Genomic DNA, 228,260 nt, shown 5'->3' with positions numbered 1-228,260 from the left:
CTGAAGGGGTGGCTGGGGCGGGTAAGTCATATTTCCAGCCGAAAGCTCTTCTGGGCAAAATCATTTGTTAACTTCCTGTAGTTCAATTTCGACCTATGCACTTGGGATGTTGCGCTCTGGCCAATAGGTCAAACCTCATCGCGGGCAAGCGCGCTCGTAAAGGTTTGTCGCCGGCCTTTAGGGGCGGGCTTGCCCGCGATGAGGCCAGTAATGGCGACCCCCATCGTGGATCGTCTGATCTCCTTCGCATGCGACCGCTGTGCCCTTGATCAGATAACCCGCCGAACCATCGGTGATTACCTCACCACTACTGATCCGGCCGCCCACTCGGGCAACGGCCTTGCCATTGAAGGCGTAGTCGGCGCTACCTGTTTTCACTACGCCAATGCGATGTTTTGGACAGTCATGGCGGTGATCTACCAGGACGACGGGATTCATGGATGTTCTCCTTGGGCGGGGGCGGTGCGGGATTCCAGGTCCATTTCGGGGGGCCATTGGACTTTGGGGGCTAGGCGGTCGAACGGGTTGGAAAAGTCTTTTGTGTTCCAGTCAACGGAGCTATGCACGAACGCTGGAATAGCTTGGATACCGTCCTGCATGAAAAGCTTTGCAAGCTCCCAGTACTGCTTCCCTTGTTCGAGATCACAGGAAAAAAATACCCGGTCGATTACCTCATCAGTTTCCGGGTTGCGAACTGATAACAGGATGTTTTCAATAAGTCCGCCGGCCCCCATGGGTCTGTAGATACGATAGACCTCTGCCGTAAGATCATCCCAGTTGTAGGCGACAGGCTTAACTCCCCAATTTCTTCTGCCTAAAGGGAGAAGTCGATCGAATCGGTATTGGTAGAAGTAGACCTTTCGACGAGCCCTGTTGAAGCGAATAGGTTCGTTGCACGGTGTTTCTATTTCCATTCTTATGTATGGGATCATGGCCCAATAACAAAACAAGTGTGTGGAAATGCCGATTCCAATAGTGTCCAATCTAATTTCTGATGGTGAGATCAATAATTCCAGTATCGGCGGAAGTGTCACGAATAAGCTCAGTAGCGTTATTATGATTCCTGTTACAATCCAATAGCCTCTGATTCTTATCGTCCTTCTGGTGAGCTCCATGTAGATACTATTCACATGGTTGGGTGGTATGTCCAGTTGAGCGGTGATGCCATCCGTTTTGGCTGGAGTGTTTGGGCCGGGTAAGTTGTAAATCCTACCCCGTGGGCGATAGACGTCTGGCATTAGATATAATCCTGGATTGTGATCTCGGCGTAACCGTCCGGGCTGTCGTAACTGCTGCAGGGTAAACACATTACGACCGCGTTATTGGACGACTACCTGCACTTCAAGGTCAGCGGCAGAGGGGGCAATGTGGTCTCGACTATAGAGGTCAGCAGCGTGGCGGGAGCTGTGCCGGTACTCGCGCAACGGCCTTGCCATTGAAGGTGTAGTCGGCGCTGTCTGTTTTCACTACGCAAATGCCATGTTTTGGGCTGTTATGGCGGTGATCTACCAGGACGACGGGATTCATGGTTGTTCTCCTTGGCCGGGGGCGGTGCGGGATTCAAGATCCATTTCGGGGGGCCATTGGACTTTTGGGGCTAGGCGTTCGAACGGGTTGGAAGAGTCTTTTGTATTCCAGTCAACGGAGCTATGCACGAACGCTGGAATAGCTTCGATACCCTCCTGCATGAAAAGCTTCGCAAGCTCCCAGTACTGCTTCCCTTGTTCGAGATCACAGGAAAAAAATACCCGGTCGATTACCTCATCAGTTTCCGGGTTGCGAACTGATAACAGGATGTTTTCAATAAGTCCGCCGCCCCCCATGGGTCTGTAGATACGATAGACCTCTGCTGTAAGATCATCCCAGTTGTGAGCGATAGGTTTAACTCCCCAATTTCTTTTGCCTAAAGGGTTAAGTCGATCGAATCGGTACTGGTAGAAGTAGACCTTTCGACGAGCCCTGTTGAAGCGAATAGGTTCGTTGCACGGTGTTTCTATTTCCATTCTTATGTATGGGATCATGATCCAATAACCAAAAAGGTATGTGGAAATGCTGATTGCAATTATGTCCAATCTAAGTTCTGATGGTGAGATCAATGCTTCCAGTATCGGTGCTACTATCAAGAAGAAGCTCAGTAGCGTCATTATGACTCCTGTTACAATCCAGTAGCCTCTGATTCTTATCGTCCTTCTGGTGAGCTCCATGTAGATACTATTGACATGGTTGGGTGGTATGTCCAGTTGAGCTGTGATGTCATCCGTTTTGGCTGGGGTGTTGGGGCCGGGTAAATTGTAAATCCTGCCTCGTGGGCGATAGACGTCTATCATTAGATATAATCCTGAATAGTGATCTCGGCGTAACTGTTCGGGCTGTGGCGATCTGGCCAGTAACTGACGAAAAGACTGGCGGCCTGGATGTTGTGTTGGGCGATCTCTGGAATGAGCTCAAGATACCCTTTGAGTTCAAGAGTGTGCGTCAGGTGAGTGGTAGGGTTTTTTATCGGGCGTTCGTTTTTATTGATAATTAAACTTTCTGGTCGGTAGTCAGTGAAATTATGTCGCTTTGAAGGAGCTATCGCATATTGTTTTGAGGTCCGTGTTGGCAAAGGGGGAGTGAAAAAGCTTTCCTCGGCTATAACTTCCCCTCCATTATAATTGGGAGAGCGGCCGTCTCCGTGTCGATGAAGTACGATAACCCACTGATAGCTCGACGTTTTCTCGGTGAACGCTGGGAGCGAGAGGTGAAACTCTATCCACTGCTTTTTTTTCGAGCCCGCTGGACCACCGACTTTAGATGTTATGGTAGAGCTCTTGAATGTGAGCGAGCTTGAGATGTTTAGCGTAGCGGCATTCAGTTCTGCGAAAGCAATATCAGCAAGTTCTGGAGTTTTCCAATGAATCTTTGGGGTCTCTTCCGCTTTGCCGAAGTAGCAGCGCATCATCCAGCGCTCGATGGTGTTTGATTCTGCGGATGCTGCATATTTGATTAAGCTGTATGTGATAATGCTAAATGCAATAGCAGCTCCGAGAGGGCCGTAAAGCAGCGGGTTGAATACTGCTGCGATTGAGGCTGCGGTTCCTAGCAGCGCTGAGAAGGCTGCGGCCTTATAATTAGTATTTGCCCAGGTGTCACCAGCCTGCTTGGACCGATAAACCGCGAGAATTGCTTGAACACCATCGAACACCCCAGAAGTAGCACTGACTAACGCTCCGATTCTGAATATTGATTGGCCCAGTGGCACGCTAGTTTGCCCTGATTTGCTCAGTATCAACCCTAGCGCCTCAATACCTCCACCGAGCACTCCAACACTTGAGCCATAAAACGCGGTCATGGCTTCAGCAGACTTCGCCCCAGTTTCCTCTTCCACTTTTTTCAGGTTCTTGCCCAGGCTGTCACTCAGCAAATACAACCCGCCCAGCGTGAGCAGCAACTCCCCACTTCCCGCCACCCCCTTCAGCCCAGAAAAACTGCGTCGCACCATCTGCGACGCCTGCAGCGCGCTGATCCGTATCCCCTCGAGCATTTTCCGCGCACCGGGCTCCAGCGTGCCCGCTGCAACCCTTATGTCTACCAGGCTCATCTGCGCCGCGTGACTGAGCTGGTTCACATTCTGGCTGACCTCCTGGAGCAGCTGCTCTCGCAGCATCTCAGCCTTGCCCTCGACCCAGACGCTGACGTCGATCAGCGTATGCGCCACCTTGGGATCGAGGACCGCTAGGCTCAACAAACCGCTCTGGATAATCGGTTGTACCTTGCGGGCGTTCATCTGGGCGCCGGCTTTCAGTTCTTCGAGGCTAGGCATCATCCGGTCTCGCGCTTTGGCCAGCGTGGCGCTTGCCTTGTTTTGCAATTCCCGAAGGTGCGCATTCTGCAGGGCGTAGTACTCGCCCAGTTTCATCTTTACCTGCAGCTCGACCAGGTGTACGCCGTTATAGAGGTACTGACTGGCGCTGTTCAGATGTCGCACGGCTTGCTGGATACCTGGGCCGAGCAGGGCCTGCAGGCGTTGACTGGCTGCATTCAACGCGCCTTGAGTTTGCGCCACCGCCTGATTGAGCTGATGACGCAGGTGAAGACGACCCTCTTCGCTGGTGATCATCTTGCTCAACGCCGCGTAGAGCTTTTCGCTGTCGTTCCAGTTGATGGGGGCGCTGGCGGAAAAACTGGGCAGCAGTGCCGCCAGTAGAAATTCATTGCGTAGCAATACGGCGCGGTAGGGTGGGCTGTTTGGGTCCTGCAGCCATTTGAGCCACAGCGCTTCGCTGGTGCCGGAGGACGGCTGGCCATGCGCTGCGCTGGTTGCAGCCGCCTCGGTGACGCCGCCAGCCAGGCAACCGGCCATGGTCTTGCTGTAGGCCACGCCTGACTCACGATCATGGCCGTCATAGTCGTATTGCTCGATCAGCGTGAACATCTGGCTTTGGCAGCGTTCGGCATAGGCGTTGGCGTTCTGGTCGATATAGGCCTGGAACTGGCGTTCCTGCCGATCGTATTCGTCCTGGAAGGCGGCACGCTGGGGCTCGTGGTAGCGCTCCTCAAGGCGTTTATCGCTTTGTTGCTCCTGCACCGCGACGAGCCGTTGCCTCTCCACCTCGGGCGCAGCAAAGGCCGGTGCCCCATCACCTGTAGTCGGGGCTCCGAACGGCGCGACTTGCTGCGCCGCCCACTGTCTGTGCGTAGCCCGAATGATCTGCAGAATTTGCGATGTCTGGAATTGGTAGGCGCGCAGCGGGTCCTCGCGCCATGCCTGGCGTTTGACGAGCCAGCTCAGGCGCTGATGGTTGTACTCCTGCACCAGCCCGACCGTGTCATCCAGCACCACGGCTAGCACGCCCTGTTCCAGTTGGTGCCTGTTCATGGCATTGACCACGAAGCCACGCAGGGCGGTTCGGCGCAACAGCCGGCTGTGAAAGCCATGTGCACTGTCGAAGGGTGCGCAAAGCTGCTGGGCGTATTCAAAGACCTGCTTGTCTACCTGCAGGTTGTCCGGGGTCATCGCCAAGCCCAGCAGTTGCGGGTGCTCACGCGCCTGAGCCAGGTCCAGGCCCTCGAAACGCTGCGCAGGTGCATGGCCGCGCTTGTACGCATCCAGCACGCTGCGCGGCCAGGCGTCACTGGAGAAGGCGAGCCAGGCCGAGCCGTAGGCTTCGCTGTCGAGGGTGAGAAAAGACGAGGGGATATCGTGGTTTTCGTTCAGGCACCGGGCGGGCAGCGAAGGCGGCGGGCCGGGCGGTGGCTCGTAGGGGTTGAAGCGGCGCAGGTGGCCTTGGTCGGTGACCTCGTAGGCCTGCCAGATGCGCTGGTCGAGCAGCACGTACAGGTAACCGGAGCGCAAGGTGCGCAGCCCCATTCGGGTTTCGACATGGGGCTCACCGGCCACGGTGCCGGCGTAGCCCGGGCGCGTGTCGGGCACCAGGGCGCGGCGCAGTGGCAGGATCGGCAGGCCTTGCCGCTCACAGGCCCTGCACGGGTCGACCGAGACTGCGGCTTCGGCGAGGGCGGTGGCGACGCGTTGGCTGATGCTCATGGGCGAACCTCTGAAGGGCCAAGGGAGGCGATCATTTGCCGCCAGTGCGCATCGTCGTGGCGGGCGAGCAGTGGCGCGAGGGGACGTTGCTGTTGCACAGCGGCGTCGATGATCTGGCGCACGTAGGGCGCGGCGTGCAGGCGAGGGTGCAGGTACAGGTGGTACAGGGCGAAAACCAGGATGTCATCGGTTGCGCTCAAGCCCAGCCTGCGAGCGTCATCTATGTGGTTGGAGGCTTTTACCGCAGCGAACGCCGGTAGCGGCCTTGGCTTCGGATCAGCAGGGCCTGATGGCAGGGCTCGCCAGGCCGCGAGGAGCATTTCGATCAACGCTACGTCGTCCTGAATGCGCAAGGCGGACGCAGGCAAGCCGCTGCGAGGACGGGCTTCACCGCTGAAACCCGCCAGCTGCGCGCCGCTGCTCACGAACAGCCAGTGCTTGATCGGCCACCAAGGCCCGCGCTCCACGTGTTCGAAGCTCGCAGCCAGCAGTTCGAGGCGCACGGGTTCGTAGAGGGGGTAGAAACGGGGCTCGCTTGCGGAACCGGGAAGCCGGCACAGCGCCGCCAGGTGCGCAGCGATTACCGGTGCCGGTGCTTCGCTCAGCAACCAGCCACACACGTGGCGCTTTCGGCGCTGGTTATCACGTTGTGCTGCATGGGCAGTCATCTTCAGCAGTGGCGGGCTCGGTTTCGCGCCGGGTGATGACAGGCAGGCCAGCACGGGGTGCAGCTGCGGGGCATGGGGCAAGTCGGCTCGAACCACCCGACTCATCGCACCTTCCCCCAACGCTTTGTTCAAGTGTGAAAGCACGGATTGGTCGCTGTTCTCGGGTATTGCCAACGGGTCGATCAGTACATGGCAGTACAGCTCTGGGGTGTGGTAGTCGGCGATGAGTTGGAGCAAGGCTTCGGTGCTCATCGGCGTCGTTCCTCGCACTGGCTGCCGGTAACGGCGGCGAGGTCCAGTGCCAGGGCGTTTCCAGCGCCTTTTGCCCCGGCTTTGGTCGGCCCAAGCAGGGTGAGTGACAGGCCATTGAGGGTGATGCCTTCGGCGTCCAGCACGATGCTGCCCCCCGGGCTTCTGAACTCGATACGTTCGCTGGCGCGGAGCTGGTAGACGGTCGTTTGCTGATCCACGCCATCGCCGACGCTGATCTTCTGGCCGCCTTTGACGAGTAGTGCGCTTTGACCACCGATGGTGACAGAGTGATTGACCCCCGTGGATTCGCAGCGGTCATTGCCGACGTGCTCGATCAGGTCGTGGCCAACCTTCACCTTGCACGTTCGCCCCGTCCGTTCGGTGCGGTCCTGGCCTATGTCCTGGCAAAGATTGTTGCCGACACTCAGCTGTTCATCATTGCCCACTTGCTCTACACGGTTGCGCCCGATGCAGGTCGACTCATCGTTGCCGACTTCTATGTTCTGGTCCCGTTGCGCATGGATATACAGTTCCTCGCGCCCCAGCTCATCCTCGAAGCGCAGCTCATTGAAGCCTGTGCCCTTGTGAGTCTGGCTCTTGATGGTCATGCGCGTCTTGTGCTGTGGCAAGTCGTAAGGGGGCAGCTGATTACCGCAGTAGGTGCGCCCGGTGATCATCGGTTGGTCCGGGTCGGCGTTGACGTAGTGGATGATCACGTCCTGGCCAATGCGCGGGATGGCCATCGAGCCCCAGCTCCCACCGGCCCAACCTTGCGAAACACGCACCCAGCAGGAACTGAATTCGTTGTTCTTGCTTTCCCGGTCCCAGGGGAAGCTGACCTTGACCCGGCCCCACTCATCGCAATAGATCTCTTCGCCGGCCGGACCGACCACGGTGGCCATGTGTGGGCCATCGATGCGCGGTTTGGGCAGCGGCTGTGGGCGCCACTCGAAGCGGCCGGGTACCAGCACTGCAGTCTGCTGGTAACGGGTACCCTGCTCGGCACCAGCGGCTTCGTCCTCCAGGCTGGAGTACTGGATGCCTTCGTGAGCCACGCTTTTCACGCGCCAGTGCACGTTGAGGTCGTCACGCTCGTGGTTGACGAGGTTGAAACTCAGGCCGGGTTGCAAGCGCTCGTCATCGCCTTCGACCTCGGCAACGCGTGCGTCATGGCGCAAACCGGTGATGCGGGTTTCGGTGAAGGGTTTGCCCACCGCGTCGCGCTTGTAGCGGCCGGGGTAATCGAAGCGTTCGTACGCCTTGGACTGGTGCTCGAGGTGAGCACCGGTGGCGCGATGCTCCTGGCGGTACTCGGGGTTGGTGAAGGTATGGTCGCGTTGCACCTGGCGTGCTGTGCGTACTTGTTCGCTGTAGTGGAAACGACGCAGGCAGGGTTCGGCCTGATAGCCGCCGCTGTTTGGGTTGTACAGCACGGTGTAGCCAGCTGCGGTTTCATCGCGCTCGACGGGGGCCAGCGCTCTATCCTTGATCACGCTGATCGTGCCCAGCGAAAGCACCCGGTCAGTGATGACCAGTTCGTGCCGTTCAGCGGTGTGCTTGAAGCGATAGACGAACCCTGCCTCGCCTGCCAGGCGGGCGAAGAAGTCGAGGTCGGTTTCGCCAGCCTGAACACAAAACTCGCGGGGTGGGTCGTCGTTTCTGATAATGAACTGGGACCGGGTAATGCCTTGGCGTTCGAGCATCAGCTCAAGAATCTGTCGTGTGGTTTTGTGCTGGAAGATGCGCCAGTTCGAGCGCAGGCTGGCCCGGGCCAGTTGCGGTTCGACCAGCGCTTTGTAGCGCGTACGATGAAAGCCGGTCTCCCCTTGAGTGAAGCTGCTGACCAGGCCGTGCACATAACGCACCGGGCGCTCGTCACGCCAGATCGTGAACAGCACAGGTTTGTCGAGCAGGTGACCGAAGTCGACAGCGTGCTCAAAACTGACCAGTTCCAGCGTCAGTGTGAACGGCTGGCTCAGTTCCTCTTTGAGGGTGAACGACACCACATCGAATTCGCCATCGCCCACGAGCGGCTCAAAGGTGTAACGCAGATCGGATTGGCTAGACACGGTTCCTCCTGGAAGCACTTTTCCAGCTACTGCTGCAAAATGAGGTCGAGCGATTCGAGTACTTCTGCGGTGAGCAGGCCCAGGCGGTAGCTGTAATAGCTGTACGCAGCTACCATGGCCAAAGCCGATATCACCAATGGACTCCACCAAGGCAGCCAATCGCGTGGCTTTTTGTACGGGCGCATGACGACATTGGTGTAAGGGTCGCAAACGTCTTCAGGCACGGGCCCGCGAAGTTGGCGGATGATGCCGTGAAGTTCCGTTATCAGTGCGTCCAGCAGTTCATCACCTTTGGGCTCTAGGGCGTATTTGCCTTTCAGGCCAAAGCACAGGCACAAGTAGAGAAATTCCAGAACATCCTGGAAACGCTCAGGCTCTTGCATCATGCGCGAAAGCACCGCGAATATTTTTTCGCCACCCTGAGTGTCCTGATGAAAATCGCTGAGCAATGTTCGGCCACTCCAGACGGAGTTGCTGCCCCACGGTGTGGCCATGACGATTTCGTCGAGGTGCAGGCACAAGGCATAGGAGTAGGCCTGCATCTGGATAGCGTCGTAGCCGCGCTGGCCCACCTCTTCGAGAATGGCGCAAATCTGCGTGTGCACCTGCTGGCGTAGCGCCGCGATATGGGGGAGTGCGTCCAGGGTGCGAAGGCGCATGGCCAGGCCGAACAGCGGCATGGCTGCATCGACCATCAGGTTGCTGTGGCCGCCCCTCAGCTGGAATTGCGGGTCGGCTGGATAGCCGCAAACGTTGATTTCAGGGCCCGCTGAAGAGCCTTGAGCCGATGAGGGGGGATCGCCCCACACCGCCTGTTTGAGCAGCAGATTTGCTCGGCGCTCGGTTACGTCGTAAGGAGGAGTGTTCGAATCGTCCGTTTCAGTGCAACGCCTCGTTTTATCTGGCATTGGTAATCCTCGCGCACTGTTAGTGTCCATGTTTTAGCTGTGGACCTAACACTAACGGGGAACTGAATCTTAGTGCAGATTTTAGCGTCCTAAAATGATGTAGGAATTGTCGCCAATATATGTTTGTAATTGTTGCAGTGAAAATAAACGGCAACAATTAATCAACAGGAAGTACCCGTTGGCAACAGGGCCAATTCAGTCAGGTTTGCGCAACGTCTTCTGCTTCAGAATATACAGGCTGACCAGCACCGCACTGGTCAGCATGAATGCCCGCGCCCAAAACAGGGGTACCAGGAAGCACGACAGGCCGATGCTCGCCCACATCAGGCCGATGGCGTATACCTTGCCCTTCAAGGGGATACCTTCACCGCTCAGGTAGTCACGGATCCACGGCCCCAGGGTGGGGTGGTTGACCAGCCAGTGATGAAAGCGTGGCGAGCTGCGGGCGAAGCAGGCCGCCGCCAGCAGCAGAAAAGGGGTGGTGGGCAACACCGGCAGGAAGATCCCCAGCACCCCCAGCGCAACGCTGAGCCAGCCGATGGCCAGCAGCAGGTAGCGCACAGCCGACTCAGTGGTGGCGGGGCTTGAGCAGCGCAGGCTTCTCGTCAGGCGCGTGCAGCAGCAGGAACAACGCGCTCAGCGCCTCTGGGATCTGCACGATCATGTCGTCCTGCAGGTTGGCGTTGCTGGCGATGTCGGCGAACTCCGGCTGCTCGTCGAACAGGCCCGAACCGACCATGATCGGCAGCAGCATCTCGCTGACTTCTTCTTCGGCGTTCTCGAACCAGGCCTCTTCACGCAGGAAAACGCCTTCCATGAAGCCGATGCACCAGCCGCGCAGGTCGGAGTCGTCCGGCTCGTCGGTCAGGTCCAGGTCGCACGGCAGGTCGAATTCTTCGTCGCTGGCCAGCTGACGGGCGATGTGGCCCTTCAGTGCCACCAAGGTAGCTTCGATCTCGGTGCGCTGGGCATCGCTGGCGTAATGAGGCTCTTCGGCGAACAGTGCGTCGATCCATTCACGCTCGGGGACGTCTTCCGAGCAGATCGACAGCGCGGTCAGGTAGCCGTGGGCGGCGACGTAGTCCAGCGCTTCTTCGTGCAGCTCGTCGGCGTCGAGGAAGGCTTGCAGGCGGGTCAGTTGCTCGGCGAAGGACATTACAGGGCTACCTTGGGGAATAAACGATAGTGAATTCTAGCACCTTGCGGCGATGGCGGGGCAAAGGGAACGTCTGTCACCGGGCATCCTGTACAGGCTGGCACTGGGGTATACTTCGCGGTTTTTCACCCAGGGGCGGGTTTCCCCGGCTTCTGGCAAAAGCCGCTTACGCATTTGGCGTGTGCGGAGCGGGTTTTTCGTCCAGCCTGTGTCCAGGATGGTACGGCGATTTGTGGAGTTGCACATGCTCGAACAGGCTCAGCGCGTTCTCAAGGATATCTTCGGCTACGACAGTTTCCGTGGGCGCCAGGCAGCAATCATCGAATGCGTGGCCAATGGTGGCGATGCCCTGGTGCTGATGCCCACCGGCGGCGGCAAGTCGCTGTGTTTCCAGGTGCCGGGGTTATTGCGCCCGGGTTTGACCGTAGTGGTGTCGCCGCTGATCGCGCTGATGGACGATCAGGTCGCCACGCTCGATGAACTCGGGGTCGCGGCGGCGGCCCTGAACTCCACCCTCAGTGCCGAGCAGCAGCGTGATCTGGCCGGGCGGCTGCGCCGCGGTGAAGTGAAGATGCTGTACCTGGCGCCTGAGCGCCTGGTGCAGCCGCGGATGCTGGATTTCCTGCGCGGCCTGGACGTTTCCCTGTTCGCCATCGACGAGGCCCACTGCGTTTCGCAATGGGGCCACGACTTCCGCCCCGAGTACCTGCAACTGGGCCAGCTGGCCGAGCTTTTCCCGCATGTGCCACGCATCGCCCTTACCGCCACCGCCGACATGCGCACCCGTGAGGAAATCGTCCAGCGCCTGCACCTGCAGGGCGCCGAGCGGTTCCTGTCGAGCTTCGACCGGCCCAATATCTTCTACCGCATCGTGCCCAAGGAGTCGCCGCGCAAGCAGTTGATGGCCTTCCTCGGCGAGCGCCGCGGCAATGCCGGCATCGTCTACTGCCTGTCACGCAAGAAGGTCGATGAGACCGCCGCCTACCTGTGCGCCCAAGGCTTCCCGGCGCTGCCGTACCACGCCGGCCTGGCTGCTGAAACCCGTTCGGCCAACCAGCATCGCTTCCTCAACGAGGAAGGGCTGATCATGGTCGCCACCATTGCGTTCGGCATGGGCATCGACAAGCCCAACGTGCGCTTCGTCGCCCACCTCGACCTGCCCAAGTCGCTCGAGGCTTACTACCAGGAGACGGGGCGTGCCGGCCGGGATGGCCTGCCGTCCGATGCCTGGATGGCCTACGGCCTGCAGGACATGGTGATGCTCAAGCAGATGCTGCAGAACTCCGACGGGGACGAGCGCCACAAGCGCGTCGAGCAACACAAGCTCGATGCCATGTTGGCGCTGTGCGAGGAAACCCGTTGTCGCCGCCAGGCGTTGCTGGCCTATTTCGATGAAGTCCTCGAACAGCCGTGCGGGCATTGCGACAACTGCGTCGACCAGGTCCAGACCTGGGACGCCACTGAGCCTGCGCGCCAGGCGCTGTCGGCGGTGTTCCGTACCGGCCAGCGGTATGGTGTCGGCCACCTGATCGATGTGCTGCTTGGCAAGGATACCGAAAAGGTACGCAATTTCGGCCACGAGAAACTGTCGGTGTTCGGTGTTGGCAAGGCGATGGCCGAGGTCGAATGGCGCTCGCTGTTCCGCCAGTTGGTGGCGCGCGGCCTGGTCGACATCGACCTGGAAGGCTACGGTGGCCTGCGCCTGTCCGACAGCTGCCGGCCGCTGCTGCGCGGCGAAGTGACCTTGCAGTTGCGTCGCGACCTCAAGCCCCAGACCGTGGCGAAAACGTCCTCGGGCGGCGGCAGCCCGGCCAGCCAGTTGGTGCGCGCCGAGGAGCGCGAACTGTGGGACGCGCTGCGCACGTTGCGCCGCAAGCTGGCCGAAGAGCACAGCGTGCCGCCTTATGTCATCTTCCCGGACTCCACGCTGCTGGAGATGCTGCGTAGCCAGCCTACCAGCCTCAGCGACATGGCCCAGGTCAGCGGCGTGGGTGCGCGCAAGCTGGAGCGCTACGGGCAGGCCTTCCTCGAAGTGCTCAATGACGCCGGTGGCACCACGGAGGCGCCCAAGGTGGTACTCGATCTGCGCCACGAACTGGTCAGCCTGGCCCGTGCCGGCATGACCCCGGCGCAGATCGCCGGCCAGCTCAATTGCAGCGAAAAGAACGTCTACGGCTTGCTGGCCGAAGCCATCGGCCGTCAGGAGCTGAGCCTGGACCAGGCGCTGGACTTGCCAGAAGACTTGCTGATGGAGGTGCAGGATGCCTTCCTCGATGGCGAAGGCGAGCTGCCGCCGGTCTCGGCCATTGCCCCGCTGTTCGGCGCGCGCCTGCCCGAAGGTGTGCTGTACTGCGTGCGTGCTGCGCTGGCGGCTGAGTTCGAGCTCTGATGATGGAAGACATTTCGGACATCCACTGATCAATGTCATCCTTTTTGACGACTTTCAGACATTTCCGGGCGGGGCAGCCTTGCCTGATGGCCCGGGGCATGGTTAGCTGACTAATAATTAGTTCTAGTCAATGAGTTGTTTATGCCCCTGACCGACAACCAACACCGTTTCGGCATGCAGCTGGCCCAGATGTCCCGTGGCTGGCGCGCCGAACTGGATCGCCGCCTGGCCGGGCTCAACTTGTCCCAGGCGCGCTGGCTGGTGTTGCTGCACCTGGCTCGTTTCGAAGAAGCGCCTACCCAGCGCGAGCTGGCCAAAAGCGTCGGCGTTGAAGGCCCGACCCTGGCGCGTCTGCTGGACAGCCTGGAAAGCCAGGGCCTGGTTCGACGCCAGGCGGTGCTTGAGGACCGGCGGGCGAAGAAGATCCAGCTGTGTCCTCCGGCAAAGCCGCTGATCGAGCAGATCGAAACCATCGCCAATGCCTTGCGCCTGGAATTGTTCACCGGGGTTGATGAGGCTGACCTGGACGTGTGCATGCGCGTGCATGCAAAGATTCTGGCCAACCTGGAAAAGTCCTGAGGCCCGATTCGGGCTTCAAGCTTAGAACGTGTTCCCCAGGTTCAAGTAGATTGCCTGCTCATCCGCCGTGTTGGCGCCGTAGCTGAGGCTCAGTGGCCCCAGGGGCGTGTCCAGCCCCAGGAAGATACTGGCGGCATTGATGTAGCCACTGTCGAACTCATTGTCATTGTTCCACGCCCGTCCGCGCTCCAGGGACCCGCCGATGTAGAGTGGAAAGTCCAGCGGCAGATAGGAACGCGGCGTGAGGCGGCGGTAATAGACCATGCGCAGCAGGCTCACGTTCTGCCCGGATACCGAGTCCTGGCGGAACCCGGACAGTTGCCGTGCCCCGCCAAGCACAAAGCTCGACGTCACCACCTCGGTGTCGTCGAGCGTGCGACCATACCCCCCACCGAGCACCAGCGTGTTCGGCCCGCTGCTCAATGCCTTGTCCAGATTGAACATCCATTGGCGGTAGTCCGCGTCCGAGTCCAGCGATTTGTCGTATTTGCGCAGGGTCAGGCCTATGTTCTCGCCACTGTGGGGGAAGTACACATTGTCGAGCGTGTCGAACGAGTATTTCAGCTCGTAGAAGCCTTCGTTGAAACTGACCTTGGGCAGGTCCTGTTCGCCGATGCGCACCTCGGCCTCGCCCCAGGCCTTGCCCGCACCCAGGCGCACTTCGCCATAGGTGCCGATCTGGCGGCCGATGTTGAGGCCAAAGCCATAGCGTTCGAGGCGGTATTCGGCTATCGGATCGCTGTCCAGGGTGGCTTCGATATTCTGCGAGCCGAAGTCCAGATAAGGGGCGATGAAGTAGCGTGAACCCACGTCAAGTGGCTGGTAGAACTCGCTGTAAAGCTCTTGCTTGTCCCCGATCTGCGCGCGCGTCAGCCACTCGGCGCCCAGTTGGTTGATACCGTTGACCCGATAGCTGGCGCCCAGGTTGAAGGCACTGTCCCCGCGCAGGTCATCCGACAGGTTCAGGCCCAGGCGCAGGTAATCGGTGCCGCCGCGCTTGCCGCGGGCGTTGATCACCAAGGTGTTGTCGTTGCCTTTGTGGACCACGCGGTATTGCACGCGGTCGAAGTAGTCCAGGCCATACAAGGTGCCCATGTCGGTTTGCAGGCGGTCGAGCTCCAGCGGCTCGCCGATCGGCTGGCGGATGTAATAGCGAATCACGTCATCGCTGACCTTGGAGTCGTTCTCCACCTTGATGGCGGTGATCACCGGGGTGCGTTGGCGCGGTGAGCGTGCCATGGCCAGTTCGGCATCCCCTTCAGGCTGGCGCAGGGCAGCCAGGCGAGGGTCGAGCAGGCGGGTTGCGCGGTAGCCGGCTTCGATCATGTCGCGCGCGCGGCCGAAGTCGGTGACGCCGAACGCCGCCAGCTGTGGCTGGATGAGGATGTCATCTCTGTGCAAACTGGCCAGCTGCTCTTCGGAATTGCGCCGGGTCATCAGCGTGATGGACTGGTTGAGTACGTCCACCACCGTGGCCAGTTGTTTGCGGTCACGCAGCGGGGTGCCGATATCGACCACGATGGCCAGGTCAACGCCCATGTCCCGGGCTACATCCACGGGTATGTTGTCGACCATGCCGCCATCGACCAGCAGGCGCCCATCAAGCTCGACCGGGGCGAATACCGCCGGGATCGACATGCTGGCGCGGATCACTTGGGGCAGGTGGCCGCGGCGGAATACCACCTTCTCGCCGCTGGCGATGTCGGTTGCCACGGCGCGGAACGGTATCGGCAATTTGTCGAAATCGCGGGTATCGGCGGTGTGGGCCAGCTTGCTTTCCAGCAGCAGTGCGAGGTTCTGGCCTTGAATCACGCCCAGTGGCAGGCCGAGGCTACCGTCGTCTCTAAAACTCAGCTTCTGCTTGACCAGAAAGTCGCGGTCGTCCTGCTTGCGCCGGAAGGGCACGTCCTTGCGCGGCGGGGCATCGGACAAGGCTTCCTGCCAGTCCAGCGTGGTGGCGAGCTTTTCCAGCTCCTCGACGCTGTAGCCGGACGCATACAGGCCGCCAACCACGGCGCCCATGCTGGTGCCGGCGATGGCGTCGATGCGCACGCCCTGTTCCTCCAGGGCCTTGAGCACGCCGATGTGGGCCAGGCCACGGGCGGCGCCCCCGGAGAGTACCAAACCGACCTTGGGGCGTGCCGCCTCGGCGAGCACGGTGAAGGAGCTGAGCGTCAGCAGGAGGCAGAACAGCAGGCGGCGCATCGTGAGTCTCAAACAGGGGGCTAAAGACCGCTAGTATAAGCGGCCATCACCTGGAGAAAGCGCACCATGGCCGACAACAAGCCGGAAATCATCATCACCTATTGCACGCAGTGCCAATGGCTGTTGCGCGCCGCCTGGCTCGCCCAGGAACTGCTCAGCACCTTCGCCGATGACCTGGCCAGGGTGGCGCTGGAGCCCGCTACCGGCGGTACTTTCCGCATCACTTGCAATGGCGTGCAGATCTGGGAGCGCAAGGCTGACGGTGGCTTCCCTGAGGCCAAGGTGCTCAAGCAGCGTGTGCGTGACCAGATCGACCCGCAGCGCGACCTTGGGCACAACGACCGCTGATCAGGCGCCCTCGGCCACGGTGCGTGGCCTGGGCGGCTGCTCGGCGGCAAGGCGGCTGGAGAGCACGATGGCGAAGATGATCAGTGCACCGCCCAGCAGCATGCGCAGGGTTGGGGTTTCGGCGAACACCATCCAGGCAACAGCGATGCCGTAGATCGGTTCCATGCCGAAAACCAACGCGGCAGTACGTGCCTTGATCACCGCCAGGCTGGCGACGAACAGGCTATGGGCGACGCCCGTGCAGAAAACCCCCAGCAGGGCGATCCACAGCCAATCCATGGGCTTTACCGTACCCAGGCCATGCGCAGCGAACGGCAGCAGGCACAGGCCGACCACGAGGTTTTGCCACAGCGCTGCCTGAACGGCAGGCAAGCGCCCGGAGCCTGCCCGGTTGGTCAGCGACAGTAGCGAAAACAGCAGGCCGGAAAGCAGGGCCCATAGCAGCCCGCCCGTGGCGTCGCTGGCCAGGTCGAAAGAGGGCGTCACCAGCACCAGGCCGATACTCACCAGCAACACCAGCAGCGCTTCGTTGCGGCGGATGCGTTCACGGAACAGCAGCCCTTCGAGCATCACGGTGAATGCCGGGAAACTGGCGAAGCCGAGGGTGGCGATAGCCACGCCACCGACTTTGACGGCGATGAAGAAGCTGACCCAGTGGCCGGCCAGTAGCACACCGCCCAGCAAGAGGCGCTGGACGTCCTGGCGGCGCAGGCGCTGCCAGCCTGGGCCGGCGATGCTGGCGAACAGCGCAAGGGCAAGCACGGCAAAGGCGGCACGGCCGAAGACGATGATGGCTGGGCTCGCGCTGGCGGCCAGTTTGCCAAAGACGCCGGTCAGGCCGAAGAACAGTGCGCCGATGTGCAGGGCGCCCAGGGCGGTACGGTGGTTCATGGTGGTCCTTTGAAATCCGTCTGGTCAGGCCCGGCCTTGTCGTGCGGTTACCCCAACTGGCCGGGGCAGGCACAGTGTAAAGCCGCTGCCAAGCCCGGTCTGTCGCCACCCTAGCGTGGTTTGTCGCCAGATTCTCGTCGCAATGCACTCGGCACGCATCCGAACATGCGCAGCATCGCCGCCGAAAACGCACTTTGTGAGCTGTACCCCACCTGCGCGGCGATCTCTCCCATCGGCAGCAATGTCTGGGTAACCAGTTCGCGCGCCTTGAGCAAGCGCCGCTGGCGGATGTAATCCATGGGCGTCATGCCGCACTCGGCCGTAAATCGCGCATGCAGCCGCGCACTGGACAATCCGGCGATGCGCGCCAGGTCGGCGACCTGCAGCGGGTAGGCTGCATGCTGCTCGATGTGGCTGTCGAAAGCGGCGTAAGGCAGGCGATGGCTGGGTGTGACATTGGCCGACGCCGCAGGGTTGAGGCAGGCCAGCAACAGCGCTGCGCCTTGGCGGGCGATCAGCGGGTCGTCCACCGGGCTTGCCGCCAGCCAGTCCACCAGTTGCTGTTGGCGAGGGTCCAGGCCCAGCGCGCCAGAACGGTCCAGCAGCCGGCGGCTGGCGTCGGCATGCTCGCCGAGTTGCTCGTCCAGCCAATGGTCGCTCGGTACATCGAGCACCAGGCAGTGGCTGCCAGTATCGCTGCCACAGGTATGGTGAGCACCGGCGGGCACCACGATCAGGCCTTGACGGTCGATCCGTGCCCCGTGCCCTTGTACCTCGAAATCCAGCCGGCCGCGCAGGCCGAATACCAACTGTGGGTGGTCGTGGCTGTGAGCGATCACGTCATCGCGGTAGTGGCGAAGGGAAAGAATCGGGCCGGCGGCCATGGTGGGTCCTCGCAGGGCAGAGCGCCATTGTGCATCAATCCTGGCTGGTCAGCACCGGTCACATCGCTGCCACCAGCCTGTCATGTACCGATGCCAGTCTCCAGCAAACAGCGCCGGAGCCCGCCCCATGACCCATGCCGAACTCTCTCGCCCGTCGCGCAAGCAGCGCGTACGCACCCTGTGGATCTCTGACGTGCACCTGGGCACCCGCGACTGTCAGGCCGAACACCTGTCGCGCTTCCTCAAGGGCTACCAGGCCGACCGTATCTACCTGGTCGGCGACATCATCGATGGCTGGAAGCTGCGTGGCGGCATCTACTGGCCCCAGGCCCACACCAATGTGATCCGCCGCTTGTTGACCCTGAGCAAGCGCGGCACCGAGGTGATCTACGTGACGGGCAATCATGATGAGTTCCTGCGGCGCTACTCCAGGCTGGTTCTGGGCAACATCCACCTGGTGGACGAGGCTGAGCACCTCACGGCCGATGGCCGTCGGTTGCTGGTGATCCATGGTGACCAGTTCGATGTGATTACCCGCTACCACCGCTGGCTAGCGTTCCTTGGCGATCGTGCCTATGAATGCACCTTGGTGCTCAACCGCTGGCTCAACCATTGGCGGGCCCGCTACGGGTATGGTTATTGGTCACTTTCGGCCTACCTCAAGCACAAGGTCAAAGGTGCGGTGAACTTCATCAGCGATTTCGAGGATGCCATAGCCCATGAGTGCACCCGTCGTGGCTTTCACGGGGTGGTGTGCGGGCATATCCACCATGCCGAAATCCGCAAGGTCGGGAACGTGGATTACCTTAACTGTGGCGATTGGGTGGAGTCCTGCACTGCGCTGATCGAGCATTGGGATGGCAGCATCGAGCTGTACCGGTTGGCCGACGCCCAGCTACGGCAGGCAGAGGGCGTGGCGGCGTCGCGCGAACCTGCGTGACCGCCGCCCGGGCAACTAGAGGCTGATCCTGCCCAGCAGAATGTCGCGGAACATGGCGAAATCGCCAATCAGGCTGTACAGCGGATGCTTGAAGGTCGCTGGCCGGTTTTTCTCGAAAAAGAAGTGCCCGACCCAGGCAAACCCATAGCCGAACACCGGCACCGCCAATAGCAGCAGCCATTTGCCGCTGGCGATGGTGTACGCCAGCAGGGCGATCACCAGGCTGGTGCCGACGAAGTGCAGGCGCCGACAGGTGGGGTTGCTGTGCTCCCCCAGGTAATAGGGGTAGAACTCGGCAAAACTGCGAAACTGCGCTGAGCTGTTCATGGGCAGTGCTCCAGGATTGACACTTTTTGACAGGATACACGGCGTGGAGCCTGAATCGAGTCTAGAGTCATTGGCGGAGCCTACCAGTGACAATAGGCGCCAAATGAGTATCCTTGGGGTTAACCGCATGAAGCGGTCAGCATAAGAAGCCTGTCATGAGCGAGAGAACCACGTCAGCCAGCTGGGCATCAGGGATTGTGAAGGCGCTCGAGCTGGAAGGGCTCGATTGCCCGGCCATGTTCGAGCAGCTCGGCCTGGATTTCGCTGCCCTCGACGACCCCGATGCGCGCTTCCCGCAGGATGCCATGACCCGCCTTTGGCAACTGGCTGTAGAGCTGTCGGGCAATGAAGCGATTGGCCTGAACATGGCACGGGTGGTCAGGCCGGCTTCTTTCCATGTGGTGGGCTACGCGTTGATGTCCAGCCGCACCTTGGCCGAAGGTTTCGAGCGCCTGGTGCGCTACCAGCGCATCATCGCCGAAAGCTCCGATCTGAGCTTCCGCCTGGGGCCTGAGGGGTATTCGCTGATCCTCACCGTGCACGGTGATCACCTGCCGCCGACGCGGCACAGTGCGGAGGCTTCGCTGGCCTGTGCGCTGGCGCTGTGCAAGTGGCTCAGCGGGCGACCCATCCAGCCGCGGCGGGTACTGATCCAGGGGCCTCAACCCAAGGACGTCGAGCCCTACAAGGTGGCTTTCCATTCCCCGCTGGTGTTCGGTGCGCCCCACGATGCGCTGGTGTTCGAACGCGCCGACATGGAAGCTGCGCTCCCTACCGCCAATGAGGCCATGGCCATTCTGCACGACCGGTTTGCCGGGGAATACCTGGCACGCTTCTCTGAAAGCCGGGTGACCCACCGGGTGCGCCAGGTGCTTTGCCGCATCCTGCCTCAGGGCGAACCGAAGCGGGAAACCCTGGCCCAGGCGTTGCACCTGTCCCAGCGCACGCTGCAGCGCCGCCTGCAGGAGGAGGGCACCAGCTTTCAGGCATTGCTGGACGACACCCGTCGTGAGCTGGCCGAGCAGTACCTCGCCCAGCCCGGCATGACCTTGCTGGAAACCGCCTACCTGTTGGGGTTCGCTGACCCGAGCAACTTCTACCGGGCCTTCCGCCGCTGGTTCGACGTTACCCCCAGCGAGTACCGCGCCCGTCTGGGCGCGGACCCCGAGGCGGTCAGTGACGCCAAAACGCCGGCATGCACAGCACCAGCACCGTGATGATCTCCAGGCGGCCGAGCAGCATCCCGCCGGCAAGAATCCACTTGGCAGCGTCCGGCAGCATGGCGTAGTTGCCTGCCGGGCCGATCACTTCACCCAGGCCCGGGCCGACGCCTGAAACGGTTGCCGCGGCGCCGGTCAGTGCGGTCATCCAGTCCACGCCCAGCAGCGACAATAGCAACGCCATCACGCAGATGGTGATCGCGAAGAAGAACGAGAAGGTCAGGATCGAGCGCACGATCTCTTCGTCCAGGCGATGGCCGTTGTATTTCTGCTTGATCACCGCACGTGGATGGATCAACTGGTTGAGGCTGGCCTTGAGCAGGATGTAGGCCACTTGGAAGCGGAAGATCTTGATACCGCCGGCGGTCGAACCAGAGCAGCCACCGACGAAGCCCAGGTAGAAGAACAGCATCAGCGAAAAATTGCCCCACAGGCTGTAATCGCCCAGGGCGAAACCGGTAGTGGTGACCACGGAGGTCACGTTGAACGCAACGTGGCGCAGGGCATCGAGCCAAGGCAGGTTGGTGGTGACCCAGTACCAGGTGCCCAGCACCAGCCAGGTGACCACCAGCAAGCCAAGCAGCCCCTGGACCTGCTGGTCGCGAATCAGTGCCCTGCGGTTGCCGCGAAGGGTGGCCACGTACAAGGCGAAGGGCAGGCTGCCCAGAATCATCACGACCACCGCGACCCAGTGCACGGCAGGGATGTCCCACTTGGCCAGGGACTGGTCAGAGGTGGAGAACCCCCCGGTGGAAATGGCTGACATGGCGTGGTTGATGGCGTCGAACGGCTTCATGCCGGCCCACCAGAAGGCCAGGGCGCCAAGCACCGAGAAGCAGACGTACACCCCGACGATCGACTTGGCGACCATGTGTGAGCGCGGCATGACCTTTTCCGAGCGGTCGGACGATTCGGTCTGGAACAGGCGCATGCCACCGATGCGCAGCAGCGGCAGGATCGCCACCGCCATGGCGATGAAGCCGATACCGCCGAGCCAGTGCAGCATCGAGCGCCACATCAGGATGCCCGGCGACATGGTATCCAGCCCGCTGAGCACGGTGGCACCCGTGGCAGTGATGCCGGACATGCTTTCGAAGAAGGCGTCGGTGTAGCTGATGTGCTGGGTCAGCAGGAAGGGCAGGGCGGCGAATACGCCTACCACCAGCCAGCTGCTGACGGTCAGCAGGTACATGTCGCGCGGACGCAGGTGCACATGCTCCGGACGGCCCTGGACGATCAGGAGCAAGCCTGCAACGAAGGTGATCAGGCTTGACCAGAGGAACGACGGCATGTCGCCGGTACGTTCGAAGATCACCAGCGTCGCCATGGGTACGACCATGCTGACCGCCAGGGTGATCAGGAAGATGCCGATGATGAAACCAATGATCCTTAAGGTCGGCAACGCCATGTGATCTGCTCTGACTTTGAACGAAGGGGCGCCATTCTACCTATGGGCCTGCCAGCTGCAAGCCGAGAGCTACCCGCAGGCAGAAATGGCAGTGTGCACCGGGTGGCTTCTGCGTGGCGCTTGCAGCTTGTGGCTTGCAGCTTGAGAATGGCCGCACATTCAACTGCCAGGAGGGTAGCCGATGGAGGCTCTCGACGCATTGCTCAACCGTGTATCCGTGCCACGCCTGACTGAACCTGCGCCTAATGCCGCCCAGCGCGAGGCGCTGTTCCAGGCTGCGCTGCGCGCGCCCGATCACGGCCAGCTGCGGCCATGGCGCTTTCTGACCATCGAAGGCCAGGGCCGCGACAAGCTCGGCGAGCTGTTTGCCGAAGCGGTGCAGAACAAGGGCGATGCCACCCAGGCTGCGCTGGACAAGGCCCGCGCCATGCCGTTGCGTGCGCCGCTGCTGATCGTGGTGATCGCCAAGCTGCAGGAGCACTACAAGGTGCCGATGTCAGAACAGCGCCTGGCCGCTGGCTGTGCCGCGCATGGCATTCTGATTGCCGCGCATGCCCAAGGCATCGGTGCCGTGTGGCGTACCGGCGACATGGCCTTCGATGTCCATGTGCACAAGGGCTTGGGGCTGGGCGAGAACGAAGAGTTGATCGGCTACCTGTATGTCGGCACGCCGCTGGCCGAGCCGCGTACGGCGCCAGTGCTGCAAACCGCCGAGTTCGTCAGCGCCTGGGGCCAGTAACGCCAGGGCCGCTGTGGCTTGATCGCCGGCAAGCAGGCCCCCGCAAGGTGGTTTGCGTCAACGTTTTTGACATTGGGTAAGGCAGCTGCTCCCACTGGTGCGGGAGCGCTGAATTCAGCTGCCAACCTCCACTTCCAGCGGCAACTCCAGGCGCGCGACAAAACCACCCTGTGGGTGGTTCGCAAGTACCAGGCTCCCGCCATGGCGCTCCGCCGCCTTGCGCGCGATCGCCAGCCCCAGGCCATGCCCCGCTGCTTCCTGCCCGGGGGCACGGAAGAAGGGCTCACCCAGCTGCGCCAGGTGCTCGGCAGACACCCCAGGCCCATGGTCACGCACACTCACGACGATGCGCCCCTGCTCGCGACCGGCGCGCACTTCGATCGGCTGCCCCTGTGGGTTGAAACGCAAGGCATTGCGCAGCAGGTTGTCAACGGCACGTTCAATCAGCGTTGGCCAGCCTTGCAAGGTCAAGCCCGGTTGCGCCTCCAGCCGAACGTCCTGCTCTGGCGCGCTGAGCTGTGCGTCCTTGCGCACGCTGCCCAGCAGGGCGTTGAGGTCGACCGTTTCGGCGTGAGACTGTTCGGCATCGACCCGGGCCAGCGTGAGGATCTCGCTGATCAGGTCCTCCAGGCGGTCACATTCGCGGGTCAGGCGCGGCCACAAGGCTTGGCGTTGCTCGGCTTCAGCCCGTTCGGCGAGCGCCAGGGCGATGCGCAGGCGTGCCAGCGGTGAGCGCAGTTCGTGGGAAACGTCGCGCAGCAACTGGCGCTGGCTGCCGATCAGGCTCTGCAGGCGGGCGCCCATCTTGTTGAAGTCCTTGGCCAGCACGCCGAACTCATCGCGCCGTGCAGCCAGGCGCGCCAGGCTGTTCTGCTGGTAGCTGGCCTGTCCAAGGTCGTGCACGGCACTGCGCAAGCGGCTCAGAGGGCGGGTGATGGACAGGGTCACCAGCAGGCTGAACAGGGTCAGCACCACCAGGGCTATACCCAAGGCACTCAACGGCCAGAGCAGGCTCTCGCGGTGCCAGGCATCCAGTTCCGGGTGTGGGATTCGGTAGATCAGCAGGTACGTCTCGCCGCTCTCGGGGCTGGTGTACTCCTCGGTCAGGCGACGCCACGGCAGGTGCCGCTCGTCATTGTGCTGGCGCGCCTCGAAGGCTGCGGCACGGCGCGGGAAGGTACCGGGCACCACCGCCTGGCCACTGTCGTCGAGTACCTGTACATCGATCTTGAAGCGCTGCTTGCGACGTTCGAGGAAATGCTGGGCCGACGCCAGGCCTTGGTGTTCATAGTGCTTGACCCAACGGCTGGCGAGGTTGCTGAGGCCGGGGTGGCGGCTGAGTATCCAGGCATCCTGGTTGAGCATGTGGCCCAGCAGGATCGACAGGCCTGCGACCAGGGTGATAGCCAGCCAGAAACTGGCCAGGATGCGCCAGAACAGAGAACGCAAGAGCACCTCCTAAACGGGAAAAGCCCGGCCCGCTTGGGGGCGGGCCGGGCATGGGTGGGACAGCTTACTGGGCCTTGGCGGCTTTTTCAGCTTTCCAGGCCTGGAATTCCTTCCATTCAGCCTTGCGTGCTTCGCGGGCTTTCTGCAGTTCGTCGAACTTCTTTTGCTGCTCTGGCTTGAGCAGGGCGCGGACCTGGCTGTCGGTCTTGTCGCGGCTGGCCTTGAGTTCGTCTTTCATGGCTTTCTGGTCTGCTGCTGGCAGTTTGGCCAGGTAGCGTTCGGTGATGTCGTGGCGGTTTTTCATCTGCTCGCCCATCAGCTTGCCAATCTGCTGGCGCTGGTCGCGGCTCAGGTCCAGTTGGGCGAAAGGCGCGTCACCGCGATGATGCGGGCCGTCGTGACGCGGGCCGCCGTCGGGCATGGCCATGGCCACGGTCGGCAGGGCAGCGGCGAACATCAGGGCGATCAAGGTCTTGCGCATGGTGTCTCTCCTGTCATGGGCCGGTGGTTACCGGATGAGCTCAGTTTAGGGAGATCAAGGTCAGGCGCGGTCAGCGAACGGTAAAGGCTGGGTAAAGAAGGGGCTTTGAGCTGCAAGCTGCAAGCTGCAAGCTTCAAGCTTCAAGCTTCAAGCTTCAAGCTTCAAGCTTCAAGCAAGAGCAAGAGCAAGAGCTTCAAGCAAGAGCAAGAGCAAGAGCAAGAGCAAGAGCGAGCGCGCACGCTGGGCTTTTTCTTGCAGCTTGCAGCTTGCAGCTCAGAGACTGTAGTAGTAGCCGCGGCTACGCAGTGCGACGATGCGCGGGCGGCCGTCGGCGTGGGGGCCGATCTTCTTGCGCAGGTTGCTGACATGCATGTCCAGGCTGCGATCGTAAAGGGTCAGCTTGCGGCCAAGGCCGATTTGCGCAAGCTCCTGCTTGTCCAGCGGCTCGCCAGGCTGGCGCAGCAAGGCTTCGAGGATGCGGCTTTCAGACAGGGTAAGGGTCATCTCGCGGCCATCGATGCTGACCACCCCGCGCACAGGGCTGAAGGCCAGATCGCCGATCTCCACCTGCGTCGTGGTGGCGGTCGGGTGGCTACGGCGCAGCACTGCGCGCAGGCGGGCGGTCAGCTCGCGCGGGTCGCAGGGCTTGGCCAGGTAATCATCAGCGCCCAGTTCCAGGCCAAGAATGCGGTCCAGAGGCTCGCCGCGGGCCGACAACATCAGTACCGGCAGTTCTGCGTGGTCGCTACGCAACTGCTTGAGCAGCTCAAGGCCGCTACCGTCAGGCAGCATCACGTCAAGCACCACAGCTGCCGGCGCATGTTCGGCCAATGCCTGGCGCGCGCTCTGGCCATCATGGCAGGCGCGGACGGCAAAACCTTCCTGGGTCAGCCAGCTGCCGAGCAGCTCGCAGAGTTCCTGGTCATCATCAATCAGTAACAGCTCGCTCATGACTCACTCAATTCAAATCGACGGCGTCTGACGCGCTCGCCAGTGGCAAAGATACCGCAGACGCCGACAATTTATCGATCAGGGCAAGACTTGCTTGAAGGGTTTGACGATGACCTGGTCGTAAACACCCGCAGCGATGTACGGGTCGGCATCGGCCCAGGCCTGGGCAGCGCTCAGGGAATCGAACTCGGCGACGATCAGGCTGCCGCTGAAGCCGGCTTCGCCCGGGTCGTTGCTGTCGATGGCCGGGTGCGGGCCGGCCAGCACCACGCGGCCTTCGCTTTGCAGCTGCTTCAGGCGCTCGATGTGCGCCGGGCGCGCGGCCAGGCGTTTTTCCAGGGAATTTGCGACGTCGCTGGCAATGATGGCGTAAAGCATGTCAATCCTTGGGTTTGGAGGTAGAAGGGTCGTCGTGCAGGTGGCGCGACAGGTACAAGCCTTGCGCTACCAGGAATATCACGGTCATGCCCAGGCTGCCGAACACTTTGAAGTCGACCCAGAAATCCTGGAAGGTGAAAGCGACAAACAGGTTGGCCGCGCCACAGAACAGGAAAAACGCGATCCACGCCACGTTCAGGCGGGTCCAGATGGCATCGGGCAAGCTCAGGGCGTGGCCCATGATGCGCTTGATCAGCACCCGGTCGCCGATGAAGTGGCTGCCGGCAAAGCCCAAGGCGAACAGCCAGTTGACCACCGGCGCCTTCCACTTGAGGAAGGTTTCGCTATGGAAGGTCAGGGTCAGGCCGCCGAATACCAGGCAGGCCACCAGCGTCAGCCACTGGCCTTTCTCCAGCTTGCGCTGGCGCAGGAACAGCGCGCCATACACCACCAGCGAGCTGATGATCAGCATTGCCGTGGCGCTGTAGATGCCGCCGAATTCGAAGCTGTGCCCGGCAACTTCCATGGGGCGTGGGTCAAGCTTGTAGACGATGAAGAACAGTAGCAGCGGGATGAAATCGATGAATTGTTTCACAATGGCAGCCAGAATCGGGATGTGGCGGCATAATAACAAACATCGAATCCAGCGGTAGCGCTCCTCCATGAATGTTGATCTGCACTGTCACAGCACGGCCTCCGACGGCGCCCTGTCGCCTACGGTCCTGGTCGCCCGGGCCCATGAGCACGGGGTGCAGACCTTGGCACTGACCGACCACGACACCCTTGAAGGCCTGCCCGAGGCCCGCAAGGCCTGCGTCGATCGGGGTATGCGCTGGGTCAGCGGCGTGGAGCTTTCGTGCACGTGGGGGGGCGCGACCATCCATGTACTGGGGTATGACTTCCCGCTTGATGCCCCACCGTTGCTCGAAGCGATCGAAGCCCTGCACCGTGGCCGCTGGCTGCGAGCCGAGGAAATCGACAAGCGGCTGGCGGCCAAGGGCATGCCAGGTGCCCTCGAGGGTGCCCGCGCCGTGCAGCAGGCGTTGGGGGACAGCGGTAATGCACCGGCGCGGCCGCATTTTGCCGAGCACCTGGTGCGCGCGGGCCACGTCAAGGACCGTGGTGAAGCGTTTCGCAAGTGGTTGGGGGCCGGCAAGCTGGGTGACGTCAAACTGCATTGGCCGACGCTCGAGGAAACCGTTGCCACCTTGCGCCGGTCCAAAGCCTGGGTGAGCCTGGCCCACCCGATGCACTACGATCTGACCCGCAGCAAGCGCAGGCGCCTGATTGCCGACTATATTCAGGCAGGCGGGCAGGCGCTTGAAGTGGTCAATGGGATGATGCCTGCCGAGCAGGTGGGCACGATGTCCATCCTCACTCGTGAGTTCGGTCTGCTGGCAAGCGCTGGCAGCGATTTCCACGGCCCCGGCACCTGGGGCGAGATCGGTGCCTACCGGCCATTGCCTGAGGATCTGCCACCTCTGTGGCGCCGATTCAGCCATGAACAACCTATGGCGATATGAACAGGAAGACTTCGTGAGCCAATTTTTCCAGATTCATCCGGAAAACCCCCAGCCGCGGCTGATCCGTCAGGCGGTGGAAATCATCCGCAAGGGCGGTGTGGTCGTCTACCCGACCGATTCGGCCTACGCACTGGGATGCCAGATCGGTGACAAGGCAGCGATCGAACGGGTTCGGCGTCTGCGTGGGTTGGACAAGACCCACAATTTCACCCTGATGTGCTGCGACATGTCGCAGCTGGGCCTTTACGCCAAGGTCGACACCGGTACCTTCCGCCTGCTCAAGGCCCACGTACCCGGCCCCTACACGTTCATCCTCAATGGCACCCGTGAGGTGCCGCGGCTGTTGCTGCACGAGAAGCGTCGCACCATCGGCCTGCGGGTGCCGGACCACGGCATCACCCTGGCATTGTTGGCTGAGCTGGGTGAGCCGCTGATGAGCGTGAGCCTGATCCTGCCCGGTGATACCGAGCCGATGACCGACCCCTATGAAATCCGCGAGCGCCTGGAACACCATGTGGACTTGGTGATTGACGGCGGTTTCGGCGACCTCAAGGCCTCGACCATCATCGACCTGTCCGGCGAAGAGCCTGAACTGATCCGCGAAGGTTGCGGCGACCCCACGCCATTTCTGGTCAACGCGTGAGCCAGATGGAGCTACCCGAGGCTTCGGCCATCGAAGCCGAACTGCCTCGGCAATTGCAGTTGGCCCTGGTCTACGGCGAAGCCCTGACCGAGATGCCGGTGGACCTTTACATTCCGCCGGACGCGCTGGAGGTCATCCTCGAGGCCTTCGAAGGCCCGCTCGACCTGCTGCTTTACCTGATCCGCAAGCAGAACATCGACATTCTCGACATCCCCGTGGCGGAGATCACCCGCCAGTACATGGGTTATGTCGAGTTGATGAAAAGCGTGCGCCTGGAGTTGGCCGCCGAATACCTGGTGATGGCTGCCATGCTTGCCGAGATCAAGTCGCGCATGTTGCTGCCACGCTCCGCCGAGGTCGAGGAGGAGGAAGGCGACCCGCGTGCCGAGCTGATTCGCCGCTTGCAGGAGTACGAGCGTTTCAAGGCTGCAGCCGAAGGCATCGACGAGCTGCCGCGTGTTGGCCGTGACGTCGTGGTGCCGCGCCTGGAGGCGCCCCAGGCCAAGGTGCGCAAGCTGTTGCCCCAGGTCAGCCTGGAAGAATTGTTGGTCAGCATGGCCGAAGTCATGCGCCGCAACGATCTGTTCGAAAGCCACCAGATCACCCGTGAAACGCTCTCTACCCGCGAGCGCATGAGCGAAGTGCTGGCGCGCCTGAAGGGCGGCGGCTTCGTGCCTTTCGTCGAACTGTTCACGGCTGAGGAAGGCAAGCTGGGTGTGGTGGTCACCTTCATGGCGATTCTTGAGTTGGTGAAGGAATCGCTGATCGAACTGGTGCAGAATGAGCCTTTCGCCGCTATCCATGTCCGGGTGCGTGCCGAGTCTGTCGAAGAACCTGATGAATCTGAATGAACCCCGCGACCTGGCGTCGCTGATCGAGGCGTTTCTCCTCGCCTCAGGCAAGCCGCAATCTCTCGAACGGCTGTACGAGCTGTTCGAGGAGGCCGAGCGCCCTGAGCCGAAGGTATTCAAGAAAGCGTTGGAAGTGCTCGGCAAATCCTGCAGTGGTCGGGCCTTCGAGCTCAAGGAAGTGGCCAGCGGCTATCGCTTGCAGATTCGCGAGAATTTCGCGCCGTGGGTGGGCCGCCTGTGGGAAGAGCGCCCGCAGCGCTATTCCCGTGCGCTGCTCGAAACCATGGCCTTGATCGCTTACCGCCAGCCCATCACCCGCGGCGAGATCGAGGACGTGCGGGGTGTTGCGGTCAACAGCAACATCATCAAGACCCTGATGGAGCGTGAATGGATCCGGGTGGTTGGCCATCGCGAGGTACCTGGGCGGCCGGCGATGTTCGCCACCACCAAGGCGTTTCTCGATCATTTCAACCTCAAGAGCCTGGACGAGTTACCGGCCTTGGCCGAGCTGCGTGAAATGGAGCCGGCGCCCTCGATCGACCCGGATGATGCACCGGTGCCGGCGCATTTGCAGGCGTTGGCCGATGCCAGCCTGGCCGACGAGCAGGCAGTTGCCGAACCCGAGGAGAAGACGAGCTTCCGTAGCCTGCTGGTGGAACTGGATGCGATGGAGGAGGGGCTCAAGACCGATTTCGATGATTTGCCAGAGCAGGATGCGCCAGAGCCAGAGCCAGAGGCCTCGGTCGAGGATCAAGGCAAGCTGCAGCCCTGAGTCTTGTGCGCCAAGATCACAGGTGCTGCGCCGTCGGGTGGGGGTGGGCTTGCCGGCCATGAGGCCGGGGCTTTCAATACGAAACCGCTGGGCAGAAAACCACTTCACCCCCTGAAAACCCTCTAAGCTCCAGTGCGTTCCCCGTTAGAAGCGCGTATGATGCGCGACCTTTTGGCGCGTTCGTCGCCAGAATCTCTGTTTTCATTCCTACACCGGGAGGTGCCCAGATGAGTGAGCAAGACCTGCAAAACACCGAAATCACCCCGCCAGCCGGCGAAAAGCTGCAGAAAGTGCTGGCGCGCATTGGCGTGGGTTCGCGCCGTGACGTCGAGGCCTGGATCAGCCAGGGCCGTATCAAGGTCAATGGCGTCGAGGCCACCCTCGGCCAGCGCGTCGACCTGCACGATGCCATCGCTGTCGACGGCAAGCTGATCAAGCGCGAAGAAGCCGCCGAGGCCACGCGCCGGGTGATCATGTACAACAAGCCCGATGGCGAGATCTGCACCCGTGACGACCCGGAAGGCCGCCCGACGGTGTTCGACCGCCTGCCGCGGCCGAAGGAAGGCCGCTGGATCAACATTGGCCGCCTCGACATCAACACCACCGGCCTGCTGCTGTTCACCACCGACGGTGAACTGGCCAACCGCCTGATGCACCCGTCCTACGAGATGGACCGCGAATACGCGGTGCGTGTGCGTGGCGAGGTCGATGACGAGATGATCGAACGCCTGAAGGCGGGCGTGATGCTTGAAGACGGCCCGGCCAAGTTCACCGACATCCAGAAGGCTCCGGGTGGTGAAGGTTTCAACCACTGGTACCACTGTGTGGTGATGGAAGGGCGCAACCGTGAGGTACGCCGCCTGTGGGAATCGCAGGGCATGGTGGTCAGCCGCCTCAAGCGCGTGCGTTTCGGCCCGGTGTTCCTCAACTCCGATCTGCCGATGGGCCGCTGGCGTGAAATGACCCAGGGCGAAATCGACATCCTGGCCGCTGAAGTGGGCCTGCAGCCGGTGGCGCTGCCTGCCATGAACCTGAAGGCCAAGGACAAGATGGAGCGCCTGCAGCGCAAGTCGACGCGGCCGATGGGGCGTAGCGAGCGTGTGCGCAGCCTGCGGCCGGCGCAGGATGCCGCGGCTGCCGAGCGTCCGGCTCGCCAGCCGCGTGAAGAGGCGCCACGCAAGGGCAGCCGCGGCAGCGCCGTTGCTGAGCGTCCGAGCGAGATGCGCAAGCGCCCGGCCAAGCCTGACGGTGACAAGCCGGCAGGGCGTGGTCGCGGCAAGCCGCGTGGCTGATCCGCTAAGGCCCGTCAGTTAAGCGACTTGGGGCCGCTGTGCGGCCCATCGCCAGCAAGCCGGCTCCCACCCGGACCGCGCCGTCTGCAGATTTGCGCGGTGACCTGTGGGCCGGCTTGCCGGCGATGGGCTGCGTAGCAGCCCCACGAACCCTGGCGGGCAATACACCATATTTCAGGCCGGCCTTCTGAAGCCCAACGCGGCCCAGGTGGGGGCCGGCTTGCCGGCGATGGGCTGCAAAGCAGCCCCAACAACGCTGACAGGCAATACATCAACCTGCATCCTGGCCTATTGCGCCCGCAGCAGCTCCGCACCCGCCTCACCGCGCGCCAAGATATTGAAGAAAAAGATTTTTTCGGACGACTGGCAAGTTTTCGAACCGCGCTGTAAAGAAAACTATACGGATTCACCCGATTTCTCTACCCGGCCCCCCTCCCTGTAAACAGATCTTGCCGCGCCCCACCGCCCAAGACCCCACCTGCGCCCGTCAACCCTATTGCTCAAAGCCCCGTCCCACGCTGATATAGCGACCATTGCCGTGCGCAAAAGCCCGTCCACAGAGCCGGGCACACAGAACAACAAATGGAGGCGCCATGTACGCCGATCACTCCGCCTTTCAAGGCTTCCTACCACAGGATCGCTGCGTTTTTTCCGAGGAAACGACGCAACGCGTTGACGCCTGCGCGCTTGCAGGGGTATACAGTGCGCCGCGTTTTACCTGTGACCCTCTTGCGTACCGCGCACTCTTGCTCACACCCGGCTGATCCGCTCCGGCAGCGGCTGTGTTCAAGAAACCAAGGTAACCACCTTGCCCATTCCGCTGCGCCACGAGCGCGGTGGGTCCGATTCCGTCACAGATAAAAACAATGCAGGTGACTTCGTTCATGAGTGAACACAACATGCATTCAGGCGAGCTCAAGCGGGGCCTGAAGAACCGCCACATCCAGTTGATCGCCCTTGGCGGCGCGATTGGTACCGGCCTGTTCCTTGGCTCGGCAGGCGTGATGAAATACGCCGGCCCGTCGATGATCCTGGGCTACGCCATCTGCGGTTTCATCGCCTTCATGATCATGCGCCAGCTTGGGGAGATGATCGTCGAAGAGCCGGTGGCCGGTTCGTTCAGCCACTTTGCCCATAAGTACTGGGGCGGTTTTGCCGGTTTCATGTCAGGCTGGAATTGCTGGGTGCTGTACATCCTGGTGGGCATGTCGGAGCTGACGGCGGTCGGCAAGTACATTCACTACTGGTGGCCGGAGATCCCGACGTGGGTCACGGCAGCAGGCTTCTTCCTGCTGATCAACGTCATCAACCTCATGAACGTGAAGGTGTTCGGCGAAGCCGAGTTCTGGTTCGCCATCATCAAGGTCGCCGCCATCGTCGGCATGATCGGCCTGGGTGCCTATCTGCTGACCAGCGGCAGCGGCGGCCCCGAAGCTTCGGTGACCAACCTGTGGGCGCATGATGGCTTCTTCCCGAACGGTGTCAGCGGCCTGGTCATGGCACTGGCGTTCATCATGTTCTCCTTCGGTGGCCTGGAAATGCTCGGCTTCACTGCAGCGGAGGCAGACAAGCCGAAAACCGTGATCCCCAAGGCCATCAACCAGGTCATCTACCGCATCCTGATCTTCTACATCGGTGCACTGGTCGTCCTGCTGTCGCTGACCCCGTGGGATACCCTGGTCGCCAGCATCGATGCTTCTGGCGGCAGCTACGGCAGCAGCCCGTTCGTGCAGGTGTTCTCGCTGCTGGGCAGTGACGTGGCCGCCCACCTGTTGAACTTCGTGGTCCTGACGGCGGCACTCTCGGTGTACAACAGTGGTACCTACTGCAATGCCCGCATGCTGCTGGGCATGGCCGAGCAAGGCGATGCCCCCGCAGCCCTGGCCAAGGTCGACAAACGTGGTGTGCCGGTGCGTTCGATCCTGGTGTCGGCAGCCGTTACTTTGATCGCCGTGCTGCTCAACTACTTCATGCCGCATGATGCGCTGGAGCTGCTGATGTCGCTGGTCGTGGCGACCCTGGTGATCAACTGGGCAATGATCAGTTTCTCGCACCTGAAATTCCGCCAGCATTTGAACCGCACCGGCCAGAAGCCGCTGTTCAAGGCGCTGTGGTACCCCTATGGCAACTACATCTGCCTGGCGTTCGTGGTGCTGATTCTGGGCATCATGCTGCAAATCCCGGGCATCCAGGTTTCGGTATATGCCATTCCAGTGTGGGTGCTGATGATGTTCCTGTTCTACATCATCAAGCCCAAACGCCGTGAGCTGGGCAACGGCGCAGCAGCGGGTACTGTTGCCAAGTAAGCGCAGCGGGCGGTGAACGAAACCCGATGTCAGGTAGCTGGCATCGGGTTTTTCATTGCCTGCCCCCAGCGTTTTCGCGGGCATTGCTGGAGGCTGTCTGCGTCGCCTTGCCAGCGACAGGGCCTGTGACGGGAGAAAGCACTCAGATCTGCTCGAGCAGCCAGCCACGAAATGCCCGCAGCGAGGGCAGCGCTTCGTTCCGTGGGGGGTAGATCAGGTAATAGCTGCGCTGGCTGGCGAACGCCGTGCCCGGGCTGAACAGTTCGCCCTTGGCCAGCTCCTCGTCCACCAGTATCCGCGGCACCAGGCCGATGCCGATCCCAGCGCGCACCGCCTGAATCAGGTGTGAAGTCAGCTCGAAGCTCGGCCCCAGGCGCATCGCCCGGTGCGCCAGGCCATGGTGCGAAAACCATTCGCCCCAGGCATGAGGATTGTTGGCGACGTTGAGCAGTACCTCGGCACTGATGCGTGCCGGGTCCCAGGCCTGGGAATCGCTGCCGGCTTGTGGCGGGAGGATCACCACCAGCTCCTCGGCATGCAGCCGATGGCAGATCAGCCCCGGCAGGTCATGGCTGGCCACGCCGATGGCGGCATCGATCTCGCTGGTATCGAAGTTGATCGCTTCGATCCGCGAATGAATGTGCACCAGCATGCCCGGGTGGGCGCTGTAGAAGGCATGCAGGCGCGGCAGCAGCCACTTGGAGCCGAAGGTGGGCAGGGTAGCCAAGCGCAGCGTGCCGACCCCGGACTGGTAAGCCAGGGCTTGCAAGGTGGCGCTGCGGATGCGGCCCAGCGCTTCGCTGAGTTCGCGCTGGTACAGCCGGCCCACGTCGGTGAGTTGTACCTGGCGGCCTTCGCGGCGGAACAGGGTCAGCCCGAGTTGCTGTTCCAGCGCCTGCACTTGCCGGCTGACCGCGCTCTGGGTCAGGGACAGTTCGGCAGCGGCGCGGGTGTAGCTTTCATGCCGGGCGGCAGCCTCGAAAGCCAGCAGCAATGACATGGAGGGTGTCAGGTGACGGTAATTCATTCATTAAAGTCATTGATAGCGGCAGGATTATCCGTTTGCCCCTGGGGCGAAACTACAGGAACATTGGCCCATTCGTCATCCTTGCGTGGCTCAATCCATGCCAAGGCGACAGGAATCCCGTGAATTAGCCCATTTCAAGAGGCCATCCTTCGATGATCGCCCAACTGCCGACCACTGCGCCAACCGCCGGTTACCCAGAATTCCTCGAAGCCCTGCGCAACAGCGGCTTCCGTGGCCAGATCAGTGCCGATTACGCCACCCGCACCGTGCTGGCTACTGACAACTCCATCTATCAGCGCCTGCCCCAGGCGGCGGTATTCCCGCTGGACGCCGACGATGTCGCGCGGGTGGCCGCGCTGATGGCCGAAGAACGCTTCCAGCAGGTCAAACTGACCCCGCGCGGTGGCGGTACCGGCACCAATGGCCAATCGCTGACCGACGGTATCGTCGTCGACCTCTCGCGGCACATGAACAGCATCCTCGAAATCAATGCCCAGGAGCGTTGGGTGCGGGTGCAGGCTGGCGTGGTCAAGGACCAGCTCAATGCCGCGCTCAAGCCTCACGGGCTGTTCTTTGCGCCTGAACTGTCCACCTCCAATCGCGCTACCGTCGGCGGCATGATCAACACCGACGCCAGCGGCCAGGGCAGTTGCACCTACGGCAAGACCCGCGACCACGTGCTGGAACTGCACAGCGTGCTGCTCGGTGGTGAGCGCCTGCACAGCCTGCCGATCGACGATGCAGCGCTGGAGCAGGCTTGTGCGGCCCCCGGTCGGGTGGGTGAGGTGTACCGCACTGCCCGCGACATCCAGCAAACCCAGGCCGAGCTGATCGCAGCCACCTTTCCCAAGCTCAACCGCTGCCTGACCGGCTACGACCTGGCGCACCTGCGCGACGAGCAGGGCCGTTTCAACCTCAACAGCGTGCTGTGTGGTGCCGAAGGGTCGTTGGGTTATGTGGTCGAAGCCAAGCTCAACGTGCTGCCGATTCCCAAGTATGCGGTGCTGGTCAACGTCCGCTACACCAGCTTCATGGACGCGCTGCGCGATGCCAATGCGCTGATGGCGCACAAGCCCCTGTCGATCGAGACAGTGGATTCCAAGGTGCTGATGCTGGCGATGAAGGACATCGTCTGGCATAGCGTTGCCGAGTACTTCCCGGCCGACCCAGAGCGCCCGACGCTGGGTATCAACCTGGTGGAGTTCTGTGGCGATGAGCCTGCCGAGGTCAATGCTCGGGTTGAAGCCTTCATCGATCACCTGCAGCGCGACACCAGTGTCGAGCGCCTGGGCCATACCCTGGCCGAAGGGGCTGAGGCCGTGACTCGCGTCTACACCATGCGCAAGCGTTCGGTGGGGCTGTTGGGCAACGTCGAGGGCGAGGTGCGCCCGCAACCTTTCGTTGAAGACACTGCGGTGCCGCCCGAGCAACTGGCCGACTACATTGCCGATTTCCGCGCGCTGCTCGACGGCTATGGCCTGGCCTACGGCATGTTTGGCCACGTCGACGCCGGCGTGCTGCACGTACGCCCGGCTCTGGACATGAAAGACCCCGCCCAGGCGGCGCTGGTCAAGCCGATTTCCGATGCAGTGGCAGCGTTGACCAAACGCTACGGCGGCCTGCTGTGGGGCGAGCACGGCAAGGGGTTGCGTTCGGAATATGTGCCGGAGTACTTCGGCGAACTGTATCCGGCTCTGCAGCGCCTCAAGGGTGCCTTCGACCCGCGCAACCAACTCAACCCTGGCAAGATCTGCACCCCGCCGGACAGCGCCGAAGGGTTGACCAAGGTAGATGGCGTGACCTTGCGGGGCGACCTCGACCGTACCATCGACGAGCGTGTATGGCAGGACTTCGACAGCGCCGTGCACTGCAACGGCAATGGCGCCTGCTACAACTACGACCCCAACGACGCCATGTGCCCTTCGTGGAAGGCCACCCGTGAGCGCCAGCATTCGCCCAAGGGGCGCGCCTCGTTGATGCGTGAATGGCTGCGCCTGCAGGGTGCAGCGAACATCGATGTGCTGGCTGCGGCGCGCAACAAGGCATCCTGGCTCAAAGGGCTGCCGGCGCGGCTGCTCAACAACCGGGCACGCAACCAGGGCCAGGAGGACTTTTCCCATGAGGTCTACGACGCCATGGCCGGCTGCCTGGCGTGCAAGTCATGTGCAGGCCAGTGCCCGATCAAGGTCAACGTGCCAGACTTCCGCTCGCGCTTCCTCGAGCTGTACCACGGCCGCTACCAGCGCCCGGTGCGTGACTATTTGATAGGCTCGCTGGAGTTCACCATCCCCTACCTGGCCCATGCACCTGGGCTGTACAACGCGGTGATGGGGTCGAAGTGGGTCAGCAGGTTGCTGGCGGACAAGGTCGGCATGGTCGACAGCCCGCTGATCAGTCGCTTCAACTTCCAGTCCACCCTCACGCGCTGCCGGGTTGGTGTGGCCAGCGTTCCGGCGCTGCGCGAGCTGACCCCGGCCCAGCGCGAGCGCAGCATCGTGCTGGTGCAGGATGCCTTCACCCGTTACTTCGAGACACCGCTGCTGGCGGCGTTCATCGAGCTGGCCAATCGCCTTGGCCACCGTGTATTCCTGGCGCCTTACAGTGCCAATGGCAAGCCGCTGCACGTGCAGGGCTTTTTGGGGGCATTCGCCAAAGCGGCAATCCGCAATGCCACCCAGCTCAAGGCCCTGGCTGACTGCGGTGTGCCGCTGGTGGGCCTGGACCCTGCCATGACCCTGGTCTACCGCCAGGAGTACCAGAAGGTGCCGGGCCTGGAGGGCTGCCCCAAGGTGCTGTTGCCGCAGGAGTGGTTGATGGAGGTGCTGCCCGAGCAGGGGCAGGCCGAGCCTGCGAGCTTCCGGCTGATGGCCCACTGCACCGAAAAAACCAACGTGCCGGCCAGCACCCGCCAGTGGGAGCAGGTATTCGCGCGCTTGGGCCTGAAGCTGGTGACCGAGGCCACGGGGTGCTGCGGTATGTCCGGTACCTACGGGCACGAGGCACGTAACCAGCAGACGTCGCGGACCATCTTCGAGCAATCCTGGGCGACCAAGCTGGACAAGCAAGGGGAGGCGCTGGCAACCGGCTATTCGTGCCGTAGCCAGGTCAAGCGCATGACCGAGCGGCAGATGCGTCATCCGCTGGAAGTGGTGTTGCAGTACGTCCGCTGAAGCAAGGCGTGGGGGCGCTTCGCCCCCACTCAACTCTGCCTGAAACGCCGTGCCTGACGGTACAGGTACAGGCTCAATAGCAGCCCGCTGCAGGCTGCCGCTGCCGCGAACAAAAACATCGAAGCGAAGCCGAACCCCGAGGCCACCGCGCCCACCAGTGGCCCGGTAATCCCCAGCGACAGGTCGATGAACAGCGAGTACGCCCCCACCGCCGCCCCGCGGTTGGCTGCCGAAACCTGGTTCACCGCTTCCACGCCCAGTGCCGGGAATACCAGCGAGAAGCCGAAGCCACTTAGCGCCGCGCCGGCCAAGGCGAGCTCTGCACTGGGTGCCAGCCACAGCATCAACAGCCCCAGTGTCTCGACCGACAGGCACGCGATCGCCACCTTGAACCCGCCAATCCGGTTGATGAGGTTGCCGAACAGCAGCCGCGCACAGATGAAACTGGCACCGAACAGGCTCAGGGTCAGTGCTGCGTTCGCCCAGCCACGGCTGGCGTAGTACAGGGTGATGAAGGTGGCGATGGTGCCAAAGCCGATCGAGCCCAAGGCCAGGCCCGAACCGTGTGGGAACACCTTGCCCAGTACCCGCAGAAACGGCAGGCGCACGCCGCTGACGATCGGCGCAGCGCGTTTTGGCCATGCCAGCAGCAAGCCTGCCGCGCACAGCGCGATGATGCTCGCCCCCATGCTCCACAGCCCCAGGTGCTTGACCATCAGCACGCCCAGTGGGGCGCCGATGGCCAGTGCACCGTAGCTGGCGATCCCGTTCCAGGAGATGACTTTAGCGGTGTTTTCGGCGCCGACCCGGCCAATCCCCCAGCCTATCGAGCCCGAGCCCACCAGGCTCTCTGCACTTCCCAGTACCAGGCGGCCGACCAGCAGGCAGGCCAGGCTCAGCCAGGGCAGATGGGTGAGAAAGGCACAGGCGAGCATGAACACGCCACTCAGGCCGCAACCGGCGAGGCCATACATGACGGCCTTCTTGCTGCCCAGGTTGTCGATGATGCGGCTGGCTGTGGGGCGGCTGAGCAGGGTGGCGAGGTATTGCACGCTGATCACCAGGCCGGCGACGACGGTGCTGAAACCCAGATCGGTGTGCACATAGCCAGGCAGTACGGCGAGGGGGATGCCGATGTTCAGGTAGCCGATGAAGGTGAACAGGACGATGGAGACGACTTGCAGGGTGACCGCAAGGGGGTGCGGTGAGTCGGGCATGGGGGCCTACGTGGCAGAGGTTCTGGACGGTGTGAAAACGTGATGACAGCGGTAATCCGAAAGTCAGCCGTTTTCACACAGTCGGGGTTGCGCGGTTAGTCCTGGTCAGCGCTGGATTGATCGTCGCCATCCTCGACGGCAGGCGTCGGTTCGGAATGAGCGGCAACGGTTTGCTCTTCGGGGTTCAGGCTTGGGAAGGGAAGATTCGGGATTTCGTGCATCTCGTCGTTCCTCGCAAGTGTGAGTCAAAAGGCTGCGCCAGGCGCGTTTGGAGCTTCGCAAAGCTGACGCAGGATACACAAGTCTGGATGACAGTTTGTAATTTTTCCCGGTCGCTTGTCGGTTTTGCGGGCGGATACCGGACATTGCCCGGGCACGAAAAAGCCGCTGCGCCCCCCGTGAACAGGGCGCGCAGCGGCCTTGGCCAGCGCGTTTACTTGCGCCCTTCAGCGGTTTCGGCAACCTTGTCGGTGCGCGCGCACATGATGAAGTCGTTGCGGTGCAGGCCTTTGATGGAGTGGCTCCACCAGGTGACAGTCACTTTGCCCCACTCGGTCAGCAGGCCTGGGTGATGGCCTTCAGCTTCGGCGATTTCGCCTACGGCATTGGTGAAGGCCAGGGCATGCTTGAAGTTCTTGAACAGGAACACGCGCTCCAGCTCCATGTGACCGTCACGTACTTCGATGTTCCAGTCCGGGATCTCGCGGATGAGTTCGGCCAGTTCCTCGTCGGTGACTTTTGGCGCATCGGCGCGGCAGGCTTCGCAGTGGGCTTGGTTCAAGGCATTCATAAGGTATTTTCCGATTCGAGTTGTTGTCGGCGAGGTCGCTCAGGCGGCGACCTTGGGTGGAAATTTCGGTGCATGCAGCCCCAGCTGCATGGCTTGCTGGACCATGCCCATGATGTCTTCGTGGGCCAGGTCGAACAGGCGCTTGAGGTTCGGTAGCACGAAGTACAGCGGCTGCAGAATGTCGATACGGTAGGGGGTGCGCATGGCTTCGATCGGGTCGAAGGCCTGGTGCTCCGGCTCACCGGACAGACTGTAGACGGTTTCCTTGGGCGACGAGAGGATGCCGCCGCCATAGATCTTGCAGCCCTGCGCGGTTTCCATCAGGCCGAACTCAATGGTCATCCAGTACAGCCGCGCCAGGTAGACGCGCTGTTCCTTGGTCGCGGCTAGGCCCAACTTGCCATAGGTGTGGGTGAATTCGGCGAACCAGGGGTTGGTCAGCAATGGGCAGTGGCCGAAGATCTCGTGGAAGATGTCGGGCTCCTGCAGGTAATCCAGCTCTTGCGGGGTGCGAATAAACGTAGCGACCGGGAAGCGCTTGCTGGCCAGCAGCTCGAAGAAGGTCTGGAAAGGGATCAGCGCCGGCACACGGGCAACTTGCCAGCCGGTGGTGGCGCCCAGCACCTTGTTGATCTCGCCCAGCTGCGGGATGCGGTCATGGGGCAGTTTGAGCTGATCGATGCCATCGAGGTACTCCTGGCATGCCCGGCCTTCGATGACCTTCAGCTGTCGGGTGATCAGGGTATTCCACACCGCATGCTCTTGCTGCGGGTAGTCGATGAAGCCTTGTGCATCGGGCTCGCGTGCCACGTATTGCGTCTGTTTCATGTGGCTCTCCTGGTGAGGGCTTTTATTGTTATGTCCACGACATACCCAAGAAATATCCCTTCATCCGACCGATTGCACGGGGTGCCCGAACCCTTGGGCGGCAGCTCACAAGTGATTTTCGTAACGATAATTTTACAAATGCTGCAGGGTCGCGGAAAATTTGGTGTGTCGGGCTGACCATTGCTGTGTTTTTGTCAGCTTTTCTTTACGGATTTTATGCGGCCGGTTGAAAAACTTCGCCGCTTCGAGAGCTTTCATGCGTATCAAAGTGCATTGCCAGAACCGCATCGGCATCCTGCGCGACATTCTCAACCTGTTGGTGGAGTACGGTATCAACGTGCTCCGTGGTGAAGTCGGTGGCGACCATGGCAACGCCATCTACCTGCACTGCCCGAACCTGATCAACCTGCAGTTTCAGGCTCTGCGCCCGAAGTTCGAGTCGATCGCCGGGGTGTTCGGGGTCAAGCGCGTCGGCCTGATGCCCAGTGAGCGACGGCACATGGAGCTCAACGCGTTGCTGGGTGCCCTGGACTTCCCGGTGCTGTCGGTCGACATGGGTGGCAGCATCGTCGCCGCCAACCGCGCCGCGGCGCAGTTGCTGGGCGTGAGGGTCGACGAGGTGCCGGGCATCCCGTTGGCGCGTTACGCCGAAGACTTCGATTTGCCGGAACTGGTGCGGGCTAATAAATCGCGAATTAATGGCCTGCGGGTCAAGGTCAAAGGCGACATTTTCCTGGCCGACATCGCACCGTTGCAGTCCGAGCATGACGACAGCGAGGCATTGGCTGGCGCGGTATTGACCCTGCACCGTGCCGACCGCATCGGCGAGCGGATCTACAGCGTGCGCAAGCAGGAGCTGCGCGGTTTCGACAGCATATTCCAGAGCTCGCGTGTGATGGCGGCGGTGGTGCGTGAGGCGCGGCGTATGGCGCCACTGGACGCGCCGTTGCTGATCGAGGGCGAGACAGGCACCGGCAAGGAGCTGCTGGCGCGTGCCTGTCATCTGGCCAGCCCGCGCGGCCAGGCGCCCTTGATGGCACTCAATTGTGCCGGCCTGCCAGAGTCCATGGCGGAAACCGAGCTGTTCGGTTATGGCCCCGGTGCGTTCGAGGGCGCGCGCGCCGAAGGCAAGCTGGGCCTTCTGGAGTTGACCGCGGGTGGCACACTGTTCCTCGACGGGGTGGGGGAGATGAGCCCGCGCCTGCAGGTGAAGTTGCTGCGCTTTCTGCAGGATGGCTGCTTCCGCCGGGTAGGCAGTGATGAAGAGGTGTACCTGGATGTACGGGTGATCTGCGCCACCCAGGTGGACCTGTCCGAGCTGTGCGCCCGGGGTGAATTTCGCCAGGACCTGTACCATCGCCTCAATGTGTTGTCGTTGCACATACCGCCGTTGCGCGAGTGCATGGACGGCCTGGAAGGGTTGGTGCAGCACTTTCTCGATCAGGCCAGCCGGCAGATTGGGTGTGCCATGCCGCGCCTGGCGCCTGCGGCGATGGACAAGCTGGCGCACTACCATTGGCCGGGCAATGTCCGGCAACTGGAAAACGTATTGTTCCAGGCGGTCTCGTTGTGCGAAGGCGCAATGGTGAAGAGCGAACATATTCGCTTGCCGGATTACGGCGTACGGCAACCCTTGGGTGAGTTTACCCTTGAAGGTGATCTTTCGCAGATTGTCGGGCGCTTCGAAAAGGCTGTACTGGAAAGTCTGATCGGTGAATACCCAAGTAGCCGGGCGCTGGGCAAACGGCTGGGTGTTTCACATACGACCATTGCCAATAAGTTGCGGGATTATTCGTTGGGCAAGTCGAACGAATAGTGCTGGATTGAACTCAAGCGGTTCATTATACGTTAATGAATGGGCCCCGCAGGGCCCAGATCATTCATCAGCCGTTGGAGCAGCCGTTACCCATCACGCGGTATTCGAGAATATGCTTCTGGCCCTTGGAGTCCTCATAGGTCATGCGGGCCGGCACGACTTCGCACACGTTTGGCACTTCGCTCATGGAGATGACGCGGGCGATGTCCAGGTGCTGCGAATAACTGTACTGCTCAACCGGAATCTGCTCGACATCCTTTGCTTCACCGGCGATTGCCGCACTGCAAAGACCGCCAAGTACCAATACCAGTAACGCTTTCATTTTCAATTTACCTGTCTAAGGTCGTAAGAGGGCATGCGGCGCTTGTGGCGCCGCAAGTAAAGCCAAGTGTTCAACTGTCGGATTAGAGTGGGATTAACGTATTGCCTTCGTGGGGGCTGTTACTGTTACCAGTTGTTAATCGCCTTGCCGTTGCTGGCGAGGTGAATGTTATGCCTGGGTAATTACCGGAAACAGTAGGGGTTTTGATAAAGTTTTTTCGCCTTTTGACAAAAACTGTAACAATCCCCCGGCCAAATCTTGTGCATTTCCCTCTCGCCACGCTGCCAGCTGCGGCCTAGAGCCTTTCCGGCGGGTCACGAGGTGCGCAGCCCGTCGCGTTACTACCATCGTCGTATGGCTTTTGCCGCTCTGGTACAGTTACAAACGGTTCCATACAAAAACAACTATTACACCGAGGTAACACAGATGAGTGCGGCTCCACTGTATCCCGTTCGTCCCGAGGTTGCGGCCACTACCCTGACCGACGAGGCCACCTACAAGGCCATGTACCAGCAATCGGTGATCAATCCGGACGGCTTCTGGCGTGAGCAGGCCCAGCGCATTGACTGGATCAAGCCTTTCACCAAGGTCAAGCAGACTTCCTTCGACGATCACCATGTCGATATCAAGTGGTTTGCCGATGGCACTCTGAACGTTTCCTCCAACTGCCTGGACCGCCACCTCGAAGAGCGCGGCGACCAACTGGCGATCATCTGGGAAGGCGACGACCCTTCCGAACACCGCAACATCACCTACCGCGAACTCCACGAGCAGGTCTGCAAGTTCGCCAACGCCCTGCGCGGGCAGGACGTGCACCGTGGCGATGTAGTCACCATCTACATGCCGATGATCCCCGAGGCCGTGGTGGCGATGCTGGCCTGTGCGCGCATCGGTGCGATTCACTCGGTCGTGTTTGGCGGTTTCTCGCCTGAAGCGCTGGCCGGGCGCATCATCGATTGCAAGTCCAAGGTGGTGATCACTGCCGACGAAGGTTTGCGCGGCGGCCGCCGTACTCCACTCAAGGCCAACGTCGACCTGGCGCTGACCAACCCTGAAACCAGCAGCGTGCAGAAAATCATCGTGTGCAAGCGCACCGGTGGTGACATCGCCTGGCACCAGCACCGCGACATCTGGTACGAAGACCTGATGAAGGTGGCTTCCAGCCATTGTGCGCCAAAGGAAATGGGCGCCGAAGAGGCGTTGTTCATTCTTTACACCTCCGGCTCCACCGGCAAACCCAAGGGGGTGCTGCACACAACGGGTGGTTACCTGGTGTACGCCGCGCTGACCCACGAGCGCGTCTTCGACTACCGCCCCGGCGAGGTCTACTGGTGCACCGCGGACGTCGGTTGGGTCACCGGCCACAGCTACATCGTCTACGGCCCGCTGGCCAATGGTGCTACCACGCTGCTGTTCGAGGGCGTACCGAACTACCCGGACATTACCCGGGTGTCGAAGATCGTCGACAAGCACAAGGTCAACATCCTCTACACCGCTCCTACCGCGATCCGCGCCATGATGGCCGAAGGGCAGGCGGCCGTTGAGGGGGCCGATGGCTCGAGCCTGCGCCTGCTGGGTTCGGTCGGTGAGCCGATCAACCCTGAGGCGTGGAACTGGTACTACAAGACCGTCGGCAAGGAGCGCTGCCCGATCGTCGACACCTGGTGGCAGACCGAGACCGGCGGCATCCTGATCAGCCCGCTGCCAGGCGCCACGGGCCTGAAGCCGGGTTCGGCGACCCGTCCGTTCTTCGGTGTGGTGCCGGCGCTGGTGGACAACCTGGGCAACCTGATCGATGGCGCGGCCGAGGGCAACCTGGTCATCCTCGATTCCTGGCCGGGCCAGTCCCGCTCGCTGTATGGCGATCATGACCGCTTCGTCGATACCTACTTCAAGACCTTCCGTGGCATGTATTTCACCGGCGACGGTGCGCGCCGTGACGAGGATGGTTACTACTGGATCACGGGCCGCGTGGATGACGTGCTCAACGTTTCCGGCCACCGTATGGGTACCGCAGAGATCGAAAGTGCCATGGTTGCCCATGCCAAAGTGGCCGAGGCTGCAGTGGTGGGTGTGCCGCACGACATCAAAGGGCAGGGCATCTATGTGTACGTGACCCTCAACGCCGGCGTGGAGCCCAGCGAGCAGTTGCGCATGGAGCTGAAGAACTGGGTGCGCAAGGAAATCGGCCCGATTGCCTCCCCGGATGTCATTCAGTGGGCGCCTGGGCTGCCGAAGACGCGCTCGGGCAAGATCATGCGGCGGATCCTTCGCAAGATCGCCACGGCGGAATACGGCTCGCTGGGGGATATCTCCACCTTGGCCGACCCGGGCGTGGTGCAGCACTTGATCGATACGCACAAAGCGATGAGCCTGGCATCGGCTTGATGAGCTGAGCAGGGCTGCAGCGCAGTTCTGCTTCAAACGAAAACCCCGTACGGGCGACCGGCGGGGTTTTTGCTTTACTGTTACCCGACATTCATCGGTAACTCTGTTTGTCACCGATTACGCACAGTCACGGGGCGAGCGGGAACACTCATGACTCGTTTCGGTGCGTTCAGGGCACCATTTTTCCCATGGCGGCACGCTGCACTTGCCGTCGTACAAGGCTTTGCCAATAATAGGCCCAGTAATTGCTAGGTCTGTAGGTTGTTTTCCTTGAGCTCTTGCATATCTTGCAGGGGCTGTCAACCTCGCCCGCTGCCGTTTCAAGCGCTTCTGTAAGTAGTTGTCGCTTTGAAGAAATATCGACTACCGGGCTGTCGTTAAAATGCCACTCACTCGCTCGTGGTCTGCGACCTTGGTCGAACCCTGCGCGGCTCGCGTTGTACCCATTCGCATATCGGGCAGTTGTTACTCCTGCCTTGTATTGCCCCGTACCGATGGAGTTACCTGATGAAGAAGCTCGCACTGCTTGGCGCCCTGGCGCTTTCCGTGTTTTCCCTGGTGTCGCAGGCTGATGAAAAACCGTTGAAAATCGGTATCGAAGCCGCTTACCCACCCTTCGCCTTCAAGCAGCCCGACGGCAGCCTCGCTGGTTTCGACTACGATATCGGCAACGCCCTGTGTGAAGAGATGAAAGCCAAGTGCACCTGGGTAGAACAGGAGTTCGATGGTCTGATCCCGGCACTGAAAGTGCGCAAGATCGACGCAATCCTGTCGTCCATGTCGATCACCGAAGACCGTAAGAAGTCGGTCGACTTCACCAAGCGCTACTACCTGACCCCGGCTCGCCTCGTGATGAAGGAAGGGACTACCGTGAGTGACAGCCTGGCTGAGCTCAAGGGCAAGAAGATCGGCGTGCAGCGTGGTTCGATCCACGACCGCTTCGCCAAGGAAGTGCTGGCCCCGCAAGGCGCTACCGTGGTGCCGTACGGTACCCAGAACGAAATCTACCTGGACGTCGCCGCTGGCCGCCTGGACGGCACCGTGGCCGATGCCACCCTGCTCGAAGACAGCTTCCTGAAAACCGACGCTGGCAAGGGCTTCGCCTTCGTGGGCCCGTCGTTCACCGACGTGAAGTACTTCGGTGACGGTGTCGGCATCGCCGTGCGCAAGGGTGACAAGGCCAACGCCGAGCGCATCAATGCCGCGATCGACGCCATCCGTGCCAACGGCAAGTACAAGGCGATCCAGGACAAGTACTTCAATTTTGACATCTACGGTCCAGACTCGAAGTAAGACGTCGGGTTTCACCTGTGCAATGGTGCAAACAGCAGAGGCTCTGAGGTTTGCACCATTTTTCATTCTCTAGGTCGAGGACCTCATCATGTTGAAAGGCTACGGGGCAGTCATCCTCGACGGGGCGTGGCTGACGCTGCAGCTCGCCCTGTCGTCGATGGCCCTGGCCATCGTACTCGGCCTGATTGGCGTGGCGCTGCGCTTGTCGCCGGTGCGCTGGCTGGCCTGGTTGGGCGATATGTATGCCACGGTGATCCGTGGTATTCCGGACCTGGTGCTGATCCTGCTGATCTTCTACGGCGGGCAGGACATCATCAACCGTGTGGCGCCGCTGGTCGGCTATGACGATTACATCGACCTGAATCCGCTGGTGGCAGGGATCGGTACCTTGGGCTTCATCTTTGGCGCCTATCTGTCGGAAACCTTCCGTGGTGCCTTCCTCGGTATCCCCAAGGGGCAGGCGGAGGCCGGCGCGGCCTACGGCATGAGCGGGCGGCAGGTGTTCTTCCGCATCATGGTGCCGCAGATGATCCGCCTGGCGATTCCGGGTTTCACCAACAACTGGCTGGTGCTGACCAAGGCTACGGCGCTCATTTCGGTAGTGGGCCTGCAGGACATGATGTTCAAGGCCAAGCAGGCGGCAGATGCCACCCGCGAACCTTTCACCTTCTTCCTGGCGGTGGCTGCGCTGTACCTGGTGCTCACCAGTGTCTCGCTGCTGGCGCTCAAGTATCTCGAGAAGCGCTACTCGGTGGGCGTCAAGGTGGCTGAGCTATGATCTTCGACTACAACGTCATCTGGGAAGCCATGCCGCTTTATATCGGCGGGCTGCTGACCACGCTCAAGCTGCTGGCGCTGTCACTGTTGTTCGGTTTACTGGCGGCGGTGCCGCTGGGCCTGATGCGGGTGTCCAAACAGCCGCTGGTGAACATGACGGCCTGGCTGTACACCTACGTCATCCGCGGTACGCCGATGCTGGTGCAGTTGTTCCTGATCTATTACGGCCTGGCCCAGTTCGAGGCGGTGCGCCAGAGCATCTTCTGGCCGTGGCTTTCCAGTGCGACCTTCTGTGCCTGCCTGGCGTTCGCCGTCAACACCAGCGCCTATACCGCCGAAATCATCGCTGGCAGCCTCAAGGCCACGCCGCATGGCGAGATCGAAGCAGCCAAGGCCATGGGCATGTCACGCATGAAGATGTACCGCCGCATCCTGCTGCCTTCGGCCTTGCGCCGGGCGCTGCCGCAGTACAGCAACGAAGTGATCATGATGCTGCAGACCACCAGCCTGGCGTCGATCGTCACCCTGATCGACATCACCGGTGCCGCACGTACGGTCAATGCCCAGTATTACCTGCCTTTCGAGGCCTACATCACGGCGGGCGTGTTCTATCTGTGCCTGACCTTCATCCTGGTGCGCCTGTTCAAGATGGCCGAACGCCGCTGGCTCGGCTACCTGGCGCCGCGCAAGCACTGAACGCTCTGTGAGAACCGACAGCATGTACAAATTAGAAGTCCAAGACCTGCACAAGCGCTACGGCAGCCATGAAGTGCTCAAGGGTGTGTCCCTGGCGGCCAAGGCAGGCGATGTGATCAGCATCATCGGCTCCAGCGGTTCGGGCAAGTCGACCTTCCTGCGCTGCATCAACCTGCTCGAGCAGCCGCACGCCGGCAAGATCCTGCTCAACAACGAAGAGCTGAAGATGGTCGCCGGCAAGGACGGCGCCCTCAAGGCTGCCGACCCGCGCCAACTGCAGCGCATGCGCTCGCGGCTGTCGATGGTGTTCCAGCACTTCAATCTGTGGTCGCACATGACCGCGCTGGAAAACGTCATCGAGGCGCCGGTGCATGTGCTTGGCGTGAACAAGAAGGAAGCCCTGGAAAAAGCCGAGCACTACCTGGCCAAGGTGGGCGTGGCCCATCGCAAGGATGCTTTCCCGGGGCATATGTCCGGCGGTGAGCAGCAGCGTGTGGCGATTGCCCGGGCGCTGGCCGTGGAGCCGGAGGTGATGTTGTTCGACGAACCGACGTCGGCGCTGGACCCGGAGCTGGTCGGCGATGTGCTGAAGGTCATGCAGGCCCTGGCCCAGGAAGGCCGGACCATGGTGGTGGTGACCCACGAGATGGGCTTTGCCCGCGAAGTGTCCAACCAGCTGGTGTTCCTGCACAAAGGCCTGGTCGAAGAGACGGGCTGCCCGCGCGAAGTGCTGGTCAACCCGCAATCGGAGCGGCTCAAGCAGTTTCTCTCTGGCAGCCTGAAGTAAAGGCTGCACCTTTGCACCAGAATAGGGCATGCTGCGCAGCAGTGCGCAGTCTGCCCTGGCGCCACAGACTCGAACGACTTCAGGTTTCGGACCTTACCCTATGACCACCCAGCGAATCGGTTTTCTCATCTGGCCAAGCACCAAGCCCTTGACGTTGGCGCTGGCGGAGGAAGTATTGCTGGTGGCCCAGCGGGTACATCCTGACGTGGTATACGAGCTGGCCTTTCTCCAGGCCGAGCCTGCGCAGGAAGACGCCTGGCGCCTGCCGGGCGAGCCTTGGAGCGGGCGCCTGGAGGGGTGTCACAAACTGTTCCTGCTCGCTGATGAACTGCCCCAGGCACTGGGGTCGGCGCTGTCCACGGCGCTCAAGCAACTGGCCCGCAGCGGCTGCATCATCGGTGGGCTGTCTGCAGGTGTGTATCCGTTGGCCATGCTCGGCCTGCTCGATGGTTACCGCGCTGCGGTGCATTGGCGCTGGCAAGACGATTTCGCCGAGCGTTTCCCCAAGGTCATCGCCACCAGCCATCTGTTCGATTGGGACCGTGATCGCCTGACCGCCTGCGGCGGTATGGCGGTGACCGATCTGCTGTTGGCGGTGCTGGCACGTGATCACGGGGCCGAGCTGGCGGGTGCGGTTTCCGAGGAGCTGGTGGTCGAGCGCATCCGTGAGGGTGGGGAGCGTCAGCGCATTCCGCTGCAGAACCGCCTCGGCTCCAGCCATCCGAAGCTGACCCAGGCGGTGCTGTTGATGGAAGCCAATATCGAAGAGCCGCTGACCACCGACGAAATCGCTCAGCATGTGTGCGTATCGCGCAGGCAGCTGGAGCGCATCTTCAAGCAGTACCTCAACCGTGTGCCTAGCCAGTACTACCTGGAGCTGCGGCTGAACAAGGCACGGCAGATGCTGATGCAGACCAGCAAATCGATCATCCAGATCGGCCTTTCCTGTGGCTTCTCCTCCGGCCCGCATTTCTCCAGTGCCTACCGCAATTTCTTTGGCGCCACGCCCCGCGAAGACCGTAACCAGCGGCGTAACAGCAGCCCCTTCGAGTTGAGTTCGGCGCCTGCCGAAAAGGGCTGAACGCTGCCCGGTGCACTGCGCCTCTGTCGCCTGCAAGCCAGCGTCCAGGCTGATCGGGTTGCCGCCGGTCCGGTGGCGGCCGGCTTGCCGGTGAGGGCGGCGGTGCAGCCGGCGTATCTTCTTATGTGAACACCCGTTCACCCAGTCCCGCTCTGCCGTTACACTGCGCGATTGCGACAGTGTTTGTCGCATTGCCGAAAGCCTGGGTAAAACTGGGTTTTGCGCTGTAACAAGTTGTCGCTTGGCCGCAAGGACAGGCGCAGATCAGTCCTTACAATCCCCCCATCGCTCGCCACTTCCAGGCCAGCGTTCCTCTTCAGGAGACTCAGATGTCCGTTGAGCAAGCCCCGGTGCAGCGTGCCGATTTCGACCAGGTCATGGTCCCCAACTATTCTCCGGCGGCCTTCATTCCTGTGCGAGGCGAGGGTTCCCGCGTGTGGGACCAGTCGGGCCGCGAGCTCATCGACTTTGCCGGCGGCATCGCGGTGAATGCCTTGGGCCACTGCCATCCGGCACTGGTCAAGGCCCTGACCGAGCAGGCCAATACCCTCTGGCACGTTTCCAACGTCTTCACCAACGAGCCGGCACTGCGCCTGGCGCACAAACTGGTCGACGCCACCTTTGCCGACCGGGCTTTTTTCTGCAACTCAGGCGCCGAATCCAACGAGGCCGCCTTCAAGCTGGCCCGTCGTGTCGCCCATGACCGCTTCGGTCCTGACAAGCACGAAATCATCTCCGCCGTGAACAGCTTCCACGGTCGCACCCTGTTCACCGTCAGCGTCGGCGGTCAGCCGAAGTACTCGGATGGTTTCGGCCCGAAGATCACTGGCATCAGCCATGTGCCCTACAACGATCTGGAAGCGCTGAAGGCTCAGATTTCCGACAAGACCTGCGCCGTGGTGATCGAGCCGATCCAGGGCGAGAGTGGTGTGGTCCCGGCCGACAAGGCGTACCTGGAAGGCGCCCGCAAGCTGTGTGACGAGCACAACGCCCTGCTGATTTTCGATGAAGTGCAGACGGGTGTGGGCCGTACCGGCTCGCTGTACGCCTATCAGCATTACGGTGTGACGCCAGACATCCTGACCAGCGCCAAGAGCCTGGGCGGTGGCTTCCCGATCGGGGCCATGCTCACCACCACGGAGCTTGCCAAGCATCTGGCGGTCGGTACTCACGGCACCACCTATGGCGGTAACCCGTTGGGCTGCGCCGTTGCCTGCGCGGTACTGGACGTGATCAATACCCCAGAAACCCTGGCCGGTATCAAAGCCAAGCACGAGCGCTTCAAGGCGCGTCTGGAGCAGATCGGCCAGAAGGCTGGCCTGTTCTCTCAGGTGCGTGGTGTCGGCCTGTTGATCGGCTGCGTGCTGACCGAAGCCTGGCAGGGCAAGGCCAAGGACATCCTCAATGCCGCCGAGAAAGAAGGCGTGATGGTGCTGCAGGCCGGCCCGGACGTGGTGCGCTTCGCGCCGAGCCTGGTGATCGAAGATGCCGATATCGATGAAGGTCTGGACCGCTTCGAGCGGGCTGTGGCCAAACTGACCCAGGCCTGATTCGCCGGCGGTCCCTTCGCCGGCCCCGTCGGGCCGGCGATAGCAGAATCCCAGTGCGGGCGCGTGCTTGCAGACTCAACACGCGCCCGCCGTTTTTCCGTGCCGCCAGAGCGGCCAGTTTTTCCAAAGGAGTGACACCATGCTGGTGATGCGCCCCGCGCAAATGGCTGATCTGAACGAAGTGCAGCGCATGGCTGCAGACAGCCCCGTTGGTGTCACTTCGCTGCCAGATGACGCTGCCCGTCTGGGCGACAAGATAGCCGCCTCGGAAACGTCGTTCGCTGCCGAAGTCAGTTTCAATGGCGAAGAAAGCTACTTCTTCGTGCTCGAGGACAGTGTCACCGGCAAGCTGGCCGGTTGCTCGGCAATCGTCGCCTCGGCAGGCTACTCCGAGCCTTTCTACAGCTTTCGCAACGAAACCTTCGTGCACGCCTCCCGCGAGCTGAAGATCCACAACAAGATCCACGTGCTGTCGCTGTGCCATGACCTCACCGGCAACAGCCTGCTGACCAGCTTCTATGTCCTGCCTGAACTGGTGAACAGTGGCTGGGCCGAGCTGAATTCGCGTGGTCGCTTGCTGTTCATGGCTTCGCACCCTGAGCGCTTTGCCGACTCGGTGGTCACCGAGATCGTCGGTTACAGCGATGAGCAAGGCGAGTCGCCGTTCTGGGATGCCATAGGGCGCAACTTCTTCGACCTCAACTACGCCCACGCCGAGCGCCTGTGCGGCCTGAAGAGCCGTACTTTCCTCGCCGAACTGATGCCGCACTACCCGATCTACGTACCCCTGCTGCCGGACGCTGCGCAGGAGGCCATGGGGCAGGTGCATCCGCGCGCGCAAATCACGTTCGACATCCTCATGCGTGAGGGCTTCGAGACCGAGCACTACATCGACATCTTCGATGGCGGCCCCACCTTGCATGCGCGTGCCTCGGGCATCCGCTCGATCGCCCAGAGCAGGGTGGTGCCGGTCAAGCTCGAGGAGCTGCCGGCCAAGGGCGGGCGCCCGTACCTGGTGTGCAACGGCCAACTGCAGGATTACCGTGCGGTGCTGGTCGAGCTGGACTGGGTGCCGGGCAAGCCTGTGAGCCTCAGTGCCGAGGCTGCCGAGGCGCTGGGTGTGGGCGAGGGCGCCAGCGTGCGCCTGGTCGCGGTCTGAGGCCTGGGAACAGAGAGTTTTGCGGTAGCCACAGCTGCCGCACAAGGAGATAGCATGATCGTTCGTCCTGTACGCAGCAGCGATTTACCTGCGCTGATCGAGTTGGCACGCAGCACCGGTACCACCGGGCTGACCACCTTGCCGGCCAACGAGGAGCGCCTCGGGCACCGTGTCGGCTGGGCCGAGAAGAGCTTCCGGGGTGAAGCCGAGCGCGGAGACACCGACTACCTGTTCGTGCTGGAGAACGACGAAGGCCTGGTGGTCGGCATCAGTGCCATCGCCGGCGCCGTCGGCCTGCGCGAGCCCTGGTACAACTACCGGGTGGGCCTGACCGTCAGCGCCTCGCAGGAGCTGAACATCTATCGCGAGATCCCCACCCTGTTCCTGGCCAATGACCTGACCGGCAACTCCGAACTGTGCTCGCTGTTTTTGCGCAGTGACCACCGCTCTGGGCTCAATGGCCGCTTGCTGTCGCGGGCGCGCATGCTGTTCATCGCCGAGTTCCCGGAACTGTTCGGCAACAAGATCATTGCCGAAATGCGCGGCATGTCCGACGAGCAGGGCCGTTCGCCGTTCTGGGAGAGCCTTGGCCGGCACTTTTTCAAGATGGAGTTCAGCCAGGCCGACTACCTCACTGGCGTAGGCAACAAGTCGTTCATTGCCGAACTGATGCCCAAGTTCCCGTTGTACACCTGCTTCCTGTCGGAAGCCGCACGCAGCGTGATCGGCCGTGTGCACACCCACACCGAGCCTGCGCTGGCCATGCTCAAGCAGGAAGGCTTCAGCTACCAAGGGTATGTGGACATCTTCGACGCAGGCCCCGCCATCGAGTGCGAAACCTCGAAGATTCGTGCCGTACGCGAGAGCCAGACCTTGGTGCTGGCCGTGGGTACGCCTGGCGATGACGCAACCCCTTACATCATCCATAACCGCAAGCGCGATGACTGCCGTATCACTGCCGCGCCCGCACGCCTGGCGGCGGGCACCCTGGTGGTCGACCCGCTGACCGCCAAGCGCCTGCGCATGGGCGCGGGTGACAACGTGCGCGCCGTGCCGCTGTCGGCAAGCCGGGAGGCCCAGTAAATGACCACGCATTACATCGCCGGCAGCTGGCAGGCCGGCCAGGGTGAAACCCTGCAGTCGCTCAACCCGGTCACGCAAGCCGTTGTCTGGCAAGGGCAGGGCGCCGATGCCGGCCAGGTCGAGGCTGCCGTACAGGCTGCGCGTCAGGCTTTTCCAGCCTGGGCGCAACTGAGCCTGGAGGCGCGCATCGACGTACTGGAAAAGTTCGCCGAACAGCTGAAGCAGCATTCCCAGGCGCTGGCTCACTGCATTGGCGAGGAAACCGGCAAGCCGCTGTGGGAGTCGGCTACCGAAGTGAGCAGCATGGTCAACAAGGTCGCGATCTCGATACAGAGCTACCGCGAGCGCACGGGCGAGAAAAGCGGCCCGCTGGCAGAGGCTACCGCGGTACTGCGGCACAAGCCCCACGGAGTGGTGGCAGTATTCGGCCCCTACAATTTCCCCGGCCATTTGCCCAATGGGCACATCGTTCCGGCACTGCTGGCGGGTAACTGTGTAGTGTTCAAGCCCAGCGAGCTGACCCCCAAGGTCGCTGAGCTGACCGTCAATTGCTGGATCGCCGCGGGCCTGCCTGCCGGCGTGCTGAACCTGGTGCAGGGCGCGCGCGATACGGGGGTGGCGCTGGCTGCCAACCCGGGTATCGATGGCTTGTTCTTCACAGGCTCCAGCCGCACCGGCAACTTGCTTCATCAGCAGTTTGCCGGCCGTCCGGACAAGATCCTTGCCCTGGAAATGGGCGGCAACAACCCATTGCTGGTGGATGAGGTCAAGGACCTCGATGCGGCGGTGTACACGATCATCCAGTCGGCGTTCATCTCCGCTGGCCAGCGCTGCACCTGCGCTCGACGCCTGCTGGTGCCGCAGGGCGCCTGGGGCGATGCGCTGCTCGCGCGGTTGGTCGAGGTGTGCAAAGGCATCACGGTCGGCGCTTTCGATCAGCAGCCGGCACCTTTCATGGGTTCGGTCATTTCGCTGCAGGCTGCGCAGGTGCTGATCGCGGCCCAGGCTGAGCTGCTCGCCAAAGGCGCCACCCCGTTGCTGGAGATGACCCAGCCCCAAGCCGATGCCGCATTGCTGACCCCGGGCATCATTGATGTCACTGCCGTGACCGACCGGCCCGACGAAGAATTTTTCGGCCCGCTGCTGCAGGTGATTCGTTACGCGGACTTCGATGCCGCCATCGATGAGGCCAACAACACCCAGTACGGCCTGGCGGCTGGCCTGCTGTCCGACTCCCGTGCCCGCTACCAGTACTTCTGGCTGCGCAGCCGCGCCGGCATCGTCAACTGGAACAAGCAACTGACCGGTGCCGCCAGCAGCGCGCCATTCGGGGGGGTAGGCGCCAGTGGCAACCATCGCGCCAGCGCCTATTACGCCGCCGACTACTGCGCTTACCCCGTGGCTTCGCTGGAGACTGCCAGCCTTGCCCTGCCGGCGACCCTGACGCCGGGCGTCACCCTATAACAACAGGTCACGGAGCCTAGCCGATGAAATCCTATGAAGTGAATTTTGATGGCCTGGTGGGGCCTACCCACAATTACGGCGGCCTGTCCTACGGTAACGTGGCTTCGCAGAGCAACAGCCAGCAGGCCTCGAACCCGCGTGAAGCGGCGCGCCAAGGCCTGGCCAAGATGAAAGCGCTGGCCGATATGGGCTTCAAGCAGGGCGTGCTGGCGCCGCAGGAGCGCCCGGACGTGGCCGCTCTGCGTCGTCTGGGCTTCAGCGGTAGCGATGCCGAAGTGATCCGGCGCGCCGCCAAAGAGGCCATGCCGCTGTTGGTCGCCAGCTGTTCGGCATCGAGCATGTGGGTGGCCAACGCGGCCACCGTCAGCCCCAGCGCCGACACCGCGGATGGCCGCGTGCATTTCACCGCTGCCAACCTCAACTGCAAGTACCACCGCAGCATCGAGCATCCGACCACCAGCCGTGTGCTGGCTGCCATGTTCAGCAATGAGCAGCACTTTGCCCATCACCCGGCGCTGCCTGCCGTGGCGCAGTTCGGCGACGAGGGCGCGGCCAACCATACGCGCTTCTGCCGCAGCTACGGCGAGGCGGGCGTCGAGTTTTTCGTCTATGGTCGCAGCGCGTTCGACGGCCGTTATCCCGCGCCGCAGAAGTATCCGGCACGCCAGACCCTGGAAGCCTCACAGGCCGTGGCACGGCTTCATGGTCTGAGCGATGACGGTGTGGTCTACGCTCAACAGAACCCATCGGTGATCGATCAGGGTGTATTCCACAACGATGTGATTTCGGTGGGCAATGGCGAGGTGCTGTTCTACCACGAAGATGCTTTCCTCGAGACTGACGCGGTGCTTGGCCAGCTGCAAGCTAAACTGGCCAGCAAGGGTGGCAACTTCCAGGCCATCCGTGTACCACGGGCAGCGGTGGCGGTAGAGGATGCGGTGCGTTCCTACCTGTTCAACAGCCAACTGCTCAGCCGCGACGACGGCTCGATGCTGCTGGTGGTGCCGGAGGAGTGCCGCAACAATGAGCGGGTCTGGGCGTACTTGCAGCAACTGACCCGCCAGGGTGGCGCGGTGAAGGAGGTCAAGGTGTTCGACCTCAAGCAAAGCATGCAGAACGGCGGCGGCCCGGCATGCCTGCGCTTGCGCGTGGCTTTGAAGGAATCGGAACTAGCGGCGGTCAATCCAGGCGTTATCATGACCGCCCCGCTGTACGACACACTGCTGCAGTGGGTCGACAAGCACTACCGCGACCGCCTGGGCGAAGCGGACCTTGCCGACCCGCAGTTGCTGGTCGAATGCCGTACGGCGCTGGATGAGTTGACCCAGATTCTGAAGTTGGGCTCGGTGTATCCGTTCCAACGCCAACCTTGAAGAGAGACTTTTGTAATGACCGACGCCCTGCGCCTGATCCTTGAAGATGTAGACGGCACCCAGCTGGAAACTTCCTGCACCCGCTTTGCCGTTGTCTGGCAGGGCAAGGAAGTGTGGATTCAGCAAGACGGCCGTGGCCAATTGCTGATCGGTGTCGACGTCGATGAGAACGACACCGAGTACGCCAACCTGCTCCTGCGCCCGATGGCTACCAACCTGGTCAGCCTGCAACTGGAGATGGAGCCGGCAGAAGTCGGTGAAGACGATGACCACGTCCATGGCCCCGACTGCGGCCACGACCACTAAGGAAGCGCCTATGCTCGCCCTTGGCAAATTGCTTGAGCTGACCCTGACCGATCACGAGCCGGCCGAGAAGACCCAAGTTACACCTAAGGGCGTGCGTTTACGCTGGCTGGGGGAGGGCGCACTCGAGGTGCGTCCGCCCGAAGGCGACGATTGCGGGCTGGACCTGCTGTTGTCGGCCGGTATTCATGGCAATGAAACAGCGCCGATCGAATTGCTCGAACGGCTGCTGCACGGCGTGGCCAATGGCAAGATCAAGCCGCGTTCGCGAGTGATGTTCCTGTTCGGCAACCCAGCGGCGATTCGCAAGGGCGAGCGCTTCATCGAGCAGGACATCAACCGCCTGTTCAATGGTCGTCACGAGCTTTCCAGTGGTTTCGAGGCACTGCGTGCCGCGGAGCTTGAGCAGTTCGCCCGGGTGTTCTTCAGCAAGCCTGAGCGTACCCGTCTGCACTACGACCTGCACACCGCCATTCGTGGCTCCAAGATAGAGCAGTTTGCCCTTTACCCCTATAAAGAGGGGCGCAAGCATTCCCGCCGTGAGCTGGCTCGGCTGGCTGCTGCAGGCATGGAGGCGGTGCTGCTGCAGAGCAAGTCATCGATCACCTTCAGTGCGTTCACCTATGAGCAGCTGGATGCCGAAGCATTTACCTTGGAGCTGGGCAAGGCGCGGCCGTTCGGGCAGAACGAGCAGGTCAACCTCGACAAGCTGGAGCAGCGCCTGATCCAGATCATCGAAGGCGATGAGCCTGAGGCCGGGGAGTCGCTCGATGGTCTTAAACTGTTCAGTGTGGCTCGCGAGATCATCAAGCACAGTGAGGGCTTTCGCCTGCATCTGCCGGCGGATATCGAGAACTTCTCCGAGCTGAGCAAAGGTTATCTGCTGGCCGAGGACCTGGCTGAAATGCGCTGGGTGGTGGAGGAGGAGGGTGCGCGGATCATCTTCCCCAACCCCAAGGTCAAGAACGGGCTGCGCGCCGGGATTCTCATCGTCCCGGATTCAGGACAGCGTCTGGGCTGAGTTTGCGCAGTGCCTGGCAGGAGCGGCCTTGTTGTCGCCAAAGGGCGCTTCTGCCAAGGCCGGTCGTCGCTGAACCTTGCCCATGACAATCATTTAATTCACCGCCTGTTCCATTTTCCCTTCCCTTGAGCGGTAATAGGCTTGCCAGCGGCAAAAGCCTGCATTTAGCATCCGGTCATGTCATTTTCGTTTGCACGCGCTTCAAAAGCCGTCCAATCGACGTTTTGCATCGCATAAACACACTGCACCGAGATTGCAGGACCGATATAATGCGGCCCTTTGCCGTCGTTTCGTCGACGCGTTTGCCCCCAGGGGCCGTCGTTTCCGTGGAAGAACCTATGAAAAGCGCAGAAATCCGTGAAGCCTTCCTTCGCTTCTTCGAAGAGCAGGGCCATACCCGAGTCGCCTCCAGTTCGCTGATTCCGAACAACGACCCGACCCTGCTGTTCACCAACGCAGGCATGAACCAGTTCAAGGACTGCTTCCTCGGTGCCGAGAAGCGCGCCTACACCCGTGCGGTCAGCAGCCAGAAGTGCGTGCGCGCCGGTGGCAAGCATAACGACCTGGAAAACGTCGGTTACACCGCGCGTCACCACACCTTCTTCGAGATGCTGGGCAACTTCAGCTTCGGCGACTATTTCAAGCGCGATGCGATCACTTTCGCCTGGACCTTCCTGACCTCCGACAAGTGGCTGAACCTGCCCAAGGAGAAGCTCTGGGTCACCGTCTACGCCAGCGACGACGAAGCCTACGACATCTGGACCAAGGAAGTCGGCGTGCCGGCCGAGCGCATGGTGCGTATTGGTGACAACAAAGGCGCCCCGTACGCCTCCGACAACTTCTGGACCATGGGCGATACCGGCCCGTGCGGCCCTTGCACCGAGATCTTCTACGACCACGGTGCCGATATCTGGGGCGGCCCACCCGGTTCCCCGGAAGAAGACGGCGACCGCTACATCGAGATCTGGAACAACGTCTTCATGCAGTTCAACCGTACGGCCGATGGCGTGCTGCACCCGCTGCCAGCGCCGTCGGTGGACACCGGCATGGGCCTGGAGCGCATCAGTGCGGTCATGCAGCACGTGCACTCGAACTACGAGATCGACCTGTTCCAGAACCTGCTGAGCGCTGCGGCCAAGGCCATCGGCTGCAGCAACGACGGCCAGGCTTCGCTGAAAGTCGTGGCAGACCACATCCGCTCTTGCGGCTTCCTGATCGCAGACGGCGTGCTGCCGTCCAACGAAGGCCGTGGCTACGTGCTGCGCCGCATCATTCGTCGCGCCTGCCGTCACGGTAACAAGCTGGGTGCCAAGGGCAGCTTCTTCTACCAGATCGTCGCAGCCCTGGCTGCCGAGATGGGCGAGGCGTTCCCCGAGCTCAAGAGCCAGCAGGCCCACATCGAGCGCGTGCTCAAGGCCGAAGAAGAACAGTTCGCCAAGACCCTCGAACAGGGCCTGCGCATCCTCGAGCAGGACCTTGCCCAGCTCAAGGGCGACGTCGTGCCGGGTGACGTGGTGTTCAAGCTCTACGACACCTACGGCTTCCCGATGGACCTGACCGCCGACATCGCCCGTGAGCGCGAGCTGACCATCGATGAAGCGGGCTTCGAGCGCGAGATGGATGCCCAGCGTGAGCGTGCCCGTTCGGCCAGTGCCTTCGGCATGGATTACAACAGCCTGGTCAAGGTCGACACCGCCACCGATTTCGTCGGGTACAACGCCACCGAAGGTCAGGGCAAGGTCATTGCCCTGTACAAGGACGGCCAGTCAGTCGACCAATTGGGCGAGGGCGAGCAGGGCGTCGTGGTGCTGGACCGCACCCCGTTCTATGCCGAGTCCGGTGGCCAGGTCGGCGATACCGGCTACCTGCAGTCCGGCGCCGTGCGCTTTGACGTGCAAGACACCACCAAGACCGGCGGCGCTTTCCTGCACCATGGTGTGGTGGCCAGCGGCGCGCTGCTGATCGGTTCTCCGGTCGAAGCCAAGGTCGATGCCGAAGTACAGCACGCCACCTCGCTGAACCACTCGGCCACGCACCTGCTGCACGAAGCGTTGCGCCAGGTGTTGGGCGAGCATGTGCAGCAGAAGGGCTCGCTGGTCGACAGCCAGCGTCTGCGTTTCGACTTCAGCCATTTCGAGGCGGTGACGCCTGCGCAGATCAAGGCGCTGGAAGATATCGTCAACCGCGAAGTGCGCAAGAACACTCCGGTGGAAACTGAAGTTACCGATATCGAAACCGCCAAGCGCAAGGGCGCGATGGCGCTGTTCGGCGAGAAGTACGGCGATACCGTGCGCGTGCTGAGCATGGGTGGCGATTTCTCCGTCGAGCTGTGCGGCGGTATCCACGCCAAGCGCACCGGCGATATCAGCCTGTTCAAGATCATCAGCGAAGGCGGCGTGGCCTCTGGCGTGCGCCGTATCGAAGCGGTGACCGGCGCTGCTGCACTGGCCTACCTGAACGCTGCCGAAGAGCAGGTCAAGGAAGCCGCGCAGCTGGTCAAGGGCAACCGTGACAACCTGATCGACAAGCTGTCGGCTGTGCTCGAGCGCAATCGTCAGCTTGAGAAGCAGCTGGAACAGCTGCAGGCCAAGGCCGCCAGCGCCGCAGGGGACGATCTCTCCAATGCGGCTGTTGAGGTCAAGGGTGCCAAGGTCCTCGCCGCCCGCCTGGATGGGCAGGATGGCAAGGCCCTGTTGGCCCTGGTCGATCAGTTGAAGAACAAGCTCGGCCACGCAGTGATCCTGCTGGGCAGCGAGCATGAGGGCAAGGTCGTGCTGGTGGCCGGCGTGACCAAAGACCTCTCCAGCCAACTCAAGGCTGGTGACCTGATGAAACAAGCCGCTGCGGCAGTGGGTGGCAAGGGCGGTGGCCGTCCGGACATGGCTCAGGGCGGTGGCGTCGACGTCGCTGCGCTGGACCAGGCCCTGGCGCTGGCCGTGCCGTTCGCAGAGCAGGGACTTTGAGATGGAGGGGCCGATGGTCTAGTCATCGGCCCCTCCATGTTGGATGGTTTTTTTGAGGCCCGGTATGGGCTGAGGCACCATTGAAATGGCGTTGATCGTACAGAAATTTGGCGGTACCTCTGTCGGTTCCATCGAGCGGATCGAGCAGGTTGCCGACAAGGTCAAGAAACACCGTGAAGCGGGCGACGACCTGGTGGTTGTGCTGTCGGCCATGAGTGGCGAAACCAATCGCCTGATCGACCTGGCCAAGCAGATCACCGATCAGCCGGTTCCGCGTGAGCTGGACGTGATCGTGTCCACCGGTGAGCAGGTCACCATTGCCCTGCTGGCCATGGCCTTGATCAAGCGTGGTGTGCCGGCGGTGTCCTACACCGGCAACCAGGTGCGCATCCTCACCGACAGCGCGCACAATAAAGCACGCATCCTGCAGATCGACGACCAGAAGATTCGCGCCGACCTCAAGGCCGGGCGCGTGGTGGTTGTAGCCGGTTTCCAGGGCGTTGACGAGCACGGCAGCATCACCACCCTGGGCCGCGGCGGCTCCGATACCACGGGCGTGGCCCTGGCGGCCGCGCTCAAGGCTGACGAGTGCCAGATCTACACCGACGTCGATGGCGTGTACACCACCGACCCGCGCGTCGTGCCACAGGCGCGCCGCCTGGAGAAGATCACCTTCGAAGAGATGCTGGAAATGGCCAGCCTCGGCTCCAAGGTGCTGCAGATCCGCTCGGTGGAGTTCGCCGGCAAGTACAACGTTCCGCTGCGCGTGCTGCACAGCTTCAAGGAGGGTCCAGGTACCCTCATTACCATTGATGAAGAGGAATCCATGGAACAGCCGATCATTTCCGGTATCGCCTTCAACCGTGATGAAGCCAAGCTGACCATTCGCGGCGTGCCGGACACCCCGGGCGTCGCTTTCAAGATCCTCGGCCCGATCAGCGCTTCGAACATCGAAGTGGACATGATCGTGCAGAACGTTTCGCACGATAACACCACCGACTTCACCTTCACCGTGCACCGCAACGAGTACGAGAAGGCTCACAGCGTGCTGGAAAACACCGCACGTGAAATCGGTGCCCGCGAAGTGATCGGTGATACCAAGATCGCCAAGGTGTCGATCGTCGGTGTTGGCATGCGTTCCCACGCGGGTGTTGCCAGCCGCATGTTCGAAGCCCTGGCCAAGGAGAGCATCAACATCCAGATGATCTCCACGTCCGAGATCAAGGTGTCGGTCGTCATCGAAGAGAAGTACCTGGAGCTGGCCGTTCGCGCGCTGCATACCGCGTTCGAGCTTGACGCTCCGGCCCGACAGGGCGAGTAAGGCGTTGCCTTGAGGGGCGCGGCTTGCCGCGCCCTTCGCGTTTCTGCGCGTCACGCAGGCCCTGTCCTGCCAGCGTGACGTGCTACGGAGCCCTGTGTCGTCGTCCACGGCCAGGCCCTGTTGTTCCCAGACTGTTATCCCTGAATGTCTTGCGTAAGGAGAAAGCTATGTTGATTCTGACTCGTCGGTGCGCCGAGAGCCTGATCATTGGAGATGGCGAGATCACCGTGACGGTGCTCGGCGTCAAAGGAAACCAGGTGCGTATCGGCGTCAGCGCGCCCAAGGAAGTGGCCGTTCACCGCGAGGAAATCTACCTGCGGATCAAGAAAGAGAAGGATGAGGAGCCAAGCCTTTAATTTTTTTGAAGTTTTTTTCAAAAAAAGGGTTGCAAACGAGGAAGAGCCTGTTTAATATTCGCCTCGTGTTGCGGTGAGGTGGCCGAGTGGCCGAAGGCGCTCCCCTGCTAAGGGAGTATACCTCATAAGGGTATCGGGGGTTCGAATCCCCCCTTCACCGCCATTATTCGCTTAGGGCGCTGTAATCGGTAAGAACGCTAAGTCGTTGAATTTAAACGAAAAAATTCTTGCAAAAATGTTTCAGCGACCTATAATGCGCGGCAAGACACGGACTCATAGCTCAGCTGGATAGAGTACTCGGCTACGAACCGAGCGGTCGGAGGTTCGAATCCTCCTGAGTCCGCCACTTTTGAAGTGGCTTTGCTTACAAAGCTGCTTCAAGCAACCAGTGGTAATCTGGTCTAAAACTACCAATTACGGACTCATAGCTCAGCTGGATAGAGTACTCGGCTACGAACCGAGCGGTCGGAGGTTCGAATCCTCCTGAGTCCGCCACTTTTGAAGTGGCTCTGCTTGCAAAGCGGCTTCAGTCAGCCAGTGGTAATCTGGCCTAAAACTACCAACCACGGACTCATAGCTCAGCTGGATAGAGTACTCGGCTACGAACCGAGCGGTCGGAGGTTCGAATCCTCCTGAGTCCGCCACATATCAAGAAGCCCGCTCAATTGAGCGGGCTTTTTGTTGTGCGCCGTTCACTGATTTATCAGTGATGCCCGCTAGACTGAAAATCAACCCGCCCGACACTCCTTTGCGCCGCATGTGTTTTTTCGCTGGCTCGTGCCGTCGCACACATGGCTTCGAGCGTTGTCATAGCTTTATCGCGCAAACGATTGTTCTGGCCAAAAATTTAAGCGATCTGACAGCTTAGGCAGTGTATGATTGCGCCCGTCAGCCCCGCCGGGGCTTGTGGAATACCACCATGGACTTACCCAGTAGTTACTCGTTAACAAGATTCTCACAGCCTGATCTGACCGATTGATTCCCCCGGCGTGCTCCGCTGCTGGGAGTGGAGTTCGCCTATGACTGAAGTAGAAGTAAAGAAAGCGCAAGAGAGCCTGCAGGATCGCCTGGCCCAGGTGGTCGAACTGTTGCAGCGTCAGCGCGTCGTTGAAGACCTGACCCATCGTCAGGAAGGTCATCACCACGACCTGGTGGAAAACCTCGTCCACCGTCAAAACCTCGTCGAGTTGCAGCGTAAGCTCGACGACCTGCACCCCGCAGATATCGCCTATATCCTCGAAGCTTTGCCCCTGGAAGCCCGCCTGACGGTCTGGCAGCTGGTGCGCTCGGATCGTGACGGCGACATCTTGCTTGAGGTTTCCGACTCGGTTCGTCAATCGCTGATCGCCGACATGGACGATCACGAGATCCTCGCTGCGGCCAAGGAAATGGACGCCGACGAGCTGGCGGACCTGGCGCCGGAATTGCCGCGTGATGTCGTCCACGAGCTGATGGAAAGCCTCGATGCCCAACAGCGTGAGCGTGTGCGCTCGGCGTTGAGCTACGACGAGGAGCAGGTCGGTGCGCTGATGGACTTCGAGATGGTGACCATCCGTGAAGACGTCAGCCTGGAAGTGGTTCTGCGTTACCTGCGCCGCCTTAAAGAGCTGCCCAACCACACTGACAAACTGTTCGTGGTCGACTACGACGGCATCCTCAAAGGTGTGTTGCCGATCAAGCGCCTGTTGGTCAACGACCCGGACAAGAAGGTCGCGGAGGTCATGGCGGTTGATCCGGTGTCCTTCCACCCCGACGAAGATGCCTACGACGCTGCGCAGGCTTTCGAGCGTTACGACCTGGTTTCGGCGCCAGTTGTGGACAAGAGCGACCGCCTGATCGGCCGTTTGACCATCGATGAGATGGTCGACCTGATTCGTGAAGAGAGCGAGAGCGAAGTGCTCAACATGGCGGGTCTGCGCGAGGAGGAAGACATCTTCGCCTCGGTCTGGCGTTCATTGCGCAACCGTTGGGCCTGGCTGGCGATCAACCTGATAACTGCGTTTCTGGCCTCGCGGGTGATCGGCTTGTTCGAGGGCTCGATCGAGAAGCTCGTGGCCCTGGCGGCGCTGATGCCGATCGTGGCGGGTATTGGCGGCAACTCCGGCAACCAGACCATTACCATGATCGTTCGCGCCATGGCGTTGGACCAAGTGTCGCCAGGCAATACCAGCCGCCTTATGCGCAAAGAGCTGGCGGTATCGCTGCTCAATGGCCTGATCTGGGGTGGGGTGATCGGTGCTGTGGCGTTCTGGCTGTATGACAGTTGGTCACTGGGGTTGGTCATGACTGCGGCCATGACGTTGAACCTGTTGCTGGCAGCGCTCATGGGGGTATTGATCCCGATGACCCTGACGCGCCTGGGGCGCGACCCTGCCATGGGGTCCAGCGTGATGATCACTGCCGTGACCGACAGTGGTGGCTTCTTCATCTTCCTGGGGCTGGCTACGCTGTTCCTGCTGTGATGGTGCAGGTGTGTGCGCCGCCCGTGCGGCGCTGGATACCCAGGCCGCCAGGGCGATCAAGGCATGTGCCCGGCCGGATCACCACCGACCAGTGAACAACCCAAAAAAAAGCCAGCTTACGCTGGCTTTTTTATTTTTGCTGCGCGCCTCAGGAGGCGTCGGCTGCCATTTCCACATCGTGAGCGATGAGGGCGACCAGCGCGTTCTGCTGTCGGTGGGACAACTGGCGGAAGCGTTGCAGCAACTCGCGCTCATGCAGGGACAGTTCGGGGCTGTCCAGGCGCATGCTCAGCTCGTCGCCCAGCGCACCTTCCTGGATAAGACTCTGCTCCAGGCGTGCGATGATCTCGGAGTTCATGCTGCGGTGATGATTGCGCGCTACCTCGGCAATGCGCTCACGCATTCCGTCTGGCAGGCGGACGACAAACTTGTCAGCGGTGCGGCTCGAATAAATAGCCTGTTTCATTGGGCGCATATAAATTAACCGGTTTTTGGTTCAGGGGAAGCGGTTCACAAATTGGCCGCACGGGATGCTGGTACGACCGTGGCGACGACAAAATGTTCAACCGCCTGGAAAATTTGGTGCTCATCTTGCCTCAAGGTCGCCGTTTCCTTGGCGTCAATTCTGTGACAAATAGTGATCTCGGTAAAGGCTTTTTGCCAGTACCAATTATCAGAAATGAGTACTGGTTGGAAAAGTTTTGCATTTCCAGGCTCGCCTTACCGTCAGCCCTCTGCCGTCAAAAACCCGTAAAACGCGGCAAAGGGTAGAGAAAACCCTTAAAATGCGCGGGTTTCCTTCCATAGAGCATAGTGGCTATGCAACATGACGCAAGCTCCCACGATAAAGCCCTAGGTCGCCTGATTTATCTGATAGGCCCCTCCGGTTCGGGGAAAGATTCTCTGATCGAGGCCGCTCGCTCACAACTGGCTGCCGCCGGTGTGGAAATCGCCCGGCGGGTGATCACACGCTCTGCAGAGGCCACCGGTGAGGCCGCGCAGAGCGTCACGCCACAGCGCTTCGAAGCGATGCGTGCGGCAGGCGAATTTGCCATGCATTGGCAAGCCAATGGCCTGGAGTACGGCATACCCAAGCAAGTGGACATTTGGCTCGCGCAAGGGCGATCGGTGCTGGTCAACGGTTCCCGTGGCTATCTGCCCGAGGCGTGCAAGCGCTACCCCAACCTGCTGGCAGTGCGCCTGGAGGTTGACCCCGCGGTGTTGCGCGCGCGCCTGGTTGCTCGGGGCAGGGAGGCAGCGCAAGAGATCGATCAGCGCCTGGCGCGCAGCGCCAGGCTCCAGTCCTGCCCCGATCCCCGCGTGCATGTGCTGGACAACTCAGGAGCACTGGCCACGGCGGTCAGCACATTGATGGGCCTGTTGCGTCAGCACGGGGTGCCTGTTTGACAAGCCTCGGAAAAGCCCTACGTGCAAAAAGCCCGATAGATGCATGACAAACGGCTGCCCGCTGGTTAACATGCTCGCCGTCCAGCTGTGCAGCGTTCGCTGCCGGTTCTCGTGTCTCAGTAGCTCAATTGGATAGAGCATCCCCCTCCTAAGGGGAAGGTTGCAGGTTCAAATCCTGCCTGGGACGCCATATCTTCTCTCGCTCCATACGCCTACTTGCAGTTCCCTGCCTTGCGGTAACCTGCACGCTGCGCTTCTGCTTCACTGCCAAAGGCTACCTGGTTTTTCTGAGCGACCTGGCTGTAACTGGGGCAACCGCTGGCCAGGTGGTACACGTGACTGTTACGGTTGCCAATGATCGCACCGTCAGCTGGCGCATTCGTCAGGGCCGGCTTACCGACATCTCTCGCCGCCGTTTTAGCGGGAGCCGAAGCTACCACGTCCATCGCCCCAACAGGCTTGTAGCCCAGCGTCCATTTACGCTCGCCGGTGACGAACGGGTTCGAGTGCCCCATGATCGCGGCGATGCGCTGATTGCGCTGCTTTTCCCATGCCGACACCGGGTGCTGTTTATCCCAGGCCATGAGCACCTGCTGCTGCTGGCGCGACATGCTCAACTTGTAGCGGTCGAACATGTAGAACGTGGTACGCGCAACCAGGCCTTTGACTTCGTCACGCGGCTCGGCGGTTTTTTGCTGGAAGTCGACCTTGGTGGTGCACTGTCCATACTGGCGCTCAACGCCGGAAACCATGCCGTAGTTGAAATTGCTGCGGTCACCGTTCACTTCACCCACAGACGGGTAAAGGTTGAACAGGTCCGCTTCCATGGCGCGGAAGGTCGGGTCTTCATTGACGCAATGCTCGCGACCACCGTTCTGCCAGCATTTGCGCTGTTGGCCAAACGTCCAGGCCGGCACGATGTGCTCCCATTCGGTACGTTCGGCGCGGGTTTGCACTTTGCGGGTTTCGTAGCCGCAGGACTTGGCGTCGACACGGCCACCGGACTTGCCGACCCACTTCCATTTGCAGCCACAGTACAGTTCGCCCATTGGGCTGTTTGCCTGGTCGAGGAAGATCTTCTGTTTGGCGACAACCTTGGCTTCGGTAAACGTTGCGGGGGGATTGGCGAAGGCGGCGGGGATGACAGAGAGGGCGAGGGTAAAGACGTACAGCAGTTTCTTCATGAGAAAGCATCATCGGATTGCGGGGGCAGAATTATACGGCGTACTGACGTCAATTGAAGAAATGTCCGATCACGTTGCTGTATTGCGCCTGTTGCGCGGTGCTGATTGGGTTTCTCGATTTGGGGCTACTCCTGTTGCATAATGTCCCGGAACCAACGGTCATGATTTGAAGAGCACGGCCGATAACTGGGTTGCTGCACTACGCCCTTGTTGACCCCTTCGAAGCGAGTACCATGCTCCCCATCTATTTGAACCTAGGTTGCGCCGATCACCCTCGCCAAGGCTTTATCAATATTGATGTGGAGTCCACGGGCGCCGATCTGCAATGGAAGCCGGGCCAGGCTTTGCCGTGGGACCAAGGCACGGTGCCTGGGATCTATAGTGCTCATCTTCTGGAGCGACTCGAGCGTAATCAAGGTATTCGCTTGCTGCACGAATGCCGCCGAGTCCTGCAGCCGGGCGGGGTGATCCGTCTCGTCTGCGCCGACCTGGAAGCGTTGGTGGACGATTATGTTAATAACCGCACACGCCCTGAGGCGCCGGGCGTCGGTCGCGCTGAAAGGCTGAACAAAGCCCTGCGCCAGCATACCTGGATCTTCGACGCCGAGGAGCTCACGCGGATCTGCACGATGGTAGGGCTGGAACCGATAGCTATCACCGCAGAAGCCAATAGCAGCGATCCGCATCTGAGTGGGCTGGACGCTTCGGTGGCGGGCCAGTTAGTGCTGGAATTTTGCAAGCCGCAGCGTCAATTGGCGGCGGATGCCCAGCCTCTGGTCAGCATCGTCATGCCGACCTACAAGACCGAACACCTCTACGACGCCTTGGGCAGCGCGCTGAACCAGACCTACCGCAACCTGGAAATCCTGGTGTGCGACGACTGCCCGACTGATGAGATCGAAAGGATCTGCGCCGACCTGAGCCAGGACGACCCGCGCGTGCGTTATGTGCGCAACCCAGATGCCGGAAAGGACATTGGCCGTCTAAACCATGTCCTTTGCCTGAAAGAGGCTCGCGGCGAATTCATCAAGTTTCTCAACGACGACGACCTGCTGGAACTCGAATGCGTGGAGCGGATGCTCGACAGCTTCCGCAGTTATCCAGACGTTACGCTGGTAACCTCCAAGCGGCAGCGCATCGACCAGTACGGCGAGCCGCTGGCCGATATCGCCGCAACCCAAGCCCCCGTGGCAGACGATGCGATGATCGAAGGCCTATCGCTGGGCACCGCACTCATGCAGTCGCAGATCAATTTCGTTGGCGAGCCGAGCACGGTCATGTTTCGCCGCGCCGATATGCTGGAAATCACTCCGGACTTCATGTCGGTAGACGAACAACCCATCGCCTGGGCCTCCGACGTGGCGATTTTTCTCAACCTCGCACTGCGCGGCAACACCGTTTATCTGGTCCAGCCACTGAGTAGCTTCCGCATTCACGGCGAGCAATGCCAGGTGCTTTACGGCGCCGCCGCACAAGGTGAATCCCGACGCTGCTGGGCAATCATGCGCGACTTCTGGGCGCGGCATGAATTCGACAAGGCGCTCTGACATTGCGCAGTATGCCCACGCCTGAACAACACAAGGCCGGCCAACGCCGCCAGCCGCAGGAACACCGCTCATGAATGGTCGGCCCCCCGTTTTCGTGACCCAGCCCGCATTGCCCGAGCTGGAGGCTTTCTTGCCATACCTGCGGGAAATTTGGGACAGCCGCATGCTGACCAATGGCGCAGCCATGCACCAGCGACTGGAAGCGGCGCTGTGCGCTTACCTGGGCGTGGAACACATTTCGCTATTCTGCAACGGTACCCAGGCGCTGATAACGGCGTTGCAGGCGGCCGGGCTCAGCGGTGAGGTGATCACCACGCCGTACTCCTTTGTTGCCACTGCCCATTCGCTGCTATGGAACAATCTGACGCCGGTGTTCGTCGATATCGACCCGCACACCCTGAACCTAGACCCGGCACGCATCGAGGCGGCCATCACCGACCAGACCACAGCCATCCTGCCGGTACACTGCTATGGCCATCCCTGCGATGTGGAGGCGATACGCGCGATTGCCGAGCGCCATGGCCTGCAGGTGATCTATGACGCGGCACATGCTTTTGGTATTCAGGATACAAACGGCAGCCTGCTGCGCCACGGCGACCTCGTGACCCTGAGCTTCCACGCTACCAAGGTGTTCAGTACCTTCGAAGGCGGCGCTGTCATCTGTCGCGACGAGGCGACCAAGCGGCGCATCGACCAGTTGAAGAACTTTGGTCTGTCTGCCGACGGAAGCACCGTAGAACTGACCGGCACCAACGGCAAGCTCAGCGAAATTCACGCAGCCTTTGGCCTGTTGCAACTGGAGGGACTGGATGAAGCGCTGGGGAAGCGGCGGCTGATCGACCAGCGTTATCGCGAAGGCCTTGCGGGTATTGCGGGTATTCGCTGTATCGAGGGGAGGGGCGAGGCAGTCGCCAATCATGCGTACTTCCCGATACTGGTAGGGCCTGAGTTTGCGCTTGGCCGTGATGCACTGTTCTCGCACCTCGCCGCCCACAACATCCATGGGCGGCGGTATTTCCAACCCCTGATAAGTGGCTTGCCGATGTACTGCGGGTACCCATCGTCCAGTGCCGACAACCTGCCAGTAGCGCATCAGGCGGTGGAGCAGGTTATCTGCCTACCGATCTATCCTGATCTGGATCTCTGCACCGTGGACTTCATTATCGGTTTGATCGTCGGGGCCAGTGCATGACCAGGGTGGCGATCATGCAGCCGTACCTGTTTCCCTACATTGGCTATTGGCAACTATTGAAGGCTGCAGACTGCTTCGTGGTCTACGATGACGTTAACTTCATCACGCGGGGATGGATCAACCGCAATCGCATCCTCATCAACGGGGCGCCAGGGCTGATCACGCTGCCGTTATTGCAGGCGTCGCAAAACCGCAAGATCAACGAAATAGACATCGCACCTGCTGCCCAGTGGCAACGACGTATGCTGCGCAGCGTGGAAATGGCCTACCGCAAGGCACCCTGCTTTGATCAGGTATTTCCAGTGATAGAGCGTATTCTGGCGCACGAAGACAACAATCTCGCGGGTTTTCTGAGTCATCAAATTCAGGTGTTGGCCAACTTCATGGGCCAAACGACTCGGCTAGTTACGAGTAGTGAGGCTTACGGCAATGCTCAACTTAGAGCGCAGGCGCGGATTCTAGATATTTGCCGCCACGAAGGTGCTACCTGCTATATCAATGCTCAGGGCGGGCGCTCGCTCTATGAGGCGGAGCGGTTCGCCGACGCCAACATCGATCTGCGTTTCATCGGTATGCGGGTAATGGGCTATCGCCAACGCTGCGGGGGTTTCACACCGTACCTGTCGATCATTGATGCCCTGATGGAGGTCGGCGCCGAGGGCATCGGGCCGCACTTGGCGGCCTACGACTACCTCTGAGGTTCAAGCCTGGCAGACTACATAGATACTCGCGGTGAGGTCCGGGTATTTCATGCCCATCTTGTAACAGCCCTCGAAGAATGCCTGGTCGATGATACCGGCACGCAAGGCTGCATCGAACTGAAAGTTGGCCATCGGCTTGAACAGGATACCGCCGCGCTGGGTCACTTCGAAGCCCGCCTGCAACGCCTCGTGCTCCAGTGTGTCGAGGCTGTAAGTGCAACGGTGGCCGTGCTTGCGCTCGCCATCGGTAACAGCTGCATTGAAGTCGATCAGCCCCATGTTCACCGCGATCTGCCGCGACGCCGCATTGGCATTGGGCACGACGATGAATAGCCGGCCACCCGGCGCCAGCCACTGGCGTATCTTCTTGAGCACCGGCTGCGGCTCGGTCAGATGTTCGAGGGTATGGATCAGGAAGATGTTGTCGAAGCGACGTTCCAGGGTAGTGTCTTCGAACCGACCCAGGATGAATGTTGCGCGCGAATCGGCAACGTTTTTGCGGGCGACTTCGAGCAGGTCACAGGCCCCTTCAAGCACGGTCACGTCATCGAAGACCTGCAACAACTTTTTGGTGAACTCGCCGTGATAGCATCCCATTTCCAGCGCATTCCCGGGGCGAAACTGCCCGTTTAGCGCCCTGAGCATGTAGTCGCGGTGTATATAGTCGAAATCGTAGGCGTACAGGCGGTTTTCCGTGTCCTGGTACTCGGTATTCAGATCTCGTGACATGGTTAACCCTGGTTGGAGTGATACATGCGCCTGGCCGGTGGCTGATACCACTCGTCCAGCGATGCGGGTACCCGCGCGTTGTAGCCGATGACCTGGCGCATCAATGGGTCGAGGTTTGGCCCCAGGTCATAGCCCAGGGCCCGCGGGTAGTCGAATTGCTGCTTGATGAACGGCTTGGAAAACATTGGCGTCACCGAGCGGCGCACCTGATCGGTAACGTTGCTGCCCCCCGCATGCCAGACATTGGAGTTGAACATGAGGATGCTGCCGGCCGGTGCGATCGCCTGTTCGGCGTGGGCCATGAAATAGTCGTCCGTCGGCTTGGCTTCGGCCTTGTGCGAACCGGAGAGCATCCAGGTCGCGCCATTGGCGGCGGTGAAGTCGTCGAGCATCACCAGCGTGTTCAGTAGCAACGGCATGTCACCGGAAAACGAACGGATATCACGGTGAACGCGCTGGGCGTAAGATTGGCTGTCGCGGGTGTTGATGGCGCCGCCATACGAGTTAAGGATGAACTGCCCGCCGAAATAGCGCTCGATGAAGGCATAGATAGGGTAGGCCTTCAGACAGTCGAGAAAACTGCCAAACTGGCCGATCAGGTGGTGCACGGTGTAACTGGTGTCCTGATCGATGCCGTTTTTTATCTGGTAGTGGCGGCAGATTGCATAGGCCTCGTGGATGTCTTTACGCATCTGCTCGACGATAGTGATCGGGATGGCCTTCTCAAAGATCACCCAGCCTTGTTCCGCCATGCGCTGGTCGAATACCTCGGAAGAAATCATAGGCGCTTCACCTGATCGTGACGATGCATTTGGAGGGGTACAGCTCGCACTTCTCCAAGGTGTATTCAGCAGGGGTGAAGACTTCTTTGAAGGCCAGCGCTTCGCCTGGTGCTTGAGCCCATGTCAGCTCATCCATCAATAGCATGCTGCCGGAAACCAGATGGGGCTTGACCGCCTTGAGCGCTGCCAGGGTTGGCTCGTACAGACCCATGTCGAAGTAGGCGAAAGCGACGATGGCCGAGCCGTTGTTCTTGAAGAATTCGGGCGCGGTCTGACAGACGTCCCCCGCAACCAGTTGATGTACTCCGCGCTTGTGTCCCAGCACGTTGTTGCCTTCGTGCACCTGCAACAGTTCGCTCAGGTAATCCTTGTAGCTGGCTTTGGTGGAGTAGGAGTTCTCAACCCACACACCGCTCTCCTTGCAGTCTTTTTCACCCGGCGCGCAATAGCCTTCAAAGGTGTCGAAACCGACGATCTGCCGCTGTTTGTTGAACGGTTCGTACATGGCCCTCAGGTTTTCCAGCAGCACCAGGTTGTGGCCGTACCAGGTGCCAAACTCGCAGATCATCCCCGGGATATGCTTGAAGCGTTTGTACAGGTCGCTCAAGACGATGAACTTCACCAATACTGAGCTGCGGGTATACAGGCCGATATTGAAAAGCACGTCGTCGTCAGAGAGCGGGCTGTTCAGGTACATGTCGCGCAACTTGTCACGAAAGGCGTACTGCAAATCCGATGCAGTGGATTCGAGTTTGTAGACTTCGTTTTGAAGCTGTTCGTTATTCATCATCACTCCACTGGGCCAGGCCGAAGCCGCTGGTCCCGAAACGGTTGCCGTTGTACAGCATGTAGGTGCGCTCGCCGCTCTGGAAGATGAACGGGTAGCAGGTCATCAGCGAGTCCCAGCCTTCGGCTGACGGTGCGATACCCGCATCATCATGGCGGGTCCAGGTTCTGCCGTCGGGCGACTCTGCGTAGCGGATACGGTACGAGCCGGCGCCGTTGCGGTAGTCCTGCGATGCGCGTGAGCAGTACCACATCTTGAAAATCCCGTTTTCCTTGATGACGCAGGGGCGGGAAAAGGCTTCGGTCTCAAAGCGCGATTCAAGGCATTGCGGCGCGAAGCGGGTGAACTCGAATCCGTCTTTGGATTCGGCGTACTTGATCACGTACAATGGCTCGTATTTGCCGTCCACCTCCAGCCAGCGTGTACCGGACACGTACCACATCTTCCACAGGCCTTGGTCGAACAGCACGGTGGGCGTCACGGCCAGGTAGGGCTCGGTGGCAGTGCGATCCATGATCGGGCCTTCGAACAGTTTTTCGAAGTGCAGCCCGTCGTCGTCAGAAACCGCGACGCCCATGGCATTGTGGTAGGGCACGGTCAGGCGCTGGTTCCACCCGCTGTAGTACAGGTAGGTACGGCCATCTTTCTTCAGGGCGTAGCTGGGCATCACGCCTTCGTCATCGAAGGTGCCGGGAGCGCCGAAACCCAGGCAAGGTTCCCGGTGGCGGGCAACGACGGTGCGCGGGTCCTGCTTGTCCAGGTCTACCGCGTAGCACAGGCTTTTGCCTGCGCTGTTGCGGGTGGAGATGAATACCCGAATCACATCGTCCAGCACCAGCGCGGTGGGCACTTGGGCGTGGGAGCCGACCCAGTCTTTATCGGGGTCGAAAGTTCTACCGAGTTTTTTCCAGGCCATGCTCTACCTAAAAATCCAGTTCCTGACTGCTCTTTACCGCGCGCGCGGGTGCGCCGATGTAGAGCTGCCAGGGTTGAGTGTCTTTTGAAATCAGCGCACCCATGGCAACGCAGGTACCTGCGCCGATGGTGCAATTGTTGGTGATGGTCGCGTTGACGCCGAACCAGGCGTAGGGCTCAACCAGGCAATGCCCGGAGAGGACCACATGGGAAGCAAAGAACACATGGTCGCGGATCTCGCCATGGTGGCCGATGTGGTTGCCGCTCCACATCACCACATTGTTGCCGATGGTGGTGAAAGGTTGCAGTGTGTTGTCTTCGAGAATGAAGCAGTTTTCACCGATGACGTTGTCGTTCACCGTGGCATTGGGGCTGACATAGCTAATGAAGTCGTAGCCCTTTTCCTTGCCCTGAATGTACACCGACTCACGCAGGCGGTTCATCTTGCGCCCGGTCATGGGCGCAAACAGCTTGTAGTCGGTGCTTGGGAAATAGTCCTGCAGGGTTTCGAAGGGCACCACCGGCAGCCCTTCGAACATTCTCGATTCTGGCAGGTAGCGTTCGTGCACGGTAAAGCCGACCACGTCCACTGCAGGGTCTTTTTTCAGGTAGTAGTGCGCCAGTTGGGCGGTGTCCAGCACTCCGAAAATGACAACTTTTGGCATCAGGGTATCCAGGGTGTTCGAGGATGAGTCAGGTCAACCGGAGCTGAGCGTACGCTGTGTATACTGCTGGCCACGATAGCACCTCCGCTTGCGTAACTAAAAAGGGCACCGGGCCGATGGGAAAGATTCTTGATCGAAATCAAATCCGCTTTTATCGCGAGCAGGGTTACCTGGTTGCCGAAGGCATTTTCGACCCGCTTCATCTCGATGAAACCCTTGCCCACTTCAATCTGGCATTTGCCCAACAGTTGGACCGCAGGGCTCTACCTGTCGCTGGTGGCCCTACCCTTGAAGCCCTGCACCTGAACATGGCCGCACTGCTGGGGGAGAGCGTTCCTCTCTATCTGGCGACGCTGCGCATGTGCTCCAAGCTGTACGGCGTCTACCGGTTGATGACCTCCGAGCGCCTGCGCGACGCGGCTGCGGACCTGGGCGTTGTAACCCCGTTGTTCCAGACCACGCCTGTGTTGCATCTGATGTCGAAAAAATTGCTTATCCCGGGAGGTTATCAGGGGTTCGACGTGCACCAGGACTGGACTTCAGTCCAGGGCAGCCTGGATACCATCACCACCTGGATCCCGTTCATGGACATCGACCCGCAGTTGTTCACCATGGAGGTGATGCCCGGCAGTCATTTGCTGGGCCTGCTTAGCGGCGACCAGGAACAGCATGTGTTGAGGGTCGACGAAAAGCACTTCAAGGAAGATGACTTCGTTCCTGTCTGTGTCGGCAAGGGTGGCGTTTGCTTGATGTCGAACTTCACCATTCATCGGTCTTCTCGTGAAGGGGATGAGCGCTTGCGGATTTCCGTCAGTGGGCGTTATGAAAATGCCAGTGAGCCGACGTTCATCGAGCGCGAGTATCCGTTCACCCAGCACAAGACAATGCAGCGCGGGTTGATTACCGAGCACTTTCCGAGCGTGGAACAGGTGCGCGCTGTGTATGCCATTGAAGGCCACTAATTAGCCGATATTTGGCCAGCATCGGCGTCACGCGCGCTTAAAGTTTCCTGCCGGCATGCCGATCACTGAAGCACTGGATACAGGTAATACACCTGTATCGCCATGGTTGGAGTTCCCGCCCTCAGCGGCTGGATGCGTCGCCTTGCGTCCGCTTCAATCCATGCACCGCTGCCAGAGCACGTAGTTCGTGGTGGACATTGGTCTCAATGAGGTCCTGAAGGGACAAGTATGAATTTTTATGTCAATCAGGTGAAGAACAAGCCGGACTACCGGGGCTCGCTGTTCAGGGGTGATATCTTCCTGGAAACCGCCCTTGGCAATGCACATGAGCTGTGTGCATTGGCCCGGCAGAGTATTACCGCCGCCTTTGATGGCGAAACCGACCACCAGTCGCTGCACAAAATGATGCCGGTGGAGACCTTCGTAGAGCGTGTCACTGCACTCAAGCGGCAGTTTACCAATGGTCCGCAGGCCAAGGCGTTGATCCGCGATTTCATTCGCGAGATCGGGGCCGATCCCAAGGACTATATCTTCGACGTGCCTCGTGTGCGTGTAGTGCCCAACTACGAGTACCTGCATGCAGGTGTGAGCTACGCATACAAGCCCCACCGCGATACCTGGTACGGCAGTGTGGAAAGCCAGGTGAATACCTGGATGCCGGTGTACAGCATCGAGCCCGAACAGACCATGATGATCAACCCGGCCTATTTCGAGCGGCCGGTGCGCAACAGCTCCGCCGATTGGAGCCTCAATGACTGGATCCATGTGCAACGGCACAAGGCTTCGCAGAACATCACCGAAGAAACCCGGGTACACCCGGTGCCGCTGGAAGACATCGATACCAGCGGCGAACTGCGTGTGGCTGCCAACAGTGGTGAAATGCTGATTTTCTCTGGTGCCCATCTGCACGGCACCGTAGCCAACTTCACCGACAAGGTACGGTTCAGCGTGGACTTTCGCCTGATCCACCTGCAAGACCTGCTGCATAAGCGCGGTGCACCGAACGTCGACAACGGTTGTTCGGATGCAGAGGCCGGCTTCAAAGACTTTTTCAATGCCAGCGACTTTTCGCAATTCCAGGGAGTTAACCCATGACCAAGCGTCGTCTGACTGCTGCCGAGGTCGAGTACAACGAAAAGCGCGCCAGCGTGCTGAGCCGTGTCGATGCCCAATACGTGGCTGATGCGCCGTTCGTGTTTGCCAACCGTATCACCGTGACCGCTGCGCTTTCGCGCATCGAACTGTTCAAGATGGTGCAAGACATTCCGGGCGCTATCGTCGAGTGCGGCGTATACAAAGGCAACTCGTTGATGCTGTACATGCAGCTATCGATGATTCTGGAACCCTATGCGATCAACCGTTCGATCATCGGTTTCGATACCTTCGGCGGCTTTGCCAGCATCGATGCCGAGCAGGATCCAGCCGACATCAATGAAAGCATGTTCTCCGACACCGACGAGACCCTGATTCAGGACATGATCGAGGCCAACGATCTGATTCGCCCGGTCAATCGGATCCCGCGCTGCGAGATCGTCAAGGGCGACATTCTGGAAACCGTGCCTGCCTTTGTGAAAACCCGCCCCGATCTGGTAGTGGCCATGCTGATCCTCGACACGGACCTGTATTCGTCCACCAAGGTGGCGCTGGAGACATTCCTGCCTTACATGCCTAAAGGCGCGATCGTGGTGCTGGACGAAGTCGCCTACCGCAACTTCCCTGGCGAAACTGCCGCGCTGCGTGACGTGTTGGATCTGAACAAGATCGAACTCAAGCGCCTGCCGTTCGATTCGTCGGTGGGCTACTTCCGCGTTTGAACTGATCATCGGCATGTCTGCAGGCCAATGCAGCATCGCCGAATGAAAAAAAGCCCGCAGCGCCGAGGGCGCTGCGGGCCAAATCGGCCGCAGCCGCTTCAGTGTCAGATGTGCAGGGCGTGGCCCAGCGCGCGCAATGCCGCTTCCTGCACCGCTTCGCCCAGGGTCGGGTGAGCGTGGATAGTGCCCGCGATATCCTCCAGCCGCGCGCCCATTTCCAATGACTGGGCAAACGCTGTGGACAGCTCTGAAACCGCCACGCCAACCGCCTGCCAACCCAGGATCACGTGATTGTCACGCCGCGCCACCACGCGCACGAAGCCGGTTTTCGACTCCAGGCTCATGGCGCGGCCATTGGCGGCGAAGGGGAACTGCGCGACGATGCAGTCCAGCCCTTGCTGGCTGGCCTGTTCCGGGGTCTTGCCGACCACAACGACTTCCGGGTCTGTAAAACACACTGCTGCAATTGCGCAGGGTTCGAACCGTCGTGCCTTGCCGGCAATGATTTCCGCGACCATTTCACCTTGCGCCATTGCGCGGTGTGCCAGCATCGGTTCGCCGGCCACGTCACCGATGGCCCAGACGTTGCGCATGCTGGTTTGGCAGCGTTCGTCGATGGCGATGGCCGCACCGTTCATCTTCAGTTCGAGGCTTTCCAGATTGAAGCCGTGCGTGCGCGGGCGGCGGCCAACGGCCACCAGCACCCGGTCGGCCTCCAGGCGCAGCTGTGCACCTTGAGCATCGCGGGCCAGCAAGCAACCGCTGTCGTAACCTTCGACGCTGTGCCCAAGGTACACAGTGATACCCAGCTTCTTCAATGATTCGGCTACCGGCGCGGTCAGCTCGCTGTCATAGGTCGGCAGGATGCGCTCACGCGCCTCCACCACGCTCACCTGCGCGCCCAGTTTGCGGTAGGCGATACCCAGCTCCAGGCCGATATAGCCGCCGCCAACCACCACCAGGTGCTGAGGTAGGGTTTCGGGGGCCAGGGCCTCGGTCGAAGAGATGATCGGCCCGCCCAGCGGCAGCATGGGCAGTTCGACGCTGTTCGAGCCGGTGGCCAGCAGCAGGTGCTCGCACTGGATGCGCTGGCCATCGACGTCGACGTGCTTGCCGTCGAGGATCTTCGCCCAGCCATGGATGACTTTGACCCCGTGTTTTTTCAGGAGTGCAGCGACGCCAGTGGTCAGTCGGTCAACGATGCCGTCCTTCCAGGCCACGCTGCGGCCGATGTCCAGGCGTGGCGTGGAGACGCTGATGCCAAGTTCGGACGGCTCGGTGTAGCGGGATGTCTGATGGAACTGCTCGGCCACATGGATCAGTGCCTTGGACGGGATGCAGCCGATGTTCAGGCAGGTGCCGCCCAGCGCCTGGCCTTCCACCAGCACGGTGGGGATGCCCAGTTGCCCCGCGCGGATGGCGGCCACGTAGCCGCCAGGGCCGCCGCCGATGATCAGCAGGGTGGTGTCGATAGTCTGTTGCATGCTCACTCCACGAACAGGCAGGCGGGTTGTTCAAGCAGGCCACGTACAGCCTGGATGAACAGCGCGGCATCCATGCCATCGACCACACGGTGGTCGAACGAGCTGGACAGGTTCATCATCTTGCGAATAACGATCTGGCCATCGATCACCATCGGCCGCTCGACGATACGGTTGACCCCGACGATCGCCACTTCCGGTGTGTTGACCACCGGTGTGCTGACGATGCCACCCAGGGCGCCGAGGCTGGTCAGGGTGATGGTGGAGCCGGACAGTTCCTCGCGGCTGGCCTTGTTGTTGCGTGCGGCGCTCGCCAAGCGGGAAATCTCGCTGGCGTTGCCCCACAGGCTACCCGCCTCGGCGTGGCGCAGCACCGGTACCACCAGCCCGTTGTCACCCTGCGTGGCGATCCCCACATGCACCGCGCCATGGCGGGTGATGACCTGGGCTTCGTCGTTGTAGGTCGCGTTGATCTGCGGGAAATCGCGCAATGCCACGACCAGGGCGCGCACCAGGAACGGCAACAGGGTCAGCTTGCCGCGGCTGTCGCCGTACTTGCTGTTGAGTTGCTGGCGCAGGGCTTCCAGCGCCGTGACGTCGATTTCCTCGACATAACTGAAGTGCGCCACGCGGCGCTTGGCATCCTGCATGCGCTGGGCGATCTTGCGGCGCAGGCCGATCACTTGCACCTGCTCGCTGTCGGTGCGCTTGGCATAACCGCCAGGTGCCTGGCCGGCAGGGCTCTGCGGTTTGCTGATGAAGGCATCGAGGTCTTCGTGCAGGATGCGCCCGGCGGGGCCGCTGCCATGCACGTAACGCAATTCGATACCAGCATCCAGGGCGCGCTTGCGCACAGCGGGGGAGGCCAGCGGCTTTTCGTCGGCCTGGCGCGGCACGATAGGGGCGGCACTGTGCGACGTGGTGGCCGGGCAGGCAACCGGTTGTGCGTCGACACGGGGTTCCGGCTTGGCGGCGACCGGTGCGGCCTGCGGCTCGACCGGCTTGGCCGGCGGCACATCCACGTGGTTGCCGCTGCCTTCCACTTCGATGCGGATCAGCTCGCTGCCGACCGCCATCACTTCACCCGGCTGGCCACCCAGGGCCAGCACCTTGCCACTGACCGGCGAAGGGATTTCCACGGTGGCCTTGTCAGTCATGACATCGGCGACCACCTGGTCTTCGGCGATCACATCGCCGACCTTGACGAACCATTCGACCAGCTCGACTTGCGCGATGCCTTCGCCAATGTCCGGCATCTTGATGACGTGCGTGCCCATTCAGACCTCCATGACCCGTTTCAATGCCGCACCAACACGAGAAGGGCCTGGGAAATAAGCCCACTCCTGTGCGTGAGGGTAGGGCGTGTCCCAGCCGGTGACGCGCTCGATGGGCGCTTCGAGGTGATGGAAGCAATGCTCCTGCACCAGCGCTACCAGTTCGGCGCCGAAACCGCAGGTCCGTGTGGCTTCATGCACGACCACGCAGCGGCCGGTCTTCTTCACCGACGCGACGATGGTGTCCAGGTCCAGCGGCCAGAGGCTGCGCAGGTCGATCACTTCAGCATCCACACCGGTTTCCTCGGCGGCCACCTGGGCCACGTAGACCGTGGTGCCGTAGGTCAATACGGTGACGTCGTTGCCTGGGCGAGTGATGGCCGCTTTGTCCAGCGGCACGGTGTAGTAACCGTCCGGCACGGCACTTTGCGGGTGCTTGGACCACGGGGTCACCGGGCGGTCGTGATGGCCGTCGAACGGGCCGTTGTACAGGCGCTTGGGCTCGAGGAAGATCACCGGGTCATCGCATTCGATCGAGGCGATCAGCAGGCCTTTGGCATCGTACGGGTTAGAGGGCATCACCGTGCGCAGACCGCACACCTGAGTGAACATCGCTTCGGGGCTCTGGCTGTGGGTCTGGCCACCGTAGATGCCGCCACCGCAGGGCATGCGCAGGGTCAGTGGCGAGATGAATTCGCCGGCCGAGCGGTAGCGCAGGCGCGCCATTTCCGAAACGATCTGGTCGGAGGCAGGATAGAAATAGTCGGCGAACTGGATTTCCACCACAGGCCGCAGGCCATAGGCACCCATGCCCACGGCGGTGCCGACGATACCGCTCTCTGAGATCGGTGCGTCGAACACGCGCGATTTGCCGTACTTGGTCTGCAGGCCCTCGGTGCAGCGGAACACGCCGCCGAAGTAGCCCACGTCCTGGCCGTAGATCACCACGTTGTCGTCGCGCTCAAGCATGACATCCATGGCCGAGCGCAGGGCCTGGATCATGGTCATGGTAGTGGTGGCCATGGCGGTTTCCGGTTTGATGCTGTTGTTGTGGTCGTTCATCTCAAACCCCCAGTTCCTGGCGCTGACGGCGCAGGTGGTCGGGCATTTCCTTGTACACGTCCTCGAACATCGAGGCTGCACTCGGGATGTGGCCGTTGGCCAGGGTGCCGTATTGTTCGGCTTCCTTTTGCGCGGCGATGACGGCCGCTTCGAACTCTGCGGTGACGGCCTGGTGTTCTTCCTCGGACCAGTGGCCGATCTTGATCAGGTGCTGCTTCAGGCGGGCGATCGGGTCGCCCAGCGGGAAGTGGCTCCAGTCGTCGGCAGGGCGGTATTTGGACGGGTCGTCGGAAGTGGAGTGGGGGCCTGCGCGGTAGGTGACCCACTCGATCAGGCACGGGCCCAGGCCACGGCGGGCGCGTTCGGCGGCCCAGCGCGAGGCGGCATAGACAGCGACGAAATCGTTGCCGTCCACCCGCAGAGACGCGATACCGCAACCCACGCCACGGCCGGCGAAGGTGGTCGATTCGCCGCCGGCGATGGCCTGGAAGGTGGAGATCGCCCACTGGTTGTTGACCACGTTGAGGATCACCGGGGCGCGGTATACGTGGGCGAAGGTCAGCGCGGTGTGGAAGTCGGACTCGGCCGTGGCGCCGTCGCCGATCCAGGCCGAGGCTATCTTGGTATCGCCCTTGATCGCCGAGGCCATGGCCCAGCCGACCGCCTGCACGAACTGCGTCGCCAGGTTACCGCTGATGGTGAAAAAGCCGGCTTCGCGTACCGAATACATGATCGGTAGCTGGCGGCCTTTTAGCGGGTCGCGCTCGTTGGACAACAGCTGGCAGATCATTTCCACCAGCGACACGTCGCGGGCCATCAGGATGCTTTGCTGGCGGTAGGTGGGGAAGCACATGTCGGTGCGGTTCAGCGCCAGCGCCTGGGCGCTGCCGATGGCTTCTTCGCCCAGGCTCTGCATGTAGAAGGACATCTTCTTCTGGCGCTGGGCAAGCACCATGCGGCTGTCGAAAATCCGCGTCTTGAGCATGGCGCGCATGCCTTGGCGCAGCAGCTGTGGATCGATGTCTTCGGCCCATGGGCCAAGAGCATCGCCATGCTCGTCGAGCACGCGGACCAGGCTGTTGGACAGGTCGGCAGTGTCGGCAGCATCGACATCGATGGGCGGTTTACGGACTTGACCCGCGTCGTTCAGGCGCAGGTAGGAAAAATCGGTCTGGCAGCCTGGCCGGCCGGTAGGCTCGGGCACATGCAAACGCAGGGGGGCGTACTCGTTCATGCTTTTTACGCTCGCTCGGATGTTGTTTTTGTGAGCTTTGAAGCGGCCGCCGCTGACTACCGGCTTGTGACTGGCAGGTCAGCGTCAATTACATAGTAGTGACACCCCGGGAGAATTTTTCTCTCAAGTTGATTGCCTTTAGCGAGCGGCCCAGATAAACATTCTGCATAAACACAAAAAACCGGTGAATTTGTCTCATGCGCAAACTCGATCGTACCGATATCGGCATTCTCAACAGCCTTCAGGACAACGCCCGCATCACCAACGCAGAACTGGCGCGGTCGGTGAACCTGTCGCCCACGCCTTGCTTCAACCGGGTCAAGGCCATGGAAGAGCTGGGTGTGATCCGTCAGCAGGTGACCCTGCTGTCGCCAGAGGTGCTGGGGCTGGATGTCAATGTGTTCATCCATGTCAGCCTGGAGAAGCAGGTAGAGCAAGCGCTGCACCGCTTCGAGGAAGAAATCGCCGAGCGCCCGGAGGTGATGGAGTGCTACCTGATGACTGGCGACCCCGACTATTTGCTGCGGGTGCTGTTGCCGAGCATCCAGGCGCTGGAGCGGTTTCTCGATTACCTGACGCGACTCCCGGGGGTAGCGAACATACGCTCGAGTTTTGCCTTGAAGCAGGTGCGGTATAAAACGGCGCTGCCATTGCCGTCCAATGGCATGACCCTGCGCGAGTGAGGGGGCAAGAACTGCATCGTTGCGGATGCAGGTGCTTGATATTTTAAACACCCCCAGCCTATGTTGTTGCCAGCCCATAACAACAAGGACAAGCGTCATGACCACCGCAGCCCCGCGCTCGCTCGCCGAGCACCTCCAGGGCATCGACCAGATCGAATGTGTCACTCCCGACCTTAACGGTGTCCCTCGTGGCAAGGTCATGACTGCCGAAGGCTTCCTCGAAGGCAGGCGCCTGCAAATGGCACGTGGCGTCTTGTTGCAATGCATCATGGGGGGCTACCCGCCAGCGAAATACTACGGCAGCGACGATGGCGATCTGGCCCTGGTGGCGGAGCCTGCGCAGATCCACCGCTTGCCCTGGAGCGAGGAGGGCCTGGCGCTGGCGATCTGCGATGCAAATGAGCTCGATGGCCGGCCGTCAGGGCTGTCCACCCGCGGGCTGCTCAAAGCGGTGATCGCCCGCTACGCCGCTTTGGGCCTGGCGCCGGTCGTTGCAACCGAGCTGGAGTTCTTCGTCTTTGCGCCCAACAGTGACCCTGTACAGCCATTTTTGCCGCCGTTGGGCAGGGATGGCCGCCGCGAGCTCGGCCACTCGGCATTCAGTGTCAGTTCCAACAACGGCCTGCGGCCGTTCTTTCAGGAGGTTTATCGGTGCATGGCGGCGCTTGGCCTGCCGCGCGACACCTTCATGCATGAAATGGGCGTCAGCCAGTTCGAAATCAATCTGCTGCATGGCGACCCCTTGTTGCTGGCCGACCAGACGTTCCTGTTCAAGCACTTGCTCAAGGAAGTCGCGCTCAAGCATGGCCTGACGGTGGTGTGCATGGCCAAGCCCCTGGCGCATACGCCGGGCAGCTCGATGCATATTCACCAGAGCCTGGTAGAGGTCGCCACGGGGCGGAACGTGTTCAGCGATGACCAGGGGCAGCCGAGCGAGACCTTCCATCATTTCATTGGCGGCCTGCAGGCGTGCATGGCCGATTTCACTGCGCTGTTCGCGCCCAATGTCAACTCGTACCAGCGCCTGTGCCATCCCTATGCGTCGCCGAACAATGCCTGCTGGTCGCATGACAACCGCGCTGCCGGGCTGCGTATTCCGGCCAGCGGCCCCGCGGCGCGGCGCGTCGAGAACCGCCTGCCGGGCGCGGATGCAAACCCCTACCTGGCCATTGCCGCCAGCCTGGCAGCTGGCCTGCACGGCATCGAGCAGCGCCTGGCGCCTGCACCGGCCATCCAGGGTGAGTTCCAGGTCCCTGAGCACCTGAGCCTGCCCTGCACGCTGCACGCGGCGCTGGAACGTCTCAAGCGCAGCGCCTTGGCCCGGGAACTGTTCGGGGCTGAGTTCATCGAAGGTTACGCTGCCAGCAAGACGCTCGAGTTGACTGATTTCTACAACGAGATCACGCCGTGGGAGCGGCGCGTGTTGGCGGCACAAGCCTGATCGCGACACGAACGCTACTGCATGCGCCCCTGTTCTGCTATTTCGCAGGCAGGGGACTGCGCCGCGGCTGATTTGCTTTTATGCTTGCCAGCAAGCCAACGCCACCTGACCAGGGAGCCCTACGGGACGTATGCGAAACATCTGGAAGCCGTTTCAGTCGTTGTATTTCGCTGCCTTGATGATGCTTATCGGCTCGGGTCTGCTCAGTACTTACCTGGCTTTGCGCCTGGCGGCCGACAATGTCGACAGCCTGTGGGTCGGTGCGTTGATGGCGGCCAACTATTTCGGCCTGGCTGTCGGCGGCAAGGTTGGCCACCGACTGATCGGCCGGGTAGGGCACATCCGGGCCTATACCACCTGCGCCGGCATCGTCTGTGCGGCGGTGCTGGGCCATGGCATGACCAACTGGCTGCCAGTCTGGGTCGGGCTGCGGATGCTCGTTGGCCTGGGCATGATGTGCCAGTACATGGTCATTGAGAGCTGGCTGAACGAGCAGGCTGACGCCAAGCACCGCGGCGCTGTGTTTGGCGCGTACATGATCGCCTCTTACCTGGGGCTGGTGCTCGGTCAGCTGATTCTGGTGGTGCATCCCGAACTTGGCCCTGAACTGTTGATGCTGGTCGCGATGTGCTTCGCCCTGTGCCTGGTGCCGGTGGCGATGACCCGGCGCATTCACCCGGCGCCGCTGCGCCCGGCACCCATGGAGCCGAAATTCTTCATCAAGCGCGTGCCGCAGTCGCTGAGCACGGTGCTGGGTTCGGGGTTGATCGTCGGCTCTTTTTACGGCCTGGCGCCGCTGTATGCGTCCAGCCAGGGGCTTTCCACCGAGCAGATCGGCTTGTTCATGGGCAGCTGCATCTTTGCCGGGTTGTTGGTGCAGTGGCCGTTGGGCTGGTTGTCCGACCGCTATGACCGGGCCGTGCTGATCCGCAGCGTGGCTGTGGGGCTGGCGCTGGCGGCGGCGCCGCTGGCGCTTCTGCCCAATGTGCCGTTGGAGTTGCTGTTCGGCATCGGCTTTCTGATTTCGCTGCTGCAGTTTTGCCTTTATCCGCTGGCTGTGGCATTTTCCAACGACCACGTGGAAAGCGAGCGGCGTGTCTCGTTGACTGCCATGCTGCTGGTCACCTACGGCGTGGGGGCGTGCATCGGGCCGCTGGCGGCGGGGGTGCTGATGAAGGTGCTGGGCGCGCAGATGCTGTATGCCTTCTTCGTGTTCTTCGCCCTGGTGCTGGTGTGGCGGATTCGGCCGAAGGCGGTCACCGGGTTGCACCAGGTACAGGACGCGCCGTTGGGTCACGTGGCCATGCCGGCGGCGGGCTCGCCATTGTCGGCGGCGCTCGACCCGCGGGTGGATGAACAGACCGTGCAGGAGGTAATGCAGGCGCCTGTGGCGGCTGAGGATACCGAGGCTGAAGAAAAGGCCGAGCCGGCTGATCCGGGCGAGGTCAGCAAGCCGGTTTGAGGCGGGCCCAGGGTAGGCAAACGAATAGCCATTCTCAGGTCAATGCCAGTGAGTACGCTTCATCAGGGCTGCTATGCAGCCCATCGCTGGCAAGCCAGCTCCCACCGGTGCGGCGTAGGCTTCACCATACGGGGCTGCCCAAGACATTGGATGGATGGGTGTCCAACATCTGGGGTGCAGCCAGATCCCGGTGGGAGCCGGCTTGCCGGCGATGGGCCGCAAAGCGGCCCTGATCGTTCAAAAGACTGGCATCAGCCTTCAGGGGGGCGTTCTAAGCAGACGATCAATAATCGTCTTTATCGAACCGCCGCGCTTCGCGCTGCAACTGGTACACGAAGCTCTCTATCTTGCGTTGCGCCTGGCCATTGAGGTTATGGAAGCGTACGCCGGCAAAGGTGGTGTTGATCCGCTCTTCGTAATGCAGGTGGCGCAATTCGACCATCATGTCCACCAGGCCCAGCGGGTTGCTGGCTTTGAAGCGCTCGTAAACCTGGCCCAGTTGCAGACGCGCCTCGACGTTGCCGTCGAACCGCAGCTTGCAGCCAGTGGCGGAGATGTCGAGCAACTTGCCGCGCAAGGCACCATTACCCTTGAGATGGGTGCCATCGAGAATCACATCGACCAGCTGCGACAGCTTCAGCGCAGCGCGAAATGCATTGCGCCGCTGGTGGTAGGTCACCTCGTCCGGCAAGGCACCGCGGTAGGAGCGATGGCCATCGACCTCGGTGATCCTCAGTTCGTGGTTGCACTCCCAGGCAATGCGTACGCCGTCGTGGAACCCTTCAACGCGGAACGGCTCGCCGTTCTCGATGAATTTTTCGCCATCGCGCGGGATCATCTCGTCCAGCGCCAAAGTATTGCTGTCACGGTCCACATGAACCACGTAGCTCTGGAAACGCTGGCTGCGCTCATGGAAGGTGATGATCAAAGGATCATGGCTCTCCAGCAACTGGCGCAGGTTGGCCGCAATCTCCAAAGGAGTGTTCAGCACCTTTGGCGGCTGCGGAGCATCGGTTTCATTGAACACGGGTTATCAATCTCCAGGCAAAAACGACACACGCAAGTAAAGGCATTTTGCCAGTATGTTCCGTGCCTTGATAGAACTAATCACACTTGGCTGAGCGCCCGAGGCTTGGCCAGTGGCGACGTGGCGCCACGGCTGTCGTAGAGCGACGGAGAATCGCCGCCCATGAGGATTCTGATCTGGTTGGCGGTGACGTGCTGCTGTACCTGGACGATCCGGCCATTGGTTTCGTTGACCTTTTGGCAGGTTTCCATCAATTCGGTCAGCGCTCTGAGTTGTTGCATGATCACTTCACCGTTTGGCGACTGTGCAGCAACGGCCTGCACCCCGGCGCGGTCGGCGCTGAGGCCGAGGCTGGTGAGCAGGTTGTGGCGGCGGATGCCTTGCTGCTCGAGCAGAACGATCAGCGATTGCTTGCGGGCCAGGATGCCCTCCAGCGGTGCCATATCGCGCCCGTGCAGGGCGACTGCCTCCTGCTGAAGCAGGTCGAGCAGCTCCTGGGTGGGGGCGATGTCGTCTTCGATCAGTTGCAGCAATGTGATGTCGTGCATGGCTAACTCTTGGCTTTTCAAGCGTCCGTGAAGTCAGCGCGCCGAACGGTCAGCGCTGGGCTTCGAAATCGAGCAGTTTGCTGGCGACCCGGCCGGCATCGACCTGGTAGCTGCCATCTGCGATCGCCTGTTTCAACTGTGCCACGCGGGCATTGTCGACAACGGGCTGGTCGCGCAGCTTGTCGCTGACCTTTTGCAACTGCTGGGCCTCTTGGCTGAGGTGTACCGCTTCTCCGCTGGCGCTTGCGCTATTCGGCGCGGTGGTTTCGCCGGACTTGTCGGCGTTGCCGGGCGCGGCATTGCCGCGAACGCCGCCCGTGATGGACGGAGAGTTATTCAAACGACTGAAGTCGATGACCATGATCAGAAACCCCTGGGTATTTGGACGCTTGCCATGTTTTCGGCCATTGCGAAAGAAACTTTAGGCATAAATGCTCAGCCGCCTCTCGGCAAGCCCGCGAACCCGTTCCTGATACAGTTTAGAAAAAGCGGTAATACACTGCCAGCCCAATCTACATGGCGACCTCCACCTGGCCGGGGGCCGTGACCCGGGCCTTCACTACCCTCTGCGAATTCAGGTTGCGCACCCGGATCTGTTCGCCCTGGCCGCCTTTGCTGAGGGCCTCGCCGGGCATGCGTACGGCCAGGCTGCCGCTGCGGGCGATGATCACCACATGGTCGCCCTTGCGTACCACCTCGGCCTGCTCCAGGTGCTGTGGGGTCAAAACCTGGTCGATCACCGTCGGGCGCAGCATCTTCATGCCAACCACCTGATCAAGGTCGGTGAGAAAGCCTTGGGTGAGGGTGCCAACGTCACGTTCGCGCAGGGCCACGTCACCTTCACCCACGATATTCTGGCGCTTCAGCGGGCGGGTAACCACCACCACATCGCGGAACAGCCGCACCGTTGCCGGCACGAAGACGGTCCACGGCGCGGCGCCGTCGCAGCGTACACGTACCGTGACACGCCCCAATGGCTGCGCCGGGCTTTCCAGCGAAGCGTCCAGTTGCTGGCTGCACAGCGGCATGCGCAGGCGCGGGTCGAGCGAGTTGACCTGTATTTCGTAGCGGCCCGGTGTCTGCGTCGTGGCCAGGTAATCCTCTACGGTGAATTCAAGAAACCCTTGGGTGACACCGATAAGCTGTTCAGGCAAGGTAACCGCGTCCGCCAGCGTTCGAGCGCCGGGTGCCAGCAGGCACAGTGCAGCCAGCGAGCCGCTCAGCAGGTGCGTCAGTCGTCGGAAAATTGTCGTTTTCGTGTACATGACGCTCAAAAAAGCAAAGCCCGTGCCGACTCGCTGTAGGAGTGGCTACGATATGGCAGAAAGAAAAAGGAGTCAGGCATGGCGGGGGTTATGGATTCAGTCAACCAGCGCACACAGCTGGTTGGGCAGAATCGCCTGGAATTGCTGCTGTTCCGCCTCAATGGCGCGCAGCTTTACGGCATCAATGTGTTCAAGGTCCGCGAGGTGCTGCAATGCCCTGAGCTGACCGTGCTGCCCAAGTCCCACCCAGTGGTGCGTGGTGTGGCCAACATTCGTGGGGCGACCATTCCGATTCTCGACCTGTCGATGGCCACCGGCTTGCCCGGGCTGCAGGAAGAGACTCGCAACAGCTTCGTGATCATCACCGAGTACAACACCAAGACCCAAGGTTTTCTGGTGCACTCGGTCGAGCGCATCGTCAACATGAACTGGGAAGAAATCCACCCGCCACCCAAGGGCACCGGCCGCGACCATTACCTGACTGCGGTTACCCGGGTGGACAACCGCATGGTTGAAATCATCGACGTGGAAAAGGTACTGGCCGAGGTGGCGCCGTCGTCCGAGTCGGTGTCAGCCGGTGTGGTCGATGCCGACACCCAGGACAAGGCCGTGCTGCTGCGTGTGCTGACCGTTGACGATTCGTCGGTGGCGCGCAAGCAGGTCAGCCGCTGCCTGCAGACGGTCGGTGTCGAGGTGGTGGCGCTCAATGATGGGCGCCAGGCCTTGGACTACCTGCGCAAACTGGTGGAGGAGGGCAAGCGGCCGGAAGAAGAGTTCCTGATGATGATTTCGGACATCGAGATGCCGGAGATGGACGGTTATACGCTGACCGCCGAGATCCGCAGTGACCCGCGCATGCAAAAGCTGCATATCTGCCTGCATACTTCGCTGTCCGGGGTGTTCAACCAGGCGATGGTCAAGAAGGTCGGTGCCGATGACTTCCTGGCCAAGTTCAGGCCGGACGACCTGGCCCAGCGCGTGGTCGACCGGATCAAGGCAACGCATTGAAGTAGCCGGGAGGCGACTCCCGGTACCTGTGATTGAAAAGAGGCCGCAGTAGTGTCTACGGGTAATTTGGATTTCGAACAGTTCCGGGTATTCCTGGAGAAAGCCTGTGGCATCCTGCTGGGTGAGAACAAGCAGTACCTGGTCTCCAGCCGTCTCAACAAGCTGATGGAGCAGCAGGGCATCAAGAGCCTGGGCGAACTGGTGCAGCGCATCCAGGCTCAGCCGCGTGGGGGGCTGCGCGAGCAGGTGGTGGATGCGATGACCACCAACGAAACCTTGTGGTTTCGCGATACCTACCCATTCGAAGTGCTGAAGAACAAGGTCATTCCCGAGTTCATCAAGAACAACCCCGGCCAGCGCCTGCGCATGTGGTCGGCGGCCTGCTCGTCGGGCCAGGAGCCGTACTCCATTTCGATGGCCATCGATGAGTTCGAGCGCAGCAACCTGGGCCAGTTGAAGATGGGCGCGCAGATCGTTGCCACCGACCTGTCCGGGTCGATGCTCAACAACTGCAAGACCGGTGAATACGACAGCCTGGCGATCGCCCGCGGCTTGTCCCAGGAGCGCCTGCAGCGCTATTTCGACACCAAGGGGCCGGGGCGCTGGGCGGTCAAGCCGGCGATTCGCAGCCGTGTCGAGTTCCGCTCGTTCAACCTGCTCGACAGCTACGCGGCGTTGGGCAAGTTCGACATCGTGTTCTGCCGGAATGTGTTGATCTATTTCTCGGCTCAGGTGAAGAAAGACATCCTGCTGCGTATTCATAGCACCTTGAAGCCAGGTGGATACCTCTTCCTGGGGGCGTCCGAGGCGCTCAATGGGTTGCCGGACCACTACCAGATGGTGCAGTGCAGCCCCGGGATCATTTACCAGGCCAAGTGATCGGCTGCGAGCGCCTGCCGGTCTGTTTCGGGCAGGCCTGAGCGCGAACGCCGCCCGCGCGGCGCTCGCGCTCAAAAGGCTGATGTTCCAAGCAGCATGTTGCCCCCCCCCCGGCGCCACCCCCGCCTGTTGACGTCAATTTTTTGTTTTGCCGCTTTTGCCGCCCGGCAATTGCCGCTTTGCGTTGTTCAGGCGGAAGCCTTTTGCCGCTTTTCTGGCATCGCGCCATCAGCCATCCCCGCCCCAGCCCAGTGTTTCTGGCCTTTCCGAACATTGGCACAGCCCTTGCTATAGCTTGGCCAACGATATTCCGGTCAACCTTCGAAGGTTTCCCCGACATGAGCATCAGTTTCGACAAGGCGCTTGGCATCCATGAAAAGGCACTGGGCTTCCGCGCCCAGCGCGCCGAAGTGCTGGCCAACAACATCGCCAACGCTGACACGCCCAATTACAAGGCGCGTGACATGGACTTCTCTTCGGTGCTCGCCGCCGAAAGCCAGAAGCAGCAGAGCGGTGGCCGCTTTGCCATGGACCGAACCAACAGCCGTCACATCGAGGCCGAAGGCCTGGCAATGGCTGACGACACGCTGCAGTACCGCACGCCGACGCAGCCGTCGATCGACCAGAACACCGTGGACGCCCAGATCGAGCAATCGAACTACACGGAAAACGCCATTGGCTTCCAGGCCAGCTTCACCCTGCTCAACAGTAAATTCAAAGGGCTGGTTTCTGCCCTGCGAGGAGAATGACCATGTCCCTGTCCAGTGTCTTCAACATTGCCGGTAGCGGCATGAGCGCGCAGAACACCCGCCTCAACACCGTTGCTTCCAACATTGCCAACGCCGAGACGGTTTCGTCGAGTATCGATCAGACCTACCGCGCGCGGCACCCGGTGTTCGCCACCACCTTCCAGAATGCGCAGGCCGGCGGCAGCCAGTCGCTGTTCGAAGACCAGGGCGAGGCAGGGCAGGGAGTGCAGGTCAAGGGCATCATCGAAGACCAGAGCAACCTCGAAGCACGCTACGAGCCCAACCATCCGGCGGCGAACAAGGACGGTTACGTCTACTACCCGAACGTCAATGTGGTCGAGGAGATGGCTGACATGATCTCCGCCAGCCGCGCGTTCCAGACCAACGCCGAGCTGATGAACACCGCCAAGAACATGATGCAGAAAGTGCTGACCCTGGGTCAGTGATAAGGAATCCGGACCATGGCAGTCGATAGCACCAGCGGTGTGAACCTCAATGATGTCCTGACAGCGTCGGGCGTCGGTGGTACCACCAAGAAAACCACCGATACCGTGTCCAAGACCGGTACCGATACGCTTGGCAAGGACGCGTTCCTGCAGTTGCTGGTTACCCAGATGCAGCACCAGAACCCGCTGGATCCGCAGGAGAACGGTGAGTTCGTGGCCCAGCTGGCGCAGTTCAGCAGCCTGGAAGGCATCACCTCCCTGAACGAGTCGGTCAGCAGCATCACCAATGCCATGGCTTCGTCCCAGGCCCTGCAGGCCTCGTCGCTGGTCGGCCGTTCGGTGGTGGTACAGAACGACAAGGCGGTGGTCGATACCACTGAAAGCTTCAATGCACAGTTCGTCGTGCCGCAGGCAATCAGTGAAGCGAAGATCACGATCAAGGACAAGGACGGCAACACCGTCAAGACCATCGAGCTGGGCGAGCAGAAAGCCGGCTATGCCGACTTCATCTGGGACGGCACCAACGACAGCGGCGAGAAGGTCGACCCGGGCACTTATACCTTCGCCGCCAGCACCACCGTGGATGGCCAGTCGGTGCAAATGAGCACGCTGCTGCCGGCCAAGGTGACCAGCGTCAGCTTCAATGCCACCGGCGAAATGGTGCTCAACCTTGCTGGCGTCGGCAAGGTCTCCCTCTCTGACATACAAACCATCGGTATCTAAGGTCCGCCAGCGCGGCGCAGGAGCGAATTCATGTCTTTCAATATCGGCCTTAGCGGTCTGTACGCAGCCAACAAACAGCTGGACGTTACCGGCAACAACATCGCCAACGTCAACACCACTGGATTCAAATCCTCGCGTGCCGAGTTCGCCGACGTCTATGCCGGCGCCAATCGCCTGGGTGTGGGCAAGAATCAGGTCGGCAACGGCGTGCGTCTGGCGGCTATCTCGCAGCAGTTCTCCCAGGGTGACGTCAATAACACGGGCAACGTGTTGGACATGGGGATCCAGGGCCAGGGCTTCTTCGTCCTGTCCGACAACGGTTCTCGCGTCTACACCCGTGCCGGTGCGTTCCAGGCCGACAAGAACAACTTCGTGGTCACCTCGGACGGCCTGCGCCTGCAAGGCTACGCGGCCGATGCGAACGGTAAGATCCAGAAGGGTGTGCTGACTGACCTGCAGATCGACACCTCGGCGCTGCAGCCAAAAGCCACCTCGCTGATTGACCAAGGCATCAACCTGAACTCCTCGGCCACCGATATTCCACTGGAAATTGATGATGGCACGGGTGCGATGGTGCCTAATCTGCCGTTCGACCCTACCGACGAGACGACCTACACCAAGTCGTTCCCGACCAAGGTGTACGACAGCCAGGGTAACGAGCACACCATGGAGCAGTTCTACCGCAAGACCGGTACGAACGAATGGACCATGTACACGTTGGTCGACGGTCGAAACCCGTTCGATCCTGCTTCCACCACGCCGCTGACCGGCACCATCAGTTTCAGCAGCGATGGTTCTGTGAGCAGCATGACTGCCGATAACACGGGCCATCCGGCGGGTGCTTCGTTCACCGTGACCAACAACACCTTCACCATGACCGGTTGGGTGCCAGCGGTCGAGGATTCGGCAGGCAACTGGGCGTCCAATGGCGCTGCGGGTAACGCCGATGGCATGAAGCTGTCGATGAACAGCACCACGTCCTACAACACCGAGACCGCGCGCATGTCGCAGTCCCAGGATGGTTACGCCACCGGTATCCTGTCGAGCCTGAGCATCGACTCCACCGGCGTGATGTTCGCCAGCTTCAGCAACCAGCAGTCGCGCGCCATTGGCCAGGTGGCGCTGGCCAGCTTCGCCAACGAGCAGGGCTTGCAGCAGATCGGCGGCACCCGCTGGACCGAAACCTTCTCTTCCGGCATTCCCGGCATCGACGAGCCCAAGACCGGTACTCTGGGTAGCGTCGAGTCCAATGCGCTGGAGGCTTCGAACGTCAACCTGACCCAGGAGTTGGTCGAGCTGATCAAGGCGCAGAGCAACTACCAGGCGAACGCCAAGACCATCTCCACCGAAAGCACCATCATGCAGACCATCATCCAGATGACCTGATGGTCGCGGGTTGATTGTGTGAAGACGAACCCCTTTGCCATGAAGGGGTTCGTCGTTTTTGTGGGAGGGCTTATGAAAAAGTGGCTTGTCGCCGCGCTTGCCGTGTTCTGCCTGTATCAGGCTCATGCGGGTACTGCGCCCTGGTGGCGCTGGGAAAGCCAGGTGGATGGGCGCCTGGTGTGCTCGCAGTGGTCGCCGGGGGAGGACTGGAAGCGTTTTGCCGGGCCCTACAACAATGGCGGTTGCCGCGATCGGTGATTGCCTGCGCCGGCCTCATCGCCGGCAAGCCGGCCACAGGGTTTGGCAGCGCTGCGGATATTGGGGGCAACTGTCTTACCCAATATCCAGAAGTTGACGCGATCCTTGTGGGCCGGCTTGCCGGCGATGGGGCCGGTGCGCACTCCTGCGTTGCCGCTACCGGCAACCCCGCGCCGGATAACCGGCGTTCTCCTGCCCGGTAGCGCCCTTCAAGGCCCGTATTTACGGGCTTTTTCAGCATTTCAAAAAGTTGGTTCGGAACTTGCTTTAGTGCCTGCACAGCAACGGCGAGCGGCAAACGATCGCCAGTGCAGCGGAGGATGACTGTGGACAAGATGCTTTACGTGGCCATGACCGGCGCCAGCCAGAACGCGCTGGCGCAGAAGGCCCACGCCAACAACCTGGCGAACATTTCCACCAATGGTTTCCAGCGTGACCTGGAGCAGGCGCGCTCGATGCCGGTGTTCGGTGACAGCTTTCCGTCGCGGGCGTTTGCCATGACCGAGCGTCCGGCCACCGACTTCAGTGAAGGGCCCATGGTCGAGACCGGGCGTGACCTGGACGTGGCGGTGGCGGGGCAGGGCTTCATTGCCGTGCAGGCCCCCGATGGCAGCGAAGCCTACGTACGTACCGGTAGCCTGAACATCGATGCCCTCGGCGTGCTGCGCGCCGGTAATGGCATGCCGGTGATCGGCAACGGCGGGCCGATCGCCATTCCGCCAGAGCAGAAAGTCGAAGTCGGCGCTGACGGCACCATCAGCATCCGCTCCATGGGTGAAGACCCGCGGGTGATGGCTGAGGTCGACCGGATCAAGCTGGTCAACCCGGACACCAAGGGCCTGACCAAGGGTCTGGACGGGTTGATCCACACCACCAGCGGCCAGCCGGCAGCTGCCGATGTCAACGTCAAGGTCGTATCTGGCTTCCTCGAAGGCAGCAACGTCAATGCCGTCGAAGAAATGACGTCGGTGCTGGCGCTGTCTCGCCAATTCGAACTGCACGTGAAGATGATGAACGCGGCCAAGGAAGGCGATGAAGCCATGGCGCGTGTTTTGCAACTCGGCTAACCACACTTGAACGGGTGCCGTAAAACAGGCGCACGAGGAGAATACTGATGCTTCCGGCTCTTTGGGTCGCTAAAACCGGCCTGTCCGCCCAGGACACCAACCTGACGGTCATTTCCAACAACCTGGCCAACGTTTCGACCACGGGCTTCAAGCGCGACCGCGCCGAATTCCAGGACCTGCTGTACCAGATCAAACGCCAGCCAGGCGCGCAGTCCACCCAGGACAGCGAACTGCCGTCGGGCCTGCAGGTCGGTACCGGTGTGCGCATCGTCGGTACCCAGAAAAACTTCCAGACCGGCAGCCTGCAGACCACCGAAAACCCGCTGGACATGGCGGTCAACGGCCGTGGTTTCTTCCAGGTGTTGCAGCCGGACGGTACGGTTTCGTACACCCGTGACGGTACCTTCCACCTGAACTCCGACGGCCAGATCGTCACCGCCAACGGCTTCGCGCTGGAGCCTGCGGTGGTCGTGCCGAACGACGCCCAGACCTTCACCGTAGGCCAGGACGGCACCGTGTCGATCACCACCGCTGGCAACCCGGCAGCGCAGGTCATCGGCAACATCCAGACCGCCGACTTCATCAACCCGGCCGGCCTGCAGGCGATCGGCGACAACCTGTTCCTGGAAACCGCTGCCAGTGGTGCCCCACAGGTCGGTACCCCTGGCCTGAACGGCTTCGGCACCACCCTGCAACAGACCCTGGAAAACTCCAACGTCAGCACCGTGGAAGAGCTGGTGAACATGATCACCACGCAGCGCGCCTACGAGATGAACTCCAAGGTCATCTCCACTGCTGACCAGATGCTGTCGTTCGTCACTCAGCAGCTGTAAGCCCAAGTCCCTGTTACACCGTGAGGTAAGCGTCATGAATCGTCTGTTGTCCCTGTTCGCCCTGGGGGGGGCGGTGTTGCTGGCTGGTTGCGTCGCGCCGACGCCCAAGCCCAACGACCCGTACTACGCGCCGGTTTTGCCGCGCACCCCGTTGCCGGCAGCGGCCAACAACGGTTCGATCTACCAGGCCGGCTTCGAGCAGAACCTGTACAGCGACCGCAAGGCGTTCCGCGTGGGTGACATCATCACCATCACGCTCAACGAACGTACCTCGGCCAGCAAGAATGCCGGTTCGCAGATCCAGAAGGACAGCAGCGCCAACATCGGCCTGACCTCGCTGTTCGGTGCCACGCCGAACACCAACAACCCGTTCGGCGGCGGCGACCTGTCGCTGGAGGCGGGCTACAGCGGTGAACGTGCCACCAAAGGTGACAGCAAGGCCACCCAGGGCAACACGTTGACCGGCTCGATCACCGTCACCGTCGCCGAAGTGTTGCCCAACGGTATCATCGCCGTGCGGGGTGAGAAGTGGATGACCCTGAACACCGGCGAAGAGCTGGTGCGCATCGCCGGGCTGATCCGCGCCGACGACATCGCCACCGACAACACCGTGCCGTCCACCCGTGTGGCCGACGCGCGCATCACCTATTCGGGTACCGGTTCCTTCGCCGACGCCAGCCAGCCTGGCTGGCTGGACCGTTTCTTCCTCAGCCCGCTTTGGCCCTTCTGAGTACGGATGAACATGTTCAACGTCAGGCAACTGATTGCCGCAACCTTGCTTCTGTCCTGTGCGTTCGGCGCCCATGCCGAGCGCCTCAAGGACATCGCCAGTATTTCGGGCGTGCGTTCCAACCAGTTGATCGGTTACGGCCTGGTGGTGGGCCTCAACGGCACGGGTGACCAGACCACCCAGACGCCGTTCACGCTGCAGACGTTCAACAACATGCTGTCGCAGTTCGGCATCAAAGTGCCCGCCGGCTCCGGCAACGTGCAGTTGAAGAACGTCGCCGCAGTGTCGGTGCATGCTGACTTGCCGCCCTTCGCCAAGCCGGGCCAGGTGGTGGACATTACCGTGTCCTCGATCGGCAACTCCAAGAGCCTGCGCGGCGGTAGCCTGCTGATGACTCCGCTCAAGGGTATCGACGGCAACGTCTACGCCATTGCCCAGGGCAACCTGGTGGTCGGCGGCTTCGATGCCGAAGGCCGCGATGGCTCGAAGATCACCGTCAACGTTCCGTCGGCGGGTCGTATTCCAGGTGGCGCTTCGGTGGAGCGTGCCGTACCGAGCGGGTTCAACCAGGGCAATACCCTGACGTTGAACCTCAACCGGCCCGACTTCACCACCGCCAAGCGTATCGTCGACAAGGTCAACGAACTGCTCGGCCCAGGTGTCGCCCAGGCGGTGGACGGCGGCTCGGTGCGCGTCAGCGCGCCGATGGACCCGACCCAGCGTGTGGACTACCTGTCGATCCTCGAAAACCTGGAGATCGACCCGGGCCAGGCCGTTGCCAAGGTCATCATCAACTCGCGTACCGGCACCATCGTGATCGGCCAGAACGTCAAGGTTTCGCCGGCGGCGGTGACCCACGGCAGCCTGACCGTGACCATCACCGAAGACCCGATCGTCAGCCAGCCGGGGCCGTTCTCCAATGGCGAGACCGCCGTGGTGCCACGCTCGCGGGTCAACGCGCAACAGGAAGCCAAGCCAATGTTCAAGTTCGGCCCGGGCACCACGCTGGATGAAATCGTCCGTGCGGTGAACCAGGTGGGCGCAGCGCCCAGCGACCTGATGGCCATCCTCGAAGCCCTGAAACAGGCCGGCGCCTTGCAGGCCGACCTGATCGTGATCTGAGGACGCCACGCATGAACTCGAAAAGCCTGGTTTCCAGCGCCGCCGACAGCGGCGCCTACACCGACCTCAATCGCCTGAGCTCGCTCAAGCACGGTGATCGCGACAGCGATGCCAACGTGCGCAAGGTGGCCCAGGAATTCGAGTCGCTGTTCATCAGCGAAATGCTCAAGGCCTCGCGCAAGGCCAGTGATGTACTGGCCGACGACAACCCGATGAACAGCGCGACGGTCAAGCAGTACCGCGACATGTACGACCAGCAGCTGGCTGTGAGCATGTCCCGCGAGGGGGGCGGTATCGGCCTGCAGGACGTGCTGGTGCGCCAGCTGTCGAAGAACAAGAGCGCGCCGGTCAACACCAGCCCGTTCCCCCGTAGCGAAGGCAGTGCGCCGGCGCTGTGGGGCAACAAGGTAGCCGACCCGGTACATGCCGTGCAGTCGACTGCCACCCGCAATGACGTTGCCGCGCTCAATTCAAGGCGCCTGGCGTTGCCAGGCAAGCTGACCGACCGCTTGCTGGCCGGTATCGTGCCCTCGGCGGGCAACCCGGCGGCAGCCACCAATACCGCCGCCGTACCGGCCCGCGATGGGCAGCAGGTGGCGCAGAGCTTCGCCGTGCCCGAGCGCGGGCTGCGCATCACCGGCCGTGCCGTGGCGCAGCCGCCTCTGGCGCCGAAAAAAGCGTTCACCGACAGCGACGCATTCGTCGCCACCATGCTGCCGATGGCCGAGCAGGCCGCCAAGCGCATCGGTGTCGACCCGCGCTACCTGGTGGCCCAGGCAGCCCTTGAAACCGGCTGGGGCAAGTCGGTCATGCGCAACAGCGATGGCAGCAGCAGCCACAACCTGTTCGGCATCAAAGCCACGGGCAATTGGGAAGGCGATTCGGCGCGGGCGATCACCAGCGAGTTCCGTGACGGCCAGTTCGTCAAGGAGACCGCAGCGTTCCGCTCCTACGACTCCTATCAGGACAGCTTCCACGACCTGGTCAGCCTGCTGCAGAACAATTCCCGCTATCAAGAAGCGGTGAAGGCGGCCGATAAGCCAGAACAGTTCGTGCAAGAGTTGCAAAAGGCCGGGTACGCCACCGACCCGAATTACGCCAGCAAGATCTCGCAGATCGCAAGACAGATGAAGTCGTACGAGAGCTATGCATCGCTCGGTACCACAACACCACTTTAAGGGTATGGAAACATGGCGAGTTTGATCAACATTGGCATGTCGGGATTGTCGGCCTCCCAGTCGGGGCTGCATACCACAGGCAACAACATCGCCAACGCCGATGTCGCCGGGTACTCCCGTCAGCAGAATATCCAGCGTGCCAAGGGCTCGCTCCAGGAAGGCCAGCTGTTCATGGGCACCGGTACGACGCTGGCGGATGTGCGCCGGGTGTACAATGCCTTCCTGGATGCACAGTTGCAGACCGCCACCTCGCTCAACAGTGACAGCACCGCCTACCTGAACCAGGTCACGCCGCTCAACAACTTGTTGTCTGACAGCAACACCGGTATCACTGGCGCGCTGACCAACTTCTTTTCTGCCTTGCAGAGCGCCGCCAACAAACCGACCGAAGATGCTTCCCGCCAGCTGTTGTTAAGCAATGCCGATGCGTTGGCCAATCGCTTCAACAGCCTGTCTGCCCAGTTCAAGGAGCAGAACACCAACATCAATGGCAACTTGAGCTCGATGACCGCCCGGATCAACGAGCTGACCTCCAGTATCGCGCAGTACAACGAGCAGATTTCCAAGGTTTCGGCAGTCAATGGTCAGCCCAACGACCTGCTCGATCAGCGCAACGAGGCCGTGCGCCAGCTCAATGAGTTGGTGGGCGTGCAAACCGTCGAGCGTGACGGCAATATCGACGTCTACCTGAAGAACGGCCAGTCACTGGTACTGGGCAAGACCACCAACAAGATGAGCGCTGAACCCAGCGCCACCGACCCTACGCAGTTTGCGATCAAGCTCGATCGTGGCAGCACCACCATGGACATCACCAACAGCATCACCGGTGGTGAAATGGGTGGGCTGTTGCGCTACCGCAGTGAAACCCTGGCACCGGCCATGAACGAGCTGGGTCGTATCGCGCTGGTGGTGTCGCAGCAGATCAACTCGCAGCTCGGCCAAGGTATCGACAAGAACGGTGAATTCGGCGCTGCTCTGTTTGGCGACATCAACAGCGACAAAGCCATGTCTGCGCGCAGCACTGCCAAGATTGGCAATGCTGGCGACGCCGCCCTGAATGTGGTCATCCGCGATACCGGCAAGCTGAGCACCAGTGACTATCAGGTGACGTTCGTTGGCCCGACTGCGGACAAGTTCCAGGTCAAGAAGCTGCCTGACGGCACGGACATGGGCACCTATAGCACCAACGACGACCCGGCACCGGTGATCGACGGTTTCAGCATCGACCTCAAGAGCGGTACTGCGGCAGTGGGGGATAGCTTCAAGATTACCCCGACCCGCAATGCCTCGGCAGAGATCGACGTAGTGCTCACCGACGCCAAGCGGCTCGCCTTGGCCGCACCGCTGACCGCCACATCCGGCAGCGGCAATTCCGGTACCGGGGTGATCACCCAGCCGGTACTGACCTCGGTGTTGGACATTGCTGACCCTGCCCAGCGCCTGGAACTGCAAACCGGCATAAAGTATTCCACCCCGGTGCGCCTGGTGTTCGGTGACGAAACCGCCTCACCACAAACCTACGAAGCCTTCGATGCCAAGGGCAACAGCATTGGCACCGGCACCTTCATTCCGGGGCAGAGCAATACCCTGAAGCTTGATGTGCCAATGATCGACGCCTCGGGCAATCCGATCAATGACGCCAGCGGCGTCCAGAAGTCATTCAGCTTCGAGATGGATGTAGCCGGCTCGCCCAAGAATGGCGACAGCTTTACCGTATCGTTGACCGGCGCAGGCTCCTCGGACAACCGCAATGCACTGTCCCTGCAGGAGCTGCAGACCAAACAGACGATGGACATCGGTTCGACCAAGGGCATCAGCATCACCGATGCCTACGGCAAACTGGTGGAAAGTGTGGGTGCCCAGGCCAAGCAGGGCCAAATGGATACCCAGGCAACCGGCGTCATTCTGACTCAGGCTGCCGGCGCCCGCGACTCGTTGTCCGGCGTCCAGCTGGATGAAGAAGCCAGCAACCTGATCAAGTACCAGCAGTACTACACGGCCTCGTCGCAGATCATCAAGACGGCGCAGGACATCTTCAACACCCTGATCGCTGCGCTTTAAGGAGTATTGATCCATGCGTATTTCCACGGCCCAGTTCTACCAGACCAGCGCGGCGAACTACCAGCGCAACTATTCCAACCTGATCAAGACCAACGAAGAGGCCAGTTCCTTCGTCAGGGTCAATACCGCTGCCGATGATCCGGTGGGGGCTGCACGTCTGCTGCAGCTGGGTAATCAGGCAGACATGCTGGCCCAGTACAAGACCAACGCGACAAACATCACCAACTCGCTGAACCAGACCGAGACCACGCTCAATTCGATCAACACGATCCTGACGCGGGTCAACGAGCTGGCGATCGAGTCGGGTAATGCCGGCTACACCGACACCGAACGCAAGGCCAAGGCAGCCGAGCTGGGGCAGTTGGAAGACCAGCTGTTGAGCCTCATGAACAGCCGTGATGAGAACGGCCAGTACCTGTTTGCCGGTTCCAGTACCGACACCGCGCCGTTCGTGCGCAATGCCGATGGTACCTATTCTTATCAAGGTGACCAGACCAAGCTGGAGCTGCAGGTTGGTGACATGCTCAAGATGGCCGGCAACAGCTCTGGCTATAGCGTATTCGAGCAAGCCCTCAACACCAGCCGCACCGAAACCAGCCTGAGCGCCCCCGCGGTGGATGATGGCCGCGTGAAGCTGTCCAATGGGCAAGTGTCCGGCAGCGTCACGTACAACGATCGCTTCCGCAGTGGTCAGCCGTACACAGTCACCATGCTCAGCAGTACCGAGTTCAGCATCACCGACAGCTTGGGCAACGATGTGACCGCCGAGGCCACCCAGGGCGGTAAATTTGATCCCGATACCGTAGGCGGATCGATGATCAGCTTCCGTGGTGTGGACATGCGGCTGAACATCAACCTTCAGGACGGCGACGTTCCGGATGCAGCGGTGGCAGGTCATACCTTCACCCTGCAAAGCAAGCCCGATACCATCACTGCGACCCGTAGCCCGGGCAACCCGTCGAGTGCTCAGGTATCGTCGATCAGCATCACTGATCCGGCCCAGTACAAAGCGATGTTTCCCAATGGCGGTGCGGTCATCAAGTTCACCAGCGCCACGGACTTCGAACTCTATGCCCAGCCGCTGACCGCTGACAGCCGCCCGGTGGCCAGTGGTGCCATGACTGGCAACGTCGCCTCGGCTGCCGGTGTGGACTTCACCTTCACCAACACGCCCGCGCAGCAGTCCGGTGACCAGTACGTGGTGAACGTCGACAACCACCAGACCCAGAACGTTCTGGACACCGTCGCCCAGTTGCGTACGGCGTTGAGCAAGCCGATCGACGGCGACAACGCGGCCTACCAGCAACTGCGTGCAGACCTGGATTCGGCCATCGCCAATATCCAGAGCGGTCAGGACGCGCTCAACACGGCAGTCACCGATATCGGTGCCCGTGGCAAGGCGCTGGAAATCCAGCAAAACACCAACGAGAGTCTGAGCATTGCCAACAGCACCACGCAGTCGTCGATCCGTGACTCGGACCCTGCCACCGTGCTGGTCCGCCTTACCCAGCAGCAGACCTTGCTTCAGGCTTCGCAGGCGGCTTTCGCACGCGTCAGCCAGCTGAGCCTGTTCAACGCCATCGGTTAAGTGCGCCCGTCGCCTTCACCGCTTACCCCTCGGGTACGCGGTGAAGGCGCATTGATTTCCCCGTAGTATCGACTGTTCTGAATTCCCTGCGGGCAGTCATCGGTCGAGAGATTTCCTCGTGAACCCAGCCCCTCTAGTCAGCCTCGTCATTCCCGCCTGCAACCCCCGTTACTTCCGTACTGCTCTGGTCAGCGCCCTGGCTCAGGATTACGCAAACCTCGAAGTCATCGTCTGCGACGACAGCCCAGGTACGCAGATCGAGGCGGTGGTCGATGAGCTGCGCAGTCTTGCACGTCATCCACTGATTTACTTGCGTAACCCGCAACCGCTGGGTTTTGCCGGGAATTTGCAACACGGGCTGGAGCAGAGCCAGGGCGACTACATCAAGTTCCTCTGTGACGATGACCGCCTGATGGCCGATTGCGTGTCCAGCCAGGTGCGACTGTTCCAGGCCCATGACGATGTCAGCCTGGTCGCGGCCAGGCGCCACCAGGTCGATGCTGAAGATCACATTTTGCCGCAGCGTCTGGAAACCAGCCCGGTCACGTTTGGCGACACACTGTTCAACGGTGACGACCTGCTGGATTTCTTCGAGACCCGCCAGCTCAACTTCATCGGCGGGCTGAGCAGCGTGCTGGTGCGTACCCGCGATCTGCGTGAATTGCTGCCTGCGCTGGCGCCGGGCTTTGTGGCAATGCTCGATTTCGTGTTGTTCGTGTGCCTGCTGCGTCGCGGCCATCTGGGCGTGACCGCCGGGGTGCACTGTGTCGAGCGGGTTCATCCCGACCAACTGCGTCGCCAGAGCGATGTGAAGGCTGCCGCTACCAGTGAATCACAACACCTGCGCGACATGTTCGCCGCGCGCACTGCAGTACGTGAGCCGTTCTCCGGTTGGGTGCGGGTGCAAATCCTCCAGGGCGACGAGGGCGATACCCAGCGTATCTGGGAGAACCTGTTCCTGATCCATACCCTGCGCTGCTTGCAGGCGATCCAGGAATCTCATGTCGGCAGCGACAGCGACAGTTTTGCCGAGCTGTACAGCAAATGGCTGGCCTGCCGACAGGATCCGCTGGTGCTCGCGCGTCTGATGCGCCTTAGCGAGCACTGGCCAACTCGTCCGCGTATCGTGCCCGTGGTTATCGACAGCGAGGGTGATGCACAAGCTTTGCAGGTTACCCTGGACAGCATTGAGCGCCAGGCCTATGGCGCAGAGATGACGCTGGTATTGTCCAGCGCGCCGCTGCCAGGCGGCCCAGATGTTCGCAGGGTCCACCAGCCATTGCAGGCCGACTGGGCTGAACAACTGAACACGGCGTTTGACCAGTTGGGCGAGGTGGACTGGATCTACCTGCTGCGTGCTGGCGACCGGCTCAATGCCTTCAGCCTGATGCTCCTGGCCGAGCGGGTCGTATCGCGCCCGCAGATCGCCTGCTGCTATGGCGATGAGGGGGGCGTGCGGGATGAGGCGTCCGTAGAGCCGGTGTTCAAGCCCGACTTCAACCTCGATTTGATGCGCGGCTACCCCTATACCGGTCGCATGCTGGCGTTCTCGCTTGACGCCTTGCGGGCACTGGGCGGTTTCACGCCCGGATATCGCGAGCTGGCGCCGCACGATCTGCTCTGGCGTCTTGTGGAAAGCCGCGGCCCCCATGCCATCGAGCACATTCCGGAAGTGCTGGCCGAAAGCGCGTTCAGCTACGCTGCCTGGCTGTCTTCGCAGGCAGTGGTTGAGGAAAATCCGAAACTGCTGGATGCCCACCTCAGGCGCTTGGGCGTGACCTACCGGCTGCAGAACAGTGGCGGGGCAATCAACCAGGTCCGCTACCTGCACGCCACCCAGCCACTGGTAAGCCTGGTGATCAGTGCCCAGGACCAGTTGCCTGCCCTCGAGCGCTGCCTGGAAAGCGTGCTTGAGAAGACCGCCTACGGTCACTACGAAGTGCTGATTGTCGACAATGCCAGTCAAGGTGCCGAGACTCACGCCTGGCTCAGCGCCCTTCAACAGCTGGGCGAAGACAAGTTGCGGGTCCTGATGCTTGGCGAGCAGGCCAGCTTCGCCGCTGTGCAGAACCTTGCCGCGCAACACGCCCGGGGTGAATACCTGCTGATGCTGAGCCCGTTCGCTGTGGTCACCGAGCCAGACTGGCTCGACGCACTGCTCAGCCATGGCCAGCGCCCTGAAGTCGGAGCGGTGGGTGCCAAGCTCTGCAACGCCCACGGTCTGATCGTGCATGCGGGCGGCGTGCTGGGCCTGCGTGGCGCCGTGGGGTCGCCGTTCGTGGGCGAGACGATGGAGGCGGGCGGTTACATGCAGCGCTTGCAAGTGGCGCAGAATTATTCTGCTGTCGGCGCTGATTGCCTGTTGGTGCGCAAAGAGCTGTTCCTGTCGTTGGGCGGGCTCAATGAAAGCGTCTTCAGCCTGGCCTTCAGCGATATCGACCTGGGCCTGCGCCTGGGCGAAGCCGGGTACCTCGTGGTGTGGGCGCCGGATGCCCGGCTGGTACTTGACCCGCCAGCGCCGGCGGCGATCGATGCGCAGGCTGAAGCCGAGCGCCAGGCCCGGCTGGCGCAACAGCATGATGCCTTCTTCAAGGCCTGGATGCCGGTGGTGGCGCGTGACCCCGCTTACAATATCAACCTGTCCCTGAACGGCTCCAGCTTCTGTCTGGATCCGGGCCTCAAGGCCGCCTGGACGCCTTTCGTCAGCCGTCCACTGCCCCATGTGCTCGCATTGCCAATGAACAAGACTGCGGTCGGGCATTACCGGGTGATCCAGCCGCTGGTCGAGCTGGAGAAGGCTGGCTGGGTGACCCAGCAGCAGTACTTCGAGATACCGAGCAACGTCGAGCTGGAACGCAGCTCGCCGGATGTGGCAATTCTGCAGGGGCGTTATACCGAAGGGTTCGTCAAGGAGATCGAGCGCCTCAAGACCTTCTCCAAGGGCTTTTGCATCTACGAGCTGGACGACTACGTGATTGATGTGCCGAAGAAGAACGGGCACCTCAAGCACACGCCAAAAGATCTGGAAAAATCCCTGCGCCGAGGTATCGAACGCTGTGATCGGCTGGTGGTCTCGACCCAGGCGCTGGCGGATGCCCTGCATGACACCCATAGCGATATCCGGGTAATGCCGAACATGCTGGCCGAGCAGCTCTGGACCGGTTTGCGTAGCCAGCGCCGCAGCGCGCGCAAGCCGCGGGTGGGTTGGGGCGGTGGCACCAGCCATACCGGCGACCTGGAAGTGATTGCCGAGGTGGTCAAGACCTTGGCGAACGAAGTCCAATGGGTGTTCTTCGGTATGTGTCCGCCGGCATTGCGGCCCTACATCAGCGAGTTCCATCCGCCGGTGCCGCTGGAGCTGTACCCGGCCAAGCTCGCCAGCCTGAACCTGGACCTGGCCTTGGCGCCACTGGAGTATCACATCTTCAATGACTGCAAGAGCAACTTGCGCTTGCTGGAATACGGCGCGTGCGGGTACCCGGTGATCGTCACCGATACCCGTGCCTATGAAGGCTACTTGCCGTGCACGCGGATCAAGACCAACAGCACCGCCGAGTGGCTGGAGGCGATCCGCATGCACCTGGCGGACCCTGACGAAAGTTTCCGCCAGGGCGACTGTCTGAAGCAGGAAGTGCTGCGTGACTATGTGCTGCGCGAAGAGCACGTTCAGCATTGGTACAGCGGCTGGATGCCGGGCTGACTGCGGGGTGTATGGACGACACCAGTAAAGCGCCTTCTGGCGCGTTTCCTGCAAGCCCCCCGTCATATCGCCATAAATCGTGCAGCCACACGACTTATGGCCGGTGACGAACACGAGGGGACGACATGAAGGCGGTAATTCTGGCGGGTGGACTGGGCACGCGTATCAGCGAAGAGTCTCACCTCAAGCCCAAACCCATGATCGAAATCGGTGGGAAGCCAATTCTCTGGCACATCATGAAGCAGTACTCGGCTCACGGCATCCACGACTTCGTGATCTGCCTGGGCTACAAGGGCTACGCGATCAAGGATTTCTTCGCCAACTACTTCCTGCACACCTCGGACGTCACCTTCGACATGCGCGAAAACCGCATGGACGTGCACCAGAACTACAGCGAGCCATGGCGCGTGACCCTGGTCGACACCGGTGAAGAAACCATGACCGGTGGCCGCCTGCGCCGCGCCGCTCGCTACCTTGAGGGCGAAGATGCCTTCTGTTTCACCTACGGGGACGGTGTTTCGGACCTGAACATCGGCGCCCTGGTGGATTTCCACCTGGCCCACGGCAAACTCGCCACCGTTACTGCGGTACAGCCTCCTGGGCGCTACGGCGCGCTGGCACGCGACGGCGACAGCGTCACCGGTTTCGTCGAAAAGCCCCGTGGTGACGGTGGCTGGATCAACGGTGGCTTCTTCGTGCTTTCGCCCAAGGTGCTCGACTACATCGCCAACGATCAGACTTCCTGGGAGTCGGAGCCGCTTGCCTGCCTGGCCGCTGAGTCGCAACTGAACGCCTTTGAGCATGATGGCTTCTGGCATCCAATGGATACGCTGCGTGACAAGAACCATCTGGAACAACTCTGGCAAAGCGGGGAGGCTCCATGGAAGCAGTGGGCCTGAGTCCAGCGTTCTGGCAGGGCAAGCGTGTTCTGCTCACCGGTCACACGGGTTTCAAAGGCAGTTGGCTGGCGCTCTGGTTGCATGAGCTCGGCGCTCAGGTCACAGGCTTCGCGCTGGACCCTGGCACCGAACCAAGCCTGTTCGAACTTGCCCAGGTCGACAGCGACATTGCCGACGTGCGCGGCGACCTGCGCGACCTCGGCGCGCTGCTTGAAGCGATGGCCCAGGCCCAGCCGGAAATCGTCCTGCACCTGGCGGCTCAGCCACTGGTGCGCGAGGCCTACCGTGACCCGCTAGGTACCTATTCCAGCAACGTGATGGGCACCCTTAACCTGCTTGAAGCGGTGCGCCAGGCTGGCGGGGTGCGTGCGTGCGTCCTGGTCACCACCGACAAGGTCTATGCCAACCAGGAATGGCCCTGGCCGTACCGCGAGAACGAGGCCCTGGGCGGGCATGACCCGTACAGCAGCAGCAAGGCCTGCTGCGAGCTGCTGGCGCAGTCCTACGCCGCGTCATTCTTCCCGGCCGCCGAGCATGCCGAACACGGCGTGGCCCTGGCCACCGCGCGCGCCGGCAATGTACTGGGCGGCGGAGACTTTGCCGCAGAGCGGCTTGTCCCCGATGTGCTCAAGGCTTGGTCGGCCGGGTCGCCGGTCACCCTGCGCTACCCGCAGGCCGTGCGCCCTTGGCAGCACGCCCTGGAACCGCTGGCCGGCTACCTGCAGTTGGCCGAGCGCCTGTATACCCAGGGGCCGGCCTGCGCCGGTGCGTGGAACTTCGGCCCGAGCGAAGGCGACATGTGCAGCGTCGGTGAGGTGGTCGACCGCCTGGCCCGGCAATGGCCGCAGGCACCAGGGGTGCGGGTCGAGCCAAGCGAGTTGCATGAAGCCGGGTTGCTACGCCTGGACAGCTCTCGTGCCCGTCAGGTGCTGGGCTGGCGCACGCGCTGGTCGTTGCACGAATGCCTGCAGCACACGCTCGACTGGCACCTGGCGTGGCAGCGTGGCGACAACATGCGCGCCGTCACGCTGCACCAGCTGAACCTGTACACGGAGTTGCCGTGACTGATCTGCTGCTGCAAGCCTTGCCACTGGGTGGCCTGTTCAGTGTCCAGCACAAGCGCCATGGCGATGCCCGCGGGCAGTTCGCGCGGCTGTTCTGCGAATCCAGCCTGGGCGCCTTGGGTGCGCCGTTCCATGTGCGCCAGATCAACCACTCGCACACTCAGGGCTCAGGTAGCGTACGCGGCCTGCACTACCAGACCGGCGACACCCCGGAGGCCAAGCTGATCACCTGCCTGCGCGGTGAGGTGTGGGACGTGGCAGTGGACCTTCGCGAAGGCTCGCCAACCTTCCTGCACTGGCACGCCGAGCACTTGCGGGCCGGCGATGGCCGCAGCCTGTTGATACCGGCCGGCTTTGCCCATGGTTTCCAGGTGCTGAGCGAGGATGCCGAGCTGCTTTACCTGCACAGTGCCGACTATGCGCCGGGCCGCGAAGGCGGGCTGTCGGTACTCGATCCGAAGTTGGCCATCCGTTGGCCGCTTGCTGTCAAGAATCTGTCGGCCCGGGATGCCGCTCATCCCTGGCTGGACCTGTCGTTTACCGGAGTGCGTCCATGAACTGCCGTGGCTGTGGTACCTGCCTGAGCCTGCCCCTGATCGACCTTGGCACTGCGCCGCCGTCCAACGCCTACCTGCGCGCTGACCAACTGGCCGCGGCCGAGGCTTGGGTGCCGCTTAAAGTGGCGGTGTGTGAGCAGTGCTGGCTGGTGCAGACCGAGGATTACACCCGCGCCGAGACGCTGTTCGATGCCGACTATGCGTATTTCAGCTCCTATTCCAGTTCGTGGCTGGCCCATGCCCGCGACTATGTCGGGCAGATGGTCGAGCGTTTCGGCCTGAACGGCGAGAGCCGGGTGGTTGAAATCGCCGCCAACGACGGTTATCTGTTGCAGTATGTGGCCGAGCGCGGCATTCCCTGCCTAGGTGTCGAACCCACCCGAAGCACTGCACAGGCGGCCCGGGAGAAAGGGCTGCAAATTCGTGAGGTGTTCTTCGGCGAACAGGCCGCCCATGACCTGGCGAGTGAAGGTTGGTCGGCTGACCTGATGGCCGCCAACAACGTGCTCGCTCACGTGCCGGACATCAACGATTTTCTGCGCGGTTTCGCGACCCTGCTCAAAGCCGATGGTGTGGCCACTTTCGAGTTTCCGCACCTGCTGCGCCTGATGGCCGAGCAGCAGTTCGATACCCTTTACCATGAGCACTACTCCTACCTGTCGCTGACGGCGGTCAACACGCTTTGTGCCCGCAACGGCCTGGTGATCTTCGATGTCAGCGAACTGCCGACCCATGGCGGATCGTTGCGGGTTTTCGTGCAGCGCGCCGATGGCCCGCGCCCACGCCAGGCCAGTGTCGACGACCTGCTTGGCATCGAGGCGCGGGTCGGTGTCAGCACGGCGGCGTTCTACAGCACCCTTGCACCGGCGGCGCAGCGGATCAAGCACCAGCTGCTGCGCTTCCTGTTGCAGGCCAAGGCCGAAGGCAAGCGAGTGGTTGGCTATGGCGCCGCAGCAAAGGGCAACACCCTGTTCAACTACGCAGGCGTGAAGCCCGACCTGCTGGCCTGGGTGGCCGACGCCAACCCGCACAAGCAGGGCAAGTTCCTGCCGGGCAGCCGAATTCCCGTGGTCGCCCCCGAGCGCCTGGCCATCGAGCGGCCGGACTATGTGCTGGTACTGCCGTGGAACCTGCTCAAGGAAGTCAGCGAGCAGCAGGCGCACATCCGCAAATGGGGCGGGCGCTTTGTGATCGCCGTGCCTGAGCTGACCGTCCTGTGACCGCGATGAAGGTGCTTGTCACCGGTGCCACTGGCTTTGTGGGCCGGCATCTGGTCGCCGCCTTGCTGGCGCGCGGGTACCGGGTGCGTGCGCTGGCACGTCGTCTGGAGCCGGCTCAAGCCATGCCGTGGTTCGGCCAGGTCGATTTCGTCGCCGCCGATCTGCATGACCCGCAGTTGGACGTCAATCAGTTGTGCGACGGCATCGATGCGCTGGTGCACCTGGCCTGGCCTGGCCTGCCGAATTATCAAGGGCTGTTCCACCTGGAGCGCAACTTGATGGCTGACTATGCCTTCATCAAGCGTGCCGTCGCAGCCGGTGTCGGCCAGGTGCAGGTGGCCGGCACCTGTTTCGAATACGGCCTGCGCAATGGCGCGCTGGACGAGGCGCTGGCCTGCCAGCCGGCCAACCCTTACGGGCTGGCCAAGCACAGCTTGCGCCTGTTCCTCGAAAGCCTGGCCCGCCAGCAACCGTTCAACCTGCAGTGGGTGCGCTTGTTCTACCTGTTTGGCGAGGGGCAAAACCCAGGCAGTCTGCTGGCAGCCTTGGACCGCGCAATCGACCAGGGGCAGCCGCATTTCGACATGTCCGGTGGCGAGCAACTGCGCGACTACCTTGCCATCGAAAGCGCCAGTACATACCTGGCCGACCTGCTCGGGCAGCGCGATTTCAGCGGCGTGGTCAATTGCTGCAGCGGCCAGCCGATATCGGTACGCAAGCTGGTGGAAGCCCGCATCGCCGAGCGCAACGCCACCCTTGCGCTGAACCTTGGCCATTACCCTTATCCAGCCCACGAACCCATGGCGTTCTGGGGCGATGCCCGCAAGTTGCAGGCTCTGCTGGGAGCACGCCATGAAACATGAGTTGTATCGCGCCGCCGGCCTGCCGGTGCTGCAGAACCGCACATTCGCCGATGCCCAGTCGGCCCGTACCTCTGCCTGCGCCGAGATGCGTCTGGTGCAGGACAGCCGTACCGGGTTGGTCTACAACGACGCTTTCGATGCCGACAAGCTCAGCTACGACAGCGACTATCAGAACGAGCAGGCGCATTCGGCGCGCTTCCAGCGCCACCTGGACGATGTCGAAGATGTCATCGCCCGCCACTTCAGGGGCCAGCGCCTGATCGAAGTGGGCTGTGGCAAAGGCTGGTTCCTCGAACTGTTGCGCGAGCGCGGCTATGCCGTCACCGGCATCGACCCTGCCTACGAGGGCGACAACCCGGACGTGGTCAAAGCGCCCTTCACCCGTGAGTTGAACCGCCAGGCCGAAGCCATCGTGTTGCGCCATGTGCTCGAGCACATTCAGGACCCGGTCACGTTCCTTGCCGCCATCGCCGATGCCAATGGCGGTGCAGGGCAGATATACATCGAAGTGCCGTGCCTGGACTGGATCATCGAGCACAAAGCGTGGTTTGACCTGTTCTACGAGCATGTCAATTACTTCCGCCTGGCCGACCTGCACCGCCTGTTCGGCACGGTCGCCGAGGCCGGTCACCTGTTCGATGGCCAGTACCTGTACATCGTTGCCGACCTTGCCAGCCTGCGCACCACGCTCGAGCCCGTGCCGCCGCTGTCGTTGCCGGCCGATTTCAGTGCCAGCCTGCAGCATGCCGCATGTCTGGTGCGCCGCGATGCCGGACGTGGTTCGGCGATCTGGGGCGCATCGTCCAAGGGCGTGATCTATTCGCTGTTCCTGCAGCGTGCCGGTGCTCCGGTGGACCAGGTTATCGACATCAATCCTGCCAAGCAGGGTCGCTACCTGCCGTTAAGTGGCGCGCGGGTGTCATCGCCGCAAGAGGCGATGCAAAGCCTGCCGGATGGCGCCCACCTGTTCGTGATGAATTCCAATTACCTCGAGGAAATCCGCCGCATGACCGATGGCCGTTTTGTCTATCACGCCGTCGACAATGCCGATTTCACCGACCAGCCAACCGAGTAAAGAACCATGACCGACACGCCGATCAAAGCCTTCGAAGCCGAGTGCAACGCGCAGATCGCCTCCCAGGGCGAAGACAAGGAGCTGCAGCAACTGTCTCGCGACTTCTTCAACAAGTCCGCCGAGCACAAGTACAGCTACCATTTTTCGTGGATGGGCCGGCCGATCATCCAGTTGCCCCAGGACATGATGGCGATGCAGGAGATCGTCTGGCAGGTCAAGCCTGACCTGATCATCGAGTGCGGCATCGCTCACGGCGGTTCGATCCTCTACTACGCCTCCCTGCTGGAGCTGCAGGGCCATGGTGAGGTGCTTGGCATCGACATCGACATCCGCCCGCACAACCGCCAGGCCATCGAGGCGCACCCGATGAGCAAGCGCGTGCGCATGATCGAAGGCTCGAGCATCGATGCCGACATCGCCGGGCAGGTCAGGGCGCTCGCCGAAGGCAAGAAGGTCATCCTGGTGCTCGACTCCAACCACACGCATGAGCACGTGCTCAAGGAGCTGGAGCTGTATGCGCCGCTGGTGGCCGTGGGCAGTTACTGCGTGGTGATGGACACCGTGGTCGAGGACATGCCGGCAGACTTTTTCCCCGATCGCCCGTGGGGGCCTGGCGACAACCCCAAGACCGCAGTTTGGGAATACCTCAAGGGTAACGACAGCTTCGAAATCGACTATCAGCTGCAGAACAAGCTGCTGGTCACCGTGGCACCGGACGGCTACCTGCGCCGGGTTCGCTGAGACATTCAACAGAGTTCGATTTCTTCGGCGGCAACGCCAATGGTGGGTAAGACTATGCAAGGCAATTTCTCGGCAGACCAGGCAGCCACACTGCGCGAGCGGTTCACGCTGGTATTGATGACGCACAACCGGCCGGCGTTCCTGCAGCGCACGCTGCAGTATTACAGCGGCTATCGGTGCTCGATCCTCGTGCTGGATTCCTCGAGCGAATCTGCCGAGGTGATGGCCGCGCAGTACCCCGGCGTCGAGTACCTGCACCTGCCACAGTTTTCCTACCAGGGCTTCCAGGCCAAGCTGGCCTATGGTGTGGGCCGGGTGAACACGCCGTTCATGGCCTTCGCCGCTGATGACGATTTCCTGCTGTACGACGGGCTGAACCAGTCGCTGGACTTCCTTGAGGCCAACCCCGATTACGGCCTGTGCCATGGCTACTGTCTGAACTACCTGGCCGAAGCCACCCAGGTGAAGTACTACCGGCGTAACAAGAAGGTCCGTGAGAACTACAACGCTCCGCGCGCTGAACAGCGCCTGCTGGACTACATGGGTGAGTTCATCCCACCTTTCTTCGCTGTCACCCGCACTGCATTGCTGCGCCAGTGGTTTGAGCTGCTGCCCGAGGGCACGAGCTTCGAGTGGCAGGAGATCGGCCACGCGTACTTCCTGCTGACCAACGCCAAAGCGCGGATCCTGCCAATCCCCTACGCGGTACGTGAAACCAACTACGGTGTCTCCGAGCATCAGACCGAGGTCATTCATGTGCTGGCCTTCACCGACGCCAAGTCGGTGGCCGAGCGCGAACAGTTCGCCGACTTCCTTGCCGGCCTGCCGACCGCCATCGAGGGGCTGGACCACGAGGCGCGCCGCCAGCTGGCCCTGGACAGCTTTGCAGTCACTGCCGAGGGGCTGTTCAAAGGCCGGGCGATGACCCTGGAGCTGATCTGGGAGTCAAGCTGGACAGACCCGCTGAACCCGCCGGTGCGTACCTTCCAGCCGTCCCAGTACGTGGAAATGCCGTTCTACAACCAGGCATTCTTCGATCAGCTTACGGCACTGGAGTTTCTGATCCATGCCATGCCGGCCGGGCGCCTGCAGTTGCAGCAACTGGAGCCGCTGCTATTGCGCCAGGAACAGCTGCTGCTGGCACAGCCCAGCGACACTTCGGGCACCGTACGTACCCGCTTGTGGGAGGCACTGCAGTGCAACGCGTTCAACCGTGAGGTGGTGCGGCACCTGGCCGGACACCTGCGTGACAGTGATGAGACCGAGGAGAGCGAGGCGCTGTTCGCTTGGCTGGCACGGCTTGAAGGCGTATTGAAGCAAAGCGGTCGCGAACTGCTTGGGAGCATGCATTCGGGTCGCCTGCTCGACTGGCTGGAGGCGCACAAGCCGGACACCGCCGCGCTAGCGACCATCAACGAGCACCTGGCGCTGCATCAGGGTGGTCCGCAGTTCGGCATCCTGCTGTTGGACCTGGACAACAACATGGCCAAGCTCCAGGACACGTTCGACAGCCTGCTGGGCGGCCTGAGCAAGGCGTTCCGGATCATGGTCTTCACCACAGGCGAGCCGCCTGTGGCCACCTCGCTGCAGAACACCCTGCATTTCATCAAGGTCAGCCGCGAAGACTACGTCGAGCGGATCAACCAGATCGCCCGGCAGACGGCCTGCGAATGGCTGGTGCTGGCTGAGGCGGGTGACCGTTTCACCGCCACCGGTCTTTTGCGCGCCAGCCTCGAGCTGCTGAACGCTCCCGATTGCCGCGCGGTCGCGGTAGACGAGATCCAGCAACAGGCCGATGGTGCCTGGCGAGAGCTGCTGCGCCCGGGAGTAAACCTGGACCTGCTGCAGGCCAATCCCGCGCTGATGGCACGCCATTGGCTGCTGCGTCGGGAGGTGCTGGTGGAGGCGGGTGGCTTCGATAAGGACTTTGCCGAGGCGTTGGAGTTCGACCTGCTGCTGCGCCTGATCGAGCAGGGCGGCCTCAATGGGCTGGCCCATCTCGACGAGCCGATGCTGATCACCCCGGCACCGCAGGCCAAGGACAGCGAGCATGCCCGCCAGGCCTTGATGCGACACTTGGCCGGCCGTGGCTACAAGGCCCAGGTCAGTACGCCGCTGCCTGGCACCTTGCGTATCGACTACAGGCATGTCGAGCGGCCGCTGGTGAGCATCGTGCTGCGCAGCGAGGACAATCTGGACGAACTGCAGCGCTGCCTGAAGAGCATCCTGCAGCGCACTCGCTATGCGCGCTACGAGGTACTGATCGCCGACAACGCCAGTCAGTCACCGCAGTTGCTCGAATGGCTGGCGCAGCAGCAAGTTGGCAAGGTGCGCGTGCTGCAAAGTGCCGAGCGCCTGAGCGCGGCAGCGCTATGCAACGCTGCCAGTGCCGAGGCCAAGGGGCAATACCTGATATTGCTGGCGGCGGACGCCGAAGTGGTCAATGCCAACTGGATCGAAGCGTTGCTCAACCAGGCGCAGCGTCCGGAAGTAGGCGTGGTCGGTGCCAAGCTGCTCGATACTGACGGCAAGCTTGCCCAGGCGGGCTTGCTGCTGGACGCCGAAGGCGCAGTTGCGCCAGCTTTTGCCGGTGAGGCCGCAAATGCCGTGGGTTACCTGAATCGGCTGGCGGTCGAGCAGAACTGTCCAGCGGTCTCGGCGAGCTGCCTGATGGTCCGTAGCGAAGTCTTCCGTGCTCTGGAGGGGCTCGACGAAACCACGTTCGCCCATGCCCATGGTGATGTCGACCTGTGCCTGAAAGCAGCCGCGGCCGGCCTGCTGACAGTCTGGACGCCACAGGTGCAGGTGATTCACCCCGGCGTGGTCGCCGAGGACGAGGCGGCGCTGGCGGCATTGCGCGCCAAATGGTCGGCGCAGTGGCAAGGTACAGTCCAAAGCCAGGTGCTTGCCCCCGGCAAGGCGGCACTGGACTGGGCCGGGCTGATCGCCTGACGCGGCACTGGCCTGCATCTTGCTTCGAGCTGGTTCATTGGGGGCGCGAGTCAGAAATCTGTACGCTGTGCGCCCTGCCTTACAGTGCAATCGGGCGCCTTCGTCAGCTGACGGCGCCGCCCCTAGGAACCAGGTATGTTCGACGACAAGTCCATTTTCATCTCCGGGGGGACCGGGTCGTTCGGGCGCCGCTTCATCGAGCGGTTGCTTGAGCGCTACCGCCCACGGCGCGTCGTGGTGTTCTCCCGCGACGAGTTGAAACAGTATGAGATGCAGCAGCGTTTCAACGCGCCGTGCATGCGCTATTTCCTGGGCGATGTCCGTGATGCCGAGCGCGTGCGCCAGGCCATGCGCGGTATCGACTATGTGGTTCATGCCGCCGCGCTCAAGCATGTGCCCGCGGCCGAGTACAACCCCACCGAATGCATCCGCACCAACGTCAATGGTGCCGAAAACATCATCGCCGCGGCGATCGAGAATGGCGTGCAGAAGGTCGTCGCACTGTCCACCGACAAGGCGGCCAGCCCGATCAACCTGTATGGTGCGACCAAGCTGCTGTCCGACAAGCTGTTCGTGGCCGCCAACAATTTTGCCGGCCAACAGGACACCCGCTTTGCGGTTGTGCGCTATGGCAATGTGGCGGGCTCCCGGGGCTCGGTGGTGCCATTCTTCAAGCGCCTGATCGAGGAGGGTGCCCGCGAGCTCCCCGTCACTGACCCGCGGATGACGCGCTTCTGGATCACCCTCGACCATGGCGTACAGTTCGTGCTCGACAGCTTTGCCCGCATGCACGGGGGGGAAGTGTTCGTGCCCAAGATCCCGTCCATTCGCATCGTCGACCTGGCGCGCGGCATGGCCGGGCACTTGCCGCAGAACGTGGTCGGCATCCGCCCGGGGGAAAAGCTGCACGAACTGATGATCCCGCTGGACGATGCGCGGATGACCCTTGAGTTTGGTGATCATTTCACCATCGTTCCGTCGATCCGCTTCAACCATACGGATGTGGATTTTGCGATCGATTGCGTGGGTGAAACCGGGCGCTGGGTTGCCGAGGATTTCGAGTACCGTTCCGATACCAATCCCGCCTTCCTCACCGTGGACCAGCTGGCAGACCTGCACGCAGGCTTGCCAGCATGATCCCCTATGCTCGGCAGAGCATCGATCAGGCGGATATCGCCGCGGTCGTAGAGGTGCTGCAGTCCGACTGGCTGACTCAGGGGCCACTGATCGAGCACTTCGAGCAGGCTATGGCCCAGCGTTGTGGCGCAACGCACGCGGTAGCTGTGTGCAACGCCACTGCGGGGCTGCACCTTGCCTGCCTCGCCGCTGGCCTGGGGAGCGGGGACTGGCTATGGACCAGCCCCATCAGTTTTGTCGCATCAGCCAACTGTGGGCGCTACTGCGGCGCCGGTGTCGATTTCGTCGATATCGACCCGCACACCTGGACTATCGACGCCCAGGCACTTGCGCTGAAACTCGAGCAGGCCGCCCGGGAGGGGCGCCTGCCCAAGGTGGTAGTCGCTGTGGCCTTTGCCGGGCAAAGCGCCGACATGCGTTCGATCGCGGTGCTGGCCCGGCAGTATGGCTTTACCCTTATCGAGGACGCTGCCCACGCGGTCGGCGCACGTTACGCGGGCAAGCCGGTCGGCTGTGGCGAATATGCCGACATGACGGTGTTCAGCTTTCACCCGGTAAAGATCATCACCACGGCCGAGGGCGGCATGGTGCTTACCGCGCGTGCCGATCTGGCCGCGCGTTTGCGCAGGCTGCGCAGTCACGGGATCAGCCGTGACCCGGGCCAAATGACCGAAGAAAGCCATGGTGCCTGGTACTACCAGCAACTTGAACTGGGCTTCAACTATCGCATCACCGACCTGCAAGCTGCCCTGGGGCTGTCTCAACTGACCCGGCTGGATGCGTTCCTTGCCCGTCGCCGCGAGTTGGCGGCTCGCTATCAGCGCTTGCTGGCGCACCTGCCCGTGAGCGTCCAGGCGCCTCAGCAGGATGCCGAGTCCGCCTGGCATCTGTTCGTGGTGCGCCTTGAGTGTGATCGTATCCCGCGTTCACACCGGGAGATTTTCGATGGGATGCGGGCTGCAGGAGTTGGGGTCAACCTTCACTACATTCCCATTCACCTGCAACCCTATTACCGCGACCTGGGCTTCAAACAGGGCGATTTTCCGCAGGCCGAAAGTTACTACGCACAAGCCCTGAGCCTGCCAATGTACCCGCAGCTGACTGACGCTCAGCAGGATCAAGTGATCGCCAGCCTGTGCGGGTTGCTGAAGTTGCCGGTGGGCTGCGTGAATGCCTGAGCGAATGGAAACCAACGTCGCGATCATCCCGGCCCGTGGAGGCAGCAAACGGATCCCTGGCAAGAACCTCAAGATGTTCGCCGGGCTGCCGATCATTGCCCACTCGATCCAAGTGGCACTGGCCAGTGGCTTGTTCGAACAGGTGGTGGTCAGCACCGACGACCCTGAAATAGAGGCGGTGGCACGGGAATACGGTGCGCAGGTGCCGTTCCGTCGGCCGGCGCACCTGGCTGACGATCATGCCACCACCCAGGCTGTGGTCAGCCACGCCCTGCAGGTACTGGCCAGCCAGGGCCATGTCCTGACCCATGCCTGTTGCATCTACGCCACTGCGCCTTTCGTGCAGCAGCGTTACTTGCAACAGGGGTTGGCGTTGTTGCGGCAACACCCTGAGCGCTCTTTCGCCTTTTCGGTGAGCAGCTTCGGTTTCCCGGTCCAGCGGGCGCTGTCGCTCGACGATCAGGGTGCGCTTGTGCCTCTGTACCCACAGTATCGTGAGACCCGGTCTCAGGACCTGGCACCGGCCTATCAGGATGCTGGCCAGTTTTACTGGGGGCGGGTGCAGGCCTGGTTGCAGAACGAGGCCCTTCATTCCGAGCGGAGTTTGCCAGTGATCATCCCCCGGCATCTGGTTCAGGACATCGACAGCGAGGAAGACTGGTTGCGCGCGCAGTACCTGTACGCAGCGCTCAAAGCTGGCGGGGAGCTGGCGCCATGAAGGTGCTGGTACGTGCTGATGCCTCTTCATCGATTGGCGTCGGCCACACGGCGCGCTGCCTGACGCTGGGCAAAGCCCTCCGAGAGCTCGGTGCGCAGGTGAGCTTTGCCTGTTGCCTGCTTGACGGTCATCGCCGGGCCGCCATCGAGCAGGAGGGTTTCAAGGTCTTTGCATGGCCGCAGCGCGAGGAAAAACCGGGCATCGAACCCTGGGCCGCGGATATCGCGGCGCTGCGTGATGTGCTGCCGGCACAGGCCCGATTCGACTGGCTAATCGTCGATCATTACGCCTTGGACGCCCGCTGGGAGCAGGCAGCCCGGGCGTTCGCCCGGCGCATCGCGGTCATCGATGACCTGGCTGATCGTGATCATGCCGCCGACCTGCTGCTGGATCAGAATTTCAGTGCCAGCGAGGCGCTCTACGCGCCGCGGCTGGCAACGGAGTGCCGGCGCTTGCTGGGGCCACGCTATGCGCTGGTGGGGCCGGCGTTTCAGGGGGCGGCGATATCGCCGCCCCTGCAGGCACGAAGGGTGCTGGTGAGTTTCGGTGGCTTCGATGTGGCTGGCATGCTGCCCAAGACCTTGCAGGCGCTGTCCGGGCTGGAAGGGTTGCAGGTCACCTGCATCGCTGGGCTCGGGCATCGGCAGGGTGAGCTGCTGGCCCAGTTGTGCGACGCGCGGGCGGGTTGGGAGCTGCATGACTATGTCGACGATCTGCCAATGCGGATGGTTGCGGCAGACTTGTTCATCGGCGCCGGCGGCGGTACTACCTGGGAGCGCGCCGCGCTGGGCTTGCCGAGCCTGTGCGTGAGCGTGGCAGACAACCAGCGGGCCAATGCCCAGGCCATGGCTCGGGCGGGCATGCATCTTTACCTGGGGGAGGCTGGGCAGGTCCAGGTGCCTGCGCTGCGCCAGGCGATTGCCCTGTTGCTGATCAATCAGGCACTGCGCCAGAGCTTCGCCGAGCGCAGTCGGGCACTGGTCGATGGCCTGGGGGCGCAGCGGGTGGCGGTGGCCTTGCTGGGGGAAGGGCTTGCGCTACGTCCTGCTCGCAGTGAAGACGCGCGGCTGTTGTTCGACGGGCGCAACGCGCCCGAGGTACGGCGCCGTTCGCAGCAGGCACGGGAGCTGGACTGGGCGGGGCATCTGGCCTGGCTGGCTGCTACGCTGGCTGATCGGCAGCGTTTGCTGCTGATCGCCGAGACAGGCGACGGGCCGGTGGGCTGTGTTCGCTACGACCGCTTGCCCGGGCAGCGGGCGAAGGTGTCGTTGTATCTCTTCGCGGGGCGTTGCGGGCTGGGTTGGGGCAGAGCGTTGCTCGCCCGTGGCGAGGCCTGCGTGCGTGAGTTCTGGCCGGACCTGCGTGCGATCGAGGCCCAGGTGCTGCCCGACAATCAGGCGTCATTGCAATTATTCGCGGGTGCCGGCTTCGCTCAGTCGCCGTGCTCGTTCGAGCGGGTATTCCAGGAGTAGCCCATGAACAGATTCAACATCGGGCACCGCTGTGTCGGCCCGGACCAGCCACCGCTGGTGATCGCGGAGATGAGTGGCAATCACAACCAGTCGCTGGCCCGGGCACTGGAGATCGTCGAAGCGGCCGCCGCCGCCGGCGCCCATGCGCTGAAGCTGCAGACCTACACTGCCGACACCATGACCCTGGACCTGGCGCATGGTGAGTTTTTCATCGCCGACCCGAACAGCCTCTGGTCTGGCTCATCGCTGTATGCGCTGTACGAAAAGGCCCATACCCCCTGGGAGTGGCACCCAGCGATCTTCAAGCGCGCTCGTGAATTGGGCATGCTGGTGTTCTCCACGCCGTTCGACGAAACGTCGGTGGATTTCCTCGAAAGCCTGGATGTGCCGGCCTACAAGATCGCCAGCTTCGAGAACACCGATCTGCCACTGATACGCAAAGTGGCGGCCACTGGCAAGCCTATGATCATTTCCACCGGCATGGCCAGCCTCGCGGAGCTGGAGCTTACCGTGCGGGTGGCGCGCGAAGGTGGGTGTCGCGACCTGGTGCTGCTCAAGTGCACCAGTACCTACCCGGCCAGCCCGCAGAACAGCAACGTAATGACCATCCCGCACATGCGCGAGCTGTTTGGTTGCCAGGTCGGGCTGTCGGATCACTCCATGGGGGTTGGGGTTGCGGTGGCGGCAGTGGCCCTGGGGGCGACGGTGGTGGAAAAGCACTTCACGCTTGACCGTGCCGATGGCGGCGTGGATGCGGCATTTTCCCTGGAACCCCAGGAAATGGCAGCGCTGGTGCTGGAAACCGAGCGTGCCTGGCAGTCGCTGGGGCGGGTGCACTATGGCGCGACCCAGGCCGAGGAGGCCTCGCGGCGTTTCCGCCGCTCGCTGTATGTAGTGCGTGACATGGCTGCTGGCGAGATCTTCGACCGTAGCAACGTGCGCGCCATCCGCCCAGGTTTGGGGCTGGCGCCAGGCCATCTCGATGCGGTGCTTGGCCGCAAGGCCAGGCAACCACTCAAGCGCGGTACGCCCCTGGACTGGCAACTGCTCGACTGAAAGTTGGCTCCAGCCGGGGCCAGGTTTGCCCTGCATGGCAAACTCGCAAGCGCTATGACGACGTGACGCGGCCAGGCAAAATATGCGATTGTCTTGAAATATTCGTGACCTATCGGTCAGAGCGGGCATCTCCTTCTGTAACCGTTAATGGGGCAGGTGTGCAATTGCCGCCTGCCAGCCTGCCTGTCGCCACTCCACCTGGGCGGCAGATCCCGTTCTTCAGGCGCCGCTCGAGTCATCCGGGCGGTGGTATTGAGCTGTTATTTATTGGGAAGCCATGATGATCGGCATTAAAAGCATCGCGAGCTATGTGCCCGCTTCCGGCCTGGACAACTATGTACAAGGCGCGAAATTCGGCAAGGACGAAGAGTTCATGTTCGGCAAGATCGGCGCAAGCTTCCTGCCGCGCAAGGACGATGAGCAGGAGACTTCCGATCTGTGTGTCGAAGCGGTCAACAACCTGTTCGCCGCTAACCCGCAACTCAAGCGCGAGGCGATCGATGCGCTGATCGTCGTCACCCAGAACGGTGACGAGGAAGGCTTGCCTCACACCGCTGCCATCGTCCAGCACAAACTCGGTCTGCCGACCCATGTCGCGGCCTTCGACATCTCCCTGGGCTGCTCCGGCTACGTCTATGGCATTTACGCGCTCAAAGGCTTCATGGAAGCCGCAGGCCTGAAGAATGGCCTGCTGGTGACGGCTGATCCGTACTCCAAGATCGTCAACACAGAAGACCGCAATACCACCATGTTGTTCGGCGACGCGGCCACTGCCACCTGGATGGGTGAGGGCGCTACCTGGCAACTGGGCAAGGCGAAGTTCGGTACCGATGGTGCTGGTGCGCCGCACCTGAAGGTGACTGATGGCGAGTTCTTCATGAACGGTCGTCAGGTCTTCAACTTCGCTCTGATCAAGGTGCCGGCGCATCTGCATGAGCTGCTGCGCGAGTCAGGGCTGGAGAATAAGGATATCGACGCCTTCTGCATCCATCAGGGCAGTGCGGCGATCGTCGATGCCGTGGCACGACGCTTCGAGGAAGACCCTGAAAAGTCCCAGGCCGACAAGTTCATCAAGGACATGCTGGAGACCGGTAATACCGTGTCATCGAGCGTTCCGCTGCTGTTGCAGAAACACATGTTCGACAGTGCCTGGAAGCGCGTGGCCATTAGCGGCTTCGGTGTCGGCCTGTCGTGGGGCTCGGCGGTTCTCTACAAGGCTGAATAAGCGCTGCCAGTCGGGTACTCTTCGGTGTTTCGCAGGTAAGGGAAGCTCAACCCATGAGCGAGTTTTTCCAGCGTAACGCTGAAGTGCTGCAGGCCCGCTGGCCGGCACTGTACGAGCGCCTGCAAGGCGAGGCGTGTAGTGCGCTCGAGGTCGAGCTGGTAGAGGGGCTGGGGTCTACCCTGAGCGTGTGTGGCATCCAGCTCACAAGTCGTCACGATCGTATTGCCGAGGCTCGCCTGCAGGCCGCGAGCCTGCCTGAAGACAGTTCCACTCTTCATCTCTATGGCAGTGGGCTGGGTGACTTGCAGCGTGTGCTGCTGGAGCGGCCTGGGCTCGTGCGGTTGCAGGTGTACCTGCTCAATGGCGCACTGTTCCAGCTGGTGCTGCAACTGCTGGATCAGTCCGACTGGCTTGCCGACCCGCGCGTCGAACTGGCCTATGCCGGCGACAGCGCGGAAATCGCCTTGCCGTTCTTCGCCTTGCCTTCCGAACGGGTGCTGGCCGATGACTTCAATGCGAAGGTGCGCGACCGTCTGATCAGCGAGGCCCACCTGGCAGACAGCAATCGCGCTTTCGATGTGGCCGACCCGCGCTTGCAGAAGCTGCTCGAAGACAGTTTGCCATTGCTGCGTCTCGACCCCGATGTGGCCACGCTGTTCGGTAGCCAGGCCGGGCGTGACTGCTATGTGATTGCCACCGGGCCAACCTTGGCCGGGCACCTGCCTGCGTTGGCAAGGGTACGCGCTCAGGCCGAGCGGCCACTGTTCATCTGCGTCGACACCGCTTATATCCCCCTGCTGCGCGCCGGAATCCAGCCTGACATCGTGGTCAGTGTCGACCATAAAATCCGCCTCCATCACTTGCCGCCGCAAGACTCGGCTGCGACCACTCTGGTCTACATGCCGATGCTGGACGTCGAGCTGCTCGGTAATTGGCGTGGGCCACGCTACACAGCCTATTCCGGCAGTGCGCTGTATGCACAGGTGCGCCAAGCCATACCGCGCGCCGAGTTGTTCGTTGGGGGAAGCGTGATTCACCCTGCTACGGACCTGGCTGTGAAGATGGGGGTCGTGCGCATTACGTTTTTCGGCGCTGATTTCGCCTTCCCGGGTGGTCGCACCCACACAGGCTGGGACGATGGCGTACTCGGCCCGGCGATTGCGGCGGCGCAGCACTGGGTGCTGGATGGCCATGGCCAGCGTGCACGAACCCAGCTTAACTTCCGCAGTTACCTGATCGAGCTTGAGCGGTTCATTGCGCGCCATCCCCAGGTGCGGTTCCACAACACCAGTCGTGCCGGCGCGCACATTGCCGGCACCACTTTCGATCCGGAGTTCTGTTCATGAATGCTGCCGATCAAGGGCGCGCGGCCCGCGAATGCGCCGCGCTGTTACGCCTTGGGCGGGATGTGGAGGCGGCGTTGCGTATGGTCGAGCTGTTCGATGAGGTATTGCCGCAGGTCGATCCAAAAGCGGGGGCGGTGGTCATGCAGGCCATGCTCGATGCCCAGCAGCGCCAGGACTGGCTGGCGCTGGCCGATTACCTCGAATATGAGCTGCTGCATCTGATCGAGCAGGCGGCCTCGCGCTGAAGTGTGAGCTGTATCACACTTCGTGGTTGGCGAAAGCATCGCGGGGAACGGCTGTAAAGCCCGGTTTGCAAGGGGGTGGCGTGGTGATGGCATTTTTTTTTGGAAAAGCCCTAAAGCAACTTCCAAACCCGACGATAACCATTACGAAGGTTCTCTAGGCCACACCCGGCGGACGCCAGGGCCGGAAGCCGCAGTATCCATCCAACGAGGAATTCGTCATGGCTTTAACCGTAAACACCAACACCACTTCGCTGGGCGTGCAGAAGAACCTGAACAAAGCTTCCGACGCGCTGAGCACTTCGATGACTCGCCTGTCTTCCGGCCTGCGTATCAACAGCGCTAAAGACGATGCTGCTGGTCAGCAGATCGCCAACAAGCTGCAGACCATGGTTACCGGTACCACCGTTGCCATCAAGAACGCCAACGACGGTAACTCGATCACCCAGACCGCTGAAGGCGCGCTGTCGGAAATCACCAACATCCTGCAGCGTATGCGTGAACTGGCTCTGCAGGCACGTAACGACTCCAACGGCACCACTGAACGCGCTGCTCTGAACAAAGAATTCGCGGCCAAGTCCGACGAGATCACTCGTATCGCGACCTCCACCACCTTCGGTACCAGCAAGCAACTGCTGAACGGCACCGCTGGCACCATGGAGTTCCAGGTTGGCGCGATGACTGGTACCAGCCAGATCCTGAGCGTTTCGATGACTTCCTCGTTCGCTGCTTCGACCCTGGCTGTCGGCACTGGCACCCTGGCGATCTCGGGTACTTCCGACTCCGCCGTTCACACCTCCGTCGACGCCGCCATTACCGCGATCGACGCTGCTCTGCAGACCGTTGACACCAAGAAGTCGGACCTGGGTGCTATCCAGAACCGCTTCCAGTCGACCATCAACAACCTGCAAAGCATGAACGAAAACTCGGCTGCCGCCATGGGCCGAGTTCAGGACACCGACTTCGCCGCAGAAACCGCTCAGCTGACCAAGCAGCAGACCCTGCAGCAAGCTTCGACCTCTGTTCTGGCTCAGGCTAACCAGCTGCCATCCGCCGTACTGAAACTGCTTCAGTAATAGCGCGATGAAGTTCAGCGAGGGAGTGCTCATGCGCTCTCTCGCTTTTTACTTTTTAAAGGTGATGTGCGATGGACATAAGCGTGAAGTCAAGCCCGTCGTATCCGATGTCGTCGCTGCTTGGCGGCGTCGAGCACAATGCTGCGGCTGACAAGGTTGCGGGTCAGCTGCGCAAGACATCGCAGGAAGACGCTCCCAAGAGCGAGGCCGAGTTGCAATCGGCCGTCAAGGAAATTCAAGATTTTGTCCAGTCGTTGCAGCGCAACCTGGAATTTTCGGTGGATGATTCCACCGGAAGGTGGGTCGTCAAGGTCGTTGCCCGCGATAGCGGTGAGGTGATCCGTCAGATCCCGTCGGAAACAGCGCTCGAACTGGCCCGAAGCCTGCAAGATTTCAACAGTCTGCTCTTCGATGAGAAAGCCTGAAAGCTGGTCGGTCAGTTGAATTGTTACGCCGGCGCTGATGAGGCAACTCTGCGTTTGGGCGTTAACCAGTAAGGAGGATGTAATGGCAAGTCCAATTCTACCGAGTTTGGGGCTGGGTTCCGGTCTCGATACCTCGGCCATTGTGAAGGCCCTGGTTGATGCCGAAAAGACTCCCAAGCAGAGCCAGCTCGACCGCCGCACGTCGGCGAACACCGCATCGATTTCGGCGGTGGGTAGCCTCAAAAGTGCGTTGACCGCCTACAAGACGGCGCTGGAGAAGCTTAACGACAGTGCCAACCCTGCGTTTCTCGGGTCCACGGCAGCCTCCTCCAACGACAAGTACGTCAAGGCCACTGCCGGCAGTGCGGCAGTCAACGGGAGCTACTCGATCCAGGTTACGCAGCTGGCCACGGCGTCGCGCGTAGCCAGTCAGCGCTTCACCGACAGTAGCTCGGTCGTTTCCGCCAGTGGCGGTACGTTGACCATCACCCAGAATAGCGTCGACTTAGATGTGACCATTCCGGCCAACGCTACGCTGCAGCAGGCGCGTGATGCGATCAACGCCCAGGCGGGCGGCAAGGGCTTCACCGCCAACATCGTTAACGACGGTACCGGTTCGCGGTTGGTGTTGAGCTCCGAAACCATGGGCGAAGGTTCGGATATCTCTACCTCGGGAATCGCTGATTTGACCATCGACCCGACAACGCAGATGACCGACGCGGGGGGTGCTGGCCGTATTGGCGATGTCGCAAAAGATGCCGAGTTCGATATCGATGGCATGAAGCTCACCAGCAAGTCGAACAAGGTCGATAACGCGATCAGTGGCATGACGTTCGAGCTGCTGTCCAAGACCGAAACGCTCAGCCCGGTCAGTGTCACGGTGGCTGCGAACACTGAGGGCCTGAAAAAGTCGGTGCAGTCGTTCGTCGATGCCTATAACGCGTTGGTAAATACGATCAACAGCGTGAGTGTCTCGACCAAGGCGGCAGACGGCACCTGGAACACTCCGGCTCTGTCGGGTGACCCAGCAGTGCGCAGCATGCTGACGGCCATGCGTAATGAGCTGGTGGTCTCGGGTACCGGTGGTTCGGGGCAATTGACGGTGCTGTCGCAGTTGGGGATCAATACCGCTCAGAGTAGCGGCCTGCTGGAGTTTGACAGCACCAAGTTCACCAAGGCGATCAATGATCAGAAGCTTGGTGGTGAGGTGCAGAACCTGTTCAATGGCGACGGCGGCTTGCTCGATCGCATGGTCAAGACCATGGAGCCGTTCTCCGCGTCTGGTGGTGTGCTGGATGAGCGCAACAAGTCGCTTGAGGTTGCCAAGAAAAGCCTGACCATGGAGCAGAGCTCTTTGGATGCCCGCATCAAGGACCTGGAGGCGTCATTGACCAAGAAGTACAACACCATGGACACCTTGGTCGGGCAACTCAATGCTCAGCGCGACAGTGTTGTTTCCATCTTTGAAGCGATGGCGGCACAGCAGAAGAACTCCTGATCGGCCATGGGCTACATGGCAGGGCTGCGGCATCACGCTGTGCGATGCCGCGCCCGTGCTACGATTTACGCAAGACAAACAAACGCCAAAAGCCCGACGAGGCGTGACGCTCAGTCGGGCATTTTTGTATTCTTCCTAAAGTTTTTTGACGCCGCGCCGATAGCCCGGTCATACAGCAACCCTGCGGTGACGAGGTACCCATGAATCCAATGTTAGCCCTTCGGCAGTACCAGAAGATTGGCGCCCAGGCGCAGACCTCCGAAGCGAGCCCGCATCGCCTGGTGCAGATGCTGATGGAAGGTGGTCTGGACCGCATTGCCCAGGCCAGCGGCGCGATGCAGCGCAAGGATATCGCCGGCAAAGGCATCGCGATCGGCAAGGCTATTGGCATCATTGGTGGCCTGCGCGAAGGTTTGGATCGTGACAACATGACCGACGAGCTCATTCGTCTCGATGGTCTCTACCTGTATATGACTCGCCGTCTGAGTGAGGCCAATATCCAGAATGATCCGGCGATTCTGGATGAGGTCAGGGACTTGCTGAGCACTGTCAAGGAAGGCTGGGACGCGATCGCTCCGCAGTCGATGGTTCCCTGACCCGGGAGGTTTCATGAGTAAGGTGATCGAGGGTATCGAGCGGACCCGTAGCGCGTTGCTTGCTGCGTTGGCCAGTCGTGACTGGGAAGCGGTAGGGGAGCTTGACCTGAAGTGTCGTCTTTGTATCGAGGAGGTTCTGGCCGAAGCGCTCAGCAATGAAGACGCGGTACGCTCAAGTCTTGAGGGCCTACTGGCGGTCTACGGGCAGTTAATTGATGTTGCAAGCGGTGAACGTCAATCTATAGTCGATGAGATGACGCAAATCCGTCAGGCGAAAAGTGCCGCCAAGGTATACCATCTGTTCACTTGACCACAGATGTCCTAAAAGCCGTGCGCCATTAATTTGACTGCATACTTTTTTTTGACTTTACTAGTGGCTGTTTTCGAATTTCAGACGTCCGAACACTGACCATTCAGTCTGAATGATGTCGCGCACGCCTTCGGGCGCCGATATGACTAGGGAAGTTGCTATTGCATGTGGCGTGAAACCAAGATTCTCCTGATCGATGACGACAGCGCCCGCCGCCGCGATCTGGCGGTGGTCCTGAACTTTCTCGGCGAAGAAAACCTGCCCTGCTCCAGCCAGGATTGGCAGCAGGTGGTGGGGGCGTTGTCTTCCAGTCGTGAAGTGCTCTGCGTGCTCATCGGAACCGTGAATGCTCCAGGCAATGTGCTTGGGTTGCTTAAGACAGTGGCTGGGTGGGATGAGTTCCTTCCGGTGTTGCTGATCGGCGAAATTTCTTCTGCGGAGTTCCCGGAAGAGCTTCGTCGACGCGTGCTGTCCAACCTTGAGATGCCGCCCAGCTACAGCCAGCTGCTCGACTCCCTGCACCGGGCCCAGGTCTATCGCGAGATGTACGACCAGGCCCGTGAGCGCGGCCGTCAGCGCGAGCCTAACCTGTTCCGCAGCCTGGTTGGCACCAGCCGCGCCATCCAGCATGTTCGGCAGATGATGCAGCAGGTCGCCGACACCGACGCCAGCGTACTTATTCTGGGTGAGTCCGGTACTGGCAAGGAGGTGGTCGCGCGCAACCTGCATTACCACTCCAAGCGCCGCGAAGCGCCGTTCGTGCCGGTCAATTGCGGGGCGATCCCGGCCGAGTTGCTGGAGAGCGAACTGTTCGGCCACGAGAAGGGTGCGTTCACGGGCGCCATCACCAGCCGTGCCGGGCGTTTCGAGCTGGCCAATGGCGGCACGCTGTTCCTCGACGAGATCGGCGACATGCCGTTGCCGATGCAGGTCAAGCTGCTGCGTGTGCTGCAGGAGCGTACCTTCGAGCGGGTTGGCAGCAACAAGACCCAGAGCATCGATGTGCGCATCATCGCCGCGACCCACAAGAACCTTGAGACCATGATCGAGGGTGGGACCTTCCGCGAAGACCTGTACTACCGCCTCAATGTATTCCCGATCGAGATGGCGCCGTTGCGTGAGCGTGTGGAAGACATTCCGCTGCTGATGAACGAGCTGATTTCGCGCATGGAGCATGAGAAGCGTGGCTCGATACGTTTCAACTCTGCTTCGATCATGTCGCTGTGCCGGCATGGTTGGCCGGGTAACGTCCGCGAGCTGGCCAACCTGGTCGAGCGCATGGCGATCATGCACCCGTACGGGGTGATTGGTGTGTCGGAGCTGCCGAAGAAATTCCGCTACGTCGACGATGAAGACGAGCAGTTGGTCGACAGCCTGCGCAGTGACCTGGAAGAGCGCGTGGCTATCAACGGCCATGCGCCGAGCTTTGCCAGCCATGCCATGCTGCCGCCTGAGGGGCTGGACCTCAAGGATTACCTGGGCAGCCTGGAGCAGGGGCTGATCCAGCAGGCGCTGGACGATGCCAACGGTATCGTGGCGCGGGCGGCTGAACGTTTGCGTATTCGCCGCACCACCCTGGTGGAGAAGATGCGCAAGTACGGCATGAGTCGCCAGGGCGGTGAGGAACAGGCGGAAGATTGACTTCGCCTGTACCGCCACTATCGCCGGCAAGCCGGCCCACATGGATGTGCGCCGGCTTTTAGAAATTTTGCTTGCACAGGTAAAGCGCAGGCCTGAAGAGCAGCGCGGTCGTGGTGGGAGCCGGCTTGCCGGCGATAGGGCCCGAGCAGGCAGCACAAACCCCCAGCCCCGGCACGGCTATTGCTACACCGCTGGCATCACACCGTTTTTATGACGGTCAGCCACGCGAGAGAGCACGATGCCCCAGGCCGCCCACTTTTCCCGAGTCCCTGATCCGCAGGGGCCTACCCCCGTCGAACAGGAGAGTCGACAGGGGCTGGAGCAGGCGTTCGCCCTGTTCGACCAGGTCTCCACCCAGCTCAACCAGTCCTACAGCATGCTCGAGGCCCGCGTCAGTGAGCTCAAGGGTGAACTGGCGGTAGTCGGCGCCCAGCGCATGGCCGAGCTGAACGAGAAAGAGCGCCTGGCCAATCGCTTGCAGAACCTGCTGGCCCTGCTGCCCGGCGGGGTGATCGTCATCGATGACCAAGGCCTGGTGCGCGAAGCCAATCCGGCGGCCTGCGAACTGTTGGGTGAACCCTTGCTCGGCCAGTTATGGCGCCAGGTGATCGCCCGCAGCTTCGCCCCGCGCAAGGATGACGGGCATGAGGTGTCCCTGCGCGATGGCCGCCGCTTGTCCATTGCCACGCGTTCGCTGGATGCCGAGCCAGGGCAGTTGGTGCTGCTCAATGACCTGACCGAAACCCGTCGCCTGCAGGACCAGTTGGCACGCCATGAGCGCCTGTCGTCATTGGGGCGCATGGTCGCTTCGCTGGCCCATCAGATACGCACACCGCTGTCGGCAGCCATGCTCTATGCCAGCCACCTGGCCGAAGACGAGCGTGAGCTTGCGCCAGAGACCCGCCGGCGTTTCGCCGGCAGCCTCAAGGAGCGTCTGCACGAACTGGAACACCAGGTGCGCGACATGCTGGTGTTCGCCCGGGGCGAGCTGCCACTGGGTGACCGGGTGAGCCCAAAGGGCCTGTTCCAGGCCTTGCAGCAAGCCGCCCAGCCACATGTCCAGGGCCATGCCGTGCGTTGGCAGTGCGACAGCCACTTGGGTGAGTTGCTGTGCAATCGCGACACCCTGGTCGGCGCCATCCTCAACCTGATCGAGAATGCTCTGCAGGCCAGCGTTGGCGCTGCGCGGCTCAAAGTGCACCTGTATCGGCGCGAACACACCCTGCACCTGTGCATCAGTGATGCCGGCAGCGGCATCGATGCCGAGCTCCTGGGGCGGCTCGGTGAGCCGTTCCTCACGACCAAGGCTACCGGCACCGGGCTCGGCTTGGCCGTGGTAATGGCTGTGGTGCGGGCGCACCACGGTAAGTTGCAGCTGCGCTCCAGGGTCGGGCGCGGCACCTGTGTGAGGGTGGAGTTGCCATTGATCGGCGGGCAGCCTGCGGAGGTCGCATGATGCTCATCAAGGTGTTGTTGGTCGAGGATGACCGGGTACTGCGCCAAGCGCTTGGCGATACCCTGGAGATCGGCGGTTTTGCCTATCGTGCTGTGGGCAGCGCTGAAGAAGCGCTGGAGGCGGTGCAAAGCGACGGCTACAGCCTGGTCATCAGTGACGTGAACATGCCGGGCATGGATGGGCATCAGTTGCTGGCGCACCTGCGCCGCCAGCACCCGCAATTGCCCGTGCTGCTGATGACTGCTCACGCTGCTGTGGAGCGCGCTGTCGAGGCGATGCGCCAGGGCGCTGTGGATTACCTGGTCAAACCCTTCGAGCCCAAGGCGCTGCTGAGCCTGGTCGAGCGTCACGCCGCCGGGCGCCTGAGTGCGGTCGAGGACGATGGGCCGGTGGCCTGCGAAGCTGCCAGCCGTCAACTGTTGGAGCTTGCCGCGCGTGTGGCGCGCAGCGATTCGACCGTACTCATCTCGGGTGAGTCGGGCACGGGCAAGGAAGTGCTTGCGCGGTACATTCACCAGCAGTCGCCGCGTGCGGCGCAGCCGTTTGTCGCGATCAACTGCGCGGCCATCCCGGACAACATGCTCGAGGCCACTTTGTTCGGCCACGAGAAAGGCGCTTTCACCGGCGCCATTGCCGCGCAGGCCGGCAAATTCGAGCAGGCTGAGGGCGGCACGCTGCTGCTCGATGAAATTTCTGAAATGCCTCTGGGCCTGCAGGCCAAGCTGTTGCGTGTGTTGCAGGAGCGTGAGGTTGAGCGGGTAGGGGGGCGCAAGCCGATTACCCTGAACATCCGCGTGCTGGCAACCAGCAACCGCGACATGGCCGGTGAAGTGGCGGCCGGGCGTTTCCGTGAGGACTTGTTCTATCGCCTGTCGGTGTTCCCGTTGGCCTGGCAGCCGTTGCGCGAACGTGCCGGCGACATCCTGCCCTTGGCCGAGCGCCTGCTGGCGCGGCACGTGGCGAAGATGAAGCATGCGCCGGTGCGTCTGTCGGCGGCGGCGAAGGCCTGCCTGCAGGCCCATGCCTGGCCGGGCAATGTGCGTGAGCTGGACAACGCGTTGCAGCGGGCACTGATCCTGCAGCAGGGTGGGGTGATCGAAGCGGCGGATTTTTGTCTGGCCGGCGGCATTCCCTTGTCGGCGGTTGCACCCGCCACGCCGCTGCCCGTCGCGGTCGAGCCGGCAGCTGATGCCGGTGGCCTGGGCGATGACATGCGCCGCCACGAGTTCCAGATGATCATCGACACCTTGCGTGCCGAGCGCGGTCGCCGCAAAGAGGCTGCCGAGCGACTCGGCATCAGCCCGCGTACCTTGCGCTACAAGCTTGCGCAAATGCGCGACGCCGGACTGGACGTGGAAGCCAGCCTTTTTGGGTGAGCTACAAGCTACAAGCTACAAGCTACAAGCTGCAAGCTGCAAGCAAGAGCAAGAGCAAGAGCGCCGCAGTCCAGCTTGCAGCTTGAAGCTTGAAGCTTGCAGCTCCCAGCTAGCTGGCACTGTTGTTGCTTTAGAAGGGCTATCCGCCGCATGAGTGTCAAAAAAATGCGGCAGCCGGAGAGAGAAGTTCATGAGCCAAGGTGTTGAATTCAATCGTCTGATGCTGGACATGCGTGCCATGCAGGCCGATGCCATGTCGCTGCCCAAAGCCACTGCCGCGCCCGAATTGGCAGAAGGCCAGAGCAGCTTCGCCGACATGCTCGGCCAAGCCATCGGCAAAGTGCACCAGACCCAGCAGGCGTCGACCCAGCTCGCCAATGCGTTCGAGATCGGCAAGAGCGGCGTCGACCTGACTGACGTGATGATCGCTTCGCAGAAAGCCAGCGTTTCCATGCAAGCGCTGACCCAGGTACGCAACAAGCTGGTCCAGGCGTACCAGGACATCATGCAGATGCCGGTTTGAGGACGGAAGTAAGTCATGGCTGAAGCAGTCGTCGATAACGTCCCCGCCAAAAGCGGCCCGCCAGCGTCCAAGCCGCCGCTGTTCGGCATGGCGTTTCTGGAAAACATCTCGCAGATGCCCATGCTGCGTCAGATCGGCCTGCTGGTCGGGTTGGCGGCGAGCGTGGCGATCGGCTTCGCCGTGGTGCTGTGGTCGCAGCAGCCCGATTACCGGCCGCTGTACGGCAGCCTTGCCGGTATGGACACCAAGCAGGTCATGGATACCCTGGCCGCTGCAGACATCCCCTACAACGTTGAGCCCAATTCCGGTGCTCTGCTGGTCAAGGCCGACGACCTCTCCCGTGCGCGCCTGAAACTGGCAGCCGCAGGCGTTGCGCCTAGCGACGGCAATGTCGGCTTCGAACTGCTCGACAAAGAGCAGGGCCTGGGTACCAGCCAGTTCATGGAAGCGACCCGTTACCGCCGCAGCCTGGAAGGCGAGCTGGCCCGTACGGTCTCCAGCCTGAACAACGTCAAGGCCGCACGCGTGCACCTGGCGATCCCGAAAAGCTCGGTGTTCGTGCGCGATGAGCGCAAGCCCAGCGCCTCGGTCCTGGTCGAACTGTACCCCGGCCGTTCCCTGGAAGCCGGCCAGGTCATGGCGATCGTCAACCTGGTCGCCACCAGCGTGCCCGAGCTGGACAAGTCGCAGGTCACCGTGGTCGACCAGAAGGGCAACCTGCTCTCCGACCAGCTGCAGGACACTGCATTGACCATGGCTGGCAAGCAGTTCGACTACAGCCGCCGCATGGAAGGCATGCTCACCCAGCGTGTGCACAACATCCTGCAACCGGTACTGGGCAACGACCGCTACAAGGCCGAGGTGTCTGCCGACCTTGACTTCAGTGCAGTGGAATCCACGTCCGAGCAGTTCAACCCGGACCAGCCGGCGCTGCGCAGCGAGCAGTCGGTCAACGAGCAGCGTGCCAGCAGCTCGGGGCCGCAAGGTGTGCCTGGCGCGCTGAGCAACCAACCGCCGGCAGGTGCAGCAGCGCCTGAAAACGCCACCGCCGCAGCCCCTGCTGCCGGTGCGGTCCAGCCTGGCCAGCCGCTGGTGGATGCCAACGGCCAGCAGATCATGGACCCGGCTACCGGCCAGCCAATGCTCGCGCCATACCCGGCCGACAAGCGTCTGCAAACCACCAAGAACTTTGAGCTTGACCGCTCGATCAGCCACACCCGCCAGCAGCAGGGGCGCCTGACCCGCCTGTCGGTGGCGGTAGTGGTCGATGACCAGGTCAAGGTCGACGCCGCCGGCGAGACCACCCGCGCGCCGTGGGGCGCCGAGGACCTGGCGCGCTTCACCCGCCTGGTGCAGGACGCCGTGGGCTTCGATGCCAGCCGTGGCGACAGCGTCACGGTGATCAATGTGCCGTTCGCTGCCGACCGCGGCGAAGAAATCGCCGACATTGCGTTCTATCAACAGCCGTGGTTCTGGGACATCGTCAAGCAAGTGTTGGGCGTGGTGTTCATTCTGGTACTGGTGTTCGGCGTGCTGCGCCCGGTACTCAACAACATCACAGGCGGCGGCAAGCAGGCTGCTGCAACGGACAGCGACATGGAGCTGGGCGGCATGATCGGTCTGGATGGCGAACTGGCCAACGACCGCGTCAGCCTGGGTGGCCCGACAAGCATTCTGTTGCCAAGCCCGAGCGAGGGTTACGAGGCACAGCTCAACGCAATCAAAGGCCTGGTGGCCGAAGACCCGGGCCGTGTCGCCCAGGTCGTGAAAGAGTGGATCAACGCCGATGAGTGATAACCGAGCCGTTACCGCCAAGCTGAGCCGCACCGACAAAGCGGCAATCCTTTTGCTCTCGCTGGGTGAAACCGATGCCGCCCAGGTGCTGCGGCACATGGGCCCCAAAGAAGTCCAGCGGGTCGGTGTGGCCATGGCTCAGATGGGCAACGTGCACCGCGAGCAGGTCCAGCAGGTGATGAGCGAGTTCGTCGAGATCGTCGGCGACCAGACCAGCCTGGGCGTAGGGTCCGACGGTTATATCCGCAAGATGCTCAACCAGGCCCTGGGCGAGGACAAGGCCAACGGCCTGATCGACCGCATCCTGCTGGGCGGCAATACCAGCGGCCTGGACAGCCTCAAGTGGATGGAGCCGCGGGCGGTGGCGGATGTGATCCGCTTCGAGCACCCGCAGATCCAGGCCATCGTGGTCGCCTACCTCGACCCTGATCAGGCTGGTGAAGTGCTGAGCAACTTCGACCACAAGGTGCGCCTGGACATCATCCTGCGCGTGTCCTCGCTCAACACCGTTCAGCCAGCGGCGCTCAAGGAACTGAACCAGATTCTCGAGAAGCAGTTCTCGGGTAATTCCAATGCCGCACGCACCACCCTGGGTGGCATCAAGCGCGCCGCCGACATCATGAACTTCCTCGACAGCTCCGTGGAAGGTGCGCTGATGGACTCGATCCGCGAGGTCGACAACGACCTGTCGGAGCAGATCGAAGACCTGATGTTCGTCTTCAACAACCTGGCCGATGTCGATGATCGCGGCATCCAGGCGCTGCTGCGCGAAGTGTCCTCCGATGTGCTGGTGGTGTCGCTCAAGGGCGCCGACGAGCGGGTCAAGGACAAGATTTTCAAGAACATGTCCAAGCGTGCTTCGGAGCTGCTGCGCGACGACCTCGAGGCCAAGGGCCCGGTGCGCGTCAGCGACGTGGAGACGGCGCAGAAGGAAATCCTCACCATTGCCCGACGCATGGCCGAGGCCGGCGAGATCGTGCTCGGCGGCAAGGGCGCCGAGGAAATGATTTAAGCGGCAAGCCACACGCTGCAAGCGACAAGGGAAAGCCAGACGCTGCACAGCCTGCTTCTTCTTGCAGCTTGCAGCCCACAGCTTGCAGCTCATCCCGCTTTCAACACCAGGCATGCCAATGTCCAGCAAAGAACAGCACCCCAGCGACCTGATTCGCGCACGTGACCTGGAAGGCGTCGATGTGTGGGCACTGCCCAGCTTCGACCCTGAGCCGGAACCTGAGCCCGAACCGGAACCGGAAATCATCGAGGAAGAGGTCGAGGAAGTACCGCTGGAGGAAGTCCAGCCACTGACCCTTGAAGAGCTCGAAGCGATCCGGCAGGAGGCCTATAACGAAGGTTTCGCCACCGGCGAGCGCGAGGGCTTTCACAGCACCCAGTTGAAGGTGCGACAGGAGGCCGAGGAGGCGCTCAATGCCCGGCTCGCCGACCTGGAACAGCTGATGGCGCACCTGCTCGAGCCTATCGCCGAGCAGGACACACAGATCGAGAAGACCCTCGTTCACCTGGTGGCGCACATGGCGCAGCAGGTGATCGGTCGCGAACTGCGCAGCGACTCCAGCCAGATCACCCAGGTACTGCGCGAAGCGTTGAAGCTGCTGCCCATGGGCGCGGACACTATCCGCATTCACCTCAACCCCCAGGATTTCGAACTGGCCAAAGCCCTGCGCGAACGCCATGAGGAGAGCTGGAAGCTGCTTGAGGATGACGCCCTGTTGCCAGGAGGGTGCCGCATCGAGACCGCGCACAGCCGCATCGACGCAACCATGGAAACCCGCATCGAAAAGGCCGTGGCCCAGCTGTTCGATCAGTTGCACGACCAGGCCCTGCACCCGGCGGCGCCGGATATATCGATCGAGTTGAGCGCCAACGATGCGCCTTGACCGCACCAGCTTCGGCAAACGCCTGGGTGGCTACGCCGAGGCGATCAAGCTGCCCGTGCAGCCGGTGGTCGAAGGCCGTCTGCTGCGCATGGTCGGCCTCACCCTGGAGGCTGAAGGCCTGCGCGCCGCAGTGGGCGCACGCTGCCTGGTGATCAATGACGACTCGTACCACCCGGTGCAGGTCGAAGCCGAAGTCATGGGGTTTGCTGGCAGCAAGGTCTTCCTCATGCCGGTCGGCAGCATCGCCGGTATCGCCCCCGGGGCGCGGGTGGTGCCGCTGGACGACAGCGGTCGTTTGCCCATGGGCATGAGTATGCTTGGCCGGGTGCTCGATGGCGCCGGCCGAGCCCTGGACGGCAAGGGCGGGATGAAGGCTGAGGATTGGGTGCCGATGGACGGCCCGCTCATCAACCCGCTCAACCGCGACCCGATCAGCCAGCCACTGGATGTGGGCATCCGTAGCATCAACAGCCTGCTGACCGTCGGCCGGGGCCAGCGCCTGGGCCTGTTCGCCGGTACCGGTGTCGGTAAATCGGTGTTGCTCGGCATGATGACTCGCTTCACCGACGCCGACATCATCGTGGTCGGCCTGATTGGCGAACGGGGCCGCGAGGTGAAGGAGTTCATTGAGCATATTCTGGGTGAAGAGGGGCTCAAGCGATCGGTGGTGGTCGCATCCCCGGCCGACGACGCGCCGTTGATGCGGTTGCGTGCGGCCATGTATTGCACGCGCATTGCCGAGTACTTCCGCGACAAGGGCAAGAACGTCCTGTTGCTGATGGATTCGCTGACCCGTTTCGCCCAAGCCCAGCGTGAAATTGCCTTGGCCATCGGCGAGCCGCCGGCGACCCGTGGTTACCCGCCATCGGTGTTCGCCAAGCTGCCCAAGCTGGTGGAGCGCGCCGGTAATGGTGAGCCCGGCGGTGGCTCGATCACCGCCTTCTATACCGTGCTGTCCGAAGGCGACGACCAGCAGGATCCGATCGCCGACTCGGCGCGTGGCGTGCTCGATGGCCACTTCGTCTTGTCCCGCCGGCTGGCCGAGGAAGGCCATTACCCCGCGATCGATATCGAAGCCTCGATCAGCCGGGTGATGCCGCAGGTGGTCGATGCCGATCACCTGCGCCAGGCGCAGAAATTCAAGCAACTGTGGTCGCGCCTGTCGCAGAGCCGCGACCTGATCAGTGTCGGCGCCTATGTGGCAGGCGGCGACCCGGAAACCGACCTGGCCATTGCGCTGCAGCCAAAACTGGTGGACTTGCTGCGCCAAGGGCTGGATGAAAATGTCGGTATGGAGCAGAGCCGACAGCAGCTGGGGGCTATCTTCACGCCTCCGGCGAACGGTTGATAGGCCATGAGTACGCCTGGTCGTGCCGCGCGTCTGCTGCCAGTGGTGCAGATGGCCGAGGAAGCCGAGCGCAAGGCAGCCCAGCGGCTGGGGCATTTTCAGCAGTTGGTGGCTCAGGCCCAGGCCAAGCTGGCCGAACTTGAGTCGTTCCGTGAGGGCTATCAGGCGCAATGGATCGACCGCGGTGGCCAAGGCGTCAATGGCAGCTGGCTGGTCAACTACCAGCGCTTTCTAGGCCAGCTCGAAACGGCCATGACCCAGCAGCGCCAGAGCCTGACTTGGCACCAGAACAACCTGAAGAACGCCAGGGGCACCTGGCAGCAAGCCTATGCCCGGGTGGAGGGCCTGCGCAAACTGGTGCAGCGTTATCAGGAAGAGGCGCGCCGCGCCGAGGACAAGCGCGAGCAGCGCTTGCTGGATGAATTGTCCCAGCGATTGCCAAGGCAAGGCCACATCTAGCTTGCAGCTTGCGGCTTGCAGCTCTGCCCCCTGCCTGCTAAACCTTGAACTGTTGCATTCGCCATCATCGAAGGAATCGCTAGCATGGCAGTCGAGACCGATTTTTCGCAGGACGAGAAAAAGCTGACGATCAAGATCAAGGGTCGTTTCGATTTCGGTAAGCATCAGGAGTTCCGCGATGCTTACGAGCGTCAACCCAAGCGCCCGGACTCGGTTGTGGTCGACCTCAAAGACACAACCTACCTGGACAGCTCGGCCCTCGGCATGTTGCTGCTGCTGCGTGACCACGCCGGGGGCGATGAGTCGGACGTGCGCGTGGTGCATGCCAGTTCAGACGTGCGCAAGATCCTTGCCATATCCAACTTCGACAAACTGTTCGCTATCAGTTGAGCGTCATGGCGCCGGCCGAACAGCCATTGACCGTGCTGGTAGCCGAAGACGGGGCCACGGACAGGCTGTTGCTGGCTCAGATCGTGCGGCGCCAGGGGCATCTCGTCTACACCGCGGAAAACGGCCAGCAAGCCGTTGAGCTGTTCGCCGAAAAGCGTCCGCAACTGGTCCTGCTCGATGCCCTGATGCCGGTCATGGACGGTTTCGAAGCGGCGCGGCAGATCAAGGTGCTGGCCGGCGAGGCCTTGGTGCCGATCATCTTTCTGACTTCGCTCAATGAGGAAGAGGCCCTGGTGCGTTGCCTGGAGGCGGGCGGTGACGACTTCATGGCCAAGCCCTACAGTGCGGTGATCCTCGGCGCCAAGATCCGCGCCATGGACCGCCTGCGCAGGCTGCAGGCCACGGTGCTCGAGCAGCGCGACCTGATTACCCGGCATCACCATCACCTGCTCAACGAGCAGCGGGTGGCCAAGGCGGTGTTCGACAAGGTTGCCCATTCTGGCTGCATCACGGCGCCGAACATTCGTTTCCTGCAGTCGCCTTACGCACTGTTCAATGGCGACTTGCTGCTGGCGGCGTTCACCCCATCCGGCGACATGCATGTGCTGCTGGGTGACTTCACCGGGCATGGGCTGTCTGCCGCAATCGGTGCCATGCCCTTGGCGGAAGTGTTCTATGGCATGACGGCCAAAGGCTACGGCCTGGCGCACATGCTGCGTGAGATGAACGCCAAGCTCAAACGCATCTTGCCGGTGGACATGTTCTGTTGCGCACAGCTGCTCAGCCTGAGCGTGCAGCGCGGTTCGGTGGAGGTGTGGAACGGGGGCATGCCGGATGGCTACCGCCTGTCGCCTGGCGGTGAGGTGCTTTCCATGCTGGGTTCGCGCCACCTTCCGCTGGGCATCCTGGCGCCTGAACGCTTCGATGACAGTACCGAGGTGTTGCCGCTGGCGCCGGGGGAGCGGGTGTTGCTGCTCTCCGACGGCGTTGTGGATACAGCCGACGAAGCGCAGACGTTGTTCGGTGTCGAGCGCCTGCGCGCGGTGCTGGCGGCCAACCGTGATCCGGCGCGGCTTTTCGACGAGGTGATGGAGGCGCTGGAGCGCTTCTGCGGGCGCCCCAGGGATGACATCAGTCTGTGCGATATCCGTATGTTCACTGCGCAGGAGCGGGTGCCGGCGCCAACCATCTATTCTGATAGTGGGCGCTCCAGCCCGTTGGACTGGTCGCTAGGCTTCGAGTTGCGCGGTGAGAGCCTCAAACGGTTCAACCCGGTGCCCTACCTGGTGCAGTTGCTGCAGGAAATCCACGGTTTGCGGCCCCGCACCGGCGCCCTGCACAGCGTGCTCAGTGAGTTGTATTCCAATGCGCTGGAGCACGGTGTGCTGCGCCTGGATTCGCGGCTCAAGCGGGATGTGCATGGGTTTGCCGACTACTATCAGGAACGCGCCCGCAGGCTCGCTGCGTTGACCGAGGGCAGCGTGCGCATCGATCTGAAAGTGGAACCGATGGCCGAAGGTGGTCGTCTGATGATCGAAGTCCGTGACAGTGGTGCGGGGTTCGATGTGCAGCGGGTGCTGGCGCGTCCTGCCCGTGAGCATGGGTTGAGTGGTCGTGGGTTGCACCTGGTGCGGCGCCTTGGCAGCCGCGCCGGGTGGCGTGAAGGTGGCCGGTGCGCATGGGTGCAGTTCGATTGGTGAGCTGTTTGGCGCTTGAGGCATAATTCTGCTTGATCAGGGAGTGAGCAAGTGACTGACATACATATTGACCACAGGGTGCTCAGTGAGCTGCAGGAGGTCATGGAAGATGGCTATCTGCAGCTGGTTGAAACCTTTTTGGAAGATTCCGGGCGGCGTCTTGACGCACTTCACGGTGCCAGGAACGCCGATGAGCTTGGCGTGGCCGCGCACAGTTTCAAGGGCAGCAGCAGCAACATGGGCGCGGTCGGGCTGGCGCAGCTTTGCCATCAGCTGGAGGAGCGGGTCAAGCAGCGCTCGTTCAATGGCATAGAAGAACTGATCAACCGTATCGACCAGGAGTATCTGGAGGTGCAGCGTTTCTATCAGGGCGAACGCAAGCGTGTTTCCGCAGGCTGATCGGGCAGTTGGCTCGACTTTTGCCTGTATGTGCCTCAACGATACCTTTGTTTCTGGCGCGGAGACCCCTCAATGCCTGTCGCACCTAATCCTTTGTTGCAAACCAGTACGCTGAGCAAGCCGTCGCGTGCGGGTTCCTCGCAGGTGGACAAGCCGCTGCAGGCGGCGGGCGGGCAGGGCGGCGGCTTCGATCAGGTCATGGCCAGGCAGGGCAATGACAAAGCGCAGGTCCGTGATGACAAGGTCGCCCAGGCCAAGCCCAAGGACAAGAGTGAGGTCGGCCAAGGCGGCAAGAAAGAGCCTGCCGACAAACCGGGGGCTGCCGATGACGGCAATAAATTGCCAGCGGACGATCAGGCGCAAGCCAGTACCGATAGCGCACCTGGCAGTGATTCGACCTCGCTGGATGCCAGCCTGGTGGCGGGCCAGGTGACCGATGCGCAGCCGGGGGCACAGTTGCTGCAAGCCCAGGCTGAAGCGGTGGCGCCGGTGCTTCAGGCGGCGGGCCAGCTACCGCAAGCTGCGATAACCGAAGCGCTGCCCGAGGATCCGGCAGCGCAAGCCTTCGACCCTGATGCCGACCCGTTGGCCAACTTGCCGACCCTGCGCCTGGCGCTGGAGCACAGCGCACACGCCAAGGGCACGACCTCGGCCCACGCCGCCGACCCCTCCCAGGCCAGTGCCGAGGATGGTCAGCCTGCCGTCAATCCCTTGGCGAACTTGATCGACAAGGTCGAGGCCGAGGCAGGGCAAGCGGAAACCGGTGACAAGGCCTTTGGTGCGTTGCTCGACGATGGCCTCAAGGATACCAAGAGCGCCTCCAGCGACACTCGGATCGACGATTTCGCCAACCGCTTGGCGAGCCTGACCCAGGCTGCCACGGCCAAGACCGCCAATGCCGTGCCGGTGACCGGCAACCCGCTGCACCAGCCATTGTCGATGAACCAGAACGCCTGGGCTGAAGGGCTGGTCAACCGCGTCATGTACCTGTCCAGCCAGAACCTGAAGTCGGCGGACATCCAGTTGGAGCCGGCCGAGCTTGGCCGGCTGGATATCCGCGTCAACGTGGCTGCCGACCAGGCGACCCAGGTGACCTTCATCAGCGGCCATGCAGGCGTGCGTGATGCGCTGGACAGCCAGGTGCATCGCTTGCGCGAGCTGTTTGCCCAGCAGGGGCTGGCGCAGCCGGACGTCAACGTGGCTGACCAGTCGCGCGGGCAGCAACAGCAAGCGCAGCAGGACGGTTCACAGTTGTCCGGCGTTGCCGCACGGCGGGCTCAGAATGGCGGTGGTAGCGAGCAGGGTGAGCTCGCTGAAGCCTCCCGGCCGGTCGAGCATCAGGTCGTGGTCGGCGACAGTGCCGTCGACTTCTATGCCTGAGTTGCTGTTCTCTGCCATGGCCGGTCGCAGGCGATAGGGCCGGTACCGGCAAAAATCCCAATCTGGCATAACACTTGCTCAAGCCACGTCATCCTCATTTGAAACCCCGATGGACGACGGATTATTGGCATGGCGAAGAGCGACGCAGTGAAAGACCCCGCCACTAAAGGCAAACTCAAGCTGATCCTGCTGTTGGTGCTGGCCCTTCTGCTGGCGGTCGGCCTGTCGGTGGGCGCGACCTGGTTCTTCATGCACAAGAGCGAGTCGGCTCCAGCGGCCGATCCGGCAGCGGCCAACGTCAAGCTGGCGGCAATCTACGAGCCCCTGGCGCCGGCCTTCGTGGTCAACTTCAACCAGAACGGCCGCCAGCGCTACATGCAGGTGAGCATCACCCTGCAAGGGCGCAACCAGGCTGACCTGGATGCCCTGAAGGTGCACATGCCGGTGATCCGCAACAACCTGGTGATGATGTTCTCCGGGCAGGGCTTCGACACCTTGGCCGCCAGCTCCGTGGGCCAGGAGATGCTGCGTCAGAAAGCCACCGCAGTGGTTCAGGAAGTGGCGCAGAAGGAAGTCGGCAAGCCGGTGATAGACCAGCTGCTGTTCACCAATTTCGTATTGCAGTAGGAGTCCGCAATGGCCGTACAGGACCTGCTGTCCCAGGATGAGATCGACGCCCTGCTGCACGGCGTCGATGATGGGCTGGTACAGACCGAGAGCGCTGCCGAGCCTGGCAGCATCAAAAGCTACGACCTGACCAGCCAGGATCGGATCGTGCGCGGTCGCATGCCGACCCTCGAGATGATCAACGAACGTTTCGCCCGGTACACCCGTATCAGCATGTTCAACCTCCTGCGTCGCTCCGCCGACGTTGCGGTGGGGGGTGTGCAGGTGATGAAGTTCGGCGAGTACGTGCATTCGCTGTACGTGCCGACCAGCCTCAACCTGGTCAAGATCAAGCCGCTGCGCGGTACTTCGCTGTTCATTCTGGACGCCAAGCTGGTGTTCAAGCTGGTGGACAACTTCTTCGGCGGTGACGGTCGTCACGCCAAGATCGAAGGCCGCGAGTTCACCCCCACTGAACTGCGGGTGGTGCGCATGGTGCTGGACCAGTGCTTCATCGACCTCAAGGAAGCCTGGCAGGCGATCATGCCGGTCAACTTCGAGTACATGAACTCCGAAGTCAACCCGGCCATGGCCAACATCGTCGGGCCGAGCGAAGCCGTGGTGGTGTCGACCTTCCATATCGAACTGGACGGTGGAGGCGGCGACCTGCACGTGACCATGCCCTACTCGATGATCGAGCCGGTGCGCGAGATGCTCGATGCCGGTTTCCAGTCCGACCTGGACGACCAGGACGAGCGCTGGGTCAAGGCCCTGCGCGAAGACGTGCTGGACGTTTCGGTACCGCTCAGTGCCACGGTTGCCCGCCGTCAACTCAAATTGCGCGATGTGCTGCACATGCAACCGGGTGACGTGATCCCGGTGGAGCTGCCGGAGCACCTTGTGCTGCGTGCCAATGGCGTGCCGTCGTTCAAGGCGCGCCTGGGTTCGCACAAGGGCAACCTGGCGTTGCAGATCATCGACCCGATCGAACGCCGCTGACGGCGTGCCGGTCGCTCACTACGAATTGAATGCCTGTCGAGGACATCATGGCTAACGAAAACGAGATTACCTCCCCGGAAGAACAGGCCCTGGCCGATGAATGGGCTGCGGCGCTGGAAGAAACCGGTGATGCCGGCCAGGCTGACATCGACGCGCTGCTCGGCGGCGACGGCGGTAGCGCCGGTGCCGGCCGGTTGCCGATGGAGGAGTTCGCCAGCTCCCCCCGGCCCAAGGAAAACGTCAGCCTGGAAGGGCCGAACCTGGACGTGATCCTGGACATCCCGGTGAACATCTCCATGGAAGTGGGCAGCACCGAGATCAACATCCGCAACCTGCTGCAGCTCAACCAAGGTTCGGTGATCGAGCTCGACCGCCTGGCCGGCGAGCCGCTGGATGTGCTGGTCAACGGCACCCTGATCGCCCACGGCGAGGTGGTTGTGGTCAACGAGAAGTTCGGCATCCGCCTGACTGACGTGATCAGCCCCAGCGAACGCATCAAGAAGCTGCGCTGAGTGAAGGGCACGATACGGGCTGTCACGGCCCTTGCCGCGCTGCTCGCCAGCGAAGTGGTGATCGCCGCTGCCGCACCGGCCGTGGTGGCCACGCCGCCGGCCGCAGCGCCCGGCAGCCTGGGTGGGCAGCTGGCGCAAATGGTGCTCGGCCTGCTGCTGGTGGTGGGCCTGATCTTCTTTCTGGCCTGGCTGCTGCGCCGCATGCAGGGCGCAGCACCCAAGGGCGGCCAGGTGATCGAAGTGATCGGCAGCCGCGCCATTGGCCCGCGTGACCGGCTGTTGCTGGTGCAGGTGGGCAAGGAGCAGCTGCTCATCGGCCACACCCCAGGCAGCATCGAAGCTCTGCATGTGCTGGCCGAGCCCGTGCAGGTGCCGGCCAGCGCCCGCCAGGCGACGCCGGAGTTTGCCCAGCGCCTCATGGAGCTGATGGGCAAGGATCATAAGGACAAGAAGTGATGAGCGGCGCGCTACGTACCCTGTCGGGCCTGTTGTTGATGCTGGTGCTGCTGTTGGCAGCGCCTCTGGCCCTGGCGGCCGACCCGCTGTCGATCCCGGCCATCACCCTGTCCAACGGCCCGGACGGGCAGCAGGAATACTCGGTCAGCCTGCAGATCCTGCTGATCATGACGGCGCTGAGTTTCATCCCTGCGTTCGTCATCCTGATGACCAGCTTCACCCGAATCATCATCGTGTTCTCGATCCTGCGCCAGGCCCTGGGCTTGCAGCAGACACCGTCGAACCAGGTGCTGACCGGCATGGCGCTGTTCCTGACGATGTTCATCATGGCCCCGGTGTTCGACCGGGTGAACCAGGATGCACTGCAGCCGTACCTCAACGAGCAGATGACCGCCCAGCAGGCGATCGACAAGGCCCAGGGGCCGCTCAAGGACTTCATGCTGGCGCAGACCCGGCAGAGCGACCTGGACCTGTTCATGCGCCTGTCCAAGCGCACCGACATTGCCGGGCCTGATCAGGTCCCGCTGACCATCCTGGTGCCGGCGTTCGTCACCTCGGAGCTCAAGACCGCGTTCCAGATCGGTTTCATGATTTTCATCCCGTTCCTGATCATCGACATGGTGGTCGCCAGTGTGCTGATGGCCATGGGTATGATGATGCTGTCGCCATTGATCATCTCGTTGCCGTTCAAGATCATGCTGTTCGTTCTGGTCGATGGCTGGGCGCTGATCATGGGCACCCTGGCCGGCAGTTTCGGCGGCGTCTGACGCCGTCAAGGAGAGCCTTGCATGACCCCTGAAGTTGCCGTCGACCTGTTTCGCGACGCCCTGTGGCTTACCACGCTGATGGTGGCCATTCTGGTGGTGCCGAGCCTGCTGGTCGGCCTGGTGGTTGCGATGTTCCAGGCTGCCACGCAGATCAACGAACAGACCCTGAGCTTCCTGCCGCGCCTGCTGGTGATGCTGGTGACACTGATCGTCGCCGGCCCTTGGCTGACCCAGAAGTTCATGGAATACATCACGGGCCTGTACACCAGCATCCCGCAGCTGATCGGTTGAGGCGGCCATGCTGGAGCTGACCGACGCACAGATCGGCACCTGGGTCGCCACCTTCATCCTGCCGCTGTTCCGGGTGACCGCAGTGCTGATGACCATGCCCATCTTCGGTACCCGCATGCTGCCGGCGCGCATACGCCTGTACGCAGCCGTGGCCATTACCGTGGTGATCGTGCCGGCGTTACCGCCGTTGCCGGAATTCGACCCGCTGAGCTTGCGTGGCATGTTGCTGTGCGGTGAACAGATCATCGTCGGGGCATTGTTCGGTTTTTCGTTGCAGTTGCTGTTCCAGGCGTTCGTCATCGCCGGGCAGATCATCGCGATACAGATGGGTATGGCGTTCGCATCGATGGTCGACCCGGCCAACGGCGTCAACGTGGCGGTGGTCAGCCAGTTCATGACCATGCTGGTGAGCGTGCTGTTCCTGGTGATGAACGGCCATCTGGTGGTATTCGAAGTGCTGACCGAAAGCTTTACCACCTTGCCGGTCGGTCACGCGCTTGTGGTCAACCACTTCTGGGAAATCGCCGGCCGCCTGAGCTGGGTATTTGGTGCCGGTCTGCTGCTGATCCTGCCGGCAATCGCCGCGCTCCTGGTGGTGAACATCGCCTTTGGCGTGATGACCCGCGCTGCGCCGCAGTTGAACATCTTCTCTATCGGGTTCCCGCTGACCCTGGTGCTGGGTATCGGCATCTTTTGGGTGGGCCTTGCCGATATTCTTCCGCACTACCAGGCATTGGCCAGCGAAGCGCTGCAATGGCTGCGTGAACTGGCGAGGGCGCGCTGAGCATGGCTGAGAGCGAGAGTGGTCAGGACAAGACGGAAGACCCCACCGACAAACGCAAGCGCGACGCGCGAGAAAAAGGTGAGATCGCCCGTTCCAAGGAGTTGAACACCGTGGCGGTGACCCTGGGGGGCGCGGGTGGGCTGCTGGCGTTCGGCGGGCACCTGGCCGAGACGCTGCTGGAGATGATGCGCCTCAACTTCAGCCTGACCCGTGAAGTGATCGTCGACGAGGGTGCCATGGGCGCCTTCTTGCTGGCCTCGGGCAAGATGGCGATCTGGGCAGTGCAACCGGTGCTGATCCTGCTGTTCGTGGTGGCCTTCATTGCGCCCATCGCGCTGGGCGGTTTCCTGTTCTCCGGCAGCCTGCTGCAGCCAAAATTCAGCCGCATGAACCCGCTGTCGGGGATCAAGCGCATGTTCTCGATGAATGCCCTGACCGAGCTGCTCAAGGCCGTTGCCAAGTTCGTCGTCATCCTTGTGGTGGCGTTGGTGGTGCTGGCCAACGACCGCCAGGCGTTGCTGGCGATCGCCAACGAACCGCTGGAGCAGGCGATCATTCATAGCGTTCAGGTGGTGGGGTGGAGTGCATTGTGGATGTCGGCCGGGCTGTTGCTGGTGGCTGCGGCAGACGTGCCGTTCCAGCTTTGGCAGACGCACAAGAAGCTGAAGATGACCAAGCAGGAGGTCAAGGACGAGTACAAGGACAGCGAAGGCAAGCCTGAGGTCAAACAACGGATTCGCCAGTTGCAGCGCGAGGTATCGCAGCGGCGGATGATGGCTGCCGTGCCCGATGCGGATGTGATCATCACCAACCCGACCCATTATGCCGTGGCGCTGCAGTATGACCCGGAGAAGGGTGGGGTGGCGCCGTTGCTGCTGGCCAAAGGTACGGATTTCATTGCCTTGAAAATCCGCGAGATCGGGGTCGAGCACAAGGTGCAGATTCTCGAGTCGCCTGCGCTGGCGCGTGCGATCTACTACTCCACCGAAATCGAACAGGAGATTCCCGCAGGGTTGTACCTGGCGGTGGCGCAGGTGCTGGCGTATGTGTTCCAGATCCGCCAGTACCGGTCCGGCAAGGGCAAACGGCCGGAGCCATTGAAGGAAGATTTGCCGATACCGCCGGATTTGCGGCGTGATAGCTGAGTTTTAAGCTGCAAGCCTCAAGCTGCAAGCCTCAAGAAAAAGCAGGACGGCGCTGCCATGCGTTCCTTGCAGCTTGCAGCTTAAAGCTCGCAGCTGTCGCAAAGTTGGAAAGCTTCTTGCAGAGCCACGCCCAAGCGCCCCTGGGGCGTCAAAGTTTTGCTTGAAGAGGGCTCTCGGTGGATCGCAGTCAGTTAATCAACAACGCACGCCACAACTTGGCCGGCCTGGGCCGGGGCAACCTGGGTGTGCCGCTGTTGCTGCTGGTGATGTTGGCAATGATGATGTTGCCGATACCGCCGTTCCTGCTCGACGTGTTCTTCACCTTCAACATCGCCCTGTCGATTGTGGTCCTGCTGGTCTGCGTGTATGCCTTGCGGCCACTCGACTTTGCCGCGTTCCCCACCATTTTGCTGGTGGCGACGCTGTTGCGGCTGGCCTTGAACGTCGCCTCCACGCGTGTGGTCATGCTCCACGGCCAGGAGGGCCATGGCGCTGCGGGCCAAGTGATCCAGGCGTTCGGTGACGTGGTGATCGGCGGCAACTACGTCGTCGGTGCAGTGGTGTTCGCCATCCTCATGATCATCAACTTCGTGGTGGTCACCAAAGGTGCCGGGCGCATCTCTGAAGTGAGCGCGCGTTTCACGCTGGACGCCATGCCCGGCAAGCAGATGGCAATCGACGCCGACCTCAATGCCGGCCTCATCGATCAGTCCCAGGCCAAGGCGCGACGCGCCGAAGTCGCCCAGGAGGCCGAGTTCTACGGTTCGATGGACGGTGCCAGCAAATTCGTGCGCGGTGACGCCATCGCCGGCCTGCTGATCCTGTTCATCAACCTCATCGGCGGCATGCTCATTGGCATGCTCCAGTACAACATGTCCTTCAGCGAGGCCGGCAAGGTCTATGCGCTGCTGACCATTGGTGACGGTTTGGTGGCGCAATTGCCATCACTGCTGCTGTCCACCGCTGCCGCGATCATGGTGACCCGTGCTTCCGGCTCCGAGGACATGGGCAAGCTGATCAACCGGCAAATGTTCGATTCGCCCAAAGCGCTGGCGGTATCGGCAGGCTTGATGATCGTCATGGGCCTGGTGCCAGGCATGCCGCACTTCGCTTTCCTCAGCCTTGGGCTGGTGGCCGGCGGTGGTGCCTACCTGGTCTGGAAGAAGCAGCAGAAGGCCAAGGTCGCCGCGCAGCAAGAGGCGCAGCGCCAGCAGGACCTGCTGCCGTCGCCGCAACGGGCCATGGAAACCAAAGAGCTTGGCTGGGATGACGTGACGCCGATCGACATGATCGGCCTGGAAGTCGGTTACCGCCTGATCCCGCTGGTCGATCGCAACCAGGGTGGGCAACTGCTGGCTCGGATCAAGGGCGTGCGCAAAAAGCTCTCCCAGGACCTGGGCTTCCTCATGCCGACCGTGCACATCCGCGACAACCTCGACCTGCAGCCCAGCGCCTATCGCCTGACGCTGATGGGCGTGATTCTGGCCGAGGCCGAGATCTACCCGGACCGCGAGCTTGCCATCAACCCTGGGCAGGTCTTCGGTACCCTCAACGGCATCGCCGCCCGTGACCCGGCCTTCGGCCTGGAAGCGGTATGGATCGATATCGGCCAGCGTGCCCAGGCGCAGTCGCTGGGCTACACCGTGGTCGACGCCAGTACCGTGGTTGCCACGCACCTCAACCAGATCCTGCAGAAGCATTGCCACGAACTGATCGGCCACGAGGAAGTGCAGCAATTGCTGCAGGTGCTGGGCAAGGCTTCGCCTAAACTTGCAGAGGAACTGGTGCCGGGTGTCATTTCCTTGTCGGGCCTGCTCAAGGTCCTGCAGGCATTGCTCGCCGAGCAGGTGCCGGTGCGTGACATCCGCAGCATTGCCGAGGCCATCGCCAATAATGCGGGTAAGAGTCAAGATACTGCCGCGCTGGTGGCGGCAGTGCGCGTCGGATTGTGTCGCGCCATCGTGCAAAGCATTGTCGGCGTTGAGTCCGAGCTGCCTGTGATCACGCTTGAGCCAAGGTTGGAACAGATTTTGCTCAATAGTCTGCAAAGGGCCGGGCAAGGTCAGGAAGACGGTGTTCTTCTGGAGCCGAGCATGGCCGAAAAGCTGCAGCGTTCGTTGATTGAAGCGGCCCAGCGTCAGGAGATGCAGGGCCAGCCGGCCATCCTTCTGGTTGCCGGCCCGATCCGTGCCATGCTGTCGCGCTTCGGCCGCCTGGCTGTACCGAATTTGCATGTTCTGGCGTATCAGGAAATACCGGATAACAAGCAAGTCACCATCGTTGCCACCGTGGGCCCCAACGGCTGAGGTAGTGGGTTATGCAAGTTAAGCGTTTTTTCGCCGCCGATATGCGCCAGGCCATGAAGCTGGTCCGTGATGAGCTGGGCTCCGACGCCGCCATCATCGGTAACCGGCGCATCGCTGGCGGTGTCGAACTGACGGCCGCGCTGGACTACAAACTGTCCGCGTTGGCCCCGCGCGTGCCCAACGCCGAGCTCGAGCAAGAGCTGCGCAAGACCCAGACGCGCATCGCCACTGCCCAGGCTGAGCTGGACAACCGCAGTGATGCCAGCGAAGGCAGCCGCCAATTGTTCGCCGGGCAGTCGCTGACCGCCTCGCAGCCATTGATCGAACCGCATGTGGACGTGCCGGCCCCTGCCGCACCTGCTGCGCCGGCACCGGTCGACCCGCGCTTGTTCGATGCGATGCGCTCTGAGCTGTCGGGCCTGCGCGAGCTGCTGGAAGTGCAGCTCGGTTCGCTGGCCTGGAACCAGCTGCAAGGCAGCAAACCGGCGCAGGCCAACCTCTGGCGCCGGCTGCAGCGCATCGGCCTGTCCGGGCCGATCGCCCGCGAGCTGCTGGACCTGACCGCCGAAATCGAGGAGCCACGCCAGGCCTGGCGCATGCTGCTGGCGCACCTGGCACGCATGATCGAAGTGCCGGAGATCGAGCCGATCGAAGAGGGTGGCGTGATCGCCATGGTCGGCCCTGCCGGCATGGGCAAGACCACCACGCTGGCCAAGCTGGCGGCGCGCTATGTCCTCAAGTACGGCCCGCAGAACGTGGCCCTGGTCAGCATGGACAGTTTTCGCATTGGTGCCCAGGAGCAGCTCAAGACCCTGGGGCGCATCCTCAACGTGCCGGTGACTTATGTAGACCCCGGCCAGTCGCTGGCCCAGGCGCTGGAGCCGCTGCTGCGCAAGCGCGTGGTGCTGATCGATACCGCCGGCCTGCAGGCCAGCGACCCGGCCCTGCGCATGCAGCTGGAAAGCCTGGCCAGCCGCGGCATCGCCGCGAAGAATTACCTGGTGCTGGCCACCACCAGCCAGAAGCAGGTGCTGACGGCCGCCTACCACAGCTACAAGCGCTGTGGCCTGGCCGGCTGTATCCTGACCAAACTCGATGAAACGGCGAGCCTCGGCGATGTGCTGAGCCTGGCCATCAGTCATGAACTGCCCGTTGCCTATCTTACCGATGGCCCGCGCATTCCTGACGACCTGCACTTGCCGCGGGCGCACCAACTGGTTAGCCGCGCGGTCAATGTGCAGTTGCAGGATGAGCCCAGCGAAGAGGCCATGGCCGACATGTTCGCTGATCTCTATCACAACCCAAGGAGAGCGGGTTGATGATCAAGCGTATGCAAAATACCTACACCAAGGGGACCGCTGTGATGCCCCACGTGTGGCTTGGGTCCAAGCGAGACAAGGTGAACAACGAACATGGGTAGCATGCATCCCGTACAGGTGATCGCCGTGACCGGTGGCAAAGGTGGCGTCGGCAAGACTAACGTTTCAGTGAACCTGTCCCTGGCACTGGCCGAACTCGGCCGCCGGGTCATGCTGCTTGACGCCGACCTGGGCCTTGCCAACGTCGACGTGTTGCTGGGCCTGACCCCCAAACACACCCTGGCCGATGTCATTGAAGGGCGCTGCGAGCTGCGCGACGTGCTGTTGCAGGGGCCGGGCGGTGTGCGCATCGTGCCGGCGGCCTCCGGCACCCAGAGCATGGTGCACCTGGCACCGGCCCAGCATGCCGGGCTGATCCAGGCCTTCAGCGAGATCGGCGACAACCTCGACGTGCTGGTGATAGACACCGCTGCGGGGATTGGTGACTCGGTAGTCAGTTTCGTTCGTGCAGCCCAGGAAGTGCTGCTGGTGGTGTGCGACGAACCGACCTCGATCACCGACGCCTACGCGCTGATCAAGCTGCTCAATCGCGATTACGGGATGAACCGTTTCCGCGTGCTGGCCAACATGGCGCAAAGCCCGCAGGAAGGGCGCAACCTGTTCGCCAAGTTGACCAAGGTCACTGATCGCTTCCTCGACGTTGCCCTGCAATACGTCGGCGCCGTGCCGTATGACGAGTGTGTGCGCAAGGCGGTGCAGAAGCAGCGGGCAGTCTACGAAGCCTTCCCTCGTTCCAAGTGTGCGCTGGCCTTCAAGGCCATTGCCCAGAAGGTCGACAGCTGGCCGCTGCCGGCCAACCCGCGCGGGCATCTGGAGTTCTTCGTCGAACGCCTGGTGCAGCCAACCAGTGCAGGGCCGGTCCTATGAGTGCGAGCGGGTTCAAGATGTACAGCAAGGCGTCCAAAGACGCCCAGTACGATCTGGTTGAACGCTACGCGCCGCTGGTCAAGCGCATTGCCTACCACCTGCTGGCGCGCCTGCCTGCCAACGTGCAGGTGGAAGACCTGATCCAGGCCGGCATGATCGGCTTGCTTGAGGTCGCCAACAAATACGACGCCAGCAAGGGCGCCAGCTTTGAAACCTACGCCGGCATCCGCATCCGCGGCGCCATGCTCGACGAGGTACGCAAAGGTGATTGGGCACCGCGTTCGGTGCACCGCAACACGCGTATGGTCAGCGATGCGATGCGCGCTGTGGAAGCAAGAACCGGCCGCGACGCTAAAGATCATGAAGTTGCGGCCGAACTCAAGTTGAGTCTCGATGATTACTACGGGATTTTGAACGATACCCTGGGTAGCCGCCTGTTCAGCTTTGACGACCTGTTGCAGGACGGCGAGCACGAAGGGCTGCACGAGGAGGGCGCCAGTGGCCAGGTCGAGCCGTCGCGCGACCTGGAGGACGAGCGCTTCCAGGCCGCCCTGACCGATGCCATCGCCAACCTGCCGGAGCGCGAGCGGCTGGTACTGGCGCTGTACTATGACGAAGAGCTGAACCTCAAGGAAATCGGTGAGGTACTGGGGGTCAGCGAATCGCGTGTCAGCCAGCTGCACAGCCAGTGCGCCGCGCGTTTGCGCAGCCGTCTTGGGGAATGGCGGGCGCGTTGAGCCCGGGGTCGTTGCAGTCGTTTTCACGTTGTACCGAATTGATTGAATGCGCGCTCGGGGCCGAGCGCGTTTGAGACTGCTTGGAGGTCTAATTGAACAAAGACATGAAAATCCTCATCGTTGACGACTTTTCGACGATGCGGCGGATCATCAAGAACCTGTTGCGTGATCTGGGCTTCACCAATACCGACGAAGCTGACGACGGCACCACGGCGTTGCCGATGCTCGAAAGCGGCCATTACGACTTCCTGGTGACCGACTGGAACATGCCTGGCATGTCCGGTATCGACTTGCTGCGCAAGGTACGTGCCCACGAGCGCCTGAAGGGTATGCCGGTACTGATGGTGACGGCCGAAGCCAAGCGCGACCAGATCATCGAAGCGGCTCAGGCCGGTGTGAATGGGTATGTGGTCAAGCCGTTCACCGCCCAGGTGCTCAAAGAAAAGATCGAGAAGATCTTCGAACGCGTCAACGGCTGAACAAAGTCAGGGGGCGCCATGGAATCAACACAAACGTCTTTGGGGGAGTTTGAGTCAACCCTGAAGAAGCATGCTCAGGAACTGGTCGAAAGCCTGGAACGGGGCCGGTTCGGCGAGGCGGTGCAGCTGATTCATCAGCTCAACCAGACCCGCGACCGCGGCTTGTATCAGGAAGTCGGCAAGCTCACACGCGAGCTGCACAGTGCGATCGTCAGCTTCCAGATCGACCCGCGCATGCCGCAGGCCGAGGAAGTCTCGCAGATCACCGATGCCACCGAACGCTTGTCCTATGTGGTCAAGCTGACTGAAGGCGCCGCCAACCGCACCATGGACCTGGTGGAGGAGAGCACGCCCGTGCTCAACGACTTGGCTGCAGAGGCGCAGAACCTCAGTGTCGACTGGCAGCGTTTCATGCGCCGCGAAGTCGCTGCGCCGGAATTCCGCGAGTTGGTCAAGCGTGTCGACAGTTTCCTGACGCACAGCGCTGAAGGTAACCGCAAGGTATCCGGCCACCTCAATGACATTCTGCTGGCTCAGGACTATCAGGACCTGACCGGCCAGGTGATCAAGCGGGTGACTGCGCTTGTGACCGAAGTCGAAAGCAATCTGCTCAAGCTCGTGCTGATGGCCAGTCAGGTCGACCGTTTTGCCGGTATCGAACATGACCACCAACAGCTGCGCGCGGAAAAAGATGAAGAAAAATATCCGGCTCGGGGTGAAGGTCCGCAGATTCATGCCGATAAGCGTGAAGACGTCGTGTCCGGTCAGGACGATGTCGATGATCTGCTGTCCAGCCTGGGTTTTTGAGGAGCACGTTTAATGAGCTTCGGCGCCGATGAAGAAATCCTTCAGGATTTCCTGGTAGAAGCCGGCGAAATTCTTGAGCAACTGTCCGAGCAACTGGTCGAGCTGGAAAGCCGGCCCGATGATGCCGACCTGCTCAATGCGATCTTTCGCGGTTTCCACACTGTAAAAGGGGGCGCCGGCTTCCTCCAGCTCAATGAGCTGGTGGAGTGCTGCCATATCGCCGAGAACGTGTTCGACATCCTGCGCAAAGGTGAGCGCCGGGTCGACGCGGAACTGATGGACGTGGTGCTCGAAGCACTGGACACGGTCAACAGCATGTTTGGCCAGGTGCGCGAGCGCAGTGAAGTCACCCCGGCCACGCCCGAGTTGCTGGCGGCCCTGGCACGCCTGGCCGAGCCGGCTGGCCCTGAAGCGGCTGCGCCGGTGGTCGAGGCTGCGCCTGCGCCGGCCGAACCTGCCGCCGAGGCCGACATCACCGACACCGAATTCGAGCAGCTGCTCGACTCGCTCGATGCGGTCAAAGCCCAGGCAGCCGCTGCCGAACAGCAACTGCAAGGCGAAACGCTGTCCGGTTCGGGTGACGAGATCACCGACGACGAATTCGAATCGTTGCTCGATCAGTTGCACGGCAAGGGCCAGTTCTCGGCCGAAGGCGTTGCCACAGAGCCTGTGGCCGCTTCTGCCAGCGCGCCAGCCAGCGACGAGATCACTGACGAAGAATTCGAGTCGCTGCTCGATCAGCTGCACGGCAAGGGCACGTTCCAGGCGGATGCGCTGCCTGCTGCCGTGGCGCCGGTGGCCAGCGAAGCGTCAGCTGCCGGTAGCAGCGATGAAATCAGCGAGCACGAGTTCGAGGCACTGCTCGATCAGTTGCATGGCAAAGGCAAGTTCACCGGCGATGCGGTTACCGCTGAAGCGCCCGCCGCCGTTGCCGCCCCTGCGGCCGCCAAGGCGCAAAGCCAGCCGGTGGCCAAGCCGGCACCTGCACCTGCACCTGCTGCGGCGGCCAAGCCCGCCGCGCCGGCCCGCGCGCCCGCACCTGCTGCCGAAAAGCACGCGGTGAGCGAAGCGGAAACCACCGTGCGCGTCGATACGGCGCGCCTGGACGAGATCATGAACATGGTCGGCGAACTGGTGCTGGTGCGTAACCGCCTGGTGCGCCTGGGCCTGAACAGCGGTGACGAGGCCATGTCCAAGGCCGTGTCGAACCTGGACGTGGTCACTGCCGACCTGCAGACCGCGGTGATGAAAACGCGTATGCAGCCGATCAAGAAAGTCTTCGGCCGCTTCCCGCGCCTGGTCCGCGACCTGGCCCGCCAGTTGAAGAAAGAGATCAACCTGGAACTGGTCGGTGAAGAGACCGACCTGGACAAGAACCTTGTCGAGGCATTGGCCGACCCCCTGGTGCACTTGGTGCGCAACGCGGTGGACCACGGTGTGGAGATGCCTGACGAGCGTGAAGCCTCGGGCAAGGCGCGTACCGGCCACGTGGTATTGTCGGCCGAGCAGGAGGGTGACCACATCCTGCTGTCGATCTCCGATGACGGCAAAGGCATGGACCCTAACATTCTGCGCGCCAAGGCGGTGGAAAAGGGCCTGATGGACAAGGACGCCGCCGACCGTCTGAGCGAGTCGGACTGCTACAACCTGATCTTCGCCCCAGGCTTCTCGACCAAGACGGAAATCTCCGATGTGTCCGGCCGTGGTGTCGGTATGGACGTGGTCAAGACCAAGATTTCCCAGCTCAACGGCTCGATCAACATCTTCTCGGCCAAAGGCCAGGGTTCGAAGATCGTCATCAAGGTGCCGCTGACCCTGGCGATCATGCCGACCCTGATGGTGATGCTGGGCAACCAGGCGTTCGCCTTCCCGCTGGTCAACGTCAACGAAATCTTCCACCTGGACCTGTCGCGCACCAACGTGGTCGACGGCCAGGAGGTGGTGATCGTGCGCGACAAGGCGCTGCCGCTGTTCTACCTCAAGCGCTGGCTGGTCCAGGGCCAGGTGCACGAGGAGCAGCGCGAGGGCCATGTGGTGATTCTCTCTGTGGGCACCCAGCGCATCGGCTTCGTGGTCGACCAACTGGTGGGTCAGGAAGAGGTGGTGATCAAGCCGCTGGGCAAGATGCTGCAGGGCACCCCGGGCATGTCCGGCGCCACCATCACCGGTGACGGTCGCATTGCGCTGATCCTCGACGTACCGAGCATGCTCAAGCGTTACGCGGCGCGGCGTATTTGATTTCGGTGGCGCGCCCTGCGGGGCTGCGCCACCTAATGGAGTGTTTATGGCAGTCAAGGTCCTGGTGGTGGATGATTCGGGTTTCTTCCGCCGCCGCGTCTCGGAAATCCTCTCGGCGGACCCGACGATCCAGGTCGTCGGTACCGCGACCAACGGTAGGGAAGCGATCGACCAGGCGCTGGCGCTCAAGCCCGATGTCATCACCATGGACTACGAAATGCCCATGATGGATGGCATCACCGCCGTGCGGCACATCATGCAGCGCTGCCCGACACCGGTGTTGATGTTCTCCTCGCTGACCCACGAAGGCGCCCGTGTGACCCTCGACGCGCTGGATGCCGGTGCGGTGGATTACCTGCCGAAGAACTTCGAGGACATCTCGCGCAACCCGGAGAAGGTCAAGCAGATGCTGTGCGAGAAGGTGCACACCCTTTCGCGCAGCAACCGTCGTTTCGGTGGTTACCCAAGCACCGCCGCGGCGCCTGCGCCGGCACCTGCCAGCGTGGCGCACGCCCCCGCCAGCAGCCTGGCCAGCACCGCGCCAACACGCAGCGTGGCGCCTGCCCGAGCGGCGGCTGCACCGGCGTCAAGCCATTCGCCCGCGCCCAAGCGCAAGGCCTACAAACTGGTGGCTATCGGCACATCGACCGGTGGCCCGGTCGCGCTGCAGCGGGTACTGACGCAACTGCCTGCCGGGTTCCCGGCTCCGATCGTGCTCATCCAGCACATGCCGGCGGCGTTCACCAAGGCGTTTGCCGAGCGCCTGGACAAGCTGTGCAAGATCAGCGTCAAGGAAGCCGAGGACGGCGACGTGCTGCGCCCAGGCCTGGCCCTGCTTGCCCCCGGTGGCAAGCAGATGATGATCGATGGCCGGGGCACGGTGAAGATCCTGCCCGGTGACGAGCGCTTGAACTACAAGCCCTGCGTGGACATCACCTTCGGTTCGGCAGCCAAGTCGTACGGTGACAAGGTGCTGTCGGTGGTGCTGACCGGCATGGGTGCCGATGGCCGTGAAGGCGCGCGCCTGCTCAAGCAGGGCGGCAGCACCGTGTGGGCCCAGGATGAAGCCAGTTGCGTGATCTATGGCATGCCCATGGCCATCGTCAAAGCCAACCTGGCCGATGCGGTGTACAGCCTGGATGAGATCGGCAAGCACCTGGTCGAGGCGTGTGTGTAATGGATGTCCTTAGCCTGATCGGACTGATCCTGGCCTTCGTTGCCATCGTCGGTGGCAACTTCCTCGAAGGTGGCCATGTCGGTGCGCTGCTCAATGGCCCGGCAGCCCTTATCGTACTGGGCGGTACCCTGGCGGCGGCGCTTTTGCAGTCACCGTTGTCATCGTTCAAGCGTGCCTTGCAGATCTTGCGCTGGATCATCTTCCCGCCGCGGGTCGATCTGGCTGGCGGCATCGACAAGGTGGTGAACTGGAGCCTGACCGCACGCAAGGAAGGCCTGCTTGGCCTGGAAGGTGTGGCCGATGGCGAGCCCGACCCGTATGCCCGCAAAGGCTTGCAGTTGCTGGTCGACGGCGCCGAGCCCGAGGCCATTCGCAGTATCCTCGAAGTCGATTTCCTGACCCAGGAAGGCCGTGACATCCAGGCTGCCAAGGTGTTTGAAAGCATGGGCGGCTACGCGCCGACCATCGGCATCATCGGTGCGGTGATGGGCCTGATCCACGTGATGGGCAACCTGGCCGACCCGTCTCAGCTGGGCAACGGCATCGCCGTTGCGTTCGTTGCCACCATTTATGGCGTGGCCAGTGCCAACCTGATTCTGTTGCCGGTCGCGAGCAAGCTCAAGGCCATCGTCATGCGCCAGTCACGCTACCGCGAAATGCTGCTAGAAGGCCTGTTGTCGATTGCCGAGGGTGAAAACCCGCGTTCGATCGAACTGAAGCTGCAAGGCTTCATGGAGTAACCTATGCGTCGCCGTCGCCATACTGAAGAACATGAAAACCACGAGCGATGGCTGGTGTCGTACGCCGACTTCATTACCTTGCTGTTCGCCTTTTTCGTGGTCATGTACTCGATTTCCTCGATCAACGAGGGTAAGTACAAGGTCATTTCGCAAGCGTTGCTCGGGGTGTTCAACGACCCTGAGCGGAGCATGAAGCCAATCCCGATCGGCGATGAGCAACCGCTCAGCGTCAGGCCGGCCGAGCCGTTGATCAAGGACAGCGAGCAGACCGACGCTGGCCTTGCGCAGACCAGCGTCGACCCGCTCAAAGCCATCAGTGAAGACGTGCGCGATGCCTTCGGTGACCTGATCAGCTCCGACCAGATGACCATCCGCGCCAACGAGCTGTGGGTGGAGATCGAGCTGAATTCCTCGCTGCTGTTCGGCAGTGGCGATGCCATGCCCAGCGACCAGGCGTTCGACATCATCGAGAAGGTGGCGCACATCCTCAAACCGTTCGCCAACCCGGTGCACGTCGAGGGCTTTACCGACAACCTGCCGATCCGTACCGCGCAATACCCGACCAACTGGGAGCTGTCTTCGGCGCGGGCGGCGAGCATTGTCCGCCTGCTGGCGATGGAAGGCGTCAACCCGGCGCGCATGGCCTCGGTGGGCTATGGCGAATATCAGCCTGTGGCCAGCAATGACACTGCAGAGGGCCGGGCGCGAAACCGCCGTGTGGTGCTGGTGATCTCGCGCAACCTTGAAGTACGCCGCAGCCTGACGGGCTCCGGCAGTGCCAACACCACCCCGGACGCCGCCCTGCGCCGCGCTGGCACACAAAGTGCACCGGCAACCCCAGCAGCGACGGCGGGGCAGTGACTCGTCAATTCTCTGTCACCGCGACCCCTGTGGCGGCTGCAAAGCCGGATCGCACAGGGTTCAGCGGCCTCCATGAATCAAGAGTTGTCCTATGAGAGTCTGGGCAGTAGCCAATCAGAAAGGCGGGGTCGGCAAGACCACCACCACTATCGCCCTGGCCGGTTTGCTGGCCGAGGCGGGCAAGCGCGTGGTCGTCGTCGACCTTGACCCGCATGGTTCGATGACCAGCTATTTCGGGCACAACCCCGATGCGCTGGAGCACAGCTGTTACGACCTGTTCCTGCACAAGGGCCAGGTGCCGGATGGCTTGCCCGGGCAGCTGCTGCTGCCGACCAGCGACCAGCGTATCTCGCTGCTGCCTTCGAGTACCGCATTGGCGGTGCTGGAGCGGCAGTCTCCGGGGCAGAGTGGTCTGGGGCTGGTGATCGCCAAGAGTCTGGCGCAACTGTGGCAGGATTTCGACTTCGCCCTGATCGACAGCCCCCCGCTGCTCGGGGTGCTGATGGTCAACGCACTGGCCGCCAGCCAGCAGCTGGTGATCCCGGTGCAAACCGAGTTTCTCGCGGTCAAGGGCCTGGAGCGCATGATCGGTACGCTGGCCATGATCAACCGTTCGCGCAAGCAGGCCTTGCCTTACCAGATCGTGCCGACCCTGTTCGACCGCCGGACCCAGGCCTCGCTGGGTACCCTGAAAGTATTGCGTGATACCTACGAACATCAGGTGTGGCAGGGCTACATTCCGGTCGATACGCGCCTGCGCGATGCCAGCCGCAACGGCGTCACGCCGTCACAGTTCGATGGCAAGAGCCGCGGCGTGATCGCTTACCGGGCGCTGCTCAAGCACCTGCTCACCTACAAGGCTGCAGTACAGGTGGCGTCATGACGGTGAAGACCGGTACGCGGCCGCAACTGGCCTTGCAATCTTACCTGGACGGCCTGCTGCAGGAGGCCACCGAGGCTGAAGCCATTCTCGAGCTGCCGGCTGCGAGTGACGACTTTGCCGCCGCGGTGCGCGAAGAACAGGCCCGAGACGCGCAGCCACAGGCCCAGAAGCCTGCAGTGAGCATCCCGGCAAGGCCTTTCGCCGAACCGCAGGCCGGGGTACTTGCGACTGTCTTGCCGGTCGAAGCGCCGGTGGTGGCGGTGGTCGAGGCCAAGGTGGTGGCCGAAGCCGCCATTCCAGTACTGACCCAGGTTCAGGCGCCCGAGCCCGTCGCGCCGTTGGTTGAAGTCAACCTGCCCGCGCCCAGCGCGCCTGTGCCACCGGCCACGGTCGATGGTCGCCCGGCCTGGGCAGCCGAGCCCTTCGAGTGCCTGCTGTTCGACGTCGCCGGGCTGACGCTGGCAGTGCCGCTGGTGTGCCTGGGCTCGATCTACAGCCTGGAGGGCCAGGAACTGACGCCGCTGTTCGGCCAGCCGGACTGGTTCCTTGGCATCCTCACTTGCCAGGCGGGCAACCTGAAGGTGCTGGACACGGCGCGCTGGGTCATGCCAGATCGTTACCGGGACGATTTCCGTCAGGGCTTGCACTATGTCATTTCCGTTCAGGGCTACGAATGGGGGCTGGCGGTGCATCAGGTCAGCCGTTCCCTGCGCCTGGACCCGTCGGAGATCAAATGGCGCAGCCAGCGTGGTCAGCGACCGTGGTTGGCCGGCACGGTGATCGAACACATGTGTGCGCTGCTGGACGTGGCCGAACTGGCCGAGCTGATCGCCAGTGGCGCGGTCAAGCAGCTGCATCCCAAACACAAATAACTGCGAACACACCGCCATTGGCGGATTTTGAGGGCTAGGGGAATGAAAAAGTCGTCTGCACAAGGTTCGGAAGATCCGATTCTGCAATGGGTAACCTTCCGTCTGGACAACGAGTCCTACGGCATCAATGTCATGCAGGTGCAGGAAGTCCTGCGCTACACCGAGATCGCCCCGGTTCCGGGCGCGCCGAGCTATGTGCTGGGGATCATCAACCTGCGCGGCAATGTCGTGACGGTGATCGACACCCGCCAGCGCTTTGGCCTGATGCCTACCGAGGTGACCGACAACACCCGCGTCGTCATCATCGAAGCTGACAAGCAAGTGGTCGGCATCCTGGTCGATAGCGTGGCCGAGGTGGTCTACCTGCGTCAGTCGGAGATCGAGACCGCGCCGAACGTGGGGAACGAAGAGTCGGCCAAGTTCATCCAGGGCGTGTGCAACAAGAATGGCGAACTGCTGATCCTGGTCGAGCTGGACAAGATGATGACCGAGGAAGAGTGGTCCGAGCTGGAGAACATCTGAGTTGATTTTCGAGGTTGCTGTCATCTTCCTGGCGCTGTTGTGGGCGCTGAGCCTGTGGTTTTTCCTCAACTACAGCAAGCGTCAGCGCGAGCTCGCCGCCCAGCAGGCCCAGGGCGATGCCGTGCGTGACCAGCGCATCAAGGACCTGGCCAAGCGCCTGGATGATTACCAGAACGGTACCGTGCGCATGGGTGAAGCCATCCATGAGCTGCGCGCGGTAGTGGCGACCTTGCCAGACCGGCTGGAGCGTCTGGAGCAACGTGACCCGAGCGATGTAACCTTCAGCCAGGCGGCGAAACTGGTAGGGATGGGGGCAAGTGTGTCGGAGTTGACCGAAAGCTGCGGTTTGACCCAGGCCGAGGCCGAGCTGATGAGCAAGTTGCATCGTGGCGAGTAGCGTGAAAAGGCGACCTGAGGTGAGTGCCAGTCGGTTGGCGTAATCAGGGCTGCTGCGCAGCCCATCGCCGGCAAGCCAGCTCACAGGTACGGCGCAGGCCTGAAGGACTGCGGCATTCCACCCTTTGGGAGATACGGCGCAGGCCTCAAGGACTGTCACAGCCCAACCCTGTGTTAGATGCAGCACAGACCTCAAGGACTGTCACCACCCGGTGGGAGCCGGCTTGCCGGCGATGGGCCGCACAGCGGCCCCAAATCGCTTGCCTGGCTGGCATCGGACCTGATTCAGCAGGTGCTTGCTGAGCCTGCCGCTCAGGGCCTGGCCCAAGAATTGTATCCGCCGATCCTGGCGATGCGGTTGAGTGGAAGCAGCTGCCGCTGCGCTGCCTCAAACTCCACGAGGCTGACGAACTGCCAGGAGTTGGTGCGGGGGAACGCATACAGGTTGATGATCTGACGCATCACGCCCAGCTCAGGCAACAGCCGGTCGACCACGTCGGTGAGCAACCTCGGCCCGGTGAGGCGGCTCAGCGTCTGAGCATAACCATAGAAAGCTTGCGGGTCGGTGTGCAGGGAGGGCCTGCTGTTATAGAAGCCCGGCGCTTGCTCGAAGCGCGCCTGCATTTCCTCCAGGATTGCCCTGAGCGTCGGGTTATCTGCATGGCTGCCTACCAGGCTGCCGTTGTACAGGCAGTTCATGCCCAATCTTTCATTGGATACCGCCGGGTGCAGCAGCAGCCCATTTTCAGTGGTGGCGAGTACCACGTCATCCAAGTGCTCTCCCGGCGTGCCCCTGGGAGCGCCGTCGATTGACACCGGGTATTCGCCAGGCGCCAGCAGGGTGTCGTCGACGTCCATGTACAGGCCACCTTCCTGATCCAGCAGGGCATAGCGCAAAACGTCCGACGCCGACGAAAAGTTGCTCGCCACCCCACCATTGCCTTGAATCGCCGCCTGGTATTGGGCGAAGTTGGCACTCTCGCTGAAGCGTTTATAGAACGGCTGGTCCTCAAGCGGCATTACCTCCACCCCGGGCGCATGCGCCGTCAACAGCCGCAGGTTGGCCTGGAAGGCAGCCGGCTCGGCCCTGGAAAGATACAGGCGATGAACATACTGGGTGTTCTGCAGCGTGCGGGCGTTGCGGGCGATAGTGTCGATCAGGCTTTGCTCGATCACCTTGTCGCCCACCCAAAGGTTCATCACCTGTTTAGGGATGGGCCGCAGTGCTTCGGTGCGCAAGGCCGGCAGGGCGACGGGCAGGTGCAGATCGACGCCCAATGCACGCAGGGTCGCCATGCGCATCTGATCGGTAACCTGCCGCGTTCGGGCATCCACCTCGACCAGATTGAGCGAGCCTGGCGCTGCGATGTAGTAGGTGGGCTCAACCTCATTGAGGCCGCTCTCCAGGCCAAAGGCATCGGCCTGCATGTCGTAGAACATATGCTCATGATAACCGCCGATCATCGCCGTAAGCAGGTCGGCCGAACCGTCGTAGCGCGGGATCCTCACCACGGCACCGGCTACAGCGTCGTCGCCACCGGGCAGCGGTGCAATGGGGTCTGTGGTCTGGAGAAAATCCGCCACATCGGCCAGCGCCAGATGCGGTGGGTCGAGGGGGCTCAAGGGGTAGCCGATCTGTTCGTTGACCCTGCTGGGCACCACAAAGCCGTCACGCTTCAAGCGCAGCAGCACCGGTGCCCTGGACAGCCCGACAGTCACCAGCGGTGCTGCATTGAGCACCCCGAACACCGACATGCTGACGCCTTCGGCGCTTTGCTGGGCGGTCTTGGCGTGGATGGCCTGGTCCAACCCCAGGCCAAACTGGGCGATGCCGCCGAGGGCGAACAGCGGCGCAAGTTCGGGCACCACCAGGGCCAAGGGGGCCAGCAGGTTGATTGCCGAATTCAAGTAGCCGCGCCATTTGGCCTTGGTCACTTCGCTGTCGCTGGTGATGATGAAGTGTGCGTCTTGGTAACTGCGCTGCTTCTGGCGCCTGGCAAGGGAAAGGAACAGGTCGCCTTCGATCAGGGGGCTGTATTCCTTGGCCTTGTAGTTGATGTAGTCCTGGGGGGGCCAGATGCCTTGCACCGTGAAACCGGGGCGGTTGCTGTCGAGGTGATAGGGGGCTGGGTAGCTGCCCAGGCCGCATAGGGCGGTGTGAAGGCCGCTGTAACTCAAACCGTCTTCGCGATCGGCCAGGGCGAAGTGGTCCTGCAAGGCATCGCGCGTGCGAGGGTCGCGGCACTGGTGGGCAAACCAGTCCAGCATGGCTTGTTTGTCGCTGAATTCGTGCAGGGGCGAGGCATTACCCGGAATGTAGAGCAAGACCAGGCCGCTGACGGCGTCGTACAGGCACAGCAGGTCAGTGGCGCGGTAGCCATAGACGTTCAGCCACCGGGCGCGCAGCCTCGGTTTGCTGCTGGTTTTGCCGTCACTGGGCGCCGTCGGCGCTGAAGCCTGCACGCCGCACGCCTGCCAGGCCAGCTGTCTGCCGGCATCACTCAGGCTGCCCTCGGTGACTTGCTTGTTGCATGCGGCGATGAAGTTGATCTTGGCGCTGACACGGTAGCGGTCCAGGTTGGCATCCCAGTAGCGGTCGAGCATCGACTTGTACTGCACCTGCAAGTCCAGGCCCCAGACGAACGACTGGAATTGCTCGGCCGCCAGCGCTACATGCGTATCTGCGTTGTATAGCGGCTGGTCGCTGTGCCTGAACAGCCCGTTGTAGATGCTGTAGGGGGCATGGTAGTCGAACAGGCCGCGCTCGCGCAGCGTCTGGACGATGGTCAGTGGCCCTTCGGGCAGTTCGCCAGCCCATGGAGCATGGAGCGCCGCCCCCAGCCAGTTGTTGGCCGACTCGCCCTGCCAGTTCGAGAGAACGGCCTGGGTCAGGGTCATCTTTTGCGCGACGATCGCAATCCAGCCGAGCTTGGGGTTGAACTGATAGTGGAGGGTCACTGCGTCGACGCGGTCCGGGTCCAGGTCCATGGCGCGCTGGTGGGCCCACTGGCGTATGGCGTCGGCTGCCGCGCGGTCCGGGCGTGGAAAGCCGGCAAGGCTGTCGCGCACGAATTGCGTGCCCTTGGCATTGATGTACTGGGTTGTCATGGCGGTTACCTTTGAGTTTGTAAGGGCTGGCCAAGGTGACCTGCGTGCAGCTAGGGATGGCGCTATTTATGTAGGTACATCGCAGGGTTCGCCTAACCTGGGCAAACCGGACCGACTCGGGCGAACCGCCAGTGGATCGCTCAGGTGTAGGCCCAGCTATGCTCGCGGCCAATGCGCGCAACCCTGTCGAGCGGAACGTGCTGCTGCAGCACTGCGTGGAACCGGCGCAGGTTGAGCGTTGCATGGATGTCGTAGACCGGGGACATCAGCAGATGGCAGATTTCCCGCAGCTGTTTGAGCAGCGGCAGCTGTTGGTCGACTACGTCATTGAGCACTGCTGGGCCGGTCAACTGACTCAGGCGCCGGGCATAGGCCTGGAACAACAGCGGCGCCAGGCGGGGGTGTGGGCGGCTGTTGTAGAAGTCGGGCTCCAGGCCGTAGCGGCGCAGGATTTCTTCAGAAATTGCGTCCAGCGTCGGGTTGCCCGGGTGGCTGCCGATCATGCTGCTGTTGAATTTGACGTACATGCCCAACTGGTCGTTCGACACCGGTGGCGAGAGCAGCAGGCCATCCTCCGTGGTCTGGAGTGTCAGGTTGGCCAGGGGAGGGCTGAACTGGCCGCTGCTGGCGTCCAGCAACCGATCGTCGGCGTCCAGGTAAAGCCCGCCATAGTGCTTGAGCAACCGGTACCGCAGGATGTCGCAAGCGGAGGCAAGGTTGCGGCCGGGTCCGCCATTGCCAGCGATGGCGGCCAGGTATTGCGGGTAATAGGCTGAATGGGCGAATTCCCGGAAGAAGCCTTGGGTTTCCAGGGGCAGCAGCTGTGCGCCTACCGCGCGCGCGCGCAGCAGCAGCATGTTGCGCTGAAACACCTGGTGGTCGTTTTGCGAAAGCAGTATCTGGTAGCGGTAACCACTGATGCGGGCCACGCGCGTGTTGTGCACCAGGGCTTCGAGGAATTCGCCTTGCAACACACTGTCGCCCAACCAGACACTGCTGATCAGCCGGGGGATCGGCGTGCGTTGCAGTTGCTCATAAGGCGCGTAGTCGATGGGCACCTCCAGGTCGATACCCAATGCCCGAAGGGTGGTGGTGCGCTGGGCGTCGGTGGCGACATGCCGCTGGGTGGACAGGGTCAGGGCTGTGTCCTGGCCGTCGGCGAGCCGCCAGCGCAGCGGAGCGATCATGTGCGTGTCTCGGGCGCGGACGAAGCTGTCGCTGGCAAACTCATACTCGACCCATTCACCGACCACGCCTTTGGGCGTCTGTAGCCATGCCATGAAGCGGTGCTCAAGGTTTTCGTCGACGCGCGTCACCACGGCCGCCAGGCTACTGGAGGACACGACCGCCGGGGCCCGGAATGCCAGCTCCACCGAATCGCTCGCCTGGGCAACAGGCGCCGCGCCGACCGGGGCGCCCAGCAAATCCGCAACGCGGGCGGAGCCGAAGAACCCTGGACGGGAGTATCGAAACACCGCTGCCTCCCTGGCTAAGCCCTGCCCGGCCACGGGCAGGGCGTTGAACAAGCCGAACGTCTGGTCGGCGACACCCGCGTTCTTGCTCTCCAGGCTCTTGCCATTGATGGCCTGGTCGAGGCCCAGGCTGAACTGGCCCAGGCCACCGATCACCAGCAGCGGCGCAAGCTCGGGCAGGACGATGACCAGGGGCGCCAGCAGGGCGGTGACCAGCGTGAGGTAGTTGCCCCATCGGGACTTGTCGATCTCATGGTTGCTGGTGATCTGGCTGTCGGCATCGGCATAGGTGCGCTGCTTGCGCTGCAAGGTCAGGTGCTCGAAGAGGTCGCTGGTGATCGGAGGTGAATAGGTATCTGGGCGGAAATCGATGATCTGTTGCGGGTCCCAGTAGCCGCTGGTGGCAAAGCCAGGGTGATGGGCGCTGAAACGATGTGCGACCGGGTACAGGCCCAGCCCCGTCAACGCCGTGCGCAGGCCGCTGAAATCCAGGCCGTCGGGCCAGTCGGCGCGGGCGAAGTGGCCCAGCATCGCCCTGCGTTTGTCTGCGGCCTGGCACTGGCGGGCAAACCAGTGCTTCATGGCTTGCGCGTCGGGGAACGCATGAAAGGGCGATGAGTTGCCGGGGATGTACAGGACGGTCTCACTGCTGGTGCCCTGCTGGATGTACAGGATGTCGGTCGAGGTGTAACCGTAGACGTTGAGCAACGACACACTGAGGTCGCCGTAAGGCAGCAAGCCGCAAGCTCGCCAGACCAGACGGCGCTGGGCATCGGACAGGCTCCCCTGCGCCACCTGGCGGTTGCACGCGGCGATGAAGGCGATGTGAATGGCCCGCCGGTACTGGGCTTGCTGCTGCGCCCAGTAAGTGTCGAGTTGCTGTTTGAACAGGGTGTGGAAATTCAGCTTCCAGGCAGCGGTCTGAAAGTCCTCGGCGCGTATCGGCAAGCGCGTGTCCGGTGCGTACCGGGCAGGCTCGGTGCGCGTGTACAAGCCGTTGAACACTTGGTAAGGCGAGGCGTTGGAGAGCGGGTCGATTGGCTCGAGCCTGTCAACGATGGTCAACGGGTCCTGTGGCGGGAGGCCTGCCCAGTCACCATAGTGAAAACCTCCGTAGCCTGCCGCGGATTCGCCCTGCCAGTTGGCGAGCAATGCTTCGACCAGGTTCATTTTCTGGGTGATGACCGCTTTGGTATAGGTACTGGCGCGGCCTTCACCCGCCGGTTCGGTCCGGTAATGGAACGTGACCACGTCGATCAGCAATGGCGATTGCGCCACGCCCTGGGGGGTGAGCCAGTCGGTAAGTACCTGCTGGGCCAGCAGGTCGGGGCGCGGTACACCTTTCAACGCCTGGCGGATCAGGGCCGGGCTGGGGGAGGGAGCGGGCTGCATGGGGTTACCCTTCTGTCGAGGAAGGGGCACAGGGTGGTGGAGCGGGGCGGCAAACGGCGTCAGGTAACGCTACCACCCGTGGGCAGGCCCAGCGGCGTTGGCGTGACGTCACGGGGCGCTGCCGGGTCGTCGGCGAAGCCTGCCGGCACACGGCCGCGCAGTTGCCAGGCGAAGGCAATGATTTCGGCGATGGTCAGGTACAGCGCTTCAGGAATCTGTTCGCCCAGCTCAAGGCGAGCCAGCAGGCGCACAAGCTCGGCATTTTCGTAGATCGGTACCTCGTGCTCGCGGGCCAAAGCCAGGATGGCCTCGGCCAGCGCATCGTCACCCTTGGCGCTGAGGGTCGGGGCCTGTTGGCCGTCGTAGGTCAGGGCAATCGCCTGGCGTGTCGGTTTCTGTGTCATGCGTTTTCGTCTACCCAGCGTTGCTCTACCCGTGTGCGCGGGCCTTGAGGGGGGATGCCCGGGTGGCATTCCAGGTCACCGACGTCCAGGCCGCGTTCCAGCAGGCGACTGCGCAAGGCACCGAGCTGGCTGTCGATGAGCCTGGCTGTTGGTTCGCGCTCTGCCCACAGGTGCCCGCTCAGGCGGCCTTGGCTCAATTGTGCCTGTACTTGCAACGGGCCAAGGGGCGAGAGGTCGAACGCGAGCTCCAGGCGCCACAGGGCTTGCAGCGGGTCTTGCGATTCCTGTTGTTGTTCGGCCTGCTGTTGCGGGGTTTCCTCGCGCTGGATCTTGACCTGCAACGGGATGAACTCCTGGCCGTGGCGGATCGGTACTTCTGTTTGCCAGGTGGTCTGCAGGTTGCCATTTTCCAGCGTGCCGGTTTGTTGCAGGCTGCTCATGGCATGGTTTTGCAAGCGTGAAACGGCAGCTGCAGCCAGGCGCAGCAGTTGTTGCAGGTCACCTTCGTCTTCCAGGGCCTTGAGCAAGCGCGATGGCAACGGAAATGCCCCAGGCTGCGGCTTGGGGCTGACCCGTTCAAGCATGCCCAGGGCACTGCGCGCCAGCGCCGGCATGGTCACGGCCAGGCTGGAGGGTGCCAGGTTGGGGCTGCCCGCCGGCAGGATCGGGGCTTGGGCAACCAGGCGCAGCAGGTGTGCCTTGAGGTCTGTGGCGATGCTGGCGGGGAAGCCGCCGAGCAATTTCGCTTCAAGAAAGGCGCCACTGTTGTTCAGCGCTTGGGCCACGCCTTTGGCGTCGCTCAGTTGCCGGGCGTCCGGCAGGCCCGCCAACAGGCGTTCGGCACTGGCGCGCAGGCCGCCATCGGCGCTCGGGTCGCGGGTGAGCTGTTGCAGCGCGTTGAGCAGGCCGGGCAGCGAAGCCTGGCGGTTTTCCTGGGTCAGCAGCTGCTGGGCAATGCTCAGTTGGTCCTGCCTGCCACTGAGCGGCACGAAACGCAGCGACTGGTCACCCTGCACCAGTGCGCTGAGCAGGCTGCCAATGGCCAGTGGGCGCGGGCTGTCGACGCTCAAGGTGGCGCCGGCCTGTGCACTGTTGAGCAGGCTGACCAGCGCCCGGTAGATCGGCGCTTGGCCAGGCACCTGGGCCAGTGCCTGGTTGGTCAGGACTTTGCCCTGCAGCAGGGTCCCGACGGGGACCTTGCTGGTGTCCAGGCGTGTAAGGGTGGCGATCTGGCTGGCGTTGGCCTGCTGCAGCATGATTGCCAGGCGGTTGCTTTCGGGCTGGGTGACGGTGACCTGGCTGCCGGGGGGCAGGGGCTGGTTGGCATTGGCTTGCAATTGCGTCTGCACGCCGTTGGCCTGTATCAGGCGCAGCACCAACTGGAACTCCTGGCCTGCCTGGCGCATCGACACGACTTCGGCCTGCGCGGTCTCGCCGGGGGCCAGCAGGCCGGGTTGTGCCTGGATCAGGCGCAGCAGCTCGCCGGTCATGCCTGCCTTCATGGCTTGGCTGTTGATCGCAGTTTGTGCGCCGAGACTATTGATTTCAGTCATGATTGTATACAACCTGTCGAGCCCGGCCTCTTGGCAGCGCGGCAGCGCGTGTAATAATGCCGCGCGCCGGTGGTTGCCAGTATAACGGCAGCGCGCGGGGCGACTTGAGACACAAGGGCTCTGGAGCGGTGTTGGCTGCCACGCGGGTTCACCCGTGTAGCAGCCAACACCGGCCCGAAGCCCGACAATGATAAGGCGAAACCGTGACCCTTCACCTTCAAGCCGCAGGCTTGGCCTGCGAGCGCGACTGGCGCCTGCTGTTCGAGCAGCTCGATTTCGAGCTGGGCGCTGGCGACATGCTGCAAATCAGCGGCCCCAATGGCAGCGGCAAGACCAGCTTGCTGCGCCTGCTGGCCGGCTTGATGCAGCCTACCGCCGGGCAGATTCTGCTGGGCGGCAAGCCACTGGCCGAACAGCGCCACGCTTTGGCCAGCATCCTGCTGTGGATCGGCCACGCTGCGGGCATCAAGGACCTGCTCAGCGCCGAGGAAAATCTCACCTGGCTGTGCGCGTTGCACCAGCCGGCCAGCCGCGAGGCGATCTGGGCGGCGCTGGAGGCGGTAGGGCTGCGCGGTTTCGAAGACGTACCCTGCCATACCCTGTCCGCTGGCCAGCAGCGCCGCGTGGCCCTGGCCCGGCTGCACCTGGCTTGCCCGCCGCTGTGGATTCTCGACGAACCGTTCACCGCTCTGGACAAGCAAGGCGTGGCTCAGTTGGAAGCGCACCTGGCGGCCCACTGCGAGCAGGGCGGCACGGTGGTGCTGACCACCCACCACACGCTGGAGCGCAAGCCCTACGGTTACCGTGAACTGAACCTGGGGCAATGGGCGGCATGAGCGTATTCATTTCGCTGTTGCGTCGCGAAGCGCGCCTGCTGTTCCGTCGCCCTGCCGAGCTGGCCAACCCCCTGGTGTTCTTTGCCATCGTCGTTGCGCTGTTTCCCTTGGCGGTTGGCCCGGAAAGCCAATTGTTGCAAACCTTGTCGCCTGGGCTGGTCTGGGTAGCGGCACTGTTGGCAGTGCTGCTGTCGCTGGACGGCTTGTTCCGCAGCGACTTCGAGGATGGCTCGCTGGAACAGTGGGTACTGTCGCCGCACCCGCTGGCGTTGCTGGTGCTGGCCAAGGTGCTGGCGCACTGGACCTTTTCCGGGCTGGCACTGGTATTGTTGGCGCCGCTGCTGGCGCTGATGCTGGGGCTGCCGAGCCATTGCTTGCCGGTGCTGCTCGGCTCCCTGCTGCTGGGCACGCCGGTATTGAGCCTGCTGGGTGCGGTGGGCGCGGCACTGACGGTCGGTCTGAAGCGCGGTGGTTTGTTACTGGCGTTGCTGATACTGCCGTTGTATATCCCTGTATTGATCCTGGGCAGTGGTGCGTTGCAAGCGGCATTGCAGAATATGCCGGCCACCGGCCACCTGCTCTGGCTCGCCAGCCTGACGGCCCTGGCTGTAACCCTGGCACCCTTTGCGATAGCGGCCGGCCTGAAGATCAGTGTCGGTGAATAACGAGTCCCGGGCTCTCAAGCCCGGCAAATACCCTGGATGTACCCTGATGAAAATAAGCTGGACGTGGTTCCACAAGCTGGGCTCCCCGAAATGGTTCTATGCCATCAGCGGCCGCATGCTGCCATGGCTGGCCGGCGCTGCCGTGCTTCTGCTGCTGGTCGGTATCACCTGGGGCCTGGCGTTCGCCCCGCAGGACTACCAGCAAGGCAACAGCTTCCGCATCATCTACATTCATGTGCCGGCGGCGATGCTGGCGCAGTCCTGCTACGTGCTGCTGGCAGTCGCCGGGGTAGTGGGGTTGGTGTGGAAGATGAAACTGGCCGACGTGGCCCTGCAATGTGCCGCGCCCATCGGCGCCTGGATGACCGCCGTGGCGCTGGTGACCGGCGCCATCTGGGGCAAGCCGACCTGGGGCAGCTGGTGGGTGTGGGACGCCCGCCTCACGTCCATGCTCATTCTGCTTTTCCTGTACTTCGGCATCATTGCGCTGGGCCAGGCGATCAGTAATCGTGACAGCTCGGCCAAGGCGTGCGCCGTGCTGGCAATCGTCGGCGTGGTCAACATCCCGATCATCAAGTACTCGGTGGAGTGGTGGAACACCCTGCACCAGGGCGCCACCTTCACCCTCACCGAAAAGCCGGCGATGCCTGCAGAAATGTGGCTGCCGTTGCTGTGCACGGTGTTGGGTTTCTACTGCTTCTTCGGTGCCGTGCTGTTGCTGCGCATGCGCCTTGAAGTGCTCAAGCGCGAGGCGCGCGCCAGTTGGGTCAAGGACGAAGTGTTGAACAGCCTGGGGCGGAGGGCCGCACAATGAGCTTTGCCACCTTCGGTGATTTTCTCGCCATGGGCCACCATGGCCTGTACGTGTGGTCGGCCTATGGCATCTGCCTGGCGGTGCTGGCGCTGAATGTCGCCGCGCCGCTGCTGGCCCGTCGTCGCTATCTGCAAGAAGAGGCGCGCCGTTTGCGCCGGGAGAACAACCAGTGAATCCGCAGCGCAAGAAACGCCTGTTGCTCATCGTCGGCCTGCTGGTCGGTGTCGGGGTTGCCGTCGGCTTTGCCTTGAGCGCACTGCAGCAGAACATCAACCTGTTCTACACGCCCACTCAGATCGCCAATGGCGAAGCGCCGCTGGACACCCGCATCCGTGCTGGCGGCATGGTCGAGAAAGGCTCGGTGCAGCGCTCGTCCGACTCGCTGGACGTGCGCTTTGTGGTCACCGACTTCAACAAGTCGGTGCCGATCACCTACCGCGGCATCCTGCCCGACCTGTTCCGCGAAGGGCAGGGCATCGTCGCCCTGGGCAAGGTCAACGCCGAAGGCGTGGTGGTGGCCGATGAAGTACTGGCCAAGCACGACGAGAAGTACATGCCGCCCGAGGTCACCAAGGCCCTGAAGGAAAGCGGCCAGGCCGCCACCGGTACGGAGGCCAGACCATGAACGCAGCGCTGGTGATCCCCGAACTTGGCCAATTGGCGATGATCCTGGCCATCTGCTTCGCCGCCGTGCAGGCCAGTGTGCCGCTGCTCGGCGCCTGGCGTGGCGACAGCCTGTGGATGAGCCTGGCGCGGCCGGCGGCCTGGGGGCAATTCGCTTTCCTGGCCTTTGCCTTCGCCTGTTTGACCCATGCCTTCATGACTGACAACTTCTCGGTCGCCTATGTGGCCAGCAACTCCAACAGCGCCTTGCCCTGGTACTACAAATTCAGCGCCGTGTGGGGCGCGCACGAGGGTTCGCTGCTGCTCTGGGCGCTGATCCTGGGCGGCTGGACCTTTGCCGTGTCGGTGTTTTCGCGGCAGCTGCCGCAGGTGATGCTGGCCCGCGTGCTGGCGGTGATGGGCATGATCAGCGTCGGCTTCCTGAGCTTTTTGATCATCACGTCCAACCCGTTCCAGCGCCTGCTGCCACAAGTGCCCACTGACGGTCGCGACCTCAACCCGCTGCTGCAGGACTTCGGCCTGATCGTTCACCCGCCCATGCTGTACATGGGCTATGTGGGCTTCTCGGTGGCCTTTGCCTTCGCCATTGCCGCTTTGCTCGGTGGCCGCCTGGACGCTGCCTGGGCGCGCTGGTCGCGGCCGTGGACCATCATCGCCTGGGCCTTCCTGGGGGTGGGTATCACCCTGGGCTCCTGGTGGGCCTACTACGAACTGGGCTGGGGCGGCTGGTGGTTCTGGGACCCGGTGGAAAATGCCTCTTTCATGCCCTGGCTGGTGGGCACGGCACTGATCCACTCGCTGGCAGTGACGGAGAAGCGTGGCGTGTTCAAGAGCTGGACCGTGCTGCTGGCGATCGCCGCGTTCTCGCTGAGCCTGCTGGGGACGTTCCTGGTGCGCTCCGGCGTGCTGACCTCGGTGCATGCCTTCGCCTCCGACCCGTCACGGGGTGTGTTCATCCTGATCTTCCTGCTGTTCGTGGTCGGTGGTTCGCTGACCCTGTTCGCCCTGCGTGCCCCGGTGGTCAAAAGCCAGGTGGGCTTTGCCCTGTGGTCGCGCGAGACGCTGCTGCTGGCCAACAACCTGGTGCTGGTAGTGGCCGCTGCGATGATCCTGCTCGGCACCCTCTACCCGTTGGTGCTCGATGCCCTGACCGGGGCCAAGCTGTCGGTGGGCCCGCCCTATTTCGATGCCTTGTTCCTGCCGCTGATGGCACTGCTGATGGTGGTGCTCGGCGTCGGCGTGGTGGTGCGTTGGAAGGACACCCCTGGCAAGTGGCTGGCGAGCATGATGACGCCGGTACTGATCGCCAGCGCAGTGCTGGCGCCAGTGGCCGGTTTCATCGTCGACGACTTCGACTGGCCGACCCTGACCGCCTTTGCCCTGGCAGCCTGGGTGGTGCTCAGCGGGTTGCGCGACATTGTCGACAAGACCCGCCACAAGGGCTTGGCCAAAGGCGTACGTGGCCTGACGCGCAGCTACTGGGGCATGCAACTGGCGCACCTGGGGCTTGCGGTGTGCGCGCTTGGCGTGGTGCTGTCGAGCAACAACAGTGCCGAGCGTGACCTGCGCCTGGCGCCGGGTGAAAGCGTGGAGCTGGCGGGCTATCAGTTCCTGTTCCAGGGCGCCAAGCACTTCGAAGGGCCGAATTTCAGTTCCGACAAGGGCACCGTCGTGGTCAGCCGCGATGGCCGTGAAGTGACCACGCTGCACCCCGAGAAGCGCCTCTACACCGTGCAGCAGTCGATGATGACCGAGGCCGGCATCGATGCTGGTTTCACCCGCGACCTGTACGTCGCCTTGGGCGAGCCGCTGGACAACGGCGCCTGGGCCGTGCGCGTGCATATCAAGCCTTACGTCCGCTGGATCTGGCTGGGCGGTCTGTTGACCGGCCTGGGCGGTTTGCTGGCGGCCCTCGACCGGCGCTATCGCGTCAAGGTCAAGACCCGGGTGCGTGATGTCCTGGGCGTGTCTGGAGCAGCTGCATGAAGCGTTGGATCATGGTGGTGCCACTGGCGGTATTCCTGCTGGTGGTTGTTTTCCTCTACAAAGGCCTGTTCCTCAAACCCGACGAGCTGCCCTCGGCAATGATCGGCAAACCGTTCCCGGCGTTTTCCCTGGCCTCGACCCAAGGTGATCGCACCCTGACCGAGGCGGATCTGCAAGGCCGCCCGGCGCTGGTCAACGTATGGGCCACCTGGTGCCCGTCGTGCAAGGTCGAGCACCCTTACCTGAACCAGCTTGCCGGGCAGGGCGTGGTGATCTACGGCATCAACTACAAGGACGACAATGCTGCCGCCCAGAAGTGGCTGGCCGACTTCCACAACCCCTACCAGCTGGATATTCGCGATGAACAGGGCAGCCTGGGCCTGGACCTGGGCGTTTATGGCGCGCCGGAGACGTTCCTGATCGACGCCAAGGGCATCATCCGCTACAAGCATGTGGGCGTCGTCGATGCCAGCGTGTGGCGCGAGCAACTGGCGCCGCTGTATCAGGGCCTGGTCGACGAGGCCAAACCATGAAGCGCTGGCTTGCGGCCGCAGTATTGGCTTTGGGCGTGGCCGGCGTGGCCAAGGCGGCGATCGATACCTACCAGTTCCGCGACGACGCCGAGCGTGAGCGTTATCAGCAGCTGACCAAAGAGCTGCGCTGCCCCAAATGCCAGAATCAGGACATCGCCGACTCCAACGCACCGATTGCCGCCGACCTGCGCCGGGAGATTTTCCGCATGCTGGGTGAAGGCAAGAGCAACCAGCAGATCGTCGACTTCATGGTCGACCGCTATGGCGATTTTGTGCGCTACAAGCCAGCCCTCACTGGGCGTACCTGGCTGCTCTGGTTCGGCCCGGGCATTCTGCTGGTCGGTGGCTTTGCGGTGCTGTGGGTGATTGTCCGCCGGCGCCGTGTGCCAGCTACTCCGGGCTCGCAGGAGCTGTCCGTCGAAGAACGCGAACGTCTCGCCAAACTGCTGGAAAAAGAACAGAACCATGACTGAATTCTGGCTTGGTGCGGGCCTGCTGCTGCTCGCCGCCCTCAGCTTTCTGCTGATCCCGATCCTGCGTGGCCGTCGCCAGCAGCAGGAAGAAGACCGTACTGCGCTGAACGTAGCGCTGTACCAGGAACGTGTCGCCGAACTGGCTGCCCAGCAGGCCGCCGGGGTGCTGGATGACGCGCAACTGGCCAGCGGCCGTGATGAGGCCGCCCGTGAACTGTTGGCCGACACCGAAGGCGCCGAAGCGCCGCGCCAGGGGCACCTGGGCAGGGTGCTGCCGCTGCTGGCCGCTGTGCTGGTGCCGGTGGTGGCGCTTGGTCTGTATCTGCACTTTGGTGCTGCGGACAAAGTGCAGTTGACCCAGGAGTTCGCCGCGGCGCCCAAGACGATGGAAGAAATGACCACGCGCCTGGAGCGCGCCGTCCAGGCTCAGCCGGATTCGGCCGAGGGCCTGTATTTCCTGGGCCGCGCCTACATGGCCGAGCAGCGCCCGGCAGATGCCGCCAAAGCCTACGAGCGCGCCGTGGCCCTGGCCGGCCGCCAGCCAGAATTGCTGGGCCAATGGGCCCAGGCCCTGTATTTCGCGGCCAACAAGCAGTGGAGCGCACAGGTGCAGGCGCTGACCGACGAGGCCCTCAAGGCCGACCCGAACGAAGTGACCAGCCTTGGCCTGCGCGGCATTGCGGCATTCGAAGGCGAGCGCTACCAGGAAGCCATCGATTACTGGAACCGCCTGCTGGCGCAGTTGCCTGAAGGCGACGCCTCGCGCGCGGCCTTGCAAGGTGGCATCGACCGTGCGGCAGAGCGCCTGGGCGGCAACGCTGGCAAGCCTGCGACCCCGGTGGCAGCACGCCTGAAGGTCCGGGTCGAGCTGGCCCCGGCGCTCAAGGATGAGGTCCAGCCCGGCGATGCGGTGTTCATCTTCGCCCGGGCTAGCAACGGCCCGCCCATGCCGCTGGCGGCCAAGCGGGTGACCGTGGCCCAATTGCCGCTGGAGGTCGAATTGTCTGACGCCGATGCGATGATGCCGCAGATGAAACTGTCCGACTTTGCCGAAGTCCAACTGGTTGCACGGGTATCGCGCGCTGGCCAGCCCACCCAGGGTGAGTGGATCGGCCAAGGCGCACCGCTGCCCAGCACCACCCAGGCCACCCAACTGCTGATCATCGACAGCCCCGACCGGTAAGAGAACCCGCCATGCGAAACGTCGTCCGCCTGACCCTGATCACTCTCGCCGTGGGCTTGTCTGCGTGTACGGTGCGCGAGCCGTACGAACAGCCGGCCCCTCCGATCGAAACGGTGCCTGCGCATAAGGGGCCGGTGGTCAAGCCGCTGCCGGGTAGCCAGCCGTCCACGCAGCCGAGCAAACCGGCCGCGACACCCAAACCGATGCCGCGGACCTCGGCAAGCTTTGCCCCACCACCGGGGGGCGCCAGCCATTGGGATCCGAAGCTGGGTGTTTATGTGTTGGAGAAGAAGCCCAATACGTTCTACCGGCAGCGCACCTATTACCGCTATGACAATGGCTGGAGCTGGTCTCTGAGCCCGGATGGCCCGTGGCAGGAGACCGACAGCAGTGGTGTACCCGGTGGGCTGGGCCGGGCGTTCGCTCAGTAATCGCTTTGTGTTTTCTGGCCATGTCGTCGGCAAGCCGGCACGGCCAGTAGCAAGCAACCGATACAGTACAGTTTACCCGCGATTTACCGATTGACTGTACCGCCCGCCGACTCCGCATAATGCCCCTTCGAATTAGCGCCGGAGGGGTGCATGAGCAAGACAGTCCTGGTGTTGGTGGAAACCGTCGATGATTACCTGCCCCTGCTCGAACAGGCCGGCTACCGGCTGATTCGCGCACCGTCTGCGCAGCTGCGTGGCGACGCCATCCGCCGCCATGGCGCCGAAATCGATGCGGTGCTTACCCGCGGCCCGCTGGGCCTGACCGCTGCTGAAATCCAAGCGTTGCCCCACTTGCAGATCATCTGCGTGATCGGTGCCGGTTACGAACAGGTCGACCTGGCCGCCGCCGCTGCTCGTGGCATCACCGTCACCAATGGCGCTGGTGCCAATGCTGCCGCCGTGGCCGACCACACCCTGGCGATACTGTTGGCCCTGCTGCGCGACATTCCACGCGCCGATGCCGGTATCCGCCTCGGCGCGTGGAACCGGGTCATCAGCCCCTCGGTAAGTGGCAAGCGCCTCGGCATCCTCGGCTTGGGCGCAGTTGGCCGGGCCATCGCCAAACGTGCCAGCCTGGGCTTCGACATGAGTGTCTGCTATCACAGCCGCACGCCGCGCCAGGACGTGCCTTACACCTGGTACGACAGCCCCTTGCACCTGGCCGATGCCGTAGACATTCTGGTCGTAGCCACCCCGGGCGGTACCAATACCCACCACCTGGTCGATGCTCGGGTGCTTGAGGCACTGGGCCCCGAGGGCTACCTGGTGAACATCGCCCGTGCCAGCGTTGTGGAGACCCCGGCGCTGATAAGTGCCCTGCAGCGCGGGCAACTCGCAGGCGCAGCACTTGATGTGTTCGACGACGAACCCTCCGTGCCCGATGCCTTGAAGGCCCTCGGCAATACCGTGCTCACCCCGCATGTGGCCGGGCAATCCCCTGAAGCGGCGCGTGACACGGTGGCCTTGGTCCTGCGCAATCTACAGGCTTTCTTTGCCGGCGAACCGGTACTTACACCCGTCCATCCGTAACGTTCGTTTTTAATTCTGCCCGGCGCTCGCTGGGCCACAAGGAGTGTTCGCATGCAACTCGAGATCTTTCAGGTCGATGCCTTTAGCGCAGAACCGTTCGGTGGCAACCCGGCTGCCGTGATTGCGCTTGAAAGCTGGCTGCCTGATGACGTGCTGCAACGCATCGCCGAAGAGAACAACCTCTCCGAAACCGCCTATTTCGTGCGCAATGGGGAGACCTTTGACCTGCGCTGGTTCACCCCGGCGGTGGAGGTCGACCTGTGCGGCCATGCCACCTTGGCATCGGCCTATGTGCTGTTCGAGCAGTTGGGCGAGCAGGCTGAAGTACTGCGCTTCAACACCCGCAGCGGTGAATTGCGGGTAAGCCGAGGGGCCGACGGCTTGCTGGCCATGGACTTCCCGGCCAAGCAGCCGGCCGCCGTCGAGGCGCCCGCCGGTTTGCTCAAGGCACTGGGGCTGAGTGGGGCGAGTGCGGTGTATCGGTCCGACGACTATGTAGTGATGATCGATGACGCCTCGCTTCTGGACCCGCTGCAGCCGGACTTCGTCGCCTTGTCGGCGTTCGATGTGCGGGGTATCGCCGTGACCGCTCCCGGGCGCGGATACGATTTCGTCACGCGCTGGTTCGGCCCGCGAGTCGGTGTCAACGAAGACCCGGTCACAGGTTCTGCGCACACTTCGCTTGCGCCTTTGTGGGCGCAGCGGTTGGGCAAGGGCACCCTGACCTGTGAGCAGGGTGGTGCGCGCAAGGGCCAACTGCACTGTGAGGTGCCGGGCAATGGCCGAGTGATCATCAGCGGGCGGGCGGCGCTCTACCTACGCGGCAACGTGTTCGTCTGACCGGCCCGGTGGGGTTGCGAGCCGTTGTGCGGGGGCGATCTATACTTGCCCTCCACCCAACGCAAGGAGCCTCACCATGACCCTGGAAAAGCACGGCAGCTGCCTTTGTGGGGAAACCCGCCTGCACGTCACCGTCGACACTACCCACATCAGCGCTTGCCATTGCAGCATGTGCCGCAAGTGGACCGGGGGGCCATTGCTGGTCGTTCACTGCAGCCAGCCACCGGTCATCGAAGGGTGTTCGCCCAGCGTCTACGATTCTTCCGATTGGGCCCAGCGCGGTTTTTGCGGGCGCTGCGGCACTCACCTGTATTACCGGCTCAAGGCCAACGATTTCTCCGCGGTGCCGGTGGGCCTGCTGGACGGCGATGAGGCCTGGGATTTCGACCTGCAGATCTTCGTCGAGCAGAAACCTGCCTGGTACTGTTTTGCCAACCAGACTACCGAGCTGACGGGCCAGCAAGCTTTCGAGCAATTGGGGTGAGTGGTGCTTGCCAATACCGTGCATTCCTGAGAAAAGGGCGGCCTTGAATGTCACCCTTGGAGCATGCCCATGAACAGCGAACTGCAAATCACCGACCTCGTCGAAGGCGACGGTAAAGCTGCCGTCAAAGGCGCCCTGATCACCACCCAGTACACCGGCTGGCTGGCCGATGGCAGCGAGTTCGACTCGTCCCGGTCGCGCGGTAAACCGTTCCAGTGCGTGATTGGCACGGGCCGGGTGATCAAGGGCTGGGACCAAGGCCTGATGGGCATGCGCGTAGGGGGCAAACGCAAGCTGCAGGTGCCTGCGCACCTGGGTTATGGAGAGCGCAGCGTGGGTGCGATCCCACCGAATTCGGACCTGACGTTCGAGATCGAGTTGCTGGAAGTGTTGACGCGGGATGACTGAGCCTCGGGCGCGGCTGGCAGGCTTGGAATAATTTCGCAACATGTGTGGGTTACCGTAGGTCTTGCCCAGGGAGGAACCAAACGCGTTGAGGGCACTCTGACCCCTACTCGTTGGCCAGGGATGGCATTCACTACAAGGATGCCGGGCCTCTTGGGCCTCAGGGCAGTGTGGCGGGTCGACCCAAATTGTCTGCCACAAGAGCCTGCCTTCATGAAGTTGCCCACGTTTGTTCGCCGTCGTCGCCATCTGCTGTTGGGCCTCGCACTCGCTGTTGCGGCGGTGCCCTTGGCCCTGGAAGTGGTCGAAAACCGCGTTCAACCTGTCGACGGTACCCAGACCCTGGTGTTTCTGCGCCATGCCGAAAAACCCGGCGAAGGGTTGGGGCAGTTGAACTGTCAAGGCCTCAACCGCGCGCTGGACCTGGCCAGGCTGCTGCCCGAGCGCTTCGGCAAAGCCGATTTCGTCTTCGCCGCCAACCCGACACGAGAGGTCGAGGAAGGCGTCGATGACCAGCGTTACAGCTACATCCGCCCACTGATGACCATCACCCCGAGCGCGATACGTCTCGGCTTGCCGGTGAATATCGATTACGGTGCGAACGATACCGATGAGCTCGCGGATGAGTTGCTCAGCGGCAAATACCGCAACGCCACTGTCTACACTGCCTGGTCCCATGGTTACCTGCCGGAGCTGATCAATACCATCGCCGGCAAGGCGCTGGGTGAGGACCGGGTGATCACCGAGGACTGGCAGGGCGACGATTTCGACACCCTGTATGTACTGACCCTGACCTGGCGCGACGGCAAGGCCAGCCTGCTCAGCCGCAACGTACGCCAGGGCCTGGATGGCGGTGCGCACAGCTGCCCGACCTGATTTGTGGTCACTGTCCTGGCAACCAAGCTGAAACATCGGGCAAGTGTGGGTGCTGCTGGGTTTGGTGCTGCTGGTCTGTCGGCCTTGTGGGGGGCTCGGCGCTTGGCCTGGATGACAAGGCGACTGCGCTGCTCCTATCGCCGGCAAGCCGGCTCCCACCGCGTGGGCTGCCCCCAGGAAGTTGGACAGCAATCCAATGCCTTGGGGCAGCCCAGTGGCCGGCGGTGCTGCTGGTCTGTGGGGGCGGGAATGCGCCTTGGCGCTTACCGGCCGAATCGCATCGGCCAGCCCACGACTTTCTTCGCCCGCGGGGTGGCATAGGTCCGCACCTTGGAGGTGCTCAGCCCCATCCGCACCAACGACTCGGCAATGGTCACCGCCGCGCTCACGCCATCGACCACCGGCACCCCGGTGCGCTGACGAATCTGCTCATCCAGCCCGGCCATGCCGCCACAGCCCAGGCAGATCACCTCGGCCTTGTCATCGCGCACCGCCCGCTCGGCTTGTTCGACGATCGCCTGCACTGCACGCTGTGGGTCCTCCTCCAGTTCCAGCACGGCAAGGCCACTGGCGCGCACCGAGGCGCAGCGGTCGTACAACCCCGAAAGCCTCAGGCGGTCTTCGATCAGCGGCACGGTACGGTCCAGGGTGGTCACCACCGAGTAGGCGTGGCCCAGATACAGTGCCGTGCTGGCGGCGGCATCGGTGATGTCCACCACCGGCACGTTCAGCAGTTCCTGCAGGCCTTCGCGGCCATGTTCGCCGTAGCCGGCCTGGATCACGGCATCGTACGGCCCCTCATAAGCCAGCACGCGGTCCATGACGGCGATGGCAGCCAGGTAGCTCTCGAAATTGCCCTCCACCGACTCGGCACCGAACCAGGGGGTCAGGCCGATGATCTGCGTGTCGGGGCCCGCCACGCTGCGGGCTTGCTCGGCGATGGCCTCGGTGATGGCTTCGGTGGTGTTGACGTTGGCGATCAGAATACGCATGAGCACTGCTCCTTGATCAGTGGCTGCTGTGGTCGACGGCGATGCATTCGCCGCTGACATCAGCGTATTGACGGTTGCGAGGGGCGATCAGCAGGTACAGCGCGGCGGCGATGCCGGCACCGATCAGCCAGGAAAACGGCGCGATGGCATGGAAGTTGGGCACCAACGCCAGGACGATGGCCAGCAGCGCTGCCGGCAGGAACGCGGCGACGGCCCGCAGGTTGATGCCCTTGCTGTAGTGGTAAGCCCCGGCCGGATGTTCGCTGTACAGCTCCGGCACGTTGATGCAGCCTTTGCGCAGCAGCCAGTAGTCGGCCATGATCACCCCGTACAGTGGGCCCAGCAGGGCGCCCAGGCCAGACAGGAAATAGACGATCACCAGCGGGCTGTTGTAGAGGTTCCATGGCAGGATCAACACGGCCACGGTGGCGCTGATCAGCCCTGCGCGGCGGAAGTTCAGGTGCCGCGGCGCCAGGTTGCTCAGCACGAAGGCCGGGGCGACGAAGTTGGCCATGATGTTCACCGCCACGGTGACGATCAGGAAGGCCAGGCAGCCGAGGACCAGGAAGGCCGTATTGGGGATGCTGGCAACGATCTGGGTCGGGCTGTCGATGATCTGGCCGTTGATCTGGAACTGTGCGCCGCACAGCACCACGGTGATCAGCGCGAAGACCACGATGTTCACCGGCAGGCCCCAGAAGTTGCCGACGCGGATGGTCTTGCGGCATGGCGAGGAACGGGCGAAATCGCAGAAGTTGAGCACCAGGGTGCCGTAGATCGCCAGCCACAGCGCGCCGCCGGCGAATATGTTGCGCCACATCTCGTAACCGGTCAGCGGCTCGGCCACCGACCAGGCGATACGCGCATCGGCCTTGAAGTACATGAACACCGCCAGGCTGGCGACGGTCAGCAGGATCACCGGGCCGGCGAATGCCTCGTAGCGGCGCACCATCTCCATGCCGTAGGCGAGGATCACCAGTTGCACCAGCCAGATTGCCACGAAGCACACCCAGCCCAGGCTCGACAGGCCGAGGATGCTGTCTTGGTCATAACTGGCCAGTTGCGGCCACACCGCCGTCAGCAGCACGCGTAGCACCACTGAAGCCAGGTAGGTCTGGATGCCGAACCAGGCGATGGCGATCACAGCACGGATCAGCGCGGGAATTTGCGCGCCATGAATGCCGAAGGCAATGCGGCTGATTACCGGGAATGGCACGCCGGTCTTCTGCCCCATGTAGCCGGAAAGGTTCATGAAGAAGTACACCAGCGCGGCGCCGATCGCCAAGGACAGGAGAATCTGCCAGCCGCCGAGGCCAAGCGCGAACAAGCCCATGGCGAAGGAGTAGTTGGCAATGTTGTGCACATCGTTGGTCCACAGCGCGAAGATGCTGTAGCGCCCCCAGCGGCGGCCTTCGATACGCGTCGGCGCCAGGTCGCGGTTATGCAGGCGCGGGCTGAGTTCAAGTTGCGGCGCATGGCCGGCCAGGGAGGACGAGGGGTGGGTGCTGGCGACGGATAGTTCAGGGGCAAGGTCGAGGCTGGTACTCATTCCGGCAGGCTCCTGATGCACGTGGACTGCGATGAGCGGGCATGCGCACGGGCTCGCCATCTCGTCAGTGCAGCGTTGGCATCACTGGGTTCTGGGCGCGGCGGCCGGGTTGGGGCGGCGTCGCGGGTTCTTGTGTATTTATGTTTTGTTTAACTTGTATACAAAACACGAACACACAAAAGCGAGTTCCATGCCAGGCGAGGAACGTACTTCAAGTTGCGTTTACTTCAAAACTATCGCTTTGAACGCTAAGTTGATGAATTGAGTGAACTATAAATTGACCATTTGAACAGGTTTAATTTTATTCATGCATAATTAGTTGATCATTTGGTCAGATTTAGTTGCGCAACGTATGTAACGTATTGGGGCATTGCTAGCACTTATGCACACAAAAATGGCACTTAAGGTGACGTTTGTGTGTACAGACGTGGGTCAGGTTTTCCGGCGCTTCAATTCATCGGCGGCAAGCGCCGCTTCACCGGGCTTTTCTTGATGATCGCCGTGTTGGTTTCAGCGAGCACATTGATACGGTCGAGCAGGGTGTCGAGCTGTTCCATCGACCGCACATGCAGCCGGGCAATGAAGCAATCCTCGCCCGTTACCTTGTCGCACTCGGTGAACTCGGGAATCGCGATAATCTGCCGTTCCACCTCCTGCAGCTGCCCGGGCAGCGGGCGAATGCGTACGATGGCCTGCAATTGGTAACCAAAGCAGCGCGGATCGACATCCACGGTGTAACCGCGCAGTACGCCGCGCTCTTCCAGGCGGCGCAGGCGTTCGCTGACGCTGGGTGCAGACAGGCCACTGATGTGCGCCAGCGCTTTGAGTGAGCGGCGGGCGTCTTCCATCAGGGCGTTGATCAGGAGCTGGTCGATGGCATCGGTCATATACGCCTCATAAGGGCCAATTGGTGGTTTGCCTTGATAGTAAAGGCTGAAGAGGCATTTTTCCTTGGTTATCCGCTGGAGGGCCCACTGCGAGCCTCTGCATACTGTCCGTCATCGTCAGGGGAGGTGTGAGATGGACAGTTCGTTGCGCCGTGGCTCGCTGGAAATGGTCGCTGCCATGCTGATTTCCGGGACTATCGGCTGGTTCGTGCTGGTATCGGGGCAGCCGGTCCTGGAAGTGGTGTTCTGGCGGTGTGTGTTTGGCACCGGCACGTTGCTGCTGGTCTGTGCGGCGCTCGGCTTTCTCAAACCTGGTGTGATCAGCCGCACGGCCTTGCTCTTGGCAATCGCCAGCGGCGTGGCCATCGTCGGCAACTGGGTGTTGCTGTTCGCCTCCTATTCGCGGGCGTCGATCGCGATCGGCACCGCGGTGTACAACGTGCAGCCGTTTCTGCTGGTGGGGCTGGCGGCAGTGTTTCTGGGCGAGAAGATCACTGTGGCCAAGGTCACCTGGCTGAGCGTGGCGTTCCTCGGCATGCTGGCCATCGTCAGCGCCCATGGCGCAGGGCAGGGCAGCGGTGAAGAGTACCTGCTGGGCATTGCCCTGGCGCTGGGGGCGGCGTTTCTTTATGCCATTGCCGCGTTGATCATCAAGCGCCTGAACGGCACGCCACCGCATCTTATCGCTCTGATCCAGGTAGCGACCGGGGTGTTGCTGTTGGCGCCGTGGGTCAGGCCGGGCGGTCTGCCTGGCGAGCCCTCGGCCTTGGCCAGCCTGGTGATGCTGGGCGTGGTGCACACCGGGCTGATGTATGTGTTGCTGTACAGCGCCATCCAGCGCCTGCCCACGGCATTGACCGGCGCCCTTTCATTCATCTACCCGATCGCCGCGATTCTGGTCGACTGGGTGGCCTTTGGGCACCGCCTGGTGCCGTTGCAATGGCTCGGTGTGGCGTTGATCTTGCTGGCGGCGGCGGGCATGCAGCAGGGGTGGTGGTTCCGTTCGGCGCCGATCACTGCCAAAGGCCAGTGAGGCGCGGTTGCGCGCCCCACCAGCAGCCTCGCGGGGTAGAATGCTTCCTTTTATTTGCTTGCGACCCGCCATGACTTCGCCGATCCACACGCTCGAACAGCATCTGCTTACCGCCCTCGACCCCGCACCGCAGGAAACCCGTCGCCTGTTTCACGGCCGCGGCCGTTGCTGGCCGGGGCTGGAGCAGGTCACCGTCGACTGGTTGCAGGGCGTGCTGTCGGTAGCGCTATTCCGTGAGCCAGCCGCAGGCCAGCTGGCCGAATTGCAGGCCATGCTGCGCACCCTCGCCGAGCGCCCGCAGTGGACCGGCCAAGCGATCCTCATCCAGCACCGTTACTTGCCGGACAGCCCGGGTGAGTGGTTGTGGGGCGAGCCGTGCCAGCAGCGCGAAGTGGTCGAAGATGGCCTGACCTATTTGCTCGACCTGGGCGTGCGGCAGAACAACGGTCTGTTCCTCGACATGCGTTACGGCCGCCGATGGGTACGTGAACAGTCGGCGGGCAAGCGTGTGCTCAACCTGTTCGCCTACACCTGCGGCTTTTCGGTCGCGGCGATCGCCGGTGGTGCCGAGCAGGTGGTCAATCTGGACATGGCCAAGTCGGCGCTTTCGCGTGGCCGCGACAACCACCGGCTCAATGGCCACGATGCATCACGGGTGGCGTATCTGGGGCATGAGTTGTTCAAGTCGTGGGGTAAGGTGCGCAAGTACGGGCCTTACGATTTGATCATCATCGACCCGCCCACCTTCCAGAAAGGCAGTTTCGTGCTGACCCAGGATTACGCGAAGATCCTGCGGCGCTTGCCAGAGCTGCTGACCAAGGGTGGCACTGTGCTGGCGTGCGTGAACGATCCGGGCATCGGGCCGCAGTTTCTGATCGACGGGATGGCGGAGCAGGCCCCAGCGTTGGCTTTCGTGGAGCGTTTGGATAACCCGCCGGAGTTTCCGGATGCCGATCCGGCGGGTGGCTTGAAGGCCTTGGTGTTTCGCGATGAATCACCAGCCTGATGTAGTCGGGAAGCTTCACTTGGGCGCAATGATGGCGCTCAAGTGAAAGCAGCACGCGATTACGGGTTGGTATAGATCTGGTCGAACACGCCGCCATCGTTGAAGTGGGTTTTCTGCACGGTGCGCCAGTCACCGAAGGTTTTTTCCACCGACAGGAAATCGACCTTGGGGAAGCGGTCGGTGTACTTGGCCAGTACCGTTGCGTCACGCGGACGCAGGTAATTCTGTGCGGCGATTTCCTGGGCTGCCGGCGACCACAGGTACTTGAGGTATTCCTCGGCCACGGCCTGGGTGCCCTTCTTGGCTACCACCTTGTCGACCACACTGACCGGTGGTTCGGCCTCGGCCGACACGCTCGGGTAGACCACTTCGAACTGGTCGCGGCCGAATTCGCGGGCGATCATTTCGGCTTCGTTCTCGAAGGTCACCAGCACATCGCCGATCTGGTTGGTCATGAAGGTGGTGGTAGCAGCGCGACCGCCGGTATCCAGTACCGGTGCCTGCTTGAACAGCTTGCCGACGAAGTCACGGGCCTTGGCCTCGTCACCGCCTTGCTTGAGCACATAGCCCCAGGCCGACAGGTAGGTGTAGCGGCCGTTACCCGAGGTCTTCGGGTTGGGCACGATTACCTGCACGCCGTCCTTGAGCAGGTCGGGCCAGTCTTTCAGGGCTTTGGGGTTACCCTTGCGCACGATGAACACAGTGGCCGAGGTGAACGGCGCGCTGTTGTTGGGCAAACGGGTGACCCAATCGTCCGGCACCAGCTTGCCGATGTCGGCAAGCGCGTTGATGTCGGTGGCCATGTTCATGGTGATGACATCGGCCGGCAGGCCATCGATCACCGCGCGCGCCTGCTTGCTCGAGCCGCCGAACGACATCTGTACGTTGACCTTCTCGTCATGCTCGGCTTCCCAGTGCTTCTGGAAGGCCGGGTTGTAGTCTTTGTAGAAGTCACGCATCACGTCGTAGGACACATTCAACAGGGTCGGGGCGGCGTGGGCCAAGTTGCCCAGCGCCAGGCCGGCCGCCAGCAGCGAGGCGGTGAATAGCTTTTTCACGAAGCATTCCTTGTTAGGGTTCAGAGGGTTGGCAGTGTGCCAGTGACTATAGCCGTTCGCTTCGCGGCGATTAAAGACCGAATGGCTCTTTGCTTATGCGCGCGCCCAGGCGGGTGTTAGGTATCTAACCACTTTCAGCCCTGGGCCATACCTAAGCTCGCGCCTCCCGAAGGAGGAGCGCGCCATGACTTACCAAACCGACCCGCAGCCCGATGGACTTGCCCTGGAACAGGCCTTCCAGGATCAATTGATTGCCGCACGCCTGCCCCAGTGGCTGCGAGCAGCCCGCGCCGAACATTTGCCGGGCCTGAGTGAGGCGTTGCGCCAGAGCCTGGCCTTGCGTCAGCAACTCAGTGCAGTGCTTGCACGCCTGGAAGGTATCGACAGTTTCGCGAAAAGCCGTCTGGAGCAGGCCTTGGAAGGGCCCGATGGCGAGCCTTTCAACGTGCATCTCTGGTCCTTCATTGCCGGCCACCGTGAACCGGTGATCAATGCACAGCCTGTGGGCGTGCACCTTACCGAACTGGTGTATGACGACATGCCGCTGCTGGAAGCGGCGCTGCGCAATTTCACTGAAGATCAAGCCGAGGAGGGCGGCCAGCCGCGGGGTAACCGGCTGACCAGTGCGCGTAAAGGCGCAGCCAAACCACCGTCGGCCGTGGCGTTTGCCAAGCTGTGTCGCAGCCTCGACCTGGGCGGTCAATATCAGGCTCACCTCAACAGCGTGCTGCTGGCGCCGACGGCCCAGGGCGCAAGCGTCGCGATGCTGTTGGGTAACGCCCAACGCCTGCAAATGCTGGTGGAGGCCTACAAGGCCAGGCAGCGGGGTGTACTCGACGACGACGAACTGCAGATGATTGTGGGGTTATGCCGCGACGGCATGCCGCCGCGCCTGCAAGGCGATCCGGTGGTGGCCAGGCAACTGAGCCTGGTGGGCTGTACCCTGGAGCAGATAGTGCTGCTGGACGTTATCGAGGAGGGTTGGGTTCGCAACACCACCCGGCGTTTGCTGGCGTACGTGCCGGATGATCCCCATGGGCCGTGGTGTGTGTCCAGCAGCCTGCGGCATCTGGCCAATGACCTGGGCCGGCGCCTACGTACGCGTGACTACCAGCGGTTCTTCAGCCGCTTCGTGCGGCGTCGGGACAGCCAGGCATTTTTCTCTGTGATCATCCCGGCTTACGCTGATCTGGCGGATTGGGCCAATTACGACCTTGATGAGCACATGCAGGCCCTGCGCCTGCCATTGTTCGAAACCCTGGGCACGGCGCGTATCGCGCAGATCAAGGATGACGCGGCGATGATCGCCGCCCCTGTCGCCAGCATCGACCGGGCCGTGCAGCAGGCCCACGACCAACGCCTTGCCGCAGAGGGCTGGGCGCTGCTGAACCTGGCCGGCCTGTTCATTCCGGTGATCGGCACAGGTTTGCTGGCATTCACTGCATGGGGCTTGCTCAAGGAAGTGTTCCATGGCGTCGAGGCCTGGCATGAAGGCGACACCAGCGCGGCGCTCGATCACGTGACCCATGTCGCTACCGACCTTGCCGTGATGGGCGCCACTGCTGTCGGTGTGGGGGTGGCACTGCGTACCTGGCGGCGGTCGCTGAGGGTGGACAGCTTGCTGGCTGAGCAACTGGAAGACGGTAGTACCCGGCTGTGCCGTCCGGTATTGGCCGATTACCGCAGTGTGCCACCCCTGCAGGCGCACGTGGATGAAGAGGGCGTGCATCGGCTCGATGGCCGCGCCTGGGTCGAGATGGAGGGCCACTGCTACCCCGTGGTGCAGCATGGCGCACAGGGTGAGTGGCAGCTACGCCCGCGTGACGGGTATGGCCCGCAGCTGTGCCACAACGGCGCGGGGGCGTGGCGCCTGTGGTTCGAGCAGCCGGCGCACTGGGACGACCGCTATGGTTTGTTTCGCCGGCTTGGTGGACGCCTGCACGCGTTGGATGATGAGCGGATCGAGCAGATTCTGCTGATCCACGACCTGCACGCCGATCATCTGCGCGCCCTGCATGTCGAGGGCCAGGCCCCCGACGCTGTGCTGCTCGACAGCGCCGAACGCTTTGTGCTGGACCGGCGTATCAGCGTACTGATCGAGCGCCTGCGCGCCGGGCAGCCGGTGGACGACGCTGCGCTCTTGCAGCAAGCACGCGCATTGCCTGGTGGCCAGGGGCTGGGCGAGCAGGCGTTGGCCGAGCTGGCCGCCGCTCGCCGTCGGTTGCTCTTCCAGCAGGCCTACGCCGCTACCCAGCCTCCATCGAGTGCAGAAACCGCAGTTCTGCGTCGCGTCTTTCCAAGCCTGCATGAATCGGCGGCACGCGCGTTGTGGCGCACTGCTCACTTGGCAGACCGCGAGCGGCTGGTGGACAGCGGGCGCGTGGCGTTGAGGCTTGCTGAGGCGGCGCGCGTGCATGTTCGGCGGATTCGTCAGGTCAGGGTGTTCGAAGCGTTCTACCTGGAAGTGGAGCAGCAGTTGGACCTTGCCCGGGTGGCGCTTGCCATGCTCAGGCACTTGCCAGCGGGCGGTGGCGTGCGCTGGGCCTTGTTCGATGGCGATGCCGGTGCCCCCTTGCTGGTCACCGGGGAAGGCGGCCCTGAATGTGCGATCCGCCATGAAGATGGCCAGTTTCGCCGCCTGGATGGCGCAGGCCAGCCGCTGGGCCAGGCTGGCGAGCTGTTCGAGGTCATGGCCTCTGCCTATGACGATCACCTGCGCGATACGTTGGGGGTCGGCGAGCCATTCGCCCACAACTTGCGCGTACTGCTCAGCCGCCAGGCCGTAGCGCATCGTGCCGAGGTCACTCAGCTGTTGGGTGAACAACCCTCGCGCGGCTGGTTTCGCCTGCCGCAGCGCCAGCTCGATGGTCGTCTGGGGTACCCGCTGAGCGGGCGGCGTGGAAGGCCTCCACAAGGGTTGTTTGCCTCAGTGCGCAATTTGTATCCAGGCTTCTCCGACGAGCAGATACTGGCCTGGATCGAAGGCCTGCGCACCTCAGGCAGCGATGTCCATGGGGAAATCACCCGGCTGGGCAACGAGCTTGCGGCGTTGCGCGAACGGCTGCAGCAGTGGGAGCGTCAGGCAACATCACGGGGCCTGCGAGAAGAGCGCCGTTATTTCCGGCGTTGCCTGATCGACTGCTGGCAGCGGCGGATTACTGCGGGGGTGAACGATATCCAGGCGCCGCAGAGTTTCCGCTTTGCCATGTTCGCTGCCATGCCTGGCCAGTTGCCCGAACTGCCCTCCCACGTCAGGTTTTCCCATATTTTTGAACTGGCGTTGCTGGGGATGCAGCTAGAGGATATTCCCGTGGCATTCCTGGGCGCTTTTCCAGAGCTTCGCATCCTTGAGCTCAGTGGCAATCGCCTGAGCCGAGTGCCGGCGGCGATCGCCCAGATGCCCAGCCTGAACGAGCTGGACCTGTTCAACAACCGCATCGTGCTCGACCCGGAACAGGCGGGCATCCTCGCCCATTGCGAGTCCCTGGAGTACCTCAACCTGTCGTTCAACCCTTTGGGCCGCGGTTTTTCTCTGCGCGCGCTGCCTCGGCTGCGACGGCTGTATTTGCGCAATACCGGCCAGACGGAGTTGCCGCCCGGGGTGCTGCGTTGCCCCGACCTGCTGCAAGCCGACTTGCGCGACAACCGTATCGCCACATTGCCTGCAAGCTATTATCGGGCACCGGTATGGAGCCGGCGCATGCTCATGCTCTGGGGCAACCCGTTGAACGATCACGACCTTGAGGGCCTGCAGACGTCGATGCCACACCTGGACATGGAAGCGCAACCGGGGACCACGTTCTTGCGTCAGCGCTGGCTGGACAGCGCCAACGTGCTGGCACGTGACGAACTGTCGGCGTGCTGGGAGGCGCTGGAGATGGAGCCCGGTGGCGACGACTTCTTCCGGTTGCTGGGCCGCTTGCTGGACACCGCAGAGTTCAGGCAGAACGGCGAAGCATTGGCGGAGCGGGTGTTCATCATGCTGCAGGCCATGCAGGAGCACGCCAGCCTGCGAGAGATGTTGTTCCATCAGGTCAACCAGCAACTCACTTGCCAGGACAGCGTGGCGTTGTGTTTCAGCAACCTGGAACTGAGCATGCTGGTCTGGCGTGCGCGTATCGAGGCCGGGAGTGGCGATCAGCAGGGCGCCTTGCTGCACCTGGGCCGACAACTCTGGCGGTTGGATGAGGTCGACCGCATCGTTGTGCAAGACATTCAAGCTCGCCGCGCCGCAGGCGCCGATCCGGATGAGATCGAAGTGGGCCTGGCCTATCGCGTGGCCTTGCGTGATGCACTCGATCTGCCCGCCCAACCTGGGAGCATGCTGTTTACCGCAGTGGCCGGCGTGGGGCCTGAACGCGTGGAGGCGGCGCGAGCGCGGGTGCAGGCAAACGAGACAGATGAGCAGATTGCCGTCTCACTGGCTCAGCGCGAATTCTGGCAGGAGCATCTGCAGCGCACGCAGGCAGCACGCCTGGAGGCGGCCGATGCGCCCTTCCACACGCGCATGCAAGCATTGCTGGAGCGCGCCGATTCGGTACCCGAGGCCGAATACCTGGCCAGGGTCGGGGTCGTCCACGCCGAGCGCCAGGCAGCGCGTAGCGACGTGCTGCTGGCGCTGACACGCGAGGCGCTGGCGCAGGATCAGTCGCGCTTGCCGAACAGTGCCTGACCACAGCGCGAGCAGAATGCCGCGTCGTGGCCGTGCGTGCTTTTCTGGCAGTTTGGGCAGTCGTGGTGCAACTGTTCTCCCCGCATGGCATTGGCCAGTTCGGCCGTGAAAATCCCGGTGGGCACGGCGATGATCGAATAACCGGTGATCATCACCAGCGAAGACAGCACCTGCCCCAGCGGCGTCTTGGGCACGATGTCGCCGAAGCCCACTGTGGTGAGGGTGACGATCGCCCAATAGATGCCTTTGGGGATGCTGGTAAAACCGTGCTCCGGCCCCTCGATCACATACATCAAGGTGCCGAACACAGTCACCAGTGTCGATACGCTGAGCAGAAACACGATGATCTTCTGCTTGCTGCCGCGCAGTGCCGCCATCAGGTAATTGGCTTGGTTCAGGTACTGGCCAAGCTTGAGCACCCGGAAAATCCGCAGCATGCGGATTACCCGGATGATCAGCAGGTACTGCGCGTCGCTGTAGTACAGGGCGAGGATCCCGGGCACGATCGCCAGCAGGTCGACCAGGCCATAGAAGCTGAAGGCGTAGCGCATGGGCTTGGGCGAGCAGTACAGGCGGGTGATGTACTCGGCCAGAAAAATCGCGGTAAAGCCCCATTCGATACCCGCCAACAGGCCTGCGTAGTTCTGGTGCACCTCATCGATACTGTCGAGGATGACGGTGACCAGGCTGGCCAGGATGATCAGCAGCAGCGTCTTGTCGAAGCGCCGGCCGGCGACGGTGTCGGTCTGGAAAACGATGACGTAGAGCCGTTCGCGCAGGCTCGTAGGGTTATTCATGGGCTCGTTCCACAAAAGCAATGGGGTGAGCCTAGGGGTTGCGTTTCAGCTGTGCAAGCGGCTGGCATTGCGTTGCCTGGGTTGTGCCAGGTGGCTGCCCAAGTGCATCAGCCAAGAGGCGGCGACGAACGGTGCGGTCAGGCCGGGAGCCGGTAGCAGCTTGAACAGCGATTGCAGCACTACCGCCAAGGCAATCGCCAGCAGGGTCACCCAGGGCTTTTCACCCTGTCTGCTGAAGGCCAGCGCGGCCAGTGCGGCGTTGAAGCCGTGCAGACCCAGCCAGGCAGATTGCGCTTCGGCGAACAAGCCCACGCTGCCACCGATGGCCGAGCCGATGACAGCCCACATCGCGGCATAGGGATTGGCGACGAACATGCCGACAATGATCAGTACGCCGGCCAATGGCTGGTCGAGCAGAAAAATCTGACCTACTCCCCGCGCCACGGCATACAGCGGGTCGGCTTCGACGAAGCCGCCGGGCGAGGGGTTGGCGAACAGCAGCACGGCCCAGCCCAGCAGCACGAACGGTGCGGTATAGGCAATCAGCAGCTTGCCGCCGCGCTTGCGCCACTGGTGGGTAATGATGCTGGACAGCCCGCCAGCAGCGATGATCAGTGGCGGCAGAATGGCCGACCAGGGCAGCACGGCGCTGATCAGCAGGCCGATCAGCACGCCGTTGTAGCTGTACAGCCCGGCCTGACGGTCAGCGCGGTCGTAGCCGCGGGCCTGGGCGGTGAGCAGGCCGGCCAGGGCGCCGAGCAGGGCGCCGCCGACCAGGTTGGGGGCGGTCAGCAGAATGGCCAGCAGGCAGCACAGGCCGCACAGGGGATTGCGCAGCAGCAGCACCTGGCTGAAGCCGTTGAGCAGCGCCGTGGCCCAGTCGGGGCACGGGTTGACGAAATTTTTGGTGTACATGGGCAGTCGGCAAGGTTGATGGAAGAGCGGTGGGCCTCTTTGGGCCTCGGTTTTCCGCGTGTCTGTCGTTGCAGTGCCAGGGGAGGGCGTTGCTTGAAGCCACTCAGTCAAGCGCTTTGCAGCCGCTTCACGGCCCGCCGCCGGCAAGCCAGCTTCCACCAGGGGCCGCGCAGTTCTTGAGGCCTGCGCAGTACCTGTGGAGCTGGCTTGCCAGCGATGGGCTGCGTAGCAGCCCTGCTAGCGAAACTGGCGCAAAGCGCCCCCGACCCCCTCAGATCAAGGTCTCGATCCGCAGGCTGTTGGTCGACCCCGGCTTGCCGAACGGCACACCGGCAGTGATCAGCAAGGTGTCACCACGGCTTGCCATACCCTGCGCCTGGGCGATTTCCAGTGCGGTGGTGACCACTTCATCCACCTGGCGCAAACGGTCATTGACCACCGAGTGCACGCCCCAGGTCACGCTCAGGCGGCGGGCGGTGACCAGGTTCGGCGTCAGGTTGAGGATCGGCGCCCGTGGCCGCTCGCGTGCGGCGCGCAGGGTCGAGGCGCCCGACTCGCTGTAGTTGACCAGCACCGCCACCGGCAGGATGCCGCTGATGCGGCGGATCGCGCAGCTGATTGCGTCCGACACAGTAGCTTCAGCCTTGGGCCGGCCAACGTCGAGCTGGGCCTGGTAGTCCGGGCCGTTCTCCACCTGGCGGATGATCTTGCTCATCATCTGCACCGCTTCCAGTGGGTAATCACCTGAGGCGGTCTCAGCCGACAGCATCACCGCATCGGCGCCCTCGGCCACGGCATTGGCCACATCAGTGACTTCAGCGCGGGTCGGGGCCGGCGAGAAACGCATGGATTCGAGCATCTGCGTGGCCACCACTACCGGTTTACCCAGCTGACGGCAGGTGCCGATGATGCGTTTCTGGATTTGCGGCACGCTTTCGGCCGGCACTTCCACGCCAAGGTCACCGCGGGCCACCATGATCGCGTCTGCCAGTTCGGCTATGGCTTGCAGTTGTTCGACTGCCGATGGCTTCTCGATCTTGGCCATCAAGTAGGCGCGATCGCCAATCAGCTGGCGTGCTTCGACGATGTCCTCAGGGCGCTGCACGAACGACAGGGCCACCCAGTCCACGCCCAGTTCCAGGCCAAAGGCCAGGTCGCGGCGGTCCTTTTCAGTCAGCGGGGAGAGGTCGAGTACTGCTTGCGGTACGTTGACGCCCTTGCGGTCGGACAGCTCGCCACCGTTCAGCACTTCGGTGTCGATGGCGTCGTCGTGCTTGGCGGTGACGCGCAGGCGCAGCTTGCCGTCGTCCAGCAACAGGTCCATGCCGGGCTCAAGGGCTGCGATGATTTCAGGGTGTGGTAGGTTGACCCGGCGGCTGTCGCCCGGGGTCTTGTCCAGGTCCAGGCGCAGGGCCTGGCCGCGTTGCAATTGCACCTTGCCCTCGGCGAAGCGGCCCACGCGCAGCTTCGGCCCCTGCAGGTCCATGAGGATACCCAGCGGGTAGTTCAATTGCTGCTCGACTTCACGGATCCACTGGTAACGCAGGGCGTGGTCGGCGTGTTCGCCGTGGCTGAAGTTGAGGCGGAAGATGTTCACCCCGGCTTCCACCAGCTGGCGGATGTCGTCGATGCCGCTGATCGCAGGGCCCAGGGTGGCGAGGATTTTGACTTTCTTATCAGGCGTCATGATTGTGCAGTCTCAAGGATCAGGATGGCGCGGAAGTCGTTGACGTTGGTGCGGGTAGGCTCTGTGACGATCAGCGCATCGAGTGCCGCGAAATAGCCGTAGCCGTTGTTGTTGTCCAGCTCGTCGCTGGCCGACAGGCCCAGTGCCTCGGCGCGGGCGAAGCTGTCTGGCGTCATGAAGGCGCCGGCGTTTTCTTCCGAGCCGTCGATGCCGTCGGTGTCACCGGCCAGGGCATACACGCCCGGCAGGCCCTTGAGGCTTTCGGTGAGGCTGAGCAGGAACTCGGCATTGCGCCCGCCACGGCCATTACCGCGTACGGTGACAGTGGTTTCTCCGCCAGAAAGGATCACGCAGGGCGCCTTCAGCGGCTGCCCGTGCTGGACGATCTGCCGGGTGATACCCGCGTGCACCTTGGCCACTTCGCGTGACTCGCCTTCCAGGTCGCCGAGGATCAGCGGGCTGAAGCCGGCCTGGCGGGCGTGTACTGCAGCGGCTTCAAGCGATTGCTGGGGCTTGGCGATCAGCTGGAAGTGGCTGCGGGCCAGGGCCGGGTCATCGGCCTTGACGGTTTCCGAGGCCGGGTCGTTGAGCCAGTCGATGACCGCTTTGGGCGCTTCGATGTTGTAGCGCTTGAGGATCGCCAGGGCATCGGCCGAGGTACTTGGATCGGCCACGGTAGGGCCGGAAGCGATGACCGTGGCCAGGTCGCCAGGGACATCGGAGATTGCATAGGTGTAGACCGTGGCGGGCCAGCAAGCCTTGGCCAGGCGGCCGCCCTTGATCGCCGAGAGATGCTTGCGCACGCAGTTCATCTCGCCGATGGTGGCGCCGGATTTGAGCAGCGCCTTGTTGATGTGTTGCTTGTCGGCCAGGGTCAGGCCTTCGGCTGGCAGCGCCAGCAGGGCAGAACCACCGCCGGAGAGCAGGAAGATGACACGGTCGTCTTCGTTCAGGTTGCTGACCAGCTCCAGCACGCGTTTGGCCACAGCCAGGCCAGCGGCGTCGGGGATCGGGTGGGCGGCTTCGACCACTTCGATCTTCTGGCAGTTGGCGCCGTGGCCGTAACGTGTGACAACCAGCCCGGACACTTCGCCCTGCCAGCTCTTCTCGACCACTTCGGCCATGGCTGCAGCGGCTTTGCCGGCGCCGATGACGATGACCCGGCCGCTACGGTCGGCGGGCAGGTAGGGTTCGAGGACTTGACGGGGGTGGGCGGCAGCGATGGCTGTGTCGAACAGGTCGCGGAGAAGTTTTTGCGGATCGACCGACATGGCAGGCTCCCAATTATTGTTGTTCTGCAGAATCGAAAACGCCCCTGGAACTGCCTCCGTGCAGGCCGAACCAGGGGCGGTCCCCAGAGCTGCAAGCTTCAAGCTACAAGCCACAAGTAAAAGCAGACCTGCTTTTGCTTGCCGCTCGAGGCTTACAGCTTGAAGCTTATTTCTCGCCGCGGATCGAGAAGTTGGCCATGTGTTCCAGGCCTTTGATCAGCGCCGAGTGGTCCCAGTTGCCGCCGCCCAGTGCCACGCAGGTGCTGAACACTTGCTGGGCATTGGAGGTGTTGGGCAGGTTGATGCCCAGTTCCTTGGCGCCTTGCAGGGCCAGGTTCAGGTCCTTCTGGTGCAGGTTGATGCGGAAGCCTGGGTCGAAGGTGCCTTTGATCATGCGCTCGGCGTGCACTTCGAGGATTTTCGACGAGGCGAAACCGCCCATCAGTGCTTCACGTACCTTGGCAGGGTCCGCGCCGTTCTTGGCGGCGAACAGCAGGGCTTCACTGACGGCCTGGATGTTCAGGGCGACGATGATCTGGTTGGCGACCTTGGCCGTCTGGCCGTCGCCATTGCCGCCGACGCGGGTGATGTTCTTGCCCATGGCCTCGAACAGCGGCAGGGCGCGTTCGAAGGCTTTCGGGCAGCCACCGACCATGATGCTCAGGGTCGCGGCCTTGGCACCGACCTCACCACCGGACACCGGGGCGTCCAGGTAGGCGGCACCGGTGGCCTTGATCTTCTCGGCAAAGGCCTTGGTGGCGGTCGGCGAGATCGAGCTCATGTCGATCACGACCTTGTTCGGGCCCACGCCTTCGGCAACGCCGTTCTGGTCGAACAGGACACTCTCGACCTGTGGGGTATCCGGCACCATGACGATGATGAACTCGGCTTCCTGGGCAACCTCTTTCGGGTTGGCCAGCGCCACGGCGCCAGCGGCGATCAGGTCAGCCGGTGCGGGCTCGTGGTGGGTGGAAACGAAAATGCTGTGACCTGCTTTTTGCAGGTTCTGAGCCATGGGCTTGCCCATGATGCCGGTGCCGAGGAATCCGATTTTAGCCATGAGAAATTACCTCTTTCATTGTTATGTGAGCAGGCGACCCGGGCCCGCCAGGAGTGGCCGGGTGTCGCGAAAGGGGCGCGCAGCGGCCCCTCGGTCTCAGTGGCGCAGGAACCTGCCGGGGCTGACCTGCAGCCCACAGGTTCTGCGGGCGTTCTTAGAGTGCGTTATGGGTTTTCAGCCAGCCCAGGCCCGCTTCGGTGGTGGTCAGCGGCTTGTACTCCGCGCCTACCCAGCCTTGGTAACCGATGCGGTCCAGGTGCTCGAACAGGAAGCGATAGTTGATCTCGCCGGTGCCCGGCTCGTTGCGGCCCGGGTTGTCGGCCAGCTGGATGTGGTTGATCAGGTTCAGGTTCGCCTGCAGGGTGCGAGCCAGGTCCCCTTCCATGATCTGCATGTGGTAGATGTCGTACTGCAGGAACAGGTTGTCGCTGCCCACTTCGGCCTGGATTTCCAGGGCCTGCTGGGTGGTGTTCAGGTAGAAGCCCGGGATGTCGCGGGTGTTGATCATTTCCATGACCAAACGAATGCCAGCGGCTTTGAGCTTGTCGGCGGCGAATTTCAGGTTGTCGACGAACGTCTTGCGCACGTCGGCGCACTGCAGGCCTTGCGGGCGAATGCCGGCCAGGCAGTTGACTTGGGTGTTGCCCAGGACCTTGGCGTATTCGATGGCCTTGTCGACACCCGCGCGGAATTCTTCCACGCGGTCGGGGTGGCAGGCGATTCCGCGCTCACCTTTGCCCCAATCACCGGCCGGCAGGTTGAACAGCACCTGGGTCAGGCCGTGGGCGTCGAGTTGCTGCTTGATGTCGGCAGCGCTGAAGTCGTAGGGAAAGAGGTATTCGACGCCGCTGAAACCAGCATCGGCGGCAGCCTTGAAGCGGGCCAGGAAGTCCTGTTCGGTGAACAGCATGGACAGGTTGGCAGCGAAGCGAGGCATGATGTGTCTCCTTGCGATGAAGGCCCCCGGCGCCCTCGGTCGGGCGCAGCGCGGGGGCGTCAGGCGATCAGTCCAGCATCGAGATGGCGGTTGGCGCGTCGTTGCCGACCAGGGCCAGGTCTTCGAACTCGTTGACCGCGTTGATCTCGGTGCCCATGGAAATGTTGGTCACGCGCTCGAGGATCACTTCCACCACGACCGGTACCCGGAACTCTTCGGCCATCTTCTGAGCCTTGAGCAGGGCCGGGGCAATTTCACCTGGCTCGAATACCCGGATGGCCTTGCAACCCAAGCCTTCGACCACGGCGACGTGATCGACACCATAGGTGGCGGCGTCGGTGGAGTTGATGTTCTCGAACGCCAGTTGTACACAGTAATCCATGTCGAAGCCACGCTGCGCCTGACGGATCAGGCCCAGGTAGGCGTTGTTCACCAGCACATGTACGTACGGCAGGTTGAACTGCGCGCCCACGGCCAGCTCTTCGATCATGAACTGGAAGTCATAGTCGCCCGACAGTGCCACGACCTTGCGTTTCGGGTCGGCTTTGACCACGCCCAGTGCCGCCGGGATGGTCCAGCCGAGCGGGCCGGCCTGGCCACAGTTGATCCAGTGGCGTGGCTTGTACACGTGCAGGAACTGCGCGCCGGCAATCTGCGACAGGCCAATGGTGCTGACGTAGCAGGTGTCCTTGCCGAACACTTGGTTCATCTCTTCGTAAACGCGCTGCGGCTTGACCGGCACGTTGTCGAAGTGGGTCTTGCGCTGCAGGCTCGCCTTACGCTGCTGGCAGTCTTCCAGCCAGGCTTTGCGGCACTGCAGCTTACCGGCGGCTTTCCACTCGCGGGCTACTTCGATGAACACGTCCAGCGCCAGGCCTGCGTCGGAGACGATACCCAGGTCCGGGGTGAACACGCGGCCGATCTGGGTGGGCTCGATGTCGACGTGGACGAACTTGCGGCCTTCGGTATAGACGTCAACGGAACCGGTATGGCGGTTGGCCCAACGGTTGCCGATGCCGAACACCAGGTCGGACTTGAGCAGGGTGGCGTTACCGTAGCGGTGCGAGGTCTGCAGGCCGACCATGCCAACCATCTGGGCGTGGTCGTCCGGGATGGTGCCCCAGCCCATCAGGGTAGGGATCACGGGCACGCCGGTCAGTTCGGCGAACTCTACCAGCTTGTCGCTGGCGTCGGCGTTGATGATGCCGCCACCGGCCACCAGCAGTGGGCGCTCGGCGTCGTTGAGCAGGGCCAGGGCTTTTTCAGCCTGCACGCGGGTGGCGCACGGCTTGTTGACGGCCAGCGGCTCGTAGGCGTCGATGTCGAATTCGATTTCGGCCATCTGCACGTCGAACGGCAAATCGATCAGCACCGGGCCTGGGCGGCCAGTGCGCATTTCGTAGAAGGCTTTCTGGAAGGCATAAGGCACTTGGCCTGGCTCCAGCACAGTGGTCGCCCACTTGGTGACGGGCTTGACGATGCTGGTGATGTCGACTGCCTGGAAGTCTTCCTTGTGCAGGCGGGCACGTGGCGCCTGGCCGGTGATGCACAGAATCGGGATGGAGTCGGCCGACGCGCTGTACAGGCCGGTGACCATGTCGGTGCCGGCGGGGCCCGAGGTGCCGATGCACACGCCGATGTTGCCTGGGTTGGCGCGGGTGTAGCCCTCGGCCATGTGCGAGGCGCCTTCAACGTGACGAGCGAGGACGTGATCGATGCCACCGACTTTTTTCAGGGCCGAGTACAACGGGTTGATGGCAGCCCCTGGGATGCCGAACGCGGTATCTACACCTTCACGGCGCATGACCAGAACGGCTGCATCGATTGCTCTCATTTTGCTCATGGGTTGTGCCTCATCGATTTTGTAATTGTATACAACTTGCTTTGTGCCAGAGTGTATTCACGGCTGGCGGTTTAGGTCAATGGGTTTTCATCGGGGGAGGTTGCTTTCGTCCGAGCGCCCATGAAAACGGCGATTTGCGTCATCGCATACGATCGTTTCAATTTATTGTATACAAAAATAATCTTACTTGTGTTCTATTTGATGGATCGTTTTTCAACTGCCTACGGGCTTCTCACAACAAGAAGAGGACCTTTCCATGAACGCTTTGAACCTGAAAGTCGCTGTCAGCCTGGTGAACGCGGCGCTGGCAGCGGGCCGCAAGATCAATGCTGCGCCGTTGACGGTGGTGGTGCTGGATGCCGGTGGGCATGTGCTGGCCCTGCAGCGCGAAGATGGCGCCAGCCTGATTCGCCCTGGGGTGGCCACGGGCAAGGCCTGGGGTGCGATTGCCTTGGGCAAGGGTTCGCGCTTGCTGGCGCTGGATGCGCAGCAGCGGCCGGCGTTTTTTGCCGCGTTGAATGGTGTGGGTGAGCGGCCGGTAGTGCCGGCGCCAGGTGGCGTGCTGATCCGTGATCAGGATGGCAAGGTGCTGGGTGCGGTAGGGATCAGCGGCGATACGTCGGATATCGACGAGCAGTGTGCGATCAGTGCGATCGAAGAGGTGGGGTTGACGGCGGATGCCGGGGTAGCGGCCTGAATTTCTGTTGGCTGTACCGGCCTCATCGCCGGCAAGCCGGCTCCCACCGGTACTCCACGATCTGGTAACTGTGGTGTACCTGTGGCAGCAACCGTCTTGCCCGATTTCTTAAAGCCGGCGCAATCCATGTGGGAGCCGGCTTGCCGGCGATAGGGCTGCAGAGCAGCCCCTCGCGTCCTGTCAGGCTGCCTCGGGCTCGCAGCCTTTGAGCACCAGCCGGATGATGGTCTCGGCTGCTGCTTCGTAATCACTGTCAGCCAGCTTGGCCTTGCCGGTGATCACTGAAATCTGCCAATCGAAGTCGGCATAGGTCTGAGTCGCTGCCCAGATGCTGAACATCAGGTGGTGCGCGTCGACCTTGGCAATCTGCCCGCGCTCGATCCAGCGTTCGATGCACTCGATGTTGTGGCGGGCCTGCTCGTTGAGCTGTTCCACCTGGTTGGGTGAGAGGTGCGGTGCACCGTGCATGATCTCGCTGGCGAACACCTTCGAAGCATGGGGCAGGTCGCGCGAAATGCGAATCTTCGAGCGGATGTAGGCACTGAGCACTTCTTTGGGGTCGCCGTCGGCATTGAACGGCGTGGAGGCCTGCATGATCGGCGCGATGATGCTCTCCAGGACCTCGCGGTAGAGGTTGTCCTTGGACTTGAAGTAGTAATACACGTTCGGCTTGGGCAGGCCGGCCTTGGCCGCGATATCGCTGGTCTTGGTGGCAGCGAAGCCCTTGTCGGCGAATTCCTCGCTGGCCGCGCGCAGGATCAGTTCCTTGTTGCGCTCGCGAATGGTGCTCATGGTCAGGGATCTTCCTCGTGTCTGGCCACCTCTAAGAGGGATCGAGCATGGTAGCACCGGGCTCGATGGGGGCTCAAGGCAGCGACTTTGGGCTAGACTGCGGCCCATTCATTTCACGGGAAACAGGCAGACATGGCAGGAAGCAGTTTACTGGTACTGATCGACGACATTGCCACGGTACTCGACGACGTCTCGTTGATGACCAAGGTCGCGGCGAAGAAAACCGCAGGTGTGCTGGGCGACGACCTGGCACTCAACGCCCAGCAAGTCACGGGTGTGCGCGCCGAGCGCGAGATCCCGGTGGTGTGGGCGGTGGCCAAAGGCTCGTTCGTCAATAAGGCGATCCTGGTGCCGGCGGCGCTGCTGATCAGCGCGTTCATTCCATGGGCGGTGACACCGCTGCTGATGCTCGGTGGCGCATACCTGTGTTTCGAAGGCTTCGAAAAGCTGGCGCACAAGTTCTTGCACAGCAAGGAAGAAGATGCTGCCGAGCACAGTGCGCGTAGCGAGGCCGTTGCCGATACCAATGTCGACCTGGTGGCGTTCGAGAAGAGCAAGATCAAAGGGGCGGTGCGCACCGACTTCATTCTCTCGGCAGAAATCATCGCCATCACCTTGGGCACCGTGGCCGATGCGCCGCTGACTCAGCAGATCATCGTGCTGTCGGGTATTGCGATCGTCATGACCGTAGGTGTCTATGGGTTGGTGGGCGGTATCGTCAAGCTCGATGACCTGGGCTTGTGGATGACTCACAAGGCCTCGAAAGCGGCCCAGGTGGTGGGCAATGGCATTCTGCGGGCGGCGCCCTACATGATGAAGAGCCTGTCGGTGATCGGGACGGCGGCAATGTTCCTGGTCGGTGGCGGGATTCTGGTGCACGGTGTTGCGCCATTGCATCATGCCATCGAGGCCTTCAGCGAAGGGCGGGGCGGGGCGCTTACTGGCGCGTTGCTCAATGGTGGTGTGGGGATTGTGGCGGGTGCCGTTGTGCTTGCTGTCGTGGCGCTGGCGAGCAAGTTGTGGCGGGCGGTGAAGCCTGCCACCTGATGTGCCGGGCCGGGGCTAAGCCCCGGATCGCCGGCAAGCCGGCCCACATTATCCCCGCCTGTCTCAGGCGCGGCGCCATTTCTGTGGGACCGGCTTGCCGGCGCTGGGCTGCAGCGCAGCCCGCGGTCAGAAGTGGACCTTGACCAGGAAGCTTGCCGTGTTCTGGTCGGTGGTGAACCCGTCGGAATCCTTGATCCCGTACTTGTTCTTCCAGTAGTCGTACTCAAAGCCTACGTACAACTGCTTCTCACCCAGGTGCAACGCCTTGCCCAGGTCATATTTGACCTGAGGGTTGAAGTGCAGGTTGGCCTGGTAGGTGCCGCGGCGGTTCTCGTCGTTGTCGACCACCCAGTCCATGAAACCGTCGATGAGGATGTCGGAGGAGCCCACATGAATGGTGTACGACCAAACCGGCGTGATCTGCCAGACATTGTCACCGGCACGGCTGCCGTCGGTGGTGCGCTGGTAGAAGTTCAGCTGGAAGTAGTCGAAGCCCGGGATGTCCAGGTCGAAGCCAGGGCCGATCAGGTAGGACTCGGTATCACCCTCGCCGAACTCGTAGGTCATTGCCAGCAGCACGTCCTTGACCGGGCCGAACGCCAGCTTCTGGTCGAAGATCTTGCCGAACGACAGGCGCGGGCTGATCTCACCGTAGTAGGTGTTATCGCCGTTACCCGAGTCCTTCTTGCCGTTGTAGAAGATCTTGTCGACGAAGATGAAGTTGTCGCCGTACTTCCAGCCATCGGCGTGCTCGAACGTGACGGTTTGCTGGATCGCTGGGTTGACCTTGAAGTTCTTGCCCCACAGGTAGGTCAGGCTGTTGTTCTGCCACTGCAGCAGGTCATCGGCGTAGGTGGTGCCGCAGGCCAGCAGGCCGCCCGCGAGAATCAGGCTATTGATGGTACGCATTGCGAGTGTCGCTCCCTTGATTGGTCTGTTGTCAGCGCTCGGTATTGGCGCTTTTTTGTCTTTTGAGTCAGCTTTTTTCGATTGGCCACAGTTGTTTGGCAAGAGCTGCGCCAACTTTCCGGATTGGCTACAACCTGCCTGCTCGACTCGTTCTGAACGGCTGAAAATGGGTATTTCCGGCTGGCAACACGTTGGCCAACCGCCCGAATTCATTGACTGAGCGGTCAGTAAACGCGGGCAGAATCCCTCCTGCCCTGTTCGAGGGGGCGCGCAGATTACTGGCTTGCGCGCCTGGCCTCAAGTGCTCCTTCCTGGAGCAGTGTGTATCAAACTTGGGCGTTTGATCAGGTTTTCAGAAATGGACCTTGATCAGCGCGCTGGCGACACTCTGGTTGCTCTGAAGATTGCCGCGGCTGTCGATGCCGTACTTGTCCTTCCAGTAGCTGTACTCAAAGCCCACATACAGCTGTTTGGCGCCCAGGTTGAGGGCCTTGCCCAGGTCGTATTTGACCTGGGGGTTGAAGTGCAGGTTGGCGTGATAGGTGCCGCGGCGGTTCTGGTCGTTGTCGGGCACCCAGTCCATGTAGCCGTCGATCAGAATGTCCGACCTGCCCACGGGAATGGTGTAGGACCAACCGGGGGTGATTTGCCACACGTCGTCGCCAGGGCGGCCGCCTTCGGTGTTGCGCAGGTAGAAATTGAGGGTGAAATAATTGAAGCCGGGAATGTTCAGGTCAAAGCCCGGGCCGATCAGGTAGGCCTCGTTGTCACCTTCACCACGCTCGTAGGTCATGGCCAACAGCACGTCCTTGATCGGGCCGAAAGCGAGCTTCTGGTCGAAGATTTTGCCGAACGACAGGCGCGGGCTGAACTCACCGTAGTAGGTGGTCACGCCTTTGCTGGCATCGGGCTTGCCGTTGTAGAAGATCTTGTCAACGAACAGGAAGGTGTCGCCGTACTTCCATTTGTTGGCGTGCTCGAACGTGATGGTCTGCTGGATGTCTGGGTTGACCTTGAAGTTCTTGCCATACAGATAGGTCAGGCTTTCGCCGTGCCACAGCAGCCATTCGCCTGCATGCGAGGGGAGGGTGGCCAGCAGGCTGCTGCCCAGCAACAGGGTTGATGCGATGCGCTTCATGTTGTGATTCCCGGACTTATTGTTTTTGTTGGCGGATTGTTCGGCGCGCAGGCGCCCCGGGCGGCCCATTCCGGCGGGCCGACGGTGTGGCAGTTGCAACGGATAGGCGCGGGGCGACGCAGGCGCCGCCCCGCTTGGCTCAATGCTGGTGACAGGCGTCGTTGTGCGCTGCGCGGTCGGCACCACCGAGGATGTTGAACAGCACGTTCAGCACCAAGGCGCTGACCGTGGCCATGGCGATACCACTGTGGGTGATCGGTTCCATCCACTGCGGCATCTGGGCGAAGAACTCCGGACGCACCACCGGGATCAGGCCGAAGCCGACGCTGACCGCAACCAGCAGTTGATTGCGACGGTCGCCGATGTCTGCCTCCTGAAGGATCTTGATCCCGGTGGCGGTGACCATGCCGAACATGGCAATGGACGCACCACCCAGTACTGCAGGCGGGATCGAGGCGATCAGGTAAGCCGCCTTGGGCAGCAGGCTGAGCAGGATCAGCAACGCGCCGGCGACCACGGTGACATAGCGGCAGCGTACGCCGGTCATCTGCACCAGGCCGATGTTCTGGGCGAACGAGGAGTGGGTGAAGGTGTTGAAGAACCCGGCGATGAACGACGCGCCGGCATCGCACAGCAGGCCGCGGCGCAGCATCCCTGGCGTGACTTCACGATCGGTCACCTTGCCCAGGGCGAGGAACATGCCCGTGGACTCGACGAAGATGATCACCACCACAAGGCACATCGACAGGATCGGCGCCAGGCTGAAGGTCGGCATGCCGAAGTGCAGTGGCGTTACCACTTGCAGCCACGGTGCCTGGCTCAGGCCGGACAGGTCGACCATGCCGATGGAGCCGGCCAGGATGTAACCCAGGCCCATGCCTACCAGCACCGACACGTTGACCCAGAAGCCGCGCATGAAGCGGTTGATCAGCAGGATCACGGCCAGCACCAGGCCCGCGACCATCAGGTAGATCGGCGAGCCGAAGGCTTGTGCCTCATGGCCGCCACCGGCCCAGTTGACTGCGACCGGGAACAGCGAGAGCCCGATCGAGGTGATCACGGTACCTGTGACCAGCGGCGGGAAGAAGCGTACGACCTTGGACATGAACGGGGCGATGAGCATGCCGAAGAACCCGGCGGCGATGGTCGCACCGAATATCCCCTGCAGGCCAACGCCAGGCATGCCGGCCATGGCCACCATGCTACCGACGGCAGCGAAACTGGCCCCCATCATCACAGGCATGCGGATCCCCACCGGGCCGATACCGAACGACTGGATGATGGTGGCGACGCCGGCGACCAGCAGGTCGGCGTTGATCAGGAAAGCGACTTCTTCACGGGACAATCCGGCTGCCTGGCCGATGATCAAGGGCACGGCAATCGCGCCTCCGTACATCAGCAGAACGTGTTGCAGGCCTACCAGGATCAGTTGGAACAGGGGCAGAGGTTCTCGCGGTGGCGCCACAGGAATGTACGCCTTGCGTGACTCGGACATGCAGCACCTCGAGTTTTGTTTTTATTCTCGGATCCAAGCGGCAAGCCCCAGGCGGCAAGCTTCAGGAAGAAGCTTGGTGATCCGCGTGGAGCCTGACGCTCGATGCTTGCTTGTTACCTACGACTTACAGCTTGAGGCTTGAAGCGTGCGGCTTCGATCAGTTGACCTGGGCGCCTTTGGCGATCCAGTCACCGACGAGCTTGCGCTCTTCGACGGTCATCTGGGTGATGTTGCCCAGCGGCATGATCTGGCTGGCGACCGCTTGCGCCTGAATGCGCGCGGCCTGAGCCTGGATCTGCTGCGGGGTGTCGAACATCACGCCACCAGGGGCGGTGCTGAACAGCGGGCTGGTCGGTTTCGACGAGTGGCACACGGTGCAGCGTTCCTGGATCACCGTGTGGATCTTGTCGAAGGCGCCGCCGCCGGCCTGAGCAGTCGCCTGGGCTGGGGCTTGAGCCGGTGCGGCAGGGGCTTCGGCCGCCTTGGCAGCGTCCTCGGCGCGCTGCTCGGCAGCGGTCTTGCCGCCCACTGCAGTCGCGGGCAGCGGCTGGTACTCGATCTTCGCCGCGGCCTGCTCTGGATCAACCGCCATCGGTTTCGGGCCGGTGACGTAAGCCAGGCAGATCATCGCCAGGGCACCGGCCGGCAGGGTCCAGGCGTACTTGTTGCTGTCGTGGCGGGTGTTGAAGTAGTGGCGGATCAGTACCGCAGCTACCGCAATGCCGGCCAGGATCAGCCAGTTGTACTGGCTACCGTAGGTGCTCGGGAAGTGGTTGCTGATCATGATGAACAGCACCGGCAGGGTGAAGTAGTTGTTGTGACGCGAACGCAGCAGGCCTTTGGCCGGCAGGCGCGGGTCGGGGGTGGTGTTGCTCTCGATCGCAGCCACCAGCTGGCGCTGGGCCGGCATGATGATGCGGAACACGTTACCGACCATGATGGTGCCGATGATCGCACCCGTGTGCAGGTACGCGCCACGGCCGCTGAACACCAGGCTGAAGCCCCAGCAGGCGGCGATGATCAGGACGAACAGCACGGCGCCAAGCAGTGCCGGGCGTTTGCCCAGTGGCGAATCGCAGAGCAGGTCGTAGATGAACCAGCCGGCCACCAGCGAACCGATACCGATGGCCACACCCTCGGCACCGCTCAGGGTGCTGCCAGGGGCCAGCAGGTACAGGGTCGGGTTCCAGTAGAACACCACGCACAGCAGGGCGATACCGGACATCCAGGTGAAGTAGGCTTCCCATTTGAACCAGTGCAGGTTCTCGGGCATTTTCGGCGGCGCCAGCTTGTACTTCTCAAGGTGGTAGATACCACCGCCGTGGATGGCCCAAAGGTCACCCGACAGCCCGTCACGCGGATTGCTCCGGTTCAGGTTGTTTTCCAGCCAGACGAAGTAGAACGATGCACCGATCCAGGCCACGCCGGTGATCATGTGAACCCAGCGAATGCTCAGGTTCAGCCATTCGTGAAGGTGTGCTTCCACAGTATGTACCTCTGCCGATCACCGAACGATGATCGACCTTTTCTTATTGGTGGGGATTGAGGATCAGCATCTGTTCCTCGGTGAAGTAATGCTCATCGCAGTTGTTGCCGGAACCACTGCGATCAACCACCAGGAAATCATCCCGCTTTTCGATCGTAAGCACCGGGTGGTGCCAAACGCCGCGATGGTAATTGACGCCCTGCCTGCCATTACTGCGGAAGGCACGGACCAAGCCTGATACAGGTGCATCGCCAACGGGCGCGACCACGATCAGAAAGGGGTTGCCGAGCAGCGGGATGAAAGCCTGGCTGCCCAGCGGATGGCGTTCCAGCATGCGCACGGTCAGCGGCATGTCCAGCGCGTCGGCGCGGAAGATGCTGATGATCGCTTTGTCTTCAGGCTCGGCGGTCTCGACCGTGGCGAGCTTGTGGAAGCGCATGGTCGAGCCGTTGTTGATCATGAAGTGGTCACTGCCGTCGGTTTCGATCACGTCACCGAAGGGGGCGAAGGCTTCTTTGGTCAGGGGCTCGATCATCAGGGTGCGCATGCGGTTATCTCTTCTATGTTCGTTGTTCTGGATAAAGCTGTGACGTTGCCGCGCCGGTTACAGCTGCAGCAGACGGAACAGGGCGATCAGGTTGATCTGCGCCAGGGCTTCCTTGAATTCGGCATCGCTGTCGTTGTGGATGCGTTTTTCGAAAGCGGCGAGGATCTGGTGCCGGTTGCTGCCCTTGACGGCCATGATGAACGGGAACTGGAACTTGGCCTTGTAGGCATCGTTCAGCTCGGTGAACCGGGCGAACTCTTCGGCGGTGCACTGGTGGATACCGGCGCCGGCCTGTTCGTTGGTGCTCGATTCGGTCAGTTCGCCCTGGATGGCGGCCTTGCCGGCCAGGTCCGGGTGAGCGTTGATCAGCGCCAACTGGTCGGCGTGGTTGGCACTGAGCAGGATGTCGCTCATGCGCTGGTGCAGCGCTTCGATCTCGTTCAGTTCCTCCAGCTGGCCCAGGTCGTAGGCTTTTTCGGCGACCCACGGCGAATGCTCGTAGATGTCGGCGAAAACCTTGACGAAGGTGTCACGGTCCAGGGTCGATGGCTTGAGGGTCTTGAAGGCGGTCATCAGGCGTTCTCTTTCTTGTACGGGTGGGTGGTGTGCCAGTGGCGGGCGATGTCCGCGCGACGGGCGAACCAGACCTGGTCATGGCTCTTGGCGTAGTCGACGAAACGCTTCAGCGCGGCCAGGCGCGCCGGGCGGCCGACCAGCCGGCAGTGCAGGCCGATGGACAGCATTTTCGGGGCTTCGGCGCCTTCGGCGTACAGCACATCGAAGGCGTCCTTGAGGTACTGGAAGAACTGCTCGCCGCAGTTGAAGCCCTGTACCTGGGTGAAGCGCATGTCATTGGTGTCCAGGGTGTAAGGGATCACCAGGTGCGGCTTGCCGGTCGGGTTGTTGGGTTCCCAGTAGGGCAGGTCGTCATCGTAGGTATCGCTGTCGTAGAGGAAGCCACCTTCCTCCATGACCAGGCGACGGGTATTGGGGCCGGTGCGGCCGGTGTACCAGCCAACCGGGCGCTCGCCGGTCAGTTCGGTAAGGATGCGGATGGCCTCGAGCATGTGCTCGCGCTCCTGGGCTTCATCCATGTTCTGGTAGTCGATCCAGCGGTAGCCGTGGCTGCAGATCTCGTGGCCGGCCTCGACCATGGCGCGGATCACGTCCGGGTGGCGCTGGGCGGCCATGGCCACGGCGAACACGGTCAGCGGTACACCGCTGTCCTTGAACAGCTTGAGCAGGCGCCATACGCCGGCACGGCTGCCGTATTCGTACAGCGACTCCATGCTCATGTTGCGCTGGCCCTGCAGTGGCTGGGCCGCGACCATTTCGGACAGGAAGGCTTCAGACTCTTTGTCGCCGTGCAGGATGTTGCGCTCGCCACCTTCTTCGTAGTTCAGGACGAAAGACAGCGCGATGCGAGCATTGCCCGGCCATTGCGGGTGAGGTGGGTTGTTGCCGTAACCGATCAGGTCGCGAGGGTAGTCAGCGCTCACTGCAGTCTTCCTTCTTGTGCGTTAGTGCGGGGTGTGGGCGGGCCGCGTCGGGATGTCGCACCACCGGATGGGCTGATTGTATACAACTTCTGAAATCATTTGTAAGCCTGTTTTTCCGCATTTCTTCCCATTTGTCGCCTGAGAATCTGTTGCAAGAAACCTGCCTGATTGGTCAGTTAATCAGATTGGCGACGGCACAGCGCTTGATTTTGCGACTATTGACCCGTTTGACCGGGCCTTGGCGGAAGGGCTCAAAAAATTGTGTACAATCTTTCGATGAAATGTCTTAATAACGCTATTCCCGCCCGTCGCAGGTTGTTTGCCGTGCGGATGGCTGTGTATTTTTTGCCCACAGATTGAACAAGAGGCGACAAGCAATGGGACGTTTGACTACACACGTACTGGATGCAGCTCACGGTTGCCCGGGCAGCGCGATCAAGGTCGAGCTGTACCGTGTCGAAGGCCAGCAGCTTGAGCTGGTCAACACCGCCCTGACCAACAGTGACGGCCGCGTGGACGCGCCGCTGCTGCAGGGTGACGATTACCGTACTGGCGTTTACCAGCTGCAGTTCAGTGCTGGCGCCTACTACCGTGCTCGCGGCGTACAACTGCCGGAGCCGGCGTTTCTGGATGTTGTCGTGCTGCGCTTTGGCATCGACGAGAAGCAGGAGCACTACCATGTGCCGCTGCTGATCTCGCCGTATAGCTATTCGACCTATCGTGGGAGCTAGTTGGTCGCTAGAAGAATCTTCGTAGGTCCTTGGCCCGCTCTCACACTGGCGGGCTTTTTTTCGTCTGCTGTTTTGTGTTTTCCCCTGCGCCCTCATCGCCGGCAAGCCGGCTCCCACCTGGATTGCGGCGGCTTTTAGCAATGGGTAAGACCGTTGCTACGACAGGTAAAACGCTGACCTGAAGAACACCGCGGACGGGGTGGGAGCCGGCTTGCCGGCGATGGGCTGCAAAGCAGCCCCCCATAGCGGAGCTGTAATCGCCCGAGCGCGCTCGGTGCGACCCGCGAACATCTGGGTCCGCTTTGCGGCCCATCGCCGGCAAGCCGACAGCACAAAAAGGGCGCCGAAGCGCCCTGATCTGGTGCATGTGTCAATTCAGAGGAACACGAACTTGGCAATGAAGATCGCGCACAGCACCCACAGGCTGGCCGAGATCTCTTTGTACTTGCCAGTACCGGCCTTCAGCGCCACATAGGTGATGAAACCCAGGGCAATACCGTCTGCGACCGAGAAGGTCAGCGGCATCATGATCACCGTGACGATCGCCGGAATGCTGTCGGTGGCTTCATCCCAATGGATGTGCGCCATGCTGCCCATCATCAGCATGGCCACGTAAATCAGTGCACCTGCAGTCGCGTAGGCTGGAATCATCCCGGCCAGCGGTGCGAAGAACATCGCCGCCACGAACAACAGGCCAACCACCACCGCGGTCAGGCCAGTACGGCCGCCTGCGGCAACGCCCGCGGCACTTTCCACATAGCTGGTTACCGGCGGCACGCCCACCACGGCACCGAACACGCTGGACGCGCTGTCCGCCTTCAAGGCCTTCGACAGGCCTTCGATGCGGCCGTCTGGCGCCACCAGGTTGGCCCGCTGGGCGACGCCCATCAAGGTACCGGCGGTGTCGAACATGTGCACGAAGAGGAACGCCAGCACCACGCTGATCATGCTCACGTTGAACACGCCGGCCACGTCCATGGCCATCCAGGTGGGTGCCAGGCTCGGCGGCATCGACATCACCCCGCCAAACTTCACCAGGCCCAGGCCCCAGCCGGCCAAGGTGACGCCGATGATGCTGATCAGGATGGCGCCGAACACGCGCTTGTAGCTGAGGATCGCAATAGACAGGAAGCACAGTGCCGCCAGCAAAGGGCCAGGCTCATGCAGCGAACCCAGCTTGATCAGCGTGGCGGGGCTGTCGACGATGATGCCTGCCGTCTTCAGGCCGATCAGCCCGAGAAACAATCCGACGCCGGCCCCCATGGCATGGCGCAGGCTGACCGGAATACTGTTCAGCAACCATTCGCGCACTTTCGACAAGGTCAGGAACATGAACAGCACGCCTGAGACGAACACCGCGCCCAGAGCCGTTTCCCAGTTGTAGCCCATGGTGCCGACCACGGTGTAGGTGAAGAAGGCGTTGAGCCCCATGCCTGGCGCCAGCCCCACTGGCCAGTTGGCATAAAGGCCCATCAGCAGGCAGCCCAGCGCCGCAGCGATGCAGGTGGCAACGAAGGCTGCGCCGTGATCGATGCCGGCGTCAGCCATGATGTTCGGGTTGACGAAGATGATGTACGCCATGGTGATGAAGGTGGTCACCCCGGCGATCATTTCGGTTTTGACGGTACTGCCGTGTTGCTTGAGTTTGAAAATCCGCTCCAGCCAGCTCGTTTCGAGCGGTGGAGCGAGATCCAGCGTAGGTGCGTCGGATTTGCGGCTTTCCACAGCGATACTCCTCAAGTCTTTCTTGTTGTTCTTGGAGCCAGTGACCTGCGCAATGCACTTGGCGGCTCCGCGAGGGATGGCAGACGTCTGACGCCGCTTTGTTGACTTACGGGTCAAGAAGTTGCCCGATGGATTATGCTTTTGTGTACAAAGAAAGCAAATAATGTTTTATTTTTTGTACGCATCATATGCCGCACATCAGCTATATAGATAAAACCCCACCTGCAGAAACGGCTCAGCTTGTGTACAATGCCGCCATACTTTCCTTCGTGCCTCGAGAGCCCATGAACGAACAGCTGCAACCTCTGAAGAAACCTGCGCGTGCCGGCAAGGCTGGCCGCAGCGGTACCCAGGACGATATCGTCTATGCGCACATCTTCGAGGCGATCCTCGAGCAGCGACTCGCACCGGGCACCAAGTTGAGCGAGGAAGCGCTGGGCGAGATATTCGGCGTCAGCCGCACCATCATCCGCCGTGCCCTGTCGCGCCTTGCCCACGAAAGCGTTGTGCTGCTGCGCCCCAACCGCGGTGCCGTGGTGGCCAGCCCGACGGTCGAAGAAGCCCGTCAGGTGTTCTTCTCGCGGCGCATGGTCGAACGCGCCATCACCGAACTGGCCGTGCAGCACGCCACCGTCGAGCAGCTCAACGAACTGCGGCACATGGTCCGTGAAGAGCGTGACAGCTTCTCGCGTGGTGATCGGGGTGCCGGCATCCGGCTGTCCGGGGAGTTTCACCTGAAGTTGGCCGAGGCGGCCGGCAATGCCCCGCTGGTCAGTTTTCAGCGCAGCCTGGTGTCGCAGACATCGCTGATCATTGCCCAATATGAGAGCGGCAACCGTTCGCACTGCTCTTATGACGAGCACATGCAACTGATCGATGCCATCGAGGCGCGTGATGCCGAGCAGGCGGTCAGCCTGATGATGCATCACATGGACCATATCGACAGCAAGCTCAACCTGGACGAGGAGAGCGCCTCGGACGACCTGCATGCGGTGTTTTCGCACCTGCTGAAAAAGCCCAAGGTCTCGCTGAAGGGTTGATCGTTTGCCTGGCTGAATGAGGGGCCGCTTCGCGGCCTGTCGCCGGCAATCCGGCTCCCGTGAGGTTGTGCGGGGGGCGCCTTGCCGGCGATGGGCGCCAAGCGGCCCTCGTTGTTGCTGGTCATTGTTCAAACGTCTGCTAAATTCTTGTGGGCAAACCTTCATCAAGCAGTTGGGCTTGCGCATCCGTTGCGTTCCACTTCTTGAGGAAAGGTCCATGACCATGTCTCTGGGTAAACGTATGGGTGCCGAGCTGATCGGCACCTTCTGGTTGGTACTCGGCGGCTGCGGCAGTGCGGTAATCGCAGCCAGCTCTCCCCTCGGCATCGGCGTTCTCGGTGTCGCCTTCGCCTTCGGTCTTACCGTCCTGACGATGGCATTCGCCATCGGCCACATCTCCGGTTGCCACCTGAACCCTGCTGTTTCCTTCGGGCTGGTAGTGGGCGGGCGTTTTCCGGCCAAGGAGTTGCTGCCATACGTCATCGCCCAGGTGATCGGTGCGATCTTCGCGGCAGCGGTGATCTACTTCATCGCCAGCGGCAAGGCCGGCTTCGAATTGTCGGCGGGCCTGGCGTCCAATGGCTACGCCGACCACTCGCCAGGCGGTTACTCGCTGGGCGCGGGTTTTGTCAGTGAAGTGGTGATGACGGCGATGTTCCTGGTGGTGATCATGGGCGCAACTGACGCCCGGGCACCGGCGGGCTTTGCCCCCATCGCCATCGGCCTGGCCCTGACGCTGATCCACCTGATCTCGATCCCGGTGACCAATACCTCGGTCAACCCCGCGCGCAGCACGGGGCCGGCGCTGTTCGTCGGTGGCTGGGCCTTGCAGCAACTGTGGCTGTTCTGGCTGGCGCCGCTGATCGGGGCAGCGATCGGCGGCGCACTGTACCGGGGGTTGGCCAAGGCGCCTTAGCGCTGGTGCACGCAGCGGCCGGCGGCGTAGGTTTCGCGCACGGTGCGGTCGTCGCCCAGGGTGGCGAGGACGAACAAGGTCTCTTCGATGCTGCCAGACTGCTGGATACGGTAGTCGAGCAGCGGCGTGGCCTTGTAGTCGAGCACCACGAAGTCGGCATCGTTGCCGGGGCGCAGGCTGCCGATCCGGTCATCCAGGCGCAACGCACGGGCGCCGCCGAGGGTGGCCAGGTACAGCGATTTGTAGGGGTGCAGGCGCGCGCCCTGCAGCTGCATGACCTTGTACGCTTCGTTCAGGGTGCTGAGCAGCGAGAAGCTGGTGCCGGCACCGACGTCGGTGCCCAGGCCTACGTTCACCTTGAAGCGTTCGGCCTGGGGCAAGTTGAACAAGCCACTGCCCAGGAACAGGTTCGAGGTTGGGCAGAAGGCGATTGCCGAGCCGGTTTCGGACAGGCGTTGGCATTCGTCGTCGCACAGGTGCACGCCGTGGGCGAAAATGGAGCGCTCGCCGAGCAGTTCGAAGTGGTCGTAGACGTCCAGGTAACCTTTCTGCTCAGGGAACAGTTCCTTGACCCAGTCGATTTCCTTGAGGTTCTCGGACAGGTGCGTGTGCATGTAGACGCCCGGATGCTCCTTGAGCAACTGCCCGGCAAGCTTCAACTGCTGCGGGGTGCTGGTGGGGGCGAAGCGCGGGGTGACTGCGTAGTGCAGGCGGCCCTTGCCGTGCCAGCGCTCGATCAGCGCTTTGCTGTCGGTGTAGCTGGTTTCGGCGGTGTCGGTCAGGTAGTCGGGCGCGTTGCGGTCCATCATCACCTTGCCGGCGATCATCCGCAGGTCCAGGCGCTCGGCCTCCTCGAACAGTGCATTGACCGACTGCGGGTGCACACTGCCGAACACCAGGGCCGTGGTGGTGCCGTTGCGCAGCAGTTCCTTGAGGAAGATTTTCGCGACGTTGTCGGCGTGATCCTTGTCGGCGAACTGCCTTTCACAGGGGAAGGTATAGGTGTTGAGCCAGTCCAGCAGCTGTTCGCCGTAGGAACCGATCATGCCGGTCTGCGGGTAATGGATGTGGGTGTCGATGAAGCCAGGGGTAATCAGGGCGTCCTGGTAATGCACCACTTCGATGTCGGCATCCAGCGTCGGCAGCAGTTCGCTGGCATGGCCCAGTGCACTGATGCGGCCATCGTCGATCACCAGCAGGCCGTCCTCGTAGTACTCATGGGACGCGTCCAGGCCCACCTCGGCCGGGTCAGCGATGCTGTGCAGGATGGCGGCACGGTAGGCTTTGCGGGTAACGGTCATAACTCACTCGTCAATTGGCTTGGCTGCGCCGGGACGGCGGCAGCAGTTGGGCGATGGGGCCCGCATTGACGCCAGCGTCATGCTGGCCAAAGCAGGCGTTGTAGGTGGCAATGATTTCGCCGGCGATGGACACGGCGATCTCGATCGGCAACTTGCCCTTGACCTCGGCCAGGCCCATCGGGCAGCGCATGCGCGCCATCACGGCCTCGTCGAAGCCGCGCTCGCGCAGGCGGTGCTCGAACTTGACCCGTTTGGTCTTCGAGCCGATCAGGCCGAACCAGGTGAAATCGTTGCGCTTGAGAATGGCGGCGGTCAGCTCCAGGTCGAGCTGATGGTTGTGGGTCATGACGATGCAGTAGCAACCAGGTGGCAGCTCGGCCACTTCGTCGACCGGCTCCTCGCTGACCACCTTGGTCACCCCGTTGGGGATGAGCTCGGGGAATTCCTGTTCTCGCGAATCGATCCAGCGCACCCGGCAGGGCAGGGCGGCGAGCAAGGGTACCAGAGCACGGCCGACATGGCCCGCGCCGAACACGGCGATTTGCGCCTGTACAGCGGTCATGGGCTCGAACAGCAGCACGGTGACGCCGCCACAGCACTGCCCGAGGCTGGCGCCGAGGCTGAAGCGCTCCAGGTGCGGCGTGCTGCGCTGCTCTTCAAGCATCTGCCGAGCGATGTGCAGGGCCTTGTATTCCAGGTGGCCGCCGCCGATGGTGTCGAACAGGCCGCTGGCACTGACGACCATTTTCGAGCCTGCGTTGCGCGGGGTCGAACCGCGTTCCTCGATGATGGTCACCAGCACGCAGGCTTCGCCACGGGACTGGTGGTCGGCGAGGGCGTTGATCCATTGGTGCATGATGCAGTTCCTCATTCCAGGTGGCCTGTTCGAGCCTTGTCGCTGGCAAGCCTGGTGCCCGCAGGTACAGCGCGGGCTTGCCGGCGACAGGGCCCGAACAGGCGCCCACCCAACCTCAGTGTGTGACGGTTTCCCGTTGCGGTTCTGCAGGCTCGGTGGCCGCCACCGCCTTGCGCATCTGCTCGCAGCCCCACAGCACCCGCTCCGGTGTCGCTGGTGCGTCGATGTTCGGTTGCAGGCGGTAACCGGCAATACTGGCCACGGCATCCTTGATCGCACACCAGGCGGCGATGCCGAGCATGAACGGTGGCTCGCCAACAGCCTTGGAGTGGAACACGGTGTCTTCCGGGTTCTTGCGGTTTTCCACCAGCTTTACCCGCAGGTCCAGCGGCATGTCGGCCACGGCCGGGATCTTGTAGCTGGCCGGGCCATTGGTCATCAGCTTGCCCTTGCTGTTCCACACCAGCTCTTCGGTGGTCAGCCAACCCATGCCCTGGATGAAGCCGCCTTCCACCTGGCCAATGTCGATGGCCGGGTTCAGCGAATCGCCGACGTCGTGCAGGATGTCGGCGCGCAGCATCTTGTACTCGCCGGTCAGGGTGTCGACGATCACTTCCACGCAGGCGGCGCCGAAGGCGAAGTAGTAGAACGGCCGGCCGCGTGCCTGGCTGCGGTCGTAGAAGATCTTGGGCGTGCGGTAGAAGCCGGTACTCGACAGGGAGACCTGGGCGAAGTACGCCTGCTGCACCAGTTGTTCGAAGCTGACGATCTGGTCGCGCACGCGCACATGGCCGTTACGGAACTCGACGTCTTCCTCGGTGACCTGATAATGCCGCGCGGCGAACTCGGTCAGGCGCTTTTTGAGAATCTCGGCCGCATTCTGCGCCGCTTTGCCGTTCAGGTCGGCGCCGCTGGAGGCTGCGGTCGGCGAGGTGTTGGGCACCTTGTCGGTGTTGGTGGCGGTAATCTGGATGCGGCTGAAATCAACCTGGAAAATCTGCGCCACGACCTGGGCCACCTTGGTGTTCAGGCCCTGGCCCATCTCGGTGCCGCCGTGGTTCAGGTGGATGCTGCCATCGGTGTAGATGTGGATCAGCGCACCGGCCTGGTTGAGGAAGGTGGCGGTGAACGAGATGCCGAACTTGACCGGGGTCAGCGCCAGGCCCTTCTTGAGGACCGGGCTGTTGGCGTTGAACCGGCGGATCGATTCGCGGCGTTCTGCGTAGTCGCTGCTGGCTTCCAGCTCGGCGGTCATCTCCTCGAGCATGTTGTGCTCGACGGTCTGGTAATAGTGGGTGACGTTGCGCTCGGTCTTGCCGTAGTAGTTGGCCTTGCGCACGGCCAGCGGGTCGCGCCCCAGATGGCGGGCGATGTGGTCCATCACCTGCTCGATGGCAACCATGCCCTGTGGGCCGCCGAAGCCGCGGTAGGCGGTGTTGGAGGCGGTGTTGGTCTTGCAGCGGTGGCCGTGCACGGTGGCATCGCCCAGGTAGTAGGCATTGTCGGAATGGAACATGGCACGGTCGACGATCGAGCCGGAAAGGTCGGGCGAGTAGCCGCAGTTGCCGGCCAGGTCCATGTCGATGCCCTGCAGGCGCCCTTCGTCATCGAAGCCGACGTCGTACTCGACATAGAAGGGGTGGCGTTTGCCGGTCATCATCATGTCTTCGACGCGCGGCAGGCGCATCTTGGTCGGCTGGCCGGTCAGGCGTGCGACCACGGCGCACAGGCAGGCCGGGCTGGCGGCCTGGGTTTCCTTGCCGCCGAAACCGCCGCCCATGCGGCGCATGTCGAGCACCACCTTGTTCATCGGCACGTCCAGCACTTCGGCGACGAGCTTCTGCACTTCGGTAGGGTTTTGCGTGGAGCAGAAGACGATCATGCCGCCGTCTTCGGTGGGCATCACCGAAGAAATCTGCGTCTCCAGGTAGAAATGCTCCTGGCCACCGATATGCAGGGTGCCCTGCAGGCGGTGCGGGGCGCTGGCCAGGGCAGTGGCCGAATCACCACGCTGGTGAGTGTGGCTGTCGAGTACGAAGTGCTTTTTGCGCAGCGCCTCGACCACGTCCAGTACCGGCTCCAGGTCTTCGTATTCGATGATCGCCGCCATGGCGGCACGGCGCGCGGTGTCCAGGTCGCGCGCGGCCACGGCGAGCACCGGCTGGCCGAAGAACTCGACCTTGTCGATGGCCAGCAGCGGGTCACCGGCCACCACCGGGCCAATGTCCTTGAGGCCTGGAATGTCTTCATGGGTGATGGCGATGCGCACGCCTTCGAAGGCATAGCACGGCGTGGTGTCGATGCGCAGGATGCGGGCGTGGGCACGGTCGGCGGTGCGCGCATAGACGTGCAACTGGTTGGGGAATTCCAGGCGGTCGTCGATGTACACCGCTTCGCCTGCCACATGCTTGTCGGCGCTGTCGTGCTTGACGCTGCGGCCGACCCCGGTGGTCAGGTCCTGGCTAAACAGTTCGGCCATCTCGGCCTGGCTCTTGACGGCGTGATGGTTAGACATAGTCGGTCACCCGGGTTTCGATGTGCGGCGTTTGCTGTTCGATGAAGTACTTGCGCAGCAGGTTCTGCGCGGTCAGCAGGCGGTATTCCTTGCTGGCGCGGAAGTCGCTGAGCGGGGTGAAGTCCTCGGCCAGGGCCTGGCAGGCGCGCTCCAGGCTCGCCTGGTTCCACGGCTTGCCGCGAAGGGCAGCTTCACAGGCGCGGGCACGTTTGGGGATCGCGGCCATGCCACCGAAGGCGATGCGTACCCCGCTGACCACGCCGTCTTCGATGCTCAGGTTGAAGGCGCCACACACAGCCGAGATGTCGTCATCCAGGCGCTTGGAGACTTTATAGGCGCGGAAGGCCCAGTCATTGCTGGCGCGCGGTACGATGATCTTCTCGATGAATTCGCTGTCCTGGCGGGCAGTGATGCGGTAGTCGATGAAGTAGTCCTCCAGCGGCATCGTGCGCTGGCGGTCGCCCTGGCGCAGCACGATCTGCGCATCGAGGGCGATCAGCAAGGGCGGTGAGTCGCCAATCGGTGAGGCGTTGCCGATGTTGCCGCCCAGGGTGCCCTGGTTGCGGATCTGCAGCGACGCAAAACGGTGCAGCAAGTCGCCGAAATCAGGGTATTCCTCGTTGAGCGCGCCATAGCAATCGGTCAGCGGTGTGGCAGCGCCGATTTCCAGGTGGCTGGCGGTCTTGTCGATGCGTTTGAGTTCGGCCACGTGGCCGACGTAGATCATCACCGGCAAAGTCTTGTGGAACTGGGTGACCTCCAGCGCCAGGTCGGTGCCACCGGCCAGCAACCGCGCTTCGGGGTGCGAGCTGTAGAGGTCGGCCAAGTCGGCTACGGTCAGCGGCACCAGGCAGCGTTTGTCGCCGCTGTTGAGCTCGCCGGTCTGGGTCGGCTCGATGGCTTTGAGGCGGCTGATGGTCTGGGCCTTCTGCGCGTCGAACTGATCGCGGCACGGCTGGCGGCAGCTCTGTTCGGCGGCATCGAGAATCGGCCGGTAGCCAGTGCAGCGGCACAGGTTGCCCGCCAGCGCTTCCTGGGCCTGATGCAGGTCGTGGCCCTGGCTGTTCTTCTGCAGGGCGAACAACGACATGACGAAGCCTGGGGTACAGAAGCCGCATTGCGAACCATGGCAGTCGGCCATGGCTTGTTGCACGCTGTGCAGTTCGCCCTGGTGCTTGAGGCCCTCGACGCTGATCAGCTGCTTGCCATGCAGCGACGAAACGAAGGTCAGGCAGGAGTTGAGGCTGCGGTAGCGCAGGCTGTCCTGGCCTTGATCATCCTGGGTCAGCTCGCCGACCACCACGGTGCAGGCGCCACAGTCGCCGCTGGCGCAGCCTTCTTTGGTGCCGGGTTTGCCCAGGTGCTCACGCAGGTACTGCAGCACCGTCATGTTCGGGTCCAGGGCGTGCTCGCTGCGCAGCTCCTGGTTGACGAGAAACTGGATCACGGGGATGGCCTCGCAATGGTTTTATTGTTGTTGAGCGGACAATAAGCAGAGCTGACACGCTGGTCAATAATTTTCTGACTTAAGGGTCAAGAAATTCTCCACACGAAGGTCTGGCCGCCCAGCCTGCCGATATATAAAGCATAGATCGGGCCGCCTTTACCGTTGCCTGGCAGCACAAATAAAGGCTGTCGCCCCTCTGCGCGACGGCTGGCCAAGTGCGCTACAATCGCCCACTTGTGCCCAGTTCAATGATTTCGAAGGAAAACCATGACGTTCAAGGCGCCGGACAGCCTCTCCGAGCAGATCGCCGACTACCTGGCCGAACGCATCATCCGCGGCGAGCTCGCGCCGGGTGAGCGCATCCAGGAGCAGAAGGTCACCCAGGCGCTGAATGTCAGCCGCGGCTCGGTGCGTGAAGCGTTGCTGATCCTCGAACGTCGCCATCTGGTTGCGATCCTGCCGCGCCGCGGCGCTCATGTGACTCGGCTCGACGAACGCAGTGTGCGCAGCCTGTGTGCCCTCATGGGCGAGTTCTACATCCTGCTGGGTAATGCCGTTGCTCAGAAATGGCGCCTCGATGCGGACCTGCGCCCGTTTCTGGACATCCAGCAACGCCTGCAGCAGGCCCGTGAACGGGGTGACATCAAAGCCTTCGTCGCCGACAGTTTTGCTGTAATGCGCGCCGCCTATCCGTTCGCCGACAATCCTTACCTGCAGGAAACCGTCGAAAACCTGCAGCCGGCCATGAGCCGAGCCTATTACCTGGCCCTCGATCAGCGCCAAGCCAACATGCTCGATTACCTTGACCTGTTCGCCCACCTGCTAGACGCCGTGGTGGCCCGTGAACTGCCGCGCATCCGCGAGGTACTCACCGCCTATTGCCAGCGCAGTTGCGACCTGGTGCTGGCGGCGCTGGCCCGAGGCTGACCGATGCGGCTGAAGTGCATTCGCCTGGCTGGGTTCAAGTCGTTCGTTGACCCGACCACCGTCAACTTCCCCAGCAACATGGCCGCCGTGGTCGGCCCCAATGGTTGCGGCAAGTCCAACATCATCGATGCGGTGCGCTGGGTGATGGGCGAAAGCTCGGCGAAGAACCTGCGCGGTGAGTCGATGACCGATGTCATCTTCAACGGCTCCACCAGCCGCAAGCCGGTCAGCCAGGCCAGCATCGAGCTGGTCTTCGACAACAGCGAGACCACGCTGCTGGGCGAATATGCCGCCTATGCGGAAATCTCCATCCGCCGCAAGGTCACCCGTGACGGGCAGAACACCTATTACCTGAACGGCACCAAATGCCGCCGCCGCGACATCACCGACATCTTCCTCGGCACTGGCCTGGGCCCGCGCAGCTACTCGATCATCGAACAGGGCATGATCTCCAAGCTGATCGAGGCCAAGCCCGAGGAGCTGCGCAACTTCATCGAGGAGGCGGCGGGCATCTCCAAGTACAAGGAGCGCCGCCGCGAGACCGAAAGCCGCATCCGCCGCACCCAGGAGAACCTGGCGCGCCTGACCGACCTGCGCGATGAGCTTGAGCGCCAGCTCGAACGCCTGCACCGCCAGGCGCAGGCCGCGGAGAAATACCGTGAGTACAAGGCGCAGGAGCGTCAGCTCAAAGCGCGTCTGGCGGCGCTGCGCTGGCGTGATCTGGATGAGCGCGTACGCCAGCGCGAGTCGGTGATCGGCGATCAGGATGTGGCCCATGAGGCGCTGGTGGCCGAACAGCGCAACGCCGATGCGAGCATCGAGCGGCTGCGTGACGGCCATCATGAGCTGTCCGAGCGCTTCAACCAGGTGCAGGGCCGCTTCTATTCGGTGGCCGGCGACATCGCCCGGGTCGAGCAGAGCATTCAGCATGGGCAGCAGCGCCTGCGCCAATTGCAGGATGACCTGAAGGAAGCCGAGCGCACGCGCCAGGAAACCGAGTCACACCTTGGGCATGACCGCACCCTGCTGGCGACCCTCGGTGAAGAGCTGGCGATGCTCGAACCGGAGCAGGAAATGACCCTGGCGGCAGCCGAAGAGGCTGCCGCCACCCTCGAAGAGGCCGAACTGGGCATGCACGGCTGGCAGGAGCAGTGGGACAGCTTCAACACCCGCTCTGCCGAGCCGCGGCGCCAGGCCGAAGTGCAGCAGTCGCGCCTGCAGCAACTGGAAGCCAGCCTGGAGCGCTTGGCCGAGCGCCAGCGCAAGTTGGGTGAGGAACGCGACCAGTTGGGCGCTGACCCGCAGGAAAGCGCCATGCTGGAGCTGTCCGAGCAGTTGGCTGCCAGCGAGATGCTGCTTGAAGAGCTGCAGTTGTCCGAAGAACAGGTGGTCGAGCGCCTGGAGGGCCTACGCGCGCAATTGCAGCAGGCGACCCAGGCTCAGCAGCAACAGCAAGGCGACTTGCAGCGTCTGGGCGGCCGCCTGGCATCCCTGGAGGCGTTGCAGCAAGCTGCGCTCGAACCCGGTGCAGGAGCTGCCGACTGGTTGCGCGAGCAAGGGCTGGAGCAGCGGCCACGCCTGGCGCAAGGGCTGCGTGTGGAGCCGGGTTGGGAGCTGGCGGTGGAAACCGTATTGGGCGCTGACCTGCAAGCGGTGCTGGTGGACGGCTTCAACGGCTTGGATTTTGCCGGGCTGGAGCAAGGCGAGTTGCGTCTGTTGGTGGCGGGGCAGGACGGTGCGCGCCGGCCCGGCAGCTTGCTCGACAAGGTCGAGGGGCACACCGACCTGGCCCCTTGGCTGGCCCAGGTGCGGCCAGTCGAAGACCTGGCTCAAGCCCTCGCTGAGCGCGCCGGCCTTGACGAAGGCCAGAGCCTGGTCAGCCGCGACGGCTACTGGGTTGGGCGGCATTTTCTGCGCGTCAGCCGCGGCAGCGAAGCCCAGGGTGGGGTGCTGGCGCGGGCGCAGGAAATCGAGCGCCTCGGCCATGAGCAGCTGGAGCTGGAAGCTACGCTGGAGCACACGGAGCAGCAGCTGCAAGCCTTGCGTGAGCAGCAACTGGGCCTGGAAGAGCAGCGCGAGCAGCTGCGCCGGCGCACCCAGGAAGAAAGCCGCCAGCATGGCGAGTTCAAGGCCAGCCTGTCGGCAGGCCGGGCCCGTGCCGAACAGGTCGAGCTGCGTCGGCGCCGGCTGCAGGAAGAATTGAGCGAGCTTCAGGAGCAGCGCGCCCTGGAGCAAGAGCAGCTGGGCGAAGCCCGCCTGGTGCTGCAGGAGGCCCTGGACCTGATGGCCCAGGACACCGAGCAACGCGAACAGTTGATGGCCCGCCGCGATACCTTGCGCGAAGGCCTTGACCGGGTCCGCCAGGAAGCTCGCCAGCACAAGGATCATGCCCACCAGTTGGCTGTGCGCCTGGGTTCGCTGCGCGCCCAGCACGACTCGACCCGCCAGGCACTGGAGCGCCTGGAGCTACAGGCGGCCCGCCTGAGTGAGCGGCAGGAGCAGTTGAGCCTGAACCTGGAAGAGGGCGAGGCGCCGCTGGAAGAGCTGCGCCTGAAGCTGGAAGAACTGCTTGAGCGGCGCATGAGCGTCGACGAAGAAATGCGCCAGGCGCGCCTGCACATGGACGACGCCGATCGCGCCCTGCGCGACGCCGAAAAGCGCCGCACCCAGGCCGAGCAGCAGGCGCAGTTGCTGCGCGGCCAGCTCGAGCAGCTGCGCCTGGAGTGCCAGGGGCTGGATGTACGACGCAAGACCTTACAGGAGCAATTGTTGGCCGACGGCTACGACCTCCAGGGTGTGCTTGCCACTGTCGAGGCCGAGGCCAGCGAACAGGGCACCGAGCAGGAGCTGGAGCAGATCGACGCCCGTATTCAGCGCCTGGGCGCGATCAACCTGGCTGCGATCGAGGAGTACGAACAGCAATCCGAGCGCAAGCGCTACCTCGATGCCCAGGACGCCGATCTGGTCGAGGCGCTGGAGACCCTGGAAAACGTCATCCGCAAGATCGACAAGGAAACCCGCACCCGCTTCAAGGATACCTTTGATCAGATAAATGCCGGATTACAGGCACTTTTCCCAAAAGTTTTCGGTGGTGGCAGCGCTTATCTGGAACTGACGGGCGAAGATTTACTCGATACAGGGGTGACGATTATGGCGCGCCCGCCTGGCAAGAAGAACAGCACCATCCATCTGCTGTCCGGCGGCGAGAAGGCACTGACCGCATTGGCGCTGGTGTTTGCCATTTTCAAGCTGAACCCCGCACCGTTCTGCATGCTCGACGAGGTCGATGCGCCGCTGGACGATGCCAACGTCGGCCGGTATGCCCGGTTGGTCAAGGAGATGAGTGAAAGCGTGCAGTTCATCTACATCACGCATAACAAGATTGCCATGGAGATGGCGGATCAATTGATGGGGGTGACCATGCACGAGCCTGGGTGTTCACGTCTCGTTGCAGTGGATGTGGAGGAGGCACTGGCCATGGTCGACGCCTGATGAGCCAAGAGAAGGCGGAATGTGCAGGTAAATGCCCCCGCCATGTGCGACAGACGGTGTAAAGTTGTCTTTGGTCGTGCTAGCTTAATGTCACTCGTTTTATGCGTGGGTAAAACGCCTGTCAGAACATAGAGTTGGCGCCACGTGTTAAAGGGCTTTGAAGCCTTTGTTTTCAAGCATATTTTTATAGAGGCACGGGATTACATGGAAATCGGTCTGCGCGAGTGGCTGATCCTCATCGGCATCATTGTCATCGCCGGTATTCTTTTCGACGGCTGGCGCCGCATGCGCGGCGGAAAAGGCAAGTTGAAGTTCCGTCTGGATCGCAGTTATTCCAACCTCCCGGACGAGGAAGGCAGCGCCGAGGTCTTGGGCCCGTCGCGCGTGCTCGATACCCAGAAGGAGCCGGAGCTGGACGAAAGCGACCTGCCGTCGCTCAGTGCGCCGGCGCGTGAGCGCGAGCGCGAGCAGAAACCGGCCAAGGCCAGCAAGCGTGGCAAACGTGCCGCTGAAGTGCAGCCGCAGGGCGACCTGGACCTGGTGGCCGAGCCGCGCGAGCCCGACCTGTTCGCCGATGCCGACGACGATTTCGCTGCCGACAACAACCGCAACGGTGGTTTTGCTGCCGCGGGCAGTGCTGCCAAGGAGCTGCCACCGGTCGAAGAGGTGCTGGTGATCAGCGTCATCTCGCGTGATGAAGGTGGCTTCAAGGGCCCGGCGCTGCTGCAGAACATTCTTGAAAGTGGTTTGCGCTTCGGCGAGATGGACATCTTCCATCGTCATGAAAGCATGGCCGGTCACGGCGAAGTCCTGTTCTCCATGGCCAACGCTGTCAAGCCCGGCATCTTCGACCTGGACGACATCGATCACTTCAGCACGCGCGCGGTCAGCTTCTTCCTCGGGCTGCCAGGCCCGCGCCATCCGAAGCAGGCCTTCGATGTGATGGTCGCCGCAGCGCGCAAGCTGGCCCACGAGCTCAATGGTGAGCTCAAGGATGACCAGCGCAGCGTGCTGACCGCCCAGACCATCGAGCATTACCGCCAGCGCATCGTCGAGTTCGAGCGCCGCGCGCTGACCCAGAAACGCTGATGTCATCGAGCGAGCGGACCCTGCCCTGGTCTTGCTCGCTTCGTTTCAAGCGCAAGAGCAGCCTAGGGCTGCTCTTTTGCTTTGCAAGAGAACCTGAAGAATGAAAGCCGAATCCCGAATCCTTGAGCTGCGTGCAGAGATTGCTCAGCACGATTTCCGTTACTATGTGCTTTTCAAGCCGAGCGTGCCCGACGCCGAATACGACCGTCTGTTCAAAGAACTCAAGGCACTCGAAGCTGAGCACCCTCATCTGATAACTCCCGATTCGCCCACCCAGCGTGTAAGCGGGATTGTCTCTCCTGAATTTTCCCAAGTCCGCCACGAAGTACCTATGCTCAGTCTGGGGAATGCCTTTGAAGAGGCCGACCTGCGTGATTTTGGTCGTCGGGTTATTGATGGTCTAGACCAGTCAGGTGCTATTGATTTCAGCTGCGAGCCTAAGCTTGACGGCCTAGCGGTGAGCCTTCTTTATCAAGATGGACAGTTGGTGCGAGGCGCCACCCGAGGCGATGGCGCTATGGGCGAAGATATCAGCGCCAACGTGCGCACAGTGCGAAATATTCCGCTCAAACTGCGGGGTGAGGGTTGGCCTGCATTGCTCGAAGTGCGTGGCGAAGTGTTTATGAGCAAGGCCGGTTTCGATCGTCTCAACGTTTCTCAAGCTGACGTCGGTGCCAAGACGTTTGCTAACCCGCGAAATGCGGCGGCCGGGAGTCTGCGTCAGCTGGACTCAAGAATCACCGCCAAGCGCCCGCTAGAGTTCTGCTGCTACGGCGTAGGGCAGGTTTCGGAGAACATTGGTGAAAGCCATATCGAGATCCTTGAGCAGCTCAAGCAATGGGGGCTGCCAATCAGTCCCGAGCTTCGGCATGCAGCGGGTATCGAAGAATGCCTGGCTTACTACCGCGACATCGGCGAAAGGCGCAACAGTCTGCCATACGAGATCGATGGTGTGGTATTCAAGGTCAATAGCCTAGCTTCCCAGCGCGAGCTAGGATTCCGCGCTCGCGAGCCACGCTGGGCAATCGCCTACAAGTTCCCTGCCATGGAAGAGTTGACCGAGGTACTGGGCGTCGAGTTTCAGGTTGGTCGCACAGGTGCAGTCACACCAGTAGCCCGCCTCAAACCTGTTAAGGTCGCCGGAGTGACCGTCTCCAATGCAACGCTTCACAACATGGATGAGATAGCTCGCTTGGGGTTGCGCGTCGGCGACACAGTGATTATTCGTCGAGCTGGTGATGTAATCCCTCAAATCATGCAGGTAGTAATTGAGCGGCGCCCCCTGAGTGCCCGCCCGGTACAGGTGCCCACTGAGTGTCCGGTATGTGGCTCCCAGGTCGAGCGCACCCAGTTGGTCAAGCGCAGCAAAGGCAAGGAAACCACCAGCGAAGGCGCGGTGTACCGTTGTGTCGGCCGTCTGGCCTGTGGCGCCCAGCTCAAGCAGGCGATCATTCACTATGTTTCGCGGCGCGCCATGGATATCGACGGCCTGGGCGAGAAGAGCGTCGAGCAGTTGGTGGACGAAGGCCTGATCGGTTCGCCGGCGGACCTCTACAAACTGCAGTTCGAGCAGATCGTCGGCCTGGAGGGTTTTGCCGAAGTCTCCAGCAA

The 228,260-nt window shown here is 62.2% G+C and carries 210 protein-coding genes and 5 tRNA genes (2 of these 215 running past the window's edge); 145 read left to right on the top strand and 70 right to left on the bottom strand.

What is annotated here, in order from left to right:
- From JNA92_RS10920 to JNA92_RS10870, 11 genes are all read right to left on the bottom strand, one after another.
- A protein-coding gene (locus JNA92_RS10920; protein ID WP_241804673.1) for a DUF6708 domain-containing protein crosses the window boundary here: on the bottom strand, positions 1-64 show its beginning. 740 nt of this gene lie to the left of the window's left edge; only the first 64 of its 804 coding nucleotides appear in the window; its start codon is at positions 62-64; its stop codon lies beyond the left edge, outside the window.
- 113 nt (positions 65-177) lie between these two features.
- Positions 178-438, bottom strand: coding sequence for a PAAR domain-containing protein (locus tag JNA92_RS10915; protein ID WP_241804672.1), 261 nt, complete (start codon positions 436-438; stop codon positions 178-180).
- Positions 435-1,238: a DUF6708 domain-containing protein gene (locus JNA92_RS10910; RefSeq protein ID WP_241804671.1), complete on the bottom strand. Its 804-nt coding sequence runs from the start codon at positions 1,236-1,238 to the stop codon at positions 435-437. Before JNA92_RS10910 ends, JNA92_RS10915 begins: the two co-directional genes overlap by 4 nt.
- A 148-nt stretch (positions 1,239-1,386) precedes the next feature.
- Positions 1,387-1,527, bottom strand: coding sequence for a hypothetical protein (locus tag JNA92_RS10905; protein ID WP_241804670.1), 141 nt, complete (start codon positions 1,525-1,527; stop codon positions 1,387-1,389).
- The gene (locus JNA92_RS10900) at positions 1,524-2,327 is read right to left on the bottom strand and encodes a DUF6708 domain-containing protein (protein ID WP_241804669.1); all 804 of its coding nucleotides are present in this window, start codon (positions 2,325-2,327) and stop codon (positions 1,524-1,526) included. Before JNA92_RS10900 ends, JNA92_RS10905 begins: the two co-directional genes overlap by 4 nt.
- On the bottom strand, positions 2,327-5,527 hold the full coding sequence (locus JNA92_RS10895) for a T6SS effector BTH_I2691 family protein (protein ID WP_241804668.1): 3,201 nt from the start codon (positions 5,525-5,527) through the stop codon (positions 2,327-2,329). Before JNA92_RS10895 ends, JNA92_RS10900 begins: the two co-directional genes overlap by 1 nt.
- Entirely contained in the window at positions 5,524-6,447 is a 924-nt protein-coding gene (locus JNA92_RS10890; protein ID WP_241804667.1) for a hypothetical protein, read from the bottom strand. Before JNA92_RS10890 ends, JNA92_RS10895 begins: the two co-directional genes overlap by 4 nt.
- A complete protein-coding gene (locus tag JNA92_RS10885; RefSeq protein WP_241804666.1) occupies positions 6,444-8,516 on the bottom strand; it encodes a type VI secretion system Vgr family protein in 2,073 nt (690 codons plus the stop codon). Before JNA92_RS10885 ends, JNA92_RS10890 begins: the two co-directional genes overlap by 4 nt.
- A 26-nt stretch (positions 8,517-8,542) precedes the next feature.
- Positions 8,543-9,424 (bottom strand): type IVB secretion system protein IcmH/DotU, encoded by an 882-nt coding sequence (icmH, locus tag JNA92_RS10880; RefSeq protein WP_241804665.1) that lies wholly within the window; start codon positions 9,422-9,424, stop codon positions 8,543-8,545.
- 195 nt (positions 9,425-9,619) lie between these two features.
- Positions 9,620-9,985 (bottom strand): YbaN family protein, encoded by a 366-nt coding sequence (locus JNA92_RS10875; protein WP_241804664.1) that lies wholly within the window; start codon positions 9,983-9,985, stop codon positions 9,620-9,622.
- Between the two features lie 7 nt (positions 9,986-9,992).
- Positions 9,993-10,580, bottom strand: a complete 588-nt coding sequence (locus JNA92_RS10870; RefSeq protein ID WP_012315632.1) for a YecA family protein — start codon at positions 10,578-10,580, stop codon at positions 9,993-9,995.
- Between the two features lie 244 nt (positions 10,581-10,824).
- Here JNA92_RS10870 and recQ point away from each other — a divergent pair, with 244 nt between their 5' ends.
- Together recQ and JNA92_RS10860 are read left to right on the top strand one after the other, a co-directional pair.
- A complete protein-coding gene (gene recQ / locus JNA92_RS10865) occupies positions 10,825-12,969 on the top strand; it encodes a DNA helicase RecQ (protein WP_241804663.1) in 2,145 nt (714 codons plus the stop codon).
- Between the two features lie 141 nt (positions 12,970-13,110).
- The gene (locus JNA92_RS10860) at positions 13,111-13,548 is read left to right on the top strand and encodes a MarR family transcriptional regulator (RefSeq protein ID WP_241804662.1); all 438 of its coding nucleotides are present in this window, start codon (positions 13,111-13,113) and stop codon (positions 13,546-13,548) included.
- Positions 13,549-13,569: 21 nt separating this feature from the next.
- Here JNA92_RS10860 and JNA92_RS10855 read toward each other — a convergent pair whose 3' ends face one another.
- The gene (locus JNA92_RS10855) at positions 13,570-15,753 is read right to left on the bottom strand and encodes a patatin-like phospholipase family protein (protein WP_241804661.1); all 2,184 of its coding nucleotides are present in this window, start codon (positions 15,751-15,753) and stop codon (positions 13,570-13,572) included.
- A gap of 66 nt (positions 15,754-15,819) precedes the next feature.
- On the opposite strand from JNA92_RS10855, the gene JNA92_RS10850 reads away from it, so the two are divergent.
- Complete coding sequence (locus JNA92_RS10850; protein ID WP_241804660.1) at positions 15,820-16,101, top strand: SelT/SelW/SelH family protein; 282 nt, start codon at positions 15,820-15,822, stop codon at positions 16,099-16,101.
- Here the strand turns inward: JNA92_RS10850 and JNA92_RS10845 are convergent, their stop codons facing one another.
- Both JNA92_RS10845 and JNA92_RS10840 read right to left on the bottom strand, forming a co-directional pair.
- Entirely contained in the window at positions 16,102-16,992 is an 891-nt protein-coding gene (locus tag JNA92_RS10845) for a DMT family transporter (protein ID WP_241804659.1), read from the bottom strand. It abuts the gene before it with no gap.
- 110 nt (positions 16,993-17,102) lie between these two features.
- Positions 17,103-17,876, bottom strand: coding sequence for a helix-turn-helix domain-containing protein (locus JNA92_RS10840; RefSeq protein ID WP_241804658.1), 774 nt, complete (start codon positions 17,874-17,876; stop codon positions 17,103-17,105).
- Positions 17,877-18,003: 127 nt separating this feature from the next.
- Between JNA92_RS10840 and JNA92_RS10835 the strand changes: the two genes are divergently transcribed.
- Complete coding sequence (locus JNA92_RS10835; RefSeq protein ID WP_241804657.1) at positions 18,004-18,816, top strand: UDP-2,3-diacylglucosamine diphosphatase; 813 nt, start codon at positions 18,004-18,006, stop codon at positions 18,814-18,816.
- 15 nt (positions 18,817-18,831) lie between these two features.
- Here the strand turns inward: JNA92_RS10835 and JNA92_RS10830 are convergent, their stop codons facing one another.
- Complete coding sequence (locus JNA92_RS10830) at positions 18,832-19,143, bottom strand: DUF962 domain-containing protein (protein ID WP_241804656.1); 312 nt, start codon at positions 19,141-19,143, stop codon at positions 18,832-18,834.
- 155 nt (positions 19,144-19,298) lie between these two features.
- Here JNA92_RS10830 and JNA92_RS10825 point away from each other — a divergent pair, with 155 nt between their 5' ends.
- Positions 19,299-20,360, top strand: a complete 1,062-nt coding sequence (locus JNA92_RS10825) for an AraC family transcriptional regulator (protein WP_241804655.1) — start codon at positions 19,299-19,301, stop codon at positions 20,358-20,360.
- Here JNA92_RS10825 and JNA92_RS10820 read toward each other — a convergent pair.
- Positions 20,317-21,771 (bottom strand): TrkH family potassium uptake protein, encoded by a 1,455-nt coding sequence (locus JNA92_RS10820; RefSeq protein WP_241804654.1) that lies wholly within the window; start codon positions 21,769-21,771, stop codon positions 20,317-20,319. The genes JNA92_RS10825 and JNA92_RS10820 overlap by 44 nt on opposite strands.
- Before the next feature lie 181 nt (positions 21,772-21,952).
- On the opposite strand from JNA92_RS10820, the gene JNA92_RS10815 reads away from it, so the two are divergent.
- The gene (locus tag JNA92_RS10815; protein ID WP_241804653.1) at positions 21,953-22,510 is read left to right on the top strand and encodes an NAD(P)H nitroreductase; all 558 of its coding nucleotides are present in this window, start codon (positions 21,953-21,955) and stop codon (positions 22,508-22,510) included.
- 114 nt (positions 22,511-22,624) lie between these two features.
- On the opposite strand, the gene JNA92_RS10810 is transcribed toward JNA92_RS10815, so the two are convergent.
- The 5 genes from JNA92_RS10810 to JNA92_RS10790 all read right to left on the bottom strand — a co-directional run bounded on the left by JNA92_RS10810 (position 22,625) and on the right by JNA92_RS10790 (position 26,364).
- Positions 22,625-23,965, bottom strand: coding sequence for a sensor histidine kinase (locus JNA92_RS10810; RefSeq protein ID WP_241804652.1), 1,341 nt, complete (start codon positions 23,963-23,965; stop codon positions 22,625-22,627).
- Between the two features lie 58 nt (positions 23,966-24,023).
- Positions 24,024-24,440, bottom strand: a complete 417-nt coding sequence (locus JNA92_RS10805) for a Spy/CpxP family protein refolding chaperone (protein WP_241804651.1) — start codon at positions 24,438-24,440, stop codon at positions 24,024-24,026.
- Positions 24,441-24,713: 273 nt separating this feature from the next.
- Positions 24,714-25,391: a response regulator transcription factor gene (locus JNA92_RS10800; protein ID WP_241804650.1), complete on the bottom strand. Its 678-nt coding sequence runs from the start codon at positions 25,389-25,391 to the stop codon at positions 24,714-24,716.
- Positions 25,392-25,469: 78 nt separating this feature from the next.
- Positions 25,470-25,769: a YciI family protein gene (locus JNA92_RS10795; protein WP_039604111.1), complete on the bottom strand. Its 300-nt coding sequence runs from the start codon at positions 25,767-25,769 to the stop codon at positions 25,470-25,472.
- Between the two features lies 1 nt (position 25,770).
- Positions 25,771-26,364: a septation protein A gene (locus JNA92_RS10790; protein ID WP_241804649.1), complete on the bottom strand. Its 594-nt coding sequence runs from the start codon at positions 26,362-26,364 to the stop codon at positions 25,771-25,773.
- Between the two features lie 67 nt (positions 26,365-26,431).
- On the opposite strand from JNA92_RS10790, the gene JNA92_RS10785 reads away from it, so the two are divergent.
- The 6 genes from JNA92_RS10785 (at position 26,432) to JNA92_RS10760 (ending at position 33,156) form a co-directional block, all read left to right on the top strand.
- Positions 26,432-27,292: a PHP domain-containing protein gene (locus JNA92_RS10785; RefSeq protein ID WP_241804648.1), complete on the top strand. Its 861-nt coding sequence runs from the start codon at positions 26,432-26,434 to the stop codon at positions 27,290-27,292.
- A 13-nt stretch (positions 27,293-27,305) separates the two neighbouring features.
- Complete coding sequence (locus JNA92_RS10780) at positions 27,306-27,935, top strand: L-threonylcarbamoyladenylate synthase (RefSeq protein WP_241804647.1); 630 nt, start codon at positions 27,306-27,308, stop codon at positions 27,933-27,935.
- Between the two features lie 125 nt (positions 27,936-28,060).
- Positions 28,061-28,786, top strand: a complete 726-nt coding sequence (locus tag JNA92_RS10775; protein WP_241804692.1) for a segregation and condensation protein A — start codon at positions 28,061-28,063, stop codon at positions 28,784-28,786.
- Complete coding sequence (scpB, locus tag JNA92_RS10770) at positions 28,773-29,558, top strand: SMC-Scp complex subunit ScpB (RefSeq protein WP_241804646.1); 786 nt, start codon at positions 28,773-28,775, stop codon at positions 29,556-29,558. The genes JNA92_RS10775 and scpB overlap by 14 nt, the downstream gene beginning before the upstream one ends.
- A gap of 227 nt (positions 29,559-29,785) precedes the next feature.
- Entirely contained in the window at positions 29,786-30,850 is a 1,065-nt protein-coding gene (rluB, locus tag JNA92_RS10765) for a 23S rRNA pseudouridine(2605) synthase RluB (RefSeq protein WP_241804645.1), read from the top strand.
- Positions 30,851-31,734: 884 nt separating this feature from the next.
- Entirely contained in the window at positions 31,735-33,156 is a 1,422-nt protein-coding gene (locus JNA92_RS10760) for an amino acid permease (protein ID WP_241804644.1), read from the top strand.
- 142 nt (positions 33,157-33,298) lie between these two features.
- On the opposite strand, the gene JNA92_RS10755 is transcribed toward JNA92_RS10760, so the two are convergent.
- Complete coding sequence (locus JNA92_RS10755; RefSeq protein WP_241804643.1) at positions 33,299-34,183, bottom strand: LysR substrate-binding domain-containing protein; 885 nt, start codon at positions 34,181-34,183, stop codon at positions 33,299-33,301.
- 152 nt (positions 34,184-34,335) lie between these two features.
- On the opposite strand from JNA92_RS10755, the gene ydiJ reads away from it, so the two are divergent.
- A complete protein-coding gene (ydiJ, locus tag JNA92_RS10750; RefSeq protein ID WP_241804642.1) occupies positions 34,336-37,353 on the top strand; it encodes a D-2-hydroxyglutarate dehydrogenase YdiJ in 3,018 nt (1,005 codons plus the stop codon).
- A gap of 29 nt (positions 37,354-37,382) precedes the next feature.
- Here the strand turns inward: ydiJ and JNA92_RS10745 are convergent, their stop codons facing one another.
- From JNA92_RS10745 to phhA, 4 genes are all read right to left on the bottom strand, one after another.
- Positions 37,383-38,570: an MFS transporter gene (locus tag JNA92_RS10745; RefSeq protein ID WP_241804641.1), complete on the bottom strand. Its 1,188-nt coding sequence runs from the start codon at positions 38,568-38,570 to the stop codon at positions 37,383-37,385.
- A 95-nt stretch (positions 38,571-38,665) separates the two neighbouring features.
- Positions 38,666-38,791 (bottom strand): hypothetical protein, encoded by a 126-nt coding sequence (locus JNA92_RS25825; RefSeq protein WP_277818105.1) that lies wholly within the window; start codon positions 38,789-38,791, stop codon positions 38,666-38,668.
- 212 nt (positions 38,792-39,003) lie between these two features.
- A complete protein-coding gene (locus tag JNA92_RS10740; RefSeq protein ID WP_003254532.1) occupies positions 39,004-39,360 on the bottom strand; it encodes a 4a-hydroxytetrahydrobiopterin dehydratase in 357 nt (118 codons plus the stop codon).
- A gap of 39 nt (positions 39,361-39,399) precedes the next feature.
- Positions 39,400-40,188 carry a phenylalanine 4-monooxygenase gene (gene phhA, locus JNA92_RS10735; protein WP_012315607.1) on the bottom strand — a complete coding sequence of 263 codons (789 nt, stop codon included), beginning with the start codon at positions 40,186-40,188 and terminating at the stop codon, positions 39,400-39,402.
- A 256-nt stretch (positions 40,189-40,444) separates the two neighbouring features.
- Here phhA and JNA92_RS10730 point away from each other — a divergent pair, with 256 nt between their 5' ends.
- On the top strand, positions 40,445-42,004 hold the full coding sequence (locus tag JNA92_RS10730; protein WP_241804640.1) for a sigma-54-dependent transcriptional regulator: 1,560 nt from the start codon (positions 40,445-40,447) through the stop codon (positions 42,002-42,004).
- Positions 42,005-42,071: 67 nt separating this feature from the next.
- On the opposite strand, the gene JNA92_RS10725 is transcribed toward JNA92_RS10730, so the two are convergent.
- Positions 42,072-42,326, bottom strand: a complete 255-nt coding sequence (locus JNA92_RS10725; protein ID WP_241804639.1) for a DUF2790 domain-containing protein — start codon at positions 42,324-42,326, stop codon at positions 42,072-42,074.
- A gap of 426 nt (positions 42,327-42,752) precedes the next feature.
- Between JNA92_RS10725 and acs the strand changes: the two genes are divergently transcribed.
- The 21 genes from acs (at position 42,753) to mgtE (ending at position 64,403) form a co-directional block, all read left to right on the top strand.
- Positions 42,753-44,714, top strand: coding sequence for an acetate--CoA ligase (gene acs, locus JNA92_RS10720; RefSeq protein WP_241804638.1), 1,962 nt, complete (start codon positions 42,753-42,755; stop codon positions 44,712-44,714).
- A 507-nt stretch (positions 44,715-45,221) separates the two neighbouring features.
- Entirely contained in the window at positions 45,222-46,007 is a 786-nt protein-coding gene (locus tag JNA92_RS10715) for an ABC transporter substrate-binding protein (RefSeq protein WP_241804637.1), read from the top strand.
- An 88-nt stretch (positions 46,008-46,095) separates the two neighbouring features.
- Positions 46,096-46,785: an ABC transporter permease gene (locus JNA92_RS10710; RefSeq protein WP_241804636.1), complete on the top strand. Its 690-nt coding sequence runs from the start codon at positions 46,096-46,098 to the stop codon at positions 46,783-46,785.
- Positions 46,782-47,480 carry an ABC transporter permease gene (locus tag JNA92_RS10705; protein WP_241804635.1) on the top strand — a complete coding sequence of 233 codons (699 nt, stop codon included), beginning with the start codon at positions 46,782-46,784 and terminating at the stop codon, positions 47,478-47,480. Before JNA92_RS10710 ends, JNA92_RS10705 begins: the two co-directional genes overlap by 4 nt.
- 22 nt (positions 47,481-47,502) lie before the next feature.
- Positions 47,503-48,267, top strand: a complete 765-nt coding sequence (locus JNA92_RS10700) for an ABC transporter ATP-binding protein (RefSeq protein ID WP_241804634.1) — start codon at positions 47,503-47,505, stop codon at positions 48,265-48,267.
- Positions 48,268-48,367: 100 nt separating this feature from the next.
- Complete coding sequence (gene argR, locus JNA92_RS10695) at positions 48,368-49,348, top strand: transcriptional regulator ArgR (protein ID WP_241804633.1); 981 nt, start codon at positions 48,368-48,370, stop codon at positions 49,346-49,348.
- Positions 49,349-49,677: 329 nt separating this feature from the next.
- Complete coding sequence (locus tag JNA92_RS10690; protein ID WP_241804632.1) at positions 49,678-50,898, top strand: aspartate aminotransferase family protein; 1,221 nt, start codon at positions 49,678-49,680, stop codon at positions 50,896-50,898.
- 139 nt (positions 50,899-51,037) lie between these two features.
- On the top strand, positions 51,038-52,057 hold the full coding sequence (gene aruF, locus JNA92_RS10685; protein WP_039602670.1) for an arginine/ornithine succinyltransferase subunit alpha: 1,020 nt from the start codon (positions 51,038-51,040) through the stop codon (positions 52,055-52,057).
- Positions 52,058-52,111: 54 nt separating this feature from the next.
- The gene (gene astA / locus JNA92_RS10680) at positions 52,112-53,140 is read left to right on the top strand and encodes an arginine N-succinyltransferase (protein WP_241804631.1); all 1,029 of its coding nucleotides are present in this window, start codon (positions 52,112-52,114) and stop codon (positions 53,138-53,140) included.
- Positions 53,141-54,604 (top strand): succinylglutamate-semialdehyde dehydrogenase, encoded by a 1,464-nt coding sequence (astD, locus tag JNA92_RS10675; RefSeq protein WP_241804630.1) that lies wholly within the window; start codon positions 53,141-53,143, stop codon positions 54,602-54,604. It abuts the gene before it with no gap.
- 23 nt (positions 54,605-54,627) lie between these two features.
- Positions 54,628-55,977, top strand: a complete 1,350-nt coding sequence (astB, locus tag JNA92_RS10670) for an N-succinylarginine dihydrolase (protein WP_241804629.1) — start codon at positions 54,628-54,630, stop codon at positions 55,975-55,977.
- Between the two features lie 15 nt (positions 55,978-55,992).
- On the top strand, positions 55,993-56,283 hold the full coding sequence (locus tag JNA92_RS10665) for a hypothetical protein (protein ID WP_039602667.1): 291 nt from the start codon (positions 55,993-55,995) through the stop codon (positions 56,281-56,283).
- A 10-nt stretch (positions 56,284-56,293) separates the two neighbouring features.
- Positions 56,294-57,301 carry a succinylglutamate desuccinylase gene (gene astE / locus JNA92_RS10660; RefSeq protein WP_241804628.1) on the top strand — a complete coding sequence of 336 codons (1,008 nt, stop codon included), beginning with the start codon at positions 56,294-56,296 and terminating at the stop codon, positions 57,299-57,301.
- Positions 57,302-57,639: 338 nt separating this feature from the next.
- Positions 57,640-60,264, top strand: a complete 2,625-nt coding sequence (alaS, locus tag JNA92_RS10655) for an alanine--tRNA ligase (protein ID WP_241804627.1) — start codon at positions 57,640-57,642, stop codon at positions 60,262-60,264.
- An 85-nt stretch (positions 60,265-60,349) separates the two neighbouring features.
- Positions 60,350-61,585, top strand: a complete 1,236-nt coding sequence (locus JNA92_RS10650; protein ID WP_241804626.1) for an aspartate kinase — start codon at positions 60,350-60,352, stop codon at positions 61,583-61,585.
- Positions 61,586-61,752: 167 nt separating this feature from the next.
- Positions 61,753-61,941 carry a carbon storage regulator CsrA gene (gene csrA / locus JNA92_RS10645; protein WP_003254503.1) on the top strand — a complete coding sequence of 63 codons (189 nt, stop codon included), beginning with the start codon at positions 61,753-61,755 and terminating at the stop codon, positions 61,939-61,941.
- 72 nt (positions 61,942-62,013) lie between these two features.
- Positions 62,014-62,104: transfer RNA gene (locus tag JNA92_RS10640), tRNA-Ser, on the top strand.
- Positions 62,105-62,210: 106 nt separating this feature from the next.
- Positions 62,211-62,287, top strand: a tRNA-Arg gene (locus JNA92_RS10635).
- A 72-nt stretch (positions 62,288-62,359) separates the two neighbouring features.
- Positions 62,360-62,436 (top strand) — tRNA-Arg (locus tag JNA92_RS10630).
- A 72-nt stretch (positions 62,437-62,508) separates the two neighbouring features.
- Positions 62,509-62,585, top strand: a tRNA-Arg gene (locus JNA92_RS10625).
- A gap of 375 nt (positions 62,586-62,960) precedes the next feature.
- Complete coding sequence (gene mgtE, locus JNA92_RS10620; RefSeq protein WP_241804625.1) at positions 62,961-64,403, top strand: magnesium transporter; 1,443 nt, start codon at positions 62,961-62,963, stop codon at positions 64,401-64,403.
- Between the two features lie 148 nt (positions 64,404-64,551).
- On the opposite strand, the gene JNA92_RS10615 is transcribed toward mgtE, so the two are convergent.
- Positions 64,552-64,878 (bottom strand): Arc family DNA-binding protein, encoded by a 327-nt coding sequence (locus tag JNA92_RS10615; protein ID WP_003254499.1) that lies wholly within the window; start codon positions 64,876-64,878, stop codon positions 64,552-64,554.
- 83 nt (positions 64,879-64,961) lie between these two features.
- Between JNA92_RS10615 and JNA92_RS10610 the strand changes: the two genes are divergently transcribed.
- The 3 genes from JNA92_RS10610 to JNA92_RS10600 all read left to right on the top strand — a co-directional run bounded on the left by JNA92_RS10610 (position 64,962) and on the right by JNA92_RS10600 (position 66,000).
- A complete protein-coding gene (locus JNA92_RS10610) occupies positions 64,962-65,174 on the top strand; it encodes a hypothetical protein (RefSeq protein WP_347269617.1) in 213 nt (70 codons plus the stop codon).
- Positions 65,175-65,222: 48 nt separating this feature from the next.
- Complete coding sequence (gene phnN / locus JNA92_RS10605; RefSeq protein WP_241804624.1) at positions 65,223-65,810, top strand: phosphonate metabolism protein/1,5-bisphosphokinase (PRPP-forming) PhnN; 588 nt, start codon at positions 65,223-65,225, stop codon at positions 65,808-65,810.
- 113 nt (positions 65,811-65,923) lie between these two features.
- Positions 65,924-66,000 (top strand) — tRNA-Arg (locus JNA92_RS10600).
- A 22-nt stretch (positions 66,001-66,022) separates the two neighbouring features.
- Here JNA92_RS10600 and JNA92_RS10595 read toward each other — a convergent pair.
- Entirely contained in the window at positions 66,023-66,994 is a 972-nt protein-coding gene (locus tag JNA92_RS10595; protein ID WP_241804623.1) for an endonuclease, read from the bottom strand.
- Positions 66,995-67,227: 233 nt separating this feature from the next.
- Between JNA92_RS10595 and JNA92_RS10590 the strand changes: the two genes are divergently transcribed.
- The 3 genes from JNA92_RS10590 to JNA92_RS10580 all read left to right on the top strand — a co-directional run bounded on the left by JNA92_RS10590 (position 67,228) and on the right by JNA92_RS10580 (position 70,431).
- Positions 67,228-68,541 (top strand): glycosyltransferase, encoded by a 1,314-nt coding sequence (locus tag JNA92_RS10590; RefSeq protein ID WP_241804622.1) that lies wholly within the window; start codon positions 67,228-67,230, stop codon positions 68,539-68,541.
- Between the two features lie 70 nt (positions 68,542-68,611).
- On the top strand, positions 68,612-69,733 hold the full coding sequence (locus JNA92_RS10585) for a DegT/DnrJ/EryC1/StrS family aminotransferase (protein WP_241804621.1): 1,122 nt from the start codon (positions 68,612-68,614) through the stop codon (positions 69,731-69,733).
- Positions 69,734-69,747: 14 nt separating this feature from the next.
- The gene (locus JNA92_RS10580; RefSeq protein ID WP_241804620.1) at positions 69,748-70,431 is read left to right on the top strand and encodes a WbqC family protein; all 684 of its coding nucleotides are present in this window, start codon (positions 69,748-69,750) and stop codon (positions 70,429-70,431) included.
- Between the two features lie 3 nt (positions 70,432-70,434).
- Here JNA92_RS10580 and JNA92_RS10575 read toward each other — a convergent pair whose 3' ends face one another.
- Genes JNA92_RS10575 through JNA92_RS10555 form a run of 5 tightly spaced genes read right to left on the bottom strand, consistent with a single transcriptional unit; the run spans position 70,435 to position 74,312 of the window.
- On the bottom strand, positions 70,435-71,163 hold the full coding sequence (locus JNA92_RS10575) for a class I SAM-dependent methyltransferase (protein WP_241804619.1): 729 nt from the start codon (positions 71,161-71,163) through the stop codon (positions 70,435-70,437).
- Positions 71,164-71,165: 2 nt separating this feature from the next.
- Entirely contained in the window at positions 71,166-71,945 is a 780-nt protein-coding gene (locus tag JNA92_RS10570; protein ID WP_241804618.1) for a phytanoyl-CoA dioxygenase family protein, read from the bottom strand.
- A gap of 7 nt (positions 71,946-71,952) precedes the next feature.
- Positions 71,953-72,732 carry a class I SAM-dependent methyltransferase gene (locus JNA92_RS10565; protein ID WP_241804617.1) on the bottom strand — a complete coding sequence of 260 codons (780 nt, stop codon included), beginning with the start codon at positions 72,730-72,732 and terminating at the stop codon, positions 71,953-71,955.
- Positions 72,725-73,648 carry a hypothetical protein gene (locus tag JNA92_RS10560; RefSeq protein ID WP_012315580.1) on the bottom strand — a complete coding sequence of 308 codons (924 nt, stop codon included), beginning with the start codon at positions 73,646-73,648 and terminating at the stop codon, positions 72,725-72,727. Before JNA92_RS10560 ends, JNA92_RS10565 begins: the two co-directional genes overlap by 8 nt.
- 7 nt (positions 73,649-73,655) lie before the next feature.
- Complete coding sequence (locus JNA92_RS10555; RefSeq protein ID WP_119687569.1) at positions 73,656-74,312, bottom strand: acetyltransferase; 657 nt, start codon at positions 74,310-74,312, stop codon at positions 73,656-73,658.
- Between the two features lie 116 nt (positions 74,313-74,428).
- Here JNA92_RS10555 and JNA92_RS10550 point away from each other — a divergent pair, with 116 nt between their 5' ends.
- The 3 genes from JNA92_RS10550 (at position 74,429) to JNA92_RS10540 (ending at position 77,088) form a co-directional block, all read left to right on the top strand.
- A complete protein-coding gene (locus tag JNA92_RS10550; protein WP_241804616.1) occupies positions 74,429-75,274 on the top strand; it encodes a phytanoyl-CoA dioxygenase family protein in 846 nt (281 codons plus the stop codon).
- 228 nt (positions 75,275-75,502) lie between these two features.
- Positions 75,503-76,369 (top strand): hypothetical protein, encoded by an 867-nt coding sequence (locus JNA92_RS10545; protein WP_241804615.1) that lies wholly within the window; start codon positions 75,503-75,505, stop codon positions 76,367-76,369.
- Positions 76,366-77,088 carry a TylF/MycF/NovP-related O-methyltransferase gene (locus tag JNA92_RS10540; protein ID WP_241804614.1) on the top strand — a complete coding sequence of 241 codons (723 nt, stop codon included), beginning with the start codon at positions 76,366-76,368 and terminating at the stop codon, positions 77,086-77,088. The genes JNA92_RS10545 and JNA92_RS10540 overlap by 4 nt, the downstream gene beginning before the upstream one ends.
- Positions 77,089-77,192: 104 nt before the next feature.
- Here the strand turns inward: JNA92_RS10540 and lpdA are convergent, their stop codons facing one another.
- Genes lpdA through JNA92_RS10520 form a run of 4 tightly spaced genes read right to left on the bottom strand, consistent with a single transcriptional unit; the run spans position 77,193 to position 82,139 of the window.
- Positions 77,193-78,572 carry a dihydrolipoyl dehydrogenase gene (gene lpdA / locus JNA92_RS10535; protein WP_241804613.1) on the bottom strand — a complete coding sequence of 460 codons (1,380 nt, stop codon included), beginning with the start codon at positions 78,570-78,572 and terminating at the stop codon, positions 77,193-77,195.
- A gap of 2 nt (positions 78,573-78,574) precedes the next feature.
- The gene (locus tag JNA92_RS10530) at positions 78,575-79,846 is read right to left on the bottom strand and encodes a dihydrolipoamide acetyltransferase family protein (RefSeq protein WP_241804612.1); all 1,272 of its coding nucleotides are present in this window, start codon (positions 79,844-79,846) and stop codon (positions 78,575-78,577) included.
- On the bottom strand, positions 79,847-80,905 hold the full coding sequence (locus tag JNA92_RS10525) for an alpha-ketoacid dehydrogenase subunit beta (protein WP_012315573.1): 1,059 nt from the start codon (positions 80,903-80,905) through the stop codon (positions 79,847-79,849).
- Position 80,906: 1 nt separating this feature from the next.
- A complete protein-coding gene (locus JNA92_RS10520; RefSeq protein WP_241804611.1) occupies positions 80,907-82,139 on the bottom strand; it encodes a 3-methyl-2-oxobutanoate dehydrogenase (2-methylpropanoyl-transferring) subunit alpha in 1,233 nt (410 codons plus the stop codon).
- A 197-nt stretch (positions 82,140-82,336) separates the two neighbouring features.
- Here JNA92_RS10520 and bkdR point away from each other — a divergent pair, with 197 nt between their 5' ends.
- The 3 genes from bkdR to JNA92_RS10505 all read left to right on the top strand — a co-directional run bounded on the left by bkdR (position 82,337) and on the right by JNA92_RS10505 (position 85,725).
- The gene (bkdR, locus tag JNA92_RS10515; RefSeq protein ID WP_012315571.1) at positions 82,337-82,822 is read left to right on the top strand and encodes a Bkd operon transcriptional regulator BkdR; all 486 of its coding nucleotides are present in this window, start codon (positions 82,337-82,339) and stop codon (positions 82,820-82,822) included.
- 199 nt (positions 82,823-83,021) lie between these two features.
- The gene (locus JNA92_RS10510; protein ID WP_241804690.1) at positions 83,022-84,263 is read left to right on the top strand and encodes a glutamine synthetase family protein; all 1,242 of its coding nucleotides are present in this window, start codon (positions 83,022-83,024) and stop codon (positions 84,261-84,263) included.
- A 130-nt stretch (positions 84,264-84,393) separates the two neighbouring features.
- Entirely contained in the window at positions 84,394-85,725 is a 1,332-nt protein-coding gene (locus JNA92_RS10505; protein WP_241804610.1) for an MFS transporter, read from the top strand.
- Between the two features lie 283 nt (positions 85,726-86,008).
- On the opposite strand, the gene JNA92_RS10500 is transcribed toward JNA92_RS10505, so the two are convergent.
- The 4 genes from JNA92_RS10500 to flgA all read right to left on the bottom strand — a co-directional run bounded on the left by JNA92_RS10500 (position 86,009) and on the right by flgA (position 88,565).
- Positions 86,009-86,752 (bottom strand): flagellar brake protein, encoded by a 744-nt coding sequence (locus JNA92_RS10500; protein ID WP_241804609.1) that lies wholly within the window; start codon positions 86,750-86,752, stop codon positions 86,009-86,011.
- Positions 86,753-86,832: 80 nt separating this feature from the next.
- Positions 86,833-87,300 carry a flagella synthesis protein FlgN gene (locus tag JNA92_RS10495; RefSeq protein ID WP_241804608.1) on the bottom strand — a complete coding sequence of 156 codons (468 nt, stop codon included), beginning with the start codon at positions 87,298-87,300 and terminating at the stop codon, positions 86,833-86,835.
- Between the two features lie 49 nt (positions 87,301-87,349).
- On the bottom strand, positions 87,350-87,661 hold the full coding sequence (gene flgM / locus JNA92_RS10490; RefSeq protein ID WP_241804607.1) for a flagellar biosynthesis anti-sigma factor FlgM: 312 nt from the start codon (positions 87,659-87,661) through the stop codon (positions 87,350-87,352).
- A gap of 151 nt (positions 87,662-87,812) precedes the next feature.
- Positions 87,813-88,565 carry a flagellar basal body P-ring formation chaperone FlgA gene (flgA, locus tag JNA92_RS10485; protein WP_241804606.1) on the bottom strand — a complete coding sequence of 251 codons (753 nt, stop codon included), beginning with the start codon at positions 88,563-88,565 and terminating at the stop codon, positions 87,813-87,815.
- 78 nt (positions 88,566-88,643) lie between these two features.
- Between flgA and JNA92_RS10480 the strand changes: the two genes are divergently transcribed.
- The 71 genes from JNA92_RS10480 to JNA92_RS10130 all read left to right on the top strand — a co-directional run bounded on the left by JNA92_RS10480 (position 88,644) and on the right by JNA92_RS10130 (position 162,126).
- Positions 88,644-89,573, top strand: a complete 930-nt coding sequence (locus tag JNA92_RS10480) for a chemotaxis protein CheV (protein ID WP_241804605.1) — start codon at positions 88,644-88,646, stop codon at positions 89,571-89,573.
- 51 nt (positions 89,574-89,624) lie between these two features.
- Positions 89,625-90,452: a protein-glutamate O-methyltransferase CheR gene (cheR, locus tag JNA92_RS10475; RefSeq protein ID WP_012315563.1), complete on the top strand. Its 828-nt coding sequence runs from the start codon at positions 89,625-89,627 to the stop codon at positions 90,450-90,452.
- 338 nt (positions 90,453-90,790) lie between these two features.
- Positions 90,791-91,201 (top strand): flagellar basal body rod protein FlgB, encoded by a 411-nt coding sequence (gene flgB, locus JNA92_RS10470; protein WP_012315562.1) that lies wholly within the window; start codon positions 90,791-90,793, stop codon positions 91,199-91,201.
- Positions 91,202-91,203: 2 nt separating this feature from the next.
- Complete coding sequence (gene flgC / locus JNA92_RS10465; RefSeq protein WP_012315561.1) at positions 91,204-91,647, top strand: flagellar basal body rod protein FlgC; 444 nt, start codon at positions 91,204-91,206, stop codon at positions 91,645-91,647.
- Between the two features lie 15 nt (positions 91,648-91,662).
- The gene (gene flgD, locus JNA92_RS10460) at positions 91,663-92,370 is read left to right on the top strand and encodes a flagellar hook assembly protein FlgD (protein ID WP_241804604.1); all 708 of its coding nucleotides are present in this window, start codon (positions 91,663-91,665) and stop codon (positions 92,368-92,370) included.
- A 30-nt stretch (positions 92,371-92,400) separates the two neighbouring features.
- Positions 92,401-93,756, top strand: coding sequence for a flagellar hook protein FlgE (gene flgE, locus JNA92_RS10455; RefSeq protein WP_241804603.1), 1,356 nt, complete (start codon positions 92,401-92,403; stop codon positions 93,754-93,756).
- Between the two features lie 72 nt (positions 93,757-93,828).
- Positions 93,829-94,014, top strand: a complete 186-nt coding sequence (locus JNA92_RS10450) for a hypothetical protein (protein ID WP_241804602.1) — start codon at positions 93,829-93,831, stop codon at positions 94,012-94,014.
- Between the two features lie 326 nt (positions 94,015-94,340).
- Positions 94,341-95,081, top strand: a complete 741-nt coding sequence (gene flgF / locus JNA92_RS10445) for a flagellar basal-body rod protein FlgF (protein WP_042111635.1) — start codon at positions 94,341-94,343, stop codon at positions 95,079-95,081.
- 47 nt (positions 95,082-95,128) lie between these two features.
- Positions 95,129-95,914, top strand: a complete 786-nt coding sequence (flgG, locus tag JNA92_RS10440) for a flagellar basal-body rod protein FlgG (protein WP_012315556.1) — start codon at positions 95,129-95,131, stop codon at positions 95,912-95,914.
- Between the two features lie 34 nt (positions 95,915-95,948).
- On the top strand, positions 95,949-96,644 hold the full coding sequence (gene flgH / locus JNA92_RS10435) for a flagellar basal body L-ring protein FlgH (protein WP_241804601.1): 696 nt from the start codon (positions 95,949-95,951) through the stop codon (positions 96,642-96,644).
- Positions 96,645-96,656: 12 nt separating this feature from the next.
- Complete coding sequence (locus JNA92_RS10430; protein ID WP_241804600.1) at positions 96,657-97,766, top strand: flagellar basal body P-ring protein FlgI; 1,110 nt, start codon at positions 96,657-96,659, stop codon at positions 97,764-97,766.
- Positions 97,767-97,777: 11 nt separating this feature from the next.
- Positions 97,778-98,944 (top strand): flagellar assembly peptidoglycan hydrolase FlgJ, encoded by a 1,167-nt coding sequence (gene flgJ, locus JNA92_RS10425; RefSeq protein ID WP_241804599.1) that lies wholly within the window; start codon positions 97,778-97,780, stop codon positions 98,942-98,944.
- A gap of 12 nt (positions 98,945-98,956) precedes the next feature.
- Entirely contained in the window at positions 98,957-101,005 is a 2,049-nt protein-coding gene (flgK, locus tag JNA92_RS10420; RefSeq protein WP_241804598.1) for a flagellar hook-associated protein FlgK, read from the top strand.
- Between the two features lie 13 nt (positions 101,006-101,018).
- Positions 101,019-102,593, top strand: a complete 1,575-nt coding sequence (locus tag JNA92_RS10415) for a flagellar hook-associated protein 3 (protein WP_241804597.1) — start codon at positions 101,019-101,021, stop codon at positions 102,591-102,593.
- 118 nt (positions 102,594-102,711) lie between these two features.
- A complete protein-coding gene (locus tag JNA92_RS10410) occupies positions 102,712-106,293 on the top strand; it encodes a glycosyltransferase (RefSeq protein ID WP_241804596.1) in 3,582 nt (1,193 codons plus the stop codon).
- Between the two features lie 125 nt (positions 106,294-106,418).
- Entirely contained in the window at positions 106,419-107,192 is a 774-nt protein-coding gene (gene rfbF, locus JNA92_RS10405) for a glucose-1-phosphate cytidylyltransferase (RefSeq protein WP_119687558.1), read from the top strand.
- Positions 107,174-108,256, top strand: coding sequence for a CDP-glucose 4,6-dehydratase (gene rfbG / locus JNA92_RS10400; protein WP_241804595.1), 1,083 nt, complete (start codon positions 107,174-107,176; stop codon positions 108,254-108,256). The genes rfbF and rfbG overlap by 19 nt, the downstream gene beginning before the upstream one ends.
- Positions 108,253-108,813: a dTDP-4-dehydrorhamnose 3,5-epimerase family protein gene (locus JNA92_RS10395; RefSeq protein ID WP_039604263.1), complete on the top strand. Its 561-nt coding sequence runs from the start codon at positions 108,253-108,255 to the stop codon at positions 108,811-108,813. The genes rfbG and JNA92_RS10395 overlap by 4 nt, the downstream gene beginning before the upstream one ends.
- Positions 108,810-110,033, top strand: a complete 1,224-nt coding sequence (locus JNA92_RS10390) for a class I SAM-dependent methyltransferase (RefSeq protein ID WP_241804594.1) — start codon at positions 108,810-108,812, stop codon at positions 110,031-110,033. Before JNA92_RS10395 ends, JNA92_RS10390 begins: the two co-directional genes overlap by 4 nt.
- A gap of 5 nt (positions 110,034-110,038) precedes the next feature.
- Positions 110,039-110,896: an NAD-dependent epimerase/dehydratase family protein gene (locus JNA92_RS10385; protein ID WP_241804593.1), complete on the top strand. Its 858-nt coding sequence runs from the start codon at positions 110,039-110,041 to the stop codon at positions 110,894-110,896.
- On the top strand, positions 110,886-111,971 hold the full coding sequence (locus tag JNA92_RS10380; protein WP_241804592.1) for a class I SAM-dependent methyltransferase: 1,086 nt from the start codon (positions 110,886-110,888) through the stop codon (positions 111,969-111,971). The genes JNA92_RS10385 and JNA92_RS10380 overlap by 11 nt, the downstream gene beginning before the upstream one ends.
- A gap of 6 nt (positions 111,972-111,977) precedes the next feature.
- Positions 111,978-112,712, top strand: coding sequence for a cephalosporin hydroxylase family protein (locus JNA92_RS10375; protein ID WP_012315543.1), 735 nt, complete (start codon positions 111,978-111,980; stop codon positions 112,710-112,712).
- A gap of 54 nt (positions 112,713-112,766) precedes the next feature.
- Complete coding sequence (locus tag JNA92_RS10370) at positions 112,767-115,664, top strand: TIGR00180 family glycosyltransferase (protein ID WP_241804591.1); 2,898 nt, start codon at positions 112,767-112,769, stop codon at positions 115,662-115,664.
- 135 nt (positions 115,665-115,799) lie between these two features.
- Positions 115,800-116,801 (top strand): UDP-N-acetylglucosamine 4,6-dehydratase (inverting), encoded by a 1,002-nt coding sequence (gene pseB / locus JNA92_RS10365; protein WP_161871200.1) that lies wholly within the window; start codon positions 115,800-115,802, stop codon positions 116,799-116,801.
- Positions 116,798-117,979: a UDP-4-amino-4,6-dideoxy-N-acetyl-beta-L-altrosamine transaminase gene (gene pseC, locus JNA92_RS10360; RefSeq protein WP_119687549.1), complete on the top strand. Its 1,182-nt coding sequence runs from the start codon at positions 116,798-116,800 to the stop codon at positions 117,977-117,979. The genes pseB and pseC overlap by 4 nt, the downstream gene beginning before the upstream one ends.
- The gene (pseF, locus tag JNA92_RS10355; RefSeq protein WP_241804590.1) at positions 117,972-118,697 is read left to right on the top strand and encodes a pseudaminic acid cytidylyltransferase; all 726 of its coding nucleotides are present in this window, start codon (positions 117,972-117,974) and stop codon (positions 118,695-118,697) included. Before pseC ends, pseF begins: the two co-directional genes overlap by 8 nt.
- Positions 118,694-120,169 carry a UDP-2,4-diacetamido-2,4,6-trideoxy-beta-L-altropyranose hydrolase gene (gene pseG / locus JNA92_RS10350; RefSeq protein ID WP_241804589.1) on the top strand — a complete coding sequence of 492 codons (1,476 nt, stop codon included), beginning with the start codon at positions 118,694-118,696 and terminating at the stop codon, positions 120,167-120,169. Before pseF ends, pseG begins: the two co-directional genes overlap by 4 nt.
- A gap of 3 nt (positions 120,170-120,172) precedes the next feature.
- Positions 120,173-121,225 carry a pseudaminic acid synthase gene (pseI, locus tag JNA92_RS10345; protein ID WP_241804588.1) on the top strand — a complete coding sequence of 351 codons (1,053 nt, stop codon included), beginning with the start codon at positions 120,173-120,175 and terminating at the stop codon, positions 121,223-121,225.
- A 280-nt stretch (positions 121,226-121,505) separates the two neighbouring features.
- Positions 121,506-122,450, top strand: a complete 945-nt coding sequence (locus JNA92_RS10340) for a ketoacyl-ACP synthase III (RefSeq protein WP_119689077.1) — start codon at positions 121,506-121,508, stop codon at positions 122,448-122,450.
- Between the two features lie 53 nt (positions 122,451-122,503).
- Positions 122,504-123,796, top strand: a complete 1,293-nt coding sequence (locus tag JNA92_RS10335) for a motility associated factor glycosyltransferase family protein (RefSeq protein WP_241804587.1) — start codon at positions 122,504-122,506, stop codon at positions 123,794-123,796.
- On the top strand, positions 123,793-124,041 hold the full coding sequence (locus JNA92_RS10330) for a hypothetical protein (protein ID WP_241804586.1): 249 nt from the start codon (positions 123,793-123,795) through the stop codon (positions 124,039-124,041). The genes JNA92_RS10335 and JNA92_RS10330 overlap by 4 nt, the downstream gene beginning before the upstream one ends.
- A gap of 218 nt (positions 124,042-124,259) precedes the next feature.
- Complete coding sequence (locus tag JNA92_RS10325; RefSeq protein WP_012315533.1) at positions 124,260-125,114, top strand: flagellin domain-containing protein; 855 nt, start codon at positions 124,260-124,262, stop codon at positions 125,112-125,114.
- Between the two features lie 71 nt (positions 125,115-125,185).
- A complete protein-coding gene (locus JNA92_RS10320) occupies positions 125,186-125,539 on the top strand; it encodes a flagellar protein FlaG (protein WP_241804585.1) in 354 nt (117 codons plus the stop codon).
- Between the two features lie 82 nt (positions 125,540-125,621).
- Entirely contained in the window at positions 125,622-127,037 is a 1,416-nt protein-coding gene (fliD, locus tag JNA92_RS10315) for a flagellar filament capping protein FliD (protein ID WP_241804584.1), read from the top strand.
- A 200-nt stretch (positions 127,038-127,237) separates the two neighbouring features.
- A complete protein-coding gene (gene fliS, locus JNA92_RS10310) occupies positions 127,238-127,633 on the top strand; it encodes a flagellar export chaperone FliS (protein WP_241804583.1) in 396 nt (131 codons plus the stop codon).
- A gap of 13 nt (positions 127,634-127,646) precedes the next feature.
- Positions 127,647-127,943: a flagellar protein FliT gene (locus JNA92_RS10305; protein ID WP_241804582.1), complete on the top strand. Its 297-nt coding sequence runs from the start codon at positions 127,647-127,649 to the stop codon at positions 127,941-127,943.
- A 165-nt stretch (positions 127,944-128,108) separates the two neighbouring features.
- Positions 128,109-129,584 (top strand): transcriptional regulator FleQ, encoded by a 1,476-nt coding sequence (fleQ, locus tag JNA92_RS10300; protein WP_241804581.1) that lies wholly within the window; start codon positions 128,109-128,111, stop codon positions 129,582-129,584.
- Positions 129,585-129,822: 238 nt separating this feature from the next.
- Complete coding sequence (locus JNA92_RS10295; RefSeq protein ID WP_241804580.1) at positions 129,823-131,040, top strand: sensor histidine kinase; 1,218 nt, start codon at positions 129,823-129,825, stop codon at positions 131,038-131,040.
- On the top strand, positions 131,040-132,416 hold the full coding sequence (locus JNA92_RS10290; protein WP_241804689.1) for a sigma-54-dependent transcriptional regulator: 1,377 nt from the start codon (positions 131,040-131,042) through the stop codon (positions 132,414-132,416). Before JNA92_RS10295 ends, JNA92_RS10290 begins: the two co-directional genes overlap by 1 nt.
- A gap of 190 nt (positions 132,417-132,606) precedes the next feature.
- Positions 132,607-132,939, top strand: coding sequence for a flagellar hook-basal body complex protein FliE (gene fliE, locus JNA92_RS10285; RefSeq protein WP_012315525.1), 333 nt, complete (start codon positions 132,607-132,609; stop codon positions 132,937-132,939).
- Positions 132,940-132,954: 15 nt separating this feature from the next.
- Entirely contained in the window at positions 132,955-134,733 is a 1,779-nt protein-coding gene (fliF, locus tag JNA92_RS10280; protein ID WP_241804579.1) for a flagellar basal-body MS-ring/collar protein FliF, read from the top strand.
- On the top strand, positions 134,726-135,745 hold the full coding sequence (gene fliG, locus JNA92_RS10275) for a flagellar motor switch protein FliG (RefSeq protein ID WP_012315523.1): 1,020 nt from the start codon (positions 134,726-134,728) through the stop codon (positions 135,743-135,745). The genes fliF and fliG overlap by 8 nt, the downstream gene beginning before the upstream one ends.
- Before the next feature lie 118 nt (positions 135,746-135,863).
- A complete protein-coding gene (gene fliH / locus JNA92_RS10270; RefSeq protein WP_241804578.1) occupies positions 135,864-136,628 on the top strand; it encodes a flagellar assembly protein FliH in 765 nt (254 codons plus the stop codon).
- On the top strand, positions 136,618-137,976 hold the full coding sequence (gene fliI / locus JNA92_RS10265) for a flagellar protein export ATPase FliI (protein ID WP_241804577.1): 1,359 nt from the start codon (positions 136,618-136,620) through the stop codon (positions 137,974-137,976). The genes fliH and fliI overlap by 11 nt, the downstream gene beginning before the upstream one ends.
- A 6-nt stretch (positions 137,977-137,982) precedes the next feature.
- A complete protein-coding gene (fliJ, locus tag JNA92_RS10260) occupies positions 137,983-138,435 on the top strand; it encodes a flagellar export protein FliJ (protein WP_241804576.1) in 453 nt (150 codons plus the stop codon).
- Between the two features lie 84 nt (positions 138,436-138,519).
- Positions 138,520-138,825, top strand: coding sequence for an STAS domain-containing protein (locus JNA92_RS10255; RefSeq protein WP_012315519.1), 306 nt, complete (start codon positions 138,520-138,522; stop codon positions 138,823-138,825).
- Positions 138,826-138,830: 5 nt separating this feature from the next.
- Positions 138,831-140,525: an ATP-binding SpoIIE family protein phosphatase gene (locus JNA92_RS10250; protein ID WP_241804575.1), complete on the top strand. Its 1,695-nt coding sequence runs from the start codon at positions 138,831-138,833 to the stop codon at positions 140,523-140,525.
- 48 nt (positions 140,526-140,573) lie between these two features.
- Positions 140,574-140,921, top strand: a complete 348-nt coding sequence (locus tag JNA92_RS10245; protein ID WP_241804574.1) for an Hpt domain-containing protein — start codon at positions 140,574-140,576, stop codon at positions 140,919-140,921.
- Between the two features lie 72 nt (positions 140,922-140,993).
- Positions 140,994-142,301, top strand: a complete 1,308-nt coding sequence (locus tag JNA92_RS10240) for a flagellar hook-length control protein FliK (RefSeq protein WP_241804573.1) — start codon at positions 140,994-140,996, stop codon at positions 142,299-142,301.
- Between the two features lie 129 nt (positions 142,302-142,430).
- Positions 142,431-142,928, top strand: a complete 498-nt coding sequence (gene fliL / locus JNA92_RS10235) for a flagellar basal body-associated protein FliL (RefSeq protein WP_241804572.1) — start codon at positions 142,431-142,433, stop codon at positions 142,926-142,928.
- Between the two features lie 9 nt (positions 142,929-142,937).
- The gene (fliM, locus tag JNA92_RS10230; RefSeq protein WP_012315514.1) at positions 142,938-143,906 is read left to right on the top strand and encodes a flagellar motor switch protein FliM; all 969 of its coding nucleotides are present in this window, start codon (positions 142,938-142,940) and stop codon (positions 143,904-143,906) included.
- A 47-nt stretch (positions 143,907-143,953) separates the two neighbouring features.
- Complete coding sequence (fliN, locus tag JNA92_RS10225; RefSeq protein WP_241804571.1) at positions 143,954-144,418, top strand: flagellar motor switch protein FliN; 465 nt, start codon at positions 143,954-143,956, stop codon at positions 144,416-144,418.
- The gene (fliO, locus tag JNA92_RS10220; RefSeq protein WP_241804570.1) at positions 144,419-144,874 is read left to right on the top strand and encodes a flagellar biosynthetic protein FliO; all 456 of its coding nucleotides are present in this window, start codon (positions 144,419-144,421) and stop codon (positions 144,872-144,874) included.
- Entirely contained in the window at positions 144,874-145,641 is a 768-nt protein-coding gene (fliP, locus tag JNA92_RS10215; RefSeq protein WP_241804569.1) for a flagellar type III secretion system pore protein FliP, read from the top strand. The genes fliO and fliP overlap by 1 nt, the downstream gene beginning before the upstream one ends.
- A gap of 21 nt (positions 145,642-145,662) precedes the next feature.
- On the top strand, positions 145,663-145,932 hold the full coding sequence (fliQ, locus tag JNA92_RS10210) for a flagellar biosynthesis protein FliQ (protein WP_012315510.1): 270 nt from the start codon (positions 145,663-145,665) through the stop codon (positions 145,930-145,932).
- Between the two features lie 7 nt (positions 145,933-145,939).
- Positions 145,940-146,716: a flagellar biosynthetic protein FliR gene (fliR, locus tag JNA92_RS10205; RefSeq protein ID WP_241804568.1), complete on the top strand. Its 777-nt coding sequence runs from the start codon at positions 145,940-145,942 to the stop codon at positions 146,714-146,716.
- A gap of 2 nt (positions 146,717-146,718) precedes the next feature.
- Positions 146,719-147,861, top strand: a complete 1,143-nt coding sequence (gene flhB / locus JNA92_RS10200) for a flagellar biosynthesis protein FlhB (protein ID WP_241804567.1) — start codon at positions 146,719-146,721, stop codon at positions 147,859-147,861.
- A 176-nt stretch (positions 147,862-148,037) separates the two neighbouring features.
- Positions 148,038-150,167, top strand: a complete 2,130-nt coding sequence (gene flhA / locus JNA92_RS10195) for a flagellar biosynthesis protein FlhA (RefSeq protein WP_241804566.1) — start codon at positions 148,038-148,040, stop codon at positions 150,165-150,167.
- Between the two features lie 11 nt (positions 150,168-150,178).
- Positions 150,179-151,486 (top strand): flagellar biosynthesis protein FlhF, encoded by a 1,308-nt coding sequence (flhF, locus tag JNA92_RS10190; RefSeq protein WP_241804565.1) that lies wholly within the window; start codon positions 150,179-150,181, stop codon positions 151,484-151,486.
- Positions 151,487-151,579: 93 nt separating this feature from the next.
- A complete protein-coding gene (gene fleN, locus JNA92_RS10185) occupies positions 151,580-152,413 on the top strand; it encodes a flagellar synthesis regulator FleN (protein WP_011534890.1) in 834 nt (277 codons plus the stop codon).
- Positions 152,410-153,150, top strand: a complete 741-nt coding sequence (gene fliA / locus JNA92_RS10180) for an RNA polymerase sigma factor FliA (protein WP_012315498.1) — start codon at positions 152,410-152,412, stop codon at positions 153,148-153,150. Before fleN ends, fliA begins: the two co-directional genes overlap by 4 nt.
- A gap of 104 nt (positions 153,151-153,254) precedes the next feature.
- Positions 153,255-153,629, top strand: a complete 375-nt coding sequence (locus JNA92_RS10175) for a chemotaxis response regulator CheY (protein WP_133328372.1) — start codon at positions 153,255-153,257, stop codon at positions 153,627-153,629.
- A gap of 18 nt (positions 153,630-153,647) precedes the next feature.
- A complete protein-coding gene (locus JNA92_RS10170; RefSeq protein ID WP_039601990.1) occupies positions 153,648-154,436 on the top strand; it encodes a protein phosphatase CheZ in 789 nt (262 codons plus the stop codon).
- Between the two features lie 12 nt (positions 154,437-154,448).
- On the top strand, positions 154,449-156,674 hold the full coding sequence (locus JNA92_RS10165) for a chemotaxis protein CheA (RefSeq protein ID WP_241804564.1): 2,226 nt from the start codon (positions 154,449-154,451) through the stop codon (positions 156,672-156,674).
- 46 nt (positions 156,675-156,720) lie between these two features.
- On the top strand, positions 156,721-157,851 hold the full coding sequence (locus tag JNA92_RS10160) for a protein-glutamate methylesterase/protein-glutamine glutaminase (RefSeq protein ID WP_241804563.1): 1,131 nt from the start codon (positions 156,721-156,723) through the stop codon (positions 157,849-157,851).
- Positions 157,851-158,591, top strand: coding sequence for a flagellar motor protein (locus tag JNA92_RS10155; RefSeq protein WP_241804562.1), 741 nt, complete (start codon positions 157,851-157,853; stop codon positions 158,589-158,591). The genes JNA92_RS10160 and JNA92_RS10155 overlap by 1 nt, the downstream gene beginning before the upstream one ends.
- A gap of 3 nt (positions 158,592-158,594) precedes the next feature.
- Entirely contained in the window at positions 158,595-159,452 is an 858-nt protein-coding gene (motD, locus tag JNA92_RS10150) for a flagellar motor protein MotD (protein WP_241804561.1), read from the top strand.
- Between the two features lie 91 nt (positions 159,453-159,543).
- Positions 159,544-160,335 carry a ParA family protein gene (locus tag JNA92_RS10145; protein ID WP_241804560.1) on the top strand — a complete coding sequence of 264 codons (792 nt, stop codon included), beginning with the start codon at positions 159,544-159,546 and terminating at the stop codon, positions 160,333-160,335.
- On the top strand, positions 160,332-161,207 hold the full coding sequence (locus JNA92_RS10140) for a CheW domain-containing protein (protein ID WP_241804559.1): 876 nt from the start codon (positions 160,332-160,334) through the stop codon (positions 161,205-161,207). The genes JNA92_RS10145 and JNA92_RS10140 overlap by 4 nt, the downstream gene beginning before the upstream one ends.
- Positions 161,208-161,249: 42 nt before the next feature.
- Entirely contained in the window at positions 161,250-161,729 is a 480-nt protein-coding gene (locus JNA92_RS10135) for a chemotaxis protein CheW (protein WP_241804558.1), read from the top strand.
- Between the two features lies 1 nt (position 161,730).
- Positions 161,731-162,126 (top strand): DUF2802 domain-containing protein, encoded by a 396-nt coding sequence (locus JNA92_RS10130; RefSeq protein ID WP_241804557.1) that lies wholly within the window; start codon positions 161,731-161,733, stop codon positions 162,124-162,126.
- A gap of 311 nt (positions 162,127-162,437) precedes the next feature.
- On the opposite strand, the gene JNA92_RS10125 is transcribed toward JNA92_RS10130, so the two are convergent.
- From JNA92_RS10125 to JNA92_RS10110, 4 genes are all read right to left on the bottom strand, one after another.
- The gene (locus JNA92_RS10125; protein WP_241804556.1) at positions 162,438-165,233 is read right to left on the bottom strand and encodes a dermonecrotic toxin domain-containing protein; all 2,796 of its coding nucleotides are present in this window, start codon (positions 165,231-165,233) and stop codon (positions 162,438-162,440) included.
- A 140-nt stretch (positions 165,234-165,373) separates the two neighbouring features.
- Positions 165,374-168,097, bottom strand: a complete 2,724-nt coding sequence (locus JNA92_RS10120; protein WP_241804555.1) for a dermonecrotic toxin domain-containing protein — start codon at positions 168,095-168,097, stop codon at positions 165,374-165,376.
- Positions 168,098-168,156: 59 nt separating this feature from the next.
- Complete coding sequence (locus tag JNA92_RS10115) at positions 168,157-168,501, bottom strand: EscU/YscU/HrcU family type III secretion system export apparatus switch protein (RefSeq protein ID WP_241804554.1); 345 nt, start codon at positions 168,499-168,501, stop codon at positions 168,157-168,159.
- On the bottom strand, positions 168,498-170,054 hold the full coding sequence (locus JNA92_RS10110) for a flagellar hook-length control protein FliK (RefSeq protein ID WP_241804553.1): 1,557 nt from the start codon (positions 170,052-170,054) through the stop codon (positions 168,498-168,500). Before JNA92_RS10110 ends, JNA92_RS10115 begins: the two co-directional genes overlap by 4 nt.
- A gap of 203 nt (positions 170,055-170,257) precedes the next feature.
- On the opposite strand from JNA92_RS10110, the gene ccmA reads away from it, so the two are divergent.
- The 15 genes from ccmA (at position 170,258) to JNA92_RS10035 (ending at position 181,293) form a co-directional block, all read left to right on the top strand.
- Complete coding sequence (ccmA, locus tag JNA92_RS10105; RefSeq protein ID WP_241804552.1) at positions 170,258-170,890, top strand: cytochrome c biogenesis heme-transporting ATPase CcmA; 633 nt, start codon at positions 170,258-170,260, stop codon at positions 170,888-170,890.
- Positions 170,887-171,555: a heme exporter protein CcmB gene (ccmB, locus tag JNA92_RS10100; protein WP_241804551.1), complete on the top strand. Its 669-nt coding sequence runs from the start codon at positions 170,887-170,889 to the stop codon at positions 171,553-171,555. The genes ccmA and ccmB overlap by 4 nt, the downstream gene beginning before the upstream one ends.
- 46 nt (positions 171,556-171,601) lie before the next feature.
- Positions 171,602-172,369, top strand: a complete 768-nt coding sequence (locus JNA92_RS10095; protein WP_241804550.1) for a heme ABC transporter permease — start codon at positions 171,602-171,604, stop codon at positions 172,367-172,369.
- Complete coding sequence (gene ccmD, locus JNA92_RS10090; protein WP_012273475.1) at positions 172,366-172,542, top strand: heme exporter protein CcmD; 177 nt, start codon at positions 172,366-172,368, stop codon at positions 172,540-172,542. The genes JNA92_RS10095 and ccmD overlap by 4 nt, the downstream gene beginning before the upstream one ends.
- A complete protein-coding gene (gene ccmE, locus JNA92_RS10085; protein WP_241804549.1) occupies positions 172,539-172,994 on the top strand; it encodes a cytochrome c maturation protein CcmE in 456 nt (151 codons plus the stop codon). The genes ccmD and ccmE overlap by 4 nt, the downstream gene beginning before the upstream one ends.
- Before the next feature lie 11 nt (positions 172,995-173,005).
- Positions 173,006-174,979: a heme lyase CcmF/NrfE family subunit gene (locus JNA92_RS10080; RefSeq protein ID WP_241804688.1), complete on the top strand. Its 1,974-nt coding sequence runs from the start codon at positions 173,006-173,008 to the stop codon at positions 174,977-174,979.
- Complete coding sequence (locus tag JNA92_RS10075) at positions 174,976-175,512, top strand: DsbE family thiol:disulfide interchange protein (protein WP_241804548.1); 537 nt, start codon at positions 174,976-174,978, stop codon at positions 175,510-175,512. Before JNA92_RS10080 ends, JNA92_RS10075 begins: the two co-directional genes overlap by 4 nt.
- Positions 175,509-175,985, top strand: a complete 477-nt coding sequence (locus JNA92_RS10070; RefSeq protein ID WP_241804547.1) for a cytochrome c-type biogenesis protein — start codon at positions 175,509-175,511, stop codon at positions 175,983-175,985. The genes JNA92_RS10075 and JNA92_RS10070 overlap by 4 nt, the downstream gene beginning before the upstream one ends.
- Positions 175,978-177,168: a c-type cytochrome biogenesis protein CcmI gene (gene ccmI / locus JNA92_RS10065; RefSeq protein WP_241804546.1), complete on the top strand. Its 1,191-nt coding sequence runs from the start codon at positions 175,978-175,980 to the stop codon at positions 177,166-177,168. Before JNA92_RS10070 ends, ccmI begins: the two co-directional genes overlap by 8 nt.
- 11 nt (positions 177,169-177,179) lie before the next feature.
- The gene (locus JNA92_RS10060; RefSeq protein ID WP_241804545.1) at positions 177,180-177,599 is read left to right on the top strand and encodes a hypothetical protein; all 420 of its coding nucleotides are present in this window, start codon (positions 177,180-177,182) and stop codon (positions 177,597-177,599) included.
- Between the two features lie 150 nt (positions 177,600-177,749).
- Positions 177,750-178,688 carry a 2-hydroxyacid dehydrogenase gene (locus tag JNA92_RS10055; protein WP_241804544.1) on the top strand — a complete coding sequence of 313 codons (939 nt, stop codon included), beginning with the start codon at positions 177,750-177,752 and terminating at the stop codon, positions 178,686-178,688.
- 51 nt (positions 178,689-178,739) lie between these two features.
- Entirely contained in the window at positions 178,740-179,528 is a 789-nt protein-coding gene (locus tag JNA92_RS10050; RefSeq protein WP_241804543.1) for a PhzF family phenazine biosynthesis protein, read from the top strand.
- 76 nt (positions 179,529-179,604) lie between these two features.
- Complete coding sequence (locus JNA92_RS10045; RefSeq protein WP_241804542.1) at positions 179,605-180,012, top strand: GFA family protein; 408 nt, start codon at positions 179,605-179,607, stop codon at positions 180,010-180,012.
- 69 nt (positions 180,013-180,081) lie between these two features.
- Positions 180,082-180,420 (top strand): FKBP-type peptidyl-prolyl cis-trans isomerase, encoded by a 339-nt coding sequence (locus tag JNA92_RS10040; protein WP_241804541.1) that lies wholly within the window; start codon positions 180,082-180,084, stop codon positions 180,418-180,420.
- A 210-nt stretch (positions 180,421-180,630) separates the two neighbouring features.
- Positions 180,631-181,293, top strand: a complete 663-nt coding sequence (locus JNA92_RS10035; RefSeq protein ID WP_241804540.1) for a histidine phosphatase family protein — start codon at positions 180,631-180,633, stop codon at positions 181,291-181,293.
- Positions 181,294-181,556: 263 nt separating this feature from the next.
- On the opposite strand, the gene JNA92_RS10030 is transcribed toward JNA92_RS10035, so the two are convergent.
- The 3 genes from JNA92_RS10030 to JNA92_RS10020 form a co-directional block, all read right to left on the bottom strand.
- A complete protein-coding gene (locus tag JNA92_RS10030; protein WP_241804539.1) occupies positions 181,557-182,285 on the bottom strand; it encodes an aspartate/glutamate racemase family protein in 729 nt (242 codons plus the stop codon).
- Positions 182,286-182,301: 16 nt separating this feature from the next.
- On the bottom strand, positions 182,302-183,834 hold the full coding sequence (locus JNA92_RS10025; protein ID WP_241804538.1) for an NCS1 family nucleobase:cation symporter-1: 1,533 nt from the start codon (positions 183,832-183,834) through the stop codon (positions 182,302-182,304).
- A gap of 449 nt (positions 183,835-184,283) precedes the next feature.
- Positions 184,284-184,721 (bottom strand): Lrp/AsnC family transcriptional regulator, encoded by a 438-nt coding sequence (locus tag JNA92_RS10020; protein ID WP_241804537.1) that lies wholly within the window; start codon positions 184,719-184,721, stop codon positions 184,284-184,286.
- Positions 184,722-184,854: 133 nt separating this feature from the next.
- On the opposite strand from JNA92_RS10020, the gene JNA92_RS10015 reads away from it, so the two are divergent.
- Both JNA92_RS10015 and JNA92_RS10010 read left to right on the top strand, forming a co-directional pair.
- Positions 184,855-185,754, top strand: a complete 900-nt coding sequence (locus tag JNA92_RS10015) for a DMT family transporter (RefSeq protein WP_241804536.1) — start codon at positions 184,855-184,857, stop codon at positions 185,752-185,754.
- Positions 185,755-185,824: 70 nt separating this feature from the next.
- Entirely contained in the window at positions 185,825-186,760 is a 936-nt protein-coding gene (locus JNA92_RS10010; RefSeq protein ID WP_241804535.1) for a class I SAM-dependent methyltransferase, read from the top strand.
- 59 nt (positions 186,761-186,819) lie between these two features.
- On the opposite strand, the gene JNA92_RS10005 is transcribed toward JNA92_RS10010, so the two are convergent.
- Positions 186,820-187,818 carry a sulfate ABC transporter substrate-binding protein gene (locus JNA92_RS10005; RefSeq protein WP_241804534.1) on the bottom strand — a complete coding sequence of 333 codons (999 nt, stop codon included), beginning with the start codon at positions 187,816-187,818 and terminating at the stop codon, positions 186,820-186,822.
- Between the two features lie 184 nt (positions 187,819-188,002).
- On the opposite strand from JNA92_RS10005, the gene JNA92_RS10000 reads away from it, so the two are divergent.
- A complete protein-coding gene (locus tag JNA92_RS10000) occupies positions 188,003-192,490 on the top strand; it encodes an NEL-type E3 ubiquitin ligase domain-containing protein (protein ID WP_241804533.1) in 4,488 nt (1,495 codons plus the stop codon).
- On the opposite strand, the gene JNA92_RS09995 is transcribed toward JNA92_RS10000, so the two are convergent.
- The 7 genes from JNA92_RS09995 to gcl form a co-directional block, all read right to left on the bottom strand.
- Positions 192,463-193,287, bottom strand: coding sequence for an ion transporter (locus JNA92_RS09995; protein WP_241804532.1), 825 nt, complete (start codon positions 193,285-193,287; stop codon positions 192,463-192,465). The two genes, JNA92_RS10000 and JNA92_RS09995, sit on opposite strands and share 28 nt — an antisense overlap.
- Positions 193,288-193,332: 45 nt before the next feature.
- On the bottom strand, positions 193,333-194,202 hold the full coding sequence (locus tag JNA92_RS09990; protein WP_241804531.1) for an urea transporter: 870 nt from the start codon (positions 194,200-194,202) through the stop codon (positions 193,333-193,335).
- Positions 194,203-194,473: 271 nt separating this feature from the next.
- On the bottom strand, positions 194,474-195,889 hold the full coding sequence (gene pyk / locus JNA92_RS09985) for a pyruvate kinase (protein ID WP_241804530.1): 1,416 nt from the start codon (positions 195,887-195,889) through the stop codon (positions 194,474-194,476).
- Positions 195,886-197,160 carry a glycerate kinase type-2 family protein gene (locus JNA92_RS09980; protein WP_241804529.1) on the bottom strand — a complete coding sequence of 425 codons (1,275 nt, stop codon included), beginning with the start codon at positions 197,158-197,160 and terminating at the stop codon, positions 195,886-195,888. The genes pyk and JNA92_RS09980 overlap by 4 nt, the downstream gene beginning before the upstream one ends.
- A gap of 166 nt (positions 197,161-197,326) precedes the next feature.
- Positions 197,327-198,220 (bottom strand): 2-hydroxy-3-oxopropionate reductase, encoded by an 894-nt coding sequence (locus JNA92_RS09975; protein WP_241804528.1) that lies wholly within the window; start codon positions 198,218-198,220, stop codon positions 197,327-197,329.
- A gap of 154 nt (positions 198,221-198,374) precedes the next feature.
- Entirely contained in the window at positions 198,375-199,157 is a 783-nt protein-coding gene (hyi, locus tag JNA92_RS09970; RefSeq protein WP_241804527.1) for a hydroxypyruvate isomerase, read from the bottom strand.
- A gap of 67 nt (positions 199,158-199,224) precedes the next feature.
- The gene (gene gcl / locus JNA92_RS09965) at positions 199,225-201,000 is read right to left on the bottom strand and encodes a glyoxylate carboligase (RefSeq protein ID WP_241804526.1); all 1,776 of its coding nucleotides are present in this window, start codon (positions 200,998-201,000) and stop codon (positions 199,225-199,227) included.
- 256 nt (positions 201,001-201,256) lie between these two features.
- On the opposite strand from gcl, the gene JNA92_RS09960 reads away from it, so the two are divergent.
- Positions 201,257-201,697 (top strand): GlcG/HbpS family heme-binding protein, encoded by a 441-nt coding sequence (locus tag JNA92_RS09960; RefSeq protein ID WP_241804525.1) that lies wholly within the window; start codon positions 201,257-201,259, stop codon positions 201,695-201,697.
- Between the two features lie 180 nt (positions 201,698-201,877).
- On the opposite strand, the gene JNA92_RS09955 is transcribed toward JNA92_RS09960, so the two are convergent.
- Positions 201,878-202,489 (bottom strand): TetR/AcrR family transcriptional regulator, encoded by a 612-nt coding sequence (locus JNA92_RS09955; protein ID WP_039604598.1) that lies wholly within the window; start codon positions 202,487-202,489, stop codon positions 201,878-201,880.
- Positions 202,490-202,621: 132 nt separating this feature from the next.
- Between JNA92_RS09955 and JNA92_RS09950 the strand changes: the two genes are divergently transcribed.
- On the top strand, positions 202,622-203,536 hold the full coding sequence (locus JNA92_RS09950; protein ID WP_241804524.1) for a DUF808 domain-containing protein: 915 nt from the start codon (positions 202,622-202,624) through the stop codon (positions 203,534-203,536).
- A gap of 126 nt (positions 203,537-203,662) precedes the next feature.
- On the opposite strand, the gene JNA92_RS09945 is transcribed toward JNA92_RS09950, so the two are convergent.
- The 7 genes from JNA92_RS09945 to puuE form a co-directional block, all read right to left on the bottom strand.
- Positions 203,663-204,445 (bottom strand): outer membrane protein OmpK, encoded by a 783-nt coding sequence (locus tag JNA92_RS09945; RefSeq protein ID WP_241804523.1) that lies wholly within the window; start codon positions 204,443-204,445, stop codon positions 203,663-203,665.
- Positions 204,446-204,797: 352 nt separating this feature from the next.
- Entirely contained in the window at positions 204,798-205,583 is a 786-nt protein-coding gene (locus JNA92_RS09940; protein ID WP_241804522.1) for an outer membrane protein OmpK, read from the bottom strand.
- 139 nt (positions 205,584-205,722) lie between these two features.
- Positions 205,723-207,078 (bottom strand): nucleobase:cation symporter-2 family protein, encoded by a 1,356-nt coding sequence (locus JNA92_RS09935; RefSeq protein ID WP_241804521.1) that lies wholly within the window; start codon positions 207,076-207,078, stop codon positions 205,723-205,725.
- 157 nt (positions 207,079-207,235) lie between these two features.
- Positions 207,236-208,564: a urate hydroxylase PuuD gene (locus JNA92_RS09930; RefSeq protein WP_241804520.1), complete on the bottom strand. Its 1,329-nt coding sequence runs from the start codon at positions 208,562-208,564 to the stop codon at positions 207,236-207,238.
- 43 nt (positions 208,565-208,607) lie between these two features.
- Entirely contained in the window at positions 208,608-209,111 is a 504-nt protein-coding gene (locus JNA92_RS09925; protein ID WP_012315446.1) for an ureidoglycolate lyase, read from the bottom strand.
- A 57-nt stretch (positions 209,112-209,168) separates the two neighbouring features.
- On the bottom strand, positions 209,169-209,684 hold the full coding sequence (gene uraD / locus JNA92_RS09920; RefSeq protein ID WP_241804519.1) for a 2-oxo-4-hydroxy-4-carboxy-5-ureidoimidazoline decarboxylase: 516 nt from the start codon (positions 209,682-209,684) through the stop codon (positions 209,169-209,171).
- Positions 209,684-210,610 carry an allantoinase PuuE gene (gene puuE, locus JNA92_RS09915; RefSeq protein ID WP_027592956.1) on the bottom strand — a complete coding sequence of 309 codons (927 nt, stop codon included), beginning with the start codon at positions 210,608-210,610 and terminating at the stop codon, positions 209,684-209,686. The genes uraD and puuE overlap by 1 nt, the downstream gene beginning before the upstream one ends.
- A gap of 377 nt (positions 210,611-210,987) precedes the next feature.
- On the opposite strand from puuE, the gene uraH reads away from it, so the two are divergent.
- Entirely contained in the window at positions 210,988-211,341 is a 354-nt protein-coding gene (gene uraH, locus JNA92_RS09910; protein WP_012315443.1) for a hydroxyisourate hydrolase, read from the top strand.
- Positions 211,342-211,716: 375 nt separating this feature from the next.
- Here uraH and JNA92_RS09905 read toward each other — a convergent pair whose 3' ends face one another.
- A complete protein-coding gene (locus tag JNA92_RS09905) occupies positions 211,717-213,066 on the bottom strand; it encodes an NCS2 family permease (RefSeq protein ID WP_372490345.1) in 1,350 nt (449 codons plus the stop codon).
- A 284-nt stretch (positions 213,067-213,350) separates the two neighbouring features.
- Here JNA92_RS09905 and JNA92_RS09900 point away from each other — a divergent pair, with 284 nt between their 5' ends.
- Together JNA92_RS09900 and aqpZ are read left to right on the top strand one after the other, a co-directional pair.
- Positions 213,351-214,106 (top strand): GntR family transcriptional regulator, encoded by a 756-nt coding sequence (locus tag JNA92_RS09900; RefSeq protein ID WP_241804518.1) that lies wholly within the window; start codon positions 213,351-213,353, stop codon positions 214,104-214,106.
- 217 nt (positions 214,107-214,323) lie between these two features.
- On the top strand, positions 214,324-215,022 hold the full coding sequence (gene aqpZ, locus JNA92_RS09895) for an aquaporin Z (RefSeq protein ID WP_241804517.1): 699 nt from the start codon (positions 214,324-214,326) through the stop codon (positions 215,020-215,022).
- Here aqpZ and guaD read toward each other — a convergent pair.
- The 4 genes from guaD to xdhA all read right to left on the bottom strand — a co-directional run bounded on the left by guaD (position 215,019) and on the right by xdhA (position 221,141).
- Positions 215,019-216,323, bottom strand: a complete 1,305-nt coding sequence (guaD, locus tag JNA92_RS09890; protein ID WP_241804516.1) for a guanine deaminase — start codon at positions 216,321-216,323, stop codon at positions 215,019-215,021. The genes aqpZ and guaD overlap by 4 nt on opposite strands.
- Positions 216,324-216,333: 10 nt before the next feature.
- Positions 216,334-217,179: a xanthine dehydrogenase accessory protein XdhC gene (gene xdhC, locus JNA92_RS09885; protein WP_241804515.1), complete on the bottom strand. Its 846-nt coding sequence runs from the start codon at positions 217,177-217,179 to the stop codon at positions 216,334-216,336.
- Between the two features lie 115 nt (positions 217,180-217,294).
- Positions 217,295-219,694, bottom strand: coding sequence for a xanthine dehydrogenase molybdopterin binding subunit (gene xdhB, locus JNA92_RS09880; RefSeq protein ID WP_241804514.1), 2,400 nt, complete (start codon positions 219,692-219,694; stop codon positions 217,295-217,297).
- The gene (xdhA, locus tag JNA92_RS09875) at positions 219,687-221,141 is read right to left on the bottom strand and encodes a xanthine dehydrogenase small subunit (protein ID WP_241804513.1); all 1,455 of its coding nucleotides are present in this window, start codon (positions 221,139-221,141) and stop codon (positions 219,687-219,689) included. The genes xdhB and xdhA overlap by 8 nt, the downstream gene beginning before the upstream one ends.
- A 267-nt stretch (positions 221,142-221,408) precedes the next feature.
- Here xdhA and JNA92_RS09870 point away from each other — a divergent pair, with 267 nt between their 5' ends.
- The 4 genes from JNA92_RS09870 to ligA all read left to right on the top strand — a co-directional run.
- Positions 221,409-222,068: a GntR family transcriptional regulator gene (locus tag JNA92_RS09870; RefSeq protein WP_241804512.1), complete on the top strand. Its 660-nt coding sequence runs from the start codon at positions 221,409-221,411 to the stop codon at positions 222,066-222,068.
- 3 nt (positions 222,069-222,071) lie between these two features.
- Positions 222,072-225,560 (top strand): chromosome segregation protein SMC, encoded by a 3,489-nt coding sequence (smc, locus tag JNA92_RS09865; protein ID WP_241804511.1) that lies wholly within the window; start codon positions 222,072-222,074, stop codon positions 225,558-225,560.
- Positions 225,561-225,764: 204 nt separating this feature from the next.
- Complete coding sequence (gene zipA / locus JNA92_RS09860) at positions 225,765-226,649, top strand: cell division protein ZipA (RefSeq protein ID WP_241804510.1); 885 nt, start codon at positions 225,765-225,767, stop codon at positions 226,647-226,649.
- A 100-nt stretch (positions 226,650-226,749) separates the two neighbouring features.
- Positions 226,750-228,260, top strand: the 5' portion of a protein-coding gene (gene ligA, locus JNA92_RS09855; RefSeq protein ID WP_241804509.1) for an NAD-dependent DNA ligase LigA. Its footprint extends 820 nt past the window's final position; 1,511 of the gene's 2,331 nt are visible here — the first part of the coding sequence; its start codon is at positions 226,750-226,752; its stop codon lies off the right edge, out of view.

Origin of the sequence: Pseudomonas putida (genome assembly GCF_022627325.1) — a bacterium.
Lineage (GTDB): Bacteria > Pseudomonadota > Gammaproteobacteria > Pseudomonadales > Pseudomonadaceae > Aquipseudomonas > Aquipseudomonas putida_X.
Note: the sequence above shows the minus strand (reverse complement) of the source record. Positions and strands in the feature narration are given on the sequence as shown.

What these genes read in the sequence shown, in the direction of transcription:
- JNA92_RS10135 (WP_241804558.1), top strand. Translation starts at nt 161,250, where the DNA reads ATGAAAAAGTCGTCTGCACAAGGTTCGGAAGATCCGATTCTGCAATGG.
- fliL (WP_241804572.1), top strand. Translation starts at nt 142,431, where the DNA reads ATGGCGAAGAGCGACGCAGTGAAAGACCCCGCCACTAAAGGCAAACTC.
- JNA92_RS10035 (WP_241804540.1), top strand. Translation starts at nt 180,631, where the DNA reads ATGAAGTTGCCCACGTTTGTTCGCCGTCGTCGCCATCTGCTGTTGGGC.
- JNA92_RS10525 (WP_012315573.1), bottom strand. Translation starts at nt 80,905, where the DNA reads ATGAACGACCACAACAACAGCATCAAACCGGAAACCGCCATGGCCACC.
- JNA92_RS10550 (WP_241804616.1), top strand. Translation starts at nt 74,429, where the DNA reads ATGGGAAAGATTCTTGATCGAAATCAAATCCGCTTTTATCGCGAGCAG.
- flgC (WP_012315561.1), top strand. Translation starts at nt 91,204, where the DNA reads ATGTCCCTGTCCAGTGTCTTCAACATTGCCGGTAGCGGCATGAGCGCG.
- JNA92_RS10320 (WP_241804585.1), top strand. Translation starts at nt 125,186, where the DNA reads ATGGACATAAGCGTGAAGTCAAGCCCGTCGTATCCGATGTCGTCGCTG.
- JNA92_RS09870 (WP_241804512.1), top strand. Translation starts at nt 221,409, where the DNA reads ATGACGTTCAAGGCGCCGGACAGCCTCTCCGAGCAGATCGCCGACTAC.
- JNA92_RS10335 (WP_241804587.1), top strand. Translation starts at nt 122,504, where the DNA reads ATGAGCGAGTTTTTCCAGCGTAACGCTGAAGTGCTGCAGGCCCGCTGG.
- JNA92_RS10905 (WP_241804670.1), bottom strand. Translation starts at nt 1,527, where the DNA reads ATGAATCCCGTCGTCCTGGTAGATCACCGCCATAACAGCCCAAAACAT.
- pseC (WP_119687549.1), top strand. Translation starts at nt 116,798, where the DNA reads ATGATCCCCTATGCTCGGCAGAGCATCGATCAGGCGGATATCGCCGCG.
- JNA92_RS10725 (WP_241804639.1), bottom strand. Translation starts at nt 42,326, where the DNA reads ATGAAAGCGTTACTGGTATTGGTACTTGGCGGTCTTTGCAGTGCGGCA.
- flgM (WP_241804607.1), bottom strand. Translation starts at nt 87,661, where the DNA reads ATGGTCATCGACTTCAGTCGTTTGAATAACTCTCCGTCCATCACGGGC.
- JNA92_RS10855 (WP_241804661.1), bottom strand. Translation starts at nt 15,753, where the DNA reads ATGCGCCGCCTGCTGTTCTGCCTCCTGCTGACGCTCAGCTCCTTCACC.
- JNA92_RS09955 (WP_039604598.1), bottom strand. Translation starts at nt 202,489, where the DNA reads ATGAGCACCATTCGCGAGCGCAACAAGGAACTGATCCTGCGCGCGGCC.
- fliQ (WP_012315510.1), top strand. Translation starts at nt 145,663, where the DNA reads ATGACCCCTGAAGTTGCCGTCGACCTGTTTCGCGACGCCCTGTGGCTT.
- JNA92_RS09900 (WP_241804518.1), top strand. Translation starts at nt 213,351, where the DNA reads ATGAACGAACAGCTGCAACCTCTGAAGAAACCTGCGCGTGCCGGCAAG.
- JNA92_RS10250 (WP_241804575.1), top strand. Translation starts at nt 138,831, where the DNA reads ATGGCGCCGGCCGAACAGCCATTGACCGTGCTGGTAGCCGAAGACGGG.
- JNA92_RS10060 (WP_241804545.1), top strand. Translation starts at nt 177,180, where the DNA reads ATGCGAAACGTCGTCCGCCTGACCCTGATCACTCTCGCCGTGGGCTTG.
- JNA92_RS10175 (WP_133328372.1), top strand. Translation starts at nt 153,255, where the DNA reads ATGAAAATCCTCATCGTTGACGACTTTTCGACGATGCGGCGGATCATC.
- astD (WP_241804630.1), top strand. Translation starts at nt 53,141, where the DNA reads ATGACCACGCATTACATCGCCGGCAGCTGGCAGGCCGGCCAGGGTGAA.
- JNA92_RS10010 (WP_241804535.1), top strand. Translation starts at nt 185,825, where the DNA reads ATGACTTCGCCGATCCACACGCTCGAACAGCATCTGCTTACCGCCCTC.
- JNA92_RS10730 (WP_241804640.1), top strand. Translation starts at nt 40,445, where the DNA reads ATGCGTATCAAAGTGCATTGCCAGAACCGCATCGGCATCCTGCGCGAC.
- fliN (WP_241804571.1), top strand. Translation starts at nt 143,954, where the DNA reads ATGGCTAACGAAAACGAGATTACCTCCCCGGAAGAACAGGCCCTGGCC.
- fliG (WP_012315523.1), top strand. Translation starts at nt 134,726, where the DNA reads ATGAGTGATAACCGAGCCGTTACCGCCAAGCTGAGCCGCACCGACAAA.
- JNA92_RS10415 (WP_241804597.1), top strand. Translation starts at nt 101,019, where the DNA reads ATGCGTATTTCCACGGCCCAGTTCTACCAGACCAGCGCGGCGAACTAC.
- pseG (WP_241804589.1), top strand. Translation starts at nt 118,694, where the DNA reads ATGAAGGTGCTGGTACGTGCTGATGCCTCTTCATCGATTGGCGTCGGC.
- JNA92_RS09990 (WP_241804531.1), bottom strand. Translation starts at nt 194,202, where the DNA reads ATGTACACCAAAAATTTCGTCAACCCGTGCCCCGACTGGGCCACGGCG.
- JNA92_RS10825 (WP_241804655.1), top strand. Translation starts at nt 19,299, where the DNA reads ATGAGCGAGAGAACCACGTCAGCCAGCTGGGCATCAGGGATTGTGAAG.
- JNA92_RS10115 (WP_241804554.1), bottom strand. Translation starts at nt 168,501, where the DNA reads ATGACACAGAAACCGACACGCCAGGCGATTGCCCTGACCTACGACGGC.
- JNA92_RS10120 (WP_241804555.1), bottom strand. Translation starts at nt 168,097, where the DNA reads ATGCAGCCCGCTCCCTCCCCCAGCCCGGCCCTGATCCGCCAGGCGTTG.
- JNA92_RS09975 (WP_241804528.1), bottom strand. Translation starts at nt 198,220, where the DNA reads ATGGCTAAAATCGGATTCCTCGGCACCGGCATCATGGGCAAGCCCATG.
- recQ (WP_241804663.1), top strand. Translation starts at nt 10,825, where the DNA reads ATGCTCGAACAGGCTCAGCGCGTTCTCAAGGATATCTTCGGCTACGAC.
- JNA92_RS10840 (WP_241804658.1), bottom strand. Translation starts at nt 17,876, where the DNA reads ATGGCCGCCGGCCCGATTCTTTCCCTTCGCCACTACCGCGATGACGTG.
- JNA92_RS10860 (WP_241804662.1), top strand. Translation starts at nt 13,111, where the DNA reads ATGCCCCTGACCGACAACCAACACCGTTTCGGCATGCAGCTGGCCCAG.
- fliH (WP_241804578.1), top strand. Translation starts at nt 135,864, where the DNA reads ATGTCCAGCAAAGAACAGCACCCCAGCGACCTGATTCGCGCACGTGAC.
- JNA92_RS10800 (WP_241804650.1), bottom strand. Translation starts at nt 25,391, where the DNA reads ATGAGCGAGCTGTTACTGATTGATGATGACCAGGAACTCTGCGAGCTG.
- JNA92_RS10585 (WP_241804621.1), top strand. Translation starts at nt 68,612, where the DNA reads ATGAATGGTCGGCCCCCCGTTTTCGTGACCCAGCCCGCATTGCCCGAG.
- flhB (WP_241804567.1), top strand. Translation starts at nt 146,719, where the DNA reads ATGGCTGAGAGCGAGAGTGGTCAGGACAAGACGGAAGACCCCACCGAC.
- JNA92_RS09945 (WP_241804523.1), bottom strand. Translation starts at nt 204,445, where the DNA reads ATGCGTACCATCAATAGCCTGATTCTCGCGGGCGGCCTGCTGGCCTGC.
- flgH (WP_241804601.1), top strand. Translation starts at nt 95,949, where the DNA reads ATGAATCGTCTGTTGTCCCTGTTCGCCCTGGGGGGGGCGGTGTTGCTG.
- JNA92_RS09925 (WP_012315446.1), bottom strand. Translation starts at nt 209,111, where the DNA reads ATGCGCACCCTGATGATCGAGCCCCTGACCAAAGAAGCCTTCGCCCCC.
- JNA92_RS10785 (WP_241804648.1), top strand. Translation starts at nt 26,432, where the DNA reads ATGAATGTTGATCTGCACTGTCACAGCACGGCCTCCGACGGCGCCCTG.
- mgtE (WP_241804625.1), top strand. Translation starts at nt 62,961, where the DNA reads ATGACTGAAGTAGAAGTAAAGAAAGCGCAAGAGAGCCTGCAGGATCGC.
- JNA92_RS10690 (WP_241804632.1), top strand. Translation starts at nt 49,678, where the DNA reads ATGTCCGTTGAGCAAGCCCCGGTGCAGCGTGCCGATTTCGACCAGGTC.
- rfbG (WP_241804595.1), top strand. Translation starts at nt 107,174, where the DNA reads ATGGAAGCAGTGGGCCTGAGTCCAGCGTTCTGGCAGGGCAAGCGTGTT.
- JNA92_RS10170 (WP_039601990.1), top strand. Translation starts at nt 153,648, where the DNA reads ATGGAATCAACACAAACGTCTTTGGGGGAGTTTGAGTCAACCCTGAAG.
- gcl (WP_241804526.1), bottom strand. Translation starts at nt 201,000, where the DNA reads ATGAGCAAAATGAGAGCAATCGATGCAGCCGTTCTGGTCATGCGCCGT.
- fliF (WP_241804579.1), top strand. Translation starts at nt 132,955, where the DNA reads ATGGCTGAAGCAGTCGTCGATAACGTCCCCGCCAAAAGCGGCCCGCCA.
- JNA92_RS09935 (WP_241804521.1), bottom strand. Translation starts at nt 207,078, where the DNA reads ATGTCCGAGTCACGCAAGGCGTACATTCCTGTGGCGCCACCGCGAGAA.
- scpB (WP_241804646.1), top strand. Translation starts at nt 28,773, where the DNA reads ATGAATCTGAATGAACCCCGCGACCTGGCGTCGCTGATCGAGGCGTTT.
- JNA92_RS10055 (WP_241804544.1), top strand. Translation starts at nt 177,750, where the DNA reads ATGAGCAAGACAGTCCTGGTGTTGGTGGAAACCGTCGATGATTACCTG.
- astA (WP_241804631.1), top strand. Translation starts at nt 52,112, where the DNA reads ATGATCGTTCGTCCTGTACGCAGCAGCGATTTACCTGCGCTGATCGAG.
- JNA92_RS09960 (WP_241804525.1), top strand. Translation starts at nt 201,257, where the DNA reads ATGAACGCTTTGAACCTGAAAGTCGCTGTCAGCCTGGTGAACGCGGCG.
- argR (WP_241804633.1), top strand. Translation starts at nt 48,368, where the DNA reads ATGACCACCCAGCGAATCGGTTTTCTCATCTGGCCAAGCACCAAGCCC.
- JNA92_RS10155 (WP_241804562.1), top strand. Translation starts at nt 157,851, where the DNA reads ATGGATGTCCTTAGCCTGATCGGACTGATCCTGGCCTTCGTTGCCATC.
- ccmI (WP_241804546.1), top strand. Translation starts at nt 175,978, where the DNA reads ATGACTGAATTCTGGCTTGGTGCGGGCCTGCTGCTGCTCGCCGCCCTC.
- fliM (WP_012315514.1), top strand. Translation starts at nt 142,938, where the DNA reads ATGGCCGTACAGGACCTGCTGTCCCAGGATGAGATCGACGCCCTGCTG.
- JNA92_RS10830 (WP_241804656.1), bottom strand. Translation starts at nt 19,143, where the DNA reads ATGAACAGCTCAGCGCAGTTTCGCAGTTTTGCCGAGTTCTACCCCTAT.
- JNA92_RS09980 (WP_241804529.1), bottom strand. Translation starts at nt 197,160, where the DNA reads ATGTCGGTCGATCCGCAAAAACTTCTCCGCGACCTGTTCGACACAGCC.
- xdhC (WP_241804515.1), bottom strand. Translation starts at nt 217,179, where the DNA reads ATGCACCAATGGATCAACGCCCTCGCCGACCACCAGTCCCGTGGCGAA.
- JNA92_RS10480 (WP_241804605.1), top strand. Translation starts at nt 88,644, where the DNA reads ATGGCGGGGGTTATGGATTCAGTCAACCAGCGCACACAGCTGGTTGGG.
- JNA92_RS10370 (WP_241804591.1), top strand. Translation starts at nt 112,767, where the DNA reads ATGCAAGGCAATTTCTCGGCAGACCAGGCAGCCACACTGCGCGAGCGG.
- JNA92_RS10755 (WP_241804643.1), bottom strand. Translation starts at nt 34,183, where the DNA reads ATGAATTACCGTCACCTGACACCCTCCATGTCATTGCTGCTGGCTTTC.
- uraD (WP_241804519.1), bottom strand. Translation starts at nt 209,684, where the DNA reads ATGACCGCCTTCAAGACCCTCAAGCCATCGACCCTGGACCGTGACACC.
- JNA92_RS10530 (WP_241804612.1), bottom strand. Translation starts at nt 79,846, where the DNA reads ATGGGCACGCACGTCATCAAGATGCCGGACATTGGCGAAGGCATCGCG.
- JNA92_RS10145 (WP_241804560.1), top strand. Translation starts at nt 159,544, where the DNA reads ATGAGAGTCTGGGCAGTAGCCAATCAGAAAGGCGGGGTCGGCAAGACC.
- JNA92_RS10450 (WP_241804602.1), top strand. Translation starts at nt 93,829, where the DNA reads ATGAAAAAGTGGCTTGTCGCCGCGCTTGCCGTGTTCTGCCTGTATCAG.
- JNA92_RS10390 (WP_241804594.1), top strand. Translation starts at nt 108,810, where the DNA reads ATGAACTGCCGTGGCTGTGGTACCTGCCTGAGCCTGCCCCTGATCGAC.
- astB (WP_241804629.1), top strand. Translation starts at nt 54,628, where the DNA reads ATGAAATCCTATGAAGTGAATTTTGATGGCCTGGTGGGGCCTACCCAC.
- JNA92_RS10045 (WP_241804542.1), top strand. Translation starts at nt 179,605, where the DNA reads ATGACCCTGGAAAAGCACGGCAGCTGCCTTTGTGGGGAAACCCGCCTG.
- JNA92_RS10020 (WP_241804537.1), bottom strand. Translation starts at nt 184,721, where the DNA reads ATGACCGATGCCATCGACCAGCTCCTGATCAACGCCCTGATGGAAGAC.
- smc (WP_241804511.1), top strand. Translation starts at nt 222,072, where the DNA reads ATGCGGCTGAAGTGCATTCGCCTGGCTGGGTTCAAGTCGTTCGTTGAC.
- JNA92_RS10025 (WP_241804538.1), bottom strand. Translation starts at nt 183,834, where the DNA reads ATGAGTACCAGCCTCGACCTTGCCCCTGAACTATCCGTCGCCAGCACC.
- xdhB (WP_241804514.1), bottom strand. Translation starts at nt 219,694, where the DNA reads ATGTCTAACCATCACGCCGTCAAGAGCCAGGCCGAGATGGCCGAACTG.
- JNA92_RS10845 (WP_241804659.1), bottom strand. Translation starts at nt 16,992, where the DNA reads ATGAACCACCGTACCGCCCTGGGCGCCCTGCACATCGGCGCACTGTTC.
- flgG (WP_012315556.1), top strand. Translation starts at nt 95,129, where the DNA reads ATGCTTCCGGCTCTTTGGGTCGCTAAAACCGGCCTGTCCGCCCAGGAC.
- JNA92_RS10760 (WP_241804644.1), top strand. Translation starts at nt 31,735, where the DNA reads ATGAGTGAACACAACATGCATTCAGGCGAGCTCAAGCGGGGCCTGAAG.
- JNA92_RS10650 (WP_241804626.1), top strand. Translation starts at nt 60,350, where the DNA reads ATGGCGTTGATCGTACAGAAATTTGGCGGTACCTCTGTCGGTTCCATC.
- lpdA (WP_241804613.1), bottom strand. Translation starts at nt 78,572, where the DNA reads ATGCAACAGACTATCGACACCACCCTGCTGATCATCGGCGGCGGCCCT.
- pseB (WP_161871200.1), top strand. Translation starts at nt 115,800, where the DNA reads ATGTTCGACGACAAGTCCATTTTCATCTCCGGGGGGACCGGGTCGTTC.
- ydiJ (WP_241804642.1), top strand. Translation starts at nt 34,336, where the DNA reads ATGATCGCCCAACTGCCGACCACTGCGCCAACCGCCGGTTACCCAGAA.
- JNA92_RS10580 (WP_241804620.1), top strand. Translation starts at nt 69,748, where the DNA reads ATGCAGCCGTACCTGTTTCCCTACATTGGCTATTGGCAACTATTGAAG.
- JNA92_RS10510 (WP_241804690.1), top strand. Translation starts at nt 83,022, where the DNA reads ATGACTGCCGAAGGCTTCCTCGAAGGCAGGCGCCTGCAAATGGCACGT.
- fliD (WP_241804584.1), top strand. Translation starts at nt 125,622, where the DNA reads ATGGCAAGTCCAATTCTACCGAGTTTGGGGCTGGGTTCCGGTCTCGAT.
- JNA92_RS10815 (WP_241804653.1), top strand. Translation starts at nt 21,953, where the DNA reads ATGGAGGCTCTCGACGCATTGCTCAACCGTGTATCCGTGCCACGCCTG.
- JNA92_RS10890 (WP_241804667.1), bottom strand. Translation starts at nt 6,447, where the DNA reads ATGAGCACCGAAGCCTTGCTCCAACTCATCGCCGACTACCACACCCCA.
- bkdR (WP_012315571.1), top strand. Translation starts at nt 82,337, where the DNA reads ATGCGCAAACTCGATCGTACCGATATCGGCATTCTCAACAGCCTTCAG.
- JNA92_RS10870 (WP_012315632.1), bottom strand. Translation starts at nt 10,580, where the DNA reads ATGTCCTTCGCCGAGCAACTGACCCGCCTGCAAGCCTTCCTCGACGCC.
- JNA92_RS10805 (WP_241804651.1), bottom strand. Translation starts at nt 24,440, where the DNA reads ATGCGCAAGACCTTGATCGCCCTGATGTTCGCCGCTGCCCTGCCGACC.
- JNA92_RS10740 (WP_003254532.1), bottom strand. Translation starts at nt 39,360, where the DNA reads ATGAATGCCTTGAACCAAGCCCACTGCGAAGCCTGCCGCGCCGATGCG.
- JNA92_RS10340 (WP_119689077.1), top strand. Translation starts at nt 121,506, where the DNA reads ATGATCGGCATTAAAAGCATCGCGAGCTATGTGCCCGCTTCCGGCCTG.
- fliS (WP_241804583.1), top strand. Translation starts at nt 127,238, where the DNA reads ATGAATCCAATGTTAGCCCTTCGGCAGTACCAGAAGATTGGCGCCCAG.
- phhA (WP_012315607.1), bottom strand. Translation starts at nt 40,188, where the DNA reads ATGAAACAGACGCAATACGTGGCACGCGAGCCCGATGCACAAGGCTTC.
- JNA92_RS10910 (WP_241804671.1), bottom strand. Translation starts at nt 1,238, where the DNA reads ATGCCAGACGTCTATCGCCCACGGGGTAGGATTTACAACTTACCCGGC.
- flgE (WP_241804603.1), top strand. Translation starts at nt 92,401, where the DNA reads ATGTCTTTCAATATCGGCCTTAGCGGTCTGTACGCAGCCAACAAACAG.
- JNA92_RS10745 (WP_241804641.1), bottom strand. Translation starts at nt 38,570, where the DNA reads ATGCCCGACTCACCGCACCCCCTTGCGGTCACCCTGCAAGTCGTCTCC.
- JNA92_RS10160 (WP_241804563.1), top strand. Translation starts at nt 156,721, where the DNA reads ATGGCAGTCAAGGTCCTGGTGGTGGATGATTCGGGTTTCTTCCGCCGC.
- uraH (WP_012315443.1), top strand. Translation starts at nt 210,988, where the DNA reads ATGGGACGTTTGACTACACACGTACTGGATGCAGCTCACGGTTGCCCG.
- JNA92_RS10710 (WP_241804636.1), top strand. Translation starts at nt 46,096, where the DNA reads ATGTTGAAAGGCTACGGGGCAGTCATCCTCGACGGGGCGTGGCTGACG.
- JNA92_RS10540 (WP_241804614.1), top strand. Translation starts at nt 76,366, where the DNA reads ATGACCAAGCGTCGTCTGACTGCTGCCGAGGTCGAGTACAACGAAAAG.
- JNA92_RS10820 (WP_241804654.1), bottom strand. Translation starts at nt 21,771, where the DNA reads ATGGCGTTGCCGACCTTAAGGATCATTGGTTTCATCATCGGCATCTTC.
- motD (WP_241804561.1), top strand. Translation starts at nt 158,595, where the DNA reads ATGCGTCGCCGTCGCCATACTGAAGAACATGAAAACCACGAGCGATGG.
- rluB (WP_241804645.1), top strand. Translation starts at nt 29,786, where the DNA reads ATGAGTGAGCAAGACCTGCAAAACACCGAAATCACCCCGCCAGCCGGC.
- JNA92_RS10325 (WP_012315533.1), top strand. Translation starts at nt 124,260, where the DNA reads ATGGCTTTAACCGTAAACACCAACACCACTTCGCTGGGCGTGCAGAAG.
- fleQ (WP_241804581.1), top strand. Translation starts at nt 128,109, where the DNA reads ATGTGGCGTGAAACCAAGATTCTCCTGATCGATGACGACAGCGCCCGC.
- fliA (WP_012315498.1), top strand. Translation starts at nt 152,410, where the DNA reads ATGAGTGCGAGCGGGTTCAAGATGTACAGCAAGGCGTCCAAAGACGCC.
- JNA92_RS10915 (WP_241804672.1), bottom strand. Translation starts at nt 438, where the DNA reads ATGAATCCCGTCGTCCTGGTAGATCACCGCCATGACTGTCCAAAACAT.
- JNA92_RS10505 (WP_241804610.1), top strand. Translation starts at nt 84,394, where the DNA reads ATGCGAAACATCTGGAAGCCGTTTCAGTCGTTGTATTTCGCTGCCTTG.
- fliR (WP_241804568.1), top strand. Translation starts at nt 145,940, where the DNA reads ATGCTGGAGCTGACCGACGCACAGATCGGCACCTGGGTCGCCACCTTC.
- JNA92_RS10565 (WP_241804617.1), bottom strand. Translation starts at nt 72,732, where the DNA reads ATGAATAACGAACAGCTTCAAAACGAAGTCTACAAACTCGAATCCACT.
- JNA92_RS10000 (WP_241804533.1), top strand. Translation starts at nt 188,003, where the DNA reads ATGACTTACCAAACCGACCCGCAGCCCGATGGACTTGCCCTGGAACAG.
- flgD (WP_241804604.1), top strand. Translation starts at nt 91,663, where the DNA reads ATGGCAGTCGATAGCACCAGCGGTGTGAACCTCAATGATGTCCTGACA.
- JNA92_RS10305 (WP_241804582.1), top strand. Translation starts at nt 127,647, where the DNA reads ATGAGTAAGGTGATCGAGGGTATCGAGCGGACCCGTAGCGCGTTGCTT.
- alaS (WP_241804627.1), top strand. Translation starts at nt 57,640, where the DNA reads ATGAAAAGCGCAGAAATCCGTGAAGCCTTCCTTCGCTTCTTCGAAGAG.
- pseF (WP_241804590.1), top strand. Translation starts at nt 117,972, where the DNA reads ATGCCTGAGCGAATGGAAACCAACGTCGCGATCATCCCGGCCCGTGGA.
- JNA92_RS10165 (WP_241804564.1), top strand. Translation starts at nt 154,449, where the DNA reads ATGAGCTTCGGCGCCGATGAAGAAATCCTTCAGGATTTCCTGGTAGAA.
- JNA92_RS25825 (WP_277818105.1), bottom strand. Translation starts at nt 38,791, where the DNA reads ATGCACGAAATCCCGAATCTTCCCTTCCCAAGCCTGAACCCCGAAGAG.
- fliI (WP_241804577.1), top strand. Translation starts at nt 136,618, where the DNA reads ATGCGCCTTGACCGCACCAGCTTCGGCAAACGCCTGGGTGGCTACGCC.
- phnN (WP_241804624.1), top strand. Translation starts at nt 65,223, where the DNA reads ATGCAACATGACGCAAGCTCCCACGATAAAGCCCTAGGTCGCCTGATT.
- JNA92_RS10075 (WP_241804548.1), top strand. Translation starts at nt 174,976, where the DNA reads ATGAAGCGTTGGATCATGGTGGTGCCACTGGCGGTATTCCTGCTGGTG.
- icmH (WP_241804665.1), bottom strand. Translation starts at nt 9,424, where the DNA reads ATGCCAGATAAAACGAGGCGTTGCACTGAAACGGACGATTCGAACACT.
- JNA92_RS10560 (WP_012315580.1), bottom strand. Translation starts at nt 73,648, where the DNA reads ATGGCCTGGAAAAAACTCGGTAGAACTTTCGACCCCGATAAAGACTGG.
- JNA92_RS10295 (WP_241804580.1), top strand. Translation starts at nt 129,823, where the DNA reads ATGCCCCAGGCCGCCCACTTTTCCCGAGTCCCTGATCCGCAGGGGCCT.
- JNA92_RS10495 (WP_241804608.1), bottom strand. Translation starts at nt 87,300, where the DNA reads ATGCACGACATCACATTGCTGCAACTGATCGAAGACGACATCGCCCCC.
- JNA92_RS10835 (WP_241804657.1), top strand. Translation starts at nt 18,004, where the DNA reads ATGACCCATGCCGAACTCTCTCGCCCGTCGCGCAAGCAGCGCGTACGC.
- JNA92_RS10380 (WP_241804592.1), top strand. Translation starts at nt 110,886, where the DNA reads ATGAAACATGAGTTGTATCGCGCCGCCGGCCTGCCGGTGCTGCAGAAC.
- csrA (WP_003254503.1), top strand. Translation starts at nt 61,753, where the DNA reads ATGTTGATTCTGACTCGTCGGTGCGCCGAGAGCCTGATCATTGGAGAT.
- fleN (WP_011534890.1), top strand. Translation starts at nt 151,580, where the DNA reads ATGGGTAGCATGCATCCCGTACAGGTGATCGCCGTGACCGGTGGCAAA.
- hyi (WP_241804527.1), bottom strand. Translation starts at nt 199,157, where the DNA reads ATGCCTCGCTTCGCTGCCAACCTGTCCATGCTGTTCACCGAACAGGAC.
- JNA92_RS10095 (WP_241804550.1), top strand. Translation starts at nt 171,602, where the DNA reads ATGAAAATAAGCTGGACGTGGTTCCACAAGCTGGGCTCCCCGAAATGG.
- JNA92_RS10575 (WP_241804619.1), bottom strand. Translation starts at nt 71,163, where the DNA reads ATGTCACGAGATCTGAATACCGAGTACCAGGACACGGAAAACCGCCTG.
- JNA92_RS09995 (WP_241804532.1), bottom strand. Translation starts at nt 193,287, where the DNA reads ATGAATAACCCTACGAGCCTGCGCGAACGGCTCTACGTCATCGTTTTC.
- JNA92_RS10330 (WP_241804586.1), top strand. Translation starts at nt 123,793, where the DNA reads ATGAATGCTGCCGATCAAGGGCGCGCGGCCCGCGAATGCGCCGCGCTG.
- JNA92_RS10665 (WP_039602667.1), top strand. Translation starts at nt 55,993, where the DNA reads ATGACCGACGCCCTGCGCCTGATCCTTGAAGATGTAGACGGCACCCAG.
- JNA92_RS10705 (WP_241804635.1), top strand. Translation starts at nt 46,782, where the DNA reads ATGATCTTCGACTACAACGTCATCTGGGAAGCCATGCCGCTTTATATC.
- aruF (WP_039602670.1), top strand. Translation starts at nt 51,038, where the DNA reads ATGCTGGTGATGCGCCCCGCGCAAATGGCTGATCTGAACGAAGTGCAG.
- flgJ (WP_241804599.1), top strand. Translation starts at nt 97,778, where the DNA reads ATGAACTCGAAAAGCCTGGTTTCCAGCGCCGCCGACAGCGGCGCCTAC.
- JNA92_RS09950 (WP_241804524.1), top strand. Translation starts at nt 202,622, where the DNA reads ATGGCAGGAAGCAGTTTACTGGTACTGATCGACGACATTGCCACGGTA.
- JNA92_RS10125 (WP_241804556.1), bottom strand. Translation starts at nt 165,233, where the DNA reads ATGACAACCCAGTACATCAATGCCAAGGGCACGCAATTCGTGCGCGAC.
- flgK (WP_241804598.1), top strand. Translation starts at nt 98,957, where the DNA reads ATGGCGAGTTTGATCAACATTGGCATGTCGGGATTGTCGGCCTCCCAG.
- JNA92_RS09940 (WP_241804522.1), bottom strand. Translation starts at nt 205,583, where the DNA reads ATGAAGCGCATCGCATCAACCCTGTTGCTGGGCAGCAGCCTGCTGGCC.
- JNA92_RS10555 (WP_119687569.1), bottom strand. Translation starts at nt 74,312, where the DNA reads ATGCCAAAAGTTGTCATTTTCGGAGTGCTGGACACCGCCCAACTGGCG.
- JNA92_RS10140 (WP_241804559.1), top strand. Translation starts at nt 160,332, where the DNA reads ATGACGGTGAAGACCGGTACGCGGCCGCAACTGGCCTTGCAATCTTAC.
- flgA (WP_241804606.1), bottom strand. Translation starts at nt 88,565, where the DNA reads ATGTACACGAAAACGACAATTTTCCGACGACTGACGCACCTGCTGAGC.
- JNA92_RS10715 (WP_241804637.1), top strand. Translation starts at nt 45,222, where the DNA reads ATGAAGAAGCTCGCACTGCTTGGCGCCCTGGCGCTTTCCGTGTTTTCC.
- JNA92_RS10850 (WP_241804660.1), top strand. Translation starts at nt 15,820, where the DNA reads ATGGCCGACAACAAGCCGGAAATCATCATCACCTATTGCACGCAGTGC.
- ccmD (WP_012273475.1), top strand. Translation starts at nt 172,366, where the DNA reads ATGAGCTTTGCCACCTTCGGTGATTTTCTCGCCATGGGCCACCATGGC.
- rfbF (WP_119687558.1), top strand. Translation starts at nt 106,419, where the DNA reads ATGAAGGCGGTAATTCTGGCGGGTGGACTGGGCACGCGTATCAGCGAA.
- zipA (WP_241804510.1), top strand. Translation starts at nt 225,765, where the DNA reads ATGGAAATCGGTCTGCGCGAGTGGCTGATCCTCATCGGCATCATTGTC.
- JNA92_RS10590 (WP_241804622.1), top strand. Translation starts at nt 67,228, where the DNA reads ATGCTCCCCATCTATTTGAACCTAGGTTGCGCCGATCACCCTCGCCAA.
- fliE (WP_012315525.1), top strand. Translation starts at nt 132,607, where the DNA reads ATGAGCCAAGGTGTTGAATTCAATCGTCTGATGCTGGACATGCGTGCC.
- JNA92_RS10070 (WP_241804547.1), top strand. Translation starts at nt 175,509, where the DNA reads ATGAAGCGCTGGCTTGCGGCCGCAGTATTGGCTTTGGGCGTGGCCGGC.
- JNA92_RS10520 (WP_241804611.1), bottom strand. Translation starts at nt 82,139, where the DNA reads ATGAACGAGTACGCCCCCCTGCGTTTGCATGTGCCCGAGCCTACCGGC.
- JNA92_RS10110 (WP_241804553.1), bottom strand. Translation starts at nt 170,054, where the DNA reads ATGACTGAAATCAATAGTCTCGGCGCACAAACTGCGATCAACAGCCAA.
- JNA92_RS10610 (WP_347269617.1), top strand. Translation starts at nt 64,962, where the DNA reads ATGTTCAACCGCCTGGAAAATTTGGTGCTCATCTTGCCTCAAGGTCGC.
- JNA92_RS10240 (WP_241804573.1), top strand. Translation starts at nt 140,994, where the DNA reads ATGCCTGTCGCACCTAATCCTTTGTTGCAAACCAGTACGCTGAGCAAG.
- fliJ (WP_241804576.1), top strand. Translation starts at nt 137,983, where the DNA reads ATGAGTACGCCTGGTCGTGCCGCGCGTCTGCTGCCAGTGGTGCAGATG.
- JNA92_RS10795 (WP_039604111.1), bottom strand. Translation starts at nt 25,769, where the DNA reads ATGCTTTACGCCATCATTGCCAGCGACGTCGCAAATTCCCTGGAAAAA.
- JNA92_RS10570 (WP_241804618.1), bottom strand. Translation starts at nt 71,945, where the DNA reads ATGATTTCTTCCGAGGTATTCGACCAGCGCATGGCGGAACAAGGCTGG.
- astE (WP_241804628.1), top strand. Translation starts at nt 56,294, where the DNA reads ATGCTCGCCCTTGGCAAATTGCTTGAGCTGACCCTGACCGATCACGAG.
- JNA92_RS10375 (WP_012315543.1), top strand. Translation starts at nt 111,978, where the DNA reads ATGACCGACACGCCGATCAAAGCCTTCGAAGCCGAGTGCAACGCGCAG.
- JNA92_RS10430 (WP_241804600.1), top strand. Translation starts at nt 96,657, where the DNA reads ATGTTCAACGTCAGGCAACTGATTGCCGCAACCTTGCTTCTGTCCTGT.
- guaD (WP_241804516.1), bottom strand. Translation starts at nt 216,323, where the DNA reads ATGACCGTTACCCGCAAAGCCTACCGTGCCGCCATCCTGCACAGCATC.
- JNA92_RS10050 (WP_241804543.1), top strand. Translation starts at nt 178,740, where the DNA reads ATGCAACTCGAGATCTTTCAGGTCGATGCCTTTAGCGCAGAACCGTTC.
- flgB (WP_012315562.1), top strand. Translation starts at nt 90,791, where the DNA reads ATGAGCATCAGTTTCGACAAGGCGCTTGGCATCCATGAAAAGGCACTG.
- JNA92_RS10545 (WP_241804615.1), top strand. Translation starts at nt 75,503, where the DNA reads ATGAATTTTTATGTCAATCAGGTGAAGAACAAGCCGGACTACCGGGGC.
- JNA92_RS10385 (WP_241804593.1), top strand. Translation starts at nt 110,039, where the DNA reads ATGAAGGTGCTTGTCACCGGTGCCACTGGCTTTGTGGGCCGGCATCTG.
- JNA92_RS10615 (WP_003254499.1), bottom strand. Translation starts at nt 64,878, where the DNA reads ATGCGCCCAATGAAACAGGCTATTTATTCGAGCCGCACCGCTGACAAG.
- ccmB (WP_241804551.1), top strand. Translation starts at nt 170,887, where the DNA reads ATGAGCGTATTCATTTCGCTGTTGCGTCGCGAAGCGCGCCTGCTGTTC.
- JNA92_RS10290 (WP_241804689.1), top strand. Translation starts at nt 131,040, where the DNA reads ATGCTCATCAAGGTGTTGTTGGTCGAGGATGACCGGGTACTGCGCCAA.
- JNA92_RS10015 (WP_241804536.1), top strand. Translation starts at nt 184,855, where the DNA reads ATGGACAGTTCGTTGCGCCGTGGCTCGCTGGAAATGGTCGCTGCCATG.
- JNA92_RS10040 (WP_241804541.1), top strand. Translation starts at nt 180,082, where the DNA reads ATGAACAGCGAACTGCAAATCACCGACCTCGTCGAAGGCGACGGTAAA.
- JNA92_RS10030 (WP_241804539.1), bottom strand. Translation starts at nt 182,285, where the DNA reads ATGCGTATTCTGATCGCCAACGTCAACACCACCGAAGCCATCACCGAG.
- aqpZ (WP_241804517.1), top strand. Translation starts at nt 214,324, where the DNA reads ATGACCATGTCTCTGGGTAAACGTATGGGTGCCGAGCTGATCGGCACC.
- JNA92_RS10895 (WP_241804668.1), bottom strand. Translation starts at nt 5,527, where the DNA reads ATGAGCATCAGCCAACGCGTCGCCACCGCCCTCGCCGAAGCCGCAGTC.
- fliP (WP_241804569.1), top strand. Translation starts at nt 144,874, where the DNA reads ATGAGCGGCGCGCTACGTACCCTGTCGGGCCTGTTGTTGATGCTGGTG.
- JNA92_RS10900 (WP_241804669.1), bottom strand. Translation starts at nt 2,327, where the DNA reads ATGATAGACGTCTATCGCCCACGAGGCAGGATTTACAATTTACCCGGC.
- acs (WP_241804638.1), top strand. Translation starts at nt 42,753, where the DNA reads ATGAGTGCGGCTCCACTGTATCCCGTTCGTCCCGAGGTTGCGGCCACT.
- JNA92_RS10595 (WP_241804623.1), bottom strand. Translation starts at nt 66,994, where the DNA reads ATGAAGAAACTGCTGTACGTCTTTACCCTCGCCCTCTCTGTCATCCCC.
- JNA92_RS10255 (WP_012315519.1), top strand. Translation starts at nt 138,520, where the DNA reads ATGGCAGTCGAGACCGATTTTTCGCAGGACGAGAAAAAGCTGACGATC.
- flhF (WP_241804565.1), top strand. Translation starts at nt 150,179, where the DNA reads ATGCAAGTTAAGCGTTTTTTCGCCGCCGATATGCGCCAGGCCATGAAG.
- pyk (WP_241804530.1), bottom strand. Translation starts at nt 195,889, where the DNA reads ATGACGCCTGATAAGAAAGTCAAAATCCTCGCCACCCTGGGCCCTGCG.
- JNA92_RS10700 (WP_241804634.1), top strand. Translation starts at nt 47,503, where the DNA reads ATGTACAAATTAGAAGTCCAAGACCTGCACAAGCGCTACGGCAGCCAT.
- pseI (WP_241804588.1), top strand. Translation starts at nt 120,173, where the DNA reads ATGAACAGATTCAACATCGGGCACCGCTGTGTCGGCCCGGACCAGCCA.